Source organism: Aquimarina sp. MAR_2010_214 (genome assembly GCF_002846555.1).
GTDB lineage: Bacteria > Bacteroidota > Bacteroidia > Flavobacteriales > Flavobacteriaceae > Aquimarina.
On record NZ_PJMS01000001.1, the window covers coordinates 2,364,530 to 2,595,215 of the forward strand.

180 protein-coding genes, 3 tRNA genes and 1 pseudogene (2 of these 184 cut by a window edge) are annotated in these 230,686 nt (G+C 32.7%); 94 read left to right on the top strand and 90 right to left on the bottom strand.

The annotated features are described in order from the left end of the window. The 17 genes from ATE84_RS10010 to ATE84_RS10090 all read left to right on the top strand — a co-directional run. Window positions 1-205 carry the final stretch of a PAS domain-containing protein gene (locus ATE84_RS10010; protein ID WP_101447823.1) on the top strand. 308 nt of this gene lie to the left of the window's left edge, so 205 of the gene's 513 nt are visible here — the last part of the coding sequence; its start codon lies beyond the left edge, outside the window; its stop codon occupies window positions 203-205. A 236-nt stretch (window positions 206-441) separates the two neighbouring features. Then, window positions 442-945, top strand: a complete 504-nt coding sequence (locus tag ATE84_RS10015; RefSeq protein ID WP_101447824.1) for a ferritin — start codon at window positions 442-444, stop codon at window positions 943-945. 546 nt (window positions 946-1,491) lie between these two features. Beyond that, the gene (locus ATE84_RS10020; protein ID WP_101447825.1) at window positions 1,492-1,932 is read left to right on the top strand and encodes a thioredoxin family protein; all 441 of its coding nucleotides are present in this window, start codon (window positions 1,492-1,494) and stop codon (window positions 1,930-1,932) included. Window positions 1,933-1,972: 40 nt separating this feature from the next. Beyond that, window positions 1,973-2,917, top strand: coding sequence for an FAD:protein FMN transferase (locus tag ATE84_RS10025; protein WP_101447826.1), 945 nt, complete (start codon window positions 1,973-1,975; stop codon window positions 2,915-2,917). A 22-nt stretch (window positions 2,918-2,939) separates the two neighbouring features. Continuing rightward, a complete protein-coding gene (locus ATE84_RS10030) occupies window positions 2,940-3,152 on the top strand; it encodes a DUF4266 domain-containing protein (RefSeq protein ID WP_025666040.1) in 213 nt (70 codons plus the stop codon). 65 nt (window positions 3,153-3,217) lie between these two features. Then, entirely contained in the window at window positions 3,218-4,465 is a 1,248-nt protein-coding gene (locus ATE84_RS10035) for a DUF3570 domain-containing protein (RefSeq protein WP_101447827.1), read from the top strand. A gap of 132 nt (window positions 4,466-4,597) precedes the next feature. Continuing rightward, a complete protein-coding gene (locus tag ATE84_RS10040) occupies window positions 4,598-5,443 on the top strand; it encodes a methylated-DNA--[protein]-cysteine S-methyltransferase (RefSeq protein WP_101447828.1) in 846 nt (281 codons plus the stop codon). A 111-nt stretch (window positions 5,444-5,554) separates the two neighbouring features. After that, the gene (locus ATE84_RS10045) at window positions 5,555-6,034 is read left to right on the top strand and encodes a DUF1203 domain-containing protein (RefSeq protein ID WP_101447829.1); all 480 of its coding nucleotides are present in this window, start codon (window positions 5,555-5,557) and stop codon (window positions 6,032-6,034) included. Window positions 6,035-6,439: 405 nt separating this feature from the next. Further along, entirely contained in the window at window positions 6,440-6,826 is a 387-nt protein-coding gene (locus ATE84_RS10050; protein ID WP_101447830.1) for a hypothetical protein, read from the top strand. A 139-nt stretch (window positions 6,827-6,965) separates the two neighbouring features. Continuing rightward, window positions 6,966-7,355, top strand: a complete 390-nt coding sequence (locus ATE84_RS10055) for a hypothetical protein (RefSeq protein ID WP_101447831.1) — start codon at window positions 6,966-6,968, stop codon at window positions 7,353-7,355. A gap of 290 nt (window positions 7,356-7,645) precedes the next feature. Next, a complete protein-coding gene (locus ATE84_RS10060; protein ID WP_101447832.1) occupies window positions 7,646-7,990 on the top strand; it encodes a YciI family protein in 345 nt (114 codons plus the stop codon). 28 nt (window positions 7,991-8,018) lie between these two features. Beyond that, complete coding sequence (locus ATE84_RS10065) at window positions 8,019-8,363, top strand: YciI family protein (protein ID WP_101447833.1); 345 nt, start codon at window positions 8,019-8,021, stop codon at window positions 8,361-8,363. A gap of 4 nt (window positions 8,364-8,367) precedes the next feature. Continuing rightward, window positions 8,368-9,645, top strand: coding sequence for an RNA polymerase sigma factor (locus ATE84_RS10070; protein WP_101447834.1), 1,278 nt, complete (start codon window positions 8,368-8,370; stop codon window positions 9,643-9,645). A gap of 360 nt (window positions 9,646-10,005) precedes the next feature. Beyond that, entirely contained in the window at window positions 10,006-12,372 is a 2,367-nt protein-coding gene (locus ATE84_RS10075) for a DUF2339 domain-containing protein (protein WP_101447835.1), read from the top strand. After that, a complete protein-coding gene (locus tag ATE84_RS10080; RefSeq protein ID WP_101447836.1) occupies window positions 12,356-13,591 on the top strand; it encodes a DUF3999 family protein in 1,236 nt (411 codons plus the stop codon). The genes ATE84_RS10075 and ATE84_RS10080 overlap by 17 nt, the downstream gene beginning before the upstream one ends. 510 nt (window positions 13,592-14,101) lie before the next feature. After that, complete coding sequence (locus ATE84_RS10085; protein WP_101447837.1) at window positions 14,102-14,578, top strand: hypothetical protein; 477 nt, start codon at window positions 14,102-14,104, stop codon at window positions 14,576-14,578. A 295-nt stretch (window positions 14,579-14,873) separates the two neighbouring features. After that, window positions 14,874-16,142 carry a nuclear transport factor 2 family protein gene (locus ATE84_RS10090; RefSeq protein WP_101447838.1) on the top strand — a complete coding sequence of 423 codons (1,269 nt, stop codon included), beginning with the start codon at window positions 14,874-14,876 and terminating at the stop codon, window positions 16,140-16,142. Between the two features lie 69 nt (window positions 16,143-16,211). On the opposite strand, the gene ATE84_RS10095 is transcribed toward ATE84_RS10090, so the two are convergent. Then, window positions 16,212-16,928, bottom strand: coding sequence for a LytTR family DNA-binding domain-containing protein (locus ATE84_RS10095; protein ID WP_101447839.1), 717 nt, complete (start codon window positions 16,926-16,928; stop codon window positions 16,212-16,214). Next, window positions 16,928-17,965 (bottom strand): sensor histidine kinase, encoded by a 1,038-nt coding sequence (locus tag ATE84_RS10100; RefSeq protein ID WP_101447840.1) that lies wholly within the window; start codon window positions 17,963-17,965, stop codon window positions 16,928-16,930. The genes ATE84_RS10095 and ATE84_RS10100 overlap by 1 nt, the downstream gene beginning before the upstream one ends. 790 nt (window positions 17,966-18,755) lie before the next feature. Here ATE84_RS10100 and ATE84_RS10105 point away from each other — a divergent pair. Beyond that, entirely contained in the window at window positions 18,756-19,304 is a 549-nt protein-coding gene (locus ATE84_RS10105; protein ID WP_101447841.1) for a hypothetical protein, read from the top strand. A gap of 251 nt (window positions 19,305-19,555) precedes the next feature. On the opposite strand, the gene ATE84_RS10110 is transcribed toward ATE84_RS10105, so the two are convergent. Both ATE84_RS10110 and ATE84_RS10115 read right to left on the bottom strand, forming a co-directional pair. Then, window positions 19,556-19,891: a hypothetical protein gene (locus ATE84_RS10110; protein ID WP_101447842.1), complete on the bottom strand. Its 336-nt coding sequence runs from the start codon at window positions 19,889-19,891 to the stop codon at window positions 19,556-19,558. 254 nt (window positions 19,892-20,145) lie between these two features. Next, window positions 20,146-20,913 carry a phosphatase PAP2 family protein gene (locus ATE84_RS10115; protein WP_101447843.1) on the bottom strand — a complete coding sequence of 256 codons (768 nt, stop codon included), beginning with the start codon at window positions 20,911-20,913 and terminating at the stop codon, window positions 20,146-20,148. Between the two features lie 291 nt (window positions 20,914-21,204). On the opposite strand from ATE84_RS10115, the gene guaB reads away from it, so the two are divergent. Beyond that, window positions 21,205-22,680, top strand: coding sequence for an IMP dehydrogenase (gene guaB / locus ATE84_RS10120; RefSeq protein WP_101447844.1), 1,476 nt, complete (start codon window positions 21,205-21,207; stop codon window positions 22,678-22,680). An 81-nt stretch (window positions 22,681-22,761) separates the two neighbouring features. Here the strand turns inward: guaB and ATE84_RS10125 are convergent, their stop codons facing one another. The 3 genes from ATE84_RS10125 to ATE84_RS10135 all read right to left on the bottom strand — a co-directional run bounded on the left by ATE84_RS10125 (window position 22,762) and on the right by ATE84_RS10135 (window position 24,106). Continuing rightward, window positions 22,762-23,283 (bottom strand): OmpH family outer membrane protein, encoded by a 522-nt coding sequence (locus tag ATE84_RS10125; protein ID WP_101447845.1) that lies wholly within the window; start codon window positions 23,281-23,283, stop codon window positions 22,762-22,764. Window positions 23,284-23,371: 88 nt separating this feature from the next. Next, window positions 23,372-23,611: a hypothetical protein gene (locus ATE84_RS10130; RefSeq protein WP_101450958.1), complete on the bottom strand. Its 240-nt coding sequence runs from the start codon at window positions 23,609-23,611 to the stop codon at window positions 23,372-23,374. Between the two features lie 42 nt (window positions 23,612-23,653). Next, window positions 23,654-24,106, bottom strand: coding sequence for an SRPBCC family protein (locus ATE84_RS10135; protein ID WP_101447846.1), 453 nt, complete (start codon window positions 24,104-24,106; stop codon window positions 23,654-23,656). A gap of 136 nt (window positions 24,107-24,242) precedes the next feature. On the opposite strand from ATE84_RS10135, the gene ATE84_RS10140 reads away from it, so the two are divergent. From ATE84_RS10140 to ATE84_RS10165, 6 genes are all read left to right on the top strand, one after another. Beyond that, entirely contained in the window at window positions 24,243-26,231 is a 1,989-nt protein-coding gene (locus ATE84_RS10140; protein WP_101447847.1) for a peptidylprolyl isomerase, read from the top strand. A 192-nt stretch (window positions 26,232-26,423) separates the two neighbouring features. Beyond that, the gene (locus ATE84_RS10145) at window positions 26,424-27,272 is read left to right on the top strand and encodes a peptidylprolyl isomerase (RefSeq protein WP_101447848.1); all 849 of its coding nucleotides are present in this window, start codon (window positions 26,424-26,426) and stop codon (window positions 27,270-27,272) included. Window positions 27,273-27,306: 34 nt separating this feature from the next. Next, window positions 27,307-28,743, top strand: a complete 1,437-nt coding sequence (locus ATE84_RS10150; protein WP_233195781.1) for a peptidylprolyl isomerase — start codon at window positions 27,307-27,309, stop codon at window positions 28,741-28,743. A 1-nt stretch (window position 28,744) separates the two neighbouring features. Further along, complete coding sequence (locus tag ATE84_RS10155) at window positions 28,745-29,701, top strand: MoxR family ATPase (RefSeq protein ID WP_101447850.1); 957 nt, start codon at window positions 28,745-28,747, stop codon at window positions 29,699-29,701. Between the two features lie 191 nt (window positions 29,702-29,892). Continuing rightward, a complete protein-coding gene (locus ATE84_RS10160; RefSeq protein WP_101447851.1) occupies window positions 29,893-30,327 on the top strand; it encodes a hypothetical protein in 435 nt (144 codons plus the stop codon). A 324-nt stretch (window positions 30,328-30,651) separates the two neighbouring features. Next, window positions 30,652-32,919: an aconitate hydratase gene (locus ATE84_RS10165; RefSeq protein WP_101447852.1), complete on the top strand. Its 2,268-nt coding sequence runs from the start codon at window positions 30,652-30,654 to the stop codon at window positions 32,917-32,919. A gap of 91 nt (window positions 32,920-33,010) precedes the next feature. Here the strand turns inward: ATE84_RS10165 and ATE84_RS25845 are convergent, their stop codons facing one another. Beyond that, window positions 33,011-33,193, bottom strand: coding sequence for a hypothetical protein (locus tag ATE84_RS25845; RefSeq protein ID WP_143273604.1), 183 nt, complete (start codon window positions 33,191-33,193; stop codon window positions 33,011-33,013). Window positions 33,194-33,431: 238 nt separating this feature from the next. Here ATE84_RS25845 and ATE84_RS10170 point away from each other — a divergent pair, with 238 nt between their 5' ends. From ATE84_RS10170 to ATE84_RS10240, 15 genes and pseudogenes are all read left to right on the top strand, one after another. Further along, on the top strand, window positions 33,432-34,112 hold the full coding sequence (locus ATE84_RS10170) for an NUDIX domain-containing protein (RefSeq protein WP_101447853.1): 681 nt from the start codon (window positions 33,432-33,434) through the stop codon (window positions 34,110-34,112). Window positions 34,113-34,247: 135 nt separating this feature from the next. Then, complete coding sequence (gene prs, locus ATE84_RS10175) at window positions 34,248-35,072, top strand: ribose-phosphate diphosphokinase (protein ID WP_101447854.1); 825 nt, start codon at window positions 34,248-34,250, stop codon at window positions 35,070-35,072. 161 nt (window positions 35,073-35,233) lie between these two features. Beyond that, window positions 35,234-36,058: a TIGR02452 family protein gene (locus ATE84_RS10180; protein WP_101447855.1), complete on the top strand. Its 825-nt coding sequence runs from the start codon at window positions 35,234-35,236 to the stop codon at window positions 36,056-36,058. Next, window positions 36,058-36,693 (top strand): DUF4291 domain-containing protein, encoded by a 636-nt coding sequence (locus ATE84_RS10185; RefSeq protein WP_101447856.1) that lies wholly within the window; start codon window positions 36,058-36,060, stop codon window positions 36,691-36,693. Before ATE84_RS10180 ends, ATE84_RS10185 begins: the two co-directional genes overlap by 1 nt. Further along, a complete protein-coding gene (locus ATE84_RS10190) occupies window positions 36,690-37,199 on the top strand; it encodes an O-acetyl-ADP-ribose deacetylase (RefSeq protein WP_101447857.1) in 510 nt (169 codons plus the stop codon). Before ATE84_RS10185 ends, ATE84_RS10190 begins: the two co-directional genes overlap by 4 nt. After that, complete coding sequence (locus tag ATE84_RS10195; RefSeq protein WP_101447858.1) at window positions 37,196-37,672, top strand: macro domain-containing protein; 477 nt, start codon at window positions 37,196-37,198, stop codon at window positions 37,670-37,672. The genes ATE84_RS10190 and ATE84_RS10195 overlap by 4 nt, the downstream gene beginning before the upstream one ends. 3 nt (window positions 37,673-37,675) lie before the next feature. Beyond that, window positions 37,676-38,221, top strand: coding sequence for an RNA 2'-phosphotransferase (locus tag ATE84_RS10200; RefSeq protein WP_101447859.1), 546 nt, complete (start codon window positions 37,676-37,678; stop codon window positions 38,219-38,221). Window positions 38,222-38,286: 65 nt separating this feature from the next. After that, window positions 38,287-38,835 carry a 2OG-Fe(II) oxygenase gene (locus ATE84_RS10205; RefSeq protein WP_101447860.1) on the top strand — a complete coding sequence of 183 codons (549 nt, stop codon included), beginning with the start codon at window positions 38,287-38,289 and terminating at the stop codon, window positions 38,833-38,835. 86 nt (window positions 38,836-38,921) lie between these two features. Next, entirely contained in the window at window positions 38,922-39,650 is a 729-nt protein-coding gene (locus ATE84_RS10210; RefSeq protein WP_101447861.1) for a metallophosphoesterase, read from the top strand. Window positions 39,651-39,835: 185 nt separating this feature from the next. Then, a pseudogene (locus ATE84_RS10215) lies at window positions 39,836-39,997 on the top strand (nicotinamide phosphoribosyltransferase domain-containing protein); the annotation flags it as partial. Window positions 39,998-40,049: 52 nt separating this feature from the next. Further along, a complete protein-coding gene (locus ATE84_RS10220) occupies window positions 40,050-41,048 on the top strand; it encodes an IS1595 family transposase (protein WP_101444842.1) in 999 nt (332 codons plus the stop codon). 13 nt (window positions 41,049-41,061) lie between these two features. Then, a complete protein-coding gene (locus tag ATE84_RS10225; RefSeq protein WP_369828566.1) occupies window positions 41,062-42,348 on the top strand; it encodes a nicotinate phosphoribosyltransferase in 1,287 nt (428 codons plus the stop codon). Window positions 42,349-42,476: 128 nt separating this feature from the next. Beyond that, window positions 42,477-43,145, top strand: a complete 669-nt coding sequence (locus ATE84_RS10230) for a Crp/Fnr family transcriptional regulator (RefSeq protein WP_101447863.1) — start codon at window positions 42,477-42,479, stop codon at window positions 43,143-43,145. A 72-nt stretch (window positions 43,146-43,217) separates the two neighbouring features. After that, entirely contained in the window at window positions 43,218-44,126 is a 909-nt protein-coding gene (locus tag ATE84_RS10235; RefSeq protein ID WP_101447864.1) for an anti-sigma factor, read from the top strand. A gap of 238 nt (window positions 44,127-44,364) precedes the next feature. Further along, entirely contained in the window at window positions 44,365-44,925 is a 561-nt protein-coding gene (locus tag ATE84_RS10240) for a TlpA disulfide reductase family protein (protein WP_101447865.1), read from the top strand. Between the two features lie 3 nt (window positions 44,926-44,928). Here the strand turns inward: ATE84_RS10240 and ATE84_RS10245 are convergent, their stop codons facing one another. The 5 genes from ATE84_RS10245 to ATE84_RS10265 form a co-directional block, all read right to left on the bottom strand. Then, on the bottom strand, window positions 44,929-45,321 hold the full coding sequence (locus tag ATE84_RS10245) for a beta-carotene hydroxylase (RefSeq protein WP_369828513.1): 393 nt from the start codon (window positions 45,319-45,321) through the stop codon (window positions 44,929-44,931). A gap of 83 nt (window positions 45,322-45,404) precedes the next feature. After that, on the bottom strand, window positions 45,405-46,244 hold the full coding sequence (locus ATE84_RS10250; RefSeq protein ID WP_101447867.1) for a squalene/phytoene synthase family protein: 840 nt from the start codon (window positions 46,242-46,244) through the stop codon (window positions 45,405-45,407). Between the two features lie 30 nt (window positions 46,245-46,274). Next, window positions 46,275-47,771 (bottom strand): NAD(P)/FAD-dependent oxidoreductase, encoded by a 1,497-nt coding sequence (locus ATE84_RS10255; RefSeq protein WP_101447868.1) that lies wholly within the window; start codon window positions 47,769-47,771, stop codon window positions 46,275-46,277. Window positions 47,772-47,790: 19 nt separating this feature from the next. Then, a complete protein-coding gene (locus tag ATE84_RS10260) occupies window positions 47,791-48,687 on the bottom strand; it encodes a MerR family transcriptional regulator (RefSeq protein WP_101447869.1) in 897 nt (298 codons plus the stop codon). Between the two features lie 212 nt (window positions 48,688-48,899). Further along, window positions 48,900-49,457, bottom strand: a complete 558-nt coding sequence (locus ATE84_RS10265) for an RNA polymerase sigma factor (RefSeq protein WP_101447870.1) — start codon at window positions 49,455-49,457, stop codon at window positions 48,900-48,902. 88 nt (window positions 49,458-49,545) lie between these two features. Between ATE84_RS10265 and ATE84_RS10270 the strand changes: the two genes are divergently transcribed. Both ATE84_RS10270 and ATE84_RS10275 read left to right on the top strand, forming a co-directional pair. Further along, window positions 49,546-50,712, top strand: a complete 1,167-nt coding sequence (locus ATE84_RS10270) for a FecR family protein (protein ID WP_101447871.1) — start codon at window positions 49,546-49,548, stop codon at window positions 50,710-50,712. Between the two features lie 83 nt (window positions 50,713-50,795). Continuing rightward, window positions 50,796-54,038: a TonB-dependent receptor gene (locus ATE84_RS10275; RefSeq protein ID WP_101447872.1), complete on the top strand. Its 3,243-nt coding sequence runs from the start codon at window positions 50,796-50,798 to the stop codon at window positions 54,036-54,038. Window positions 54,039-54,613: 575 nt separating this feature from the next. Here ATE84_RS10275 and ATE84_RS10280 read toward each other — a convergent pair. From ATE84_RS10280 to ATE84_RS10290, 3 genes are all read right to left on the bottom strand, one after another. Further along, window positions 54,614-54,697, bottom strand: a tRNA-Leu gene (locus tag ATE84_RS10280). Between the two features lie 63 nt (window positions 54,698-54,760). Further along, a tRNA-Lys gene (locus tag ATE84_RS10285) sits at window positions 54,761-54,833 on the bottom strand. Window positions 54,834-54,899: 66 nt separating this feature from the next. After that, window positions 54,900-54,972, bottom strand: a tRNA-Lys gene (locus ATE84_RS10290). 134 nt (window positions 54,973-55,106) lie between these two features. Between ATE84_RS10290 and ATE84_RS10295 the strand changes: the two genes are divergently transcribed. Next, a complete protein-coding gene (locus tag ATE84_RS10295) occupies window positions 55,107-55,628 on the top strand; it encodes a shikimate kinase (RefSeq protein WP_101447873.1) in 522 nt (173 codons plus the stop codon). On the opposite strand, the gene ATE84_RS10300 is transcribed toward ATE84_RS10295, so the two are convergent. The 3 genes from ATE84_RS10300 to ATE84_RS10310 all read right to left on the bottom strand — a co-directional run bounded on the left by ATE84_RS10300 (window position 55,620) and on the right by ATE84_RS10310 (window position 57,162). Beyond that, entirely contained in the window at window positions 55,620-56,120 is a 501-nt protein-coding gene (locus tag ATE84_RS10300) for a phosphoribosyltransferase family protein (RefSeq protein ID WP_101447874.1), read from the bottom strand. The two genes, ATE84_RS10295 and ATE84_RS10300, sit on opposite strands and share 9 nt — an antisense overlap. Before the next feature lie 74 nt (window positions 56,121-56,194). Beyond that, entirely contained in the window at window positions 56,195-56,779 is a 585-nt protein-coding gene (locus tag ATE84_RS10305) for a methyltransferase domain-containing protein (protein ID WP_101447875.1), read from the bottom strand. Further along, entirely contained in the window at window positions 56,776-57,162 is a 387-nt protein-coding gene (locus tag ATE84_RS10310; protein ID WP_101447876.1) for an RNA-binding S4 domain-containing protein, read from the bottom strand. Before ATE84_RS10310 ends, ATE84_RS10305 begins: the two co-directional genes overlap by 4 nt. A gap of 90 nt (window positions 57,163-57,252) precedes the next feature. Here ATE84_RS10310 and ATE84_RS10315 point away from each other — a divergent pair, with 90 nt between their 5' ends. Further along, entirely contained in the window at window positions 57,253-58,236 is a 984-nt protein-coding gene (locus tag ATE84_RS10315; RefSeq protein ID WP_101447877.1) for an FKBP-type peptidyl-prolyl cis-trans isomerase, read from the top strand. 51 nt (window positions 58,237-58,287) lie between these two features. Here ATE84_RS10315 and ATE84_RS10320 read toward each other — a convergent pair whose 3' ends face one another. From ATE84_RS10320 to ATE84_RS10330, 3 genes are all read right to left on the bottom strand, one after another. Continuing rightward, window positions 58,288-58,872: a porin family protein gene (locus tag ATE84_RS10320; RefSeq protein WP_101447878.1), complete on the bottom strand. Its 585-nt coding sequence runs from the start codon at window positions 58,870-58,872 to the stop codon at window positions 58,288-58,290. Window positions 58,873-59,208: 336 nt separating this feature from the next. Continuing rightward, window positions 59,209-60,162: a transketolase family protein gene (locus ATE84_RS10325; RefSeq protein WP_101447879.1), complete on the bottom strand. Its 954-nt coding sequence runs from the start codon at window positions 60,160-60,162 to the stop codon at window positions 59,209-59,211. A 20-nt stretch (window positions 60,163-60,182) separates the two neighbouring features. Then, a complete protein-coding gene (locus ATE84_RS10330; protein ID WP_101450960.1) occupies window positions 60,183-61,028 on the bottom strand; it encodes a transketolase in 846 nt (281 codons plus the stop codon). 176 nt (window positions 61,029-61,204) lie between these two features. Between ATE84_RS10330 and tgt the strand changes: the two genes are divergently transcribed. The 9 genes from tgt to ATE84_RS10375 all read left to right on the top strand — a co-directional run bounded on the left by tgt (window position 61,205) and on the right by ATE84_RS10375 (window position 71,770). Next, window positions 61,205-62,335 carry a tRNA guanosine(34) transglycosylase Tgt gene (gene tgt / locus ATE84_RS10335; protein WP_101447880.1) on the top strand — a complete coding sequence of 377 codons (1,131 nt, stop codon included), beginning with the start codon at window positions 61,205-61,207 and terminating at the stop codon, window positions 62,333-62,335. A gap of 1 nt (window position 62,336) precedes the next feature. Next, window positions 62,337-63,407: an LptF/LptG family permease gene (locus tag ATE84_RS10340; RefSeq protein WP_101447881.1), complete on the top strand. Its 1,071-nt coding sequence runs from the start codon at window positions 62,337-62,339 to the stop codon at window positions 63,405-63,407. Beyond that, window positions 63,394-64,326: a DMT family transporter gene (locus ATE84_RS10345; protein ID WP_101447882.1), complete on the top strand. Its 933-nt coding sequence runs from the start codon at window positions 63,394-63,396 to the stop codon at window positions 64,324-64,326. The genes ATE84_RS10340 and ATE84_RS10345 overlap by 14 nt, the downstream gene beginning before the upstream one ends. A 51-nt stretch (window positions 64,327-64,377) precedes the next feature. Then, entirely contained in the window at window positions 64,378-65,331 is a 954-nt protein-coding gene (locus ATE84_RS10350; protein ID WP_101447883.1) for an acetyl-CoA carboxylase carboxyltransferase subunit alpha, read from the top strand. Between the two features lie 169 nt (window positions 65,332-65,500). Beyond that, window positions 65,501-67,048, top strand: a complete 1,548-nt coding sequence (dnaB, locus tag ATE84_RS10355) for a replicative DNA helicase (protein ID WP_101447884.1) — start codon at window positions 65,501-65,503, stop codon at window positions 67,046-67,048. A 115-nt stretch (window positions 67,049-67,163) separates the two neighbouring features. After that, window positions 67,164-68,348, top strand: a complete 1,185-nt coding sequence (locus ATE84_RS10360) for an asparagine synthetase B (RefSeq protein ID WP_101450962.1) — start codon at window positions 67,164-67,166, stop codon at window positions 68,346-68,348. A gap of 104 nt (window positions 68,349-68,452) precedes the next feature. Next, window positions 68,453-69,463 (top strand): DKNYY domain-containing protein, encoded by a 1,011-nt coding sequence (locus tag ATE84_RS10365; protein WP_158237220.1) that lies wholly within the window; start codon window positions 68,453-68,455, stop codon window positions 69,461-69,463. Between the two features lie 71 nt (window positions 69,464-69,534). Continuing rightward, entirely contained in the window at window positions 69,535-70,344 is an 810-nt protein-coding gene (locus ATE84_RS10370; RefSeq protein WP_101447886.1) for a hypothetical protein, read from the top strand. A 304-nt stretch (window positions 70,345-70,648) separates the two neighbouring features. Next, window positions 70,649-71,770, top strand: a complete 1,122-nt coding sequence (locus ATE84_RS10375) for an alanine--glyoxylate aminotransferase family protein (RefSeq protein ID WP_101447887.1) — start codon at window positions 70,649-70,651, stop codon at window positions 71,768-71,770. A gap of 54 nt (window positions 71,771-71,824) precedes the next feature. Here ATE84_RS10375 and ATE84_RS10380 read toward each other — a convergent pair whose 3' ends face one another. Next, window positions 71,825-73,120 (bottom strand): amidohydrolase family protein, encoded by a 1,296-nt coding sequence (locus tag ATE84_RS10380; protein ID WP_101447888.1) that lies wholly within the window; start codon window positions 73,118-73,120, stop codon window positions 71,825-71,827. A gap of 50 nt (window positions 73,121-73,170) precedes the next feature. After that, window positions 73,171-76,155: an amidohydrolase family protein gene (locus ATE84_RS10385; protein WP_101447889.1), complete on the bottom strand. Its 2,985-nt coding sequence runs from the start codon at window positions 76,153-76,155 to the stop codon at window positions 73,171-73,173. 151 nt (window positions 76,156-76,306) lie between these two features. On the opposite strand from ATE84_RS10385, the gene ATE84_RS10390 reads away from it, so the two are divergent. Next, a complete protein-coding gene (locus tag ATE84_RS10390) occupies window positions 76,307-76,990 on the top strand; it encodes a hypothetical protein (RefSeq protein ID WP_101447890.1) in 684 nt (227 codons plus the stop codon). A 145-nt stretch (window positions 76,991-77,135) separates the two neighbouring features. Further along, the gene (locus tag ATE84_RS10395; RefSeq protein WP_101447891.1) at window positions 77,136-77,804 is read left to right on the top strand and encodes a hypothetical protein; all 669 of its coding nucleotides are present in this window, start codon (window positions 77,136-77,138) and stop codon (window positions 77,802-77,804) included. Window positions 77,805-77,809: 5 nt separating this feature from the next. On the opposite strand, the gene ATE84_RS10400 is transcribed toward ATE84_RS10395, so the two are convergent. Further along, a complete protein-coding gene (locus ATE84_RS10400) occupies window positions 77,810-78,874 on the bottom strand; it encodes a DUF3810 domain-containing protein (RefSeq protein ID WP_101447892.1) in 1,065 nt (354 codons plus the stop codon). A gap of 179 nt (window positions 78,875-79,053) precedes the next feature. Between ATE84_RS10400 and ATE84_RS10405 the strand changes: the two genes are divergently transcribed. The 4 genes from ATE84_RS10405 to ATE84_RS10420 all read left to right on the top strand — a co-directional run bounded on the left by ATE84_RS10405 (window position 79,054) and on the right by ATE84_RS10420 (window position 82,484). Beyond that, window positions 79,054-80,514, top strand: a complete 1,461-nt coding sequence (locus ATE84_RS10405; RefSeq protein WP_101447893.1) for an aminoacyl-histidine dipeptidase — start codon at window positions 79,054-79,056, stop codon at window positions 80,512-80,514. Window positions 80,515-80,771: 257 nt separating this feature from the next. After that, window positions 80,772-81,500 (top strand): hypothetical protein, encoded by a 729-nt coding sequence (locus tag ATE84_RS10410; RefSeq protein ID WP_143273605.1) that lies wholly within the window; start codon window positions 80,772-80,774, stop codon window positions 81,498-81,500. A 47-nt stretch (window positions 81,501-81,547) separates the two neighbouring features. Beyond that, entirely contained in the window at window positions 81,548-81,871 is a 324-nt protein-coding gene (locus ATE84_RS26810; RefSeq protein ID WP_101447895.1) for a nuclear transport factor 2 family protein, read from the top strand. 73 nt (window positions 81,872-81,944) lie between these two features. After that, window positions 81,945-82,484, top strand: a complete 540-nt coding sequence (locus ATE84_RS10420) for a GNAT family N-acetyltransferase (protein WP_101450964.1) — start codon at window positions 81,945-81,947, stop codon at window positions 82,482-82,484. A gap of 30 nt (window positions 82,485-82,514) precedes the next feature. On the opposite strand, the gene ATE84_RS10425 is transcribed toward ATE84_RS10420, so the two are convergent. From ATE84_RS10425 to ATE84_RS10445, 5 genes are all read right to left on the bottom strand, one after another. After that, window positions 82,515-83,702, bottom strand: a complete 1,188-nt coding sequence (locus tag ATE84_RS10425; protein WP_101447896.1) for a multidrug effflux MFS transporter — start codon at window positions 83,700-83,702, stop codon at window positions 82,515-82,517. 69 nt (window positions 83,703-83,771) lie between these two features. Beyond that, on the bottom strand, window positions 83,772-84,626 hold the full coding sequence (locus ATE84_RS10430) for an AraC family transcriptional regulator (RefSeq protein ID WP_101447897.1): 855 nt from the start codon (window positions 84,624-84,626) through the stop codon (window positions 83,772-83,774). Window positions 84,627-84,839: 213 nt separating this feature from the next. Beyond that, window positions 84,840-85,979 carry a peptidylprolyl isomerase gene (locus ATE84_RS10435; protein ID WP_101447898.1) on the bottom strand — a complete coding sequence of 380 codons (1,140 nt, stop codon included), beginning with the start codon at window positions 85,977-85,979 and terminating at the stop codon, window positions 84,840-84,842. A 12-nt stretch (window positions 85,980-85,991) separates the two neighbouring features. Continuing rightward, window positions 85,992-86,543: a gliding motility-associated peptidyl-prolyl isomerase GldI gene (gene gldI, locus ATE84_RS10440; RefSeq protein WP_101447899.1), complete on the bottom strand. Its 552-nt coding sequence runs from the start codon at window positions 86,541-86,543 to the stop codon at window positions 85,992-85,994. Then, window positions 86,540-87,556, bottom strand: coding sequence for a bifunctional oligoribonuclease/PAP phosphatase NrnA (locus ATE84_RS10445; protein WP_101447900.1), 1,017 nt, complete (start codon window positions 87,554-87,556; stop codon window positions 86,540-86,542). Before ATE84_RS10445 ends, gldI begins: the two co-directional genes overlap by 4 nt. Window positions 87,557-87,635: 79 nt before the next feature. Here ATE84_RS10445 and ATE84_RS10450 point away from each other — a divergent pair, with 79 nt between their 5' ends. Together ATE84_RS10450 and ATE84_RS10455 are read left to right on the top strand one after the other, a co-directional pair. After that, the gene (locus tag ATE84_RS10450; RefSeq protein WP_101447901.1) at window positions 87,636-88,661 is read left to right on the top strand and encodes an alkaline phosphatase D family protein; all 1,026 of its coding nucleotides are present in this window, start codon (window positions 87,636-87,638) and stop codon (window positions 88,659-88,661) included. 218 nt (window positions 88,662-88,879) lie between these two features. Continuing rightward, window positions 88,880-89,299 (top strand): nucleoside-diphosphate kinase, encoded by a 420-nt coding sequence (locus tag ATE84_RS10455; RefSeq protein ID WP_024768690.1) that lies wholly within the window; start codon window positions 88,880-88,882, stop codon window positions 89,297-89,299. 69 nt (window positions 89,300-89,368) lie between these two features. Here the strand turns inward: ATE84_RS10455 and ATE84_RS10460 are convergent, their stop codons facing one another. The 4 genes from ATE84_RS10460 to ATE84_RS10475 all read right to left on the bottom strand — a co-directional run bounded on the left by ATE84_RS10460 (window position 89,369) and on the right by ATE84_RS10475 (window position 94,622). After that, on the bottom strand, window positions 89,369-90,478 hold the full coding sequence (locus ATE84_RS10460) for a C1 family peptidase (protein ID WP_101447902.1): 1,110 nt from the start codon (window positions 90,476-90,478) through the stop codon (window positions 89,369-89,371). A gap of 63 nt (window positions 90,479-90,541) precedes the next feature. After that, window positions 90,542-93,094 carry a TonB-dependent receptor plug domain-containing protein gene (locus tag ATE84_RS10465; RefSeq protein ID WP_101447903.1) on the bottom strand — a complete coding sequence of 851 codons (2,553 nt, stop codon included), beginning with the start codon at window positions 93,092-93,094 and terminating at the stop codon, window positions 90,542-90,544. 4 nt (window positions 93,095-93,098) lie between these two features. Next, a complete protein-coding gene (locus ATE84_RS10470) occupies window positions 93,099-94,013 on the bottom strand; it encodes a FecR family protein (RefSeq protein ID WP_101447904.1) in 915 nt (304 codons plus the stop codon). Window positions 94,014-94,100: 87 nt separating this feature from the next. Further along, entirely contained in the window at window positions 94,101-94,622 is a 522-nt protein-coding gene (locus ATE84_RS10475) for an RNA polymerase sigma factor (RefSeq protein ID WP_101447905.1), read from the bottom strand. 163 nt (window positions 94,623-94,785) lie between these two features. Between ATE84_RS10475 and ATE84_RS10480 the strand changes: the two genes are divergently transcribed. Beyond that, window positions 94,786-95,952: a hypothetical protein gene (locus tag ATE84_RS10480; protein ID WP_101447906.1), complete on the top strand. Its 1,167-nt coding sequence runs from the start codon at window positions 94,786-94,788 to the stop codon at window positions 95,950-95,952. 436 nt (window positions 95,953-96,388) lie between these two features. Here ATE84_RS10480 and ATE84_RS10485 read toward each other — a convergent pair whose 3' ends face one another. Continuing rightward, window positions 96,389-97,843, bottom strand: coding sequence for a SusD/RagB family nutrient-binding outer membrane lipoprotein (locus ATE84_RS10485; protein ID WP_101447907.1), 1,455 nt, complete (start codon window positions 97,841-97,843; stop codon window positions 96,389-96,391). 10 nt (window positions 97,844-97,853) lie between these two features. Continuing rightward, on the bottom strand, window positions 97,854-101,057 hold the full coding sequence (locus ATE84_RS10490; RefSeq protein ID WP_233195782.1) for a SusC/RagA family TonB-linked outer membrane protein: 3,204 nt from the start codon (window positions 101,055-101,057) through the stop codon (window positions 97,854-97,856). Window positions 101,058-101,486: 429 nt separating this feature from the next. On the opposite strand from ATE84_RS10490, the gene ATE84_RS10495 reads away from it, so the two are divergent. Continuing rightward, complete coding sequence (locus ATE84_RS10495; RefSeq protein ID WP_101447909.1) at window positions 101,487-102,659, top strand: hypothetical protein; 1,173 nt, start codon at window positions 101,487-101,489, stop codon at window positions 102,657-102,659. Window positions 102,660-102,680: 21 nt separating this feature from the next. On the opposite strand, the gene ATE84_RS10500 is transcribed toward ATE84_RS10495, so the two are convergent. The 3 genes from ATE84_RS10500 to ATE84_RS10510 are packed head-to-tail and all read right to left on the bottom strand — an operon-like array spanning window position 102,681 to window position 104,536. Beyond that, the gene (locus tag ATE84_RS10500; protein ID WP_101447910.1) at window positions 102,681-102,977 is read right to left on the bottom strand and encodes a DUF721 domain-containing protein; all 297 of its coding nucleotides are present in this window, start codon (window positions 102,975-102,977) and stop codon (window positions 102,681-102,683) included. Next, a complete protein-coding gene (locus ATE84_RS10505) occupies window positions 102,977-103,390 on the bottom strand; it encodes a hypothetical protein (RefSeq protein ID WP_101447911.1) in 414 nt (137 codons plus the stop codon). The genes ATE84_RS10500 and ATE84_RS10505 overlap by 1 nt, the downstream gene beginning before the upstream one ends. A gap of 45 nt (window positions 103,391-103,435) precedes the next feature. Then, window positions 103,436-104,536, bottom strand: a complete 1,101-nt coding sequence (locus ATE84_RS10510) for a DNA replication/repair protein RecF (RefSeq protein ID WP_101447912.1) — start codon at window positions 104,534-104,536, stop codon at window positions 103,436-103,438. Between the two features lie 136 nt (window positions 104,537-104,672). On the opposite strand from ATE84_RS10510, the gene ATE84_RS10515 reads away from it, so the two are divergent. The 7 genes from ATE84_RS10515 (at window position 104,673) to ATE84_RS10545 (ending at window position 110,976) form a co-directional block, all read left to right on the top strand. After that, window positions 104,673-105,443 (top strand): tol-pal system YbgF family protein, encoded by a 771-nt coding sequence (locus tag ATE84_RS10515; RefSeq protein WP_101447913.1) that lies wholly within the window; start codon window positions 104,673-104,675, stop codon window positions 105,441-105,443. Between the two features lie 63 nt (window positions 105,444-105,506). Next, a complete protein-coding gene (gene ribH, locus ATE84_RS10520) occupies window positions 105,507-106,010 on the top strand; it encodes a 6,7-dimethyl-8-ribityllumazine synthase (RefSeq protein ID WP_101447914.1) in 504 nt (167 codons plus the stop codon). Window positions 106,011-106,140: 130 nt separating this feature from the next. After that, the gene (locus ATE84_RS10525; protein ID WP_199176871.1) at window positions 106,141-106,434 is read left to right on the top strand and encodes a hypothetical protein; all 294 of its coding nucleotides are present in this window, start codon (window positions 106,141-106,143) and stop codon (window positions 106,432-106,434) included. Beyond that, window positions 106,435-108,315, top strand: a complete 1,881-nt coding sequence (gene mutL / locus ATE84_RS10530; protein WP_101447916.1) for a DNA mismatch repair endonuclease MutL — start codon at window positions 106,435-106,437, stop codon at window positions 108,313-108,315. It abuts the gene before it with no gap. A gap of 7 nt (window positions 108,316-108,322) precedes the next feature. After that, on the top strand, window positions 108,323-109,075 hold the full coding sequence (locus tag ATE84_RS10535) for a rhomboid family intramembrane serine protease (protein ID WP_101447917.1): 753 nt from the start codon (window positions 108,323-108,325) through the stop codon (window positions 109,073-109,075). A gap of 3 nt (window positions 109,076-109,078) precedes the next feature. Continuing rightward, window positions 109,079-109,957 (top strand): rhomboid family intramembrane serine protease, encoded by an 879-nt coding sequence (locus ATE84_RS10540; RefSeq protein WP_101447918.1) that lies wholly within the window; start codon window positions 109,079-109,081, stop codon window positions 109,955-109,957. 2 nt (window positions 109,958-109,959) lie between these two features. Further along, window positions 109,960-110,976, top strand: coding sequence for an endonuclease/exonuclease/phosphatase family protein (locus ATE84_RS10545; protein ID WP_101447919.1), 1,017 nt, complete (start codon window positions 109,960-109,962; stop codon window positions 110,974-110,976). Window positions 110,977-111,000: 24 nt separating this feature from the next. On the opposite strand, the gene ATE84_RS10550 is transcribed toward ATE84_RS10545, so the two are convergent. The 32 genes from ATE84_RS10550 to ATE84_RS10715 form a co-directional block, all read right to left on the bottom strand. Further along, window positions 111,001-111,777: a M949_RS01915 family surface polysaccharide biosynthesis protein gene (locus ATE84_RS10550; RefSeq protein WP_101447920.1), complete on the bottom strand. Its 777-nt coding sequence runs from the start codon at window positions 111,775-111,777 to the stop codon at window positions 111,001-111,003. A gap of 89 nt (window positions 111,778-111,866) precedes the next feature. Beyond that, window positions 111,867-112,178, bottom strand: coding sequence for a DUF6122 family protein (locus ATE84_RS10555; RefSeq protein ID WP_101447921.1), 312 nt, complete (start codon window positions 112,176-112,178; stop codon window positions 111,867-111,869). Then, the gene (locus tag ATE84_RS10560; protein ID WP_101447922.1) at window positions 112,175-112,801 is read right to left on the bottom strand and encodes a WbqC family protein; all 627 of its coding nucleotides are present in this window, start codon (window positions 112,799-112,801) and stop codon (window positions 112,175-112,177) included. The genes ATE84_RS10555 and ATE84_RS10560 overlap by 4 nt, the downstream gene beginning before the upstream one ends. 17 nt (window positions 112,802-112,818) lie before the next feature. Then, window positions 112,819-114,390, bottom strand: coding sequence for a signal peptidase I (lepB, locus tag ATE84_RS10565; protein ID WP_101447923.1), 1,572 nt, complete (start codon window positions 114,388-114,390; stop codon window positions 112,819-112,821). Between the two features lie 54 nt (window positions 114,391-114,444). Then, window positions 114,445-115,143, bottom strand: coding sequence for a 4-hydroxy-tetrahydrodipicolinate reductase (gene dapB / locus ATE84_RS10570; RefSeq protein ID WP_101447924.1), 699 nt, complete (start codon window positions 115,141-115,143; stop codon window positions 114,445-114,447). A 49-nt stretch (window positions 115,144-115,192) separates the two neighbouring features. Further along, window positions 115,193-115,777 (bottom strand): DUF5683 domain-containing protein, encoded by a 585-nt coding sequence (locus tag ATE84_RS10575; protein ID WP_233195783.1) that lies wholly within the window; start codon window positions 115,775-115,777, stop codon window positions 115,193-115,195. Then, the gene (locus ATE84_RS10580) at window positions 115,767-116,681 is read right to left on the bottom strand and encodes a ParB/RepB/Spo0J family partition protein (protein WP_101447925.1); all 915 of its coding nucleotides are present in this window, start codon (window positions 116,679-116,681) and stop codon (window positions 115,767-115,769) included. Before ATE84_RS10580 ends, ATE84_RS10575 begins: the two co-directional genes overlap by 11 nt. A 6-nt stretch (window positions 116,682-116,687) precedes the next feature. Then, the gene (locus ATE84_RS10585) at window positions 116,688-117,452 is read right to left on the bottom strand and encodes a ParA family protein (protein WP_101447926.1); all 765 of its coding nucleotides are present in this window, start codon (window positions 117,450-117,452) and stop codon (window positions 116,688-116,690) included. 140 nt (window positions 117,453-117,592) lie between these two features. Then, window positions 117,593-118,474 carry an SDR family oxidoreductase gene (locus tag ATE84_RS10590; RefSeq protein WP_101450968.1) on the bottom strand — a complete coding sequence of 294 codons (882 nt, stop codon included), beginning with the start codon at window positions 118,472-118,474 and terminating at the stop codon, window positions 117,593-117,595. A gap of 60 nt (window positions 118,475-118,534) precedes the next feature. Then, the gene (gene scpA, locus ATE84_RS10595) at window positions 118,535-120,667 is read right to left on the bottom strand and encodes a methylmalonyl-CoA mutase (protein ID WP_101447927.1); all 2,133 of its coding nucleotides are present in this window, start codon (window positions 120,665-120,667) and stop codon (window positions 118,535-118,537) included. A 123-nt stretch (window positions 120,668-120,790) separates the two neighbouring features. Next, window positions 120,791-121,417 (bottom strand): hypothetical protein, encoded by a 627-nt coding sequence (locus ATE84_RS10600; RefSeq protein ID WP_143273606.1) that lies wholly within the window; start codon window positions 121,415-121,417, stop codon window positions 120,791-120,793. Between the two features lie 219 nt (window positions 121,418-121,636). Continuing rightward, the gene (locus ATE84_RS10605) at window positions 121,637-122,281 is read right to left on the bottom strand and encodes a hypothetical protein (protein WP_101447929.1); all 645 of its coding nucleotides are present in this window, start codon (window positions 122,279-122,281) and stop codon (window positions 121,637-121,639) included. A 65-nt stretch (window positions 122,282-122,346) separates the two neighbouring features. Continuing rightward, entirely contained in the window at window positions 122,347-123,714 is a 1,368-nt protein-coding gene (locus tag ATE84_RS10610) for a methylmalonyl-CoA mutase subunit beta (protein ID WP_101447930.1), read from the bottom strand. Further along, complete coding sequence (locus ATE84_RS10615; protein WP_369828514.1) at window positions 123,707-124,066, bottom strand: septum formation initiator family protein; 360 nt, start codon at window positions 124,064-124,066, stop codon at window positions 123,707-123,709. Before ATE84_RS10615 ends, ATE84_RS10610 begins: the two co-directional genes overlap by 8 nt. A gap of 38 nt (window positions 124,067-124,104) precedes the next feature. Continuing rightward, window positions 124,105-124,713 carry a uridine kinase gene (udk, locus tag ATE84_RS10620; RefSeq protein ID WP_101447931.1) on the bottom strand — a complete coding sequence of 203 codons (609 nt, stop codon included), beginning with the start codon at window positions 124,711-124,713 and terminating at the stop codon, window positions 124,105-124,107. 852 nt (window positions 124,714-125,565) lie between these two features. Then, window positions 125,566-127,485, bottom strand: a complete 1,920-nt coding sequence (locus tag ATE84_RS10630) for an adenylate/guanylate cyclase domain-containing protein (protein ID WP_101447932.1) — start codon at window positions 127,483-127,485, stop codon at window positions 125,566-125,568. Window positions 127,486-127,531: 46 nt separating this feature from the next. Then, on the bottom strand, window positions 127,532-128,617 hold the full coding sequence (locus ATE84_RS10635; RefSeq protein WP_101447933.1) for an anhydro-N-acetylmuramic acid kinase: 1,086 nt from the start codon (window positions 128,615-128,617) through the stop codon (window positions 127,532-127,534). A 6-nt stretch (window positions 128,618-128,623) separates the two neighbouring features. Next, window positions 128,624-130,186, bottom strand: coding sequence for a glycoside hydrolase family 3 protein (locus ATE84_RS10640; RefSeq protein ID WP_101447934.1), 1,563 nt, complete (start codon window positions 130,184-130,186; stop codon window positions 128,624-128,626). A 13-nt stretch (window positions 130,187-130,199) separates the two neighbouring features. Next, complete coding sequence (locus ATE84_RS10645; RefSeq protein WP_101447935.1) at window positions 130,200-131,471, bottom strand: MFS transporter; 1,272 nt, start codon at window positions 131,469-131,471, stop codon at window positions 130,200-130,202. A gap of 52 nt (window positions 131,472-131,523) precedes the next feature. Next, entirely contained in the window at window positions 131,524-132,261 is a 738-nt protein-coding gene (locus tag ATE84_RS10650; RefSeq protein ID WP_101447936.1) for a hypothetical protein, read from the bottom strand. Window positions 132,262-132,375: 114 nt separating this feature from the next. Then, the gene (locus ATE84_RS10655; RefSeq protein ID WP_101447937.1) at window positions 132,376-132,837 is read right to left on the bottom strand and encodes a cytochrome c; all 462 of its coding nucleotides are present in this window, start codon (window positions 132,835-132,837) and stop codon (window positions 132,376-132,378) included. A 19-nt stretch (window positions 132,838-132,856) separates the two neighbouring features. After that, complete coding sequence (locus ATE84_RS10660) at window positions 132,857-133,972, bottom strand: PQQ-dependent sugar dehydrogenase (RefSeq protein ID WP_101447938.1); 1,116 nt, start codon at window positions 133,970-133,972, stop codon at window positions 132,857-132,859. Window positions 133,973-134,013: 41 nt separating this feature from the next. Beyond that, window positions 134,014-136,305, bottom strand: coding sequence for a TonB-dependent receptor domain-containing protein (locus ATE84_RS10665; RefSeq protein ID WP_101447939.1), 2,292 nt, complete (start codon window positions 136,303-136,305; stop codon window positions 134,014-134,016). A 240-nt stretch (window positions 136,306-136,545) separates the two neighbouring features. Beyond that, entirely contained in the window at window positions 136,546-137,121 is a 576-nt protein-coding gene (locus ATE84_RS10670; RefSeq protein WP_101447940.1) for a Crp/Fnr family transcriptional regulator, read from the bottom strand. 298 nt (window positions 137,122-137,419) lie between these two features. Continuing rightward, the gene (locus tag ATE84_RS10675) at window positions 137,420-138,967 is read right to left on the bottom strand and encodes an alpha/beta fold hydrolase (protein ID WP_101447941.1); all 1,548 of its coding nucleotides are present in this window, start codon (window positions 138,965-138,967) and stop codon (window positions 137,420-137,422) included. A gap of 123 nt (window positions 138,968-139,090) precedes the next feature. Continuing rightward, the gene (locus ATE84_RS10680; protein ID WP_101447942.1) at window positions 139,091-140,191 is read right to left on the bottom strand and encodes an AraC family transcriptional regulator; all 1,101 of its coding nucleotides are present in this window, start codon (window positions 140,189-140,191) and stop codon (window positions 139,091-139,093) included. Window positions 140,192-140,372: 181 nt separating this feature from the next. Next, window positions 140,373-141,713: a DUF3526 domain-containing protein gene (locus ATE84_RS10685; protein ID WP_101447943.1), complete on the bottom strand. Its 1,341-nt coding sequence runs from the start codon at window positions 141,711-141,713 to the stop codon at window positions 140,373-140,375. Next, complete coding sequence (locus ATE84_RS10690) at window positions 141,710-143,155, bottom strand: DUF3526 domain-containing protein (RefSeq protein ID WP_101447944.1); 1,446 nt, start codon at window positions 143,153-143,155, stop codon at window positions 141,710-141,712. The genes ATE84_RS10685 and ATE84_RS10690 overlap by 4 nt, the downstream gene beginning before the upstream one ends. Before the next feature lie 63 nt (window positions 143,156-143,218). Next, window positions 143,219-145,720, bottom strand: coding sequence for a TonB-dependent receptor (locus ATE84_RS10695; protein ID WP_101447945.1), 2,502 nt, complete (start codon window positions 145,718-145,720; stop codon window positions 143,219-143,221). A gap of 7 nt (window positions 145,721-145,727) precedes the next feature. After that, the gene (locus ATE84_RS10700) at window positions 145,728-146,423 is read right to left on the bottom strand and encodes an ABC transporter ATP-binding protein (protein ID WP_101447946.1); all 696 of its coding nucleotides are present in this window, start codon (window positions 146,421-146,423) and stop codon (window positions 145,728-145,730) included. Window positions 146,424-147,354: 931 nt separating this feature from the next. Further along, entirely contained in the window at window positions 147,355-148,062 is a 708-nt protein-coding gene (locus ATE84_RS10710; protein ID WP_101447948.1) for a LytTR family DNA-binding domain-containing protein, read from the bottom strand. Beyond that, entirely contained in the window at window positions 148,062-149,141 is a 1,080-nt protein-coding gene (locus ATE84_RS10715) for a sensor histidine kinase (protein ID WP_101447949.1), read from the bottom strand. Before ATE84_RS10715 ends, ATE84_RS10710 begins: the two co-directional genes overlap by 1 nt. Before the next feature lie 140 nt (window positions 149,142-149,281). Between ATE84_RS10715 and ATE84_RS10720 the strand changes: the two genes are divergently transcribed. The 15 genes from ATE84_RS10720 (at window position 149,282) to ATE84_RS10790 (ending at window position 176,469) form a co-directional block, all read left to right on the top strand. Beyond that, a complete protein-coding gene (locus ATE84_RS10720; protein ID WP_101447950.1) occupies window positions 149,282-151,552 on the top strand; it encodes a GH92 family glycosyl hydrolase in 2,271 nt (756 codons plus the stop codon). 10 nt (window positions 151,553-151,562) lie between these two features. Beyond that, window positions 151,563-153,386 carry a sodium:solute symporter family protein gene (locus ATE84_RS10725; protein ID WP_101447951.1) on the top strand — a complete coding sequence of 608 codons (1,824 nt, stop codon included), beginning with the start codon at window positions 151,563-151,565 and terminating at the stop codon, window positions 153,384-153,386. Window positions 153,387-153,423: 37 nt separating this feature from the next. Further along, the gene (locus ATE84_RS10730; RefSeq protein WP_199176872.1) at window positions 153,424-154,392 is read left to right on the top strand and encodes a glycoside hydrolase family 130 protein; all 969 of its coding nucleotides are present in this window, start codon (window positions 153,424-153,426) and stop codon (window positions 154,390-154,392) included. Window positions 154,393-154,403: 11 nt separating this feature from the next. After that, window positions 154,404-155,507, top strand: coding sequence for a carbohydrate-binding family 9-like protein (locus ATE84_RS10735; RefSeq protein ID WP_101447953.1), 1,104 nt, complete (start codon window positions 154,404-154,406; stop codon window positions 155,505-155,507). Window position 155,508: 1 nt separating this feature from the next. Beyond that, window positions 155,509-156,612, top strand: a complete 1,104-nt coding sequence (locus ATE84_RS10740; protein ID WP_101450970.1) for a hypothetical protein — start codon at window positions 155,509-155,511, stop codon at window positions 156,610-156,612. 54 nt (window positions 156,613-156,666) lie between these two features. Continuing rightward, window positions 156,667-158,919: a GH92 family glycosyl hydrolase gene (locus tag ATE84_RS10745; protein WP_101447954.1), complete on the top strand. Its 2,253-nt coding sequence runs from the start codon at window positions 156,667-156,669 to the stop codon at window positions 158,917-158,919. 8 nt (window positions 158,920-158,927) lie between these two features. Beyond that, a complete protein-coding gene (locus ATE84_RS10750) occupies window positions 158,928-159,938 on the top strand; it encodes an isoaspartyl peptidase/L-asparaginase family protein (RefSeq protein ID WP_101450972.1) in 1,011 nt (336 codons plus the stop codon). A gap of 128 nt (window positions 159,939-160,066) precedes the next feature. Continuing rightward, window positions 160,067-162,385, top strand: a complete 2,319-nt coding sequence (locus tag ATE84_RS10755; protein ID WP_101447955.1) for a family 20 glycosylhydrolase — start codon at window positions 160,067-160,069, stop codon at window positions 162,383-162,385. A gap of 25 nt (window positions 162,386-162,410) precedes the next feature. Next, window positions 162,411-163,763 (top strand): alpha-L-fucosidase, encoded by a 1,353-nt coding sequence (locus ATE84_RS10760; RefSeq protein ID WP_101447956.1) that lies wholly within the window; start codon window positions 162,411-162,413, stop codon window positions 163,761-163,763. A 43-nt stretch (window positions 163,764-163,806) separates the two neighbouring features. Continuing rightward, window positions 163,807-166,143: a GH92 family glycosyl hydrolase gene (locus ATE84_RS10765; RefSeq protein WP_101447957.1), complete on the top strand. Its 2,337-nt coding sequence runs from the start codon at window positions 163,807-163,809 to the stop codon at window positions 166,141-166,143. Between the two features lie 65 nt (window positions 166,144-166,208). After that, a complete protein-coding gene (locus tag ATE84_RS10770; RefSeq protein WP_233195784.1) occupies window positions 166,209-168,515 on the top strand; it encodes a GH92 family glycosyl hydrolase in 2,307 nt (768 codons plus the stop codon). A 265-nt stretch (window positions 168,516-168,780) separates the two neighbouring features. Then, window positions 168,781-171,894 carry a SusC/RagA family TonB-linked outer membrane protein gene (locus ATE84_RS10775; protein WP_101447958.1) on the top strand — a complete coding sequence of 1,038 codons (3,114 nt, stop codon included), beginning with the start codon at window positions 168,781-168,783 and terminating at the stop codon, window positions 171,892-171,894. A 12-nt stretch (window positions 171,895-171,906) separates the two neighbouring features. Continuing rightward, the gene (locus ATE84_RS10780; protein WP_101447959.1) at window positions 171,907-173,808 is read left to right on the top strand and encodes a SusD/RagB family nutrient-binding outer membrane lipoprotein; all 1,902 of its coding nucleotides are present in this window, start codon (window positions 171,907-171,909) and stop codon (window positions 173,806-173,808) included. Window positions 173,809-174,095: 287 nt separating this feature from the next. Further along, window positions 174,096-175,532, top strand: coding sequence for an MFS transporter (locus tag ATE84_RS10785; RefSeq protein ID WP_101447960.1), 1,437 nt, complete (start codon window positions 174,096-174,098; stop codon window positions 175,530-175,532). Window positions 175,533-175,542: 10 nt separating this feature from the next. Then, on the top strand, window positions 175,543-176,469 hold the full coding sequence (locus ATE84_RS10790) for an ROK family protein (RefSeq protein WP_101447961.1): 927 nt from the start codon (window positions 175,543-175,545) through the stop codon (window positions 176,467-176,469). Between the two features lie 128 nt (window positions 176,470-176,597). On the opposite strand, the gene ATE84_RS10795 is transcribed toward ATE84_RS10790, so the two are convergent. The 4 genes from ATE84_RS10795 to ATE84_RS10810 form a co-directional block, all read right to left on the bottom strand. Beyond that, complete coding sequence (locus ATE84_RS10795; protein ID WP_101447962.1) at window positions 176,598-177,596, bottom strand: C45 family autoproteolytic acyltransferase/hydolase; 999 nt, start codon at window positions 177,594-177,596, stop codon at window positions 176,598-176,600. A gap of 302 nt (window positions 177,597-177,898) precedes the next feature. Further along, entirely contained in the window at window positions 177,899-179,188 is a 1,290-nt protein-coding gene (locus ATE84_RS10800; protein WP_158237221.1) for an alpha/beta hydrolase-fold protein, read from the bottom strand. A 283-nt stretch (window positions 179,189-179,471) separates the two neighbouring features. Beyond that, window positions 179,472-179,660 carry a hypothetical protein gene (locus tag ATE84_RS25850; RefSeq protein WP_143273607.1) on the bottom strand — a complete coding sequence of 63 codons (189 nt, stop codon included), beginning with the start codon at window positions 179,658-179,660 and terminating at the stop codon, window positions 179,472-179,474. Window positions 179,661-180,094: 434 nt separating this feature from the next. Beyond that, window positions 180,095-180,853: a Bro-N domain-containing protein gene (locus tag ATE84_RS10810; RefSeq protein WP_101447965.1), complete on the bottom strand. Its 759-nt coding sequence runs from the start codon at window positions 180,851-180,853 to the stop codon at window positions 180,095-180,097. 224 nt (window positions 180,854-181,077) lie between these two features. Between ATE84_RS10810 and ATE84_RS10815 the strand changes: the two genes are divergently transcribed. Further along, entirely contained in the window at window positions 181,078-181,464 is a 387-nt protein-coding gene (locus ATE84_RS10815) for a hypothetical protein (RefSeq protein ID WP_101447966.1), read from the top strand. Between the two features lie 56 nt (window positions 181,465-181,520). Continuing rightward, on the top strand, window positions 181,521-182,120 hold the full coding sequence (locus ATE84_RS10820) for a hypothetical protein (RefSeq protein ID WP_101447967.1): 600 nt from the start codon (window positions 181,521-181,523) through the stop codon (window positions 182,118-182,120). A gap of 378 nt (window positions 182,121-182,498) precedes the next feature. Here ATE84_RS10820 and ATE84_RS10825 read toward each other — a convergent pair whose 3' ends face one another. The 3 genes from ATE84_RS10825 to ATE84_RS10830 all read right to left on the bottom strand — a co-directional run bounded on the left by ATE84_RS10825 (window position 182,499) and on the right by ATE84_RS10830 (window position 185,342). Further along, entirely contained in the window at window positions 182,499-184,715 is a 2,217-nt protein-coding gene (locus tag ATE84_RS10825) for a DUF5916 domain-containing protein (RefSeq protein WP_101447968.1), read from the bottom strand. A gap of 15 nt (window positions 184,716-184,730) precedes the next feature. Next, on the bottom strand, window positions 184,731-184,883 hold the full coding sequence (locus tag ATE84_RS26120) for a hypothetical protein (RefSeq protein WP_158237222.1): 153 nt from the start codon (window positions 184,881-184,883) through the stop codon (window positions 184,731-184,733). Window positions 184,884-185,039: 156 nt separating this feature from the next. Further along, window positions 185,040-185,342, bottom strand: coding sequence for a hypothetical protein (locus ATE84_RS10830; RefSeq protein ID WP_143273608.1), 303 nt, complete (start codon window positions 185,340-185,342; stop codon window positions 185,040-185,042). Between the two features lie 731 nt (window positions 185,343-186,073). On the opposite strand from ATE84_RS10830, the gene ATE84_RS10835 reads away from it, so the two are divergent. Both ATE84_RS10835 and ATE84_RS10840 read left to right on the top strand, forming a co-directional pair. Continuing rightward, a complete protein-coding gene (locus ATE84_RS10835; protein ID WP_101447970.1) occupies window positions 186,074-189,997 on the top strand; it encodes a glycosyl hydrolase family 18 protein in 3,924 nt (1,307 codons plus the stop codon). Between the two features lie 131 nt (window positions 189,998-190,128). Continuing rightward, the gene (locus tag ATE84_RS10840; RefSeq protein ID WP_101447971.1) at window positions 190,129-192,135 is read left to right on the top strand and encodes a cellulase family glycosylhydrolase; all 2,007 of its coding nucleotides are present in this window, start codon (window positions 190,129-190,131) and stop codon (window positions 192,133-192,135) included. Window positions 192,136-192,759: 624 nt separating this feature from the next. Here the strand turns inward: ATE84_RS10840 and ATE84_RS10845 are convergent. From ATE84_RS10845 to ATE84_RS10890, 10 genes are all read right to left on the bottom strand, one after another. Next, window positions 192,760-195,711: a carbohydrate-binding protein gene (locus ATE84_RS10845; RefSeq protein WP_101447972.1), complete on the bottom strand. Its 2,952-nt coding sequence runs from the start codon at window positions 195,709-195,711 to the stop codon at window positions 192,760-192,762. Window positions 195,712-196,004: 293 nt separating this feature from the next. Further along, window positions 196,005-197,309, bottom strand: a complete 1,305-nt coding sequence (locus ATE84_RS10850; RefSeq protein WP_158237224.1) for a carbohydrate-binding protein — start codon at window positions 197,307-197,309, stop codon at window positions 196,005-196,007. Further along, the gene (locus ATE84_RS10855; protein ID WP_101447974.1) at window positions 197,264-199,951 is read right to left on the bottom strand and encodes a family 16 glycosylhydrolase; all 2,688 of its coding nucleotides are present in this window, start codon (window positions 199,949-199,951) and stop codon (window positions 197,264-197,266) included. The genes ATE84_RS10850 and ATE84_RS10855 overlap by 46 nt, the downstream gene beginning before the upstream one ends. Window positions 199,952-200,079: 128 nt before the next feature. After that, the gene (bglX, locus tag ATE84_RS10860) at window positions 200,080-202,395 is read right to left on the bottom strand and encodes a beta-glucosidase BglX (protein ID WP_101447975.1); all 2,316 of its coding nucleotides are present in this window, start codon (window positions 202,393-202,395) and stop codon (window positions 200,080-200,082) included. A gap of 102 nt (window positions 202,396-202,497) precedes the next feature. Further along, on the bottom strand, window positions 202,498-204,153 hold the full coding sequence (locus tag ATE84_RS10865; RefSeq protein ID WP_101447976.1) for a family 16 glycosylhydrolase: 1,656 nt from the start codon (window positions 204,151-204,153) through the stop codon (window positions 202,498-202,500). 7 nt (window positions 204,154-204,160) lie between these two features. Continuing rightward, the gene (locus tag ATE84_RS10870) at window positions 204,161-205,690 is read right to left on the bottom strand and encodes a hypothetical protein (protein WP_101447977.1); all 1,530 of its coding nucleotides are present in this window, start codon (window positions 205,688-205,690) and stop codon (window positions 204,161-204,163) included. Between the two features lie 18 nt (window positions 205,691-205,708). After that, window positions 205,709-207,175 carry a RagB/SusD family nutrient uptake outer membrane protein gene (locus ATE84_RS10875; RefSeq protein ID WP_101447978.1) on the bottom strand — a complete coding sequence of 489 codons (1,467 nt, stop codon included), beginning with the start codon at window positions 207,173-207,175 and terminating at the stop codon, window positions 205,709-205,711. Between the two features lie 5 nt (window positions 207,176-207,180). Then, window positions 207,181-210,198, bottom strand: a complete 3,018-nt coding sequence (locus ATE84_RS10880) for a TonB-dependent receptor (RefSeq protein ID WP_101447979.1) — start codon at window positions 210,196-210,198, stop codon at window positions 207,181-207,183. A gap of 253 nt (window positions 210,199-210,451) precedes the next feature. Continuing rightward, window positions 210,452-213,211, bottom strand: coding sequence for a triple tyrosine motif-containing protein (locus ATE84_RS10885; RefSeq protein WP_101447980.1), 2,760 nt, complete (start codon window positions 213,209-213,211; stop codon window positions 210,452-210,454). 55 nt (window positions 213,212-213,266) lie between these two features. After that, window positions 213,267-214,844, bottom strand: a complete 1,578-nt coding sequence (locus tag ATE84_RS10890) for a solute:sodium symporter family transporter (RefSeq protein ID WP_101447981.1) — start codon at window positions 214,842-214,844, stop codon at window positions 213,267-213,269. Between the two features lie 889 nt (window positions 214,845-215,733). Between ATE84_RS10890 and ATE84_RS10895 the strand changes: the two genes are divergently transcribed. From ATE84_RS10895 to ATE84_RS10915, 5 genes are all read left to right on the top strand, one after another. Next, complete coding sequence (locus ATE84_RS10895) at window positions 215,734-215,949, top strand: hypothetical protein (RefSeq protein ID WP_101447982.1); 216 nt, start codon at window positions 215,734-215,736, stop codon at window positions 215,947-215,949. A 19-nt stretch (window positions 215,950-215,968) separates the two neighbouring features. After that, entirely contained in the window at window positions 215,969-217,696 is a 1,728-nt protein-coding gene (locus ATE84_RS10900) for a carbohydrate-binding protein (protein ID WP_101447983.1), read from the top strand. A gap of 76 nt (window positions 217,697-217,772) precedes the next feature. Then, entirely contained in the window at window positions 217,773-220,211 is a 2,439-nt protein-coding gene (locus ATE84_RS26125; protein ID WP_158237225.1) for a carbohydrate-binding protein, read from the top strand. Window positions 220,212-220,479: 268 nt separating this feature from the next. Beyond that, window positions 220,480-222,453 carry a carbohydrate-binding protein gene (locus ATE84_RS26130; protein ID WP_158237226.1) on the top strand — a complete coding sequence of 658 codons (1,974 nt, stop codon included), beginning with the start codon at window positions 220,480-220,482 and terminating at the stop codon, window positions 222,451-222,453. Between the two features lie 140 nt (window positions 222,454-222,593). Next, the gene (locus tag ATE84_RS10915; RefSeq protein WP_101447984.1) at window positions 222,594-224,753 is read left to right on the top strand and encodes a beta-1,3-glucanase family protein; all 2,160 of its coding nucleotides are present in this window, start codon (window positions 222,594-222,596) and stop codon (window positions 224,751-224,753) included. 274 nt (window positions 224,754-225,027) lie between these two features. Here the strand turns inward: ATE84_RS10915 and ATE84_RS10920 are convergent, their stop codons facing one another. Both ATE84_RS10920 and ATE84_RS10925 read right to left on the bottom strand, forming a co-directional pair. After that, the gene (locus tag ATE84_RS10920) at window positions 225,028-225,921 is read right to left on the bottom strand and encodes an IS1595 family transposase (RefSeq protein ID WP_101447696.1); all 894 of its coding nucleotides are present in this window, start codon (window positions 225,919-225,921) and stop codon (window positions 225,028-225,030) included. A gap of 184 nt (window positions 225,922-226,105) precedes the next feature. Next, window positions 226,106-230,686 carry the 3' portion of a GEVED domain-containing protein gene (locus ATE84_RS10925; RefSeq protein ID WP_101447985.1) on the bottom strand. 3,744 nt of this gene lie beyond the right edge of the window, so only the last 4,581 of its 8,325 coding nucleotides appear in the window; the start codon falls outside the window, past its right edge; its stop codon occupies window positions 226,106-226,108.

Consider the following 230,686-nt stretch of genomic DNA (forward strand, 5'->3'; position numbering starts at 1 on the left):
ACCAAAGATATTTCAGGGCAAAGATACATGTGTTAAGACATCTGCAAAAATAAGAAGTGCGATAGAGAACGAAGCTCCTTTTGAAGTATCGATCTTAAACTACAAAAAAGATGAAACCCCATATGTCTGCGTAATTAAAGGGTTTCCTGTTCGTGATAAATATGGCGAGCTAGTCAATTACATCGCCTTTGAGAAAGCAGCATAATCAAGGATAGATTCTGTTTTAAATGTTTTTTAGGATTTCTGAATCACTAATTTCGTTTAAAATTACCGTAACGTGATAACAAATTATAAAATAACTTTCTTTACAAATTATATAGCCTACCAATAATATGACTAGAGTTAAATAATTCGATTTTTAATTAAGCAAAACGCCAAATTACTCTGTTAAAATGCAATAAATTATGTATTTTGGTTTTGCTAAAAAAACAATGTCAAAACATGATAAAAGAGATAGAACAACTATTAAATGATCAAATAAAATATGAAGCAAAAGCTTCTGCACAATATCTTTCGATGGCTAGTTGGGCAGATACCAGAGGGTATAATGGTGTAGCAGATTTTTTTTATATGCAATCAGAAGAAGAAAGAGTACATATGACTAAATTGGTCAAGTTTATTAATGAAAGAAGTGGTAATGCCGTTATCCCTGCAATAGATAAACCAAGAGATGATTTTAAATCATTGATGGAGCTTTTTGAAACATTCCTGAAAAGTGAAGAGTTTGTTACAGAAAAAATTAATAACATCATATTCGAATGCCTTGAACGTAAAGATTATAATGTACATAATTTTATGCAATGGTATGTAGCAGAGCAATTGGAAGAAGAGGCCATAGCACGTACATTATTAGATAAACTTAAAATTATAGGAGAAGACAAATCGGGTCATTACTTATTTGATAGAGATATTAATACTTTTCAAGCTGCAGAGGAGCCTAAATGATTGTTAATAAGTTAATAAAGATAAAATAGAGATTCCTTTTTTTGGAATCTTTTTTTTTTATTTTTGTGCTTTATTTAGATTTAATAAAAATTATATCAGTGCAAAGCTCAGGTACTCCATCATTATATGCTTCTTGCCCGGCTGTCAATTGTGAAACAGCCTGTGGAGGGAAAAAGAAAAAATGTTGTAAAAAATATAAAAAGAAAGGGAAATCTAATTGCAAAAGATGCCCTAAGCTTTAGTTTATAGGGTTTTATAATATATTTTGGATGTTAATCCATTCTTGAAAAGCGGAAATACACACAGGTATTTCCGCTTTTTTGTGAAAAAAAATAACTATTCATAGGGTGTTTTTCTATATAACAGTATTATAAATAGAAGTCGAATTAGAGGTTGTAGTAAATAAGAATAATATAACCTTGTTTGGCATAAAAATTGTTTTTTTAATAATGATTATTTAGACTTAGTACGTATTATGACCTTTAAACAAATTTTAAGTACTAATTAACAATTTGAATAGTTACTATAAAGTAGATTTACATTGATATGAAAAAGATTATTATAATAGTGTTCCTGATATTTTCAGGAATTAATTTGGTAAGTGCTCAGGAGTGGCTAACCAATTTTGAAAAAGCAAAAAGAATCGCGCAGGAAAATGATAAAAATATAATTTTAGTATTTGCCGGTTCAGATTGGTGTGCACCATGTATTAAATTAGAGAAACAGATTTTACATACAGAGGAATTTCAGGGATATGCCAAGAAACATTATGTATTGTTAAAAGCAGATTTTCCGCGTAAGAAAAAAAACCAATTGCCAGAAGCATTGCAAAACCAAAATAAAACATTGGCAGAGGCATATAATAAACGCGGAGGCTTTCCATTAGTTGTTGTTTTGGATAAAAATGGCAAAAAACTTGGAGAGACCGGTTATAAAAAAGTAACACCAAATGCGTACTTAGAAATACTAAGTACAATGATTAAATAATATTTTGAGATTTCTCCTTACATTTTTATGTATAGCTACAATGCATAGTAGCTTTTCACAACAAATACATAAGCGTATCCTAAAACTAATGGGAAGTCGTTTTGATATTACTGTTGTCGATAAAGATGAAGTCATAGCTAATCAATATATTGATATTGCTGTTGAAGAAATTCAGAGAATTGAAGAATTGATTTCTTCGTGGGACAAAAACTCCCAAACTTCTTTAATTAATAAGAATGCAGGGATTAATCCGGTGAAAGTTGATAAAGAACTTTTCGACCTAATAGAAAGAGCAGTTCAGATATCTAAATTAACAGATGGCGCATTTGATATTAGTTATGCCTCAATGGATCGAATCTGGAAATTTGATAATAGCATGAAAGAAATGCCTTCCGAAGAAGATGTAACAATATCAGTGGCAAAGGTAGGTTATCAAAATATAATTCTGGATAAAGAGAAATCTACAGTGTTTCTTACACAAAAAGGAATGAAAATAGGATTTGGAGCTATTGGTAAAGGATATGCAGCAGATAAGGCCAAAGACCTTTTAATAAGTAAAGGAGTAAGTGCCGGAATCATAAATGCCTCGGGAGATATGAATACCTGGGGAAAACAACCTAACGGGAGTGAATGGAAAGTTGCGATTACTAATCCTTTGAATAAAAATAATGCATTTGCACTATTACCTGTAATAGATAAAGCAGTAGTAACCTCTGGAAATTATGAAAAATACGTAACTCTTGAAGGCAAACGTTATTCTCATATTATTGATCCCAGAACAGGGTATCCATCTACTGGTATTGTAAGTGCTACAGTTTTTGCACCAAAAGCAGAGTTGGCTGATGCTTTAGCAACTTCTGTTTTTGTAATGGGAATTGAGATAGGATTAAATAGAATAAATCAATTAAAAGGAATTGAATGTATCATTATTGATGACCAAGGCAATATTCATACCTCTGATCATATTAAGATAGATAATCAATAATAATTTTTATAAAACGTACTTTATGAACAAGTTAATACCAATACTTTTAGTACTAGTACTTTCTCTAAATTCATGTGTAGCTGTAAAAGAATATGAAAAAGTACAAATCAATGATCCGGATATGGAGCTAGCTCTCAAAAAAATTGATCGCTTCGAAACCAATTTCCAAGCCTATAGAGAATCAGCTGCTGGAGCAAATGGAGGAAAAACCGGAGGAGGTTGCGGTTGTAATTAATGGTTATTAACCATATTAATAGAGAATATTAGAACATATTATAAAATCTTATAAAGTAAAGATCTTTGAAAAAACTTCCCTTAATAATAGCAATATTGTCGGTAGTGATTGTAACTGCGCAAGAGCAACAACAAGATGATACCACTGCATACAAAAAAAGAGTATTAGAATCTGCAGAAGTAGATTTTTTGATGAGTTATTATACTCAGGATGGAGATAACGCTGCGGTTACAGGTGGTGTAGGTACAGAAGAACTTACAGACCTTACCCCAACAATAGTGGTTTCTATCCCATTAAATGATGATGATGTATTAACTATAGATGCTGGGATATCAGCATATTCATCAGCTTCTTCTAGTAATGTTAACCCCTTTGACGGAAATGGTACCACCAATCCTTTTGTTGCTTCTTCTGGAGCATCAAAAAAAGATGTGTTAACAACACTATCAGGGAGCTACAGCCATAGTAGTGATGATCGAAATAGTGTGTGGTCTGCCAATGTAGCGGTTGCAACCGAGTATGATTATTTTTCTGTTGGTTTTGGAGGTAGTTATTCTAGACTTTTTAATGAAAAAAATACAGAATTAAGTATAAAAGCAAATGTGTTTCTGGATACATGGAAAGCAATATATCCTTCAGAATTAAGAGATCAACCTACGTTTACCAAATTTGACGATGAATCTCGTAATTCATATTCTGTAGGATTTGGGTTCTCACAAATTTTGTCTAAAAAATTGCAAGGATCCCTTGCATTAGATTTTATTCAGCAAGAGGGACTTTTGTCAACACCATTTCAACGAGTACAATTTGCTGATGTGGCCGATGTAGTTGTACAAGAATTTACATACGGTGATGATGTAGAAAGATTACCAGATTCCAGATTTAAAATAGCCGCGGGAGGAAGATTACATTATTATATTAATGAAGTTTTTACAATACGAACATTTTATAGGTATTATACAGATGATTGGGGGATTAACTCGCATACTGCAAGTATAGAGGTACCTATTAAAATTACAGATAAATTTACACTATATCCTTCATATCGTTTTTATACACAAACAAAAGCAGATTATTTTGCTCCATTTAATCAACATCTGTCTACACAGCAATTCTATACCTCTGATTATGATTTATCTGGTTTTGATGCGAATCAATATGGTTTTGGTGTTAGTTATACAGATATCTTTGCAAAATTACATATCTGGAAACTTGGTTTAAAAAGTATCGATTTTCGATTTATACAATATGAACGTGATTCTGGACTTAGCTCTAGTTTGTTTTCTGGAGGATTCAGCTTTATAATGGATTAATCAGTTTTTACAACATAATTTTTCTAACCATAAACTACTATTACTTTTATTCTGTATTGAAATAAGCAAGTTCTGGGTTTTAAAAATACTCTGAACCCAATACTTTTATACTGTTTTTAAAATTAAAGTATTATGGAGATAAATGAGCGAAATCAATTTCATTACAATCGTATTGCAGAGGCGATAACGTATATTAAGCAAAATTTTAAAGATCAACCTAATCTGGATGAGATTGCAGAAAAAGTGCATGTCAGCCCTTTTCATTTTCAAAGACTCTTTACAGATTGGGTAGGGGTGAGCCCTAAAAAGTTTTTGCAGTATACGAGTTTAGAATATGCAAAAAACATTTTAAAAGATCAGCAAACTACTTTATTTGATGCAGCATATGAGACCGGACTTTCTGGAACAGGAAGATTACATGATCTCTTTATAAAAATAGAAGGGATGACACCCGGAGAATACAAAAATGGAGGGCAAAACTTAAATATTAGTTATAGCTATGCTGAAAGTCCATTTGGTAAAATACTTGTAGCTTCAACTTCAAAAGGTATTTGTCATATGGCATTTGCAGATGATGAATATGCATTTACAACATTACAAAAACGTTTTCCAAAAGCAAAATTTACTCAAATCGTAGATAGGTCTCAACAAAATGCTCTGTTTATTTTTACCAAAGACTGGAAGAAATTGAATCAAATAAAATTACATCTTAAAGGAACTGATTTTCAATTAAAAGTTTGGGAAACATTACTTAAAATTCCAAAGGGTGGATTAACTACATATGGAACCATTGCCAATCACATTCATAAGCCTAAAGCATCCAGAGCTGTAGGAACAGCAATAGGTAGTAATCCTGTTGCATTTTTAATTCCTTGTCACCGGGTAATCCAATCTACCGGTGATTTAGGGCAGTACCATTGGGGTAGTACGCGCAAAACAGCTATAATTGGATGGGAAGCTGCAAAAATTAATTCATAACTAAGCAAGAATCGGGTGTTTTGCTTTTTAGATTCTGATCACTTTTGTTAAACCAGAGTTATGTAATGAATTTTATATGGCATAGTCTGGACTAAATCATAAAATAAGAATATGCAAAAATTTAGAATTGTCCCATTAACAAAAGAATATGCATCAAGAATCAAAGAAACAAGAGTAGATGATTTTGGTTACCCAATTGTTGAACAAATTGCTACAGGTTATGGGCCTTGTCGTATTTCCTTAAAAAAGTTTGACCCGGGAAAAGATATCCGTTTATTGATTAGTCATAGTCCCTTTGAAATTAAAAATGCATTTAATCAACCAGGCCCTATTTTTGTTCACAAAAAAGAAGTTCAGCCGTATAAGAATAGCCATCAATTCCCACCAGAAATCAAAGCAGATAAACAAAATTTTCCTTTATCGCTGATTGGGTATAATAAGAAACAAAATATGGTATTTACAAAATTGATAGGAGATGGTGATGTAGATCTTTTGATTTCAGAAATATTTGATAACTACGATGATATAGCATATTTACATGCCAGAAACGCCGAAGCTGGTTGTTTTATATGTAGAATTGAAAGAGTGTGATTTTTAGAAATCATTTTTATAAATGAAAAGGGAACACATAAAAATAGTGTTCCCTTTTTACCATTTACGTTAATAGATAAGTTATGGGCATTTTGTTATAAAACGTTTATAAAGCACAATACCCTACCTTAATCAATTTTCTACAGTATTTTTTTAATAAATAACATTTAAAATGCTCAACTTAAAAAAGGAAATAGAGAATGGATATACATAGATTTTTTAAAGATACCTCATTAAGAAAAGAAACTCGAATAATAGTAAAATTAGAATGAAGGTTTTGGTAAAAGTATTGCTTTTAATTAAATTGGGTGTATTTACTGCGTGTACAGAAAGATATTTGATAACATAGTATTAGGGAAAAACCTAAAAAAACGTTAAATTTAACCTCCCTAAAATACCCAAATTATGCAATCCAAATTAATTCTTATTATAATTAGTATAGCAATGCTTCCGTTAAGCAGCTTTAAAAATAGCCCTGAACATCAGAAAATGGTTATTGAAAAAAAGAGGGATAGTATATCTCAGGGCGGTCCAAAAGGATTAATAGGAAAATGGGTAATGGATGGTGATCATAATACTTATATAGAATTGAGATCAGATGGAACTATCATAGAAAAATCCTTAGGAGAACCTCTAAAAAGATATTGGTTATTAAAGGATAGTAAACTTTGCCTAAAAGCCAATTCTATAGAAGGAGGTACAGAAATGTGTTTAGAGTACTTGTTAAGAGAAGATATGCTAGTTATTACCATGAATGAAATGAGACTTCATTATGCCAGAGCTAAGGAATAATACTGACAATCACGTGAAGTCTGTTAATAGGATAAAAGAATTGGTGTTTCTATATTTTTTATGTATTTATAAACACCAAAACTATAGATTACCAAAAAAACACTAAATTTATATCCTTATTATTTAAAAAAAATAAATTATGAAAAGACCCCAATCTATATCCGTAATTTTTACAATTGTTATTTTAGCTGTAGCACTAATGGGTTTTAAAACAGAGCCTGTACTGCAAAGCCAAACATTTGAATCAAAAGAAAACATGAGTGATCAAACAGTTCTAGGAAGAGAATTGTTTGGAATGTGGGTTAAAAAAGATGACCCTAAAAAAATTATTCTTTTTAGACCTAATTATACCATGGCAGAAAAAGTTAAAGGTAAAATAGAAGAATATAAGTGGTCTGTGAAAAAAGGAGAAAAACTTGAAGTTTGTATAGGTGATACAGATTGTATACCCTATGAAATTACAGATAGTACACTTTCTCTTTTCATGAATAATGAAAGAGTAGTATATGTAAAACCTCGCCAAGAATAAGAATTTATAGCTATTTTAATAGTGATACTATATGAAATCACTAAAAAATAACGAGTATATGAAAGTATACTCGTTATTTTTTTTAATCATTTTGTGGATTATTCGTAAATTTCATCAACAAATGTATAGGCTTAATTACCTGAAAATAATATAATTTCAAACTATAATTATTACTGTATAATACTTTTAGAACATTTTACTAAAAAAATATAGTGTTGCTTGTCCAAAAATCAAAAAAGTGTTCGTCATAGTAGTGTGAAAAATAAATAAACCACTTAAAAAACAGACAAATGAAAGAATTTATGTTTCTTTTTAGAGGAGATGACAAGATATGGGATTCTAAATCTCCTGAAGAACAGCAAATGCATATGCAGGAATGGCAGCAATGGATTGGTGAAATGGCTCAACAAGAAAAATTTGTTGGGGGCGAACGGCTATATTCACACGGAAATACAATTCACCCGGGAGGAACTAAAGTAACGGATAGACCTTTAACGGAAGGCAAAGAAATGGTCGGCGGATATTTAATCGTAAAGGCAGATAAAATAGAAGATGCTACCGAAATGGCAAAAGGTTGTCCAGGATTACAATGGGATTCTTGTGTAGAGGTACGAGAGGTATGGCCAGAATGTTAGGATAATTGAACATTAAAAAAATATAGTAATGAAAGAATTTATGTTTATTATTAGAGGAGGAGAGGATAAGTATAGAAATAATTCTCCAGAAGAAATGCAAAAACACATGCAACATTGGCAACAATGGATGGGTGGTTTGGCAAAATCAGAACAACTTGTTGGAGGACAACCCTTAATGAGCGAAGCCAAAACATTAACCGAAGGTGGTAAAAAAGTTACAGATCGTCCATTTGCAGAAGGAAAAGAATTAGTTGGTGGTTATCTGATAATTAGAGCAGATTCATTAGATCATGCAGCTAAAGTTGCTAAAGATTGTCCGAGCTTTGAATATGGGTGCAGCGTTGAAGTACGAGAAATAAGCCCAATGGAATAACTTTTTGGAAAATAGAGATCACATAGATCATACATTAAACCATCTTTTTAGACAAGAGTCTGGAAAGATGGTTTCTGTATTGATTAAAATATTTGGGATCGAAAACATAGAATTAGCCGAGGATGTAGTACAGGATGCGCTAGTTAAAGCTCTGGAAACCTGGAAATTTAGAGGAATGCCAGATAATCCAAGAGCATGGCTATATCGTACAGCTAAAAACAAAGCAATAGATATTATTAGGCATAATAAGCATAGTCGAGTTATCGATTTTTCTGATCCCGAAAAACAACTTCTAACCTCAGGGTATACACTAGCTACCACAATGGATAACTATTGGCAAGAACAACATATTAAAGATGATTTTTTGGGAATGATGTATGCGTGCTGCCATCCCGATATCTCACAAGAAAATCAAATCACATTTATTCTAAAAGCATTATGTGGATTTAGTACCAAAGAAGTTGCACGATCGTTTCTTAGTAATGAAGATACTATCTCTAAGAGGTTATATCGAACCAAAGAATATTTTAGAAAACGTAAGATACGCCCAGTAATCCCAACTTCTGATGAGATAAACCCCAGAACTAAAACAGTTCTTAATGCCATCTATCTTATGTTTAATGAAGGTTATAATTCTACACATGCCGATCAGTTGATTCGCAAAGATTTAATAAGTCAGGCAATGTTTTTATGTAAGTCTTTGTTATCAGAAAAACGTACACAATTACCCGAAGTATATGCTTTAATGGGGTTAATGTGTTTTCACGCCTCCAGAATTAATAGCAGGTTAACAGAAGAAGGAAGACTTATTTTACTTTCTGAACAAGACCGTACTACATGGGATACAGAACTAATACAATCTGGAGAGCAGTATCTAAACAAAGCTGCTTTTGGAGATGAACTCTCAACATATCATCTCGAAGCTGCTATTGCATATCAACATTGTTGCGCAAAGAAATATGCAGATACAAACTGGGAAATGATATTAGAATATTATGAACTCCTATTAAAAATAGCTAATGACCCTATTGTTTTTTTAAATCGATGTCTGGTTATTCTAGAACTCAAAGGGCCAAAAAAAGCACTAATAGCACTCGAAAATATGAAAAGTAATAGGTTGCTTGAGAAGTATTATTTATATCATGCAATTTTAGGCGAAATATACCAACAATTAGAAGATAATAGTGTAGCTGTAACATACTACCAAAAAGCAATAGAACTTACTCATTCTAAACAAGAAAGACAATTTCTAAAAGATAAAATTGCTCGTATTTCAAAATAAAAACAAATATCTATTCTATACTAAGATAGTGTCTTTTTAGAAAAACTTGTTTACCTTTTCGGAATGAATTTTTTTATTCTGTAATTCTGTATGGAATAGAAACAATATTTTTCACGGGAAACAGTGTACTATAAATTGAGTATATCATAGATATTTGTTTGCTATTCAAAATGTGTATACTAAAATATTTAATTTTGAAAACAGACAGGTTTTAAATTTTTGACTTAGATAGTGATATTTATTCTTAGAAGAGATTGATGGTATAATGTTTAAATATAGCTTTGTTATATTTTTCGATATCTTAGTCTATATGGGCTTTTAGGGTTATTTAACATTAGATAATTATAATAATAATGTAATATGGGAAACAACGAAGATCAGATACATCAGCTTTTGGAAAAGCTCGAAATCCTACTGAAAAGGCAACAAGATTTCTCAACTCAAATACAAGATCTTAAAGATGAGATACACAAATTAAAAATTTCATCAGAAAACCAACCAAGTATAAAAACAGAAAAACCAATTTCTGTTTCACCTACAAACGAAATTATTGAAAAACCATCTTCTTCTATTAAGCCAGAGAATGTGCCGCCAGTATTAATAAAAGAAGAAAAACCTGTCATTGCCAAAACTAATACACCAAAAAAGAAATCTAACCTTGAAAAATTCATTGGAGAAAATCTAATCAATAAGATAGGTATCATCATTATTATAATAGGTGTTGCTATAGGAGCAAAGTATACCATAGAACATGACTTGATAGGGCCATTAACTAGGATTATACTAGGATACCTAACAGGATTAGGGCTTTTGGGAATTGGAATGAAATTAAAGAAAAAATATGAGAATTTTAGTGCTGTACTGGTCAGTGGTGCTATGACTATATTATATTTTATTACCTTTTTAGCATATGACTTATATGGCTTAATTCCGCAGAATTTAACGTTTATCCTTATGTTATTATTTACAGCATTTACCGTTTTTGCTGCAATACAATATAATAAACAAATTATAGCTCATGTTGGACTAGTAGGAGCATATGCAGTTCCTTTTTTGTTAAGTGATGGATCAGGTAGAGTAGTGATTCTGTTTAGTTATATGGCGATTATTAATATAGGTATCCTCATTATTGCTATCAAAAAATATTGGAAACCTCTTTATTTTTCGTCTTTTCTATTCACCTGGATCATTTTTATGTCGTGGTATGCCGGTAAATATAGTATAGAAGAACATTTCGCTCTTGGTTTTGTATTTCTTACCACCTTTTTTATCACATTCTATCTTATGTTTCTGGTATACAAACTTAGAAAAAAGGAAAGCTTTAAAACCATTGATGTAATCCTTCAGTTATCTAATTCATTTGTCTTTTACGGTATTGGGTTTTCAATGTTAAATAATCACGAATATGGTAAGGAATTATTAGGTGTATTTACATTGATAAATGCAGTGATCCATTTTGTGGTTAGTGTTATTGTGCATAGATTAAAACTAGCTGATCGTAACCTGTTTTATTTTGTGTCTGGTATGGTTTTGATTTTTATTACAATTGCATTCCCTGTGCAACTAGATGGAAATTGGGTTACACTACTATGGGCAGGAGAAGCAGCATTGTTATTTTGGATTGGACGAACAAAAAAAGTGCCGATATACGAAATTCTCTCATATCCACTATGGGCCTTAACTTTTTTTAGTCTTTTACATGATTGGATTGTAGTGTATTATCGATATAGCCCAACACTACCAGAAACCAAACTAATGCCAGTGTTTAATATTTATCTGATGACATCAATAATATGTATTGTGTCTTTTGCATTTATTTATATCACACATCGTAAAGAGAAACTATCTTTTCCTTGGCCAAAACAATCCTGGTTGTATACAATGCTTACCATAGGTCTTGTATTATTATTGGTATGTACTTCCTACTTTACATTTTGGATAGAAATAGATAGTTATTGGAATCAGGTTTATCAAGATATAGATCACCAGTATATTTCCCAGAATATAAGTAGTACAGAACAATATACGGTATTATCAGATACCAGAAATTTTAAAGCCATTTGGCTCATTAATTATAGCTTATTGTTTCTAGTTGTTTTATCTTTTGTAAATATCAAAAAAATTAAAAATAATGCTTTGGGATATATTACCCTTGGCTTTATATTGTTTGCTCTTTTTGGGTTTTTAACTCGAGGATTATTTCTACTTAGTGAGCTTAGAGTACATTATCTTGAATTAAAAGAAACAGAATTTAGCGCAGAAGCCTTTTCCCATATAGGTATACGATACCTTTCTTTTGTATTCGTGGGAGGTTTATTATTTACTTTTTATAAATATGTACGTCAACAATTTCTTGGTAGAACCTTTAAGATAGCTTTTGAAATTATACTGCATTGTACATTAATCTGGATAGTGAGTAGTGAATTAATACACTGGTTGGACTTGTCTGGGTATACAGAGACATATAAACTTGGATTGAGTATTTTATGGGGTGTTTATGCTTTGTTACTCATTGTTTTAGGAATATGGAAAAGAAAAAAACATCTACGTGTTTTAGCAATTATAGTATTTGGAATCACACTTATAAAATTATTCTTTTATGATATTTCTCATATGGAAACTATTGCCAAAACTATTGTGTTCTTAGCTTTAGGAGTGCTTCTTTTGATTATTTCGTTTTTATACAATAAATACAAACATATTATAGCAGATGAACATTCAAATTAAAAACATCGTAATTCTGATATTATTTATTTGTCTTAAAGGTTATAGTCAGATGGATCAATACGCTTATAAAAGTATATTGCCAGAAATAACAGATACTTGGCATGCGATTAGTTTACCTGATGAAATGTTTAGTAATGTCTCACCAAACCTATCCGATATTAGAATTTTTGGGATAACAAACAAGAAGGACACAATAGAAGCACCTTATCTTTTACGATTAAAAGCTGAAAAAAAAACCTTTAATAAAATACCTTTTACCATCTTAAATACTTCATATAATGAAAAAGGAACATATATTACGATGGAAATCCCAACTAAGCAAGCTATTAATCAAATTCATTTAGATTTTGAGCAATCTAATTTTGATTGGTTAATTACTTTAGAGGGAACTCAAGATCGTAAAGAATGGTATACTATAAAGGAAGATTATCGTATACTCTCCATAAAAAATGAACTTACAGATTATCAATTCACTACGATACGATTTCCTAATACACAGTATCACTATTTTAGGATACTGATAAAAGATACAAAAAAACCAGTTTTACAATCGGCTAATGTAACTAGATATGAAGTTAAAGAAGCTAACTATAAAGAATATGATATAGAAAGGTTAAATATTCAGAATCCTAAAGGTATCAAAAAAACTATTATAGATGTTAATCTTAAAACACCAGTTCCTGTAAGCTATATCGGTGTTGAAGTACAAGAAACTTTTGATTATTATCGTCCTATATCTATTCGTTATATGGTTGATAGCATACAAATTCAGCAAGGTAGCTGGAAGCCCCGCTATAAGGAACTTGGCTCAGGAGTACTTAATTCTATAGAAGGTAATATATTTACCAATACTAGTACAATTGCTCAGAAATTTAGATTAGAGATTGATAATCATGATAATCAGCCTTTAAAAATTAATAAAGTTATAGTTAAAGGATATCAACATGAACTTGTTGCACGTTTTACAAATCCAGGAACATACTATCTTGTTTATGGAAATGACAAAATGAGAAAACCTTCGTATGACCTTAATTATGTATCTGCAAATATTCCGGAAGAGATGACAACACTAATTCCTGAAGCACGGCAAACTATCGATCACGAAGAACCTATTGTAGCAGAACCTTTGTTTACAAATAAGATTTGGTTGTGGGGGATAATGAGTATTGTGATTCTATTGTTAGGAGGATTTACATTATCCATGATGAAAAAAAAGTAAAAAGTGTATGGCGCTTCCTTTTTCCCGATACAGGAAAAGATTTCTAATCTTATACAAAATGATTTTTATTTCTACCAGAATAATAAGAAAACCCAGTTAAAAGCACTTATTTTGGCTTAACTACTCTTTTTTTTAATTTTTTTCAATTTTTTTTTGAGCATTTTTATCGAATTTTTTTTGAGTATTGATAAGGGGTGCGGCCTTTTAACAGGGGGAAAAGCCCCTAGTTACTATTGTGGAAAACCGTAAATACCTTTTGAAATAATTACTTATGTTAGCAGTATTACACGTATGATAATGAAGTTTTTGCCCTTTCCAAATTGGCTTTATCAACTACAGTTTCATAGTTTGAAAAATTGATATCCTTTATGGGTGTGTCTTTGTGTAATACAGTACTGAAAATGAATAAGAAATAAGTAACTAATAAAAACGCTACGTGCCCGTTACGGCGAGATTGTGCCCAGTATATTAAACTATAGCTTACGGGCCCCAAAAAAAGAAAACTTGTAAATGAAAATTGAATTATTATCCATTTTTGATGGGCTATTTAGTGTAGACACCAAAGAAAAGAAGACAGAAACAAGTACTGCCAAAATTTTTATGACAGATACACATATAAACTCAGGTAGAACATTGATGATCGAAGAAGAGGCTTATGCAGTTTGGGCTTATCTCTTGAGTACAGATAAAGAAGATATTGATTTTGATGGGTTTTTATGCGCAGTAACCGATCCAAAAATTTCTGATGTAAATCTACAGGAAAATATCCAAGAAAGAAGAGATGCTCCATTACCAGCCTTATATGCTAATCGATACAGTTATGTTAAAAACCTTAAAAAGAAAGATATAAAAATACATTGGCAAGAGGAACATGTTACCATATTCATAAAGAAAAAAGCATACCTTATTATGGATTTAAATACAAGAACCAGCTACTCAAAAGGATTAGCAAACGATTGTGACTACGGAAAACAACTAAAAAGCTAAGCAGTTATATAATCTGCTATATGATCGAATTACTTTTCTACTACATACCTCACCTTGGTATAGAATCGCCCATTATTTTCTCTCAACAACATCTAGTTCTCGATGAAATACAAATATTTAACTTTTGGCAGAATATCGAGATAGATATTCAATATAGAGGTATGATCTTACCGTTCAGCAAAAATATTTAACTACAAGAATATGATTGTGTTACCTTGGTTTATAGAACAGAATTAATCACTGTTAATAGGAATCGTGTAATCTCATAAAGCCGCTAGTCAAAAATCAAAAAATAATGAACAGAAATATCATATTTATAATTAGTCTTTTAACTATAGGTCATTTATTTTCTCAACAAAAAAATACAATAGAAAAATATTACAGACATCTCAGGTATAATCATGTATCGCCACATGTTAAAATAAAAGGAATTCATGAAATAGACCATCAAGAAGCAAAACGTACGTCTCATTATGTGTTTAGATACAATAAAAAAGATCAACTGATAGAGGTTATTAATTTTCACTATCATGACCAACGTAGGCATCCCTTGGCAACTATCGGTGCTCATAGAACGGTTTTTGACTATGCTAATGGGGTAGAGACGCGTATTTTTTATGACAAGAAAGGAAACAGAATGATCAATGATCGTGAAGTATATAAAGAGGTATATCAATATGATAAAAATGGATTCGTAAATGCATTGGATTTTTATGACCTCGATAATAATCCTATGGAATCTAATTGGAAAATTGCGAACTATCGATGGGTAAAACACAAAAAGTTAATAATAGAAAAGAGATATAATCTGCAAAATGACCTTGTTGATATTTCTCCATATTTTGAATTTAGTATCACAGGGATTTTATATAGAAAAGACGGATCTCCAAAAGCTAACTATAACCTTAATGAGAAGTTAGAAATTCAGGAAAATTCAATAGGAATTGCCTCTTATGAAGATACCTATGATGAAAAAGGAAATCATATTAAATATTCTTATCACAATGCAAAAGGAGAATTAACTAAAAATCAATGGAACTTTGCAGCCAATACTCAAGAGTTTGATAGCAATGGTTACCTTATAAAAGGAGCAATGTTTGATGAGAATAATGAATTAATCCACAAACGAGATTTTCCTTCTGTTACTCGTATTAGGATGGCTAAACCGGCAAGCAAAAAAGATACCATAGAAATTCGAGAAAAATCTTTAGGATATTTAATAGCATTACAAGAGTTGAAACCTGATTTAATGAAAGAAGTATTTCATGAGGACTTAGCTAAACGAACGATGGGTTTTGATCAAGAAAAAGAAAAAGAAGTGATTAGAGAGACTACCTATAAAGAGATGATAGAATATGCAAAATCATGGAATAAAACCGGAACCAGATTTCCGCCCAACCCAAGTAATGAAATCAAGATATTAGATATCTATAATCGTATAGCGACAGTTAAATTGATCTCAGATAATTGGGTAGAATATTTACACTTAATAAGAACAAATGGAGAATGGGATATTATTAATTTATTATGGCAACATAAGAATATAGATCGATATCCAAAATAATCTTGATGAAAATAGAATTTTGAAAATAAGAAACATCTTCAATTATAAAAAAATGAATGAGAATTCGTGTTATTTCCAAACCTTTTTTCCGGTCTGGTATATTTTCTCCAGAGCATTATCTCTGTAGCTTCTTCCCATCGGAATGATATGATCATCAATTTCTAATGTGTTTCCTTGTATCCCATTGATATAGTGAAAGTTGATAATAAAAGATTTATGAACCTGTACAAACTGAGAAGAAGGTAATAGCTCTAACATTCCTGAAAGTGTCTGATAGGTGACAAAAAACCTGTCTTTTAGAACTACTTTAATATAATCTTTTAAGCTTTCAATTAATAAAATATCAGTGTGATACACTTTTATTTTTTTATTGTCTACTTTGAAGAAGGCAGCATCAGGGATTGTTTCAGCAATTTTAACAGCCGGATCAGTGTGTGCTCTCACTTTCTCAATAGCCTGTACAAAACGATAAAAAGGAATTGGTTTTATTAGGTAGTCAACAGCATTAAGCTCAAACCCATCTACGGCATAATGACGATGTGCTGTTGTGAAAATAACCTTGGGAGGAGAAGAAACGGCCTTTAAAAAATTGATGCCATTCAACATAGGCATTTGTATATCAAGAAAAATAAGGTCAACTGTTTCGGTATTTAAGAATTCAATAGCAGATAAAGCATCATCAAATTTTCCAACTTCGGATAAAAAATCTAACCTGCTGATATAATCAGAAATAACATCTTGAGCTAGTGGCTCATCATCTACAATAATACATTTTATAGTATTCATTAATTATCTAGTTTAATGCTTAGGTCTACATAAAACTTATGTTCTCGTTCTTCTAATCTAAAGGTATGTTTTTGAGGGTAAATAATTTGTAATCTTTTTGATAAATTTTGAACACCAATCCCATTCTTATTACCTTCTTTTATAGAGTTTCCTACAGGATTAATAGTGCTGATGTGTAATTCATTATTTTTAACCCCTATTTTTATTTGTATGTCCACATCCCCTCTTTCATTTAGGGAACAATGTTTAAAGGCATTTTCGACGATAGGAATTAGAATAAGAGGAGTAATCATTATACCGTTAAAATTACCAGTGATTTCTATCTGTAAATTTAAACGATTTCCAAAACGTAACTTTTCCAATTCTATATAGTCATGTAAATGGTGTATCTCTTTTTCTAAGGAGATTTTATCTTCACTACCTTCATATAGTGTATAAGACAATAGGTTTGATAATTGTAATAGAGCTTCTGGGGTTTTCTTTGAACCTTTTAATGATAATGAGTACAGATTGTTTAAGGTGTTAAAGAGGAAATGAGGATTCATTTGAGATCTCAAAAAATTTAACTCACTGATTTTTTGTTCTTTCTTTATTTTTTCTATGAAGACCTTATTTTCGTAGTAATCCTGTAAAATTTTAATAGCAGTAGGAGGGCCAAACCATAATAATATTGCTCTTGCAAAATCTAGTATTCTGGGTAAAGAAAAAAAATCAAGAGGAAGTTTTGGTATTTCTAATAAAATCGGGTAGACAAAGTAATATTGAGAAAGTTTTACAAGTAATGCGTTTATAATAAGAAGAGGAATGAAAGCCAGAAAATAGTATGCATAGCGTTTAGTACTAATGTACTTGGGCCACAAGTAATACATATGCACGTAGTAAAATGGAATTTCTAGTAAACAAGCCAGATACTTATAAGAGGCTTTTATGAAAGAAGCACCATACATTACATCCATTACTATCCAAATCAATAAATAAAGAATCCAAAAAGCAATATGCTTTAAAGTTCGGTTTTTAAAGAATACAGGAATTGTCATATAATATAGGTGTACTTAGATTCATACTTTATATGAATAAAACAGGTTGTAATATCGTTAAATTATTAGATACTCTACTATTATTTTCTCTCAACAACGCTTCCTGCTCGATGAAAAATGAAAATTAGATGCTTGCATAATGCGTTTAGAGTCCATACAATAAAGATTAATAACATCTGCTATTTCTTCTTTGAAGTGTATTTTATTTGATTTCCTGATAAAAAACTATATTTGCGGCTTAGTTATAATTGCATTTTATATAACTAAACGTAAACCATTTTGAAAACGGAGTAAGTTTAAGTACCTACTCCGTTTTTTTGCTTTTATGAAAAAAGAGTAGAAAAAGGTACTTAATAATTGATATCTTAGCCTTTATACCAGTTATACTTTGAATTTATTATAAAAGAAAATCAACTATTTTTTGTTTACGCAAAAAAAAATTCAGTATAGCCACTTGTACTGAGCTAAGTTGAAGTATAGCTATGGTTAATTTTTATTTTGAAACATTGGCAGAAAAGAGAGTTTTATTGCGGTAAATTCGAAGTGTAAATAGTATTATACAGTATCATAGATTAGATCTTTTGAGAATACACATATTTGGAGCTTTAGGGATTAGGTATAACAACGTTGGTCAAATTTTGATGGCCGCAGTCTTACTGTACATAAGAATTGGATTAAAAAATTAAAATGTCCTGTCATACAAATTGAAGGAGATACTACAATTGAAGAACGCATGCAACATGTGTTATCCCAAATACATAAAAATGGTGATCACTAAAAATGGGTATTCATGTCTATACAGAAAAATAAAAACAAAAATAAAAGTGCTGATTGTGTGGTAGCAGAAGATCATATTTATTTTCCCAAAGGATATTGTTTTAAGTATGGATTTCTAAAAAACAAAAAGAAATTACCATTTTCAATCATAGATGAAATCAGAACGAATACATTCCCTGTTACAGCAAAAATTAATACCAACGAAATCATATTCCTACAAGGTTTGGATGAGAAAAAATGTATTGAGATTAAAGAAAAATCAAATATAAGCTTAACTACTCCAGTTGATAATTGGTCATTATTATGTGATGAGTTTTTGGATACGGAATGTAGTAATGAACAACAAGAGGATGTAATACAATTACTTATGGAAAACGGAATTAATAGAGATGAGGTAAATGGAATACGTAAACGAATTTCTTCTAGAATGTTAATCCTAACCTTTTTTTCGTGGGAGTGGATGTATTATGGGCAATTTGATGTTCTTAAACAATTATGGCCTTTAAATCAAAAAAAGTATTGGTGGACAATGGAGATTGCTTTAAGAAGCAAAAAAGATTGATCGTTTTTTTGTTGTTTTACTATTTTTAGTATGACTTATTAATCATATCTTCTTTCTTGATTTAGAAGATAAAGTACCCAAAAGACCTGAAAAACTATAGATTCCATTTAATTAAACACACTTCCACTGTCACCAGATTGCGAACCAATTACATTCTTCACAATTTATATTTTTTAGAACTCTCATTTCTGGTTGGCCCATGTGTTAATCGAGAGTAATGGTAGTTTGTCATTTTTCAGATCTTTTGATTACTATGCAGCAAGCTCCCCATTTCCTACTGTTTCTTTGCCTGTTTCGATTGATCCCCATTTAGAACTAGTATTAAGTTTAATAGATACAGGACTTTCATTTCTAAGGGTTTCAAGAATAGATTGTAAATCTGTTTCATGAAAATAAACTGTTAGTGTGCCATTATTGTGTTGTCTGTTTTCTGGCAATGTCTTTCCGTCTTTAATTATAGCTAAATGACCAACATATTCTTGGTTTTGTCCATAGAGATATACAAACCCCATTTGGTAACCACCGCCACCAGCATAATTACTAACAATTTGAAGACTATAACTTTCTACTTTGTGTGAAACAATCATTTTTATAAATTTTAAAAATATGAGTTAGACCGTTTTGTTTATTCAAAAGTAATGCATTAGGAGGTATCAGAGTAGAGGGAAAACACGGATTTTGAGTAGGGGATATTACCCCTCTTAGGTGGAGCATCCGTATTTGTGTTATTTCATGATAAGGATCAAAGTGTGCATAAATGATGCATCATGTATATTAATTTGACTTATCGAAACTGTTTTTTTTCAAATCTTTATCATTTATATAAAAAACTCCTATTATCTTAGAAAGTCCTCGAAAGGTAAAACCCTACGGATTTTTCACTGAATTGCGGAGCAAAAGCTATTCCATCCATTTTTTTGAAAGGATTCCAGGAGATAAGATGATTAAAGTGGTATACTAATTTTACAGATAATATTCCAATACCAGCTCCAACCAAAACATCAGAGAGATAATGCATATTATTAAGCATTCTTAAACTTCCTGTAGTAATTGCAAAAAAATAACCGCTATATGCCAAAAGAGAATTGGTATCTTTAAACTCCTCGTATAATACCGAGGCAGTAGTAAATGCTGTGGTAGTATGTCCTGATGGAAAAGAATTAGCATTTGTAGATTCTCCTGGTCTGTATTTGTGAATTTCTTTTTTTAATAGAGCAGAAGTACCATTGCTTATGATAGATGAAAGAACAAGGTTTTTGGTTTGATCAAACCAATGATTTTTTGATTTTACTCCTAAAATATCTGCAGCATACATCTCTACAACTGGAGCATATCGGGTATAATCATCCATGTCGAAATAAAAGTCGTTACCGACCATATTCCTAATATCTTTCTGAAATGATTTCTCAAAACTGCTTGTAGATAAAAGAATACCAGTCGCAATCAATGCTACAGGTATAATTCTTTTGCTAAATGATTTTTTTTTAGGTGTAAATTCTATTTGACTAGGATTAGTAAATGTTGAATTGGTAAGTGGCGCATCAGTAAATTGGGCATTGGCAATATTGATATATAAAAATACCAATGCCAGAGTTAGCATAGTTTTCATAAATATTTTTTTTGGGGCTGTGGACTGTTTTTGAGATATTTTTATCAAAATAGTCCAACGAAATATACTATATAAATATTAAAATAATGTTAATAAATTGAATTTTGTTAATAAATAATTAACAATTATTATGAAGAGATAGGTGTTTTAACATTTTTACGATTGTTTTGTATGCTCCTTATTGAAGTAATCTAGTAGGTGAAATGATCTTGATTATTTAAAATAAAAGGGTATAGGTTTAATATTCCTTAAAAAAGACATATATTTGCACGCAATTAAATTTTAATTGCGATGACAGCACATGAATCCAAAATCGTTGGAGAAGGTTTAACCTATGACGATGTTCTTCTAGTTCCTGCTTTTTCTGAAATTTTACCTAGAGAGGTAAGTATCAGGACTAAGTTTACAAAAAATATTATTCTTAATGTTCCTATCGTTTCTGCAGCAATGGATACTGTTACAGAAAGTCGTATGGCTATTGCTATGGCTCAAGAAGGTGGGATAGGAGTGTTACATAAAAACATGACTATCGAAGAGCAGGCAATTAAAGTACGCAAAGTAAAACGTGCAGAAAGCGGTATGATTATCGATCCGGTAACATTACCTCTGGATGCTAAGGTGATTGATGCTAAAAACAATATGCGAGAGCATAGTATTGGCGGGATTCCGATTGTAGATGATCATCATAAATTGATTGGTATTGTTACTAATAGAGATCTTCGTTTTGAGAAAAACGATCAACGACCTATATCCGAAGTAATGACCAGTAAAAACCTGGTTACAGTAGGAGAAGGAACATCATTACAGCAAGCTGAAGTAATTTTGCAAGAGAATAAGATTGAAAAACTACCAGTAGTAGATAAAGAAAATACCTTGGTTGGTTTAATTACCTTTAGAGACATTACTAAACTAACGTTAAAACCTATGGCAAACAAAGATAAGCTTGGGCGTCTTCGGGTCGCTGCTGCTATTGGGGTTACTGGTGATGCTGTAGAGAGAGCAGAAGCATTAGTGAAATCGGGAGTAGATGCCGTAGTTATCGATACAGCGCATGGACATACTAAAGGTGTAGTTACAGTATTAAAAGAAGTAAAAACAAAATTTCCAGAATTAGAAATAGTTGTAGGGAATATTGCCACTGGCGAAGCTGCAAAATACCTGGTAGAGGCTGGTGCTGATGCTGTTAAAGTAGGAATAGGCCCAGGATCCATATGTACTACAAGGGTAGTGGCTGGTGTAGGATTTCCTCAGTTCTCTGCCGTATTAGAAGTAGCTAATGCAATAAAAGGATCTGGAGTTCCTGTGATTGCAGATGGAGGAATTAGGTATACAGGAGATATTCCAAAAGCTATAGCTGCAGGAGCAGATACAGTAATGTTAGGTTCGCTTCTGGCAGGAACCAAAGAATCTCCAGGAGAAACAGTGATCTACGAAGGAAGAAAATTTAAAACTTATAGAGGTATGGGATCTGTAGAAGCTATGAAAAAAGGTTCTAAAGATCGATATTTTCAAGATGTTGAAGACGATATCAAAAAATTGGTTCCAGAAGGTATAGTAGGTAGGGTTCCTTATAAAGGAGAACTTTTAGAGAGTATACATCAATTTATAGGAGGGTTGCGTGCAGGTATGGGATATTGTGGAGCAAAAGATGTCTCTACATTGCAGGAAAATGGTCGCTTTGTGAAGATTACCGCTAGTGGTATCAATGAAAGTCACCCGCATGATGTTACTATTACCAAAGAAGCACCTAATTATAGTAGAAGGTAAACTAATAGAAATAACAAGTTATAAAAAAAACGCATCAATTTAAATTGATGCGTTTTTTTTATAATATCGTAATACCGTATTTTATTTCTTAGGAGTTTCTTCTATTGTGATTCCTAATTTCTGCATTACTGTTTTTGTTACGTCGTATTTAGGATCAACATATGCCAAACCACTCGTAGTAATAGTAAATACCTGGGTATATCCTTCAGCTTTAGCAACTTCTTCTAGAGCTTTCCCAATTTTTTGATATAATGGCTGTAGTAATCTATTCTGTTCTATTTGTATCAATTGACTACCATTCTTACGAAACTTTGCTATATCATTTTCTAAAGCGATGATTTCTTCTTGCTTAGTTTTTTTCATAGGTTCAGTAAAAGAAGCTACTTTTTCTTGATACTCTTTTACTTTAGCCTGGTATTCTTCGACCTTTACTTTTAGATCACTCTCTAATTTGGTATTATACGTTTTTAAATCACCTTGAACTTTGGTTAATTCTGGCATTTTAGAAAGAATATACTCAGAATCTATAGTTCCTGTTTTGGATTGAGCATTTAATTGAAAACTAACGATCAATACTAGGATTGATAATATTATTTTTTTCATTTTACTTTTTTGTTTTTTTATTTTCTAATTTTTGCAAATATATAAGGTCTTAGACAATATACGTGCCACGAATTATTTTTTTTAAAATCTACCCTTCATAGAGTTGTCCACGATGAGGTTTTAAAGCATCACGTACTGTTTTCATTTCAGAATTGGTGACAATCATGTAAGCCAAACTATGTAGGTCATTGAGATCCTGACATCCCGTAATATCGAGAGCTAATTTTTCTGAAGTAATATATTCCTTAAGATGGATTTCGTGATGTTGTGCTGTTTTACTTGCTGCAGGGCCTCTAAAGTCCCAAATTAATTTTATTTTTCGTTCCAAAATAATCTTCAATTTTATAACCGTCAAAAACGCTTTTGTAAATTAATTATCCAATACACTTTTTCCTTCTTCTGCAAAAGCTTTAAAATCTTCCATATAAGTATAGGATTGTTTTTTGAAGGAACCAGGTATAAGAAATCTCATAATTTTCATGAAACCACTAAATTTAAATTCGTTTTTAGAGATCCATTTTGTATTTCCGTTTGAGAGTTCTTCAAAGTAATTTTCCTGGATGTTATATGCATTTTTTGTGTCAAATGTAAGATGAAATGACTCAGGAAGGTCAAGTAAAGTGATGGTTTCTATCATTTCAACTTCTTGTTTACCCATTTTATAAGTGAGTTTTGAAATTGCTCCGGCTTTTCCTTTTTCACCACTTATGTGTTCCATACTCACAAAACCCTTTTGCCAGTGTTTTATGTTTTCTTCATTGTTGAATTTTTCAACTATCTGATTTATAGGTATTTTTATTTCAATATCGAGCTCGTATTCCATGATAAGATTGTTGTCAGTTGGTTTTGTAATGAGGCTGCAATATACGTAGATCATAAAAATTTTAAAAGTAAATACTATAGGTAGTATTTACTTCGTTAGAACATGGAACTTGTAAAACATTTTAATATTATTATTTTTGTTCGATTTAGGACTTCATCATATAGAAATTATGTATAAAAAGGGGCTATTATTTTTTTTAGGAAGTATTTTATTTACACTTGCAAATGCACAACAGTCAAAAGATGTACTATTTACCATTGACGAATCTCCTGTGTATATATCAGAATTTAAGAGGGTGTATCTTAAGAATATAGATTTAGTAAAAGACACGTCACAAAAGAATATAGACGAATATCTTAATCTGTTTATTAACTATAAATTAAAGTTAAAAGAAGCAAAACACCTTGGGTTAGATAAAAAACAAGCTTATTTAGAAGAGTTAGAAGGATATAGAAAACAACTGGCAAAAGGATATCTTACAGATACCAGAACTTCTGATGCATTAATTAGACAAGCTTATGATCGTTCTCTTGAGCAAGTAAATGCGAGTCATATTTTAATTACAGTAAAGCCTAATGCTTCTGCAAAGGATACTATCGCTGCATATCAGAAAATTATCGAAGCAAGAAATAAGATTGTAAACGGAACGTCTTTTGATGTTGTAGCTAAAGCCTATAGTCAAGACCCTTCTGTTGTTAAAAATAATGGAAATTTGGGTTGGTTTTCTGCATTCAGAATGGTGTATCCATTTGAAGAAGCTGCATATGTAACCAAAGTAGGGGAAATTTCAGAACCGTTTAGAACACAATTTGGTTACCATGTTGTAAAAATTAATGGGAGAGAGAGAAAACTAGGAGAGGTAACTGTTGCTCATATCATGGTAGCTATTAATAATAATAGAACATCAGAAGCAGCAGAAAAAAGAATAAAAGAAATCAATCAGCAACTTCAGCAAGGAGTTTCTTTTGCTTCTTTAGCAAAACAATATAGTGATGATCCAAGTACAGCAATAGAAGGAGGTAAGATTAGACGTTTTGGACAAGGAGCTTTAAATTCTGAGGAATTTGAAAAAATGGCATTTGCTTTAGAAAAAAATGGAGAAATCTCTACACCAATACAAACTAAGTATGGTTGGCATATCATCCAACTTATAGAAAAACATCCTCCTAAGAGTTTCGAAGAGCAAAAAAATGAACTTACCAAAAAAGTAAAAAGAGATAGTAGATCAAAATTGGTGACTACTTCGTTTATTAATTCATTAAGGAAAAAATACGCTACGGCTAAGAATGAAAAAGCAGTTGCATATTTCAAAGGAATACTTCCTTCTACATTTTCTAAAGAGGAATGGAATGTACCTGAAGACAAAAATTTAAAAAAAGAACTCTTCAATCTAAAAAAGGAAAAGTATACATATAAGAATTTTGCCGATTTTTTAAAGAGTAACCAAAGTAGAATAGAAGGGTATGCTGATGTTTCTGCTTTTGTTGAAGAAATGTATAAACGATTCGAATCAACAACCTTACTTCAATATTATGAAGAGCATTTGGAGGAAGATAACAAAGATTTTGCAAATGTAATAGGAGAGTATCGTGATGGACTTTTACTTTTTGATCTAATGGAATCTAAAATATGGAACATATCTAAAACAGATTCTGTTGGGCTTAAAAAATATTATGAGACTCAAAAAGATAAGTATACGCAAAATGAGGTGTATAAAGTGCTTAAAGCCTCTTCGTCAAAACAAGAAGCAATTAGTAAGGTTGAGAAATTATTGAAGAAGAAAAAGTCGATTGAAGAAATAAAAAATGAAGTCAATATAGGAGATATAGCTTTGGTGCTTTTCTCAGAAGAAGAATTAACTCAAGGAGATGCGATATTACCCAAGGATTTTTCTGCAGAAAAAGGGAAAATTGTGTTCTTGGAAGAAGAGAATTTTAAGACTTTGATTATGGTTAGAGAAATCTTACCTTCAAGAATTAAAACTTTTGAAGAAACCAAGGGAGAGGTGATTAATGATTTTCAGAAAAAAACAGAAAATAAATGGCTAGATCATTTGAGAGTAAAATATCCGGTAAAGGTTAATGAGAAAACCTTAAAAAAAGCTAAAAAAGAATTATCGATTTAAAAGAATAATAAACTTTTGATTGGAGAACAACGAAATTGTGTATGTTCTTCAATGTTGTTAATTTCTTTATGAATGATTAAAAGGGGAATGTGTAAAATAAGAGATAATTATTGTGATGAACTAAATGATTATTTCATGCCTGATCTATATTAGTATAAATCTCATCGTCTAAAGAATATTATATATAAACAGATGAAATATTATAAATTAATACTGCTATTTCTAGTTGTTGTTTCTTGCCAAAAATTTAAGAATCAAATTAAAAGAGAAGCAATTGCAAGAGTGAATGACACATACTTATATAAAGATGATATTAAAAAACTAGTGCCAAAGAATGTGTCTACAGGGGATAGTACTAATATTGTTAATAATTATATTAATACATGGGCTACTCGGCAACTATTTATTGACAAGGCTAAACTAAATCTTACTAAGGAAGAACTTGAAGAATTTAATGATCTTGTAGAAAGCTATCAAAGTACCTTATATATTAACGCATACAAGAATGCAGTGATCAATAAATCCATCAATATGGAGATCACAGAACAAGATCTTCAATCATATTATGATCAAAATTTGAAAAATTTTAATCTTAATGAGGAGTTAGTAAAATTACGTTACTTACATTTGCCACCTGATTATGCGAATATTGTTGCAACGAAGCAACAATTCAATCGTTTTAATGAAGAGGATATAGAAGAGTTGGGAGGAAAAAAGATAGAATACCTTACATATTCTTTAAATGATTCTGCTTGGATTAAGTTGGATCAAGTGTTAAGTAAAATTCCGATTCTCAAAAAACAAGACAAGGCAAAACTCTTGAAAAGCGGAAAATATATGCAACTTAGAGACTCTACAGGAGTATATATGGTGAAAATAAAAGACGTATTAAAGCGTAATGAGATAGCACCGCTAGAATATATCAAGCCTACAATAAGGCAGATTATACTAAATAAGAGAAAGCTGGAGCTAATTAAAAAAATAGAAAAAGACATTACAAGAGATGCAGTTGAGAACAAACAATTTGAAGTTTATGATTAAAACTACAGTACTTTGTGTTATACTTACTTTTAGTATGAATACACAATTTTATGCCCAAGAGATTATTGAAGAAGTAGCACAGGATTCTATAGTAGCACAAGATACCCTTAGTGGGCAGAATAGTGCAATGGTAAATGATACATTAAATACAGCTGTAGAACCTGTAAAAGTACCATTTCAAAAGGCCAAAATAGATGGAGTAGCAGCGGTAATAGGAGAAAATGTAATTTTGGATAGTGATGTAGATATTGCTTATCGACAGTTGATTAGTGAAGGTGTTTCAACTTCTGATGTAAGTCGTTGTGAACTTGCAGGTAGTCTGTTTGAAGCCAAATTGTATGCCCATCATGCTATTCAGGATAGTATAGAAGTTAGAGATGCTGAAGTTAACTCTATGGTTGACCAACAATTAGCATATATGACAAATGAGTTGGGAACTGTAGAGAAAGTATTAAAGTTTTATAAAAAGGATAATGTGGCAGATTTCAGAAAAGAACTTTTTGAAATTAATAAGTCAAACAAATTGTCTGAGCAAATGAGAGCTAAAATTATCAAAGATATCGAGATTACTCCAGAGGAAATCAGAGAGTTTTTTGATGACATCCCAGAAGATGAAAGACCACTTTTTGGTACAGAACTTGAATTAGCTCAGATTGTAATAGAACCAGAAATACCTCAAGAAGAAGAGCAAAAAGTAATTGATAGACTAAAGCAGTTTAGAGAAGATATTGTAGAGAACGGTAGTAGCTTTGCTACTAAAGCAGTATTATATTCTCAAGACCCTGGCTCTAAATCTACAGGTGGAAAATATACTCTGGATCGTAAAACAAACTTTGCTAAAGAATTTAAAGATGTTGCTTTTAGTTTACAAGAAGGAGAAGTGAGCGAGCCATTTAAAACTGATTTTGGATGGCATATTGTAAAAGTTGATAAAATAAGAGGAGAAGAAATAGATGTAAGACACATACTTCTTGTTCCCGAGGTAACTAGAAAAACTGTTGATGAAGCCAAAAAATTAATAGATTCTATACGAACAAGCATTGTTTCGGGTTCTATTCAATTTAAAAAGGCAGCAAGAAAATTTAGTGATGAAAAAGAGACTCGTGAAGATGGAGGGCAACTTCTTAATCCTACTACAGGAGATACTCGTTTTGAACTTACCAAAATTGACCCTATATTGTACGATCAAGTATCTAAACTAAAAAAGAATGAAGTTTCTTTAGTAATTTCTGATCAGGATCGTCAAGGTCGAAAAAAGTATAAATTAATAACTGTACTTAATCGATATGATGAGCATATAGCTGATTATGCAAATGACTATCTTAAAATACAAGAATTGGCGTTAAGAAAAAAGCAAATTGATGCAATTCGTAAGTGGCAGAGTGAAAAAATAATGGATACGTATATAAAAATAAACGGAGAGTATAGAGACTGTGAATATAGTGGTAACTGGTTAAAAAAAATAAAATAATATGTCAGATGACGTAGCGGCTATAGAAAAACTGGTAAAAAAACATTCAGAACTCAAAAAAGAAATATCCAAAGTAATTATTGGGCAAGAGAAAGTTATCGATCAGATACTTATTTCTATTTTTTCTGGCGGCCATGCATTATTAATAGGCGTTCCTGGGCTTGCCAAAACCCTTATGGTAAATACCATATCACAAGCTTTAGGATTAGATTTTAAAAGAATTCAGTTTACTCCTGATTTGATGCCTAGTGATATATTAGGAAGTGAAATACTGGATGAGACAAGGCATTTTAAATTTATTAAAGGCCCTATATTTTCTAATATCATTTTGGCAGATGAGATTAATCGTACTCCTCCAAAAACCCAGGCAGCACTTCTTGAAGCAATGCAAGAAAGATCTGTAACGGTTGCTGGACACCACTACACTTTAGATTTACCATATTTTGTTCTTGCAACCCAAAATCCAATTGAGCAAGAAGGAACATACCCATTACCCGAAGCGCAACTGGATCGATTTATGTTTGCTATAGAACTTAAGTATCCAAGCTTTCAAGAAGAAGTAGATGTTGTAAAGAGTACAACAGGAGATACAACCACTACTGTTAATCCGCTGTTTACAGCTAAGGAAATTATTGATTTTCAGCATTTGATTCGCCGTATTCCGGTGGCAGATAATGTAATTGAATATGCTGTAAGTATGGTAAGTAAAACAAGACCTGATGAAGAAACAGCAACAGAACTAGTGAAAAATTATATAGATTGGGGAGCAGGACCACGAGCTTCTCAAAATTTAATCCTGGCAGCCAAAGCCAATGCCGCTATCAAAGGAAAATATTCTCCGGATATAGAAGATGTACAGGCGGTAGCTATGGGAATTCTTCGCCATCGTATCATTAAAAATTACAAAGCAGAAGCAGAAGGTATTAGTGTAGAGGATGTAATTAATAGCTTGTTTTAACATTTACTTAGTTTAAAAACTTTTAAACTATAGCTTGTATACTATAAACTCCCTTCAATACAGATGTATACAATCAATTTTGTATACTTAGAGATTATTTTTTTTTCATAGTATTAAACCTTTTTCATATTTAGCGGTCATAGTATTGAACGTTCAACAAAAAGTATTGTTTAATATTGAAAAAGAAATAGATGAAAAATAGTATAATATGTATCATAATCCTGTTTATAGGAGCTATGGAGATATCGGCCCAACCCGAGGGTGATCATATGGATCGCAAGGCATTAAGAAAAGAGTTTTATGAAAGCTTATCTGAAAGCCAAAAAGATGATTTAGAAAATAAAAAGAAACTCAGAAAAGAGCAAAGAAAGACAATGCATGCTAGTTTTACTAAAGAACAGTTAGCAATTGTAGATGATGAAGATCTTTCTAGAAAAGGAAAAAGAAAGGCATTGAAGCTTACGCTTAGCGAGGCACAAAAAGAAATGCGTAAAAATCATAAAATTAGGATGAAAGATGAAAGAGATAAGTTTAAAGCCACGCTCTCAGAAGCTCAATTAGAACAATATGAGCAAATAAGAAAAGGAAAACGTAGTAAGAGAAAACATAAAAAAAGGAAAGATTAGTGTCAAAACTAGAAGTTTTGATATTAAAAAAAGTGAAGCTCCAGAGCTTCACTTTTTTTATTTTATGTCGGTTTTTATCTTTTTTAGATTGTTTTTTGAAGAATAACTATAACGTTTTCGTGAATTGAAAAAATAGTGAAGTATTTTCTTATCTTAATTTTTATTGATATTGTAATTTTCGTATTTCTAATTTATGAATTTCAATAAATGAAGCCTTATATTTTTTTAAAAATGTAAAAAGAAGGGATTAAATGTAATCATTTAAGAAAATCCTTTAAAATTCGTATTTTCGCAAGACTTTTCAATACTAAAAAATAATTAGAGATGGCATTCGATATCGATATGATAAAAAAGGTGTACAGTCAGGTTGCTGATCGTGTTAATACAGCACGCGAAGTTACAGGTAAACCTTTAACCTTGGCAGAGAAAATTTTGTATTCACACTTGTGGGACGTAGAAACAAAAAAGGCGTTCACACGAGGTAAAGATTATGTTGATTTTGCACCAGACCGTATCGCTTGTCAGGATGCAACAGCTCAAATGGCATTATTGCAGTTTATGCAAGCTGGTAAAAATAAAGTAGCGGTGCCAACAACAGTGCATTGTGATCACTTGATCCAGGCAAAAGATGGTGCAGCAACAGATTTAAAAAATGCTAATGATGTTAGTAGTGAGGTGTTTAATTTCTTAGAATCTGTGTCTGATAAATACGGAATTGGATTTTGGAAACCAGGAGCTGGTATTATTCATCAGGTTGTATTAGAAAACTATGCTTTCCCTGGAGGGATGATGATTGGAACAGATTCTCATACTGTAAATGCAGGTGGTTTAGGAATGATTGCAATTGGTGTAGGTGGAGCAGATGCAGTAGATGTTATGGCTGGTATGGCTTGGGAATTGAAGTTTCCTAAATTAATAGGTGTAAAATTAACAGGTAAATTATCTGGTTGGACAGCACCTAAAGATGTAATCCTAAAAGTAGCAGAAATTCTTACGGTAAAAGGAGGAACTGGTGCTATAGTAGAATATTTTGGACCTGGAGCAACATCAATGTCATGTACAGGAAAAGGGACAATTTGTAATATGGGTGCCGAAATAGGAGCTACAACATCTACCTTTGGTTATGATGAGTCTATGGAACGTTACTTGAGAGCAACAGAAAGAGCAGATGTAGCAGATGCAGCAAACAAAGTAAAAGAGCACTTAACAGCAGATCCTGAGGTATATGGAAATCCAGAACAATATTTTGATCAAGTAATCGAAATTAATTTATCTGAATTAGGACCATTGTTAAATGGACCTTTTACTCCAGATTTATCGACGGCTGTTGGTAGTACAATGACAGAAAAAGCAAAAGCTAATGATTGGCCAATTCAGGTAGAATGGGGGTTAATAGGATCTTGTACAAACTCTTCTTATGAGGATTTATCTCGTGCCTCTTCAATCGCGCAACAAGCACTAGATAAAGGTTTGAAAATGAAAGCAGAATTAGGGATTAACCCGGGTTCTGAACAAGTAAGATATACAGCAGATAGAGATGGTATCCTTGGGATATTTGAAAAACTAGATGCCAAAATATTTACCAATGCATGTGGACCTTGTATTGGGCAATGGGCAAGATATAGTGATCCGAAAAATGCACCAAAAAATAGCATTGTACACTCTTTTAATAGAAACTTTGCTAAACGTGCAGATGGTAACCCTAATACACACGCTTTTGTTGCATCACCAGAATTAACTGCTGCAATTGCAGTTGCAGGGCGATTAGACTTCAATCCGTTAACTGATAAGTTAATTAACGAAAATGGAGAAGAGGTAATGTTCGATGAGCCAACAGGATGGGAATTACCTCCAAAAGGATTTGAGGTAAAAGATAACGGATATCTGGCTCCGGTTGAAGATGGTAGTAGTGTAGAAGTGAATGTAAGTCCAACTTCGGAAAGATTACAGTTGTTAACACCATTTGTGCCAATAGGTAATGAAATTAAAGGAGCTAAACTACTTATAAAAGCATTTGGTAAATGTACTACAGATCATATTTCTATGGCAGGACCATGGTTACGATATAGAGGTCATTTAGATAATATTTCTAATAACTGTTTAATTGGTGCTGTAAATGCATTTGGTAAAAAAACAAACTTTGTTAAAAACCAATTAACAGGAGAGTTTGGTGGTGTGCCAGATACTGCAAGAGCATATAAAGCTGCAGGAGTACCTACTATTGTTGTAGGTGATCATAATTACGGAGAAGGTTCGTCACGAGAACATGCTGCAATGGAGCCACGTCATTTAGGTGTATGTGCAGTAATTGTAAAATCATTTGCACGTATCCACGAGACAAACCTTAAAAAACAAGGAATGCTGGGATTAACCTTTGCTAATGAAAGTGATTATGATTTGATACAAGAAGATGATACTTTCAATTTTACAGATCTTAATCAATTTGCATCAGGAAAACAATTAACATTAGAAATTGTTCATGCAGATGGATCAAAAGATACTGTGATGTTAAATCATACCTATAATGATTCTCAGATAGAATGGTTTAATGAAGGTTCTGCATTAAACTTGATTAAAAAGCAAAATGCTTAAAACGGTGTAAAAGACCAATTTTGAATATAAAAACTCCCAAAGAGATTGATCTTTGGGAGTTTATGTTTTTTAACCTTTAGTTTAGAACGAACTAACGAGGAAAACAGTCTACACTAACCATAACACAAAATTTGTGCTGAGGAGGGAGTTGTTCGTATTGGCTACAGGTAACTGATATTGGGCCATTGTAACTATCACACGGACCGCCACCATTAATTTGTTTTTGTTCTGTTCTGGATAATTTTTTTCCTAGGTTTAAAAGCGTGTTTTTCATAATCTTTTGTGTAATAATCCTGAACTTTATATAGCTCTCAGGATATGAGCCTATCTATAAAAATACTACTTTTTTTATATTCTATAAGTATAGCGGGTATTACCATAATGCTAATTTTGGAAAAGAGTAATATTATTTATAATTTAAAAAAGAATAAGTTGACATTGAATTTCTCTATCTCTTAATATAACTTGAGAAGTTTTTTTATTCCAAAATAGAAATATGTAGATTTGCGTATATGGTACGCCAAAATATAAAAGTTGCTGTTGATGCTGTCGTCTTTGGGTATAAAGACAAGGCACTTAATGTCTTATTGATAAAAAGAGATATAGACCCTTTTAAAGACTCCTGGGCTTTGCCAGGTGGTTTGGTCTTAGAAAACGAAAGTTTAGAACAAGCTGTGGTTAGAGAGCTTAAAGAAGAGACTAATGTAACCATAGATTATTTAGAACAATTGTATTCTTTTGGTGATCCCAAAAGGGATCCAAGAAATAGGGTAGTAAGTGTTACTTATTTTGCTTTGGTTAAACCAGAGCACTTTGAGATCAAAGCAGATACCGATGCTCAAGATGTAGCATGGTTTGATATGACCGAACTTCCGGATTTGGCATTTGACCACATTCGTATTCTGGAAACAGCAAAAAAGAGATTACAGAATAAACTCACTTATGAACCTGTAGGATTTGATTTGCTCGCCGATAAGTTTTTGTTTTCGGATCTCGAAAAACTGTATATGACTATTCTGCAAAAAGTAATTGATCGTCGAAATTTCAGAAAAAAAATACTAAGCTTCGGAATTCTTGAAGAATTAGATGAGAAAATTTCCGAAGGAAGAGGCAGGCCAGCAAATCTTTTCAAATTCAATAAAAAGCAATACTTCAAACTTAAAGAAGAAGGTTTTCTCTTCGATATCAAATAATAGTATTACTCTGCAATACTATGATCTTCAGAAAGGTATAACCGAGGTGTATTATATTAAAATAATGTAATTTTTACGCAAAATATTTTGTAGTGTCGTCTTTCTGTTATAGATTTGCGTAAAAATAACACAATTATGAGGTATTTACATTTGGATCCATCGTTTACACCTTTTGAAAAATCTATTGATTTTAAATCATTTGTTTTCAATGGAGGAGAACCGCATATAAATATTTTAGATAAAAATATTGGGAACAGTATAATGATTACGCAACGAATCAATTCGTTTAATGATTTAGGGTTACTATTGGTAGCGACAGATGCACTACGCATAATGGATGTAAAGGAGATTAATGTGTTTATTCCATATTTTCCTGCTGCTAGGCAAGATAGGGTGATGGTTGCAGGAGAATCGCTTAGTGTTAAGGTATATGCAGATGTAATTAATGCTCAAGACTATAATCAGGTAACAATCTTTGATCCACATTCTGAGGTAACTCCTGCGTTATTAGATCGTGTAAATGTGGTTCAGAATTATGAATTTGTCAAGCAATGTTTAGATATCATCAAAGAAGAAGTAGTGTTAATTTCTCCTGATGGAGGAGCGTTAAAAAAAATCTATAAAGTATCTGAATTTCTGGGCGGAGTAGAAGTGGTAGAATGCTCTAAAAAACGAGATGTAAAAACAGGAACTTTATCTGGTTTTAGAGTGTATGAAGATGATTTAGAAGGAAAGCATTGTGTAATTGTTGATGACATTTGTGACGGAGGAGGAACTTTTTTGGGGTTAGCAACAGCACTAAAAGAAAAGAATGCAGGCAAACTAAGTTTGATTATCAGTCATGGTATTTTTAGTAAAGGGTATGAAGAATTAACCAAATCATTCGATACCATTTTTACAACAAATTCCTTTAGAGATATAAATGAAGAAAGGGTAGTACAGCTACCAGTAGTGAATTAATTTTTAAATCTAGATTAGCAAGATTTGAAGATATAGAAAATTTGATAGAACGATTTAATGAAAGTTTAACCCATTAATGGAACCATTCGAATGTTTTGTTGTAATGTAATGAAAATAAAATGTTTCGAGGATAAATTATTGAGGTAATAAAAAAATAAAAAATGCAAAAAACATTACGAAAAATAACAGCAAAAGAAACTCTTAAGATAACAGAACAAGGGTTTTATATAAATGAAATAGGAGATAAGGTATCTATACAAGAAGAGCAGAATGCCGCAGTTAGAGGAACGAAATATTATTCTTCTGATAAGTTAGATGAAATATTGGATAATCTAAAATTTGAGTCAGAATATGAAACATTATTTCAAGTGGTTGAAGAGACTACTATCCAAAGTGTAGAGAGAGTTGTAGGAGAAGGTTATTTAAATCCAATGTGTCTTAATTTTGCTTCTGCAAAAAACCCAGGAGGAGGGTTTTTCAATGGTGCACAGGCTCAAGAGGAGAGTATTGCGAGATCGTCAGGGTTGTATCCATGTCAAATTTCAGCAATAGAATTTTATGAAACTCATCGGGCAATGAAATCTTGTATATATACAGATGGCATGATCTATAGTCCTATGGTGCCCATTATTAGAAAAGATAGTGGAGGATTTTTTGATACCCCAATTTTGAGCTCTATTATAACATCTGCTGCAGTAAATACAGGAGTCGTTAAACGTTTTGAATCAACTAAATTTTCGGATATTGAAGGAATAATGAGTATACGGATTGATAAATTATTAGCATTGTCTGTTTTTAATGAGAATAGAACATTGATCTTAGGTGCATGGGGATGTGGAGTATTTCAAAATGACCCATTGATGATTTCAAGATTATTTGCTACTCTACTAAAAGGTAAGTATGATGGAGTATTTGAAAAAGTAGTTTTTGCAATTTATGCTAAAAACAAAAAATTTATTGAAGCTTTTCAAAAAGAATTTGAATAATGAAATTACAACTAAAAAAATATAAAGAACAACAAAAAGAATGGCCCCAAAACGGGTATCATATTATGGCACAATATGATGATGAGAAAATAATAGTATACCAATCTTATCGACCAGAAATAGGAAATTTTGCCGTAAAAAATCAATTTTTTGGAGGAGCTTTTAGCTTAGACCGAATGACATGGATTAAACCTAATTTCTTGTGGATGATGTACAGAAATGGTTGGGCAACAAAAGAAGGACAAGAAGTAGTGTTAGCTATACATCTCAAAAAAGAAGCTTTTGAGAGCTATGTTAAAAATGCCGTGTATTCATCGTTTAAACCAGAATTATATGTATCGTATGAAGCCTGGCAGGAGGATGTTGCAAATTCTAATGTGAGATTGCAATGGGATCCTGATCATGATCCATATGGAGTGAAATTAGAAAGACGAGCCATCCAGATTGGATTAAGAAAAGAATATATAAAAAGATATGCAAAAGATGATGTTTTGGAGATTGAAGATGTTTCTGATTTTGTTAGTGAGCAATATAAATTCGTGAAAAATAAAGATTTGGAAAACCTATTTACTCCAGCAGAAAAACCATTGATATTTAAAGATGAAAAATTGAATACATATTTGAAACTAAAATGAAACTAACAGTAATCCAATCTGATATCACTACGATTAAAGTCGATGCTATTGTCAACGCAGCAAATTCTTCTCTTATGGGAGGTGGTGGAGTGGATGGAGCAATTCATCGCAAAGGTGGGTCTGCTATTCTGGAAGCTTGTAGAGTTGTTAGAGCTAGACAAGGTAAATGTAATCCAGGAGAAGCTGTGATTACAACTGCAGGTAATCTTCCTGCAAATTATGTTATTCATACCGTAGGACCAGTTTGGAATAATGGAGGAAAAGAAAAGGAAGAACTATTGAGAAACTGCTATATCAATTCATTAAAATTTGCAATTGAGAATGGAGTAAAAAGGATAGCTTTTCCAAATATAAGTACAGGGATCTATAAATTCCCTAAAAATATTGCGGCAAGAATAGCCGTCGAAACGGTTAAAAATTTTGATCAAGACCGGATTGAAGAGGTAACCTTTGTTTGTTTTGATCAGGAAAATTTTGAGCTGTATAATGAATTATTAGAAAAATGAAAACAATAACATATATAAAAGGAGATGCAACATCCCCACAGGCTAAGGGAGTTAAGATTATAGTACATGTATGCAATAATATAGGAGGTTGGGGAAAAGGATTTGTATTAGCGATTTCTAAAAGATGGCAAGAACCAGAGAAAGCATATCGAAAATGGCATCGAAATCGGGCTAAAAATGACTTTAAATTGGGAGCAATACAAATAATACAAGTTTCAGATTATTTGTATGTCGGTAATATGATTGCTCAACAGGGCATAAAAACAGGAAGTAAAGGAGTCCCAATTCGTTATGAAGCAGTTAAACAATGTTTAGAACAAATTGCAATTAAAGCGGAACAACTTAATGCAAGTGTACACATGCCTAGAATTGGTTGTGGATTAGCAGGAGGAAAGTGGGAGATGATAGAACCCATTATTACAAATACACTATTAAAAAAACAAGTAGACGTTTATGTCTATGATTTTGAATAAAAAATGAAAACAAACAATAAATATATAAGCAAATTTTTAAGCCTTATTCTAAGACATAATCCTGATAAAGTAGGGATACAACTCGATGAAAATGGTTGGACAGATGTAAAGGAGTTACTACAAAAAGTAAAAAGACATCGACCTGAATTAAATATGGATGTATTAGAAGAAGTTGTAGCATCCTGTGATAAACAACGCTTTGCTTTTAATGAAGACCATACGAGGATTAGAGCTAGTCAAGGTCACTCAATCAAGGTAGATTTAGAATATCAACCAAAGCAGCCTCCAGAATTCTTGTATCACGGTACAGTGGCCAAATTTATGGATGCGATTAGAGAAAAAGGGCTGTTAAAAATGAGCAGGCATCATGTACATCTTAGTGAAGAAAGAGAAACAGCTATAAAAGTCGGATCGAGAAGAGGAAAACCTATTATTCTGACTGTAAGATCAGGAGAAATGCATACCAAAGGAATTGAGTTTTACCAATCGGATAATGAAGTGTGGCTAACCGATGTAGTAGCTCCAGAATATATTGAGTTTAAATCATAATGTATCCAGACCTCACAGGTTTTTAAAACCTGTGAGGTCTTAAGTAATTATAAAGAATAATCTAAATGAAAAGGAAAGAGTTACACCCAGAAATATTTCTCATTGAAAATTTTCTCTCTAAAGAAGGGTGTGATCAATTTATTGAAAAAGGAGAACAGATTTCATTTGAAGAAGCAAAAGTTAATATTGATGGCAAGCAGATAATGGTAAAGGGGATTCGAAATAACCAACGTATTTTGTTTAAGGATGAAATACTTGGGGAAAAAATATGGTCAGAAATAGAACCCTTTGTGGTTGAAACTTTTGGGAATTACAGAGCAATTGGTCTCAATGAAATGTTTAGGATATACAAATATGGCGAAGGACAACGCTTTAAAATGCATAGGGATGGAAGTTATGAACGAAATGAAAATGAATGCAGTTTCTTTTCATTTTTGATATATCTTAACGATGATTTCGAAGGAGGAGAAACTTATTTTGAAGAAGGGATTACGGTTAATCCAAAACTAGGTGATGCTTTGGTATTTCATCATCCGTTACGTCATGAAGGTAAGCCTATTATTAGCGGAACTAAATATGTCTTAAGAACAGATATAATGTATAGATTACTATAAAAGGACATAGTAAAAGTTGATAGAAGAGAAACATACATTAGAATGTAAATAAAAAAAGGGATTAAAAAATTGATAAAAATTGCAAAATGAGGACCCTAGTAATTGGAGATATACATGGTGGATACAGAGCTTTGCTTCAGGTTTTAGAACGAGCAAATGTAACTTCAGAAGATACCTTGATTTTTTTGGGAGACTATGTAGATGGTTGGAGCGAATCGGCTGCAGTAATACAAGAACTTATAAATCTTTCTAGGTCTAATACATGTGTTTTTATACGAGGAAATCACGACCTGTGGTGTGGATTATGGCTAGAAAAAGGAGCAACCAACCCTACGTGGTTAGAGCACGGAGGAAAAGAAACAATCAATAGTTATATTCAGTCAGGATTGCTTACCAAAAAAACTCATAAAGCGTTTTTTAATACACTACAAGATTACTATCTGGATGAAGAAAGTAGGCTTTTTGTGCATGCGGGGTTTACATCTATGCACGGAGTCGGTAATGAGGAGTATGATTCTAATTATTATTGGGATCGAACGTTATGGGAATCGGCTATGCTAGCCGATGAAGTGGGAGAGGTAGCTTTGAGAGATGACCCTCCGCAACGATTTAGTCATTATTCAGAGATTTATATCGGGCATACCCCTACTATTGTATATGGTAAGGATACTCCTATAAAAGCCTATAACCTCTGGAATATGGATACAGGAGCAGGCTTCAAAGGAAAATTAACCATTCTGGATATCGATACCAAAGAGTTTTGGCAAAGTGACCCACTTCCGTCCTTATATCCTAATGAACAAGGAAGAAATTGATACCATTTGTTTCATATCACTATAAACAGGGTAGTAATTAGATTTGATATTCTTGATTTTTGTCTTCCCATAATAAGCTAATTAGCAGATATTTTGAGTAAGTAGAATAGAAAAACCGTAAATAGCTTTGGAGATAATTAAAAATAATTTATATTTGCGTATAAATAACGCAAAATAGAATAAAGATGAATCCATTACTATTAACAGACGGTTATAAATTAGGGCATAAAGAGCAATATCCAAACGGAACTACTTTTGTGTATTCTAACTGGACACCTAGGAAAAGTAGAATAGAAGGAATTGATAATGTAGTGTTTTTTGGGTTGCAGTATTTTATTAAAGAATATGGCTAAGTTCTAATTAGAATATGTTTTATCTTTACTTTATAAAAACGGAGAAATGATACCAGAAGATTTTAGAGATTTTTTCATTAGTTCATCGGCTTTGGTTCAATCAGAAATTGTTTCCACATTATTGGAGATCTCTACTGAGGGTTCAGCCCTGATTGATAGCAATCAGAGTAAAGCCATAAGCTGTCCTCATTGTAAGTGCAATAAAATTAAGGCTAATGGTAAGCTCAAAGGAGTACAGCGCTATGTTTGTAATACTTGTCATAAAAACTTTAGTGAAACTACCGGTAAGTTCTGGTACAACCTCAAGAAGAAAGACAAAGTTAATCGTTATTTATTCTGTTTACTCTCTGGATATAGTATTCGCAAGAGTGCCAAAGAAACAGGGATTTCTATTCAGACTTCTTTTGATTGGAGGCACAAATTACTTGTCTCCTTTGGGAGCGTAAGTGTGGATGAATTCCAAGGAATCCTAGAGAGTGATGATCTTTTCTTTGCTTACTCTGAAAAAGGGAATCGAAATTTGGATCGTCCTGCTAGAAAACGTGGCGCAAAGGCAAGTAAAGCTGGTCTCAGTAATGAAAAAGTAGCTGTGATAGCCAGTTGTGACCGATCAGGGAACAAAGATTTCAAAGTAGCTACCAGAGGTCGCATTAGTAAAAGTGACTTGGAGACTATATTACAAGGGAAGTTGGCTAAAGTAGAAACCCTTTGTAGCGACAGTCACAGAAGCTATACTGCATTTGCAAAAGACAAGAAGGTAGCACACAAAAAATTTAATGCTTCGAAGGGTCAAAGAGCTGTTGACAAAATATATCACGTACAAAATGTGAATAATATGGATATGCGTCTAAGGAAATTTATGGAGCCCTTCAATGGAGTGGCAACAAAATACCTTCAGAATTATCTGAATTGGTTTTTAGTCTTAGAAAAAATAAAAAATTCAACCAGTAAAATGGCAACCGTAGCAGCTATAGCCTTTGCTTCCAATACTGCCTGGATGGAATTTAAAAACATAGTAGTAAATAATATGCTTTTTAGAACTTAGCCAAGAATATTTAATTAAACAATTCAACGAACAGTTTTTCAATCTTCCCAAAGAAGAAGTGACTGCAGAATATAAAAAATATGTAGATCATTATCTGGGTATAAATTATGATATTTCACATATCGAAGAATTACACGATTTAGGATATTTACCTATTAAAATTAAAGCCTTACCTGAAGGGACAGAAGTCCCTATTAGAGTACCAATGTTTACAGTAATGAATACCAAACCAGAATTTTTCTGGCTTACCAATTACCTAGAAACTTTATTGTCTAATATTATTTGGCAACCTTGTACTTCTGCTACTATTGCAAAACAATATCAAACCATTTTATCCTCTTTTGCAATAGAAACAGATTGTGATAATATAGAGTTTATTACCTGGCAGGGTCACGATTTCTCGATGAGAGGAATGTCGGGTACAGAATCTTCAATTCTTAGTGGTATGGGACATGCACTATCATTTTCTGGAAGCGATACATTACCTGTGGCAAAAGCTTTTGAAACATATTATGATGCAGATGTTACCAAAGAATTAGTTATCGGTAGTGTTAATGCTACAGAGCATAGTGTGATGTGTGCAGGAAGTAAAGATGATGAAATAGGAACTTTTAGAAGACTACTAGAAACATATCCAACAGGAATATTATCGGTAGTATCTGATACCTGGGATCTATGGAAGGTATTAACAGAATATTTGCCTAAACTAAAAAATGAAATTTTAGAAAGAGAAGGTAAGCTTGTTATCAGACCAGATTCTGGTGATCCGGTAGATATTATTTGTGGTTGTGATCATGAGGACCCAATAGTTGCTAAAGGAGTTATAGAATTGCTTTGGGATGAATTTGGAGGAACCATAAATGATCAGGGATACAAAGTGTTGAATCCAAAAATCGGAGCTATCTATGGGGATAGTATTACAATCGAAAGAGCAACTCAGATTTGTGAAAAATTAAAAGCTAAAGGCTTTGCTTCTACTAATGTGGTTCTGGGAATAGGAAGTTTTACATATCAATATAATACCCGGGACACTTTCGGATTTGCAATGAAAGCTACTTATGTAGAAGTGCAAGGTGAAGGAAGAGAAATATTTAAAGACCCGGTTACAGATGATGGGACTAAAAAATCTGCAAAAGGACGTATTCAATTATATAAAGAACAAGGAGAAATAGTATATAAAGACCAAGTTTCTGAACAAGAAGAAAATCAAGGACTATTAAAAACTGTTTTTAAAGATGGAGAATTATTAATAGAGGATGACTTGTCTACTATTCGTAAAAGAATTGCTCAAATAAATTAAGTTTTTCTCTTAAAATTCATAAAACTCCTTAAAATTAAGCTTTTAAGGAGTTTTTGATACAATAATGTTAGGGATTTGAGTGTTTTACGACATAAGTAGATAAACTAACATCATAAAACATAATCATCATGAGTGCAATCTGGTTTTTTGAGGATTCAGATCTCTTTAAAATATTATGTCCTCATAAGTTCAAAAGGTATAAAAAAGACCACGATTTTGATGCTTACCGAAAGAACGACTATATTTATTTTGAAGAAGATTCTGCAAACAAAGTATATCTTATAGAAAAAGGGAAAGTGAAAATCGGATACTATGCAGAAGACGGATATGAGGTCATAAAAGCTATTCTTACTCGAGGAGAGATTTTTGGAGAAAAAGCAATTCTTGGAGAAAACAAAAGAACAGAGTTTGCGCAATCTGTCGATAACACAACTTCTATTTGTCCTATCGGTGTAGAAACCATGCACGGACTCATGCGCGAAAATCAATCTTTTAGCCTTAGAATTTATAAATTTATAGGTATGCGATTTAAACGCTTAGAAAGAAGATTACAATTACTTCTCTTTAAAGATACCAAAACAAGATTATTAGAGTTCTTAAATGAGCTTAAAGAAGATTATGGGCACTGCTGCCCGAATACAGGAGATATGGTAATAGAACATCCCTATACCCAAAAAGACATAGCTCATCTTATCGGTACATCGAGACCTACCTTAAACATTATTCTAAACGAATTAAAGGAATCTAATGTTATAGACTTTAATAGAAAAGAGATTCGGTTAAAAAATGTTGCTTAATGTTAGGTGGCTAACATTTTAAAAACTTCAATGTCAATAATTTTATGATCTAGTAATCATAAAAAAAAAGCAATGTTTAAAAAAGCAATTATAGGTACTTTGATTTTCGGATGTATTTTCTCTTCCTGTAACAGTGATGATGATTCTGGAAATGTACCTACAGAATCGAATGTAACACTTAACCTTAGTGGATTAGAAGACTTAGGAAACGGTTATCTTTATGAAGGATGGATTATCGTTAATGGAGCTCCGGTTTCTACAGGAACATTTTCTGTAAATAGTACCGGAGAATTATCTAGTACTTCTTTCAAGGTAAATACAGAATCACTTAAGGCAGCAGCAGCATTTGTACTAACAATAGAGCCTAATCCAGATCCAAACCCGGCACCATCAGATACAAAATTACTAAAAGGTGATTTTGGAACTGGTAATACAGCAACAGTAGGATTAGGACCTGTAGGAGAAGGAGATTTTTCAGCCTCAGCAGGAGGATTCTTCTTAAGAACACCAACAGATGAGGCTTCAGGAACCGCTAATAATGGTAATGATCAATTTGGAGTATGGTTTGGTACCCCAGGAATGCCTCCGGCAGCAAATTTAACTTTACCAGTTCTAGGAGCAGGATGGAAATATGAAGGATGGGTAGTAGCAAATGGAGTACCAATTTCTACAGGAACATTCACGATGAATAATACTGCAGATGATAATGTTGGAAACCTTAATGGGTTTAGTGAAACCGCTTCTAATGGGCCGCAATTACCAGGAGAAGATTTTTTTAGAAATGCTCCAGACGGAGTAACATTTCCATTAGACGTTAGAGGAAAAACAGTAGTGATTTCAGTAGAACCATTTCCAGATAATTCAGCAGCGCCATTTTTGTTAAAACCTTTAGTTGGTACTGCAGGTACAGATACTGCACCTACTAGTTATACCTTTGGGCTTAATAGCGCTTCATTTCCTACGGGAAATGTAACAAGATAATAGTTCATTGTTATTTTTTGTTAGTTTTAAAGCGCAATCCTTTGATTGCGCTTTGTTAATTTAAAAAAAAATGTACTCCAAGAATTAAGTCTACATCTATCTTAGATATAGTGCCATTTATTTATATAACTTTGTAAGGTGTCTCAGGATTTTGTTACTAACCAAAATATCTGTGGCTATAGACAAAAAATCAAATGAGTTCATGATTTGAGCTCTAAAAAACAAAAGATTTAGATAGATGAAGTTTAATAAAAAGAACATCTCCAATGTGATTTTTGCAATCATATTGATATTATTTTTTATTCCTAATACCAGAGGAATGATGCAAATATTTTTAACCAGAATTTTCTCTTTCAGCCCGGGAATAGTAAAAGTAGAAGAAAGAGCACAAGTAGCATCATATGATTGGAAATTACATGGAGTAAACACAGCGTCTACTAATTTAAATATAGCAAAAGATAAAGTCGTTTTAATAAATTATTGGGCTACATGGTGTCCTCCTTGCATAGCAGAAATGCCTTCATTACAAAAATTATATAATGATTATAAAGATGAAGTAGTATTTCTTTTTGTAACTACAGATGATGATCCAGAATTGAATAAGTTTATGAAGAACAAAAACTATAGTTATCCTATCTATAGATCATTATCAGAGCACCCAAAACCTTTTGTGAGTAAAACGATACCAGCAACGTATCTGTTAGATAAAAAAGGAAACATTATTATTGATAAAGTAGGTGCAGCGGATTGGAATAGCACCAAAGTAAGAGAAACTATAGATAATCTATTAGCCGAATAGAATCTATTTTTTAAAATATTTAAAAGGAACCACCAACATACCAAAGCATTCTCCTTTTTCCTTTTTTATATTTTTATGATGCATTTTATGAGCTCTTCTTACCCCTTTTGCGTACCAATTGCTCGTAGTTCTAAATAATTTAAAACGCTGATGTATAAAAATATCATGTACTACAAAATAGGCAATACCATACGCTAGAATACCCAGACCTATTGCTCTTCCGACCCAAAATGTCTGAGTGTCATGAAATATAATACAGGACATACTTACTATAGCATAGAATACAAAGAATAAATCATTACGTTCCCACCAACTATCGTGATCTTTATGGTGATGATCTCTGTGTAATGACCATAAAAAACCATGCATTACATATTTGTGAGTGAACCATGCCATAAACTCCATAATAGAGAAGGCGGTAAAAAAAACTAATATTTGGACAAAAACTTTCACAACATTGGTTTTATACAAAAATACGGTTAAATTAAGTTTAATCGATAGTCAAAATAGGATTTTGCTAATAATCCAAATTTTTGATAATTCGATACTCGTATACGTGTGTTTTTTATTTCTAAAGATGGAGTTTTTTTTAGTTTATTTAATAATTTTTTATAATAAATAAATGCGGTATATACCCCAAATTTCGCTTCAACAGGAAGTTTTAAGATACCTTGTAAAGCTTTATCAAAATCTTCTTCTATTTCCTTAATAATTTTAAGTTTAGATTCTTCATCGAGTTCATTTAAATTTAAATTCGGAAAATAGGTTCTATTAAGGTCTTCAAAATCAGATTTTAAATCCCGTAAGAAATTAACCTTCTGAAAAGCAGAACCCAAATGCATTGCACTTTGCTTTAAATTAGCATATTTTTCAGCATCTCCATTCACAAAAACCTTCAAACACATTAATCCGACTACATCTGCCGATCCATAAATATAATCTTTGTATTCCTCATCTGTTAGATAGTTGGTTTTATGTAAATCTAATCGCATACTTTTCATAAATGCTTCATATAGCTCTGGATTTATATTGTATTGATGAACCGTCTTTTGAAAAGAATTAAGGATAGGATTTAAGCTAATCTTATTTTTGATTGCTTTGTACATTTCTTCTTCAAAATCATTAAATAATTTTTCTTTATCATACTCATGAAATGTATCTACAATTTCATCTGCAAATCTTACAAAGCCATAAATATTGTAAATATCCTGTCGTATAGAATCTGATAACATTTTTGAAGCAAGCGAAAATGATGTACTGTAGGAATTCGTAACAATTTTGCTACAACTTTGCGATACAGTATCAAAAATAGACTTCATAAGATAGGATTTAAGGTTTAATTGAGTTTGTTATATTGTTGTACTAGGTTTTAGCGTTTTGTCATGCTTATAATGAGTTTCGATTAATCCGGCTACTAGTTTTCCTGAAATCAAAGATGGGGGTACACCTGGACCGGGAACAGTAAGTTGCCCGGTAAAAAATAGATTTTTTATTTTTTTACTTTTTAACTTAGGTCTTAGGAATGCAGTTTGTAAAAGTGTATTAGCCATTCCATAGGCATTTCCTTTGTAAGAATTATATTTTTTTATAAAGTCTTTAATACAAAAGGACTCTCTAAAGATAATGCTATTTTTAACATTTTGATTTGTAAGTGTCTCAAAACGAGTCATTATTTTATCAAAATAGTGCTCTCTTAATTCATCGGTATCTTCTATTCCGGGAGCTAACGGGATAAGAAAAAAACCGTTTTCTTTATCTTTAGGAGCAGATTCTGGATCTGTTAAAGAAGTGAAATTAGCATAAAACAATGGATCGTCAGGCCATTTTGGGGTGTCATAAATATCTTTTGTATGTTGCTCAAAATCGGTATCAAAAAATAAATTATGGTGGTTGATATTTTGTAGTTTTTTATCAAATCCTACATAAAAGAGTAGGGAAGAAGGGGCAAAAGTTTTGCCTTCCCAATATTTTTCAGAATATTGTCGATATTCTGGTGCTAATAATGTCTCTCCGTGATGGTAGTCTGCTCCACATAATACAATATCGGCATCTATTTTTTCGCCATTAACGATAATGCTTTTTGCATGACCGTTTTCGACTACTATTTTTTCAACAGTTGCATTGGTATGGATAGTTACACCTAGTGACGTTGTTAATTCTACCATTCCTGTTATTACCTTATACATTCCTCCTCTGGGGTGCCAGGTTCCTAGTCCAAAATCTGCATAGTTCATAAAACTATAAAAAGCAGGTGTATCACTAGGTTTAGCACCTAAGAACAATACGGGAAACTCAAGAATTTGGATTAACTTTTTGCTTTTAAATTCTTTACGGACTTCTTTAGAAATGGTGCTAAAAAATTGACCTACTTTCAGAATTGTTTCTTTTGTTACAAGTTCTAATATCGAAACTCCCGGTTGGTACACCAAATCCTTAATAGCAACATCATAATTATTCTGTGCAATTTTGATGAACTTTTGTAATTTAACCGAGCTTCCTTTTTCTTCTTTTTCAAATGTTTTATATATTTTTTCTAATGAATCACCAATGGTAATACTTTCATTATTTTTAAAGAAAACTTTGTATGCAGGATTTAATTTATCCAAGGTATAATAATTAGAAGCAGATGTGTCAAAATCTTTAAAAAAACGTTCAAACACATCAGGCATCCAATACCAGGAGGGGCCAGTATCGAATGTAAATCCTTCTTTTTTTAATTGCCCGGCTCTACCTCCAACAGTTGCGTTTTTTTCAAAAATAGTAACATCGTATCCTAATTTAGCAAGATAGCATGAAGCAGAAAGCGATGAAAATCCAGAACCAATGATTACTATCTTTTTAGCCATAACGGAAATAATTATAAAATTAAAGCTCAGAAATCAATGAGCTAATCGATTCAAAATAGCGATGATTATGATCTGTATTATTAGAAATATGCATGACTTGTTTACCTAACATCCATAATTCATTGACTCTATTTGCACATACAATTGTATTAAAATCCTCAAGGTATTTTTTTATATTGCCTTTTTCTGGTCTAATTGTGAAGTACGATACAAACACAATATCATCATGAAAAGAAAGTATATTTGACAAGCTATCTAAGGGAATGCTTGGTCCTAGATAAATAGCCTTATATCCATGTAAGAGTATTTCATAATTAATATATAATAAACCTAATTCATGTATTTCATTTTCTGGTAGAAATAAAATGAAAGCCCTATCTGTTTTGGTAGGTTTAGAGTATTGAAGCTTTTCAATATTTAGCAATAGTTTTTGCTTTATCAAATTAGAGATAAAATGTTCATGTGCAGGACTAATAGTATTTGTCTGCCATAATAATCCTATTTCTTTTAATAAAGGAATAAAAACATCAACAAATATTTCTTTAAAATTTCTTTTGCTCTCTAGTTGTGAATATGTCTCTAAAAATAACTCAAGATCATAATTCAGCATGGCAATTTTAAAGGCGTTTATTGCTTGACTTTTGGCGCTATTATCAGATACAATATTTCTTACATATTCATTAATTTCTGGTGTGTCTAATTTAGAAATTCTGGATATTTTGTAACCACTGTTTACCAAATAGGTAACATTAAGTAGCTTTTGAAGATTTTTTAAATTGTATGTCCTTATATTGGTATCAGTACGATCAGGAGAAAGTAAATTGTATCTTTTTTCCCATATTCTTATGGTGTGCGCTTTTACACCACAAAGATTTTCTAGATCTTTAATACTAAATGTTTGTTTAATATTGTTCACTTTTTTTCATAAATTGTTAAACAAAATTAAATAAAAGAAAACACTTATCTTTTTAAAAATTGTTAAAATACAATCGGTTACTGTTAAAAAAAGAATGTTTTTTAGTGAATTATTAATAATGTCAAGGGGTTGGCTATACAATATTAGCATGGTTTTTTAGTACTCAATTTATAGTCGAGATACTACTTCGCTGTATATTGTACTGTAGAGATCTAAAAGAAAAAAATAGAAACATTGGTTTTTAGGAAACGCAAAGCTTTACTGATATGAATTTCAACAGTTTTAGTAGAGATTCCTAAAATGTCTGCTATTTCTTTATGTTTTTTTTGCTCTAAACGGCTAAGTTTAAAAACTTCTCTACATTTTTTGGGAAGTTGCTCGATAGCTTTTTCAATTTTTAACCAATCAGAATCGAATTGACTTTCTTCTTTACCGTTATACATTTCAAATATGGCTTCCCATCTTAGAGAATCTAAAGCATCGTATTCTTTTTTTTGTCGACGTAAATGCATTAGAAATTCATTATGACAAGCTCTGAAAAGATAATTTTTTAAGGATGAAGTAATTCGTAAAGTTGATTTTTTTTCCCAAAGTCTTAGTAAAACATTTTGCACCAGATCCTCAGATAATGACGAATTATTAGAAAGCTTATAAACGTAGTTATACAACCAGGAATAGTATTGGTTAAACACTATTTTATAGCTGTCTTGATTTCCGTCTGTAAGCCCCTGAATAAGTAATTTTTCTATGTTCTGACTATCTTTTTTCATTGTAAAAATCACCTACTAAATTAAAAAAAATAAAATAAAGTAGGGGATTTGTAGTTTTTCTGCATCTTTTAAATAGAAAAAATGAAGAATGGATAATTATTTAACAATAATTAAGAGGTATCTAGAAGGGGGTATTTCGTCATCAGATAGACGAGCATTACAACAATGGCTGAGCGAAAACCCTAAGCATGAGATCCTTTTCAAGCAAGAAATAAAGAAATGGTATGCAGTAAATGAAGAGCTATCGACAGACTCAAACTCTGCATATAACCACTTTTTACAGACTATTAATAAAAAGGAGACCAAGGTAATTAAACCAAAATCATGGTCTAGAATAGTAAAATATGCTGCAGTTTTGGGAGGATTACTTCTAAGCGGGTATTATTATACTACTCAGAGTGTTTCTTCTGTTAAAACAAAATCTATTATTGTAGAGGTAGATACGCTGCCTATAGATAAGATCAAAATTGTTCAGGCAGATGGTACAGTTACATATACTGATTTTAATGATAAAGCAGATATCGTAAATGCCAGTGGCAATTTGATTGGTAAAAAAGAGCAGAATCAATTTATCGTCCAGCCAGATGCCAAGATAACCGAAACTAAGTATATTGAAATCTCTATTCCTAAAGGAAAATTATTTCAGCTCACATTATCCGATGGAACTAAAGTATGGTTAAATGCAGCTAGTAGTTTAAAATTTCCACAACATTTTACGGCTACAAAAGAAAACAGAATGGTATATCTAAAAGGAGAAGCTTTTTTTGATGTTACCAAAAATAAGAAGCAGCCATTTATTGTAAAAACAGAAACCGTAGCTATAGAAGTTTTAGGAACCCAGTTTAATGTATCTTCTTATGCTGAAGATGCTACAGTAAAGACAACATTGGTAGAAGGTGCCGTGGTTGTTAATGATCAAAATGAGAATACAAACTCATTGCAGCTAATACCTAATGATCAGGCAATTTTTAGTAAGCATAAAAAAATTATGCATAAACAAAAGGTAAATACGTCCTTATATACTTCCTGGATGGATAAAAAAATTATAATGCAAAACGAATCTTTTATAGACGCATTTAAAAGAATAGAACGTAGCTATGATGTCTCGATAACTAGTCATAATAAAACATTGAACAACACACACTTTACAGGGGAATTTGATGTGGAGAATATCGAAGAAATCCTGAGAACATTTTCAGAAACTTTAAAATTTACATATGAAATAAAAGGTAAGAACATTACAATCAATCCGTAAAAAAAAGGAAGTGCTGCTACACTTCCCTTACTGATTCGATTATTATTTAACAGAGTACTTAACAATCAAAACTTTTCAAAAATATGAAAAAAAAGGGTAATCATGCGCTATTTTCACACGTAGCGTGCCATTCAATTGTATTAAAAATGAAACTCACTCTAGTTCTATTTAGTTTTTCCATCTTTCAGATGATGGCAACTTCGGGCTTTTCACAAGGCAAAATAGAGCTTGATTTCGAGGAAACACCATTATCAGAGGTCCTCGAAGAAATTAAAAGTCAAACATCATATAAGTTTTTTTACATTAATGATGAGGTCAATTTAAATCAAAAAGCTACAATTCAAGTCAATAAAGAAACTCTGGATAAAGTTCTGGAACTCTTATTCAATAACACAGATATTTCATACTCTATTATCGGAAAACAAGTGATATTGAAAAAAACTCATTTGCTTAATGAGCAGATAGAATTACAACGTGAAATTAAAGGTAATGTCAAAGATTCTAATGGCAACCTATTACCAGGCGCAAATATACTGGTAAAAGGAACTACAATTGGAGCTCAAACGGATTTCGACGGTAATTTTGCGATTAATTTATCTGGAGAAAACAATACATTGATTGTTTCTTATATTGGTTTTGAAACTACAGAGGTAGATGTAACAGGTAAAGATTTTGTTGAGGTAGTATTACAAGATGCTGCAGCACAATTAGAAGATGTAATCCTTGTTGGATCCAGAAATCCTAGTCGTACTGCTACAGAAACTGCTGTACCAATTGATGTTATCGATATCACTCAGATAGCCACTCAGGGACCACAGACTTCGATTAATGAAATTTTAAATTATGCAGCTCCTTCATTTACTTCGCAAACCCAAACCGTTTCTGATGGAACAGATCATATTGATCCAGCTTCTCTACGTGGTTTAGGACCTGATCAGGTTTTGGTATTGATTAATGGAAAAAGGAGGCATAATACTTCTTTGGTTAATGTAAATGGTACTGTTGGGGCCGGTAGTGTGGGTACAGATATGAATGCAATCCCTACTGCTGCTATCCAAAGAATTGAAGTTTTACGAGATGGAGCCGCAGCTCAATACGGTTCTGATGCCATTGCTGGCGTGATTAATATTGTACTGAAAAAAGCAACAGGAAAATTAGACCTTACCCTTACTACAGGAGCTAACTTTAGTGAAAACTCTAATCAGTTTGATGGAGATAGTGATGGAGAGAAAGTAAAATTAGAAGCAAATTATGGATTGGCATTAGGAGAAAATGGAGGATTTATCAATTTTACAGGATCACTTTCTACCAGAGAACCGGCGTTACGTAATCGCGATTATCAAGGAGATATTTTTAAAGGATTTCATGGAGCAGAACGTGTTTTTGCTGCAGGAGGAGGAAATGTTGCAGAAATGACACTTGCAGATTATCAAACCGCTGCTCAAGGAATCACATATCTGGATCAGGGTGTTAAGGACCAGATTGCAGCTTTAGATGTTAATAACCCTGCAGATGTAGATACCTTTAGAGGATTATTGGATATAGATGTTGATGAGGCAGAATTGACAGCTCGCGGATTAACTCGTACGAATTTTAGATTTAAAGTAGGTACAGCTAAATTGAGAGAAGGGAAATTCTTTGCCAATATGTCTATTCCGCTAAGTGATGATACCGAGATATATAGTTTTGGAGGGATTAGCTACCGACAAGGACTGGCATCAGGATTTTACAGAAGGCCTGCACAAGGAGATGGTAGAGCTAATACACCAGCATTTCCTAATGGATTCTTACCCAATATCGGAACAGATATTGTTGATAAATCTATCGCGTTGGGAATAAAAGGTAAAATTAAGGATTGGAGTGTAGATTTCTCGAATACATATGGGATCAATATTTTTGACATCACTGTTGGTAATTCTAGTAATGGAACTTTAGGTGTTGCAACACCAAGAACTTTTGATGCAGGAGCATTAAGTTTTATGCAGAATACTACTAATCTGGATATTAGTAAGTTTCACGAAGATATTTTTGAAGGATTTAATGTCGCAATAGGGGCAGAGTATAAAGTAGAGAACTACTCGATTACAGCAGGAGAGGAAGCTTCATATACCAGTTATGATATTAACGGAAACCCTGTAACCAGTACGACTCCTGATAATGAATTAGTTCAAAATAATTTCACGGGAGCTGTGCTTGGTGGAGGATCACAAGTGTTTAGAGGATATGATCCAAATAACGAAACTGATAAATATAGAAATAGTATTGCGGGTTATATTGATCTGGAAGTTGATTTTACAAAACAATGGTTAGTCAGCTTAGCAGGGAGATATGAAAATTATTCTGATTTTGGTGATACTTTTAACTATAAACTAGCGACCCGATATAAGATATCAGACAATTTTTCTGTGCGTGGAGCTAATAGTACCGGATTTAGGGCACCATCGTTACATCAGCAATTTTTTAGTAGAACCAGCACAGTTTTTGTGGATAATCAACCTTTTGAACAAGGTACGTTTACCAATGATAGTAGAGCGGCAACTTTAATTGGGATTGCAAAATTAAAAGAAGAAACCTCTACTAGTTTTAGTCTTGGACTTACAGCAAAAATTCAGAATTTTACAATCACTGCAGACGCTTATTTAATTAATATCGATGATAGAATAGTGTATAGTGGTAGTTTTGGAAATGGAGGCGAAGCAGAGCTTACTCAGATATTTGAGGATGCAGGAGCTACTAGTGCACGTTTCTTTGTGAATGCAATTGATACCAAATCTCAAGGTATAGATGTTGTGATTTCTCATAAAGCTGACTTTGGTGAAAATACAACTTTGAAAAATGATCTGTCTGCCACCTTTGCAGAGACCGAAGTAGAGGAGATTAGAATTCCGGCTAGAATTGCTAACGCAGGCCAGGGAGGTAATTTCTTTGATGCCCAGGAAGAAGCTTTTCTAACGTTGGCACAACCAAGAACAAAATTAAGCCTTACCAATGCATTATCTATTGGAAGGTATAATGTGCTATTAAGAAACGTATTCTTTGGAGAGGTAACCGATCCAGATGATTTTAATGGAGATCCAAGAGTCGAAGGAACAGTAGTTAGTGATGATGCTATTTATGGAGGGAAAGTTGTAACCGACCTTTCTGTTTCTGGAAAGATTTTTGAAAACCTTAATATTACCATAGGAGCCAACAATCTATTAGACGTATATCCTGATGAAAATAGAGCAGGAGGAACAGCAGGTGATCAGTTTGTGTATTCTAGAAGAACATCACAATTTGGATATACCGGAAGATTCTTATTTGCAAGAATTAATATTAGCCTATAGTTGAGTTTATACTATTAATTTAATGCAATAAAAGGCGGGGATAAATTTATCCCCGCCTTTTTTAAATCATCATTATAACAGCAAGAAGTGAAGCTACACTAAATAATAGGCAGAGTTTTGCAAAGAAATAACTATTAATTTTTATGTTAGTTTTCATGATTGATCGTTTTAATATTTTACAAATGAAATGTGGGGAAACTATTCTTTATCTATGAATAGCATGACTACAGGCCTCAGGAAGACTCGATAAAAAACTTAACACTACTTTGAAGTTAAATCTGATTTTGGTTCTAAAAAAATTCATGATATGTTTTTTTAGTGTTTAATGTTTTATTGGTTATAGGTTTTAATCACAAACTGATGAAACAAAAGTAATTAGAGTTGTTGTCTTTACAAATACGTGGAAATACGTAATTTTATATTCAAGTAAGCAAACTAAAAGAAAAGTTTTCCTGTGATTGGATATTTTGATGAATAAAAAAGCTGAATTAGCGTTTTTAAGGATATAATTTTCTAGAAATGGAAGAATATTATGTGTTTGCTGCTTTTAAAGATGCACATCATATTAAATATTGTGCCCAGAGCGGGAGTCGAACCCGCACGCCCTAATGGACACATGGCCCTCAACCATGCCTGTCTACCAGTTCCAGCACCTGGGCAGTATAATACTACAATATAACATAAAACTAAAAAAGTATCGTAAAAATTACGATACTTTTTAGTGACCGGGCTGGGGCTCGAACCCAGGACCCTCTCCTTAAAAGGGAGATGCTCTACCAACTGAGCTACCAGGTCATTGATAATTTCATTATCAGATATTTTTAAGAACTATATAAATAATAATCAACTATTATTTATTTGTGACCGGGCTGGGGCTCGAACCCAGGACCCTCTCCTTAAAAGGGAGATGCTCTACCAACTGAGCTACCAGGTCAGACATTCTTTTTTCCTTGAATGCGGGTGCAAATATACTATCATTAATTTATTTTTCAAGAAGAAATTCATATAAATTTGTATTTTGTTTAAAATGATGTTTTTTTTGAGCAATATCTATCTAATTTTTATGGTATGAATATAGTTTTAATAGGGTATATGGGAAGTGGAAAATCCTTGATAGGCAGGGGTTTGGCTGATAAGATGAAGTTGAATTATCTTGATTTGGATGATTTTATAGAAATTCAAGAAAAAAAATCAATTAAAAAGATTTTTGACGATCAAGGTGAGATATATTTTAGAAAAAAAGAATCTTTATACCTTAAAGAGGTGTTGGATACTTATGAAAACACTATTATTTCTCTTGGTGGAGGCACACCTTGTTTTGCAGGTAATCTAGAAACTGTAATAAATAAAGAAAATACAAAAAGTTTGTATTTACAAACCTCATTAGAAGAACTAACAAAAAGATTATTTGCAGAACGAAATAAACGACCATTGATTTCTCATATTGCCACATCAAACGAACTTAAAGATTTTGTTCGTAAACACTTGTTTGAACGATCTTTTTATTATAATCAGGCGGATTATAAAGTAATCACCGATCAAAAAAATAAGGATCAAATAAGTGAAGAGGTTATAGCTCTTTTATTTTAAAATAGCGAGATCCTCATCTCCGAATTTTACAATGATATGCTCGTGTAATGAAGTGGATAAAGAAATTCCTTTAAAATCAGCTTTAATTGGATATTTCTTGTGATTTCGGTTAACCAAAACCGCAGTCTTAAATCTGGAAAGAGGAACATCAAGAAAATGTTTTACGCCATAAATAAGGGCTGTCCCCGAATTAAGTACATCATCAGCAAGAATAACAGGCTTGTTTTGATACTCAGTTGCTTCTATTGAAGTTTTTACAGTATTATGAGGGGACTTTTTATTCATTGTAACCTCGCATAATGTAACTTTTATGTCAGAGATGTCTTCTAATATGACTTTTAACCGTTTGGCAAATGTATATCCATTTTCTGCTATCCCTGCAATGATAATCTCTTTTTCATCAACATTAGTTTCGTAAATCTGATAAGCGATACGTTTTATCTTGTGTTGTATTTGTTCGTGGGTAAGAATTATATTGTTGTCGGTTTTCATGTTTCAGAATTGTTGATTACTATTTAGAATAGCATAAATAAATTATTACTATATAAATAGAGCATTATATAAATTTATAATGGGTTTTCAAATATAAAAAAGAGTTCGTTACCTATGCGTGGTTCTATAGAATTATAACAGTTTTCTAATGTTTTTATAGTAAAATATTCAGAAAACAAGAGTTCATATTCTTTTTTGTTTCCTCCAAAAGGAGGTCCGTTATGTTTAAAATCTTGATTAAACAAAACTCCAACCAGTTTTCCCTTTGGAGAAAGAAGGTTAGAGATTTTGCTAGAATAATCTCTTCGTCGTTCTGGATGTAAAGCACAGAAAAAAGTCTGCTCAATAATCAAATCAAATTTGTTCTGGTAATTAAAAAAATCATTGCAAATTAATTTTTCAGAAGGAAATTCAGGTAATCGTCGTTTAAAACTTTGTAATACATCTTCAACGAGGTCCAATATGTATATATTTTTAAAACCCAATTTAAACAGGTATTCTGCTTCATAGGCATTTCCACAACCTGGAATAAGGATTTTAATGTCTTTATCTGTAAGTTGATCAAAATAACAGGAGATAGGAGGAGAAGCAAAACCAATATCCCATCCAGTTTGTTCATTTTGATAACGATATTTCCAATATTGTTTATCTGGTATCATTCTTCACTGTCATTTATATCGCCATCAAACCAATCATCGATATCTCTTCGATCTTTTTTGGTAGGCCTACCCATACCTTTTTTTCGATAATAATCTTTAGAATATCTTAAAAGATCTAATTTTTGCAACGCTTCCTTAGGAGTGGTGTCTTTACGATAGATATCGACGAGCTTAGCTCCAATCCGATTATCAGGTGTATCGAGTACCACAAGTTCATAATTAATTTGATTTTTACGAACAGTGATTTTATCCATAGGATAGACATCTCTAGAAGGTTTGATGATATCTCCGTTTACACGAATTTTACCATCTTTACATGCTTTTGTAGCAATACTTCGAGTTTTAAAGTATCGAATACACCATAAATATTTGTCAACTCGCATAAAAAATAATTAAAATGCGTTTTTATATTAAATAATTGTGAAACAAAAGTACAAGAAAATCGTATCTTGCGCCTTCAAAAAAGTAAATACATGAATGTAATAAAATATTGTTGTGCCGTTGTGCTAGCTTTGGTGGTTTTATATGCTTGTAAAAAAGATGATGATGATGGTGGTGCAGCTGTCGTTCCTCCAAGAGATAGAGGAGAACAACAAATAACTGATGATGCAGCACTTCAGGACTATTTAAGAACACATTTTTATACTCTTGAGGATGTGTTTGTAAATAACGACGCTACTGCAGAATATCAAGCTACAAAGTTCGATACTATAGCAGGTGCTAATAGTGGAGAACAATCAATTTTGGATTCCCCTCTTTTAACAACAAAGAAAATTACGAGAAGTGATGTAGAATACACGTTGTATGTCTTAAATTTAAATAAAGGAGAGGGTGAGCATAATCCTACTTTTGCTGATTCTACACTAGTGACATATAAGGGAGAATTACTATATAAACCAAAGAGTTCTGATAAAGTGTTTGATAGCGCAATAAACCCTGTGTGGTTTGATTTGGGAAGCCCTGCTGGCGGTGCTATAGAAGGCTTTAGAGAATCATTAGTCGATTTTGAAGGAGCTTTGAATTTTGTTCAAAATAGTGATGGTTCGGTTACATATACCGGCTATGGAAACTTAGTCGTGTTTATGCCTTCTGGTTTAGCTTATTTTAATGAACCTCGCTCAGGTATTCCTACATATTCTCCGTTAATATTTAATATTCAATTATATAAAGTTAATCAGACTGATCATGATAGAGATGGTTTACCGTCTTATTTAGAAGATATAGATGGCGACCGTATAGTGTTAGATTCAGATGATGATACAGATGGTGATAATACACCAAATTATATAGATAATGATGATGATAGAGATGGTACCCTAACCAAAGATGAAATAACAGTTAATGATAGTAATAATGATGGATTTATTACTCCGGATGAAATTACATATTATGATGATGATGGCGATGGTATAAAAAATCATCTTGATGCCGATGATAGAGATTTGAAAAACGAATAATAAAAAGCTCCGATTTGAAAAATCGGAGCTTTTTTTGTGACAAATTTAGATCTATAAATCTAAAGAAAGACCGATAATGAATTGATTTGGCCTAGAGTCGACTCTTATACTTTTATCTATTGATTCTGCATGATTTTTACTAAGTCCCCGTTCATATCGTATATCCGCATTAAATCTACCAAATTGTACACCAGCACCAAATTGTAATCCAACAGTAAACTCATTATTAACATCACCGAGTCTTACGTCTTCTAGATCTGTTTCAACAATATACTGTAATGCAGGACCTCCAAAAACATGTATTGGTCCCAAAACAGAAATTCCTAAAAGAATAGGTAAATCTAACTTCTTAATCGTGTAATCAAGCTCTGTGTTTGCGAGTTTATATGAACTATTGTTTACGGTGTATTGTAATTCTGGTTTGAGATAAATATTATCGGTTAATTTTCCTCTTAAAAATACACCTAGATGATACCCCACTCGATCATCTGCCGTTGTTCTTGTGACATCGGTAATTTCGATTTTACCATTATCTCCATAGTTAAGCCCTCCTTTTACTCCAAAAGTTACTCTTTTTTCCTGTGCAAGTATAGCACAAGAAGTAAATAACATAAAAAAGATAAATACATTTTTCATTATAAAATAATTTTTGCTTCAACCAGAATTATGTAATAGAATTTTATTATTAGGTTTAAAATGCAATAAAACCTGGAGCTTTCTTATTTTTCATATAGCGTCAGCTATATTTATACTAAAAAATGTGCTATCCCATCATCAGGTCTTGAAGCAGTTTCAAACTGTAATAGATTATCTATTGCGTAATCTGAATTTAAAGATTAATAAAATAATTTGAGTGATTTTGGTATAAAGGCTAGTCTTTAAAGAACGAATGTCTTTCTGTTTTATTTTTCATAAAAACAAAAAACCTTCTGAAATAAATCAGAAGGTTTTCTTAATATTAAAAAAATAGTATTATTTTCTTTTTAACACTTTTTGTACGGCTTTACCTATAGCTTCTGCGTTTAAGCCATATTTTTCCATTAACTGATCTGGTGTTCCGCTTTCCCCAAAAGTATCGTTTGTTGCAATAAATTCTTGTGGAACAGGATTATGTTGTGTCAAAACTCTCGAAACGCTTTCTCCTAAACCGCCTAAAAAGTTATGTTCTTCTGCAGTAACGATACAGCCTGTTTTCTTTACTGAATTTAGAATTGCTTCATCATCAAGTGGTTTTATAGTGTGTATGTTAATGACTTCTGCACTGATCCCTTGTTTGTGTAGCGACTCTGCCGCTTGTAAAGCTTCCCATACCAAATGACCTGTAGCAACTATAGTTACATCGGTTCCTTCTTGTAGTAGAACTGCTTTTCCGATTTCGAATTTTTGATCTTCTGGAGTGAAATTAGCAACTTTTGGTCTTCCAAACCTTAAATAAACCGGGCCTTCGTAATCCGCTATTGCTAGAGTAGCAGCTTTGGTTTGATTGTAATCACATGTGTTGATTACTGTCATTCCTGGTAGCATTTTCATAAGGCCAATATCTTCAAGAATTTGGTGTGTTGCACCATCTTCTCCTAAAGTAAGACCGGCGTGCGAAGCACAAATCTTTACATTTTTATCACTATAGGCTATAGATTGACGAATTTGGTCATAAACACGTCCTGTAGAGAAATTTGCAAACGTTCCTGTAAAAGGGATTTTACCACCTATGGTTAATCCAGCTGCAATTCCCATCATATTTGCTTCAGCAATACCAATCTGAAAAAAACGTTCGGGATGATTAGCGATAAAAGCATCCATTTTTAAAGAACCGATCAAATCGGCACATAATGCCACTACATTTTCATTAGTCTTACCTAATTCTTCTAAACCGGCTCCAAAACCAGAACGAGTATCTTTTTTTCCTGTATCTATATATTTTTTCATTTTCTTTTTGATTTGGTAAATTAATAATCTCCTAGAGTTTCAGGATTTTGTGCTAATCCACTTTCTAGCTGTTCATCATTAGGAGCTTTACCATGCCATGCATGTGTATGCATCATAAAATCAACTCCATTACCCATTACAGTATGCATTAATATACAAACAGGTTTTCCTTTACCTGTTCTACTTTTTGCTTCTTTTAAGCCTTCAATAACTGCAGATATGTTGTTACCTTCTTTAATTTCCATAACATCCCAGCCAAAAGCTTCAAACTTAGCTTTTAGATCTCCCAGCGGAAGAACATCATCTGTAGAACCATCTATTTGTTGACCATTATAATCAATAGTAGCAATAAGATTGTCTACTTTTTTACCTGAAGCATACATAGCTGCTTCCCAAATTTGTCCTTCTTGAAGTTCTCCATCACCATGCAGACTATATACGAGGTGAGGATCATTATTTAGTTTTTTTGCTTGTGCAGCACCCAAAGCTACAGACATTCCTTGTCCTAATGATCCAGAAGCAATACGAATACCAGGAAGCCCTTCATGAGTTGTTGGATGCCCTTGCAATCTACTGTTGATTAGCCTAAACGTGTTTAGCTCTTCTACAGGGAAATACCCACTTCGTGCTAATACACTATAATAGACTGGTGAAATGTGACCATTAGATAAGAAAAAGATATCTTCATCGATACCATTCATATCAAAATCATCTTTTCGATCTAAAACTTCTTGAAACAGGGCAACAAAAAATTCTGTACAGCCCAAAGATCCTCCAGGGTGACCAGAATTAACTTTGTGTACTTGTCGTAAAATATCTCTACGTACTTGTGTTGCAAAATCCTCTAATTGTTTTGTTTTTGGCATTATATTGCTGATTTCTTGATAATAAAGCCCCAAAAATACAGGTTTTGTATGCGGTGACAAAATGTATAGACTGCTTTTAATTAAGAAACTAATGTTAATAACAAAAAGTTTTAGAAAACCTAAGTTGATCAATGTGATTTTAGTTAGTTATCTTTGCGCTCCATCAAACAGGAATTATGCAATTTGACCTTTTGTCCAAAGACCCTCTAAGTAAAGCGAGAGCAGGTAAAATAAGTACAGATCACGGTGTTATAGAAACTCCGATTTTTATGCCGGTAGGAACAGTAGCTACCGTAAAAGGAGTACATCAAAGAGAATTAAAAAATGATATTAATCCCGATATTATTTTGGGAAACACCTATCATTTATATCTAAGACCTCAAACTCCTATTTTAGAAAAAGCAGGGGGATTACATAAATTCATGAATTGGGATCGAAATATCCTTACAGATAGTGGAGGTTATCAGGTGTATTCTTTATCTGCTAATCGTAAAATCAAAGAGGAAGGAGTGAAATTTAAATCTCATATCGATGGTTCGTATCATGTTTTTACACCAGAGAATGTGATGGAGATCCAACGTACTATTGGAGCAGATATCATAATGGCATTTGATGAATGTACACCTTACCCTTGTGATTACCACTATGCAAAAAGAAGTATGCATATGACACACAGGTGGTTAGATCGTTGCGTGCAACATTTAGAAAAAATTCCGGTTAAATATGGGTATGATCAGGCTTTTTTTCCAATAGTACAGGGAAGTACGTATAAGGACCTTAGAAAGCAATCAGCAGAATATATTGCAAACGCTGGAGCTGTTGGTAATGCAATTGGAGGATTATCCGTAGGAGAACCAGCAGAAGAAATGTATGCAATGACAGAAGTGGTAACAGATATTTTACCAGAAGATAAACCAAGGTACTTAATGGGGGTGGGAACACCTATTAATATTTTAGAAAATATCGCTCTTGGTGTAGATATGTTTGATTGTGTAATGCCTACACGTAATGCACGTAATGGGATGTTGTTTACAGCACATGGAACTATTAATATAAAAAATAAGAAATGGGAAGATGATTTTTCGCCTATAGATGAAATGGCTATTACTTTTGTAGATACCGAGTATTCTAAAGCATATTTAAGACATCTTTTTTCAATAAATGAATTATTAGGAAAACAAATAGCAACAATACATAATTTAGGTTTTTATTTATGGTTGGTTCGCGAAGCTAGAAAACATATCTTAGCCGGTGATTTTAATTCCTGGAAGAATATGATGGTTAAACAAATGGATAAAAGGTTATAGATTGAAAATACTAGACTGGTACATACTTAAAAGATATCTGGGAACATTTTTTACAATGATTCTGCTTTTTATCCCTATCGGAATAATAGTAGACCTTTCAGAAAAAATTGATAATATGCTGGAGCATCAGGTTCCTCTTGATGCCGTAATAGCGTATTACCTTGACTTTACTGTTTATTTTGCTAATTTGTTATTTCCTCTATTTGTATTCTTATCTGTAATTTGGTTTACTTCTAAGCTAGCTAACAAAACAGAAATTATAGCTTTTTTAAGCTCTGGAGTTTCATTTTGGAGATTTCTTAGACCCTATATGATAGGTGCAATTATTATATGTTTTGGTGCGTTAGCTATGGGATTATTTTTAGCTCCGAAAGCCAGTCAGGGATTTAATGAATTTAAATATTCTTACCTTAAAAAAGGTAAAAAAGTGCAGGAAACTAAAAATGTACACCGACAACTTAATGATAGTATGTTTCTATATGCGAATAACTTTAAGCCTTTAGAAAAATCAGCTACTAATTTTACGTTGGAATACTTTGATGGTAATAGATTAAAGACAAAAATATCGGCAAGAAGAATTGTATTTAAAGATAGTATCTATGAATTGAGTGATTATGTAAAACGTACTATATTAGAAAATAAAGATATTATTGAAAAAGCTAAAACTAAGGATACTGTCTTGCCATTTAATATAGATGAATTTACGCCGGTTACATATGTGGCAGAAACTCTTAATTATGCAGAATTAAGTAAGTTTATCAAAAAAGAAAGTAAAAGAGGATCATCAGATATTAATAGATATAAAGTTGTAGCTTATAAAAGATGGAGTATACCGGTGTCGGCATTTATTCTTACTATTATAGGAGTAGCCGTTTCTTCTATGAAAAGAAGAGGAGGGATGGGAGTTAATTTGGCTGTTGGTATTTCATTAGCGTTCGTTTTTATCTTTTTTGATAAAGTATTAGGTACATTGGCTAATCAATCTGATTTTCCACCAATAGTTGCCGTATGGTTTCCTAATATATCCTTTGGAATCTTAGCTATTTATCTTTTATATAATGCCAAACGCTAAACTTTTTAATTACCTGCATTTACATTTTATAGTGTTTATATGGGGATTCACCGCTATTCTTGGAGAATTGATATCCATTGAAGCACTACCTTTGGTTTGGTATAGAATGCTTTTGGCTTCAATGTTTATTTATGTTTATATTTATTTCAAAAAATTACGATTAACGGTTTCAAGAAAATTATTTTTCACCCTTTTTTTAGCGGGAATTGTTATTGCATTACATTGGATTACCTTTTTTGCAGCAATCAAAGTTTCTAATATATCCATAACGCTGGCAATGTTGTCTACAGGAGCTTTCTTTACTTCGATTTTGGAACCTATTTTTTATAAAAGAAAGATAATATGGTATGAAATTCTTTTTGGACTTTTAGTTATTACAGGTTTGTATATAATTTTTCAAGTTGAAGGAGATTATCTTACAGGTATTCTTTATGCATTGTGTTCTGCTTTTTTATCATCGATTTTTTCTTTAATAAACGGAAAAGTAGCACAGCGATATAATCCATCAGTAATTTCTTTTTATGAATTGTTAAGCGGTGTAGGAATAGTAACGGTTTATCTTTTGGGAGTAACGATATTTGGATCAACTACCGAAGGATTTACGATTTCGTTTTTTCAATTATCAACTTCGGATTGGATATATATGTTAGTATTGGCGTCGGTTTGTACAGCCTATGCTTTTATCGGCTCTGTACAAGTAATGAGATATTTGACTCCCTATACAGTAATGTTAACGACTAACTTAGAACCTGTGTATGGGATACTATTAGCTTTCCTGATTTTTGGAGAAGCAGAAAAGATGAACCCCCAATTCTACTATGGTGCAGCGATTATTCTTGGTACAGTTGTTTTAAATGGAATATTCAAAAATGCTAAAAAAAGAAAAAGAGAAGGAACTTTGCATAACATTACGAAGTAAAGTTTTTATATTTGTCCGCTAACCCTAGTTAATATAAAATATATTCTTGATATGGAATATTTAGAATTTGAACTCCCCATTAAGGAACTCGAAGAACAATTTGAGAAAGCTTGCGCTATCGGCGAAGAGAGCGAAGTTGATGTTACTGATACATGTAAGCAAATTGAAAAAAAACTAAAAGAAACTAAAAAAGAAATATATAAAAACCTTACGCCCTGGCAACGAGTTCAGCTGTCAAGGCATCCTTCTAGACCGTATACTCTAGATTATATAGATGCAATTTGTGGCGAATCCTTTTTAGAATTACATGGTGATCGAAATGTAAAGGATGATAAGGCTATGATTGGTGGTTTGGGAAAAATTGGCGACCAGAGTTTTATGTTTGTTGGTCAACAAAAAGGATACAATACCAAGACCAGACAATACCGTAATTTCGGAATGGCAAACCCAGAAGGATATCGTAAAGCACTTCGTTTAATGAAAAGTGCAGAAAAATTTGATATTCCTGTGGTTACTTTTATTGATACTCCTGGTGCTTACCCAGGATTAGAAGCAGAAGAACGTGGTCAAGGAGAAGCAATCGCTCGTAATATACTAGAAATGACTCGTCTTAAAGTACCAGTTATTGTAGTAATTATAGGTGAAGGAGCCAGTGGAGGAGCGTTAGGAATAGGAGTAGGAGATAAAGTGTTGATGCTCGAAAACGCATGGTATTCTGTAATTTCTCCAGAAAATTGCTCTTCCATATTATGGAGAAGCTGGGACCAGAAAGAACAAGCTGCAGAAGCATTAAAGCTTACAGCAAAAGATAGTGTTAAACTTAATGTGGTTGATGAAATCGTTAAAGAACCACTTGGAGGAGCACATAGTGATCGAGAAACCACTTTTAAAACAGTACGGGATAAAATATTAGCATCTTTTGACGAATTAAAAAACTTATCACCAGAAGAATTGGTTGAAAAGCGAATGGATAAATATGCTAATATGGGAGTCTTTAAAGACTAACCCCTAAAGGAATCACTTACTTCCTGAATCTGAAGTTGTAAGCTTCAGATTTTTTTATGCTTATTAACAATAAAATTAAGTTATTAACAGTTCATTTGTTGAAGACTAGTGGACATTCGTATCTTTGTATTTAGGTACATCTTTTTACAATTTTTTTACATTCGTAGTCATGGAAAAAGTACAGAAAACTAAGCAAATAAATTACGGTCGGGGGAACGTAATTTCGCTTGAAAAAGGAAAAATACCTCCTCAAGCGGTTGATTTAGAAGAGGTTGTGCTTGGAGCGATGATGATTGATAAGAAAGGGGTTGATGAAATTATTGACATTCTTAATCCCGATGTTTTTTATAGAGAAGCACATCAATACATCTTTGAAGCAATATATAAACTATTCGAAAACTCTGAGCCAATAGACTTATTAACGGTTTCTAGCCAATTAAAGAAGGATTCGAAATTAGAATTGGCCGGAGGGGATTATTATTTAGTGCAACTAACCCAAAAAATAGCATCCTCTGCACATATCGAGTTTCATGCCAGAATAATTCTTCAGAAATATATACAGCGAAGTTTGATCAAAATTTCGAATGAAATTATTGAAGAATCCTACGATGAGACTACAGATGTTTTTGACCTTCTCGATATGGCAGAATCTAGATTGTATGAGGTAACACAAGGAAATATAAAACGATCTACAGAGACTGCGCAAAATCTGGTTATACAAGCAAAGAAAAAAATACAAGAAATATCAAACAAAGAGGGGATGAGTGGAGTTCCGTCTGGATTTGATAAATTAGATAAATTAACCTCCGGATGGCAACCTAGTGATTTGATTATTGTAGCTGCCCGTCCGGGTATGGGAAAAACAGCTTTAACTCTGTCTATGGCTAGAAATATGGCTGTAGGGCAAAATATTCCTGTAGCATTCTTTTCATTAGAGATGTCTTCAGTACAGCTGATTACACGTTTAATATCTTCTGAAACAGGACTCTCTTCAGAAAAATTACGTACCGGTAAGTTAGAAAAACATGAATGGGAACAGCTTAACGTAAAGGTAAAAGATCTGGAAAAAGCTCCATTATTTATAGATGATACACCTTCATTGTCAATTTTTGATCTTAGAGCAAAAGCACGCCGTCTTGCATCGCAGCATGGTATAAGAATGATCGTTATTGATTATTTGCAGTTGATGACAGCAGGAGGTACAGGTAAAAATGGAAATAGGGAACAAGAGATTTCTACAATTTCTCGTAACCTTAAAGCCTTGGCAAAAGAATTAAGTATCCCTGTGATTGCTTTATCACAGTTATCTAGGGCCGTAGAAACTCGTGGAGGAAGTAAAAGACCACTGCTTAGTGATCTTCGTGAATCTGGAGCGATAGAACAGGATGCAGATATTGTAGCATTTATCTTTAGACCAGAATATTATAAGATTGATGAATGGGATGATGAAGAAAGATCACCAACTCAAGGGCAAGGAGAGTTTATAGTAGCAAAGCACCGTAATGGTGGTTTAGAAAATATTAGGTTAAAATTTATTGGTCACTTAGGTAAATTTGATAACTTAGATGATTTTAGTACTCCTTTTGAATTTCATTCTAAAATGAATGATGGTAATGAAGATGAACAACTTAATACAAGTCATCTTCCTAGTGCAGATGAAGCCTTTGGGAGTAGCATAAATGACTCTAGCGATGACGACGATGAAGTACCTTTCTAAAATAACACAGATATTGAAACCTTTATTACTACAACAAAAACGGATTCGCCTTGGTGTAGTTACATTGTTTTTTTTATTTTCATTTCAATCCAATGCATCTTATGTATTGATTCCTATGGATGCAGATGGCCAGCAAAATCACCTGAAAGCCTATGGAATTACATATTGGACATTAAGTAAAGATCTTAAAGTAAAATGGCTGTTAAACTATAGGGGAGGATCTTTTTTATTGCCGGATACAGAGTATATTCGAAAAGAATGCACTATTAGAGGTGTTTCATATGAAGTACTTAGTGATGGCGAAACTAATGAGATTTTAGAAGAAATTAGTAGTCCTTCACAGAATATGGAAGCTGTAGTTCTAGAAAAAGCACCTAAAATAGCAGTATATTCTCCCAAAGGAAATCAACCATGGGACGATGCGGTTACTATGGTATTGACATTTGCAGAAATTCCCTACAAAACAATTTATGATAAAGAAGTTCTAGAAGATAACCTGATCTTATATGACTGGTTACATTTACATCATGAAGATTTTACAGGACAATATGGTAAGTTTTATGCTACATATAGAGCTGCTCCATGGTATATCAGAGAAAAAGCTGCAGCAGAGAAACTTGCTAATGAACTTGGATATTCAAAAGTCTCCCAAGAGAAACTAGATGTTGCTTTAAAAATTCGTGATTATGTTGTTGGTGGTGGATTTATGTTTGCCATGTGTAGTGCTACTGATAGCTTTGAGATTGCATTGTCTGCAGAAGGAGTTGATATTTGTGAACCTATGTTTGATGGAGATCCTAGTGAACCGGGTTACCAGTCTAAGATAGATTATAATAAAACTTTTGCGTTTAAGAACTTTACATTAGAACGTAGCCCAAATGTATATGAGTTTTCTTCAATTGATATGACTAGAAAACGCCGTATATCTAAAACTACAGATTATTTTACACTGATGGATTTCTCAGCAAAGTGGGATCCTATTCCAACCATGCTTTGTCAAAACCATACTGCTTTAGTTAAAGGATTTATGGGGCAGACCACAGCATATAACCCTAATGAGATTAAATCTAATGTTTTAGTATTAGGTGAAAATAAAACAAATTCAGAAGCACGCTATATCCATGGAATTAAAGGAAAAGGGTTCTTTACATTTTTTGGAGGTCACGATCCCGAAGATTATACACATAGAGTTGGTGATCCAAAGACCGAGTTAGAACTACACCCTAATTCACCGGGATATCGTTTAATTCTAAACAATGTCCTTTTTCCAGCAGCAAAAAAGAAAAAGCAGAAAACCTAATAACAGTATTACATTCCCAATCACGGTTTACAGGGATAAATCAATCTATTACTTTTTATAGTTTTGTTTATGACTCATTTTTAATGAAGCAAATCATAAACAAAATGATAAAAAAAGTATTGATGATATTAGCTGCGATTTTTCTACTACTAGCTACACTTGGTATTTATGGAGTGTATCGTTTTTTAAACCCATTTGGGAAATTGATAAATGAGGAAAAATCCGATTCTTACTTTTATTCACGAAGTGGTGATGAAATTATATACAGCCCAATGGGAAATTGGTTTTCTTTAGGTAAGAATGAAATGAATGTTGATTATACCACTTTTCAAGTTTTAGGAAGAGATTATGCAAAAGATAAAGAATATGCATATTTTAAGTCAAAAATAATTGATTTTGGAGTAGATGTGCCTTCTTTTAATGTAAAGGCTGGCTATGTCCCTATAGATAAAAATCATGTATATATCCTTGTAGATAATTATTATCATATTAGTGATACTGGCGATGGTTTTAAAATATTAGAAGATGCTGATCCTGAAACATATGAACAGTTAAGTTATGATTTTGCAAAGGATAAGAATTTTATCTTTAGAAATAATGAGATAATGCAAGAGATTGATTATGAGTCTTTTGAAGTCGTGAATAGTCAATTTTGTAAAGACAAAAATGGAGTGTATTATTATTGGTATCAACAACCGTTATATAGAACAGAAGTCAATGTATCTCAGGTTGTTGATTTAGCTTATTTTTGTATTCGTGATGATGAATATGTATATATTTATACCGATAATATTGATCTTGATATCAAAGATAGAATAGTTCGCATTCCTTTTAAAAGTGCTGATCAAATACAGTTTTACAATGATAATTCTATTGTTAAAATAGATGATAATATTTACTATAAAGGGAAAATTCTTGAAAAAGCCAATGCGTCAACTCTTGAAGAAGTAGGATATGGCTATGTGAAAGATGATAGTCTTGTTTTTTTTCATGGACAAATTGTTGATGGTGCAGATGCAAAGACTTTTAGGTATAGTGATAAGAATTATACTTTTTCAGATAAGAATCATGTTTATGAATATGGAGAAATTTTAAAAAAATCAAAAAGCTACTAATATAATACTGTAAGATATTTTAGGTAATACGACTACACTGTCTAGAATTAACTTATTTATATATCTTAATCATGAAAAATCTTATCCTAGCATCACTTTTGATTACAAGTATTATTTCCTGTAAACAAGAAGTGAAATCAGAAAAAGAAACCAAAATTCTGGAAGAACAAAAGGAAGAAGTTGTACCAGATCGATCAGGGGATTTTCCCGAAGATATCGCAGCCGTTTTTAAAGCTCATGGAGGTATCAATACATTTGATCAAATGAATAGCATGATTTTTGAAATTGCTAAACCTGAAGGAAATGAAAAACACACTATCGACCTTAAAACCCGTTATGCACGCGTAGAAACAGATAAATTTGTTTTAGGGTTTGATGGTAAAGAAGCTTGGTTAGAACAAGATTCTACTTATTTCAAAGGAAATCCTCGTTTCTATCACAATCTGATGTTTTATTTTTATGCAATGCCTTTTGTTTTAGGTGATGATGGAATTTCATATCAAAAAGTAGATGATCTTGAAGTAGATGGTATTTCATATACAGGCTATAAAATATCTTATGGAGAGGGTATAGGAGATTCACCCAAAGACAATTATTTTCTATATTATGATAAAGGATCTGGGAAAATGAAATTTCTAGGGTATACCGTTACATTTTTTAGTAAAGAATCTAGTGAAAAAATAAGATTGGTAGAGTATACAGATTGGAATGATGTAAATGGATTACAATTCCCTAAAACTCTTAAATGGAGAGCTTATAAAGATGGCGTAGTAGGAGAAGTTAAGAGTGAAATGAATTTTGTGAACGCCAATATAGGTAAAGAAAAAGTGTCAATGTCATTATTCAAAAAACCTAATATTGAAGAAAGTAAAACTTTATAAATAATTATTAATATATATAGTAACAGAGAGAGTATCTAAAAAGAATATTTTAGATACTCTCTTTTTATTTTTTTAAGAAAGAGACATCTTTTTTTTGATAAAAATGATGTCTCTTTTTTTTGAATATGGCAATTTTATAGATGTACTAGACTTTGATATTATGAAATAGATATTCTTTGAGTATATTTTAACCAAACTCCTAATTTGATCAAAGTTTAAGATGTTTCGAATTATCTAACTTTATGTGCATATTTCAGTTTTATTTATGAAGATGATATAATTAACACGAATCAAAATATAAGCGATGTATAACGAACTTAATACTAGTACAAGGATTTTAATGGGGCCAGGACCATCTGATGCGCATCCAAGAGTTCTTAAAGCAATGTCTACTCCGTTGATCGGTCATTTGGATCCTGAGTTTGTAAGGATTATGGATGAAGTGAAATCGATGGTACAAGAGACATTTATCACTAAAAATCACTTAACTTTTGTAGTATCGGCACCTGGTAGCGCAGGAATGGAAACCTGCTTGGTTAATCTTTTAGAGCCTAGGGATGAAGTTATCATAGCTGTTAATGGAGTTTTTGGTAGTAGAATGGTTGATATAGCAGAACGTTGCGGAGCAATAGTTCATAAAATAGAAGTAGAATGGGGAACTGTAGTTTCTTCAAAGGATATAAAAAATATATTAGATGACTGTCCAAAACCAAAATTAGTAGCTTTGGTGCATGCTGAAACCTCTACAGGAGCTTTACAACCTATTAAAGAAATTAGTGATTTAGTGCATAATGCAGGAGCATTACTAATGGTAGATGCCGTAACATCATATTGTGGGGTAGAGTTAAAAGTAGATGAATGGAATATTGATGCAATATATACAGGAACACAAAAATGTCTTAGTGCTCCTCCGGGATTATCACCGGTTAGCTTTTCAGATAGAGCTGTAAAGGTTTTAGAGGATAGGAAGACTAAGGTACAGAGTTGGTTTTTAGATCTTAGCTTAGTTAAAAATTATTGGGGAGGTGCTAAAAGAGCATATCATCATACCGCTCCGGTTTCTTCTGTATATGCATTGCACGAGTCGCTTAGGATTGTTATAGAAGAAGGATTAGAAAATAGATGGAAACGACATCAGGAGATACATCAGATATTAAAAATGAAATTAGAATCATTAGGGTTTAGATATCTGGTGAATGAAGAATATAGATTGCCAAATTTGAATTCGGTATTCTTACCTGAAGGAAATGATGAGGCTATGATCAGAAGTAAATTGCTAAATGATTACAATATTGAAGTAGGAGGAGGCTTAGGAGATTTTGCAGGAAAAATATGGCGAATAGGTATTATGGGAGAAAGCTGTACACGTAATCATGTAAATATGCTAATTAGCGCTCTTCAGGATATGAAAGAGTTTAAAAATTAATCCAAACAAATAAATCTCACAGGTATTGTTTATGACCTGTGAGATTTTTAATTGTTATTTTGAATTATATTTATCGCTATATCGTTTCCATAACTTTGTTTGATGACTTTCTAGGCTTATATCACGTCCTTGAATAAAAGCTTTTTCTAATTGATTTGTACGCATATCCAGAGCATCTCCAATACTAATAAATAAAGTAGCGTCTTTACCAACTTCAAGAGTTCCGGTGCTGTCATCAATACCCAAAATTTTGGCACTGTTACTAGTAATGAGTTGTAAAGCCTTTTCTTTATCTAATCCATGTGCTGCAACAGTTCCTGCCTGAAACGGTAAATTTCGTGCATTAGCACGCTCCATTTGTCCGCTATTCTGTAATGCAACCAATACTCCGGCATCCATCAGTAATTTTGCGTTTTTATATGGTAAATCATAATCCTCATCTTCTTGCCTGGGAGTAGAATGTGTTCTTGTAACTAGAACAGGAATATTGTGTTGCTTTAGCTGCGCTGCAACTTTATATGCTTCATAGGCGCCAACCAAAACTGTTTTCTTGATATCGTTTTCTTTAGAAAAATTAAGGACATCCAAAATTTCTTTTTCGGTATTTACATGCATAAATAAGATTTTTGATCCATCAAAAATACCTTTCATTGCATGATGAGGAAGGTTTTCTGTTGTTTTAGTTGATTTAATAGAAGCTTTGGATTGATGTATAAAATCTACTAATTCTGTTATTTGTTCTGCGTATTTTTTATTGGGCTTATATCCTGGGTCTTCACCTAACCACCAACGTCCCCTGGTAAAAGAGCTGGGCCAATTGATATGAATGCCATCATCTACTTTTATAGCTGCATCTTCCCAGTTCCAGGCATCTAATTGCACAATTGATGATGTTCCCGAAATTCTACCACCACGTGGAGTGACCTGAGCTATTAAAACACCATTAGGACGCATACTTTCTACAATTTTACTCTCTGCATTGTAGGCTATAATACTTCGAATATGTGGGTTGTAATTTCCAATCTCGCTATCGTCATCAGTCGCACGAACTGCACCTATTTCTACTAATCCGAGAGTAGAGTTAGGAGCAATAAAACCAGGATAGATATGTTTTCCAGAAGCGTTAATTACCGATCCTTTTGCAGAGGTGCTTCCATTAGCACTTATTGCTGTTATCTTTCCGTTTTCAAAAATGATAATGCTATTTTCAATAACTTCTCCATTGCCAATATGTGCTGTAGCACCAGTGATCGTTATTGCTTCGCTCTGAACTTTTGCTGGGGTTTGCTGCGCTGTTACTTTTCCAAAGGAAAAAATACACAGTGCTATTATGAATACTATTTTTTTCATATTCTTTATGATTTTAGACCTCGACAAGCTTAGTCTGATCTATATTTTGTTTAATTAATAGTTTCTAAAGTTTCACACTCAAAATGTTGTTTTTCCTTCTTTTTGGCAGGCTGTGTTTTAAGACCGCTGTTTTTTGCCTTTAAAAGCATAGTAGAAAGTTTATTTCTTTCTGCTGCAATAGATTTTCTCATAGCTTTATCTTTTTCAAGATCAAAATACACGGCTCCTTCGATTATAGTCTTTTCTGCTTTAGCATATATAGATAGTGGATGATCTGTCCATAATACTACATCTGCATCTTTACCTATTTTAATACTTCCTACTCTGTCATCGATATGTAATAATTTAGCAGGGTTAAGGGTTACAAATTTCAACGCATCTTCTTCACTTACACCTCCATATTTTACGGATTTTGCAGCTTCCTGATTAAGACGACGAGACATTTCTCCATCATCACTATTTATTGCAGTAACTACACCTTGTCTATGCATAATAGCAGCATTATAGGGAATGGCATCATTAACTTCGTATTTGTATGCCCACCAGTCGGAGAAAGTAGACCCTCCAACACCATGGGCTACCATCTTATCAGCTACTTTATATCCTTCGAGAATATGGGTAAAAGTGTTAATTTTAAAATTAAATTTTTCGGCAACCTTCATTAACATATTGATCTCACTTTGCACATAAGAATGGCAGCTAATATAACGTTGACTGTTTATGATCTCTGCCAAGGTTTCCATTTCGGTATCTTTTCGATAAGGTTTACCACTGGTTTTAAGTTTATGATACTCTTTTGCGCGAGAAAAGTAATCCATATATAATTGTTCAACTCCCATTCTTGATTGCGGGAAACGACTAAAACTTTGCCAGTTACTTTGTTTTACATTCTCACCTAGTGCAAATTTGATGAATTTGGGCGAATTGGAATAAATAAGATTATTGGCACTCTGTCCCCATTTTAATTTTATGATTGCAGAACGTCCTCCTATTGGATTTGCAGAGCCATGAAGAATCTGAATTGAGGTTACACCACCAGCCAGGTTTCTATAAATATTAATATCATCAGGAGATACAACATCTTCGATAGTTACTTCGGCAGAAGAATTATGTCCGGCTTCATTAATCGCAGCTGCTGCGATATGGGAATGTTCGTCAACAATACCAGAGGTAAGATGTTTTCCTGTAGCATCAATTATTTTGGCGTTACCATCACTAAGATTTTTACCAATAGCAGAGATTTTACCGTTTTTTATTAGTACATCGGTCTCTGTTAAAATCCCATCAGTTTCATTGGTCCAAACAGTTGCGTTTTTAAATAGCAATGATTCTGATTTTGGTAATTGAGAATTTCCATATGCTATATTAGGATACATAACAGGAAGAACTTCGGGTTTTTCTTTTTTGTCAGTTGATTTTTTATTCTTTTTTTCAGAAGGTTTTTCGGGTTTCTTTTTAACAGAAAAGGAAGTTTGCACCCCATTAGGAAGAATTGCTTTTCCACTCCAGAAATCAGGAGTGTCACCAATAGAGGTTGTTATTCTGGTATATTGAGTCTTAATAGTATCAGTATCAGTAAAAGTGATAGTTACCCAATCATTCTTATAGTTTATTTTGGATCCTAATTTTGTGTCACCAAGTTTTATTTCTGCTTTAGGTTTTGTGGGCTTTCCAGAAATTGACATATCATACATTTTTCCGGCTACGATTAGCTCATAGTTACCATTGATATCGGTAACATTCATATCATTCACTATATTTTTACGACCCTGCACCCAGTTCTCATAAATAATATTATCTTTTGAAAATAATTCACTTTTGGTGATTAGAAAGTTAGCGTAGCTCCCTTTTTTTATACTCCCTAAAAGATTACTCTTTCCTAAAATCTGCGCAGGTACAGTTGTTAAAGCAGCAATGGCTGTTTTTTTATCCAAGCCGTACTCAATTGCTTTTGTAATTCTGCCTTTAAGGTCAGCTATCTTTTTTAATTTATGTGTAGTCAAAGAAAAGGTAATCCCATTTTTTGATAATACCGAAGGGTTTGTTGGGGCCTGGTTCCAATGTCTCATATCTCCCAGGCTTACCAGATTAGCCATAAAAGGATCTGAAACATCATAGGCTTCAGGAAAATCCAGAGGAATTATATATTTGGCATTGGTAGCTTTTACCTTGTCGATCCTAGCATATTCATCTCCACCACCAACAAGTACGTATTGGGTATTAAATTGATCACCAACCTTATCAGCTCTAAAACCATTTATTCTGCTTCCTGCTTCAAAAATTTGAGGAAGATTTTTGTTCCTATTTAAAGCTTCCAGAGATAGATCTTTGTTAGTAGCATTGCCACCAGCATACCAATTCGCATCGTGATACATCTGTCTTAATAAGGCCATAGCTCCCATTAGAGATGTAGGATACATCTGTTTACTTTTGTTACTTTTAGAAAAAGATAAGAACTGTGATGAGCGATCACTTAATAGTCGATCACCTTCTGTGCCTTCATTATTTAGAGCTACCAATAACCCAGTTCCTCTTACAATACCGTCGGGCATATGAGTATTAAGTACTCCAAATCCTTCTTTTACATATTCTGTTGCTTTTTTTGCATCATATTTAAAGGATGTTAAGGCATTAGTTTCGGGACTAATGTGATCGTTCCAGTAATAGCCTTCTCGGGATGCTTCATATTGTGGGTTACCTCTAAAAATACTTCCTGCTTTTCGTTTAGGTTTTTCGATACCAAAATTGGTGAATGGATCAATAAAAGAAGCATAAATATGCTTTCCTTTAAGGTCAATTATCACACTATTCGCAGGAGCCGAAATAGAATTTCCTACCTGTACAATTTTACCTTTTTGGATAACTAAAGTTCCATTTTTGATCTCAGTATCAGGTGTTGTGTGAATTGTAGCGTTCTTAAATACGGTATAATTAGAATTTGATGTATGGACCCCGTCATTTTTTGGAAAATAATCTTGAGAATAAGAATTTAAAATCCCACATATCACCGTAAGCGATAATAGAAGTTTTTTCATAAGTATAGTGTAAAGTAAATTGAATCAAATTTAAAGATAGCTGTTGAAATAAAAAGAGGCTGTTAATTAAGATTGTTTTAACATTAGTTGTAGTGGTTTATCTGTGAATTTTTAGAAATTTAACGCAGTATAAACAACAAAATTTATTATAATGAAATTTTTTTTTCTTCTTGTTTTATCACTCATTAGTACTATAACCATTGGACAGGAAACCATATTTGGAATGAATTCTGACCCCAATAATAACTTGAAGGCAAGTCCTTTTGGTACAACAATTGTGGTAAGACAAAGCGCTCGAAATACTTCTATTAAAGGACATCAGTATTTTGAAGAAATAGATGAAATGGCGACCGTATATATAGATAAAAAATCAGTACGCAAATGTTTGGTTAGATACAATGCTTTTAATGGAGAACTAGAATACTTAGATGATAATAATAAAAGGTTTAACATGCTGAAAATAAGTAACTTAGAGGTTGACCTTAAGAAGTATAGCTATAAATTATTTGATTATGAGGGGAGTAAACAATTCTTTATTGTGTATAATAAGGGAGCGTTTTCTTTAGGGATGAAAGTATTAAAGAAGATAAAACAAGGAAAAGAAGGAGCTACTAGTTACGATAAAAGTACACCTTCAAAGTATGTTGAGAAGAGTAAATACTTTATAGTTAACAATGAAAAAGGAGAGGTTCAAAAAGTAAAACTTAAGAAAAAGGATATCCTTAAAGTTTTGGACAAAAAAGAAGAACTTGAAAAGTTTGCCTCTTCAAAGAAGTTAAAATTTAAGAAGGAAAAAGACCTGATTAGGATTATTAATTATTATAACTCTCTATAACTTTATGATTACCTTATCTATCTAATCTCATCCGAATTTAGAATTAATTTATAGCATATCAGGTTGTTAAATGGGGTTTTTAACAACCGGTAATGATATGTGTAAAAGTTGTTTATTTACTTAGGGAAAATTTAAATTAAAGAGAATGAAAAAATTGTTTTTGGTGTTTTTATTGTTGCAAAATTGTCTGGTTGTTGGACAAGCTAAAATTGGTTCGGTTGCTGGAGCTGAAGAAACAACAAATTTGAGTGCTTATGGGACTCGAGTAGTAGTTAAGAAACCTCTAAAGAACACTGTTCTAGGGCATCAGTACTATGAAAATGAAAGTAAGCTTGCTTCAGTATATGTAAACGGAAAAAAAATGCGTAGAGCCTATGTTAGATATAATACTCTAAATGATGAAATTGAAGTTACAGAAGTATTCAATGTTTTGAAAAAAGAGAATATTCGAGTTGTTTTGGACGAAGGATATGTTTATAAGATGTTAGATTATGAAGGGACAAAGCAGTTCTTTGTCTTTTTAAAAGAAGGGAAGAATTCTTTGGTTATGAAGGTCGAAAAGAAGGTGATGCGAGGTCGAAAAGCAATTGATGCTTATGAGCAGACAACGAATGATAAATATATAGAAAAACGTAATTATTTCATATTGAAAGCTGGAGGAGATTTACTTAAGATCAAATTAAAACAGAAAGATATATTGAAAGTGCTGGAAGATAAAAAGAACGAAATCAAAAAGTATGTTTCTTCAAAAAGGCTTAATTATAAAAAAGAAAATGATCTAATTAGAATTGTGAGTTATTATAATACCTTATAGCTGCTCTATAATCTGGTCTTATAGTAATTAACTAATAAGGCTACAACATAACTATAGGTATCCATACCATCAGGTTGATTATTGGCTTTTAAATAACTATCATAAGTACTTTTAAAAATGGGTTCCAGGGGGTTTTCATAAGATTCCCAGAACTCATTTACTTCGATATAATTTCTTCTAATACCAGGTCTTAATTTTTCGATAAGACAGATTGCTTTTTCTTCATTACGAAGATAAAGATCATTTAGGCAAAATTTTAAAGCAAAGGTAGCTCCACTATAGTTAAAATATATATCATCATAATTCATTGTGGTCAATGCAGCTATAAAATTAGCTTCATTTTCTTTAGCAAATCCTAATTGATGTGCTTCTTCATGACAACTTGTGGTAGGTGCCTTGTAATTAAGTATTAATCCATTTACTTGCGCTTCATTGGTAATAGGATTTAGATACCCACTAAACCCCATGTAGGTTAGAGGAAGACTTAATATAGACGTTTTAATACTCTTAGGGTGATATTGTAATACAGGAAATATTTGATGTAACTGATCGTAAGCAGGAATTGTTTTTTGAAATATTTCTTCTTTAGAATATGGAATGCGTATAGGTAAGGAATCGTTGGATTCTAGTTGCAGATGTAAAGAATTGGCTTGAACTATTAATTTTTCTGAAACGTTAATCAGTTCTTCCTCAGTATATTCGTGATCCAATTGTAATATCTCATGTAAGGGTAATCTATAATAATTCATTCCCCAAAGGATATGAAAACATGCATACACAACAGATAAAGTAGCACCAATATCCAATACTATTTCTTTCCATAACAAATGCTTCTTAAATACCTTTTTAAGTAAAAAACGTATTAGCATAATGATTAAAACACCGTATAAGATATCTCCAAAAGAAAATGGAAGCCATCCGAAGACATATCGTAAAGCCTTGGAGATATAAACAAACAAACCATTGCTATATAATCGCTCTACAACTTCAGGGAAAAAAGACAGGATTTGAATCAAAATAATTTGAACAGGTAGTAATATTGTGAGATAAAGCTTTGTCTTAGATTGCATGGGATAAAGATATTTACAATTCTTAATTTAGAATGAAGAATTAAGAGTTTTTTAGTATCTATTTGTTTGACTTTAGAAACTTTATGACTTTGGCAGCTTTAAGCTTTGATACTTGATTTAAAATTTAGAATTTTGTCAAATATCAATAATATAACGCTGTCAATATTTAAACATCAATTATGAATTCAGAAATAAGAAACCTTGAACCCAAAGTGATATGGAATAAATTTGCAGATCTTAATGCGGTTCCCAGGCCTTCAAAAAAAGAAGAACGTGTCATTGCATTTATGAAAGGTTTTGGAGAATCATTGGGATTAACCACCGAGATAGACAAGGTTGGTAATGTTCTAATTAGAAAACCAGCTACTTCGGGAATGGAAGATCGCAAAGTGGTAGTAATGCAGTCTCATCTGGATATGGTACATCAAAAAAATGCAGATACCGATTTTGATTTTGATACCCAAGGCATAGAAATGTATATTGATGAAGATTGGGTAAGAGCCAAAGGAACAACTCTTGGTGCCGATAATGGGTTGGGAGTAGCTACTATTATGGCAATTCTGGAATCTACAGATATTACACATCCTGCTATCGAGGCATTATTTACCATTGATGAAGAAACAGGGATGACAGGAGCTATGGGATTAGAAGGAGGATGGTTACATGGGGATATATTATTAAATCTGGATACTGAAGAGGATGATGAAATTGGAGTTGGTTGTGCTGGCGGAATTGATGTTACAGCAAAGAGAAATTATAAAGAAGAACCGGTTGCAGAGGGTAAAGTAGCGTATTCGATTGCTATTACTGGACTTAACGGAGGGCATTCGGGTATGGATATTCATAAAGGATTAGGGAATGCTAATAAAATAATGAATAGACTAATGTTTGATGGTTTTGAGAATTTTGGTTTACAAATTAACGAAATAAGGGGAGGAAGCTTACGTAATGCTATCCCAAGAGAAAGTTTTGCTATAATAGTAGTAGATGCAGTACAAGCAAAAGCTTTCGAATTTGAAATAGGAGAACTGTCTAAAACAATACAAGATGAACTTTCTATCGCCGATCCTGATCTTACTATAGAAATTAATACTACAGATCTACCGGCACAAGTAATGGAGTTAGGTGTTCAGGAAGGAGTAATAAAGGCATTATACGCTGCACATAATGGAGTGTATACCATGAGCGCTTCAATCTCTGATTTGGTAGAAACTTCTAATAACATTGCTAAAATAACAATAGGAAAAGGGAATATCACTATCGAATGTCTAACCCGAAGTAGTGTAGAATCTTCTAAATTGGATCTTGCAAACAAGTTGAGAGCTACTTTTGAGTTAATAGGATGTGAAGTAACCACTAGTGGAGATTATCCCGGTTGGGCTCCTAATATGAATTCTCCAATTTTGAAAGTAATGGATGAATTGTATCAAAACCTTAATGGTGAAAAAGCACATGTAGCTGCCTGCCATGCAGGATTAGAATGTGGTATTCTGGGGCAGAATTATCCAGAGATGGATATGATATCGTTTGGCCCAACAATCTTGGGAGCACACTCACCAGACGAAAGAACAAGTATCTCGTCGGTACAAAAATATTGGAAATTCGTAAAAGAAATCTTAAAAGAGACTCCAAAGAAATAGTATTCATCTTTTGGCTATAATTGCCAATTAATGAATTGATATATAGACCTATCTTACTTATACAAGGACACGATATCTTAGATAAGTAAGATAGGTTTATTGGTTTATAGAAGTATATATTAAAATTACACTATACAGACTTTAATTCATTGTTGTAGAATTTTCTTATCATATTCATTTGAATTAATTACTTTTAAGTTAGAATAGGAGAGGGCTTTTGCCTTTTCTTTTTATCATATAATTAGTGTAAAACTGGTATGAATCACAAAATAATAAAGGCAAAAAATATAGTAGTAGTTCTAATCATAATGAGTGTATTGGGATGTCGTAACTCACAGATGAATAAAAAAGCACCTTCGGTTCTTGTAGATACAACAAGAACAGTAGTTACAGATAACTCAGATGCTAATAAGAAAGAAAACTCTTCTGAAGATAAGGACAATGACATAGGCATAAAAGAAACAGAAATTAGTATTAAAAATAAATCTGATTATTCAGATAAATTTATTGAGGGACTCAAAAAAATGAGAGAAGAGAAGATCACACTTTCAGATAATCTGTTAATTTTAAGTGATGGAGACACTATTTATTTTAGAGAAACCCCAGAAATAGGTCGGCGAATAACATTAACAGGGAAAAAAGGTAACCTGGTTATTGTTGTTACAATTAAGCGATTTAATTATACTACGATTGATTATAAAATTGAGATGACAGAATTCGGTAAATTAAATCATACCCAAAGTGGGAAAGCAGATATAGCTTCAGGTTTCTATTTTGGAGATGAGTCTGATACGATTGATAAAACGGGTATTTCTTATTTTTCAACAGAATTTACAGATCTAAGAGAAAATGATTGTTATACCTATATCCGACTTGGATATGAAAAAGAAACAGGGCCATATTTACTTGGAAAAATAGTGAAAAATTGTAATGGAAAACTATCAGATATAGATCTTGACAATTTTCCGACATTAATAGAAAAATAAATATCACAAATCTGTCTAACCTTTATTAAAAAATGAATCCATAAAAAATAGTACAAGATCAATTAGAAGCATATAATAATAGAAATTTATCTGATTTTTTATCTTTTTATGCTGCTGATATCAAAATTTATAATTTCCATGATTCAGAACCATTTATCGATAATAGTTCAAAACTAAAAGAAGTATATCAAGATATCTTTGAGAATTCGCCTAAACTTAGTGCTACTATTGTAGATAGAATGGTATTTGACAATAAAGTAATTGATAGAGAACAGGTAGTTGGTAGAAAAGGAGTTGATTTTAATGAAGTTATAGTGATTTATGAAATTGAAAACGATTTAATATCAAAAGTTCATTTTATAAGAAAATGATAAGAGAAACAAGAACTTTGATACATATAGAAACATGTTTTATAGCATGTTTGTTAATATTTTGATGAACTTTATGAATCATAAAGAAATAAATATAAGACAGCTTCAAGAATCGGACAAATCACAATTGGCAAGACTCGCCAACAATAGCAATATATCAAATAACTTAAGAGATTATTTTCCTAACCCTTATGATGATGAGGATGCCGAATCCTTTATTAAGATGACAATAGCACAGGATCCTACGACAAGCTTCGGGATAGAATTTGAAGGAGAACTTTGCGGAGTCATATCACTTATACTACAAAATGATATTTATAGAAAATCAGCAGAAATAGGATATTGGTTAGGAGAACCCTATTGGGGTAAAGGGATTACTACAAAAGCCGTAAGTCAAATAACCGAATATGGATTTGAAAAATTAAACCTGATCAGAATATATGCAGGAATTATCGAATATAATACAAGTTCGATGAGGGTTCTCGAAAAAAGTGGATTTAAAATGGAAGGAATATTCCAAAAAGCGATTATTAAGAATGATAAAATTTGGGATGAACATAGGTACTACATTTTAAATAAAGGGTACATAAAGAATAAAGATAAACAGTTGTGATGAACCTTTCTTTAATTATTTGTTAGTGTCTTATTTCTTTTCTATCCAGTACATTATTCCTAATGATAATGAACTAAGAATAAAAAAGCCTATAATTAAAGGAATTGCTGAACCATTATAACTAAACCCTATTAAGATCCCAAACGGAACCGAGATAAATGTTGATAATGAACCAACTACAGAACTTCCGATACCTGCAATAGCACCCAAAGGTTCCATGGCTAATGCACTTAAGTTTCCAAACAAAATACCAATAGAAAACAAAGAAATCATAAAATAGGTCATAATACTCCAAAAATTTAATGGATAATATAGATTTGATAATAAGAAAATAAATGAAGTTAAACTAAGAGTCACTAGTGCTACTCCCACCATATGCCGTACACCATATCGTAGTACAGCTTTTGCATTTATTAAAGATGCGCTTCCTATAAAAAGAGCAAGAATAGCAAAACAACCAACAAACAAATGGCTATAATTATAAGATTGGAAAATTTGTTGAATAGAACTTAAAAAACCTAGAAAAATACCAGAGACCAAACCAGTCACGACTGTATACCCAAAAGAAGTCCTGTTTGTGCAAATTTTAGAAATGATGTTGGCGATATTCATTATTGAAAATGATTTTCGTTGTTCTTTAGGTAATGTCTCGGGTTGTCGAATCATAAACCAAAATAGAGCTGCCAATGCCACAATAATTAGCATAAGAAAGATGTACCGCCAGGTTACAAAAAATAAAATTCCTTGACCTAATGCAGGAGCAATTGCGGGGACAATTATAAATATAGACATTACAAAAGACATAATTCTAGCCATGGCCAAACCTTCATATTGATCGCGAATTAGAGCTACGCTTATTATTCGAGGGCCTGATAATCCTATTCCTTGAAATAATCTACCAATAAGCATATACTCTAAGTTTTTGGAACAAAAAGAAATTAGACATCCTATAATGAAAATTGAAACCCCAAGGCATATAGCAGGTTTTCGTCCAATAAAATCAGACAATGTCCCAAAAAACAGTTGCCCAGTCGCAAGACCTAGAAAAAGAATCGAAATGATTAATTGTGTGTTATTGGTTTCTTCGGTTGTTAAGGTATTTGCAATCTCGTCTAATGCAGGTAGTAAGGCGTCTATAGCTAACGCTACAAGAGCCATAAGAGTAGCCATAAGAGAAACAAATTCAGTAATTGATAATGAATGCGTTTTTTTGTTCATAGGATTAAGTGTTATATGATGACAATGATAACACGAAATGAAACCTGAAGAGTTAGCTATATACTGCTATTATTTATGAATTTCAGCCAATTCCTTTTTTAATTCAGATGGAGTATGTTTTGTGTGATTAGTTATAAAGCGGTTATACGAATTTTGACTATCAAAATTTAATAGGTAAGATATTTCTTTATGAGACAATTCATTTACAGCTAGAAGTCGCTTTATTTCTAATAATAGATGTTCTTGAATGATTTCTTTTGGAGATTTCCCGAAGGAATTTCCAATTTCCTTGGTGAGTTTATTAATAGAGATATTCATTAATAATGCATACTCTTTCACCATTCTTTTTTTTCTAAAATGTTTTTGTACTAGTGATATAAACTGTAAAGCAGTATTGTTCTGTTGATTGACATCGTCTTGATATTCCTGATTTATAAATTCAAGAATTTCAATTAATATCAAACTGAAATAATTGGTGATTTTTTGAAAAGAGAACTCATCTCTACTGTCAAAAACAAGAAGTAATTTTTGAGTCAATACGAATAATTCATCGTATTTTGAATTTGTAAGAGTTAACTCTGTATACTTTTGAAGTAAATCCATCCATTCTAAATGAGCGGCAGAAAAGTTCAATAACAAAAATTCTTTTGAAAATTGAATTGAAATTCCATTTTCGTTTGGATTCCTTTTTAATAAATGTATCTGCCCAGGTGCAATAGTATAAATTGTCTTACTCTTGATTTTATAATCTTTGAAATCTATTTTTTGTTCCCCACCGTTTGCATTAAAAAAGAAAAGAATTTCGTAATAATTATGCCTATGAACTTGATTACTATCATAAGGGTTATCATGAGAAAGCCTATCAACAACGATTCCGTTATTATATTTTCTGTTAATATCGAGTTGATGGGTTTTGAATTTCATGAAAAACAATTATGGTGTATTAGTACTTAAAAATAGCAATGATATTACAAGTATAAGATAATTTGTTTGAAGGTATTAACTGTCAAATTTCATGAATTCTTGTTTAAAGAGGTATAAATAGAGAGAAGCTATATTATGATTCGATTAAAAAAAAGCATCCCGAATTTATCGGGATGCTTTTATTCTTTGATTATTGTATGAATACAATAGGAGTTATTTTGTTTCTTTCTGACTTTGTATACTCATTAATTCTACCTCAAAAATAAGATCGGTATTTGGAGGGATTCCTCGATTACCTCTTTCACCATAAGCAAGATGAGAAGGAACAAAAAGTATAGCTTTAGAGCCAACATTTTTTAACTGCAATATACCTTCTTTAAAACCAGCAATCATTTTTGCTTCAAGAGAATATTGCATTGGTGCAGGAGCATATCCTCTTGGATCTGCAGCTCTACGTTCGTCAAAAACACCAAGTTCTTTTGCCTTTTCAGCAATATTAGTATCAAAGACTCTTCCGTCTGTATAATATCCTGCATAATTTATATTCACAATTTCTCCTTGCTTGGGTTGTTGCCCATCTCCCTGATTTGTAAATACAATTTCAAGACCACTTTCTAATTTTGTTGCTGTGCTTTTCTGCTCATTAAACTTAGCAGCAATAGCTTCATTGCGCTCTTTTTTTACTCTTTCTTTTTCGGCCTTTTCTTTTTCAAGAACTTTTATCTTGTCTGTAAACGCAGTTTCTGTATTAAAAGCTTTAGCATCCGAACCTTTACGAATGATATTAACTTCCATCATTTTTATCTCTTCTTCAGGCTTATCTCCAGCGCCTGTTTTTGTAACACCAATGCTATCAATAATGTCCTGTCCCAAAACGATTTCTCCAAAAACGGTGTGTTTTCCATTTAACCATGGGGTTTCTTTTAATGTAATAAAAAATTGACTACCATTGGTATCTGGGCCAGAATTTGCCATAGATAAAATTCCTTTTGATTTGTGAGAAAGTGAATCCACAATCTCATCAGGAAATTTATACCCTGGATCTCCTGTACCGGTTCCTAAAGGATCCCCGGTCTGGATCATAAAATCTTTGATCACTCTGTGAAATATAATTCCGTTATAAAATTTCTTTCCTATATAGGTGCTATCTACCATAGTATTGGTGCCTTCTGCCAGAGAAACAAAGTTAGCAACTGTCATAGGAGTAAGATCATAGTGTAATTTTGCTACTGCAGTACCTTTGTTTGTAATGATTTCAGCATAAACACCTTCTTGCAAGTCTGGGTATTTTTCATTACAACTGTTGAGTGCTAATGCAATAATAGCTAAGAATAATAAATTTAATTTTTTCATTTTTGTTAATAATTAATTTTCTGTTGTTGATTCTTTTGTAATTGTATTAAGTGTTACTTCTGCTATTAACGGAATATTTGTGCCAATCTTATTATCATCCCCATAATATCCATATGCTTGATAAGAAGGAAAGAGAAATGTTACCATTTCACCTTGTTTCATAAGTTTTAATCCTTCTCTAAGACCTAAAAAAAGTTCTTCTTTGTCAATACGATAAGTAGTTGTATTTAGTTCTTGTTGCGAATAAATTACAGTACCACCTAAATCTTTTAAGTTATAATCGAAGGTTACTATATCTCCAAATTGTGGTGTGGTAGTAGATATGGTATCTTTTTTAGTATAGAAATACCAGAAACCTGTTTCTGAAGTTATATAATTGTTAGTAGAGTCTTCATTAATAATTTTTTGAATTCTACCCTCTTCTCTTGCGGCGAGTTCTTTATTACGATTAATAGATTCACTAATAAAAGAGCCGGATTTAATGCTTATTGGTCTTCGAGCTTCAGGTGTTTTACATGAAGAAAATAAAAAAAGAAGACAGAGCGTGTGAAGGGCTAATCTCATTGATTCAGGACTTTTTTATAAGTTGGTAAGATACTAATAAATTTTTCAACAGTATCAGATAATGATAGATTACTTCTACCTCCAGCAGCGTTATTGTGACCACCTCCTTCAAAATGATTTCTAGAGAATTCGTTTACCGAAAAATCACCCTTAGAGCGTAAAGAGATTTTAATAATCTCTTCTCCTTTATTTTCTATAAAGATGGCGGCAAATTTAATTCCTTTTATAGAAAGTCCAAAATTTACAAAACCTTCAGTATCCCCTTTTTTGAAACTATGTTGATCCAGTTCTTTTTGAGATAAAGTGATGAATGCTGTCTTATATTCTGGTAGTACTCTTAGGTTATTTAATGCAATACCTTTTAATTGAATTTTGGACAGTGTATTAGTATCATAAATGTTTTCATGAATTCTGGTATTATCTGCTCCTCGATCGATCAGATCAGCTAGTACTTTATGAGTGGTACTCGTTGTAGATCTATATCTAAAAGACCCAGTATCTGTCATTATTCCGACATAAATACAGGTTGCGGCCTCTGAAGTGATTTTATCCAGATCATTCAGTTTTTCTATGAAATGATATATCATCTGACAAGTAGAACTCATACTTGGATCACTATAAGTTACTTCTGCGTAATCATCGGGTTGTTGATGATGATCAATCATAATAAAGGTGGCTTTGGTTTTTGCCAAAACATTTTCCATATCACCGCTTCTAGAAAAATGATTAAAATCTAAAGTAAAGATAAGATCTGCTTTTTCGATTTTAGAAAGGGCATTTTTAGTAGCATTATCATACTTAAGGATAGTATCTTCGCCAGGGATCCATTTTAAAAAAAGAGGATAATCATTTGGCGTAATAACCGTAACATCATGTCCAAAAGAAATAAGATAATGATATAATGCCAGACTAGAACCTATAGCATCCCCATCAGGGTTTTTATGGGTTACAATAACAATATTTTTTGAAGTAGACAGAAGTCTTCTTATCTTGTTTGTTTCATTAGTATTCATAAGTCAGCGAAGATACAATAAATAATATTTTAGTAATATTAGAACAATTAATTTTGTAGAGTTATTAAATTTGATAATCATGAGATATATTGATCATTTTCTTGTTGTATTCTTTTGTGTAATTCAATTATCTTTTTCACAAGACAAAACATCATCACCTGATTTTGTTATAGCCTTCGGAAGCTGTAATAACCAGAACAGTTCTCAGCCTTTCTGGAATGAGATCTTAAAGAATAGCCCAGATCTATTTATTTGGGGCGGAGATAATATCTATGCAGATTCTGATGATATGTCTAAAATAAAAAATGATTATAGAATACAAAACAGTAATCCTGATTATCAAAAATTAAAGAAAGTAGTTCCTGTAATGGCTACTTGGGATGATCATGATTATGGTAAAAATGACGCAGGAGTAGAGTGGTATAAAAAAGAAGAAAGTCAACAATTATTTCTAGATTTTTTAGAGGTTGCAAAAAATGCCCCTATAAGAGCTCAGAATGGGATTTATACTTCTCGGGTTTTCGAAATTGAAAAAGGGAGCGTAAAAGTGATCGTTCTGGATACCCGATTTTTTAGATCTGCTTTAAGAAAAAGTACAGAAGAAGGAAGACGTTATGAACCATATGAAAATAATGAGGGAACTGTATTGGGAGCAGCGCAATGGAAATGGTTAGAAAAAGAGTTGGCATCCAATTATTCTGATTTTGTTCTTATTGTGAGTAGTATTCAATTTTTATCATCAGAACATGGTTTTGAAACTTGGGGAAATTTTCCTCACGAGGTAAAACGACTAAATGATATCCTAATAAATAAAGGAGTGAGAAATGCAATATTGCTCAGTGGAGACCGACATATTTCTGAGTTTTCTATGACAAGGATAAAAGGGCTTAAATACCCGTTAATTGATTTCACCTCTAGTGGTTTAACTCATTCTTATACAGGATACAAGGGGGAGTCTAATAGACATAGGATTGGGCGAGTAATTTCAACTCCAAGTTTTGGAACGTTAAAATTTGATCTTGATTCTTATACCGTAACCATGCAGATTCGAGGTGAAAATAATATTGTATTACAAGAGTTTAAAAAACAATATCCCAAAAATTAGATTTTGAAATGTAATTTTCTTTACTGTAGAAAGATGAGTAAATCTATTCAGATGTAAATAATTGATTCTTGATATTACTCATTTCATATAATAATTCTTGTTTTTGATGCTTTTATATATATTTTTGCACAAAAAATTTAAAAATCGGGTTTAAAATACCTAAATAATAATTTGAAATACTTCTGATTTACAGAGGTGTTAGATAACAAAAACATACAATGGCAACAAACAGAACTTTTACAATGCTTAAACCGGATGCGGTAAGAAAAGGATATATTGGAGGAATTATTGAGCAAATTACTGCTTCAGGGTTTAGAATTGTAGCAATGAAATTAACTCAACTCACTACAGATGATGCAGCAGCATTTTATGCAGTTCATAAGGAACGTCCTTTTTATGGAGAATTAGTAGAATATATGACAAGTGGTCCAATTGTAGCGGCTATTTTAGAAAAAGAAAATGCTGTAGAAGATTTCAGAACTTTAATAGGCGCAACAAATCCTGAAGAAGCTGCAGAAGGAACTATTCGTAAAAAGTATGCTACTTCTATTAGTGAAAACGCTGTACATGGTAGTGATAGTGATGAAAATGCTGCTATTGAAGGAGCTTTTCATTTTTCAGGAAGAGAGCAGTTCTAAAAAGATATATTTCTTATATAAAAAAGCTGTCTGTGTACACAGACAGCTTTTTTGAATTTTGTAAATTGATTATATCTGTTCTTTTATTTTTTTAGGAATACCATCTTTATGAAGTAAAATCCCTACGGTTTTCATTCTAAAATATGCTTCAGACATATAAAGATACCCATGTTGAGCCCCTTTGACTCCCCACGAGTTTTTGATTTTATAATACGTTTTTCCTTTTTTATCAACTCCTTTTCCAACTAAATGCATTAAGTGATCATCTGTAGTATTGTAGTTTTCGAATTCTCTTTGCCGAGATTCGGAAGTAACTTTCTCTTCTTCAGCATACTCTTTAAATGCATTTTCACGTTTTTTTTCATTAGTAAGAATTGCTAAACCACTTTTTTGAGAAAACCCGATTTCACTTACATCTCCATCCCAGGCTACAGTATACCCTTCTTTTAAAGCATGATCAACTACTTGTTGTAACTCATCAAGTGGAATGTTATGGTATATACCATTAGAGAAATTATCTGGAATTTCTAGAATGAAATTACTATTCATGGGGTGATGGGTGAAAGAAGTTAACGTGATGTAGTTATTTGCATCAATCCCGAGTTCTTTAGCAAATTCAATAGGGGTATACGTCTTATTATTATAGTTAAAAGTGTTAGGTCTTTTTCCAATATAGATATCTAACATTGCTTCGTAACTTTTCCACCAGTTTTTTGAAAGAATTTTGTGTTTTACCGCATTATCAACCATATTGGTTAATAATTTAATTAACTCACTATGATCATGACGTTCTGCAATATTTCCAGCAAAACCCGTATAAATTTCATTAGGAATAATCCCGTATTTGCGAATAGATTTTATAACATCATGTGAGAGTGCTCCTTCGCTAAACTGAGCCTTTCCTTGTCTTAAGATATAATTTCTTGCTTTATCAGTATATGTATTTCTAACCTGAAATAATTCTGATAAATTGTGAACTCCATGTCCTAAACGAGCAACCTCTGACTCGATATAAGAGGTGGTAGAAAAACTCCAGCAGGTACCTGTTTTTCCTTGACTAATAACAGGATTACATTGAAGAGATATTTTATCTGTGATGCTATAATCAGGATGTGTTTTTTGAGCATATCCTATAGATAAAAATAGAAACATGCAATTAATAAAAAAGAGTTTTTTCATTTTAATTATATAATTTGTAGGTGATGAAGGTACAAGAAAATAGATAAAAAATTGAATAGTTAACTACCAAAAGACCCTGAAGCTAATATTTGGAGTGATTCCTAGTGACAGTATATCAGAATTGATAAACTGATTGTTCAGAGAATTGGTCGTCCTAAACTCTCTGTTTAGTAAATTCCTTTTATTATATAAATTTAAAACAGAAAGTCCAATGCGATAATTGATATTGGAATTATATCCTATTTTAAAATCGTAAATAGCAGAGAAATCCAGCCTGTGATATTCGGGAAGATTATTACTATTAATCTCATCAAATTCTAAGATTACAATTTCACCACTTTCATCTACTCCTGATACATTGGTAAAGACTTTTCCTGTATGCCAAATCCAACCTAAAGAGAATTGGAAATTATTAACTCTATAGAATTGAGACCATTTTACGGTATGTTCAATGTTCCAATTTCCAGGAAAAGATTCATCATTATTAATGTCTTCAAATGTATTACTGGTATTGATATATGAGTAGCTTACCCATGTTTTATAATTTTTGAATCTTTTTTTTAGAAAAAAATCAACTCCAAAAACTCTACTCTCTCCTATATGATAGGTGTTATCAATTGGGTTAATAAAACCAGAAGTTAGCGTAGTGATATCTTCGATTTGTTTGTAATAGCCGTCAATGTCCAAATACCATTTGTTTTTTCTAAAACTGCTTCCTAAAGTAAATTGATAACTACTAATTACTGGGAATTGATCATTATTAGCTAATGTCCAGACTTTGTTTTCTAGCGATAAATCACTGACCACGGATTCTTGTATCTGACTAGTAGCTTGACTTCTGTATTCTAAGCTAGTGTTAACTTCCCAGTTTTTAGTAATATATTTTTGAGCAAAAATCCGGGGCTCTATATAGGTTTTGTCAAGTTCTGCGTAAAAATTAAATCGTAATCCGACAGATACATAAAAGCTTTTTGGATTATCTAAAGTGTATTCTGCATATGCTGCATGAGTATTTAAAAAACTATCATCTTCATCCAAAATAAGTTGATAACCGGGGGTGGCTGTTACAAAAGCATATTTGATTGTATTGTTTGATAATTGATAACCGCCAGAGATACTTTGGTATTTTGATATTTTGTAATTCAATCCAAGTTCGGCACCAAAATCTCCAATACTGTTTTTTTTACTTTCAATTTCTGTTATGGCTCCCAAGTTTCTTGTGATAAATTGATAATTTAGAAGGTATTTGGTGTAATATCCACTTACTTTGGTGTTGAAATTATTACTGTATACGTGACTCCATTTAAAATTATATCCTTCATTCTCTGTAGTAAGCTCATCATTAAAAGATTCGGTAGTGTCACTTCTTCTAAAATCTAAGTCATTTTTACTATAAATGGTATTAATTTCTATTTTATCACTATCTGATGGTTGTAGAATTAGGTTTGCATTATAATCTAAGTAGAAAAAATCATTATCTTCATCATTAAGGGGATCAGTCTCGGCAATTTTAGTATTCTGAAAAACACGATCAGAGAGCTGTTTGTAGGTAAATGTTTTTAAAACATCGGTGTATGATCTTCTTCCTGATACCTGAATTGATATTTTATCTTGTAAGACAGGAATATGCGCTACGATATCTGCATTGATCATATTAAAACCGGCACCACCTGAAAACCGTTCTGCAATTTGATTTTCTGATTTAATATCAATCACTCCTGCAATTCGATCTCCATATTGAGCACTAACACCGCTTTTAGAAAAATTAACCTCTTTAGCTACATATGGATTAAACGCAGATAGCATACCAAATAGATGTCCTTGGTGATAGGTCTTTATGCCATTCCATAATACTAGATTTTGGTTAGGAGAACTTCCTCTTACAAATAATCCGGAAGCAGTCTCAAAAGGGTTGTTAACACCTGGAGTGAGTTGTATTGTTTGTAAAATGTCTGGTTCTGTACGGCCGGGGAGGACTTCTACGTTATTTAAGTCAATATGGATTACTTCTTTATTTTGGGTAATTCCTTTGGCTAAATATTCCTGAATAAAAACTTCATCAAGAATTTCTTCATGTGCATTGGTAAGGTTTATTTTAATACACTCGTCAGTTAAAAATGATTTAGAATTCAAAATTCTTTGACGAAACCCCGGAGCACTAATTAAAATAACAGAATTGTATGGTACTTGACTACTTTCAAAATAACCTTTATTATCTGTAGTTACATTAGTACGATTAGCTTTGAAAAAGATTCCTATATCCTTAAGTGGTTTTTGCTCTTCATCTAAAATATATCCACAAACAGTGATACGATCTCTTTTATCCAAAGCACTGATAGTAACAAAGTTTTTTCCGGTGATTTTAAACTTTAATTTCGTTTGTTGTTGTAGTTGTTTAATTAAATTGTCTAGAGAATCTTCAGAATTTAGTATTAGAGAGATATTTTCATCCTCTATTAAGGTGTCGATATAAGAAAATTTAAGATTGTAGAATTCTTCAATTATAGGAATTACTGAGGGTAGTGGTTTGTTATTAATAGTAATGACTTTTGCTTCTTCTTGAGAAGAAACAGATATGCTGCATAACAAAAGGCATACACATAAAAGTCTTATCATTCTATTATTTTTCTAATACCACGGTCTTACTATCTTTCGATAGGCTATACTTCATGCCTAAGGTACTAAAAACTGTTCTAAGAGCAACTTCCTTATTATTGTTTGGAAAAGTTCCTGTGTATATAGTTTCGAGATTTATCTCTGTTGTTTTAATTTTTAAATCATATTGTTCTTCAAGTTCGTTAAATACATATTTGATAGGTATACTTCTAAACGAACTTGTATTATTAAGCCAGGATGGTTTCTGAGTATCAAAAGTCCAGCTTTCTGGGGCAGTATTTTCTAGATTTCTATATCCTTTTCCTGCTGTTAGAATATTTTTATTTTCCTTATTAACAACACTAACTTTCCCTTCAAAACAAGTAACTTCAAAAAGAGTATTTTGAGATTGTACGTTAAATTGAGTTCCTAGTACAGAGACTTTTCCATTTTTGGTTGTAACAGTGAATTTGCTTCCTTTTTTTACTTTAAAAAAAGCTTCTCCTTCTAAGGTCACCATTCTATTTTTCTTCCAATTTTTCTCATCAAAGCTTGCAGTCGATTTGGCATTTAAGATCATTTCGGATCCATCTGGCAATGTTACAGTTAATTGCTCTCCATAGTTGGCATTAAAAGATTCGCTGGGTTTAAATAAAAATATCCCTAAAATAATTACGATTGAAGCGGCAACTGCTATGTAAGGCCATAATTTTATAACCGAATTAGATTTTTCTTTTGATGTATAACTTGATTTAGATTTTAAAGTAGAGAGTTCTTTTTCTATATCATAATCTGTTAGATCCAAAGCGTCAGCACCGGCCATTATTTTTACATAATGCTCATACTCAGGGTGAGACTTAAACTCACGAAGTTCTTCCTCAGAAAGCTCTCCGTTAATCCACCTGGATAAGAATATATCATCTTTTTTATCGTCTAACATAACTTCGGTATATAATATGTGAACGTTTTATTTTTAAATTACCCTACCTTTTTATATTAAAAAGTTTTCTAGGTCAATAGGCATATTCTAAATATTTCCTATTTTTTTTCTTAATGTTATCAATGCTTTGTGCATTAATTTCTCTATAGCTTTTACAGAAACATTCGATAGTTCTGCAATTTCCTTATATGTTTTTTTATCTATTCGACTTAGCAGAAACACTTCTCTTTGACGTTCTGATAAATCTGCAATTGCACTTTTTAATTTTTCCATATACTCTTTTTCAAGAGCAATAAATTCTGGTGATTCGTGATTGATGTCTGTTTTACGTTGTATAATGTAATCTCTGTATTTGAACCTCACTTTTTGATGTCGTGTAACGCTAATACCAAGATTAGTAGCAATTGTATAAATGTAACTTTTAGCCTTATCTATAGAAACTTTAGAGCAATTATTCCAGAGTTTAATAAATGCATCTTGAACAATATCTTCGGCCTGTTCCAGATCTCCAAATTTATAATATATGTAATTCCTCAAAAGTTTGGAGTTACTCTTGAAAAATTCGTCAAAGACTTGCTCGTTACAAGTAGAATTTTTGTTGTCAGACATCTGGGAAATAAAATATACTTCCAAAACTAGATTTTTTTTTCAAGCTATCAAAAAATAAAAAAATAAAGTATGGGGTAGGGTAATTTTTTTTTGAGTCGTTTCATTTTAAGAGAGGTTTAAAAAGCTTCTTAAGAAAATTTACTAACCCCAAAAATTATTCATGATGAAAAAATTTAGTATTTGGTATACGTTGATATTTGCACTTTTGTTAGGATTTATCTCTTGCGAAACGGAAGATTTTAATAATGATCCAGAGGTTGAGATCGTTATTGATAACAAAGAAGGAAGTGCCGTTTATAGTTTTGAAGCTAAAACCAACGGAATTAACAATGATGCAGAAATAATTTGGTCTGTTGATGGAAATGATATAGAAGGAGAAGATAAAGAAAATATCATCAATCAGATTATGGACTACCTGTTTGAACCTGGAAAACACACAATTTGTGTTAGAATAATAACAGAAGAGAGAACGGTAGAAGCCTGTGCTGATATAGAAGTAGAGGTAGATGAAAATAACCCTTGTCCTGATTTGTTTTTTAGAAGTAAGCATTACCAAGGGCGATCTACTTATAAATTTATTGCAGATTTTAAAGAAATTCAAGAGGTATCTTATGGGTGGTATATTAATGGCGAATTAGTAGAAGATTCTGCACCTAATGAAAATAATTATTTTATATGGAATTTTAAAGAGCCGGGAAGGTATGAAGTATGTATCAAAACAGAAACACCAAATTGCCCAGAAGGGGTTTCTTATTGTAAAGTTATAGAAGTCGAAGCATCTGATTTAGCTTGTCCAGAAGTTTCTTTTACAAAAGAAATGGAACCAGAAACAATGGGGACGTATACTTTTGATGCGAAGATAGAAGGTGTAGATGAGGTAAGCCAAATACTATGGTTTGTTGATGGAAAGGTTGTAGACTCACCAAAAAATGATAATGATTCGCAGATAGGAAATAGAACTCTTATATATCAATTTGATTCTGGTGTTCATGAAGTATGTTTAAAAGTGATTACTCCTGATTGCCAAGAAGGAGTGAAATATTGTAAAGAGATAAGAGTAGGGGATTGCCCAGATCTGTTCTTTGAACCAGAACGAGATGGAGATAAAGCCGCGTATTATTTCTACCCTCGTGCATTTGAAGGAATTGATAATATTACTCTAGAATGGTTTGTTAATAAGAAATATGTTGGTAAATCACCAGAATTCCCTCATAATAATCCGTTTTATCATGAATTTGATGGGCCAGGGAGGTATGAAGTGTGTTTGATGATAGAGACTCCAGAATGTCCTAACGGAACATCATTTTGTAAGATTATAGAATTTGAATAATTACTTAATTTTCTATTCATCAAAGAATAGATTATATAATACAATAAGTTAGTTAGGTTAGATTAATTAGGTTGATTCCCTGGGAGCAAGGCCATGCTTCTGGGGAATTTTTGTTTATAGGATTACGATATATATTATTTATGATTAGTAATCTATAAAAATAAAGTTGAATGACAGAGTTTGATATAAGGATTTGAAAGAAAATTTATATAAACTTTTTTGATTCTTCTTTTACAATCTTAGGATAATATACAAGATAAGTCACTTGTTTTTTTTGGTGCTTTAGAGTAGTTTTCCGTTCAATGGGTAGGTGGTTGCTATATAAAACGAGTCAATATTGTTAAAAAAAAACAGCTACAATATTGATATAAAAAATAGGGGTGAGATTTTCTATCTCACCCCTATGAATTATGCTAATAATTTATTGGAATATTGACTAATTCAAATCCCAGAAAAGTTTTGTTTCGGCAAGATCGCCACCTATAGCAGCAGAGCCTGCTGTCCAATTTGTAGGGTTTAAAGTTTGCTCAATAACAGGATATGTATATCTGTTTGGAAAACCAGATTTAGGTTTATCCGGAGTAGCTAATGTTGGGAAATCTAAAAGTCTGATTGAAGTCCAAGCTTCTAAACCTCTATTAAACAAGGCTATCCATTTTTGATTACCTATTACTTCTTTCCAAGGAGTAGTTGCAGTACTTGCTGCCAAGGCAGTATCATAATCTACCGTTGGTTGAGCAAGGTATGTCATTGCATCTGCATTTGATCCTCCCCAGCTTTCTATTGATTCTACTACAGCAATATCGTAATGACTCTTTGCTGTTCCTCCAACTGCAAAAGTTCTAGCAGCAGCTTCAGCTAATAAAAACTCAACTTCTGCATAATCAAGAATTACACCAGGAGTTGTAGCTGCTTCTACTTGAGCAGATACATGAGAATGTGAATCAAAATCCGAGGTCATACCAATACCTCCGCCAATATAATTTCCAGTTCCAGGTACTTCTAAAAAGTACAAAGGTCTTCTAGGGTCATTTAATGTGTTCATCATATCTACAATAGTAACCGCAGCAACAAAATCATTTCTCCCACTCAAAACTAAATTATTATGAATAGGATTTGTGTTTGGTGCAGCTGCTAGATATGTGAAATTAGCATTATCAGCTCTGCTGGTAAATACACCACTTGTTACGGCATCTTCTACCGTAGTTTTAGCAAATGCATTATCCACATCAGATAGTAGAATACCCATTCTTAGTTTTAAAGAAGCAGCAAATTTTTTCCATAGTGATGTATCTCCACCATAAATATTATCTGCAAGTCCAAAACTTCCTTTGCTTGTGTCTAATGCATTAATAGTAACTGTAAGTCTTTCTATAAGAGTTTTATATACCGTCTCACCTTCATCATATGTAGGTAATAAGTCATCAATGTCTAAGGCTTCTGCGTAGGGAACGTTTCCAAAAGTTTCTACTAAGATGCTATAAGTATAAACGGTTAATATTTCTATTACCTGAAGCTTATTGGCTTTAGTCTCAATATCTGTAGGTAGTGAATATTGAGTTTCTTCAATAACCTTAGCTGCTTCATCTAAATCTTTTAAAACATCTTTATAAAGAACACTCCAATGCGTAGCTGGAATGGTTCTTGTTACTTGGTCATATTGACTTTCTTGTAAATATGTTGTTTCCTGTAAATATTGTGCCCAGAGTTTGGTGTTATTGTTATTAACATTTAAATCAACCACTTGGTCAACTAAATTCTTCTGCGCACCAGTAAACAATGTTTCTCCAGGAACAGAAGATGGATCTTTAATATTCTCATTCAAACTCTCGAGGTTGTCCGAACAAGATGCTATAATTACCGCGGTAATTAGAATTAATATTTTTTTCATCTTTATTTTTTTAAAATTGTAATTTTAAGTTGAAACCAAAATCTCTAGTTGTTGGTAATGATCCAGTAGAATATCCTTGCAAATTACCAGAACCTAAACCTCCTTCAGGATCTTCATGAGGAATATTTTTGTCAATAATCCAAAGATTAGAACCAATTACACTAAAAGAGACATCATTTAAGAAGGTACGGTCAATTATTTTTTTAGGAAAAGTATATGTTAGGGAAACTTCTCGTAATTTTATATAACTAGCATCATAAACGAAAGCTGAGTCAGGAAAACCTCCATCAGATCCAAAAAGAGTATATTCATCTCCTGCAAGTCTTGTGGTATTTGGAGAGCCATCGGCAGTAACACCCGGATTGATAAAACCTCCACCGTCTGCTAAACTATTTCTTACTGGGTTTCCAAGATCATTTGTAAAAGCAGTTTCGGCATATAAACCAGTACCTAAACCATAATATTGATCCAAAGAGAATATATCCCCTCCTTTTTGAATGTCAATTAAAAAGCTAAAAGCAATATTTTTATAATTAAATTTATTGGAAATACCCATCAACCATTCTGGGTTTGTATCACCAATCACATTATTAGAAGCAGCAGTTTTTTCATAGTAACCATCTGCACCAACAATTCTCTGACCATTTAAATAGGTGTAATCTGTACCATAAATAACTCCATAAGGTTGTCCTATAGTAGCATTTATTGTTATACCTCCTTGAAAATCACCTAATTGAAGATTTTCGATACCATCTTCTAAGGAAATTACTTTATTTTCATTTTTAGACCAGTTTACATTTACGTCCCAGGAAAAATTTTGGGTCTGCACGGGAGTTCCGTTTACAGATAACTCAATCCCTTTGTTTTCAATTTCTCCAGCATTTAAGATTTTTGAAGTGTATCCCGTACCTCTACTAACTGGTACTCCAAAAATTTGATCTATAGAGTTGTTTATGTAATATGCGATATCAAACCCAAATCTACTTTTTAAAAGCTTCATTTCTAAACCAAGTTCTGTACTTGTTGTTCTTTCAGGTTTTAAATTTGGATTCTTTTTTACATCACCTACCGAAGTGCTAGCACTTCCAATAGGAGTATTTACATCCTTAACATCATATAAAAAGTCAAAAGGAGCACTGTTACCCACTTCTGCATAATTAGCTCTTATCTTACCAAAAGATATAATGTCTGTATCTAAAAGATTAGAAAAAACAAAACTACCTGCAACAGATGGGTAATAGAATGTGCTACTATCTTTTGGTAAAGTTGAAGAATGATCTCTTCTTATTGTACCATCCAAAAATAACATGTTTTTATACCCTAAAGATACACTAGCATACAGACCATCAACTCCAATTTTTTCATCTCTTTCAACAGGTAAAGGAAGCGGTCCTGCACTGTTCTGTAAAGAATATAGTCTAGGGACACTTAACCCACCACTGGTAGATGCATAAATAGATTGAAAATGATTTCTTCTAATGTTGGTTCCTAGAGTTCCTTTAACGTTGAATTCTTCACTTAGGTTTTTGTTAAAGTTAAACATTAAATCATAATTAGTCTCTGTATTTCGAATATCTCTTCTTCCATAGCCAGAATCGACATTACCTCTACTAACTCCAAAACGAGTAGGAACACTACCATTTGCTCTTCTTTCTTCTTGTAACTCAGAATATGTATCAGTAGCAACTCTACCTGTAATGTTAAACCAATCAGTTACTTTGTAATTTAAAGAAACATTACCTAAGAAACGATTTCTCGTATCGGTTTGGTAGTTTTCATATCGTTTCCAATATGGATTATCCCAATAAATAGGAGCAGAACCTGCATTAGCCGAGGCAGGGTTCCAAGTTACATTTCTTCTTGTAGCAAAATAGATGTCTTCTTGTTGTTTTAGGTCAACATTGGTCTGCCACCATTGTTTAAACATACTTGTGATATTATCACCATATCCTGTAGAGTTACGACCTAAACCATCTGTCTTGATGTAATTAGCGTACCCTGTAGCAGTTAGTTTATCATTAAGTTTAAAACTTCCGCTCATAGAAAAATTATGCTTCTTGATAGAACTGTTTGGCATTATCCCAGTTTGATCAAACTTAGTATAATTTAACCTATAAGAACCTTGATCATTCCCTTTGTCAAATGATAAAGAGTTTGTAATAGTAATTGGAGTTTCGTAAAAGGTAATAGGGCCATTCTTTGCATTTACCCAAGGAGTAGCTATTCTATAGTTAGGCGAATCAGGATCTAAAGCATCCCATTGATATACCAATAAACTGGGATCAAATGGAGATCCATAAGAGGCATCATGGCTATATCTAACTGTTCTATCATCTGCTGTACCATCACCTAGAATGTCTCGTTGATAAAAACCTGAGCTATAACCTGCTCCATATTGAGTTTGATATTTTGCAAATGTACTTTTGTCGATAGACCCGAATGTCATTCCAGAACTAACCGTAATACCTAATCCTTTAGATTTCCCTCCTTTTTTGGTAGTAATCATAATTACTCCATTTGCAGCTCTAGATCCATAAAGAGCAGATGCAGCCGCACCTTTTAGAATATTTATAGATTCTATATCTTCAGGATTAATATCTGATGCAGCATTTCCATAATCATAATATCCTCCTCGAGCATTTGCCTGACCTACAGAATTACTATTTGTATTATTGATAGGAACCCCATCAACAACAAATAAAGCCTGGTTACTTCCGGTTAAAGAAGCATTACCTCTAATAACTACATTGGTAGATCCTCCTAAATTGTTATTTCTTTTAATTTGAAGACCTGAAGCCTTACCAGAAAGAGAATTTACAAAATTCGCAGTTTTTACTCTGTTCAAATCTTCTCCATCAACTTCTTGTGTAGCATACCCTAGAGATTTTTTATCTCTAGAAATACCAAGGGCTGTAACTACTATTTCTTCTAATTGAGAAGCAGTAACTTCTAGCTGCACATTAATAGTTCTTTGGGCACCAATGATAATCTCTTGATCTGCAAAACCAAGATAGCTGAATACAAGAGTATTCCCTTCAGATGCTTGTAGTGAGTACATTCCGTCAAAATCTGTTTGGACTCCACTATTGCTGCCCTTTACTATGATATTTACACCAGGTAGTGGCATACCACTATCGTCTGTGACCTTACCTGTTATAGGGCTTTCTTGCGCAATAGAAAATTGCGTAACTAATACCGTTAAAAGTATTAGCATGTTTTTTGTTAATAATTTCATTATTGCATGTTAATTTTTGTTAGTAGGCAAGGTTATTAAGAAAATTTTCAGAAAAATAAGGATAATGATTTTTTAACAAAAAATTAACAATAAAATTGTAAGGGTAACTAGGAAAAGCGACTAATTGTCATTTTTTATGACATGAAGAAATTTCAATTTGTTTTATATCTTATAATTTTTAGAACGATGAATATCGAATAATATGATTTAATATCCAATGTTTTTTTATAATATTATTGATGAATTAAAATTCATTGAGTTGTTTTATTATCCATAGCTGTGTTCGGTGTATTTGGATAGTCTTTTGATTCTAATTTTATTTTGTATACATTCATCCATATTAAATAAGAAATGAGGTAGGGTAAATGAATTTGTAAACGTTATAAATATGTCCAGAACAGTTTTATTTTGAATAAATTAAGTACATATTGCAAAGGTTTTATGCTTACATTGGTAATGTTTGTGTATTCTTGTGTAAATGATGATTCTTTTTTTCCTGATAACATAGATGCTAAGATTACATCAACTACAACAATAGTATCTATCCTTAATGATATAAAAACCAGAAATTCGGTGATAAATGAAGAAGATCTGTGTTTTGCTTTTAAATATCCATTAATGTTTGGTTATAATACAGATTCGACTATACGAATTGATAATTTTCAAGGGTTACTTGGAGTGATTTCTGGACAAAGCTCAAATTTCAATATAACTGGGTTGCAATTCCCTATTCAGATCGTATTTAAAGGAACTGATAAAGCGTTTCTTGTAGAAAATGAAAGTTCTTTTATTAATGTGCTTAGAGAGTGTGAGATAAAAACATTCAGAGATATCTTTAATCATTTATATAGGCAATGTTTTAAGTTTGAATATCCTATTACATTAAGTGATAAAGAAGATATAGAAATTAAAATTGATAGTAAGGATGATTTTAATCGTTTTCTTACCAATCAAGGAGCTAATTATCAACCAGATTTTAAATTTCCAATATCAATATTAGTTGCTCCTGATTTTAAAGCAACACAGATATCAACCTATTATGAGTTTTATGAAATCATAAATAATTGTGTTGGTTGTCCCGATATACGATTTGAAATCCAGCATTTACAAGATAATAAGTATAAGTTTATTCCCGATATCGAGATTATGGAAGGATATCAATTATTTTTTAAAATCAATGGAGAGGTAATTGCTGATCAAGTTATTGATGGAAACCCATTTATAAGGCAATTTACTCCCGGGACATATGAAACTTGTATAAAAGTAGTTACTCCTAACTGCCTTAACGGGACGATTACTTGCAAAGAAATTGTGGTAGAACCTATTTGTCCTGAGATTACATTTACTAATGAACAAGTTTCTGGTACAAATACATACAAGTTTAGTCCCTCGGTTACAGGAGAGAGTAATGATGTAACTATACGTTGGTATGTTAATGATGTTTTTATTGAAAACTCATTATTAAGTGCAGGGATAGTAGAGTTTGATTTGGATCAAGGTACAAATTCTGTCTGTGCACAAGTAATTACTGCAAATTGCCCAAATGGGGAACAGTTCTGTGATGAGGTAGTTGTTCCTTAGCTGTTTTTGAAAAAAAAAGAGTTACCTTAGTACTAGTTTTTTGATTAATATTTCACCTAATTCGTCATTGAGATTGTCTATTATTTTTTGTTTGCCATAACTAAGTTCTTCTCTTAATACAGATGATGTGAGTTCAATATACGCAGTTTCTCTGTCAAGTTTAACATTTCGAGTATACTTTGTAATTGCAGGCCCCATTATTTTTTCCCAAACATCACGTACAGCAACCTTGTTCAATCCTTTTTGTAAATTATTATCAGAAACAAAGCTTTTTAAAACTTCTTCCATACTCTGATTTTCTTGGTGACGTTTTGCCATTATAATTGTAGCTTTTGATATCGTTGATAAAAGTAAACATTTCCCGTTTCATTCTTGAAAACTATCTCGTTTTCTTTTGCAGAAATAATGGTTTCTTTCCATGTTGCTAACGAGTTTTTATAATATAGTCTTACGCTATCATTTTCAATAATTATAGTAAATATTTCCTGATTATTGGTAGTTTTAAAGCCTCCATCCAGTTGAGGCCGTACCTTTTTACGTATTCCTATTGAATCTTTAATTTCAAAAAAGTCAATATCCTGACTGAACGAATATTCTTTTTTACTCCCATCAGATAAAATAACCTTTTTAATTTCCCAATATCCATCTAAATATTGAATGTGCTCTTTTGGATTAGTCCTTGTGCAGGAAGTAACACATAGAAGCACTATATAAAGTAAAACTCGTTGCATATTTTATTAGAGTATTTGTTAATCAGGAGAAATTTTTGATGATCTCTATTTTTCTAATTCGTTGTTTTTCAATTTAATAATTTTGTATGATTGCGATATTTTTTTCACCACACTTTCTGTTCGATCCGCATGGGTATCACTAATGAATAATTGTCCAAAATTTTGATCATCTACCAATTTTATAATATGTTCTACACGTTTTTCGTCAAGTTTGTCAAAAATGTCATCGAGTAGAAGTATAGGGTTCACTTTACTTTGTTTTTTAATGAAATCGAATTGAGCTAATTTTAAAGCAATAAGAAACGATTTTTGTTGTCCCTGACTTCCAAATTTTTTAATAGGATACCCTTCAATCTCAAAAGACAAATCATCTTTATGAACTCCCACACTGGTATATTGTAACATTCTGTCTCTAGAAAGACTCTGTTCTAAAAGAGTTAGTAAATTAGTTTCGGATAGCTTACTTTGATAAGAAAGAGTAACACTTTCTTTTCCAGAACTAATTGCTTGATATCTGCTTTCAAAAATAGGAATAAAAACTTCTAGAAATGCTGCTCTTTTTTCATAGATAATACTACCGTACTCATGCATTTGCTGGTTGTACACCTCTAGTGTAGTAGGATCAAAAGTATTATTGGCAGTAAAGTATTTTAATAGAGAATTACGCTGTGATACAATTTTAGAGTATTTTAATAATGTTTTTAGATACGATTGGTCACTTTGGGAGATTACACCATCTATAAATTTGCGACGAGTATCACTACCTTCTGTAATTAGATCTCTGTCTGCGGGAGAAATAATTACCAAAGGTAAAAAACCAATATGCTCGCTAAAAGTATCATATATTTTTGCGTTGCGCTTGATTACTTTTTTCTGCCCTCTTTTTGCACTTATAATAACTTTTTCATCACGATCTTCTTTTGTGTAAAGACCATCAATAACAAAAAAATCGGCATTATGCTTAATGTTTTGACTAGTAATTGGATTGAAATAGCTTTTACCAAATGACAAATGATAAATAGCATCCAGAATATTGGTTTTTCCGACCCCATTATTTCCAACAAGACAGTTTATCCTATCGTCAAATTCAAAATTGATGGACTCAAAATTTTTATAATTAAGTAAAGAAAGAGATTTTAAAATCATAAAATATTGATCATCAAGGAGTGCCGACTTTAATAGAATTCTTAGTTAACTGACGCAAATTATTGAAAAATAATAAATAGTTGTGCTTTTAATTGTGAATAAATATTTTATTTTTGCCGTTCATTAAAGAAAATTTATGGCAACTTATAAGAAACGTGGACACAAACCAAAAAACAAAGCTGAAGAAGTTGAGCAAATAGAAGATAATTCAACAACTGCTGAGGTATTTAACACCTTAGATGAAGGAGCTTCTAAAACTGAAGAATGGGTTGCAGCTAACCAAAAATACATACTAGGTGCTGTCGGAATGATAGCTGTTGTAATATTAGGATACCTTGGATTTCAGAAATTTATCCAGGAACCGAAAGAAGAAGAGGCAGCTAATGAAATGTTTACTGCACAACAGTATTTTGATAATGCTGTTAATGGTAACTCTAAACTTAGTGATTCGTTATATACTTTAGCTCTTAATGGAGGAGAAGGGAAGTATGGTTTTTTAGGGATTATAGAGAATTATGGTAGTACTGATGCTGCTAACCTATCAAACTACTATGCTGGATTTTCTTACTTAAATATGAAAAAATATCAAGAAGCAATTAATTATCTTGATAGCTTTAAAAGTGATGATGATATATTAGGGCCTTTAGCTCTTGGTGGTATTGGGGATGCATTTTCTCAACTTGATCAAACAGAAGAAGCATTAGGGTATTACGAAAAAGCGGCTAAAGCAAAAATTAATGACTTTACTACTCCGAAATTTTTGTTAAAAGCAGCAATTACTGCAATATCTCTTGATAAACCAGAAGTTGCAATTCCATATTTAGAACGAATTAAAGAAGAATTTCCTAAAAGTGTAGAAGCTAATCAAGCAGATGTTCATCTAGGTAAAGCACAAGCAATGAAGTAATAGTTTTGTGGTTTCGGTTTTCAGTTCTTTGCTGAAACTTAAAACCCAAAACATGAAATTAATATGGCTACAGAAAATAAAAATTTATCACAATACGATAAAACAACAATCCCAAATGCGAAAAATTTTCGATTTGGGATTGTTGTTTCAGAATGGAATGAAGAAATTACTGAAGGGTTATTTCAAGGTGCATTTGATGCATTTATAGATTGTGGAGCAGTAAAAGAAAATATAGTACGGTGGAATGTACCCGGAAGTTTCGAATTGATATATGGATGTAAGAAAATGCAGGAATCTTTTGATATGCTTGATGCTATTATCGCTGTAGGATCTGTTATTCAAGGGGAAACCAAACATTTTGACTTTGTTTGTGATGGAGTTACACAAGGAATCAAGGATTTAAATATTGCTAGTGATATTCCTGTAATCTTTTGTGTGCTAACTGATAATACACGACAACAATCTATTGATCGTTCTGGAGGTAAGCATGGTAATAAAGGAACGGAAGCAGCAATTGCAGCGATCAAAATGGCACAATTGCGTAAAGATGCGACCTTTTATAAGTAAGAATTCTTGGACTAAAATCTAAGCGGCATAATCTTTGTTATTTATATTTTGATGTTATTGTAATGCTAAAAGCTTTACATTACAATGCTTTTTAAGTATATTTGGATAATCAAAAAGATAGAAACAGATTGTGAAGTTAAATATCCCGAAAAGAAGGAAAAATCGAAGATTCAATTACACACCTCGATACTATGAAGGTAAAAGTGGTGGTAATATCTATAATTTTGAGAACAAGATTACCAAATACAGGGATGCTACGAATGATGTAGATTTTGGTTCACACTGGGCAGAAGCTCGTGCATCGAGTCGTAATCGAGGTAATCGTGAAATTAATAGAAAGGTTATTTATATTGCATTAATCCTGATCTTCATCTTTTTGTATATAATTGATTTTGATTTATCCATATTTACTGCACGACGATAGATGTCTGATATCATTCAACTATTACCAGATCACGTAGCTAATCAAATTGCTGCCGGAGAGGTGGTTCAACGACCAGCTTCAGTAGTGAAAGAACTATTAGAGAACGCAATTGATGCTCAGGCTACACATATAAAATTGATCATAAAAGAGGCTGGAAAAACTCTTATTCAAGTTATTGATAATGGATCAGGAATGAGTATTACCGATGCCAGACTGAGTTTTGAGCGCCATGCTACTTCAAAAATAAAAACTGCAGAAGATCTTTTTCAATTAGACACCAAGGGTTTCAGAGGAGAAGCTTTGGCTTCTATTGCGGCAATCGCCCATGTAGAGCTAAAAACGAAACAAGAAGAAGATGAGGTAGGTACAGAGATTACTATTGAAGGTAGTGAAGTGATTTCTCAAGAAGTATGCGTAACTCCAAAAGGAACCTCTATAAGTGTCAAAAACTTATTTTATAATATTCCCGCAAGGCGAAATTTCTTAAAATCAAATGCAGTAGAACTACGTCATATTATTGATGAATTTCATCGGGTGACTATGGCGCATCATTCTATTAAATTTGATATGTACCATAACGGTAGTGAAGTTTTTAATCTGCCTATTACAAATTGTCGTCAACGTATAGTAAATATTTTTGGAGGGAAAACCAATGAAAAACTCGTTCCTGTAGAAGAGGAAACAGACTTGGTTACTATTAGTGGATTTGTAGGAAAACCAGAATACGCCAAGCGTACACGGGGTGAGCAGTTTTTCTTTGTTAATAATAGGTTCATTAAGAGTGCTTATTTAAATCATGCTGTTAATGCTGCATATGAAGGTTTACTAAAGGATAAAGCACATCCTAGCTATTTTGTATACCTTACTGTAGACCCTAAATCAATAGATATTAATATTCATCCTACTAAGACCGAAATTAAATTTGAAGATGAGCATGCGTTGTATGCCATGCTAAGGGCTTCAATAAAACATAGTTTAGGACAATTTAATGTAGCACCTGTATTAGATTTTAATAGAGACGCTTCGATGGATACACCTTATGAATATAAAAGTAAAACTGCGCAGACGCCCACTATAGAGGTAGATCGTAATTTTAATCCATTTAAAGAAGAAAAAATATCAGGAGGTGGTGGTAGTTCGTTTTCCAGCAAAAGTCATACACCGTTTAAAAAAGAATCTGCAGGAGACTGGGAGAATTTGTATGTAGGGTTAGAATCTGAAATGATAACTAATAAGCCTACTGAAAATGATTTTTCCTCCGTAGAATTTGAAAGCGCAGAAGTTACAGGGTCATTGTTTGAGACCGATGAGAAAAAAGTTGGACATCATACAACCTATCAACTTAGAAGAAAGTATATCGTTACCACAATTAAAAGCGGAATGGTGATTGTTCACCAAAACAGAGCACATCAAAGAATAGTATACGAAGAGTTATTGCGTAATATTACGATGGCAAGTGCTGTAAGTCAGCAATTGTTGTTTCCGCTAACACTTTCTTTTACTAAAAAAGAAATCGAACTTCTTACTACTGTAAAAGAACAGCTCGAAAATACAGGGTTTGTTTTTGGAGAGTTATCCCCCGGAGAAGTTGAAATTAAAGGAATACCATCGGTTACTTCAGAAAAAGAAGTTGCACAACTTTTAGAACAACTAATTAGTGATCTCGAAAGTGAGGTGCCGGATAGTGGGTTTTCTCAGACAGACCTGCTAGCCAGATCTATTTCAAAAAGTATTGCAGTACGTACAGGAGTAGAATTGGCTTCAGAACAACAACAGTATATGGTAAATAGCCTTTTTGCATGTACTGAGCCTACAATAACACCAGATAATAAGCCGACTTTCATCACGTTAACAGTAGATGAAATCGATAAGAAATTTTGATACATAAATGGGGAGAATTACAGATACAGTAAAAGGGTTATTAATTATCAATATCATTTTTTTTGTTGGATCATTATCTTTAGGAAACAACGCATTTGAATGGTTTGCACTTTGGTTTCCGAAAAATGATAATTTCCAGATATGGCAAATTGTTTCTCATATGTTTATGCATGCAGATGCAGGACATATCTTTTTTAATATGTTTGCCTTATATATGTTTGGAAGCCATCTGGAAGGTTCTATTGGTCAGAAAAAATTCCTTTTCATTTACTTTTTTTCAGGCCTTGGTGCAGTAGGGTTTCAAATTTTATTTTCTTATTTTCAGTTTAGTCCAGGATATCAAGCATATTTAGATGCAGGTTTTTCTCCTTCGGAAATTAACACATTTATACAAAATACTGTTACCTCTGGTCAATATAAAGTATATCCTAATATCCCACAAGATGTTACCGAAAACATGATAGGTGCTTATGTAACACCAATGGTAGGAGCTTCGGGTGCGATTTTTGGGGTATTAGCAGCATTTGCCGTACTATATCCAAATCTACCTCTATATATAATTTTTATTCCTATTCCTATTAAGGCAAAATATTTGATAGGTGGTTATTTTTTATTAGATCTTTATGGAGGAATAACGGGGCAAGCAATTTTGGGGCCTTCTAATGTCGCTCATTGGGCGCATATAGGTGGTGCTGTAATTGGGTTTATTACCATGTGGTATTGGAAAAAGAATTCATTCAACGATAAACGGTGGTATTAATAAATGACAACTAATAATCTATCATATCAGTTTAAAACAGCTAATGTAATCATTAAGCTTATTGTTATTAATGTAGCTTTATTTTTATTCGCTACACTAGGATCTTGGATTTTTAAAACAAACTCTGGTGCTTTGATGGAGTGGTTTGTTTTACCTGTTGATCCAGAATCGTTGATTATACAACCCTGGAGTATTCTCACCTATAGTTTTTTACATTTTGATTTTTGGCATATTTTCTGGAATATGCTGGTGTTATACTGGTTTGGACAATATGTTTTAAACTTATTTACCGAAAAAAGATTTCTAACAATTTACTTATTAGGTGCTATCTGCGGAGGATTATTATTTGTGCTGGCCTATAATCTATTTCCGGTTTTAAATGGCTCATTAGCATATTTAATTGGAGCCTCGGCGGCAGTTCGTGCCATTATGATTTTTATTGCTGCATATACCCCAAATTCTGAAGTGCGAATCTTTGTGTTTAATATCAAATTATGGCAGATAGGAGTGTTTGTAGTGCTTTCTGATCTTATCCAAATTCCTACATCTGGTAATGCTGGTGGACTGATAGCTCATTTGGGTGGAGCGCTTTTTGGTTATATGTATGCGATTCAACTTAAAAAAGGAAATGATATCGGTTCCTGGTTCGAAAAACTTATGGGTGGATTAAGTACGATGTTTAGTCCTAAAAAGAAAAGTCCGTTAAAGACCGTTCATAAATCAAAAACTCATAAAAGAACCTCTAAAAAAACAGCAACTTCTTCGGTTAAAACACCTAATCAGAAACAAATTGATGCTATTTTGGATAAAATTAGTAAAAGTGGATATGATAGCTTAACCAAGGAAGAGAAAGATTTTTTGTTTAAAGCAGGGAAAGAGTAGTTATGAGGAAAGTAATTAGCAAGATCGTCTTTTTGATGAACGCTATGGCAGCTTCTGCCTTGTTACTGTCCTATTTACTACCTTATGTTTCTCCAAAAACGTTTCCGTTATTGTCTGTGTTAAGTTTAGCAGTACCAATTCTAATTGTCATTAATGTGTTGTTCTTGTTATTTTGGGCAGTACAACTCAATAAAAAGGGAATACTTTCTCTGGTTGTACTAATTCTAGGAATTTCTCACGTGTCTTCATTGTATAAGCTAAGAGGAAAATCAGCCGATGAGGTTGAGGGTGGTATTTCATTGATGAGTTATAACGTACATAGCTTTAATCGGTTTTTATGGATAGCCTCAGAAACTATTCCTCAGGATATTTCAAAACTGGTGAAAGATCAAAACCCAGATGTCTTTTGTGCTCAGGAATATTATAACAACCCAGATATCGATTTTAGTCAATATTCAAATAAGTACGAGTATTTTAATCATAACAGTAGAGAATTGGCATTGGTTATCTTTTCGAAATATCCATTTATAAACAAAGGATCTTTAAATTTTGAAAATACAGCTAACAATGTGATTTTTGCTGATGTAGTATTTCCTAAGGATACTATAAGAGTGTATAATATTCATTTACAATCCCATAGAATTAGTTCTGAAACAAATAATTTGGCTAAAGCAGATTCTCAGAAGCTATTAAAACGTATCGGAGTATCATTTAAAAAACAACAAGCTCAGACAGAACAGCTTATAAAGCATATGAAATCTTCTCCGTACAGAAACATTGTGATGGGAGATTTTAATAATACAGCATATTCATATGTGTATGATAAAATTAAATCAGAAAATCTTCAGGACACTTTTAAGAAGGCAGGAAAAGGATTTGGTAAAACTTTTAAATTTGAATTGTTTCCGGCTAGAATTGATTTTATTTTAGTGCCCGAAGAGTTTGAAGTACAAGGGTTTCAAAGTTTTGGTCTTGAACTTTCAGATCATTATCCAATACTATCAAAAATAAAGTTTTAGCTTAGAAATCGTAAGTGTCTGATGTTACAACCCATCTATACTGATAGCGTTAGTTTCCATTTTTGCTTCCCAATCCTTAAAGAAAATGGCATGTTTATTTTTCATCATTAACCTCATTTTTTCTTTTACGTTTTGTTGTATTTGTAAAGGCAATGCATAGAATTTTTTACTGATTTTGGTTAACCTTCCATCATAATCACTATTTTGATGTCTAATTGTTATTCTCCTTTTGTTATGATAGATAATAATCTTTACCCTACCGTCTGTATACCCGTCTTGACCCATAGTGCCATAAACCAATATAAGATCTGCTAAACCATCATTGTCTATATCGGATAAACTTGAGTATTTATTCCAGAATCCAATCGATGTTTCCCAATCTTTGTCTATGTCATCTTTAATGGAAGATTTTTTTTTGAACTGCTTGTCTCTATAAGACAAATTAAGTGCTTTTATCTGATCGTATAAAGTGTCATTTTTTTCATCTGTTTCTTTAAAACGTTCTGATAATAACAAATAATATTCTCCTGACTGGTCTTTGTAAGAATATGCTTGGTAAATAGGATCCTCAATATCGAAGCGCCTTTTGGTTCTTTTAGTAAAAGTTGATAAGATTTCTTTATTTGAAAGTTTACGAGCTATTTTTGGATCGAATGAAATAGAATCAAACCTTTTGAGCTCTACTTTGATAGTGGTATCTTCTTTTGTTACTTGCTGCTCAGCATTGTTATTGGAATCTTTTGTTTGTTTCCCACAAGAAAATAAGGGAATAATTATGATAAAAAGTAGAAATTTGTTCATAGAAAAAAATAGATTAAAAGCAGTTTATTAGTACCAGTTTTATTCTAAATGTAATCAATATTTTCTAAAATAGAATGTATAAGCTGTTTTTACATCATCCAACAATCAATTTGATCGGTAAGGATGTGCCATAGCAGAGCTAAGCCTATAATTCTCATTTTAGGGAAAAATAACATAATTCCATATGCTGTAATAGCGTAATAACTGTGTAAAGGATGAAATCCAATACTACATCGATTTGAATCAAAAATAGAAGGGTAAGCCAAAAGGTGATCTAGATCGATTAGCATAGCTCCTATAAAAATAATATAGACTTTTTTCCATTGTTTCGGAAAAAAAAGAAATACTATTAACAAAGGGATTATAAAATGAAAACCGTAATGTAAGATCGGTCGGATCATAGAAAAACAGATTGATTCTCGAGATACGTTAATGCATTGGTACCTTCATTAAATATCAAATCTAAAATAGAAAGGTTAGGTATAAAACCTTGCTTGTCTTCAAAAACCTGAATGTAAGATTGAAGATTATGTTGTTTTTCTTTTCTCGCATTAATCAAATTCCTTAGATCGGTTACTTCTATAGGATCCTTAACATATGTACTTGTTTTAGAAAAAGAAACGTCTAATTGTAAGCAATCGATAATCACTTCTCGGCATTGATGATTGAAATCCATAAGAAACTCTTTTGGTTTCTCAAATAAATGAACAAGTTCATCCTCATAATATTCAAAAAAAGGAGAGGTCCTATAGGCTGATTCCAGTGATTTCCAATGTTGTATTTGCCACTTAAAATCATTTTCTATACGAATATCTCTATATAGCTGTCTTTTTTCTTTTTGATTGTGTTTGATAGGGATCGTTAATAGAAGTTTTCCGTTAGCTCCATAAATGTATGCACGATTACGATACGTTTGTTTTTGATAATTATCTTCATTTTCAAAAACAACCTTGTTAGATTGAACAATAGCAGCATAATGTGCTATTGGTCCAAAATAAGCAGGATGGAGTAGGGTAGTTTTCAATTTTATGGTACTGAGTATTAAGCTCCTTTTTTCCTTTTACGATATTGATTATAGATAATCCAGCCAGCTAAAAGAATCAGGAAATATTTAAAATAGGATACAGGTTGTCCACTTCCTCCAACGGTAGTGAACATACGCTCCCATCGTATTTTGTTAAAAAGTCCTTTTGCATTAGAATCCCAACTAAACCATACAAAAACAGGTTTCCCTACAATATGATTGGCAGGAACGTAGCCCCAAACCCGGCTATCTTCACTGTTGTGACGATTGTCACCCATCATCCAGTAATAATCTTGTTTAAAAGTATAACTCTCTATATGTTTACCATTAAGAAGTACTTGTGTGCCATTTACAGATAGTGTATTATCAATTCCCATTTCAGAACCTTCATAGACTTCTATAATTCTTCTGTAAAGAGAGAAGCTTTTGAGATCCATTTTCACTGTTTTACCAGCTTCAGGAATATAAATTGCACCAAAATTATCAGAATTCCAGTTTACTTTACCATTATTAGGAAAGATTTTAGGGTCTTTTAGGCCTTTTGGAGTTATATTTCGTTGTATGCTTGTTACGTTTTGATGATTTTTAAATCGAGAAGCAGCATCCTCGGTCATACCATGAGCACTAAATTGTGAATTGTTATATCCAAACTCATTCTGCTTTATTTTGTAACGGTTGTATAGGTTTTGAAGATTGAAACTACTACCTTTTGTAGTTCCAGAGTATGAAAACTGTAATTGAGCCCGTTCTGGTAATTTAGTTTGTTTCCCGTTAATATAAACGAAACCATCTACTACTGCCAGAGAGTCTCCGGGAGTACCAACACAGCGTTTTACATAATTCGACTTTTTATCTATAGGCTTATAATGATATTTGCCATCGCTATATTGCTGAAAAGCATTTACAGTATCTATTGGCCAGCTAAATACTACAATATCATTACGTTTGATTTTTTGAAAACCGGGTAATCTAAAATATGGATATTGTGGTTTGTTAGTATATGACTTTGTTCGTACCAACGGAATTGTATCATGAACCATAGGAAAAGATACTGCTGTCATGGGAGTACGAGCACCATAATGAAACTTGCTAACAAATAAGAAATCCCCGACCAGTAATGTTCTTTCTAAAGAACCGGTAGGGATAGTGTAGGGCTGCATGAAATAGGTATGCACTATAGTTGCAGCAACAATCGCAAATAGAATTGAACTAACCCATTCTCCTGTAGCAGTTCTTGGTTTTAGATCTCGATCTTCTATATAAGTTACATCGAGCATGTAATTAACATAAAAGATATAGAATCCAAGAGTAACAATAACCAGAATGGTATCGGTTGTAGAGTTTTTTCCAAAACTTCGTATCGTTTCTACCCAAATAACCGGTAACATAATGACATTAATAACTGGGATAAATAGTAGTATTACCCACCACCATGGCCGATTTATAATTTTCATTAAAACTACAGCATTATAGACTGGAATAATAGCCTCCCATGCTTTTCTACCTGCTTTAGTATATAATTTCCAGGTTCCCAGAAAATGAATAACCTGTAGTATCAGGAAAAAAATAAGCCATTCTGTAAGTATCATCTTTTAATATATTTTTTACTATAAGTCCCTTTTATCTGTAAAGTGTTACACTTTTTATAATCCTAGTACATCTTTCATGCTATAAACTCCGGTTTTATCCTTTAGCCATTCGGCAGCTACAACAGCACCTAGTGCAAAACCATTACGATTATGTGCGGTATGTTTGATTTCAATATCATCAACCAGAGAAGAATATGTTACGGTGTGAGTACCAGGTACTTTATCAATTCTTTTTGCAACAATCGGGATGATGTTTTCATCCCCTTCATCTAGTTGCCATGCTTCTTTATTTGTATTTTGAATAACTCCTTCTGCTAGTGTTATTGCAGTACCACTTGGAGCATCCAATTTTTCGGTATGATGAATTTCTTCCATAGAAATAGCATACCCTTCTAAAGGGTTCATCATCTTAGCTAGCTTTTTATTAAGTTCGAAGAATAAATTTACGCCCAAACTATAATTTGAAGCATAAATGAAACCTCCTTTTTTTTCATTACATAATTCAAGAATATTATCATAATGATCTAGCCATCCCGTTGTACCAGATACTACAGGTACTTTAGCATTAAAACAATTGGTAATATTATTTACAGCTGCAGCAGGAATGCTAAAATCTATAGCTACATCAGCCTCAGAAAGATCATATGTAGTATCACCTTTATCTACTTTAAGTACTATGGTATGGCCTCTTTCTATTGCGATCTTCTCTATGGTTTTACCCATTTTACCATATCCCAGTAGTGCGATTTTCATATTTTGGTTGCTATTATTAATTCATTAAGTTTTTAAGGATTAGAGTTTCTTAAAAACTATAGTTGAGCGATACACCATAATTTGGTCTGGTATCAAACTCGTTAAAATTTATTTTTGGTTTGAACGAGAGATCTTCGGTTACATTATACTGTAATAAGTGAGCTGTAACATTTGCATCTACAATATTAAGAAGATAAACCCCTACAGTTATTAATAGTGATAACTCTTTCTCTCGACGAAAACGTTCTTGTAATGATATTAATTGATCATTCGTTATATTCGGAAACTCATCATCTGTAAAACCAGCAAGTCTACGTTTGTATATATCTCGAAAACGATTATAATTATTGTTATTATCGATATAGAAATAGATACCTGTTCCTAGTGCTGCATAAACGATAGGGATTTTCCAGTATTTTTTAGTATATGCTTGTCCTAATCCGGGTAGCACTGCAGAATAAAATGCCGCCCTGGCAGGAGCTAAAGGCTCATATGGACGTATTTTCTTTTCCCTCTTTTTCTTTTTTACAGGAACTTCTTCTGTAATAACTTTTAATTCTTCATTTTCTTGAGAAAGAACATTTTGAATAGAAAGCAGTACAAAAAAAATAATATAAAAGAATTTAATCTTCACTATTTATAAGTTTCTTTAAGCGTTTAAAATCTTCTTCTGAAGAAAATGGTATAATAAGTTTTCCATTTCCTTTACCAGAAACTTTTATATCAATTTTTGCGCCAAAATAGTCCGAAAACTCCTTTACCCCTTTGGCAATATGTTTTGGCAGCTGATTATTAGTAGAAGAAGTCTTAGTATTTGAGTCATCTTCTGTTTTATCATTAAGGGATCTTACTATTTTTTCTGTATCACGAACAGATAATGATTTTCCTATAATAGACTCATAAATATCCAGTTGTTGCTGTTGATCTTCTATGTTTATCAAAGCACGACCATGACCCATAGATATAAAACCATCTCTCATGCCTGTTTGTACAATGGGATCTAGTTTTAATAATCTTAGATAATTAGCAATAGTAGATCTCTTTTTTCCTACTCTGTCACTTAATTGTTCTTGTGTCAGACTAATCTCATCGATAAGACGCTGATACGATAATGCAATTTCAATGGGATCTAAATCCTGTCGCTGAATATTCTCTACCAATGCCATTGTTAATGACTCCTGATCATTGGCAATACGAATATAGGCAGGTATGGTTTTTAATCCAGCTAATTTTGAAGCTCGAAAACGACGTTCTCCACTTACTAACTGATAATTGTCAAAATCTAATTTACGAACCGTTATAGGTTGTATAACACCAACTTCTTTAATTGAAGTTGCAAGTTCTCGCAATGTTTCATCATTAAAACTAGTACGAGGCTGAAATGGATTAACATCTATGCTATTAAGATCTAATTCTATAATATTACCAACTACTTTATCGGCATTTTTATCCTCTACTGATTTTATATCATTTTCAGGATCTTTTAATAGTGCTGATAATCCTCTTCCTAGTGCCTGCTTTTTAGTTGCCTTCGCCATGACTCCTTAACTATTTTTCTTAATAATTTCGTGTGCCAAACTTAAGTAATTACTGGCACCTTTACTAGAAGCATCATAATTAATTATACTTTCACCATAACTTGGTGCCTCACTTAAACGAATATTCCTCTGAATGATAGTTTTAAACACCATTTCATTAAAGTGTTTTTGAACTTCTTCTACCACTTGATTAGATAATCTTAATCTAGAATCATACATCGTTAACAATAAACCTTCGATATCCAAATTTTGATTATGGATTTTTTGTACACTTTTTACAGTGTTTAAAAGTTTTCCGAGCCCTTCTAATGCAAAATATTCACATTGAATAGGGATCATTACCGAATCAGCAGCAGTTAACGCATTTAGAGTTAATAAACCAAGAGAAGGTGCGCAATCTATGAGGATATAGTCATATTTAGACTTTAATCCTTCAATTGCTTTTTTCATCATATACTCGCGTTGATCCTTATCAACAAGTTCTATTTCTATTGCAACCAAGTCAATATGTGCCGGAATAATATGCACATTAGGAGAACTGGTTTCTAAAATCGCTTCTTCGGGATTTATAGTATGCTCCAAAATTTGATACGTTCCTTTTTCAACACTTTCAACATCTAAACCTAGTCCAGAAGTTGCATTAGCTTGTGGATCTGCATCGATCAAGAGTACTTTTTTCTCTAAAACACCTAGAGAAGCCGCTAAGTTTACAGAGGTGGTAGTTTTACCTACACCACCTTTTTGATTTGCAATTGCTATTATTTTACCCATAAGGGGAGATTTGGATTTATAGCGATAAAAATACAATTTATTATATATTATAAAAATGAAAAATGTTAACAGTAGGAAATAAAAAAGACCATCCCCCTTTAAGGATGGTCTAACATACTTTTATAATTGTTAATAAATACTTATTTATTTTTTTTTGCTCTGATCATTGCTTCTAGTTGATCCCACATTTCTTCAGGAATTTGTTCAAGAAGATTGAATTGTCCTGCTCCTTTTAACCATTCACCTCCATCTAGTGTAACAACTTCTCCATTTACATAAGCAGAAAAATCGGATACAAGATAAGCAGCAAGGTTGGCAAGTTCCTGATGATCTCCTACACGAGCCAGAGGTACTTGTTTGGCCATGTTAATCTTATCTTTTAAATCTCCTGGTAAAAGGCGATCCCAGGCTCCTTTTGTAGGAAACGGACCCGGAGCAATTGCATTAAAACGCATTCCGTATTTTGCCCATTCTACAGCTAATGATCTGGTCATTGCTAAAACTCCTGCTTTTGCTGTAGCACTCGGTACTACATACGCCGAACCTGTCCAGGCATATGTTGTTACTATATTTAGAACAACTGTGTTTTTATACTTGTTTTCAATCCAATATTTTCCAAAAGCAAGTGTACAGTTTTTGGTACCTTTTAGTACAATATCAATGATGGTATCAAAAGCGCGATGTGATAAACGCTCTGTGGGAGAAATAAAATTTCCTGCAGCATTATTGAGTAACACATCTACCGAACCGAAAGCTTCAAGAGCTCGATCTCTCATTGCCTCAACCTGATCATATTCTCTTACATCACATTGTAACGGTAAGCAAGTTCCTCCTGTTTCTGATTCGAGTTCTTTAGCAGTATTTTGTAATTTTTCCAGATTACGTGAAGTAATAGCAACATTAGCTCCAAGTTCTAGAAAATATCTTGTCATAGATTTTCCTAATCCACTACCTCCACCGGTAACGACTATGTTTTTTCCTTTTAGCGCTCCATCACGAAGCATTTTATCTTTATAATTCATAATGTATCGATATTTTGCTAAGGTAATAAAAAAACTATGCATGCATAGTTTTTTTATTACCTATTTGAAAGTAGAAATTAGAATTTCTAAAATAGTAATAGCGGCATCGCTTATTTTTGTTCCTGGCCCAAAGATAGCAACTGCTCCTGCTTCAAAAAGAAAATCGTAATCATCAGGAGGGATCACACCGCCAACGATAACCATAATATCTTCTCTTCCATATTTTTTGAGTTCTTCTACAATTTGAGGAACCAGAGTTTTATGTCCACCAGCAAGTGAAGATACGCCTACAATATGTACATCATTTTCTACAGCTTGTTTTGCAGCTTCAACAGGAGTTTGAAATAGTGGTCCGATATCTACATCAAAGCCCACATCTGCATAACTTGTCGCAACTACTTTAGCGCCACGATCATGACCATCTTGGCCCATTTTGGCAATCATAATCCTTGGTCTTCGGCCTTCTAAATTAGCATATTGATTTGCTAATTCTCTTGCTTTATTAAAAGAGGCATCATCTTTTATTTCTTTTGCGTACACTCCTGTAAATGATTTTATTTCTGCTTTATATCTTCCGAATTCTTTTTCTAAAGCATCACTAATTTCTCCTAAAGTAGCCCTTAGTTTTGCTGCTTCTACAGCTAAAGCTAGTAAATTTTGATGTTCATCGGTTGCTGCTACAGTTAAATTATGCAATGCATTTTGAACAGCCTGCTCATCTCTTGAAGCTTTTACGTTGTTAAGTCCTTCTATTTGTTGGGTTCTTACTGCTTGATTATCTACTTTTAGAGTACTAATAGCCTCTTCTTCTTCTAGTTTAAATTTGTTAACTCCTATGATAACATCTTGTTCGCTATCGATTCTCGCTTGTTTACGTGCAGCAGCTTCTTCTATTCTCATTTTAGGAATTCCTGCCTCAATAGCTTTGGTCATTCCTCCCAGTTCTTCTACTTCTTCAATAAGCTTCCATGCTTTTTCGGCAATGTCATTAGTTAGGGACTCTACGTAATAACTTCCTGCCCATGGATCAACTGTACGGGTAATTTGGGTTTCCTCTTGTAGATATATTTGCGTATTTCTGGCAATTCTTGCAGAAAAATCTGTAGGCAATGCAATGGCTTCATCAAGCGCATTGGTATGTAAACTCTGCGTACCACCAAAAGCGGCAGCACTTGCTTCAATACAAGTACGAGCCACATTATTAAATGGATCTTGTGCGGTAAGACTCCATCCACTGGTTTGGCAATGAGTACGTAGCATTAATGATTTCGGGTTTTTTGGATTAAACTGCTGGATTAATTTTGCCCATAGCATACGTGCTGCACGCATTTTAGCAATTTCCATAAAATGATTCATACCAATTGCCCAAAAGAAAGAAAGGCGAGGTGCAAATGAATCGACATCCATACCAGCTTCAATTCCTTTTCTAATATATTCTAACCCATCGGCTAGTGTATAAGCCAATTCAATATCACAGGTAGCACCAGCTTCTTGCATATGATAACCAGAGATGCTTATTGGGTTAAATTTTGGCATATTCTTAGAACAATATTTAAAAATATCACCAATGATTCGCATCGATGGAGCAGGAGGGTAAACATAAGTGTTACGTACCATGAACTCTTTTAAAATATCATTTTGAATAGTTCCAGAAAGTAAATTTTTATCTACCCCTTGTTCCTCTGCGGCTACAATATAAAATGCCATAATGGGTAAAACAGCCCCATTCATAGTCATAGAAACGGACATTTTATCGAGTGGAATCTGATCAAATAGAACTTTCATATCTTCTACTGTATCGATGGCTACTCCAGCCATACCTACATCACCAAACACACGTTCATGATCACTATCATATCCACGGTGTGTAGCCAGATCAAAAGCTACAGATAACCCTTTTTGCCCAGCGGCAAGGTTCCTGCGATAAAAAGCATTACTTTCTTCTGCAGTAGAAAACCCTGCATATTGTCGTATTGTCCAAGGTCTACGAACATACATTGTAGAGTAAGGACCTCGTAAATAAGGAGGAATTCCAGCAGAAAAATTGAGATGATCTACATTATTAATATCCTCTTTTTCATAAAAGGATTTTATATCTACTCCTTCTGAAGTAGTAAACGTAGAAACCTGTTGATGTCTATTGGAGATAGCTTCTTCTGGTAGCTGGATATGCTGTATGTCTTTTCTATTCATTACTCAAAGCCTCATTTTTAGAAATGATAAATTAACAAGGCTATAAAATTAAGGTTTTAAAAATGATTTTTATTAAAAAAAAGGACAGATTCAAGCTTAAGTTTTTAGAGAATGGTGAAAAAATTACTTAAACGCCTTTTCGATAACCATTAGGATAGAGTAGTATACATCAAAGGCTATAAAGTTTTTTATTTCTATAGCACAAAACTCTTTGTCAGGAATATAATAGATTCTTTGAGAAATTAATGAAGTGCTAACATTGCCATCTTCTTCGAGAGTAGAAACAATATCTTTGAAGTCATCATTATCACTTGTGTTTTTAAGGCATTGAATAAACCCTCCTCTATAATTAAAAATCAAGATTTCTTCTCCACTTTTTTTATTTGTAGCGGGTGCAGATTTTTTTGCAGCCTCTTGATTTTCGTATTCGCTTAATTTGATCCAAAGAGAGTTTTTGTTATCAGCTATCTTTTTGAATTCACGAGCAAGTTTGATAGAAGTATCTGAAGGGATTTTTCTTAAATCAAGTGATAAACTGGCAACTTCGGCTAAGAAAGTTCGATAGGTCTTTATAGAGTCAGTACCAAATTTATAATGAGCGAATATGTCATTCTCAAAAGAATCATATGCTTTTTTAATAATACCAGTTTCATCTACACTGAGGCAGCTAGAACCAGATTGAGAATAAGTCACCTTTAAGCATACAAATAAAGAGATGACTATAATTCTAGATCTAATCTTTAGGGGCATTGATTTAGATTTAGTAATGTTAATGTATAGGCTAAATTTTAAAATCCAGTTGGGAAGTTAACAATAAATTGGTAAATATTAACGTTTTATTGTGTTTTTTTCTTAGACTCGAAATTATTGCCTTTGTTTTTTATGAAATTAAATGTGGTAGTCAAATAGAGTATACCGTTCTATATGAATTCTATATAGAGGTGTTATATTTCTTTTAAGTAATTACAATTACCCAAATGCTTTTTCTATTACCAACAAAATGGAATAATAGATATCAAAAGCGATGAAACTTTTTACTTCATGGGTGTTAAATTCGTCTCTTGGCAAGTCATGTAATCTTTGTGCAATTAAAGAAGGGCTTACATTACCATCAAGCTCTAAAGTGTTTACAATATCTTTAAAACCTTCACTATTACTGTTGTTTTTTAAACATTGAATAAACCCACCACGATAATTAAATGTCAAAACTTCCCCTTCCTTTTGTTGATTAGCTTTTGGGGTAGTAGTGTTTTGTGAGGCAATCAATTCTTCATCATATTGACTTAATAAAACCCAAAGAGAATTTCTATCGGTGGCTTTTTTCTTGTATATACGGGCTAATTGTATAGAATTTTTAGAAGGGAGTTCTCTTAAGTTTATGGATAGACTATATACTTCATTAAGAAACGTTTGGTACGTTTTTATAGTGTCATTGTTAAATTTATAATGATGAAATAAATCTTTTTCAAAGGAATCAAAAGATTGTTTTAATAATCCTTGATTGTCAATTTTGAGACAGTCAAAATTTTGTTCAGTGGTTTGAGTATTACCTGTAGTACATATAATTAGAACTAAAAAAAATAATACAACCGTATATTTAATCTTTAGGGGCATGAGATTAATATTTAGTTATAAATAGTATTGCTTCTTTGTAAAATACAAAAAATTAAAGACTTATACTACGGTTTTACGGTTTTTCTTTCTATTTCTTGAGGTAATCTTTTTGTTATTATTGGGGGTAAAAGTGTTTTTCGTACTTTTTTTTCTGGAAATACAGGTTTTTGAAATTCAGGAATATGTTCTTCGGGATTTTGATATTTATTGGTTCCTGTTAATATAATTTTTTCATTATCAAATAATTCTTGTTCTTTTTCGGCACTTTCTTTTATTTTTTTCTGAATAACCCCTGATTTCAATTGGTTTAAGAAGCCACCACCTTCTTCAATGTTTTTAAATATAGATAACGATTTATCGGCCATTTGTTTTGTTAAACTCTCAATGTAATAGGATCCTGAAGCAGGATTAGCAACCAAATCAAAATAACTTTCGTTTTTTAGAATCAAAAGTTGATTTAACGAAATTCTTGTTCCGAAATCATTTTCAAGATGATAAATATCATCATAAGGTAGATTTTGAATGGTATCAGCCCCACCTAATATTGCACTCATACATTCAGTAGTGGTACGTAGCATATTTACATTATAATCCAGAATGGTTTTGTTTCTGTATGATGGATATGCCAAAATATGGCACTCTGTTGTAGCGTTATATTCTGGGGCCAGTGTACTCCATAGTATTCTAAGTGCTCTTAATTTAGCAATTTCAAAAAAGTAATTACCACCCACGGCAACTTTAAAAATAATCGGTGTTTTTTTTAAAAATGTATTTGTAGTATTTTCAAAATGATTTAAGTATTCGTTGGCGTGAGCTAACCCATAGGCTAGTTGTTGTACCATTGTAGCACCGGCATTTTGATACAATCCTATATCAATACTAATACTGTTTTTGATGTATTCATTTTTAGTAATTTGATCTAATGAAGCATGATCTTCTTTTAATGTCTTATACCAGTTCCCTGTACTTGCCAGATTACTAATGATATCAGTTAATATATAGATGCTTAGATTAATTTCTTTGGCAATATCATTTAGTTTTTGAATATAAGAAGGAGAAAGAAATTCAGTTTCAATAAAAACAGAAGTAGTAGAAGTAATATGTTGTAAGAGATTTTTTGGATCAATATCTTCTTGTGAGATTACAAAATGAATACTTTCGGCCCCTTTTTTAATAGTTTCCAGGGCTTTTTGATTACCAATAATTGCTGAATTAACTACTATTTTTACACAATTTTTCCAAGAAGAAGGGTGAGATGCAGAATTGTTTTCTGCAATGTCTTCTTGATTGTAGAAAGGTTTTATGTCTATACCTTCTAAAGACTTATAAATCAATGCCTCATTATAGTCTGCTCCTTTGAGATCAAATTGAATTTTTTGCTTCCATTGTTTTGCAGAAACTTCTTCAAAACCATCGAATAGGGATTTAGTCATCTTTTTTGTTTTTAGGTACACTATCTTCGTATTCAATAATGTATATTTCTTCATTATCTCTCTTCATAAAATATTCTTCTCTCGCAAATTTTTCAAGTTCGCTACTGTCTTTTAGTACTTTAATGTCTTTCTGATCCTTTACAATCTCCTTCATATAATACTCTTTATTATCTTCAAGCTCTTGGATCTCCTCATCTAATTCTCTGTGAATAAGCCAGGAATTAGTGTCGAAAAACAGCATCCAAACTATAAATAACAGAATAATGAGTACATATTTATTCAAAAATATGGCAAATATCGGGATCAATACCGGTTTATTTTTTAGTTTCTGAAAATATTGTTTTAGCTTCAATCTAATTGAGAATAATATTCGTTGTAAAGGTACAAAAGTTAATTCAAGCGTTCTTTAATAATGGTACGTACAATATCAATAGCTACATTATTATAGTTGTTGTTTGGTATAATGAGATCAGCAAATTCTTTGGTTGGATCAATGAACTGTTGATGCATAGGTTTTAAAGTATTTTGGTATCTATCCAAGACTTCATCCATGTCACGACCTCGTTCGACTATATCTCTTTTAAGTCTTCGTATTAGGCGTTCATCACTATCTGTTTGTACATATATTTTGATATCAAACATCTCCCGGATTTTTGGATTGGTAAGTATCAAAATTCCTTCAACAATAATTACTTTACTTGGTGCTGTATTGACGGTTTCGTTGGTACGATTATGTTCTACAAATGAATATACAGGTTGTGCTATTGTTTCACCTTTTCTAAGTGCAATCAAATGTTTACCCAATAGTTCAAAGTCTATAGATTGTGGATGATCAAAATTTATTTTAACTCGTTCTTCGTAAGTGAGGTGACTTGTGTCTTTATAGTATGAATCCTGTGATATGACACAGACTTCATTTTCTGGTAATTCATTTACAATTTGATTAACAACAGTAGTTTTACCACAGCCCGTTCCTCCGGCGATACCAATAATTAGCATTTATGATTTTTTTGACAAATTTAAAGATTGTTTTTGAGTTTTGAAGAGGATGTGTTTGTGAGTTTTTAAATAACTGAAAACCAACACTCATAAGTTAAGAGTTTATGGGGCTTAAACTTTAATCAAAAAAAACATTTGTTAGGTCAAGAAAATCAAAAAGTAATATTCTATTTCCTTGATAAAGCGCTAACCAAAGCTTTACTCGGATTGATTTTATTGATGTTTTTAGAATGTCCCCCTTTTGTCCCCTTAATTTTTTTTTATCTTTTGTTTCTAAGTATTAAGTTCGAAATATGAAACTAGTTTCTTAGCATGTTAACCTTTTTTAGCTTAGTACAGACACAATACTATCTGTATTAAAAATAGCATACTAAACCGTATTTATACTTTTAGTAAACTTGTTAAATTCTCAAGAAAATTTCCCTTTTGTAGAAAGAAACTATCTTTTGTATAAATCAGGATTATACTATTTTGAAATTTTTGTAACGAAATTTTAATTTGTTTCCAGACAATGTCGTTAAGGTAAGGATTACAATTGTTGGTCTGAGCTTGTCCTTTATAGCCTCTGTTTAATTACACTTTAACAAGTTTAGTATGACAAATAGATTCTTTTTGAACTTAACTTAGCGGCATTGATTATACATATTTAAGTATAGATTGTTTAATCTTTTCACTTTCTGGTAATTCATTTGTAACTAGATTAACAACAGTAATTTTACCACAACCTTTTTTATTGGCGATTCCGATAATTAGCATTTCTGATTTTTTTTTGAGTTTTGAAGAGGATGTGATGATGAGTTCTTGATATTGGTTCAATAATGTATATGTCAAATAATAAAAAATGACGTTTTGTTATTGGATAAGCATAATTTTTATGGATTTGGATCTTCCTTTTACTATAACTTCAATAAAGGGTTGACTATGTTCTGGAATGGGATCTAAATTTTTATGAACCTCTTCGGTTATAATTAATTGAGTTTTATATTCTTTATTTAACTGTTCTACTCGACTTGCAATGATAACGGGGTTTCCTGTTACAGAATATTGTTTTCTAGATTCATTCCCTACATTGCCTGTAACTACATCACCTGCATGAAGTCCAATACCAATTTTAGTTTCTTGTATGTGTTTAGAATCATTTTGTTTTTTTATTTCTACAAGAATTTCTTTTGCTGCTAAAAATGCATTCTGACAATCATTTCCGTGGGATACAGGAGCTCCAAATGTTGCCATAAAGCCATCGCCCAAAAGTTGATTAATAGTGCCATTGTATTTTTGAATGATATCAATCATAAACCCAAATACATTGTTTTGATAGTTAATTAACTCTTCTGGGTTAAGTTTTTCTGCAATAGATGTAAAATCTCTAATATCCAGAAACATGATACAAACAAAACGATTTTCTCCAAGACTATTAGAATCATTTGTTAATAATTCTGTAGCGACATCAATAGATAATTGTTGTTTCAACAATTTAATAATTCTCTGCTCTGCGTCTACTAATTTACTTTTGGTTTTATTGAGATCGTTATGAACGATTGTTAATTTTTTATGCTCTCGCTTTTTTGAAATATAAAAATATAGTGTCACTAATGTGCTAATCAAGATTAGTAGGGTGATTATTATAGAAGTGTTGCGTAGTTGAATCTGTCTCTCTTTTTCCTTATTTATAACTTTTACATTAAGATCGGCAACTGTTTTTTGTTGTTTTAGGAGAAAAATCTCTTTTGTTTTTTGTTCATTTTCGAATACTGTTTTTAAACTATCTTCCTCCATCTTTTGAGAAAGTTCCTGGTATAGTTTGTAATAAGCCAGAGATTGTTCAAAGTTTTCTTCTTTGGTGTAACCAATTAAAATGTCCTTAATTTCCTGTTGTTTGACTCGTAATGATTCTTGTGGGTTTTTTACCTGTACTGTTTTAGTGTCTAATAATGGATGTAAGGAATTGTCTATTTCTGGGGTTATATCATCATAGGTAGATTCTGTATCAATCTCAGAAATCGCTTCTTTCAGGAATTGTTGTGCTTTTACATGTTGATCTAAGCTATCAAGTAAAATCGCAATTTTTAATTGTAATTCATTAATTTTCTTAGTTTTACCTTCATTTTTTAATAGGTTAACGGCATTTTTGTAATTCGTAATAGCACCTAAAAAATTCCCGTTTTTTTCTTTTTGTTTTCCAAATTCAATTTCTGCCTCAATTTTAATTTCTGCTACAGTTTCATTAATTGTCTGGCCTATCTTTAGATTACTTAAAGTTTTTGAAAAAAAAGTTTCTTTAACTTCTCCAGCATCAATTAAGGCTTGAATTTTCTTTAAGTAAATTTCAGCTTCATCAAAATAGACTTGATGATTAATTTTTTCTGATATTGATTTCGCGTTAGCTAGATGTTTTTGAGATTCGAAATATTTTTTACGATCATAATATAATTTCCCTAATTGGAGATAAGCTTGTATCTGATGATTACGCTCACTAGGATCAACAGTATTGGATTTAATAAAAATATTATCACTTAAAATACGTGCTCTCCTAGCATACTTTAGCGCTTTACTTGATCCTTGTGTGTAATAATATAAGGTTAACTTATTTAGGGCCTTTAATTTGTCAAGACCATAAAGGTTTTTGTATTCAGCTTCTGTTTGCTCAATCGAAAATTCTTGCGCTTTGATGTGTTGAGGAAAGAAAGCGGATAAAAGAAATACCAGAATTATAGTAGCATAAGCTAAGTTTAATTTAGAGGATAGTGTTCTTGAAATTTTTATCTTATCCATTAAAAACGACTAATACTTGCTTTTTTTGTTTCAAAAGTAGTGAAAATTAGTATGGTTTGTAGATAACTCCAGAGGAAGAATCTTTTCTAGCTCCGGTAACAGATTGTAAGCAATTTATCTCATTTCTATCTCTTAAAACTCCCATAAATGCAAAGATCAATGCTTCTTTAAAATCAATAATCTCTTCTGAAGGAATTATCACTGTTGCAAAACCATCTAATTTTTGTTGTAATAGTTCGATAAGAAAATCATTTTTTGCACCACCACCGGTTACCAGTACAGAACTGTCTTTGTGTTTGGTTTTTTTGATAGCATTAGCTATTTGAGTAGTAATATGGTGGACAGCGGTATGTAAAAGGTTTTCTGCAGAATCCTGAGTATGATTTATAATAGGAATCATTTTTTCGACGAACCATTCATATCCTAAAGATTTTGGAAAGGGAAGTGTATAATATGATAGGTCATTTAAAGTATCTAGTAGGGTAGGGTTTAAGATACCGGTTTTAGCGATCTTTCCGCCTTTATCATAAGTCTTATCTATAGCCGAACAAATGAAATTAAGTAGCATATTGGCAGGCGAAATATCATAAGCAATTCTTTTTCTTTCATTATTAAAAGAAATGTTACTAATTCCGCCCAAATTAAGGCAAAAATCATATTGGTCAAATAACAATTGATCACCTATAGGAACCAGAGGAGCTCCCTGACCACCAAGAGCAACATCATTGGTCCTAAAATCACAAATTACTTTTTGTTCACATGCATTAGCCAGATGTTGTCCAGATCCAATTTGATATGTTAATCCAATCTCAGGTTGATGAAAAACAGTGTGACCATGACTGGCTATAAAATCTACGTGAATTTTATTTTGACTCATAAACTTTTTCACTTGATTACCCAGCCAATTTCCATATTCATTATGAAAAGCCAATAAAGCTGTAGGTTCGAGGTGCACAGTGTTTTTTAATTGCTCTTTAAACCTAATGTCATAATCAATACTATCGGTATCAATAATAGAGAATATCCAGGTATCATTTTTCTTTTCAAATGAGCAACAAACAATATCCAATCCGTCTAGAGAAGTTCCAGACATTAAACCGATTACCGTGTATTGATTTTTAACCGAACTCATATCTTTTTATATTGAAAGTTGTACAGGAGATACACCAATGGCTTTATGTTGTCTAAGAAAGTGTTTGGCCGCAGTCTCCTGAAAAGTTTTAAAATCTTGATATACAAGTGTTATGTTATTTATATTCTTAGTTTGTAGTACTCTCAAAGCATATGGATTACCAAACAAATATAAAGTTATGTTTTTTACTTCACTCAGGCTTTCTATAGTTTGCAGTATCTCTGGATCTATGCCAAACTCATGCATTGGTTTTATAGAAGGAGGAAACAATGCTATAAGAATATTATCACTAGAAAAAGTAGTAGAAGATGAGATGTCTTTCGCTGTATTAAACTGTTTATATCGCTTAATTTCTTCGAAAAAGGCACAATCTATACTATTTCCTATAGCTACCGCTTCAAAACCTTCGGTATTAAATTTTTCAAAACTTTCTTCATCTGACTTATAATGGGTAAGTGATGCTTTGGCAATGTTGCTATTTAAAGAAGTTGCTTTTTCAGAATCAAAAGTAGGATTCGAGATATTCTTTTTAAAAGCATCCTTTTTAAGTTTTTGAATTCTTGTAAAACTTTCTTCAATTTGCTCGTCAGTTGCATTTTTTTCTATGGTACGAATACCTTCTGCTACATGTTCTGCAAAACATAGAATATCGTTACCTGCATCAAATGCTTTCCACTCTAATATTCCTTTTTCGGGATATAATTTAGAAACACTATGCATATTAAGGGCGTCAGAAATAACAACACCTTCGAAACCCAATTCATTTCTTAAAACCCCTTTAATAATATCTTTTGATAAAGTAGCTGATATATCTTTTCCGTTGGTTAAAGAAGGTACAGCCAGATGCCCGATCAAAATACTATCAATTCCCGATGCTATTGCTTTTATAAATGGATACAATTCTTCATCATATAATTCTTGTCGAGTTTTGGAGATTACAGGAAGTCCGAGGTGCGAATCTACAGCGGTATCCCCATGTCCTGGGAAATGCTTAAAACAGCCTAAAACCCCTGAAGCTTTAAGTCCTTTATAAAATGCTAATGATTTAAGCGTAACCTGTTCTTTTTTCTCACCAAATGAACGATAACCGATTACAGGATTATTAGGGTTGACATTAATATCGGCAACAGGAGCCAAATTAAGATGAATTCCTATACTTTTAAGATCATTTCCTATGTATTCTCCTATTTCAGTAATCAAATTTGATTGATCGTCGGGTATTGCTCCTAATGTTATGGCATAAGGATATTGCGGAGTATTCTCAACCCGCATAGCCAATCCCCATTCTGCATCAATACTAATTAGTAGTGGAGTGGGAGCTATATTTTGATAATGTTTTATGAGCTCTTCAAGTCGCTTAGCACTGTCTTCATTTCGAATCACTTTTTTCTTGCCTTCAAAGTTGGTAGCAGCACTGGCTCTGCTATGAAAAAAGGTAAGGCCTCCTACTTTGTAATCTAGTATTAATTTTTCAACTTCTTTTATTTCTTGATCTGTATCATTAATAAATGCTGCAGGAAAGAAAAACTGACCAATTTTTTCGATTTTGGAAAGGTTGGATAAGTTCATTATTCGAATTAATTTAATTTTTGTCTTTCTTTCCGTAAGTGGCGGGGTATTGGATGTATTTCGTAAGGATAATGCCAGGAATTGCCGCAATGGCAACCCAAATAAAGAATCCGGTATACCCAAGAACCTCTTGGATGAAACCACTAATCATACCTGGTAACATCATGCCTAAAGCCATAAATCCGGTTGCTATTGCATAATGAGAAGTTTTAGAAACACCTTCTGCCACATAAATCAAAAACATAAGATAAGCAGCAAACCCAAATCCATATCCGAATTGTTCTACAATAACAACTAACGTAACAGATACCACAGAAGATGATTCCCAGAAGCTTAATAAAACATACAATATATTGGGTAGATTTAAAGCTAAAATCATAGGAAGCATCCACTTTTTTAATCCATATACCGAAATAGCAATACCCCCCAGAATCCCTCCTATGGTTAAGGCTATAATTCCGAATGTACCATAAATAGTACCTACTTCGGTAGTGGATAATGCTAATCCACCAGCTTCTTTCTGATCTAATAAAAAGGGAGAAGCCATTTTTACCAATTGGGATTCTCCTAATCTGTAAAGAAGGATAAAAGCGAGAACAATACCTATTTGTTTTTTTTGAAAGAAGGTCTTAAAAACATCTAAGAAACGTATTGGATTATCTTTAGAATCCTCGGTTTCATTTTCTACTTTTGGAGTTGTAAAAAGATTGATTACTGTTAATAGAATCATGAAGACGGCAGTGATAATCATGGTATAAGACCATGCTTTTTGATTATTACCGTAATATCCCTCTAGAAAACCAGCAAGTACTACAATTAATCCTTGTCCTGTTACCATAGCCAAGCGATAAAAAGTACTACGTACTCCTAAAAAAAAGGATTGTTTTTTTTGCGAAAGACTAATAAGATAGTATCCATCAGATGCAATATCGTTTGTGGCCGATGCAAATGCGGCTATCCAGAAACAAGAAAGACTAAGGACAAAGAAATTATTGGTAGGGATCGTTAAGCCTACTCCCAAAAATGCAATAGCAATAAGGAGTTGCATACCTAAAAACCAATTACGCTTAGTGCTTTTAATATCTACAAATGGGCTCCATAGTGGTTTTATAACCCAAGGAAGGTAGAGCCAACTGGTATACAATCCAATATCAGCATTACTAATTCCTAGTTTTTTATACATGATTACAGAAAACGTGATAATAATCACATAAGGTAATCCTTCTGTAAAATATAATGAAGGCACCCACGCCCAGGCATTTTTGTCTTTATTAGATTCTGTCATGAATTGTTATTAAGGAAAGAAAGATACTTATAAATTATTAGTAATACCTGATTTATATTTTATCGATATAATCTAATTCTAGTTTATCCAAATCTATCTCTGGGAGCGACTTTTTATAAAAGAAATCAATGATTTGATCCACAAGATACGAATTGATTTTGTCCATTTTTTTTTCTTCAAGCATAGTGAAGACATTCATTGCTTCAGCCTTTTTAAACTCTTTAATTAGATTATCTGGTTTTTTAACTGCATCCATGCCGTTATACTTTTCCATTTTTTTCTTCATCCATCTATGGCTAACTAGTTTTATATGACTATCATGAACATCTTTCTTCAGGAGATCTATCCGTTCGATATTATTTTTTGCTTCTTTCTGTGTACGATTTAGTTGTATTTTAGCTTTGGTAAATTGTCTTTCGAATTTAAAATCAAGACGACGCATATCATGTTTTAAGTGTTGGATCACTTCATAAAGTGCATTATCATATATAGTCAAGAAATCTTCATATGCATACAATGCATCAAGAAATACAATTGCACCCTTTCTATACAACCTAGGTATTGGTTGATCTTTTACTCTTTTGAATAAACCAGCAAGTTCTACTTGTTTTTCTTCAGGGATGTTTGTAAACCATGAATTATTCTTTAACGCTCTTAACTTTGTGGTGATCTCAAATCTGGTACCCTTATAAAGTTCTGATTTATAACTAAATCTATATGTATTGGGATTTTCTTGGGCATCACCATAGTATATAATTAGAAATACAGAAATGAATGCTAAGAATTTCATATGTCAGGTTTGGTTGGTTATTTATACTAACGTGATACATAGCTCGATTGTTATAGCATGTTCAATGAACTCTTAAATTTTATTTATTTTGGGATTACAAGTTATTAAAAATTATTATTTTTTAATTCCAGCAACTTCATCTATAGTTACCATTTTTTTCTGGGTATTACTCCAGCTATTCATAATGTAATTCATTACATCAGCAATTTCTTCGTCTTCAAGACCTAATGATGTCATGGTATTATTATAGGTTTTTCCATTAACTTTTATAGGGCCATTTAACCCATATTTAATAGAATAGATACTTTCTTTTCGTTTATTAACTAACCAATCTGATCCTGCTAAAGGTGGATAAACATTAGGAGATCCTTTTCCGTCAGGAAGATGACATTGCATACAAAAATCAGTATACACTTCTTTTCCGCGAGCTATACTTTCTAATAATTTTGCGTCTTGAATTTTTGATACAGGAAGAACATATTCAATATCTGATTTTTCTTGTTGTGCAACAATTGAAATACTTATGATCAATATGGTAATTTCTAATATAAAGAAACGTTTTAAATATTTTTTCATGCGTTTACATGTTTCTAATTTAATTAGGAATTATTTTTAGAATACCTTTATTTTCTACTGCTACATAGATAAAACCGTCAGGCCCTTGTCTTACATTGCGAATACGCCCCACACCATCTAATAATTTTTTTCGCTCTGTAACTTTATTATTGGTTAATTCTAAGAGTTCTAGATATTGAAATTTCAAAGAACCTACTAATAGGTTGTTTTTCCATCGGGGGTAGATATCACTTGTAATAAAATCCATTCCGCTAGGAGCGATAGAAGGAACCCAATAGTATAACGGCTGTTTCATTCCTTCTTTTTTAGTGATATCTGTAATAGATGTACCGCTATAATTAATACCATAAGTAATTACTGGCCAACCATAATTTGTACCTTTTATGATTGGATTAATTTCATCACCACCTCTTGGGCCGTGTTCATGAACCCAGATTGTGCCATTGGGATGTATTGCCATTCCTTGCGGATTGCGATGACCATAAGAAAAGATCGCTTTTTTTGCTCCATTTTTGGTAACAAAAGGGTTATCTTTAGGAATAGTGCCATCATCATTAAGGCGGTATATTTTTCCTCCATCCCGGGTAATATCTTGAGGGTTTACATCTCTATTACCACGATCTCCAATAGAAAAGTAGAGATATCCTTCGTTATCAAATTCTATTCGCGATCCAAAATGATGCCCTTTTGTAGTATTGGGCGTTCCTTTATAGAGTTTTTCTATGCTAGTTAGTTGATTGTTTTTTAGTTTAGCTCTAATCAAAGCTGTATTACCTCCTTTTTCTGTGCCTTCTTTAGAAGAATATGTGATATATAACCATCCGTTTTCTTTATAGTTAGGATGTAACTCTATATCCAATAGCCCGCCCTGGTTGCGATTATATACTTCTGGGACATTACCAACCGAGGTTTTATTACCATTCTTAAAATGGATCAATTCTCCACTTTTTTCTGTAATGAGCATACTACCATCTGGCAACCAAGCCATTCCCCAAGGGATTTGCAAATCAGGAACAATAACTTCTGTTGTATAGTTTTTAGGATCATCTTCTAGGGTAATATCATTTTCTTTTTGTTGCTGTGCGCAAGCCGAAAATACAATGGTTAGAAAGATTAAAAATGACGAGAACTTCATAGATTTTTTGTTGATTTCTGAAAAATACAAAGAAATATTAGTTATAATCTATAATTTATGTTAATCCCTGCGTATGCATTAAATGGTAAACCAGGATAGAAATACCTTGGAGAATTACCACCAAACCCTCTGGCATTGATTTGTAATTGAGACGTATACTTGGTGTCTAAAATATTATTTGCGCCAAAAAATAAGTCATACCTGAAGTGAGATCCAATGTTATTTTTAAAACCTACTTTACCATGTAGTAATTCATAGTTTTTGCTAAATGTTGTATTTGCATCATTTGCAGGTATTTTACCTACAGTTTGAAAGCTAAAGTTACCATAGAACCCTTTTTGAGCTATAAATTCGATTCCAGAATTGGTAACTTCAGAAGGAACACCGGTAAGATCGTTATTCGAAAAATCAGTATCCAAATCTATAAAATCATCAAATTTATGATCATATACCGATGCATTGAAAAAGAATTTTAAGACTCCAGAGTTTACTTTTATAATATCGAAATTCAATTCTAATTCGGCGCCATTATGCGTAGTTTTTCCAGCATTAATAGCAAAGAAATTATCATCGATTGTTCTTCTTGAAACCAAAAGATCTTTAACTCTAAATTGATATATTGATAAAGATCCATAAAGCATATCCTGTAATAGACTATATCGGGTACCGATCTCATAATTCCAGCCTATTTCGGGTTTTATATCAGGATTAAAAAGACCATCAGGTAGTAGTGTTTCTGAAGCAGTAGGAGTAGAGAAACCATGGGCAATATTTCCGTAGAGCGTAAATTGAGAATTTAGAGAATAGTTTACTCCAATTTTGGGAGAGAATATAGGATCAAAATCAAATTTACCAGAGCTATCTTCTCCATCAGATAAGAATTGATCATCGATATCAAAAAAAGTCTGATTGAGATTCATACCTACATTTATTTTAAACGTCTTACTAATCTTATAATTTGCTTCGGCAAAAATGTTGTAATAGTATCGTTTTTCATCAAGATCAGAAAGTTGACTGCCTTCTACACTACCTGTTCCAGCAGGGAAATCCTGATATAGATTTTCAAAAGTCTTACCAGTATAATAATCAAAGAATAATTCCCCACCCACGGTCCAGTTTAATTCTTTACTAGCAATTAAATGGGTACCTAAAACTCGATTTCTAGTGCCAAAACTGGTAGTGTTTTCTTTTAGTATATTAAAAGGTCTAGATTCATCATTGTTTCTAAAAGAACCAAAAACACTGGTGTTATGTGATATTTTAGGATTGTAATTATGTTTCCATGTTACTCCTAATATCCCATAATCTACATCTTCAGCACCTTGAGCACGCCCCCAGGTAAATGCAGCTTGCCTTGGATTGTTTTCATAATTTTCCTGATCTAATGAACTGGGGATACCAGCATTAAGGTTAACATAACTTCCTACTATCGAAAAATTGTCTTTCTTTCCGGCATCAAAACCAGAGGCCAGTGTTACTGTATTTCGATCATATTCATTGTTTTCTCTATAACCATCAGTATGATTATTACTATACAGTACTGTAATATTAGATTTTTCTTTGGATACAGCGGCTTTAGCCAGAATTCTTCTTAGGCCATAACTTCCAAATGATGTAGTTAATTCACTCTCAGAAGTATTTGTATTTGCAAATTCGGGTTGAAATAAGATAGTTCCTCCTAATCCTACACCATAACTACTTGAAGAAGGCCCCTTACGGATTTCTATACTGGATAAAGCCCCAAGCTCCAAATCTTCTATAGAAGATTCTCCATTTCCATCAGTTAATGGAATATCCCCGAAATAGGCTCTTATATTGGCCGTACCAAATAAGTTTCTGGCTCCGATTCCTCTAATTGTAATTCTGTTTGTGTTTAAAGTCCCGTTTTGCATAAAAACACCAGCCACTCTATTGAGAACAGGGTGTAACTCTATTGGGTTTCCTCGATTAATATCATTAGCTGTAATAGAAGAGACAGCTTCTGTTGCATACTTATGTTTTTGTGGGCGAAAATAATCTTCTATTACAACCTCTACCAAATTTGTAATAGGGGACAATGTTATAGTAAAATATTTTCCGAGATCATCATTTTTGTTAACTACAATTGAGGTTTCAGTATAACCGTCTTTAGAAAAGTTGATGTCACCCAGAGCTGTAATTGAGAACTTACCATCAATATCAGTAAAAACTTTGATGTTGCTATCTACATCAAGAACACTTACATTGGCTATAGGAAGTTTATTCGAATTATTTATGACAATTCCTTTAATGTCAATTTGTGAGTATACAGAAAAGTGACAAGCGAGGACTAAAAATAAAAATATTCTTTTCAAGATTTGTTTTTTCTCAAATATCGGAAACTAGAAGCAATTGGTTTTAAAAAACATGATCATGTTAATGAATATTATGAGTTTTTAACGATCAGATGGAGTAAGCCTTACACTAAAGAAAGTATACCATTATGTTGATTTTGAGTGTAGTTAAGATTGTTATTGCTAATATCCGAAATACAATTTTTGGATTGATGCTGTAATGTAAGTTAATAAGCTTAGAAAATTCTCGTTTTAAAATACTTATTTCTTAGCAAAATCTTTTCTAATACGACTTAACGTACTATCTGTTATTCCCAGATAAGATGCAATATGTTTTAAGGGAGCATTCATGATAATTTCTGAATTTGACTGCAAAAGAGCCTTATATCTTTGTTCTGCTGTTTGGTTGATCATTGAAATTGTCCTTTTTTTTGAGGCGATAAATTCTTTAACCAGAATAGCTCTTCCAAAATCTCTAAATGCTGGTTTATTATGAAACAGAGTATTCAGTTGTTTATATGAAAATCGATACCCTTGACAATCAGTAATTGCCTGTATATTTACTTGTGAAGGTACTCTTTGAAAGAAAGAGGTAACCTCAAAAACAATAGAATTTGAAGTATAAAAATCAGTAGTAACTTCGTTACCTTCGATATCATATAAATACGTTCGCAACAAACCTTTTTCAAAGAAGTAGTAATCATCACTAATTTTACCTTCTTGAACAATGAATTCTCCTTTTTTTAATTCTTTGTATTCAAAAGATTTTGCTATATCTGTAGCGCTTGCTTCGTTAATAGGAATAATCTGTTGTATGAATGCTACTAAACTGTTCATGCTATAAAATCATTTATGATTATAATTGTTTTCAATTTAAATTTCCTTCAACAAACTCCATAAAGTTACTCCATTTCTTGTATCAACACTTATATGAATAAAATATAGGAAGAATATCAATACCTATAAACACGATTTGTATCCTTTTTGTGTAATAAATTGTACAAAATAAATTATTCATTCCTTGTTCATTTTATTGATAGATATAATTTTATTATTAATCTTTGATTAGAACCAATTTCAAACTTATTTTGTTTTGAATTCATTCTTCTTGACAAAAGGCAAGAAATTATTAGTATTACATAAATAATTTCACAACTATTTTTAACAGACCTAATTTTTTTAAAGTATACAATGATTTTCCTAATTTCTGTAGACTTTGTTTTGGTTTTCCTAGATCTGCAGAAATGTGTTTAATTCTTTCGTCATTTACCTTTCCTGTTAAATAGAATTTCTTAATCATAGTGTTTACGACTTCTTCTTGTTTTTTATAAAAATCATGATGCCCACTATCTGTAATAACCACCAAATGTCCGTTAGGTAAATAGTCAATTAATTCTTTTGCATTTTCTATGGGAGAACTTACATCCAAATTTCCATTGACTAGTAAAGTAGTTACATATGAAGTTTTGAATGTTCTATATTGTTTAGGAATCATTTGTACATCCCATTCAGAATGATTGATTATTTCAAATAGTTTTGATAGGGGAGCACCAAGTAGATTGCTTTTAGAATCCATTGCAGCAGTATAATTTTTTTCTAATTGATAATCGGCTGTGATGGATTTTGTAAGAAATTCCCCCCAATAGATTTTTTTTACATCAGGAAGAAGGTCATACATCATAACCAAAAATGCTAATCCGCTAAAATCTCCTTTCTCTGCAGCAATAAAAGCATCAAATATTTGTGCTGTTCCTACTGTTGTATATAGCATACTAAACATAGTTACCCGTACTTTTCCCGGATCGATATGGATTTTTTTCCATTGTACAGGTAATTTAGAAAATACATTTTGGATGGTTTTAATTATGTCGGGTGATCTTTTAAGATTCGAAGCTTTTGTTTTCCACAATTCTCCATATTTATTAAGAACATTATCTACTTCATCTGGATCCCAGGCAAAATGCCCTGGAGGGTTTATACCTCCAATTACACTTCTATGAATACTATTAGGATATCTTAACCCATATATATATGCCAAACGTGTTCCATAACTAGCGCCAAATAGATTTATTTTGTCATAACCTAGTCTGTTTTTGGCAAGCTCAATATCATCTATAACTTCGATCATATTATAACCATTAATATCAATTCCCTTTTTTTTATACTGTTTTAGTTCATTCTTTAAAACATTGCCTAATTTTTTTAGATGTTCAGTAGAAAATACATTTGAGTGATTTATCAGTGTTTTTTCAAATGCTTCAGAATCAAGTTGTACAGAGCCTTCGACCCCGCGATATCCAACCATAATTATGTCATGATTGTCAAGTAACCATAATCTGGGATTTTTCCATATGTTTGAAGCTCCAGGGCCTCCTGCTAATAAGAAAACGGGCTCTTTCGGACTATTACTTATAGAATGTAATTTAACGACAGGTATGGTAATGATACGACTATTTGGGTTGTTTCGATTTTCTTTGACGGCTAATGAAAAGTAATCTGCCTTAATTTTCTTGGGGTGTTTTTTAGTATTCTTGTTTTTAAATGTCCCTTGCCTTATTGTAATATCACCTTCTTTCAAAGCTTTGTTTTTACCAAAAACCGGAATTTTTGGAGCACAAGAAGAAATCAGAATACTACTTAATAACGTAATGATGATCGTTGGAATAATGTTATAAGTTTTCATTTACAAAAGTTTGCTTAATTGAATTTTTAAGGCAAACATATAGATGTCGAAACAGTATCACGCTTCAACTTGTAATCTGACACCTGATTTTTTAAGATACTTTAGGGAAGATATGTATTAGAGTTATTTCACAATCGATTTGAGATATTCTGAAGGTGTTTTTCCGGTATGTTTTTTAAAATATCGGTTGAATGATGATTTAGAATTAAATCCACAATCATAGGCTAAAGCTAATAATGTGAATTGTTGATTTTCTTGAATATTAATAAGCCTTTTGAACTCTTCTACACGAAAATCATTAATAAAATCATAAAAGCTCCTTTCTTCTTTTTTATTAATTATCTCAGATAAATAATTGGGATGTATGTTCAGTCTAGAAGCTAGGTCATTTAATGAAAGGTTATTTTCTTTATAATACCCTTCTTCGGTCATTAATAACATTAGATTTTTATAAGTCTCTTCGGCTAATGTATCGGTAAGACCAGATTTTATATATTTTGTTTTTCGATTTTCCTTTTTTAATCCCTTTTTTTGATTTCTTTTTAACACTGAATCCCGGTTACTAAAAATATCTTTTTGTTGTATTCCAAAAAAGCCAATTAAAATAACGAAAACAGAGACTCCCATAAAGATATAAATATCATTATTCGTAAAAATCAGGATGCTCCATATGATACCTAAACCATATATCAAAAATCGCAACCATTTTAGATCAATTTCTTCAATATTAGAAAATTGCACCAAGATATTTTTTTTATGCCTTTTTAATAAAATACTCGACCATAATACATAGATAATACCCGATATATAAATTAGAAATATACCTATGTTCATAAACATCTCATACCCCTTGCCTTCATTTTTAAACACTTCTATTTTTTGTGCTCCCGAAAGAAGAAAAAAAGGAACCAAATAGAGATAAGACAAAATAATTGGAGTTAAATGTAATAAGATGCTCCAACTCTTTTTTGGAAATTGATTGGTAACAGCAGATACATAATAATATAAAAATATACCATGAAATAGAGGAAGGGGAAAGTGTAACCCTAATAAGTGAGGGAATTGAAAAATATACTCGGTGAGATTAATGTGAAAAAGATATAGATGAACAGCGATCAGGATCATCCATCCCAAAAGAATCATGTCTGATTTTGATTTACTCTTTTTATTAAGAAGTAATGCAGAAATAAATAAAGCAATACTAATACCTGCTATGTATATCATTTTTTATCACTAATACAAAATCAAAAATACAGAAACTAAGTTTTCTTGCTTTCGTTTTTTTGATAAAAGGCAAACAAATAAAAAAGTTCAACCACATTTGTGATTGAACTTTATGTTTGAAGAGATACTGGTATGTAAAAAGATAGAAGTACATTTTAAATGCTGCATCTCTATGCTTATGTTAGATCCTTCTCAAATTAAAAAAGCTAATTAATGAAATGATTACTGTAATTAATATTAATGGAAGTATAGAATTGGTCCAATTAACGGTATGCGTAATAGATGCATACTTTGGTTTAAATTCCTTCCAATTCTCATTTTTAACTGGATAATTTTCGAATATTTTAGGATAGAAATATAGTCTTAATTCTTCATGATATTTATCCAGATGATCTAAAAAGAGTATATGGTTATTTAAGTCGGATTGCGCAATTTGATTAAAAGTCAATTGAGCATGCATCGTTGGTATTACTAGAGATATTGCCTGACTTACTTTTTCTCTTAGTTTTATTTTTTCCTTCATTGTTTTACTGGATTCTAGAGATTCGTCATCACTCATTTGTTGCATTCCATAATACCAGAGCCAGCTAAATTTATCCTTGGGAACCGGGTATTTTTTATACTGCGGATAGTGAGCAAAAAACTTGTCCATAGTAGCTTCTTTTGGCATATCCCATTTCTCGTGATAGCCTTTTCGTTGTTTCAAGGTTGTTTCCAATGCTTCAGGAACTGGGTATTTATTGACCAGATAATTGTTTGCCGCAGCTGGTAGGATAATGATGAGCAAAATCCAGACAGCAAGCAAGACCACAGCACTGAAATTACTACTTCTTTGCAATGAAACCACCCAAAAACAGATTCCAGACCAGACCAATAAGTAACTAACAGAGGTTGCTATAATTGCCCAAAAATCAACATTTATAGGGATGCCTAAAATTGGTATTGCTAGAAAAAGGATGAGTAGCAAAACTGCCAAAATAAGGGCTATCCTAATCAAAAAGAGTTTGAGAATATGTTTAAAGAGAGATTTACTTTGCACTGCTACCATGCTCCACGTACCAGATTCTTTTTCCTCCGAAATAATGTTGTAGGTAAAAGCGATGATTAAGAGAGGAAACAAGAAAATTAATACAAAACTAAAATCAAGACTACCAAGTAATGAATTATAGGGATTATTAAGGTCAGTATCATGTTTTTGCCCTTCCAGTCCTCGAATTGTAACACTTTTTATTGAAGAGTTTACATCACGTTGCCCAATAGACAAACCACTAATTGCTGGAACTTCATTTACCAATGAAAATTTTAGGTAATACAACAAAAGCCCCATGTCGTCCTTATGAAATTTTACATTTTGAGTAATATGTTCTTCTTGATAAATGGCCGTATCTGCAATATTCTGTTTCTGTTTTTGAATAAATTGTTTTCCTATAAAAAGGCTAATAACACCCGTTAGAAAAAGAAACAATAACCCTATTTTCACACTATTGGAGCGTATCAAATTATAAAATGCTAAATGTGTCATATTGCTTTGAGAGTTTTAGAAAATTTATGAATGAGGAAAACTAAAAGACCTATCCAAAACAAAAAAGCAGCGAAAGACATCCATTCACTTTTAAAGACCAGTGAAATGCTCGTAGGTTTGTATTTGAATTCCTCTACTTCCTCCCAGTGTTTTTTGTCAAGAATATGGTTTTTATCAGAAGAGCCTTTTGCTTCGTTGCTAATATGCTTTATTTGAAGATTATTCATCTCTTGTGCCAAATCATATCGATAGTTTTCCGCTTGTTTTTGAAAATTTAAGAAAGAGGAAAAATCAGTACTCGAAAGCGCCATTGATAGGTTTTTCACCGCCATAAAAGGATTTAGAAAAGATATGACTCTAGAAAAAACGTTTTGTTTATAATAGATATCGAGCAATTGACTATAATGTTGGTTGTAAATATTAGTGCTAATTTTTTCACCTTCTTTCATTTGATATCCACTATAGTTAAAAGGTAATTGTTTTACAGAATCTACATTGTAAACAGCCAATAATGAATCTTTTAATGCTTTATAATGAGGGTCATCAGGGTTGTGACTATCACCAACTTTTGCAATGGCTTCACCTATGGCTGATTCAAATTTGGCCTTACTGGGAATCGAATAAATGCTTGCTCCCAAGGCTTGTGAAATTCTGGGTATGATAATAATGAACATAAGCCATATACCAATCAAGGAAACCAATGATGTTTTGGAAGTTTTACTTATGGCAGAAATCAATACTGCAATTACACAGAAAATCACTAGATATATAAAGTAGAAAACAATGATAAAGAACAATCTAAGAAGTTCGTCTGTAGAAGTGTTCATATCTTGAAACCCTGTGCAAAGAAAAATTGTTGTAAGAACGATAGGTATGAAAAGAGTCATTATTACTGCAATGATCCCCATAGATTTACCTAAAATCAAAGTTCGCCATTTCAGGCCTTGAATAAGTAACATCTTTAAAGTACCATTTTGCCTTTCGGTGGCAATAGCTCCAAATCCTAAAAAAAATATCAATAAGGGTAGTAAAACTTGCAAAATCATAGCAATACTGATTTCCCCAAAACGTAACATCCCTGTGGAGAAGCTGGCTTCCGAAAAATTTACGGTATTTTGTTTATGGGCTTCCAAAAAAATTGTATTTCCCAAAAAAGATTCCATCCCAAAATCAAAAACACTCAAAGGAGCTTTGGGTCTAAAGGCAAAATGCCCGTAATGTGCCATTCTGTGCGGATGTTTATTCGGGTTGTCTACCCAATCTTTTCTAGCTTCGGACTGGTATTTTGCTCGTATTTCGTTCTGGGTTTTAAAATTTTTCCTTCCCGAATATGCAGCATACACCATTAATAATCCGATAAAGAATGTAAGCAGAAATACACCTTTGTTTTTAAAAGCCGCTTTCCAAAAAAGCTTTGCTACTAGTATTTCAGAATTCATCATTTTATTGTTTTTTCAATGTTGGCAAAGCCATGGCTTTGCCAACATTTATGTTTTTAATAATCCCTAAAACTTATAAGTTGTTGTAAGCGTTATATTTCTAGGAGCTCCAGGAAACAAACGCGTGTATGTTTGTGCACCCAACCAATATGTTGTATCAAATAAATTACCCACATTTACCGCTACCTGTAGATTACTTTTAGTAGGAGTATAATACAGTGCTGCATCAAAAATGGTAGAGGCTGGTACTTCAAAATCACGTGTAAACCAAGGGACTTTACTTCCTTGATGTTGTACGCCAAACCCAATACCCAAATCTCTTAATATAGACCCATTGTCGAAATTGTAACGTGTCCACAGATTTGCACTATGTTTTGGTACGTTCTCTTTTCTGGCACCGTTCAAAGTAGCATTAGCATCAGTTACGATAACGGCATCGATATAACTGTACGAAGCGTTTATTTGCCAATTGGGTAGTAAGTAGCCTGCCATATCCCATTCAAATCCTCTACTACGATCGGCTCCACGTTGTACCAACAAATCAGGTTGCGAAGGGTCATTGGCACTCATTAGAATGTTTTTCTGATTAATTTCGTAGAAAGCCATGTTCATTGTTATCTTTTTATTAAACAAATCAGCTTTCACCCCTATTTCTTTTAAATCGGAAATTAGAGGCTTGAATCGTGAAGCTGATTGATCAGCCCAAAAAAACTGACCTGTACTTGGTAGTAAGGTAACAGTGTTAGATTGAGGTTGGAAACCTTCTAAATAAGTTCCATATACGTTAATATTATTATTTACAGCATAGGTTATACCGATTCTAGGAAGGAGTTTTTGATTTGTGAAAGAAGATTCATTGTTTGCTTTATAATTAGTTATGTCCTCAAACCACTCATTTCTTAAACTCAATAATAAAGAGAACTTGTTCCATTTCAACTGTTCCTGAATATAGACAGCATTACTCATGGTTAATGCAGAAGGAACTGCAATACGTGAGTTAATCGTATAATCTTGAATATTTTGTATCGTGTATGATGGGTTTGCTAAATCAAAATGATTAACATTGGGTTTGGGCAATGTACGCCCCCCAATAGTAATGGTTTGATAATCTGATGCATTTGCTGGATCATAAGATCTGGTGACACTACCATCATTTAATAAATAACCTCTTGCTGAGTTTTGACCGCCTCCTTTAAGTTTTTTCCAGTAGTGCAAATCATACCCAACCAATAATTTGTGATCTATCGACCCCGTTTTGAAATCAAAATTGAAATAGCTGTTTACATTATCAATGCTCCAAAACTGCTTTCGTTGTACAAATCGCATGGAGACTAAACTGGGAATAGGCTCGTTTGCAATATCTACAGCAAATGCATTTGTAGTACGATGCTCCTGTAAATCTTCGGTCCAGGTTTGTTTCATATAAGAGGTGTTAAAAGTAATATTAGGACTGAACTTATGAGAAATATTTCCCATAATAATTACTTCTTTTGATTTGAAAAAATCACTGGAAGCCCCTAAATTGAGACTTATAGGAGTACTGTTAAGGTTTGTTTGTCCTGCTACAGCACCAAAAATAGGTTGACCTCGATCTAAATTACCGTTCATGTTATTGAAGATGAACTCTGCATTGATGGCGGTTTTTTCGTTGGGAATATAACTAAATGATGGTGATATTAAGATAGATTTATTACCTACCAAATCACGGTAAGATTGTGCCGATTGATATGCCCCATTGATACGATATAGTAAAGTCTTTGATTCGTTAAGCGGTCCTGTAAAATCCAAAGTTCCTCTCATAGTACTAAAACTACCCACACTTAAACTCACTTCTTTTCTATCTACCGATAAAGGTTTTTTAGTAACCATATTAATACTTCCACCGGGATCAACACTGGCAAAAGTTGCACTGGCAGGCCCTTTTATCACTTCTACTCTTTCTATGTTCGAGGTAAGTGGTTGTAAGAAATAAAACTGCCGAGTACGCATACCATTAATGATCTGCCCTTCTTCGTTTTGGCTTATACCTCTTATATTGTACTGATTATAAAAACTAGATGGACTAACACCACTAACTACTTTCACAGCATCTGCTAAGTGAAAGGCTTGCCTATCAGCAATCAGTTCCTTTGTTACAGAAGCAATAGCCTGCGGTAATTCTTTGTTCGCAATGGCTACTTTGGTAGCAGAGAACGAATAGTCACTATTGTAATCTCGTTTTGTACGCCCTACTACTTCTACTGTTTGAAGTTGTAGTACATCTTCTTTTAGAGTTATTGTACCAAGATCATAACTCTTGTTTTCTGAAAAATCATATACCTCGGTAACAGAATCAAAACCAACATAACTTATCGTAACCTCATAAGTTCCTGTTTCTTGCAAAACAAAGTTGAATTCTCCATTTTCATTAGAAATAGTTCCTTCTTTTTTTTCTTCACTATGAAAAGAAACAGTAGCACCAAGTATACTGTTTTGTTTGGTGTCAATAATTTTACCTTTAATATTGATTTGGGAAAAACCTTGTTGACAAATAAGAGCAAATAAAATAAATAAAACTTCTTTTTTCATGGGGATATTATATAGTTTCTAAATACAATTCTTTTAACTGGTTGGCGTCTATACCATCTGTTTTAATCTGTTGAACCAAGGAGCCTTCTTTCATGATTCCGATAGTGGTACCTACATGTACTGCGTTGAATATATCATGAGTCGCCATAAATATGGTTTTACCTTCTTTAATAAGTTCTTTGCAAGTTGTAGTGAATTCGGCTGTTGCTTTGGGATCAAGACCTGATGTTGGTTCATCCATAAAAATAACATCAGCATTTTTTGCAACTGCAATTGCAATACCTACCTTTTGACGCATTCCTTTAGAATAAGTAGATAGACGTTGGAGATATGCTTCTTCTTGTAGTCCAGCTTTAGCCAAGAATTCTCGTAATTTTTCTTGAGAATATTTATACCCAGCCAAACGACTGAAAAAATCTAAGTTTTCTATTCCTGATAAGTTTCCGTACAGTTGGACAGTTTCTGGGATATAAGCTGTTTTTTTCTTTATAGAAGTAGCATTGGATTCTATTTCTTCATTATCGATTAAGATTTGCCCGCTATCGGGTTTTATAAAACCAAGAAATAAGTTGATCGTTGTGGTCTTTCCAGCTCCGTTTTGACCAAGGAGACAGAATATAGAACCTTGTTCTACTTGAAAAGAAACATTGTTTAATGCTTTTTTTCCATTGTAGTTTTTTGAAAGATTTATTGCTCTGAGCATTGTGTTTATAGTATTATTGTATCTCTAAAAAGAGACCATATTAATAAATAGAGGTATATAGTCTTAAGTGATAGTAATTGAACTGAGATTTTAAATAGGAGAATAACTATTCCTATATCAAAATATTTATAATCGTGAGATTATATGAGGTTACAGTCTAATTAGAATACTTAAAATTGGAAGTCGTTAAGTTTAGACCCTAAAAACATGAGTAACAGAAGAAAACCATAGTTTATAAAGACATAAACTGAATTATCTTTTAAAAGTAATGAGGATAAGCACTTAGAAATAGTATTATCTCATTGATTTAAGAAAATACACAAGTATAAAAATCGTGTAAGTTAAATCACTTAAAAAGAAAGAATTTAATTGTTAAAAATGAAAAATAGAGCAGAACAACTATGCTAAATAGGGAGGAGGTCTAGAAAATAGTCTAGTAATATTTGTATCACTACTATAAACGAAGTTGTAGTGATCTATTACATTTTTTTGAGTATAAAATTCAAAGGTATTGCTTACATAATTTTGGGTAGTGTCATTGGTTGTAACAGGAGTAAAATTAGTTATAGAGACGAGATCGCAAATTTTGCAATGCTCTATACCATCATCTTCATGAGTGAGTACATGCAAACCTGCCACTTTCAGAGAAAGGAAAATGACAATAAAAATATAGGTAATATAATTTTTTAAATCCCTAATTTTCATAAGAAACAAACGTACCAAATAATATGTAGACAGAATGTTAAGGAAATCTAAATTATTTGTATGATTATAACCAGTATGTAGGAGTGAAAACAAGAATTCACCTGTAATTTATTGAAAAACAGTGTTTTGTGAATTTTTGAGGTGATGTGGTTATACCTTTCTCCAGATAGTGTTTTAATATATAGTACACCTTAGAAAACCTTATCTTTTCAGCAATAAATAGTTTTTACACCTTAAAAATAACACTTCTTACTTCATTTAAATAACTTCGTCCAATTGGATATCTGTTATTTGCAATTTCTATACTATTCCCTTCAATAGATTCTATTTTGTCAATTGATATGGTATAAGACCTGTGGATTCTAATAAACTTATCAGAAGGCAAATCATCTGTAAAATTACTTAAAGTTTGATGAGCAATATAATTATTAGATAATGTATTCACTTTAATATAATCTCCTAAACTTTCGATCGATAGTATTACGTCTAGATATATTTTTTGCAGCTTCTTTTTATCAATCTTTAAAAAGATATAAGCTCGTTTATTAGGGGTAGTAAAATTATCTTTTTGCTGATACTCTTTTATTTTGAAAGCTTTATTTACACCCATAATAAACCTATGAAAAGAGATTGGTTTTACCAAATAATCTACTACTTCTAATTCATAACTTTCTACTGCAAATTCCTCATGGGCAGTAGTAATTATGGTAAGTGGTTTTTGATGCATACTTTTTAATAGATTCAATCCATCTAGAAGAGGCATATTAATATCTAAAAAAAGGAGATCTATTTCATTACTTCTTAAATAATCAATACTCTCGGTTGCATCGTTGAATGAAGCTAAAAAAGTCAACCCTTTTGTCTGATCAACATAATTTTTTATAACATTAATAGCCAATGGTTCATCATCTATTATAACACATTTTAAATCCATTATACTTTAATTTTTAATTCAACAATATACTGATTGTCACTTTTACTAATGGTCAGATTATATTCATCAGGTTTATAACCTAATTCAAGTCTTTTTTTTACGTTTCCTATTCCAATACCACCAGAAAAGGAATCAATTTTGTTTTTATTATTTTTAGAAGGAATTGGATTGGCAATCTTAAAATGCAGAAAATCATCTACTATAGTAAAAGAGATGTCAATTTCTATTTCTCCAACATTTTTATTAGCACCATGTTTAAAAGCATTTTCTATAAATGATAGAAGTAGCATCGGAGCAATTTTTTTTCCTTCGATTTCTCCAGAAATATTTACATGTATTTTTAAAGAATCTCCATATCGAATTCTTTCTAAATCCAGATAATTTTGAAGACACATAATTTCTTTACTAAGACATTGTCTTTTTTGATTGGTTTCATGCAGTAGGTATCGCATTAATTCAGATAACTTCAATATGGTTTTTGGAGTTTTATCTGATTTTTCTACAGAAAGAGAGTATATGTTATTTAAAGTATTAAAAAAGAAATGAGGAGACATTTGAGCTCTAAGAAAGCGTAATTCTGTTTCTAATTGTAATTTTTCGACATCAATTAATTTTTTATGCTCTCTAAGCCTGTCCAGGGTTACTTTAATAACAGAAACAAAAGAGACAACATAGAGTTCACCCAACATCATTTCTATAGTGTAATTTAAGGTCAATTCATTGGTTACTTCAGGCCCTTCTGGCCAAACATTATGATTAACTAAGAAATATGTAAAGTAAAATTTAGCCAAAACCATGGTGAAAAGAGATGTAAATAGTAAAAATATGTATATTAGGTATTTACGTTTGTCTACGAATTTTGGCATTAAGTAATATATGTTGAAATAACTTAAAGACATATGTATAATAAAACCTAGAATAGTAGTTTTTAAAGAATAGACATAATCGTTAAAATAACTACCCCATTTAAAAGTGGTAAATAGAAAATATACGAGCCAGAATATAACATGATGTTTTACTGTTATAGTATAGTTATTACCAGATGTTATATTAAGTGCCGTTTTAATTTTTTGCAGCATATTCCCCAAATTTTATGACGTTTAACTGAGTTGCTTTGTTATTGATCTAAAATTATTCTTTTAACCATATGTTTTGTAAATATTTATGTCATTACTTACTCTTCTTTATAGAACAATGATAAAAAAATAAATGTAAATAGATGAAAATACTTCGCAATATTAAATTATTAGTAATAGCAATATTGATTACTTTTTCATGTAAGAAAGAGCATAAAAATGAGAGTAGTATAGAAATAGAAGACAGTAATTTAGTAGAGTTTGTAAACCCATTTATCGGTACAGGAGGCCATGGTCATACTTACCCCGGAGCAACAGTTCCTTTTGGGATGTTACAAGTAAGTCCGGACAATGGTATTTCAGAATGGGATTGGTGCTCAGGATATCATTATTCAGATTCTCTAACAATAGGTTTTAGCCACCTACACCTTAGTGGTACCGGAATAGGAGATCTTAATGATATAAGATTAATGCCTATTAATAAAACAGTGGATTTATCTACTCCTTTCAAAACAAGAGATGAAATTCCTTTTAAATCTAAGTATTCTCATGATAAAGAAAAAGCGACACCTGGATATTACAGTGTGTTTTTAGAAGATTTTGATATTAATGCCGAATTAACCTCTACTGTTAGAACAGCTTTTCATCGGTATGAATATAAAGAAGGAGACACACAATCTGTGATATTAGATTTAGGATATGCTATTAATTGGGATAAAACACTAGAGTCACAAATACACATCGAAGATAAATTTACAGTTTCTGGGTATAGAAATAGCACTGGATGGGCAAAAAATCAAAAAGTGTTTTTTGTGATGAAATTCTCTAAAGCTATCAATAACTATGATTTATACACAGATACCAAAAAAGTTGAAAATAACAATGCTATTAAAGGTGTAAAGTCGTCTGCACAATTGTTTTTTAATGAAAGAAACAACAATCAGTTGCAGGTTAAAGTAGGGATCTCTTCAGTAAGTGTTGAAAATGCAAAAAACAATATTTCTGCATATAAAAATAAATTTGAATTTGATAGTATTGTAGAAAGTGCTGATTCATCATGGCAAAATGTATTATCAAAAATACATATAGGCACTAAAAATGATTCCTTAAAAACCATTTTTTATACTGCATTATATCATGCTCAAGTAGCACCAGTTACTTATAGTGATCGGGATGGTTCGTTTAGAAAAGAAAATGATAGTGTTGTTTTTGCAAAGAATTATACTGCGTATTCTACACTCTCGCTATGGGATACCTTTAGAGCAGAACATCCATTACTCATACTCTTAGAACCAGATAGAGTTTCTGATATCGTAAATTCTATGTTAGCATATTATGAAAACAAAAATATTTTACCTGTATGGACTTTATATGCTAATGAAACTAATACGATGACTGGGTATCACTCTGTTTCAGTGATTGCCGAAGCATATCTAAAAGGCATTAAAGGCTTTGATATCGAAAAAGCATATGAAGCGATGAAAACTACTATGATGCAAGATGAAAGAGGGTTAGAACATTATAAGAAATATGGTTATATCCCTTATAACTTGCTAGATGAATCGGTTACGATTACATTAGAATATGCCTATAATGATTGGTGTGTTGCACAAGTAGCTAAAACTCTGGGGAAAGAAGAGGATTATGAGTATTTCTTAAAACGATCCGAAGCATATATGTACCTCTTTGATGCCAAGACCGGATTTATGAGAGGAAAATCTGAGGATGGCAAAAAATGGCATGAGCCATTTGATCCCAAATTTTCTGCTCATAGAGTGCATGCTGATTATACAGAAGGAAACGCATGGCAACATAGCTGGTTTGTGCCTCAGGATGTTGAAGGTTTAATAGAATTGTTTGGTAACGAAACTACCTTTGTCACAAAGCTCGAACAGCTATTTACTGAAGATTCTGAAATTACAGGAGATAATGTTTCTGTTGATATTACTGGCCTTATAGGACAATACGCGCATGGTAATGAACCCAGTCATCATATTGCTTATATGTTTAATAAAGCTAATACACCCTGGAAAACACAATATTGGGTAAGCCAAATATTAAAAACACAATATAATACAACCCCCAATGGATTAAGCGGTAATGAAGATTGTGGGCAAATGTCGGCTTGGTATATATTCAGTTCTTTGGGGATTTACCCTATGAATCCTGCATCAGGAGAATACCAAATCGGAAGCCCAATTTTTGAAAAAGCCACTTTAGAATTATCAGATAACCTTAGTTTTAGTATAGAAGCTGAGAACGTTTCAGATAAAAACATATATATCCAATCTGCAACTCTAAACGGAAAAGAATTTGATCGATCATATATTACTCATCAGGAAATAATAGAAGGAGGAACATTGCACTTTGTAATGGGAGAATCTCCTAACAAAAACTGGGGTATACAGAAATAACCAACTCTAAATGAACCTAGCTACCGTAGATATTGTAATAATTCTATGCTATATTATTATTACTCTTCTTTTTGGATTTTATGTTTCTAAAAAAGCATCAAAAGATATAAAATCCTATTTCCTGGGCGGAAATGAAATTCCGTGGTATTATCTCGGACTATCAAATGCTTCAGGGATGTTTGATGTTTCTGGTACAATGTGGACGGTTACTATTCTTTTTGTTTACGGAATGAAAAGCGCCTGGCTTCCTTGGTTATGGCCAGTATGGAATCAGGTTTTTATTATGATTTTTATGGCCGCGTGGTTACGAAGGTCAAATGTGATGACAGGAGCACAGTGGATAACTTATAGATTTGGATCTGCACTTGGAGCTAAGCTTTCTCATATCATAGTAACAGTTTTTGCAGTTATAAGTACTTTAGGTTTTATAGCTTATTTTTTTGAAGGGATAGGCAAATTTGCGATTATATTTTTTCCCTGGGATTTATCTTTTGACCTGGGGTTGCTTGTAGTGGCTTCAGAACAATCTTATGCTTTGATAATTATAGGTATAACCACTTTATACACTTTAAAAGGAGGAATGTATAGTGTAGTGGGGACAGAAGTTATTCAGTTTGTGATTATGACCATTTCATGTTTGGTTATTGGATATATTGCTTTTACTTCTGTTACAGCAGAGCAAATTGCTGCGGCAACACCAGAGAATTGGAATAATGTATTCTTTGATATGAAATTGGATTTGGATTGGACTGGGTATATCGATAGTGTAAATAAAAAGATAGAGAAAGATGGATTCTCTTTGTTTGGTTTTCTATTTATGATGATGATTTTTAAAGGTATTTTTGCCAGCCTTGCAGGTCCCGTACCAAGCTATGATATGCAGCGTGTTTTATCTACAAAAAATGAAGTAGAAGCTTCAAAAATGAGCGCTTTTACTATAGTTGTGCTTTTTGTTCCCAGATATTTAATGATCACTGGATTTGCCGTATTAGGTTTAGTGTATTTGGGACCAGAATTACAGCAAGCAGGAATAGATGTAGATTTCGAAACCATATTACCAGTAGCTATTCATCGCTTTGTCCCAATAGGTTTTAAAGGTTTGTTGCTCGCAGGATTACTAGCTGCTTTTATGGGAACATTCGCTGCTTTTATAAATGCTGCACCGGCATACATTGTTAATGATATTTACAAAAAATATATCAATCCAAAAGCATCAGATAAAACATATGTTAAGTATAGTTATTTGTCATCTATTCTTATTGTATTAGTAGGAGTGATTGGTGGTTTTTTTGCATCGTCTATTAATGAACTTACCATATGGTTAACCTCAGCTTTGTATGGAGGATATGCAGCAGCAAATGTATTAAAGTGGATATGGTGGCGATTTAATTCTTATGGGTATTTTGGAGGAATGCTGGCTGGACTTATTGCAGCAACAATAGTACCCGGAATTTTTCCGGATACAACTGCCATTTACTTATTTCCAGGTATCTTACTAATATCTTTTGTAGGATGTTTTTTAGGAGTTTTATTAGGGAAACAGGATGATATAGTGGTGTTAAAAAACTTTTATAAAACCACAAAACCTTGGGGATGGTGGAAACCAGTAATTAGTGCAATACAAAAAGAAGAACCTAATTTTACGCCTAATAAAAATTTCTGGAGAGATATGTTTAATTGCGGAATTGGAATTATTTGGCAAATGACCTTTGTTTTGATTCCGATGTATTTAATAATAAAGGAGTATTATAGTATGGCTTTCGTGATATTATTAATGGTTATTACATCGGTAATATTAAAGAAAACATGGTATGATAAACTTAAGGCAAAATAATATTTTTTTAAACAGTGATATCATAAATAGAAGTACTATGAAAAATGAAATACCATGGCAAGATAAACCTGAGGGATGTACTGATGTCATTTGGAGGTATTCGGCAAATCCGATAATAAAAAGAGATGCGATACCGACTTCTAATAGTATATTCAATAGTGCTGTTATACCTTTTAATGGTGGTTTTGCAGGAGTATTTAGATGCGATAATAAGGCTGTACAGATGAATATTTTTGCTGGTTTTAGTGATAATGGGATAGACTGGAAGATTAATGAGGATCCTATTGTAATGGAATCAGGAAATACAGAAATGATAGATTCAGATTATAAGTATGATCCTAGAGTCACTTTTATTGAGGATCGATACTGGATTACCTGGTGTAATGGTTATCATGGACCTACCATCGGAATTGCATATACTTTTAACTTCAAAGAATTCTTTCAATGTGAAAATGCTTTTTTACCCTTCAATAGAAATGGAGTATTATTTCCAGAAAAAATCAATGGTAAATATGCAATGTTGAGCCGCCCAAGTGATAATGGTCATACTGCTTTTGGAGATATATTTATTAGTTATAGTCCGGATATGAAATATTGGGGAGAGCATAGAAATGTAATGAAGGTAACTCCTTTTGAAGAAAGCGCCTGGCAATGTACAAAGATAGGAGCAGGTTCTGTACCTTTCCTTACTGATGAAGGGTGGTTGATGTTTTATCATGGAGTAATCAATACATGTAATGGATTTAGATATGCTATGGGAGCAGCGATTTTGGACAAGAATAACCCAGATCAGGTAAAATATAGAACAAAACCATACCTTTTGACACCTTCTGTAGCTTATGAACAAATAGGAGATGTTCCTAATGTGATATTCCCTTGTGCAACTTTACAAGATATAGAGCAAGATAAAGTAGCCATGTATTATGGGGCAGCAGATACAGTAGTTGCATTGGCTTTTGGAAGGATAAGTAAAATTGTTAAGTTTACTAAAGAAAATTCATTGTAAAAATAGTTAAAATGAAGCTAGAACTTTTTGGTATAAAAATCAATAAAATACTTCTTACTATAGTACTGCTTTTTGGCGGAGAGACTTTGGTTTACGGGCAAAGTAATGAAAATAAAGTGTCTCCAAAATCTTACATCGCACATTATACCAAAGAATCGATAAATATTGATGGGTCTGCCTCGGAATCTTCCTGGAGTAAAGCAAAACCTACCGAGTTATTTATAGATATTGAAGGACGTAAAATTCCAAAATATATGACTACCGTAAAAATGCTTTGGGATGATGAGTATTTCTATTTTCTAGCAGAAATGGAAGAACCTCATGTGTGGGGAAATCTTAAACAAAAAGATACTATTATCTTTTATAATAATGATTTCGAAATTTTTATCGATCCAGATAACGATACTCATAATTATTATGAATTTGAAGTTAATGCATTAAATACCCTATGGGACTTGTTTATTACAAAACCATATAGAGAGGGAACCCCGGTATTAAATGATTGGGATGCCAATGGATTTAAATCTTCAGTTAAAATAAACGGAACCATAAATAACCCAAATGATACCGATAATGGATGGGTACTAGAAATAGCTATTCCGTTTAAAGTATTTAGAACATCGTATCATCATAAAAATATTCCAAAAGATAAGTTTTGGAGAGTAAATTTTTCCAGAGTGAATTGGGAGTTTGAACTTCAGAATAATAAATACTCTAGAAAGCGAGATGATAAAGGAAAATTTAAACCAGAATACAATTGGGTTTGGTCCCCTATTGGGATAATTAATATGCACCAACCTGAAGATTGGGGATATGTATATTTTTCCTCAAAAAAAGTGGGAGAACATGATGATTTTACAATACCCGAAGATGAAAAAGTAAAACGATTGTTGTATCAATTATATAGAAAACAAAAAGAATATTATAAAAAGAACAATCGTTGGGCCACAACCTTTAAAGAACTAGAAGCAGGAAGTGTATCTGTTGAGGGAAAAAAAATCGTTAAAACCATAGAAAATCACCAAACAGGTTGGAATATTACAGTGGTAAGCCCACATACAAAACACCTGTTTATTATTAAAGAAGATGGTAAAATTATCCAAAAAGAAGATTGATATGAAGATGCTCAAAATTATACTCTTATGTAGTGTATTTATTAGTGTTAGTTGTAAAACTGAAACTGAAAAAGAAATCATAAAAGAAGTTGTAGCAGAAGTAAAGACAACATCATTTAAGTATTGGACCTGGATTACTGCGGACCCCTCAAAATCAAATGATGATTACAGAGAAGAATTCAAAAAATATAAAGAAAATGGCATAGATGCAGTATTGATAAATACGTTGGCCGATCCTGAAATTTTAAAAAAAATAACACCTTTAGCAACACAAGTTGGTTTAGAAGTTCATGCCTGGATGTTTACCATGAATCGACCAGGTGATGAGGTAGCTTTAGAACACCCAGAGTGGTATGCGGTAAGTAGAGAAGGTAAATCGTGCTATGATACTAGACCATATGTAGATTATTATCAGTGGTTATGTCCTACCAGAAAAGAATCCAGAGCACATATTTTGGGATTAGTAGAAAAACTGGCAAAAGTTGAAGGTATAACCAGTGTGCATCTCGATTATATTAGATATTCAGATGTCTACCTACCTATTGGATTATTACCAAAATATAATTTAGTACAAGATGAAGAATTACCAGAATTTGATTTTTGTTACTGCGATGTATGTATAAAAACGTTTGAAAAAGAACATCATAAAAATCCGAAAGATGCTAAAAATGTTGCTATAGATATGGAATGGAAACAATTTAGGCTAAATCAGATAAAAAGAGTAGTAGATGAAGCTTATGAAGTAGCTCATAAATATGATAAAAAGTTAACCGCAGCCGTATTTCCATATCCCGAAATGGCAGATCATATGGTAAGACAACGATGGGATAAATGGAATATTGATGAAGTATTGCCTATGATATACCATAATTTCTATAATGAAGAAGTAGATTGGATTGGTTTTGCTACAAAACAAGGAGTTAAAGACCTGCAAGGAAAGCAAACTAAATTGCATACAGGAATATACCTTCCTCCAATGAGTGCAGATGACGTATCAAAAGCCATACAATTGGCAAAAGATAATGGAGCTTCTGGAATATCTTTTTTCGACGGAAGTGCAATAACCGATGAACAATTAGAAGCGATTAAAAAATCAAAAAAATAATAGTATATGCAGGTTTCTTAGGTTTATAAACCTAAGAAACCTATCCATGTCAAAATGAAAAAAATAATCTATTTACATATCATTGTTATTGTATTGTTTTGGTCTTGTAATCAAGAGAGAGTTTCAGTAAATCTACAAGAACAATCATTAACGTCTTATGTGAATACATTCATAGGAACAGATGGTCCGGGCAATACATATCCAGGAGCAACACTTCCATTTGGCATGGTGCAGTTGAGTCCAGATATAGGAATTCCCGGATGGGATAGAATTGCAGGATATTACTATAAAGACTCTATAATTAGTGGTTTCTCGCATACTCATCTCACAGGAACCGGAGCCGGAGATTTATATGATATACTAGTAATGCCTACAAATAGTAAGTTTTCAAAAAAAATAAAAGAAAACAACTATAAACCATTCTCTACATATAGCCATGATAAAGAATTTGCAACACCGGGATATTATACGGTAGACTTATTGGATTATGGAATTAAGGCAGAACTTACAGCAACCAATAGAGTAGGTATACATCGATATACGTTTCCTAAAGATACTGCAACTGCAATACATGTAGATCTGGGGTATGCTATAAACTGGGATAAGCCCACTGATACCTATATTGAAAAAGTGGATGAAAAAACTATTCAGGGATATCGAATGTCTACCGGATGGGCAAAAGACCAGCGTATCTATTTTGTAATGCAATTTTCAAAGCCTTTTGCAGCATATAAAGTGTTTAAAGATGAAGAGCAAGTAACTCTTCCTATTCAGGGAGCAGATACAAGAATTGTATTGCAGTATGATACAGCGCAGGATGAACAAATTATCATTAAGGCAGGGATATCTACAGCAAGTATTGAAGGTGCTCTAGCATCATTGAATAAAGAAGCTTCAAAAAATAATTTTGATTATTATAAAAGTAAAGCTCAGTCTATTTGGGAACGTGAATTGCAGAAAATTAAAATTACAACAGCAGATAATGATAAGAAGAGTATTTTTTATACGATGATGTATCAATCTATGCTGGCTCCAACATTATTAAGTGACCCTAATGGAAATTATAAAGGAGCGAATGGTTCTGTCGTAAACGCAAAAGGATTTAATCGTTACGATACATTTTCATTATGGGATACCTTTAGGGCAGCGCATCCTTTATACACTATAATTCAGCAAGAAAGAGTCTCCGATATGATTCAATCTATGCTTGCTCATTATAAAGAAACAGGAACATTACCTGTATGGTCGATGCAAGGTAACGAAACCAATATGATGATTGGATATCATGCTGTTCCGGTTATCGTTGACGCATATTTCAAAGATTTTCAATTTGATACCGAACTAGCTTATAAAGCATGTAAGGAAAGCGCTATGGTAGATGATAGGCAAATAGATATTTATAAGCGTTTGGATTATGTTCCGGTAGAGAAACATCATGAAAACTGGTCAGTTTCTAAAACTTTGGAATACGCTTATGATGACTGGTGTATCGCCATGTTTGCAAAAGACTTAGGGAAAAATGAGGATTATACATATTTCATGAAACGTTCTGAGAACTGGAAAAATTTATATAACGATAAAAATACTTGGATTCAACCCAAAGACACTTTAGGAAACTTTTTCGAACCCTTTAATCCAAAAGAATATACCTCTTATTATTGCGAAAGTAATGCCTGGCAATATTACTGGTTTGTACCTCAAGATATAGAAGGATTAATAAAAAGTACAGGAGGTAAAGAACGATTTACACAAAAACTAGACTCTATGTTTTCTTATGATCCCAAACCAGAAGATAAACTACCTATTTTTAGTACAGGAATGATTGGGCAATATGCGCATGGTAACGAACCTAGTCATCATGTAGCATATCTGTACAATTATGTAAATCAACCCTCAAAAACACAAAAACTAACTCGCGAGATTTTAGAAGGACAATACAGAAATGAACCCAATGGACATTGCGGTAACGAAGATTGCGGACAAATGTCATCCTGGTATATATTTAGTTCCCTTGGATTTTATCCTGTAAATCCAGCACAAGGAGCATATCATATTACAGCACCGATATTTGAGCAAACAGAAATTCAGCTTCCTGAAGGAAAAACGTTTTTAATAACGGCTAAAAACTTATCCGAAGAGAGTACATATATAAAGAGCATAAGATTAAATGGAAAACCACTTGATCGTATGTATATAACACATAAAGAAATTATAAACGGAGGATTTCTCGAATTTGAAATGAGTAATTTTCCAAACGATGAAGTGTTTAAAAACTCATCATTACCAGAAGTAAATAAAATATATTGATTATGCGAATTAACACTAAGTATTACTATGTATCACTTTTTTTAATACTAATAACTTTTAGTTGTAAAACAAATGAAAAAGAAAGAAAAACAGCTGTTGTTAAGGAAGAAAAAGAAATTAAAAAAAGTGTAAAACCCATCGTTATTTCTACCTGGAATCATGGTATTGCAGCCAATGAAGAGGCGTGGAAAATATTAAGTAAAGGAGGGAATGCATTGGATGCAGTAGAACAAGGAGTACGGGTAACAGAAGCAGATCCAAAGAATCAAAGTGTTGGGATAGGAGGATTTCCTGATAGAGAAGGTAATGTCACCTTGGATGCTTGTATTATGGATCATAATAGCAATTGTGGGGCTGTATCTTTTTTGCAGCATATTAAACACCCTATTTCTGTAGCTAGAAAAGTAATGGAAGAAACTCCGCATGTAATGCTTACAGGGTCAGGAGCGTTGCAATTTGCTTTAAGTCAAGGTTTTGTAAAAGAGAATTTATTAACTCCCGAAACCAAAAAAGCATACGAAGAATGGTTACAGAAATCTAATTATAAACCAGTAATAAATATCGAAAACCATGATACAATTAGTATGTTGGCTCTAGATGAAGATGGAAATATATCAGGAGCTTGTACAACCAGTGGTGCGGCCTGGAAAATGCATGGAAGAGTGGGAGATTCTCCAATAATTGGAGCCGGGTTATTTCTGGATAATGAGGTTGGTGCAGCAGCAGCAACTGGCTTGGGAGAAGCTGTTATTCGTACAGCAGGAAGTGCTATGGTAGTAGAATTAATGCGTCAAGGGAAATCTCCTGCTGAAGCTTGTAAAGAAATTGTAGAACGAATCTATAATAAACACAAGAATCATAAAGACATGGAATATCTTCAGGTAGGATTCATAGCATTAAATAAAAATGGAGAATATGGTGGATACAGCTTAAGATCAGGCTTTAATTATGCCGTAAATGATATAGAAAAAGGAAATAGATTAGAAGATGCACCGTTTAAAATGGCTTGGGAAAATTAGAAATAGATTGAGATAGGGTTAATCGAATAAAAGAGCCTTAAAATAATAGTATACCGAAATAGTCAAAGATTTCATACTTGTGCCGAACTTAGACAGAGTATGACTTCTAAACCAATAAATATAAACAGATGAAACAATTCACACTATTCATCATCATTCTAATAGTATTAGGTTGTAAAACGAATGAAAAAAGAATATATGCAGAAGCGGATATTAAAATCATTCCTAAACCAGAAATGATTAAAATTAATCCGGGAGTATTCAAATTCAATGAAAACACCAAGTTTTTTATTTCAAATGAGATATCAGAAGAGTCAATTCATGTTTTAAGAAATAAATTTAAAACAGTAGTAGGATGGGATTTAAAAACAACAGAAGAACAACCAAAAAATAACTATATAACCTTTACGGTTGATGAGAATAGTAAACCAGAAGTATATGAGCTTAAAGCGAATAACAATCGTGTAGAAATCATAGCAAATAGTTCATCTGGTTTTTCATACGGAATACAAACGATACGTCAACTATTGCCTACGGCAATCGAAAGTAAAACCAAATTAGAAAATATAAGCTGGGAAATTCCGAATATAGAAATTAAAGATGCCCCTCGTTTTAAATGGAGAGGGTTAATGCTGGACATATCTCGTCATTTTTTTGATAAAGAGTATATCAAACAAGTTATTGATGGTTTAGCTATGCATAAGATGAATGTGTTGCACCTGCATTTGGTTGATGATCAAGGATGGCGTATAGAAATAAAAAAATATCCAAAACTTACAGAAGTAGGAGCATGGAGGGTGGATCAGGAGAACCTGCATTGGAATGCTAGATTGCCCATTACGGCAGAAGATAAAGCAACCTACGGAGGCTTCTTGACACAAGAAGAGTTAAAAGAGATTGTGAAATATGCACAGTCTAGAAATGTGGAGATTATACCAGAAATAGAGATGCCAGCACATGTATCTTGCGCTATTGCGGCATATCCTCATTTATCTTGTAATGAAAAACCGATAGGAGTACCATCTGGAGGAGTTTGGCCAATTACAGATATATACTGTGCAGGAAAAGAAAGTACGTTTACCTTTTTAGAAGATGTATTAGCTGAAGTTATGGAAATATTTCCCTCAAAATACATACATATAGGTGGAGATGAAGCAACTAAAACCAATTGGAAGAAATGCCAGTACTGCCAGAAACGAATAGCAGAAGAAGGATTACAAAATGAAGAAGAATTACAAAGCTATTTTGTGAAACGTATGGAGAAGTTTATTAATAAGCATGGAAAAAAATTAATAGGTTGGGATGAGATCCTAGAAGGAGGATTGGCTCCAGATGCTACTGTAATGAGTTGGCGAGGAGTAAAAGGAGGATTAGAAGCTACTGCGCAAGGACATGATGTAGTGATGACTCCTAATTCTCACTGTTATTTTGATCATTATCAAGGTCCTCAAAATGAAGAGCCTTTGGCAATAGGAGGATACCTACCACTAAGCAAAGTATATCAGTTTGATCCTATTGTAGATTCAATGACAGCAGAAGAAGCGAATCATATACTTGGTGGGCAAGCAAACTTGTGGTCAGAATATTTACCTACCAAAGAACAATCGCAGTACATGATTTATCCTAGATTAGCAGCCTTATCGGAAGCGGTATGGAGTACCAAAAATCAGAAGAATTGGGATGATTTTTCAAACCGAATACCTAGCATGTTTCAACGATATGAGTATTTAGGAATTAATTATGCAAAGAGCTCTTATTTAATACGACCAGCAGTTGAGACAGATTTGAAAAAGAAATCAGTTTCATTAACATTACAAAGTGAATATACTGATGCAGATATACGATATGCGTTGAATAATGATAGATTAGAGGATACTCCTCTTAAATATGAGCAACCTATTGTATTAACCAAAACCACAATAGTTAAGGCGTCATTATTTAAAGATAACAAACCAATTAGCGAAGTATTTCAAGATACCATAGTATTTCATAAAGGAGTAGCTAGCAATATTGTCTATACCATTCCTTATAGTGATCGATATACAGGAACAGGAAAATCTACATTAGTAAATACCTTAAGAGGAACAAAACATTTTAGAGATGGGCAATGGCAAGCATGGTTAAAGGATGATATGGAAATTGTAATAGATCTCGAAAAAGAAGATACCATAAATCATGTAATTGTAGGGTCGATGGAGCATCAAGGCTCAGGAATATATTTTCCGGTTGCAATAGAAGTTTTTACAGGAGTGGATGGAAAAGAGTTTAAAAAAGTAGGAGAAGTAAAACAAGACTATGCTGCTAATGCTAATATTGAATTAAAAGATTTTAAAATTAATTTTGAAAAGCATACAGCAAGATTTATTAAAGTGAAAGTGGCAAACTTAAAAAAGAGTCCAAGAGGAGGAGATACTTGGTTATTTGTAGATGAGGTTTTAATTAATTGATAATTAATGTTTTAAAATGAATCGGATGAAATACATAAGAACGATTTGCATACTTGTTTTGTTGATTATAGGAAATCTGATGATTGCACAAAATAAAGAACCGACAGAAGAGGAGCGCTTAGCTTGGTTTAAAGATGCCAAGCTTGGTGTATTTATTCACTGGGGATATTATGGTGTAAATGGAATAGCAGAGTCCTGGTCATTATATCATAAAAAAATCTCCTATGAAAAATATATGAAACAAGGTGATGGATTTACTGCTAAGGATTATGATCCGGTAAAATGGGCTAAACTGTTTAAAAAAATAGGAGCTAGGTATTCTGTGATGACTACCAAACACCACGATGGAGTATCGCTCTGGGATACCAAATACAGTACTCTAAATGTTAAAGAAAAAACACCTGCTAATAGAGATTTGATAAGGCCATATGTAGAAGCACTACGGAATGAAGGACTAAAAGTAGGATTATACTATTCTTTATGTGATTGGTCTCATCCCGATTATGATGTAGTATTTCCCAGACCTGATACTAAAAATGATTATCCTCAACAAGGATTGAAAAATCTAACAAGGTGGGAACGGTTTGTTAGATTTTATAAAGGACAATTAAAAGAATTAAGTAATCGATATCAACCTGATTTATATTGGTTTGATGGAGATTGGGAAAAATCAAGTGAAGAATGGAGAGCACAATCTTTAAAAGATTCATTACTATCCTGGAATCCTAAAACTATTGTGAACTCTCGTTTAAAAACATACGGAGATTATAGTACTCCCGAACAAGGGATTCCTGTGGTGAGACCAAAAGGACCTTGGGAATTTTGTATGACCATGAATGATAACTGGGGGTATTTTCCTTCAGATACAAACTACAAACCATTTTCGCAGATTATAAGAACGTTTGTTGAAGTGATAGCCTCAGGAGGAAACTTACTGCTTAATATTGGAATGAAACCAGATGGAACAATCCCTAAAGAACAAGAAGAACGATTAGAAGTACTAGGAAGTTGGATTGATATACATAAAAAAGTTGTTTTTGATACCAAAGCAGGATTGCCATATGGCCATTTTTATGGCCCCACACTACTAAGTAAGGATGCTACAAAATTGTATTTATGTCTGTTTGATGAACCTAAAAACTATATCTCTCTTAAAGGAATTCAGAATAAAATAAAATCAATTAAAGTAGTCGGAAAAGAGCAAGAACTTGCTTTTGTTCGAAACGGAGGAGCGTCTTGGAACAATATTCCGGGAATTGTAAGAATAGAAGTCCCTAAAAAAGAAAATCTAAATACCTATGTAACTGTTTTAGAAGTAGAATTAGAAGGAGAATTGAAACTGTATAGAGGTCATGGGAATGCTGTAGAGTTGAATTAGTAATGGATAATATAGCAGATTAATACATAAAAAGAACTGAAAGATGAAAGGTAAACTAATATGGAGTTGTCTGATAATGATATCAATACTATCCTGTAAAGAACAAAATATAGAAAAGAAAGAACGTAAAGAAGCCGTTCTAACACAGAGTTTGGTAGATTATGTGAACCCATTAATGGGAACCGACTCAGCTTTTGACTTATCTAATGGGAATACTTATCCTGCAATAGCAACTCCCTGGGCAATGAATTTCTGGACACCCATGACTTCAAAAATGGGAGATGGATGGACGTATAAGTATGATGAAAACAAAATAAGAGGAATAAAGCAGACACACCAACCAAGTCCCTGGATCAACGATTATGCAGCATTTTCATTAATGGCAGTTACAGGAGATCTCAAGTATAAAGAAGATGAGCGAGCATCATGGTTCTCTCATAAAGCAGAAACCGTAAAGCCATATCATTATAAGGTGTATTTGGCAGATTATGATGTAGTTGTCGAAGTTGCTCCGACCGAAAGAGCAGCACATTTTAAATTTACTTTTCCTGAAAATGAACAATCATATATTATACTGGATGCTTTTTTTAAAGGCTCTATGGTAAAGATTATCCCAGAAGAACGTAAGATAATTGGATACTGTAGAAATAATAGTGGAGGTGTTCCAGAGAATTTTCATAATTATTTTGTAGCCGAATTTGATAAAGATTTTGAAGTTAATCATATCTGGGACGATGGCTGGAAATTGGCAGAAAACTCAAAAGAGAACGAAGGGGAGCATGTGGGAGCTATAATAGGTTTTAAAACTAAAAAAGGAGAAACAGTACATGTTAAAGTAGCATCATCTTTTATTAGTCCAGAACAAGCACAATTAAATTTGAACCGGGAAATAGGAAACGATACATTCCAACAAACTCAAATAAAGGCCAAAAAGGCTTGGGAAAAAGAGTTAAGTAGAATTAAGATAGAAGATGATAATTTAGATCATATCAAAACTTTTTATTCTTGTCTATATAGAGTATTGCTATTTCCTAGAAAATTCTATGAATTCAATGAAAAAAATGAGATAGTGCATTATAGTCCTTATAACGGGAAAGTGCTACCAGGGTATATGTTTACCGATAATGGATTTTGGGATACCTTTAGAGCGGTATTTCCTTTCTTCAATATGATGTATCCAGAATTGAATAGTCATATCATGGAAGGATTAGCTAATACATATAAAGAATCGGGATGGCTTCCCGAATGGGCTAGCCCGGGACATAGGGATTGTATGATTGGCTCAAACTCAGCACCAATAATTGCAGATGCATTTTTAAAAGGAATCCCTAACATAGATATAGAAACCTTATTCGAAGCAACCTTAAAAAATGCAACAACATCAGAAGGGCGTCCCTTATCCAATGGTAAGGAAATACGTTCTGTGGGAAGAGAAGGAATAACATATTATAATAAACTTGGATATGTTCCTTATGATGTGAACATCAATGAAAATGCAGCAAGAACATTAGAATATGCATATGCCGATTTCACCATTGCTAAAATAGCAGAAAAACAAGGAAAAAAGGATATCGCAGAAACCTTCTATAAACGATCTAAGAACTACAAAAATTTATTTGACCCTACTACCAAACTGATGAGAGGAAAGAATAAAGATGGTAGTTTTCAATCTCCTTTTAATCCTTTAAAATGGGGGGATGCCTTTACCGAAGGTAATAGTTTGCATTATACCTGGTCTGTTTTTCATGACATAGAAGGTTTGATTCAGTTAATGGGCGGAAAATCAGAGTTCGAGAAGCAGCTGGATTATGTGTTTAACATGCCTCCTGAATTCGATGCTTCTTACTATGGGTTTACAATTCATGAAATTCGAGAAATGCAAATTGTAAATATGGGAAACTATGCACATGGTAATCAACCTATCCAGCATATGATTTACCTCTATAACTATGCTAATGCTGCGTACAAAACTCAGGAAAAAATACGTGAAGTATTAACTAAACTGTATTCTGCAACACCAGATGGATACTGTGGAGATGAGGATAATGGTCAAACCTCTGCCTGGTATGTTTTTAGTGCATTAGGGTTTTATCCGGTTACTCCGGGAGTAAATCAATATGTAATAGGAAGTCCATTGTTTAAGAAAGCTACAATTGCATTAGAAAATGGAAATGAGTTTGTAATTAGTGCTCCAGAAAATAATAAAGAAAATTTCTACATCCAGTCTGCTTCATTAAACAGAGAAACATATCATAACAGCTATTTGGATTATGAAGTAATTCAGCAAGGAGGACGTTTAGATTTCAAAATGGCTGATACTCCAAATATAGAATGGGCAAATTCAAAAGAAGAGGTGCCCTATTCTTTAAGTAAGGAGTAATTTAATTTAGAAAAGATTTTCAATGTGTTTAACATTTCGAAAGGATTACATAAAAATTAGAGAGCATGATCAGGGTTATTTTTAGAAAGACATATATTTTGAGAGCATGGATGATAACTGCCCTATTGTTTTTCTCTTGCCAAAAGGAAACTAAAGTAGAAAAAGTAAAAGAAAATAGTATTTCTGAAAAGCAGTCACTTGATATTACACAATATGTAAACCCGTTTATCGGAACCTCAAACTTTGGGACAACTAACCCAGGACCAATAGCAGTAAGAGGGATGGCAAGTGTATCTCCATTTAATGTAGCAGGAAAACAAAATCTTCCTTTAGAAAAAGATAGTCGTTGGTTTTCTACACCTTATGTCCACGAGAATACTTTTTTAACAGGATTTAGTCATGTAAACCTTAGTGGAGTAGGATGCCCAGAACTAGGCGTGATTCTCGCAATGCCAACCACAGGAGCAGTCCAAACCGATCATTCTTTATATGGGAGCACTTATTCTAATGAAGTTGCACAAGTAGGCTATTATTCCAACGTACTGGATAAATACAATATTAAAGTAGAAACAACAGCTACGACTAGAACAGGAGTGAGTAAATATACTTTTCCAAAGGGAGAATCTAATATACTACTCAATTTGGGGTTAGGACTCACCAATGAACAAGGAGGGATGATCAAAATAGTGTCTTCAACAGAAATGGAAGGAATGCGTTATGTAGGATCATTTTGTTATTATAAACCAGAAGAAGCATATCCTGTATATTTTGTAGCTCGATTTTCAAAACCTGCAGATGAATTTGGAGTATGGAAAAAAACAAAGAAATACAAGGGAGTTGAAGCACAGTGGATGGCGTACAATGGCAAAGAAAGAATAAAGAAAGGATATACAAAAGAGGTAGTAGGAGATAGTATTGGAGGATATATGAAGTATCATTTTGAAGCCCCTACACAGGTAGAAATGAAAGTAGGAATCTCGTATGTAAGTATAGAGAATGCCAGAGAAAATTTAGAAAAAGAAACTTCGGATAAAACTTTTGATCAAATACGTGAAGAAACCAAGAGAAACTGGAATCAATACTTATCAAGAATTGAAGTAGAAGGAGGTAAAAAAGAGGATAAAATAAAATTCTATACTGCTCTATATCATACACTCATACACCCAAATACTTTGAATGATGTAAATGGAGAATACCCTAAAATGAAAACCAGAGAAACTTTACAAACAAAAGGAACTCGATATACCGTTTTTTCACTTTGGGACACCTATAGGAACTTGCATCAATTAATGAGTTTGGTATATCCAAAACAACAATCAGATATGGTCAAGAGCATGTTGCAGATTTATGATGAAACAGGATGGTTACCCAAGTGGGAGTTAAATGCTACAGAAACAACAACTATGGTTGGAGATCCAGCAGGAATTATTATTGCAGATACGTACTTAAGAGGAATTAAAGATTTTGACATAGAAAAAGCATATCAAGCCATGCTCAAAAGTGGAGATCAATTAGATGATAACCCACTACGACCTGGAATTAAGGATTACATAGAGAAAGGATATCTCACCACAAAAACTACCAGTAGTGGATCGGTATCTACTACACAAGAATATAATATTACAGATTTTTCTATAGCGCAACTAGCTAAAGAACTGGGTAAAGAAGAAGATTATTTACGTTTTTCAAAACGATCATTAACATATAGAAAGCTTTTTGATAAAGAATTTAATTTGTTACGACCTAAAAATGATAATGGAACCTGGTTATCTCCTTATAATCCTGATACAGGAGCTAATTTTGTAAAAAATCTTGGGTTTATAGAAGGAAATGCCTGGCAATACACCTTTATGGTTCCACATGATATTTCGGGATTAAAAAAACTCATGGGAGGTGATCAACCATTTTTAGAACAATTACAAAAAGTTTTTGACAATAAGCAATATGATATGGCTAATGAGCCTGATATAGCGTACCCTTTTTTGTTTAATTATATAAAAGGAGAAGAATGGAGAACACAAAAAACAGTCAATGAACTCCTGAGAACTTATTATAAGAATACTCCGGATGGGTTACCAGGAAATGATGACACAGGTACCATGTCTGCCTGGGCTATATTCTCGATGATGGGGATATACCCAGTTTCACCAGCCCAACCCATATATACATTTTGTACTCCAAAATTTGAAAAAATTACGATTCATTTAGATAAAAAATATTATAAAAATGATAAGATCGTAATTACCTCTTCTATTTCTGATGGAGAAGCTTTTATTAATACGGTTTTAGTAAATGAAAAAGAGCATCAGAGTTATTTTATCTCACATCAGGAATTAACCAAAACGGGAAAGTTGCAATTCATTTTGAAATAAATAAGATAAGTCAACTTGGTTTTGTTTTTCTATGCTTGGATAATGATCATATCAAACATAGAAATGACTACATAGAAAACTATAATATGAAAACGGTATGATTTGAAAACGGTTGATTTGTCAATATCTACAAAATTTTATGAATCAATTAGATGTTATTTAACCTTTTTGAGTTGTCATTGATCGAAAAATTTATATAAAAAATTAGCATTAGAGTAACATTTGTACTGTCGATATTGAAATAAATTAACTAAAAAAAGATAGTATGGTTAGTAAATTACTGATTTTTTTAACATTTGTGTTGTGTTTGTTTAGTAGTGTAACATTAGCGCAAAATAAAAAAACCGTTTCTGGTATTGTAACGGGTGAAGACGGGATGCCTTTGGTTGGAGTGAATGTGATTGAAAAAGGAACATCTAATGGAACATCTACAGATTTTGATGGTAATTATACTGTTGAAGTTTCTGATTTATCAGGTATTTTGATATTTTCTTCTCTTGGATTTGAAGAAAAAGAAATATCAATAAATGGACAATCTGAAATTAAAGTATCATTAATTGAAGATACTGAACAATTAGGAGAAGTCGTTGTTACGGCTTTGGGAATTAAAAGAGCGAGAAAATCTTTAGGATATTCTGTGCAAGAAGTAAAAGGGACTACTGTATTAGAAGCAAGAGAGAATAATTTGGCGAACTCAATTTCTGGTAAAGTAGCCGGACTTCAAATTGTAAGAGGAAGTAATGGTCCAGCGGGTTCTTCAAAAATTGTATTAAGAGGAAATAATTCTCTTACAGGAGATAATCAACCATTAATTGTGATTGATGGAATACCAATGAACAATTTTACAGGAGCTACCGAGAATGATTTTTTTAACCCTTCACAGGATTTAGGAAATGGTTTAGGAGATTTAAACCCAGAAGATATAGAGAGTGTTTCTGTGTTAAAAGGAGGAGCTGCTGCAGCGTTGTACGGCTCACGTGCTGGAAATGGAGTGATATTGATTACAACAAAGACAGGAAAAACAAGGGAAGGACTAGGGATAACATTTTCTGCAACTACGGGGTTTCAAAGTATATTCTTAAAACCAGAGATTCAAAATTCTTACGGACAAGGAACAAATGGAGTTTTTGAAGACCAATCGGTATCAAGTTGGGGGCCAAAAATTGAAGGACAGTCAGTAGAGGATTGGGAAGGAAAACAGGTTGCGTTACAGGCTTATGATAATTTAGATCATTATTATAACGGAGGATTTAATCAGACATATAGTATATCATTTCAACAGCAAGTTAATGATGCTACATCAGTTTATTCTTCAGTAAACTTTTTAAATGATGATAGTAATATACCGGGAGCTACTCTAGAAAGACTAAATTTATTAACAAGAGCAGTATCAAAATTTGGTAAAAAAGATAATTGGACTACAGATGTAAAAGTACAATATACCAACTTAAAAGCTGAAAACAGACCATTAAATGGAGCAAATATTAGTAATCCCTATCGTACGGTAGCACTGTTACCAAGATCATTGAATATTGCAGAATTTGAAATGCATACAGATCCATCGAATAATATGAGATGGTATTTGGATACGAATGCAGTAAATCCATATTGGTCAATAGAAAAGAATTTAAGCGAAGATTCGAGAGATCGCTTTTTATTAAATGGTTCATTAAAATATGAAATGACCGACTGGTTAAGTGCTGAAATTAAAGCAGGTGCCGATTTGTATACTACTAACACAGAATCTAAATTGTATTCTGGTAGCCCTCTTTCTAATACTGGGAGGTATTCTTTAGGAAAAAATACATTTATAGAGAAAAATTATAGTGCTTTACTTACTGCTTCAAAGAATAATATCATTGGAGAGTTTGGAGGTGTATTGACTTTAGGAGGAAATTTAATGTCCAATAGAGCTAGTGGACTAAGTTCAAATTCTGGAGATCTTGAAGTTCCAAATTTATTTTCATTAAATAACGGAATAAATAATGCGACTATAGAGCAAATTTTTAGTGAAAAAAAGATTAATTCTCTATACGGTTCATTACAGTTAAACTATGGAGGTTATTTCTTTATAGAAGCTACTGGACGTAACGATTGGTCTTCTACATTAAGTAAAGCCAATCGATCATTTTTCTATCCATCTATCAGTACTTCTTTAGTGTTTACAGAAATGTTTAATGAATTGCCAGAGTGGTTGAATTTTAGTAAAATTAGAGCTTCATATGCTTCAGTAGGAAATGATCTGGATGCATATAAACTCTACAATTTTTATACAATAGGAAGTGATCCTAATAATAATACAACAGCTACTAGTGGTGATGTTTTGTTTAATTCTGATGTGAAAAATGAATTGATTAAATCATTAGAAGTTGGTTTTGAAGGACGATTTTTTAATAGCCGTTTAGCTATTGATTTTGCATGGTATAAATCTAATGCTACTAATCAACTAATAGAACTTCCTTTAGACCCATTAAGTGGTTTTAATTCTGAAATAATTAATGCAGGTGATATACAAAATGAAGGGTATGAATTAGGGATAAGTGGAAAAATACTTGATAACTTGAAAGAGTTTTCGTGGGACGTAAATCTTAATTATTCAACCAATAAAAATACAATACTCGAACTTACAGATGAAGTTACAAAATATCGTTTGGGAGGATTTGATAATTTATCAATCTTGGCATTTAGAGGAGGGAATTATGGAGAAATATGGGGGACCAAATATAGAAGAGTAGAAGACCCATCTGATGCAAATTTTGGTAAAATTATTGTTGATGGAGATGGATTGCCTTTGGCAACTGAGGAGAGCTTCAATTTGGGAAATCAACAACCAGATGCTATGATTGGATTTTCTAACACATTTACTTATAAAAATATATCCCTTGGGTTTTTGATAGATGCTCGTTTAGGAGGAGAAATTTTTTCAGGAACAAATCTAGCATTACAAGAAATCGGTAATGCATCTGCAACGGTAGTAAATGGAGGGAGAGAAGATATTTTGGTTGATGGAGTAGTAGATGATGGTAGTGGCAATTTCACAACAAATACAGTAGCTGTTTCTCCTGAGAATTACTGGACAGCAATTACAGGTAGATCTGGTAATTTAGGGATAAATGAAGCTAATATTTATGATGCTACAAACATTAGATTAAGAAATGTAAACTTAAGCTATTCTCTTCCATCTAAATGGTTAGAAAAAATAGAAATTCAAAAGATGACATTAGGAATTTCAGCTAATAATGTTTGGATGATTAAAAGTCATTTAAACGGAGTTGATCCAGAATCGGTTTATGCTACTTCAACTAATGCTACAGGTTTTGAAAGCCTTTCATCTCCAACAACACGTAGTATAATTTTGAATGTATCAGTAAGTTTTTAAAAAATTAAAAAGATGAAAAAAATAGTAAAAAAAACAGCTTTGCTTTTGAGCTTATTGATGTTTTCATGTTCTGATTTTGAAGAAATCAATGTAGACCCTGTAGCAGCTAATGAAAATCAAGTACAAATAGAATATTTTATAAATAATTCTATTGGAGGAGCACAGCAAGATCCACATATTGGAGAACGAGTTTTTGTGTTGTATTGGAAAGACGCAGGACGAATGGATAGAATTGGAACATTATCCGAAGGTTTTCAAAGTGATGGATGGACTAGTGATTATTATAATAGATATGTTTCTAAATGGTTAAACGATATTAATTCTGGAATTAAAATAGCAGATACTCATATTGATTCTGGAATAGATAAGGAATATACTGCTAATTTGAAGCAAGTAGCAAGAATTTGGAGAGCGTATCTTATGAGCGAAATGAGTGACAATTTTGGGCCTATTCCTATTCAAGGTTTTAAAGGAAAAAATCCAGAATATAGTAGTGTGAAAGATGTGTATTATTATCTTTTATCTGAGTTGAAAGAGGCCGCATCAGAATTAAATGCCTCAATTATTAATCCAAGCGGATTAGAAAAACTTGATCCTGCATATGGATACGATTATACCAAATGGAAGAAGTATGCTAATTCTTTAAGAATGCGTTTGGCCATGAGGTTATCTGAAGTAGATCCTGCTAAAGCACAACAAGAGTTTGAAAATGCTGTAAGTGATATGTATATAGCATCATTAGCAGATAATTTTAAGGTTCAGGAAATAGATGATTGGAATTCTTATGGAGGGGTAATGGCTAGACAATGGAATAACCAGTATTTATCTCCAACTCTTAATAACATAATGATCGGTTTAGGAGGTATAACATCTCAGGATTTATTGCCAGTAGACCAACATACTAATATAAAACCAGCAAATTATATAGGATTAAAATTTGAGGATCATTTTACAACAATGACTAATGATCCTTCGGCAGGTTTTTGGTTTGATGGATTACACAGCACTATAGACCCAAGAGCATACGAGATGTATAAAATCCCAGGAGATTTTGACGATCCAGATTTTAATACATACCCTTCTTGGTCGGATGCTGCAACTACTACCAAGAGAGATTTACTCGATGATGCAGACAATGTTGTTGTTGAAATAGATGCTGCATTTACCTGGAATGCTCCAACCACTGGTGACTGGGGGGCTAAAGGTTCGAAAAATAGATTACGATATGCCGGTACATTACCACGTTTATCGAATAAATATAGGAATAGTACTGCCGAACGGGTATTTTTTGCTTCATGGGAATCTTATTTCCTAATTGCTGAAGCTGCTGTAAGAGGGTGGAGTGTCCCTATGGGCGGTCAAGCAGCTTATGAACAAGGGATTAACGAGAGTTTTACTCATTTAAATGTTTCTTCACATTTAAGCTCATATTTGACTTCTCAAGATTATAATAGAGTAGGAACTTCTGTGAGTTGGGGACATGTTATAGAACCACCTACAACTATCTCGATGAATTATATTGATGGCTATACAAGCAGCCCTGGGTCAGTTAATGTTAACTATCCAGAGAATACAATTTACAAAGGAGGTACTGTAAAAAATGATCTTTTAACCAAGATTATTACACAAAAATATATTGCTCAGACACCATGGTTACCCCTAGAAGCGTGGAGTGATCATAGAAGATTGGGCTTGCCATTCTTTGAAAACCCAGCCGTTGAAAATCTATTACCAGATTTACCGGCATTAAATAGCGGTAATTTTATGACTAATAATGTGAAGTTTTATGGACAAAGACTAAAATACCCTTCCGATTTTCCTAATAATGTACCAAATGGATATCAACAAGCTGTTAATCATTTGGGAGGAAATGATGCTGTGCATACTCCCTTATGGTGGGCTAAACAAGAATAAAACTATTGGTTGAAATGTAGTTCTCATAGTGTTTTTTTGATAGTAATTAATTAACCCTCCTGTATAAAAGGAGGGTTTTTAAAGAAACTATTTTTGTTCTACAATTCAATGAATTATTTGAAAGGAATCTACTATAGAAATAATAGTTGATACTATAATAATAGAAAAATGAATAAGTGAGTTTAAGAAATCTAAACATTCATGTAGATAAGGTTTTTTCAATTAAAATATCATCTGGTTTCAGTCTGTTTTTTCATAAATCTACTTTATAAACAATAATAAATAATATGTCAATATTACCAGATTACGAATCCGTAATATCAGAAAGACAGAAAAGCTATAATAAGCCTTTTTTTGTGATTGTTTTTTTGTTTTTTCTGTGGGGGTTCATTACGGTTATGAATGATGTATTAATCCCTCATTTAAAGGCTGTTTTTGAACTTAGCTATTTTCAGGCAGCATTAATACAATTTGCTTTTTTTGGAGCCTTTTTTATCATTTCCCTTATTTATTTCATTACTTCGGTTAGTATAGGAGATCCTATTTCCAAAATAGGATACAAAAACGGAATTATTATTGGACTTATATTGTGTGGAATTGGCTGTTGTCTTTTTTATCCAGCTGCCAATCATCAGCGGTATGAAGTGTTTTTAGGAGCTTTATTTGTTCTTGCTTCTGGAGTGACAATTTTACAAATTACAGCCAATCCCTATGCAGCTATACTCGGAAAACCAAAAACTGCATCAAGTAGACTTAATCTAGCTCAAGGGTTCAATTCTTTTGGAACCACATTGGCTCCAATTGTAGGTGCAGCATTATTATATAAGGTGTTTTCTAATGGTGAAATTACAATAGAATCTTTAAAAATGCCATATCTGATATACGGTTGCCTGTTTTTTGTATTAGCTATTATTGTAAAATTTGTTAACCTACCATCTTTTATCAATACCGAAAAAATTGAGAAAGGACTTGGGGTTTTAAAATTCAGACACGTTGTTTTAGGGATGTTTGCCATCTTTTTTTATGTAGGAGGTGAAGTATCTATTGGTAGTTTTTTAATAAACTTCTTTGGTTTAGAAACTGTTATGGGGATGGAAGAAGCTGAGGCAGGAGTTTTTTTATCCTACTACTGGGGAGGAGCAATGATTGGAAGATTTTTGGGATCGGTATCTATGAGCGAGATGACTGATAAAATAAAAAAGTACTTATTAATGGCTTTGTTATCGGTGTTTTTCTTTTTTATACTCTATTTTATTACTGCAATAAAGATTGAGGCTGGTACATTTTCAATACAATTTTTATCATTTTCTAAAATTTGGCTATTTGTAGTTTTCCTAATTAGTAACTATTTGTTTTTTCTGATAGGAGGTACTAAGTCTTCAAAATTATTAACCTTATTTGTAGTAATAGTTATAGTGCTATTATTAATCATGATTTTATGTAATGGACAGATAGCCTTTTGGAGCGCTATTGCAATTGGAGCATTTAACTCAATCTTATGGTCAAACATATTTACATTAGCAATAAAAGATTTAGGAAAATATACAAGTCAGGCCTCTTCGTTATTGGTAATGATGATAGTTGGAGGAGCATTAATACCATTGTTGCAAGGTATAGTAGCAGATTATATAGGAATTAAATTATCTTTTTTTATACCTGTAGTATGCTATGGATACTTAGTTTTTTATGGTTTAGTTGGATACAAGATAAAACATACACTTTAAAGATATAAAAATGGTTCTAGGAGTAGATATTGGAGGCACCCATATTTCTGTGGCTATAATAGATGAAAATGTACCGGATCAAGTACAGAATATCTATACAATGGAAATTAGTAATACATTGAGTTCAGATCTGATATTAGATAGTTGGATTGGCGTTATAGAATTGGCAATTGATAATTTGGGAAATGAAAAATTAAAAGGTATAGGTATAGCTATGCCAGGTCCTTTTGATTATGAGAAAGGGATTTTTCCTGATAAAGGGAAAAACAAATTTGAGATGTTAAGTAATTTTAATCTAAAAGGTCATATCATCAAAAAATTAAACTTGAAATCTTCTGTTTCTGTTCGATTTCATAATGATGCTGCTTGTTTCGGAATAGGAGAGGCTTGGGTAGGAGAATTGGTTTCTTGTGATAAAGCTATTGCAATTACTTTAGGAACAGGTCTGGGAGCTACTTTTTTAGATAAAGGTATTCCTATATTAGAAGGAAAAGGAGTTCCGTTATATGGTGAGTTGTATCATTTGCCATTTGGGAATGACATTGCAGACACTAGTTTTTCTACGGTGTGGTTTCAAAAACGATATAAGGAACTTACCAATGAAGAAATAATTGGAGTTAAAGAACTGATTAGATTTGAAAAAGACAATATCGCGACCACAAAAATTTTTAAAGAATTTTCAGAAAATTTGGCAATTTTTCTTACCCCTTGGCTACTAGATTTTGAGGCAGAGGCTATCGTGATTGGAGGTAATATTAGTAATGCCTGGACATTTTTTATAGAGGACCTGATCCAAACGTTTAACAAACTTGATATAACCATACCAATTTATAAAAGTAAACTTAGAGAGAGTGCCGCTTTGATAGGTGCCGCCAGATTAATAGATGATGATTTTTTCTTAGAATTATCAGACGAAGATAAATACATCAAATCATGATTTTAAAAAACTTCATTCAAAAGTGAAATACTTATTTGCACCACAATAACCGATAGCCGTTTTTAATAGCGAAATTCAACACGTTAAAATTCAATACCTAAGTCTAAGCATTTTTTGTTATTACATAGCTATCTTTTTTTTAACCACCAATCAAGCCTGGTTTCAGGTTTATAATTTACTATTTTTGGTTTTGTTTCTGCTCTTTCAATTTTCAATTCATTTAAGTTTGCAACAACAGACCAAATTGTTCCAAATTTTTGTTTTCTTAAGTCTAAGCAAACACATTTGTTGGATAATATTTCTTTCGCTTTTAATAAATCCATTTCTTTTATAGACTCCAATTGCTCTTTTAATCCGTTATATCTTTCTATACTCTTACTCCATTCAACTCCACCTTTATCCAAAGACTTCATTTCATTTGTAATGAATTGATTAGTAATAGAAATAAAATTATCATTGTTTCCAGATTGTCTAATTACACTTTTTTGAGGGGCAGATTCTACGACTACAATGTTTCCAGATTTATCTGCAATAAGAAAATTATTTGCCGAAGAGACTTTTGTTTCTCGGATTAGTTTTGCTGCTTGTGCAGTGGTACTACAGTTTTCTAGTACTTTTCTTATGATAAAATGAAAACTGATTCCTGGTTGAACTTCTGTTCCATTTACAAAAGACATTGCTATAGATAGGCCTTTTTCATTAATTCCATCAGAGCGTCCAATAAAAACATCAGATTGACTTATGTATGAATATTTATTTTTTGGAGCAATCAAACTACTTTCTGTAAATTTTTTGAAATCAAAAAGCATGTCATAATTTCTACCAATAATTACTGAATCCTTGTTGTTGAAAGCAAACACACTACATTGTCCTGTAGTGTCAAAAACTCCAAGGCTTAATAGAAATGCTCCTAAATTTTCTGATTTATCGTTAATTCCCTCAGCAAAGCCTTCAATTTCTTCTACCACTTCAGGATAGAATTTTTGTAACTCTTTATAAGATTCAAATCCAAATTCAGTCTTTTGACTGCTTATTTTCGGAAGAGTGAAATTAGCTTTTTCGCGAAGTAGTTTCCCATACTTCAATCCCATTTCATAAAACTCTCCATATAATCGCGGATGATACATCTTTATTCTAATTTTAATGTTTTTCTATAAGTTTACTATTGATTTTTTTCCAAATCAATACTTATAATTTTTATTGTTGTAAAACAGAAGGCAGTATTCTTTCCTTTACCATTCGCTTATAGTTCTTGTTATTAACCAATTTTTTTGAAGTATAAAACTGTAATTAAAACCACACCTAAAAAAGTATTCTAAGAAAAATAGAAAAGTTATATACGTTCATAATGAGTACTATCATCTATCTATAATTATATAAACTAACAAACTATATGTTATCAGGTCTGTAACGAACCACTGTTATCATTTTAGATTTTATCATTTTTTAATGCCTTTAGATAATCTGCTTTTAATTGATTTAGATACCATTGTCTTGCAGATTGTTTCTTTGCAAGGTTTATTGCTTTTTCAAAAGTCTTTATAGCCTTTTCTTTATTGTTATTTTTGAAATATGCTTTCGCTAAATTTGATAGGTATTTAGGTTCATTTGGATAAGAACTACAATTTGATTCTAATAATTTAATTGCTTTAACCGTTTTTGAATTCTTAATATAGATATTTCCTAATGCATTATTGAAATCTGATATGGATGATGAATATTTTGCCTTAACTTCTTTTTCTAATACGAGGAATTCTACTTCGTTTTCATGAAATTTTGTTGTTAGATATTCTAAATGATGCGTAGGTATTTTAAAGTCGTCTCCCATCAATTTTGAATATGCTTTTATGCGGTTTTTGTATTCTTTGAAAGTTTTTAATTTTGATAATTCATCGCTATTAATATCATAGCTTTTAAAAAAATGTTTAAGAGCATTGTTAACCGATATAAGACCTACAGAGTTATGGTTCTCTTCTGGATAATGCTTAAACACAAAGTTTATTCCTAATGGCTCATTTTTATAGTACTTATCTGCAAATGTGAGAATGTCATACTGATCAACAAACCCAAGAACTCCCATGCCTTCTTCATCTCCTAACGATAGATATAAGTGCCTGTTAAGGTTTGAATTATTATCAAAAAAGGCATTGAGTTTATCTTTAGTCTTATAATCGATTTGCCATAAACTTGGGCTTATTGCTATATAAGCATTAAATGATTTTGGACTATCTAATAAGGCATTGATAACAAAATAACCTCCTAGTGAATGACCACTTATTAATTCAAAATTCGCTGTTTTGAATTGTTTTTTTATTGTTGGTTTCAATTCTGTATTAATGAATTTTAAGAACTTTTTAAAACGCCCATTTGGATTTGATACGGTATCATTTAAAGTCATGTTGTTGATGTAATTTTCATGACCACTATCCGAAATTCCAACGACTATCATTTCGGGTATTTTTTTACTTATACTTGATAGTTGCTCTACTATACCTGTTACATGATGAAAATTATAATCCCCATCTAACAAATATAATACGGGATACTTGCTATCATTTTCATTAACATAACTTGGTGGTAAATAAATAGTATAACTTCTTGTTTCGTTTAAAACAGATGACTCAATATTATATCGTTCTCCAATAGATATTGTAGTATGTTGACTAAATACATTAAGTCCAAATTGGATTAGGAAAATTAATGTGAGTAGGTGCTTCATAGTAAAAGTCATTTAAAATTATTATAATTGATTTGTAATAAATTGAATGGTCGTTTCAAGGACAACATATGTTTCATTTTTAATACCCTCAATTGTATTTTGAATTACAATATAAAGGGTTATTTAATACGATTTAAACTATTTTCTATATTAAACTCAGATTCATTATTTCTAGTACTTACATTGTCTTGTGCAAAAATTTGAATTGAGATTAAATTCAAAAAATAACAAGGATAATATCTTTGATTTAGTATGCGTGTTTATTTGAGTTAAATAAAATAACTCACCTTCTTGCTGTAAAAAATGACCCCAGTAGAATGTTTTTAGGATCTAAAAATGAATACCAAATACTTGCTATATCCGAAAATCCATGCAATAAAAATATGGTTTCACCTTTTCCTTTAGAAATGATATAATAATCATGACCATTTGCTTTTATAGAATCAATAGTACGGTTGCTTAAACTTTTCATAGAATTATTAATTATAGTTACCTGAAACAGGTATAATATTGGGAGTAAAACTAGAATTTTGTAGATGTATAAAAGTTCATTTTTATAAATGCGAACAAAGTTTAACAATATTTTTTGATTAATCATATTAGGATTCCCTTTGTGACTAAACAGTATTTAATAGATTGAAGCACATATTTATTATTTTACCATTTATCTTTTACTTGAGTTTTATTATTAATAATAAAACCATAAATAATACATCTATTGATTGTATGATATTTTTCGTTTTGTAGTACGATTGAATGATAACTATTGTAACAATTCTGAAGTTTAAATATGGGGTCAGTTGTATAAGTTCTGTACCCGAAAAAGATTCTTAATAAAATATATCAAGAACAGTTTAGAGAATTTGTATTATTTTAATTTTTGAAATAAGAATAGTTAATTTGATATCAAACTTCTGATCTGATCAATTTTGATAGATACTTTAACGCTTCTTTATCACGACTTTTAAAATAAGTATATGCATGTTCAGGCAGCCAATACTTGTCGATAAAATCTATAAATATAGGTAGTAAATGATTACTGTATTGTTTTACTTCTATTTCTTTACCATTTGGTAATTGATGAAGATATGTTTTAAATTCACGATTATATTGCGGAAATTTTTCTTCTAGATATTTCTCGAAATAATGAGAAATACTAATATCGGGTCTTATTTCTTTACCGCCAAAAGCTTTGTTGGGTAATATATAACCTTCTTGTTCAAATCGCCCATACAATCTAATAAAAAGTTCGCTTAATATCGAAAAATAACCAGGCGATATACGATCCCAATTATCATTAAAACGGATTACAAAATTAGGTATTTCTAGCCGCTTTGTAGTATAATATCCTCTAACTCGTATTAGTGGTAAAACCTGATTAGTTATCCATTTTCTGAATTTTTTAGCACTATTTGTAGTGCTTTTAAAAATTAGATAATACAAACCGCTTTCAGAAATCAGGTTCATATTTTTCTTAGTACCATTATGAAATATTTCCGTAGCAAAACGTTCTTCTATATCCAGAGTACTCCACACTTCATTTGGATTCCCTAACTCTAATATCTCTACTACTTCATCAGCGATGAACCAAATTTGATTATTGATCTCTATAGAGGTTAACTGCTGAAAATAATTAGTTTCTTTCTTTGCAATTTTTGTTTTCATCATTCATAATTTTCAGAAGAATAAATATAATCGAGTATATGTTATCCCACTATGATAATTATCAGATTTATTAACCTGTAACTAAAACATCATAACAGTTGACTTATGGGTGAATTTTGAAGATTAAATTTCAATTTAATAGGATGTTCCTAATGACATTGGTCATATTAAAAAAGAAGCGTAAACTGTACATTTGAGAGATAGATCAAAAAGATATATTTATAATGGACACATCTATACTTTTAGCAAAATTTTGGGGTTGGTATTTAATTATGTTCTTCTTCATATTAAGTTTTAATCCAAAACGAATTAAGCAGATTTTTGAGGACCTGAAAGATCAAAAATTTCTAATTATCTCTTCTTTTATAGCAATTATAGTGGGATTACTCAATATCCTTTTTCACAACATCTGGGAACCAAATTGGAGATTTATCATCACCGTTATAGGTTGGATTTCTTTAGGTATAGGATTGTTGCTATTTATCTTTCCAAAAGGAACCACCAAGTGGTTAGAGTTTATCAATATAAAATTGGTACAAGTGTTATACGTACTATTGTTTTTAATAGGAGTTCTCTTGTTGAATGCAGGATATGAGTTAGTACCATATTAATCTTTTAAAAAAGTTTGGATGAAAAATCATTTCAATTCAAAAAATAGTTGCTGATAATGAAAAGAGGAAAAAGGATGATGATAAATATTCTGGTAATATTAGGATTAACGTTGATTACTTGGATAGTACTTACTGTTATTGTGGATAAAAAAGGACCAGAAAAGATTGCTGTTATAGGAATGTCTGATGCCGATCACAAGGCACTGATCGTATATGATCCTGACCCGATTTACAACCTTGATGAAAAAATAAGCAAATCATTTGCAGAAGGCTTATCCGAGAAAGGTTGGGGCTCAAAAGTAGTAACAGTAGCTGCTGCTAAAAATTTTGAAAAAGAGTTTTTTGACTTATATGTATTCTGTGCGAATACCTATAATTGGACTCCTGATAAAGCAATTCGTAATCACATAAAAAATAATGATCATATACAAGGAAAACATGTAGTTGCTATTACCTTAGGTAGCGGCTCTACAAAAAGATCCCAACGTTTACTTGAAGATTTGATTAAACAAAAAGAAGCCGTACTTATTGATTCAAGAACATTTTGGTTAATGAAACCTAACATTGAATCAAATTCTAAAAGATCGAATAGTAAAATAGCTGTAGAAATGGCCAAAACTTTCGGAATAGAAATAGCCGAAAAGATTAGAAATTAATTCGGAATATTCTTGTTTTGTTAATTGATTTGTAATCTGATAGACATCATTTTTTGTCTATACAATTGCCGAAATTTATATTGTATTTCAAACAATTCTTCTACAAAACGTATCATAATTTTTCAGAAACATATGTAACCCAAAAAGAAACTGTATAAACGATCGAAATATTCGAGATAAATCCTGCATTCTACAGTAGTATTAAGTGGTGAAAACCCATTAGGGAACTAAATAGCCAACAAAAAATGCTTTGAAAAGTAAATCCTCAAAGCATTTTTGGATAGGATTTAATCAAAAGTACATTGCTCTTGAATACGCTCATATATACTTTACTTATGATAATAATGTATATAAAACTGTATTCTAATTAGAACAATATTAAAACTGCTTTAAAAAGGTCAATTTTCCAATAAACTGTGTGTTATTTTCAACTGGAGTAAAACCATTATTTTCTGTATTGTTATATACTAGATAAATAAAGGAATTGGGTTTGTATTCCCAACTAAAACGTGCGTTCCATCTACCTTGTTCATTAAATGAATTGTATTGATAAAAGGCTGATAATTGTATTCTAGGGTTTAATGCCAAGCGCAAACCACCGGTATATAGATTGGTTTCCAATTTTTTTTCTTCCAAACCAATATTTCTTAGGTGATTGTATTCATAATCAGCCGATATTGCTAAATGAGGCATTGGAGCATAGCGTATTCCTGATGTTAAAGTTTCCCGATTACCATTATAAAAATTACCCCACTCAAACTTTCCTGATAGTGAAAACTTTTTGGAACGGTCCGAGTTGTAACGAACAAATTGCCTAGTATAGAAATAGCGGTCTTGCGAGATGGAAAGCCCCAACGGAGCAAAATCAAAATTAATGTTCTGCCAAGTAGGGGTCACAGCATACTCTACAAAGCTGTTATCCTTAAAAAATATATATACAGGAAAGAAATACAAACTTGCTTGCTGAAAATTTTCAGGGTTGTCAAAATCGTGATAATATCTTGCAAAAACACCTGGATCCCAACGACGAATCCAAGGCATTTTTTTAGGACGTAAAATGAAGTAGCCTCCAGGGTTGTGCTGTATAACATTGTTCTGATAGACAAATCCCATTGCTGGGTTATAATCGCTACTTACAAAATTGGATTGCCATCCCCAATACATTTTATTGGTGGTATAGCCTACAGAAGCAGTACCTGCATATCCCCATTTGTCGGTCGTTTCATCCTTGGATGTGGATGCCAGATAGGAAACTGTCCACTCATTTTTGGGACGTATCAATCCGTCTATGGTAAGGGTGGTATTGTTATTTTCATTTAATGACAATGCGTTGTTCCTTTCATTTAAACGATGGGTGAGCATTACACCTACATTATTTTCCTTACCATAATTTTGTAAATATCGAAAAACTCCAAAGTTGGCTGCTGCCGAAGCATCGGTATCTCCTTGATGCACATATAACCCGGCAAGTGTCTTGTTTTCATCTCTATTGGTAAAGCGTGCCCCAATATCTATAGGAGCTGGTGCGGCATTAAAACCACCTTGTAGCCCTATTTGTCTACTAAAAAAAGGTACTATGTTTCTCTCTGAAGCTCCTGCCCAAATACCCGAATTTTCAAGAAAAAACTGTCGCCTTTCCGGGAAAAATATATTGAAACGTTCTAAATTGTTTACCGCCCTATCCACATCTGCCTGTGCAAAATCGGTATTAATGGTTAAATCTACCACGGTATTAGGGGAAACCACCCATTTGGCATCACCACCGACTTTATAGTCATTCTGTGAATTGGTTACTGTATTACCACTCTTAGTTTCTTCAAACTGATATAAAGCATAAGGCTCTATACGAATGTTTGCTGATGGTGGAGGTACTTGTAATCCGGTAAGTTTTGCAGCATAAGTCATTCTGTATGGAGAAAAGGCTTGTGGTATCTTAGGAAAAACGGTCTGTTCATAGTCCCTGCGGGCCAATCTAAAAAAGGTAATCCCCCAGTTTACAGGCACACCGTCTTTCGGTTTATCATAGCGGAGTGATTTAAAAGGAATGGCAAATTCGGCATAGTATCCCTGTTCAGTTCGTTGTGTCCTAACCGACCATAAGGCGTTCCAATTATTGTCCGTATAACTATCGTTAAAATTTTGTAAGTCACGTTGATTACCATACGGAGTGGTTTGGAAAGAAACTGCATACTGTTTGGTATTCTGTGCATCTATCTGAATGGCAAAAATATCGTTTTCCCCATAAGAGAAGTCTCGCCGTAAATCCTGAATTCTAATTCCTTTTGTTCCCAATGAGTCTTTACAAAAAGCGCCCACATAGAGGTTTTTATCATCGAAAAGAATTTTTACTTCGGTTTTGTAACGGTAATCTTTGCTTTGTACTGGTTCAATTTTAAAAAAATCGGATACAATTGGGGCATTTTCCCAATCCATTTCATTTAATCTACCATCAATGGTTATCGTTCCAGTTGCTTTTGTTGCTTGTATTTCCTGAGGGTTTTCAGGTGGCGGAAAATTATCGCTCTCTTGTCCTTTAGCATACGGGATGCACATCAGAAAGCTGAATATTACTATATATAAGTATTTGGTTTTCATTGAATCAATAATTATTTAGTTAGCCATTTTTTTCATCTTCATAAAACCCATTATTCCAAAGAGTAAGGAGATAAGGGTAATCTTAAGAAAACTATATAGCACCATACTCCAGCGATTATCATTTTCTTTCATTTTAAAAACAGGACGCTCAGAATAGTCTTCTTGCATGATGGGTTTGTCCTAAAAAAACTGTCAAAATAGAACGAGGTGATTTTTAAGGTTGTGAAAGTAGAAATTTATTAAAGTAGTGATGATTTTTTTAGATTAGTATAATAATACTATTGTGTCAAAAAATATACACTTAAAGAAACAGTATGAAAATGATTACACTAAAAAAGGAGGAGGCCTCGAAAATAGATTGGTAAAATTTGTAGCAGTACTATAAACAAAATTATAGCGACTTATTACTTCTTTTTGAAAATGAAATTCGTAATTATTGCCTATATAGTTTTGGGCAACATCATTAATAGCAGGAGTAAGATTATTGACGGTAACAAGATCACAAACTTCACAATGTTCAATGGTATTATCATCATGTGTAATCACATGTAGACCCGCCACTTTCAAAGAAAGAAAAATGACAATAAAAGTATAGGCAATATAATTTTTTAAATGGCCTATTTCCATAGTAAACAAACCTAACAATTTTTGTTTTATTAAAGTGTTAAATGTTTTCAAAATTATCAAGGCATTTGGAACAGAACGATTGTATCTTAATATTTTAAGTCTACGACTATTTTGAATACAAGTTTGTAGTTATAAATGTATGTCTATGATATTTTATGTGTTTAGGTATAATATATGCTTGTTTTATTTTCTTCAATAAATGGTTATTGATTACAGGTACTTTTATTGTAAAGCATTTTTATGTAAAATGAAGTTAAAATTTAGATATCAACCATAATCTAGTTTTGGTAATTTATCCTTATGACACTTAAGCTACAATAGTTTTTCAAATTACCCCAACATTACCTATACATCAATATTATATTTTAGGTTGTGAGTATAGTATTTTTATGATTTGTTAAAAGATCAAAATCATTATTAACGATTGTTTTTATTTGAAACTAGTGCAATTTTTTAATTTTATTGATTGTCGTATAGTTTTTGTTGTGGTTATCTATTGGTAAAATGGAAAGAGGCATGATTATATTTGAGAAACCAAAAAAACAACTAAAAAATTGACACAAACTCACTATCAAATTTATGAAGCTATATAACTATTTACTCATCATAAAAGTTTTGAATGAGTAGGTTTGAAAAACCTCAAAAACTTTAAAATAGTATCACTGTATCTTAGACAGTCGATTTTAAATAAGTAACAAAAAAAACCTTTTAACCCTAATTATTTAACTATTATGAAAACTACAAACAGTAGCACGATTCCGTGGCTGCATTACACAACTCATTTTCAAATCGTATTAATTTTAATCTTTTTTCTAACTATAGACAATTTATGCGCCCAAGTGAATACTGGAGGGAACTCTAACACTTCGAACCATGGCAAGCAGATTATTGGTTATATTACTAATTGGGATGCTTGGAAACAGCCTACAGCAGGAGTACCAGCTCAGGGAGCATTAACTCAATTGAATATAGACTATTCTAAATATACAATTCTTAACTATTCATTTTTTGGAGTAGCTAATGATGGATCCTTACATAGTGGAGATCTTCGAAATAAGCAAATATATCAGCCAGGAGCTGTGCAACAACCTGGGGATATACTATATAGTGACGTATATAGTAGTTGGGATTTTTATATTCTGTTTGGTGAAGTAGAACCCATACAGTATATCAGTGAAGCAGTAAAGAAAAGAGCTGAAGCACTAGGATATCAGGTAACTGTAGGTGGAAATACCTGGAGTCACCCAGAGTGGGGGCTAAGTGGTAATCTTCCACTGCCACTTCCTAAAGAAGGTAGTGATGGAAAAGGATTATTAGAACTAGCTCACCAAAACGGAGTAAAAGTTATGGCCTCTATTGGTGGATGGAGTATGTGTAAGCATTTTCCAGAAATGGCGGCAGACCCTGCTAAAAGGGCACGTTTTATAAAAGATTGTAAAAAGCTCATTAACATGGGGTTTGATGGAATTGATCTGGACTGGGAATACCCTGGGCCATTCCCTGGAATGAATTTTACAGGAACAAATGCGGACTATGTTAATTTTGAGAACTTAGTTCAGGAAATTAGAAATGCAATAGGCCCAGATAAACTAATTACTGCAGCTATGGCTGCAGATCCTAAAAAAATTGAAGGATTCAATTGGTCCAAGTTAGTCAGTACTATGGATTATTTTAATATGATGACCTACGATTTCAATGGAGGATGGTCTAATAAGGCAGGGCATAATGCACCTGTATATCCTTATGATGGGGCAGAGGTGCCCGATTTTAACTGGCAGTCTACATTAAATAAGTTAACTTCTAAAGGAGTACCTTCTAATAAAATAAATTTTGGAGTTCCGTTTTATGGTAGAGGTGTAGTGACTAAAGGAAATGCTGCACTTAATGCCACTACTGTTAAAAGAAATGTTACTATACAACCCGATGGTCCTGTAAGTACAGCTGCCGATTATACAAATTGGCCACAAGAAGTCTATGATGGTACACCAAATTACTTTTTTATCAAACAAAAAACTGGGGGAGGAAGTGGCTGGACACGACAGTGGGACGACCAGGCTAAAGTGCCTTATATGACCAAAGGTAATTTCTTTTTGAGCTATGATGATGAAGAATCTATAGGAGTTAAGGCAAAATTTATAAATGATAATAACCTGGCAGGTACCATTGTATGGACAGTCTATGGGGATTTGGAAATGAGTGGCTCAGTTCAATCTTTTGGTAACAAACTGAAAAGATGGTCAAATGTGAAATCACCACTAGTTAATAAAATAAATGAAGTATTTGCATCAGGAGGAACAGGAAATCCTCCTCCAACGGTTTCAATTACTTCACCAGCTCAAGGAGCAACATTTATTGCAGGAGCCAATATCAATATCAGTGCAAATGCCAGTGATAGTAATGGAAGTATTACTCGTGTAGAGTTTTATAATGGATCTTCTTTATTAGGACAAGATAATAACGCACCTTATACATATAACTGGAACAATGTTGCTGCAGGAAATTACTCTATTATTGCTAAGGCTTATGATAACGAAGGGACCAGTACATCATCATCTGTTTCCATTACGGTAAATGGTACGGGAGGCAATAAGCTTCCTATAGTAACAATTACAACTCCTCAATCTGGTGCAATCTTTACCGCTGATGCAACGATCAATGTTACTGCTAATGCTTCAGATACAGATGGTACCATTAGCAAGGTAGAATTTTATAACGGAAACAGTTTATTAGGGCAGGATACCAGTAGTCCATACAATTTTAATTGGAACAATGTAGCAGCAGGAAGCTATACTATTAAGGTAAAAGCTGTTGATAATGAGGGTGGTGAAGGTATTACTTCTGTTTCGGTTACTGTAAATGATAATAGTGGAAGCTCTTGTACAGCACCAGCTTGGGTATCAGGACAAGCTTATAATGGAGGTGATATAGTTTCCTATCAAGGACATGAATATAAGGCCAAATGGTGGAGTAACCAGAATCCCGTTGGAAGTACTGAATGGGATGATCTGGGAGCATGCGAAGGAACCCCTCCGGATAATACTACTTGTACAGCACCAGCCTGGGTATCAGGGAAAGCTTATAACGGAGGCGAAGTAGTTTCTTATCAAGAACATGAATATAAAGCTAAATGGTGGACCAATCAGAATCCAGTGGGGAGTACTGAGTGGAAAGACCTTGGAGTCTGTACCAATGGAGGAGGGGGAGCACCTCAAGTTTCGTTAACATCACCTAATAACGGACAATCTTTTATTCAGGGAAATACTGTTGCGATTAGTGCTTCAGCTTCAGATAGCGACGGTACTATTACCAAAGTAGCATTCTACGTAGATGGTAGCATGATTGGTCAGGATACCACAGCTCCTTATACCATTAATTGGACGGCTGCCTCTGGTAATCATAGCATAACAGCTAAGGCAACAGATAATAGTAACAAAACAACTACTTCTACAGTAGTAAACATTAGTGTTACTTCAGATGGGGGATGTACTAATAATGGTTTTAAAGTGATTGGGTATATGCCTAGCTGGCAAGGTGATGCAAATTCTATTCAGTATGATAAACTTACACATATCAATTATTCGTTCTTACTGCCTAATAGTAATGGAAGTCTGCAACCTTTGGAAAATGCTTCAAAAATGCAGCAAATAGTTACAAAAGGACATGCTCAGGGAGTAAAAGTATTGATTGCTGTAGGAGGATGGATGAATGGTAATGATTCTGCCTTTGCAACATTAGCTGCTAATCCGTCTACAAGAACAACTTTTGTTAATAATCTGGTCAACTTTGTAAATCAATACAATTTGGATGGCGTAGATATGGATTGGGAATATCCTCGTGAAGGAAGTGAACCTCAAAATTTTGAACTCTTAATGCAAGAGCTTGGACAGGCAATGCATAGCAGAGGAAAATTATTAACTGCGGCTGTAGTAGTCTCAGGATGGAATGCCGATGGAGTATTGAATGGTGTATTTGATGATGTTGATTTCTTAAATATCATGGCATATGATGGGCCTGATCATTCAACAATAGCACAAGCTAAAGGAGGATTAGATTATTGGCTGGGTCGCGAACTACCAAAATCCAAAGCCGTACTCGGAGTTCCTTTCTATAGTCGTCCGCAGGCACAAAGTTATGCGTCTTTATTGGCCCAAGGAGCAAGCCCTAATAGTGATTCTTTCCAAGGAAATAACTATAATGGAATCCCTACAATAAAAGAAAAAACCAAAATGGCAATGCAACGAGCAGGAGGTATTATGATCTGGGAACTATCTCATGATACTAACAATCAGGCAACTTCATTACTCACAGCAATTAATCAAGTTGTTGGTAATCCATGCAGTAGAAATAATACTTCGTCTACAGCCAGAGTAGCTAATATTGTAAATAAAGAAGTTAGTAGTGTAGACATTTATCCTAACCCAATTATTGGAGATTTGATGAATGTAAATATTGAAACTTCTAAAGTTAATTCACATTTCAATTTACAGATATTCAATGCTAGTGGAATCAAAATGTTAGATTTTAAAAGTACACTTACAAAAAAAGGAAATAACTACAAATCTTTTGATGTAAGTAAACTTCAGGAAGGTCTATATTTTTATATCATTTCTTTACCTAAAGAAATCATAAATGGTAAGATTATTATAAAACGATAATCTAGTTTTTAACCATTCGGTGACATACTTAATTTAGGTATATCATCGAATGGTTTTCTTATTGAACTCGTCTTGATTTTTTATGATATCTTACAAAATCACGAAAGAATGCAATTCTTAAAATCTAATTTATGAACATAAATAATAATATTATAGTAAAATATATTGCTGTACTTCAATGTGTTTTTTGGATGCATATGGGATGTATCACATATGCGCAAACACCTGTGACACAAAATGGACAACTTCGTGTGTGTGGAACACAACTCTGTAACCAGTATAATAAACCTATACAGCTTAGAGGTATGAGTACTCATGGCATACAATGGTATGGCTGGGATAATTGTTTAACAGAGTCATCACTTGACGCTTTGGCATATGACTGGGATGCCGATATTTTACGTATCTCTGTATATGTACAGGAAGGAGGTTATGAAACAGATCCTGTAAAATATACCAATCAGGTAAGTCGATTAATTAATGAAGCTACAGAGCGAGGAATGTATGCGTTAGTAGATTGGCATCAATTAAGTCCGGGAGATCCTAATACCAATTTAGAAAATGCAAAACGATTTTTTACTGATATTGCCAATTTACATAAGGATAAAAATAATATCATTTATGATGTTTGTAATGAACCTAATGGTTCTGGTGTTACCTGGAATCGTATTAAAACCTATGCAGACCAGATCATTCCGGTTATTCGGGCAATAGATAACGATGCTGTAGTCTTGGTAGGTACCCATGGATGGGCAACCTTTGGAGTTTCAGGTGAAGGAAATTTACAAGATGTGATTAATAATCAATTACAGTTTGATAATATAATGTATACCTTTCATTTTTATGCAAAAAGTCATAGAGATACTTACTTAAATACATTGGATAAAGCTTCAAATCAATTACCTGTATTTGTAACCGAATTTGGAAGTCAGGAATATACTGGTGATGGTCCCAATGATTTTACAATGACCCAGCGATATATCGATCTTATGCAACAGAAGAAAATTAGCTGGACTAGTTGGAATTATTCTGATGATTTCAGATCAGGAGCTTCGTGGAAAACAGGTACCTGTTCTGAAGGTCTCTGGACTACTGATAAACTCAAAGAAGCGGGTAAGTGGATACGAAATAAAATAAAGTTTCCGGCCGATGATTTTCCGGGAGGAATAGGAAATTCTCCTCCAACGGTTTCAATTACCTCACCAAATCAAGGAGAAACGTTTATTGTAGGCGCAACGATCAATATTACTGCTAATGCTTCAGATACGGATGGTACCATTAACAAGGTAGAATTTTATAACGGAAACAGTTTATTAGGAAAAGATACCAGTAGCCCGTACAGTTTTGATTGGAGCAATGTAGCAGTAGGAAGCTATACTATTAAGGCTAAAGCTATTGATAATGAAGGAGGAGAAGCTACTGCTTCTATTTTGGTTACGGTGAATGATAATAACGGAGATTCCTGTACGGCACCAGACTGGGTATCAGGACAAGCCTATAATGGAGGTGATATAGTTTCCTATCAAGGACATGAATATAAAGCCAAATGGTGGAGTAACCAGAATCCCGTTGGAAGTACTGAATGGGAAGATCTGGGAGCATGCGATGGAACTCCTCCGAATAATAATACTTGTACAGCACCAGCCTGGGCGTCAGGGAAAGCCTATAATGGAGGTGATGTAGTTTCCCATCAAAAACATGAATATAAGGCTAAATGGTGGACCAATCAGAATCCTGTAGGAAGTACTGAGTGGAAAGATCTTGGTGCCTGTACCAATAAAGGAAATAGAGCAACTCGAGTTTCGTTAACGATTCCTACTAACGGTAATGATGGTGTAGTGACAACTTCAAATATAAGTATGATTGAAAGCAATAAGAAATCTGATCGAGATATCGATGTAAAAGTGTTTCCGAATCCTTTTGAAGACTTGTTGTATATACGCTTACCTAAGATTTTGTCTGAAACTTATAAGATAACATTGTATAATAGTACGGGGATAAAAGTATTAGAATATCAGGAAAGTAGTAATAATAAGATCATCAAAACTTTTGATTTAAATACACTTGAATCAGGACTATACTTTTATAAGATCAAATTATACGATGAGACTTATTTAGGAAGGATTGTTAAGAAGTAAAAATGATCTAATTAATTTAACACACATTCAAACTTACTTGTTAAGGCTAGAGAGATCAAATAAAATTTGTTGATGAGTCGACAGAAAGCAATATCGTACTATAGTTATGATGGTTCTTGAATTTTGGAAAATCCTGGGCTCTTTTAGTGTCCAGGATTTTTTATGATATCACAATAATATGATTGTCTTTTCATTGGTTTGAAAATAGTGCGAAACTCCTGCAATTTTATATAATCTTTTAGTAATACTAAAAAAATCTATAGTTTAGATGATGTCAAATCACATTAAAAAAAGGCCATAGATTTTAAACTATTTTACCTGCACTTGCTTCCCACAAAAAAACTGGAAATATACAATCATCTCTCAATGTTGCCCCACCAAAACGCCATCGGAAAGGTAGTAAATCGATTTGAGGAGCAATGAAAAACCATCAAACAGATACTATTGGCAGAATAATCCTTGTCAAATAAACTAAAGAAAAACATTTCGAAATCCAATGAAATAAATCAAGTAAAAAGAAAAACTATAAAAAAGTAAAGGTAGTAGCCTAAGCTACTACCTTTAAATCACATTTAGGTTAAGTTTTTGTGATCCTTATTAAGGATATCATATATTTTCATCTAGTTATTTCTTAATAAATCGTACTATATTACCTGTATTAAGATCTTTAACTAGATAAATACCAGAATTTAATTGTTCTACATCAATTCTACTTGGAGTTTGACCATCTTTAAGATTTCCTTTCATGACTTGTTTTCCATTAATGTTATATACTTTAAAAGAAGTCTCCTTAGAAAAACCTCTTAGATTAAGAATCTTCGATGTGGGGCTAGGGTAAGCTATCAGTTGTGTATTGATTTGCTTCTCATTCGAAATTTTGACATTTCCTAACCAGGTGATTTTGATCCAATTAATATTCCATCCTCCAGATTGAGCAAATAATCCTAATGAATATGTGCCTGCATTAGTAGATACAGTATGCGAAACTGTCGTCCAATTTTGCCATCCTCCTGTATTAGGAATATTTACTTTACCAAGAACCGTTGTTCCTGCATTAAAATCGGCAGATAATACACCCTTATCTACAGTACTAGCAACACGATATTCTATACGGTAATTCCCCGAAGATGGAAAATTAACGTTTGTATATACCATCCAATCACCTGTATCTATATAACCTACATTTTCTCCACCTTCTGAACAATTTTCCGTTTGTACGCCTGACATATTAGAATAATTTTCGGCTTCTACAAAAATATTAGATTCACCACCACTTGATTTAGAAACCTTAATAGACGTCACTTGATCATTGAAACCATCGTCAACCAGACAACTAGTATCACCTCTCTTTACAAGTGAAGTTCCTGTAAAGTTATCATCAAAATAAAGTGTAATTTGATACCCTGGCTTTACTTTTAATGAAGATATAGCATTATCCTTAGCTCCCAATCCAAGTAATTGGTCTTTTGTATACCTACCTTCTCCTAAACCTACAGCATATCCTCCATACGAACAGTCCTCATAAACAGTAGCCACTCCTGAATTATTTCCTCCGGGATTAATCGGAAGTCCTTTTGCCTCACGAAGAAGTTGGAAAAGATGATCTGGACGCACTACCTCATAATTACCATTGAGAGAACTAGCTACATTTTTAAAGTTTGATGGTTTTACATCTGACCATGGTTGTGCTTGTATAATGATAAACCTGGGTTCTGCTCCATTCCATCCTGCTGCTGCAGAAGCAATATGATCTTTCATTACTTGTTCTCCTGTACAGTAATTACATGAAAGAGGCTTACCTGGAAGGCTTTGGTTATAAATACTAAGAGACCCACCAGTATTTTGACCTGTTATACCTAATAACGACGGAGTATGTGTAGCATAACTTTCTCCAACATTTTGATTAATCCCTCCTGTTATGGTGTTCCAAACAGTCACTACTCTAAAACCTGCACGATTATTATACTCTTCTGTTTTAGCTAAATATTCATTTAAAGAACTTTGATTAGGAAAACTATTAGGGTAGGTGTAGCCCAGTCCAGAAGGGCCAGAAATTAGATTATCGTTTTCTGTGGCAGTTTCATGATAAAAATTTAGAGCTCCTGGCATTGCATCAAGCATAGCTGGAGACAAAGTCCATCCAATAGGAACCGATCCACGATCAGGATTATTCCATAATTTACGCATAAGATGTTCAACATACTGCAAGTTATCGCCGTCACTTAATATAAAAGCGACATAGATTTTATTTTTCAATATTGGTTTTGCAGGTATTGGTTTAACATTGACCTTACGAGGCATACCGCTATGCACTGTTAAATTGGTGCAATAATCACTAGGAATAGTAGCAATACCATAGCTAGATGCTCTTGTAATACCTACACTTTCTTCTGGCCACCAGCCCATGTAATTAGCTCCGGCAGGCATAGAAGACAAAAAGCTATTGAGTAATTTACTCTCTTCTGATACTTTTGGATCGAGCCAGATTACAGCAGTACCCAGTGCCGATGCATATTCACGTAATGAAGCTTTATGTGCTTCGGGATTTAAACCTATCAATAGGCGGTGATCAATATTAGACCAATAGGTATCATAGAGTGTTTGATAAACTTGTATTTTACTACTAAATTGCCCTCGCAAATCAAGTAAAATAGGTAGATTATAAGGTGCTGATGTTAACCTTGATAATAATGATGGTGAGACAATAAGAGCTTTTTTATTTTTTGCTAGCATTGTTGCTAAATTGACGGTATGTATTTGTGCAGGATCATAAACAATCAAGCCAGAAATTTCATTAAGATACTTGGTGATAAGCTCCCATCTGTCTGAATGTTCTGTCCAACTTAGTCCTAATGACTGTAACCATGTATATGGTCCTTCTGCTAATGCATCACCCTCATAAGAAAAGATACGCGGTTTTATTCGATTAACAAGACCTTTTAGAGATGCGAATAAGTACATCTCATCGTCAGAGTTGTTTTGTTGTACACTAACCCAATCAATCTTTGTATAAGCCTTACCATGCCAAAATACACGCAGTTCAATAGCTTGATTATCTGCGGGCATTATAAACGGTAATTTAAAATTTGTATAATTTCCGGCTCCAGAAAATTGCTGTCGAGTAATTGTTTGAAAAGCAAGCACTTTTCCTGTAGTGTAATTCCTTACATCTATATCAACTATAGCGTCATTATTGGCTGTATTATTATCAACCTTCATTCTAAACTCTGCTGTATTGGGGCCTGCAGGAATACTTTTGTCATAGGGTCCGTATGCCATATGATCATTTGGTGCATCAATCCCAGTTTGACAAAGCCAACCATCTGTCTCCAAACGCCCAGTCTTATGACTAATTGATGTTCCTTCTGCTTCCCAACGCCAAATTTTTCCATCTTGCACAGTTGATCCATTAAGGATTATTAAATCTTGATGTTGTGCTGATGGTGAAAATGAAGGAAGAATTTGATTACTCGGCCATGTTATTTGAGCCTGAGATGAAAAAGTTAATAAAAGAAAAATCAAATAAAGAACTGAAGTCACTTTATTCTTTGGTTTTAAGCGATTGTAATTTTTCATGATTCATTAATTTTAAAAATTATCTAAGTTAGTTTAGGTGCCAATTGTAATTTGTGAATCATCCAATGTATATGATAGTATTACAAACTGAATAATTCTTTAATTGCAAAAAAAAAAATGAACTGTATAGGTTAATTACTCTAAATTTTTATGCTACAAAGAAAATGGTAGGAATTCCAATTCCAATTTCATATTGGAATGAAGGAAAGAGGCTTTAATTTCTAATAAAACCAAACCTCCGTAGTCATAAATGCAGAGGTCTGATTTTAAACTTATTTTACTTTAATCCAAGCTTATTTTTTTAATAATTTAAGACTGTGGTTATTAGAATTACTGTATAATTTTAAAAAATACAGTCCTGTTTCTTGCTGACTCAAATCTATATCGATTACTAACGTATCTTTGCTTATTGATTGATTAAGAATAACTCTTCCTGATACATCTAATACTTTATAAGCATGATAATGTTGTCTTGATGGTAATTGTATATGAGCTTTATCTATTATTGGGTTTGGGTATACAAAAACTTCAGAACTTTTATTTCTGTTATTTTGAAAATCAAAGGATTTGATATTGTTACAAGATCCTACTATAAAATTGTGAGGATTCCCTGCAGTATTATTCTCTCCTCCAGTCGGTAAACTATATGTGTAGTAGAAATGAACTTTTTCTCCATTACTTGCATTTATTTGATGAGCAACATTTGGAGTAACACTATGTCCAGGGTATGGCCCTGTTGCAGAAACACCATAATATAAAATACATACTCCATTACCCATTCCGGTTATTTCTGGTATAAAAGTAATTGTAGGGTTTTTAATGTCTGATGAAATCGCATAGCTATATTGTCCATTCGTTGCAGTTCCTGAACAAGTGTCGGTATTATCCCCTGTAGTAACTTCTCTAAATTCTACGAAGTTCAAGTTTAATCCGCTAGCGTCAAAAACAACACGTAATTGGTGTAACCCATTACTAACAGGCACATTGGTAATAGTTACTGTTTGATAATTTTGCCAACCTCCTGTTACAGGTACTGAAGTCTGATCTGTTATTGAAACTCCATCCAACTCTAAATGAAAACTTCCATTTCCACTAGGTGAGGCTACTCTAAAATCGATATCAAATTTACCTGAAGTTGTTGTACTATTAACAGTATATTCCAACCATTCTCCGGCTCCAATCCATCCTATATTATAGCCTCCTGAAGCATCTCCTGTTACCTCAATATCTACATCGTCATTTTTATAGGCTCCTCCTGTATTTCCGGTATCTAAGTCGTGGTATCCAACGCCTTCTCCTCCTTCATTATAATCTTCAACCTGAACAATACCGGGCAAGTTAATTCCTGTAGGGTTATTATTTCCTACGACAGTTATATCAGCGTTACCAGAAATCGAACCATGTGTTGCTGTAATTGTGTGAGTTCCTTCTAATGATCCTGTAAATAAACCTGTTGAACTAATAGACCCTCCTGTTGTATCCCAAGTATAGGTAGCATCATATGCGTTTCCAAATTGATCGTATCCCTGAGCAGAAAACTGTTGTGTTTGTCCTAAATCAATAGTACCGCCAGAGGAGGTAACTGTAATAGAAGACAACACTGGGGGGCTTGTTGATCTGGGTCTCTAGTTAAAATTCTAAGGTTATCGATATAAAACGTATCTCCGGATTCTTGTCCCGGGTTAAAAAGCAAAACTATATTGTCAACTTGTTGATCAGTGACAATCAAATCGGGAGTAGCTGTTAGAACAAACTCTAAAGTATGCCAGCTATTTTGTTCTTTTACAGCAGCTTGATAAATACTATGCCTACCAGAAGGATAATTTTCTGTATTAGATAAAGATCCTGCTTCTAATTGCCAGCTAACCACGGTGCCTACCGGAGCACTAGTATATACATCCATTGCAAATCTTTTTTCTTTTGCAGTATAAGAACTGGCATCCTTTATATATCCTGTATCAAAAAACAAGACATCATATTTTTCGGTAGTATCCCTTACATATTGCCCTGCTAATGACGAATTATTTACAGTATTAGCTCCTGGATTTCTAACATTGGCAGTATATACACCTGTTGTAGTAGTATTTAATGTTAAGTTATTAGATCCATTATAATCATGAATCATTTCTGAAAATGTATACGTAGGAGGTAATTTGGTCACCCCATATCTGAAATTATCAAAATAATAAGTCTCTGTTGTATTAGAACCGGAATCAAAAAGTATAGAAACCTCATCGACAGAAAGATTAGAAGTCGCACCATCAGGAGATGATGTATAACTAAAAGCAACAGTATGCCATGCATTTTGTTCTTTTACAACACTACTATATTGACTATTTCTACCTGCCGGAAAGTTATTGGTCGAAGCTACTTTGTTTTCTAAACTAATTAATATTTCAGTACCTACAGGTGCAGATGTATAAACATCCATAAAGAAGATATTATCTTTATTTATAAAAGGACCTGTATTTTCCAGTACATCTGTAGAAAAACTAACCACATCATATTTCTCAAAAGAACCTCTTACATATTTAGCAACATTAGCACTATTATTTATAGTATTAGGGTTGGGATTAGTTACGTTAGCGGTAAATTCTCCATTTTCGAAAAAATTAGTCATCTGATTAACTCCGTCATAATTAGCCATAATTACCTCATCTAGTAAAACAGGATCAGGAGCATCCATTTTTCTCATATTATCTATATATACAGTATGGTCTGTATAACTATTAGGGTCAATCAATAGAACCAATTGGTCTGTTTCAAAAGCTCCTACACTAGTATCTGGCCTATCTACTAATTCGAATTCTAAAGTTTCCCATTGGTTTTGTGTTGTAGTTTTAGCACTATATCTACTATGTCTTCCTGAAGGCCAATCTCCCGAAGAAGCTGTGCTTTTTTCTATTTGTAGCATAAATTCTGTACCAATGGGAGCATCACTATAGACATCTAGCCAAATCGTTTTTTCTCCTGAAGTATACTCTAAAGCATTTCCGATATTTGATGTAGTCATGTATAAACCATCATATTGGGCTCCTGCTGCTCTTATATACTTCCCGACAGTTGAAGAGTTATTGGTTGCGTTTGATCCCGGATTGGCAACTGACTGACTTAATGCTCCATCAGTTTTTGATGTATATGTTAAATTTCTATTTCCTTCAAAATCGTCATAGACAAAATCTAATGTTTTTTTTGGATTTACCGAAACACTCATTTTGTAATTATTAATGCCACAATTGGGAGTATTTACACTAACCTTAACATCTCCGCTAGTAGTACCCCAGTTAACCAAAATCGATTTAGTCCCCTGTCCAGAAGTAATAGTTGCACCGTTAGGCAAAGTCCAATTATAAGAGGCTCCGGTTATTTGGGTTATGGTATATGTTTTTCCGGTTTCTCCTTCATATACTTTATTATCTCCAGTAATTTGAGTATTAAATGTTCCGTTATATACACGAACATAATCTACCTCCATCTGAGTAGGGTAGTCTGCTGGTGATGGAGCAACATTACCTGTATATGGAGTTCCTAAACCACCTACTGATACATTAAGAATAATGTACCAATCTCCTTGATCAAAAGGCCAGGGGTCAACGGTATTTGCTTTAGTAACTGTATGATATAGAGTATCATCTACATACCATCTTATAACCTCTGGTTCCCATTCTACCGCATATTCATGAAAACCTGCTGAGAGATCTAATCCAGCATGATACTCTCTACCGTTATATTGATGACCGCCATTATTATAATGTACAGTTCCTCCTATATTTGTAGGATTCTTATGTTGTGCTTCCATAATGTCTATTTCTCCGGTAGACGGCCAGTTACCATTTTCTGGCAATAACCAAAAAGCCGGCCATATACCTCCGGCAGAAGGAAGTTTAATACTTGCTTCATATCTACCATATTTAGAACTAAACTTACCTGAAGTTATTAATTTTGAAGAGGTATATTGTTTTCCTCCATAGTTCTCAAGCTTTGTAGTAATAACTAATTTGCCATTCTGAATTGTTGTATTTTCTGATCTAAAATACTGTTCTTCGGCATTACCCCATCCACAGATCCCAACATTACAGCCATCTCCAATGTCAAATTTCCATTTATTCAAATCAACAGAACTACTTGAGAACTCATCATTGAAGATAAGTTCTGAACATTGTGAATATCCATTTGTTACCAAAAATAAATACAATATCATTTGGATAACGATTATTTTAAATAGGGTGTTTCTTTTCATAATTAAAAATAGTTTACGTTAAATGTTATATAGTTACAATAGTTTCATTCATGGTAAGCTCTATTATAGATAAGCATGACTAAGAATACTCAACTCTCAAACGACTATTGTTTCAGAATCAATATTATTTATTGTAATTCAAAATTAGATTCAATTGTTTTATTAGAACTTCCTCCTACAAAGACTTTAAACTCCCCTGGTTCTACAACCCATTGACCACTATTGTCATAAAACCCTAAAGTTTCAGAATCTAATTCAAAATGTATTGTTTTAGTCTCTCCCGGTTGTAATGAAATTAGTTCAAAACCTTTTAATTCTTTTACTGGTCTGGTCACACTGGCAAAAAGATCTCTTATATATAATTGGGCGACTTCTTTTCCTTCGTATTTACCCGTGTTGGTAATATCAACTGAAACTTTTATTTCTGGGTTATTTATAGAAGAGGTGTTATCGACTTCAAGGTTTTTATATTTAAATGAAGTGTAACTTAAACCATGTCCGAATGCATATAATGGTGTGTTTTTCTGATCTGAATAATGTGACCAAAAAACAACATCAGGAGCAGGTAATGTAGGTCTTCCTGTGTTTTTATAATTATAATATATCGGTATCTGTCCTACACTTCTAGGAAAAGTCATAGGTAGTTTTCCGCTAGGATTATAGTCTCCATATAGTACCTGAGCGATTGCATTACCACTTTGTGATCCTAGGTGCCATGCTTCTACAATTGCAGGAATATTCTTATCTGCCCAAGTAATTGCCAACGGTCTACCATTTGTTAGTACCAAAACTATATTAGGGTTTTCTTTATATACCGTTTCTAAAAGTTCTTGTTGTACCCCAGGCAAGCCTATTTCAGTTCTGCTTCGTCCTTCTCCACTTTGAAACCCTATTTCTCCCAAAACCATAATAACTACATCTGCATTTCTTGCTGCTTTTACAGCGTTTTGAAATTCACTCTTATCCGTTGTATTGATTTTAGTTTCGATTCCAAATTTAGTCTCTCCAATAGTGACATTTGCTCCTTTTGTATATGTTAATATGTTATCTTCATACTTTTGCATTCCTTCCAGAACTGATATAGCAGAATTATCTTCGGCTCCTATTCGCCAGCTGCCCAGTGGACTATTTTTATCACTAGCCAATGCTCCTATTAAAGCAATTTTTTGCCCTTTCTTTTTTAATGGGAGAGTACTATTCTCATTTTTTAAGAGTACAATTGATTTTTTAGCGATGTCTAAAACTGTTTTGTGATTAGAGGCACTTCCAATTATTTCTTCTTCTCTTTTTTTATTGCAATATTTATATGGATCATCAAAGAGTCCTAATTCAAATTTTATTCTTAAAACTCTTCTGGCGGCATCATTTATTAATTTTTCATCAATTTTTCCTTCTTCAACCAATTCGGCTAGATGGGCAGCATACAGATATGACTCCATGTCCATATCAGCCCCACCTGATATCGCCATTTCTGCTGCTGCTTTTCCATCTTTAGCATATCCATGTGCGACCATTTCTCCAATTGAGCCCCAATCCGAAACTATAAATCCATCGAATTTCCAATCATTTTTAAGAATATCTCTCTGCAGAAATTTATTACCAGTTGCAGGAACTCCATTAAGTTCATTAAATGAGTTCATAAACGTTCTAACTCCGGCTTTTATAGTAGCTTTAAAAGGAGGGAAGATGATATTATTTAATGTAGATGTTCCTATATCTACGGTATTATAATCTCTCCCGGATTCTGCAAATCCATATCCTGCAAAATGCTTGGCACACGCTACTATTGTATTATTTGCTGAAAGGTCATCTCCCTGAAAGCCTTTTACTCTTGCTTCTGCAATTTTAGACCCTAAAAACGGATCTTCTCCTGCACCTTCCATGACACGTCCCCATCTGGCATCTCTTGAAATGTCTACCATTGGTGCAAATGTCCAGTTTATACCTGCTGCAGATGCTTCTTGTGCAGCCACCTCGGCAGATTTTTTGATGGCTTCCATATCCCAACTTGCAGCTTCTGCCAGTGGTATTGGACTTATTGTTTTATATCCATGAATTACATCAAAACCTATGATTAAAGGAATTCCTAATCTCGATTCTTCTACAGCGATCTTTTGTACTGTTTTGACGTCTTTAACTCCTCTTACATTGAGCATAGATCCTACCAAACCTTTACGAAGATGATCATACTTTTTTGCAGCAATCCCTTCTTCTGGTTTTGGACCAGTTAAATCCCAAAAACCATTATATTGATTCATCTGCCCGATTTTTTCTTCAAGTGTCATTATTGAAAGCAGAGAATCTACTTTTGCTTCTATAGCTTTATTTAACTCGACAGAATTGATGTTAGAAACTAAAGGTTCACTAGTATTTACCGATTTCTTACAGCTTACCAGAAAGAAAATCAAAGTAATTACTATAAAATTGATATTGTTATTTCTCATTAATAGTTTAGAAATTTTGATGTGTTGACAAAAAGTTGGAAGGGTTATTTGAGGATGATAACCCTCCAACTACGAATGAATTAAAAAACTAATCCATACTTTTTATTGATATACTTTTACATAATCAATTTCCATAGTTGACTCAGTGAATGTTGGGTCTATAGTTTCTCCCATATTTCCTCCCATTGCTATGTTGAAAATGATAAATTGATTAGCATCAAAGGGCCATGTAGTGGCATCTTTGATGGTTGGGTTATACGTGTAATGTATTTCATCATCAATCAAAAATGATATCTCATCTCCAGACCAATTCACAGAATAGATATGAAATTCGGAAGATACATTACTTACTGTTGTACTACCTGTATTTACTGTGTTTCCACTACTTGATGTTGTGTGGATTGAACCATGAATAGTATTTTGATTATTTCCTACATGCTCCATAATATCAATCTCGCCACAAGCGGGCCATATAGCGGTTTCATAATTAGCGCCCAGCATCCATAAGGCTGGCCAGGTACCACCTCCTTCAGGCAATTTGGCCCTAACATCTATTCTTCCATATTTGAAATCGTATAATCCTTGTGATTTAATCCTTGCCGAAGTATAATTACTACCACTATAGCTTTCGGATTTTGCAGTAATTTTTAGCATTCCATCTGCAACGATTATATTATCTGTTCGATTTGTATAATATTGTTTTTCATTATTTCCCCAGCCGTTAGTTCCTGTACCTAGATCATAGATCCAATTGGCTGCATTAGGAGGTCCGTTAGTATTAAACTCATCAGACCATACCAGATTTGTATAGGTAACATCAACTGTATTACCTGTAGATGGCTCTTCTGAGGTTATTATAAACCACCAGTCAAATTCAGTATTACCATCTGTTGTTCTTAGAAGTAATTCATTTTTAACAGAACGATCAAAAATTTCGTATGTATGAGTGCCGCCGGTATAATAACCTATAAAACCTAGTCCTGTTAAGCTTATTGTTTCGATACCTCCTGGGGTTATTAAAATCCAGTTTTCGGTATAATCGCTATATGTATAGTTTTCGACATCATCTCCATTTACAGTACCTGAACCCGAACCTAATTCATCAATAAGTCCTTTACGACCAAAAACGGTTCCTGTAACATCTTCTGTAGGATCATCATTTGTATTGTTTGTGATATGAGTAAATGTTCCATCAGATTTAAAAACATAACGATCATCATACATTCCGGTAAGTTCTTTTTCATCCGGATTAGCACTAAACCATTCAGTTGGGGTTGTGCCACCTACGGGACCGAGGCCGAAATGCCCCTTTTTTTCAGATTTAATTCTCCAGGTTTTAGAACCGTTTCCGATTAATTTTTCTAATAAGTCAACAGGCGGTGAATAAGTAGCTAACACATTAACAGCTATAGATGTCGAAGAAGAAATCCCTCCGGTGCCATAAGCAACAGCAGATACATTGTAGGTGTTTACACCTAAATCTGAAAAAATAACTGATGCTGAACCTAGTGGAGCGACAAACTCATTACCGTTATATAGAATTTTATATGAGATCGCATTGTCAGCTTTAACTTTAAAATTTACTACGCCACTCCCGTCTCCATTAGGATTAGTATTATTAGCTCCTACAATCTCTACTGTTATTTTTATATTGGTAGGGGCGATTATTGCTCCTGCCGATAAATCATCTTCCTGACATCCTGTAAATGCTATCAACATTACAAGAAAATATGTTAAAATAAAACTACTGTTTTTCATGCTTTTTTTAGTTTCTTAATTCTATACCATCATAATAATATTCAGTGCCTGTACCACTGTTTCCAAAATCAAAGAAGATTACTATTTTTACATAATCTGCTGCAGGAGCGTCACTAAAGTCATATATAAGCTCTTCCCAATCATTTGTAATCGTATTGGTAATATCTACTTCATGAGTTATACTTGCGTCAGCATTCTCTAATTTCAACTTAATTACAACACCAGATGTTGGAGAATACGTTAGTACTCTTATCTTATTATATGAAGTTAAATCGAGCGGTGATACTTCAAAAAGAGCACCTGCCCACGTTTCTGATCCAGATGTTTTTGTTAGCTTTGCAGCAGTTGCTGTTGAATTTATTCCTCCTGTATTAGGATTTGATTCTACTGTTATATCTGCAATATTTCCAAATACTGTAAATGTTGGGGGAGTGCCTTCAAAATCTTCAATGGGTAGAGGGACTAATTCTATATTGTCAAAATAATAAGTATCGTCATTTCCTGAATTTCCAAAGTCAAAAAATAATACTATTTTGTGATACTCTTTTGATAAATCCAAAGCACCAAAGTTAAATACTAAAGTTTCCCAACCGTTTGCAACTGTATTGATAACATCTACTTCTATTGCGGTGTCAGGGTCGGTAGCATTTTCAAGTTTCATTTTTACTGTAATTCCACTACTTGGAGACCAGGTGTTGATCTTTATGCTGTTGAGTGAGGAAAAAATTATCGGGTCATCTAATTGTAAAGCTGTTCCTGCCCATACTTCTGATCCATTTTGTTTAAAAAACCGACCTACTGTAGCACTAGTATTGATGGTAGATATATTTGGATTAGCCACTACTGATCCTGTTGCTCCTCCAAAATCAATATACGTATAATTTAAGGATGTAGATTCAAAATCAATTGGTAACACTAGTGGGTTAGCAATTAATATTGTTTCAGTAACCTCTGTTGTTACTGGTCCTGAGCTGAAAGCAACTATTCTAATTTCTTTATTTCCAGTAGTTTGATATGTGTGAGATATGGTACTATCTACCATTAATTCTGTAGGTGTTTCGTTAGGGATATCACCAAAATGTACTTCGAATTTAGTAGCATAATCGGCTGTTGCCGAAACATTTATAGTAAATGTGTCTCCTGGATTGATAGTGATTTTTGGGACTAAGTTTTCTGGGGCTTTAAAAGAGACTACTACATCTTGTGTTACTTCTGTCTTTAATCCTGTAATACCAGTGCCTACCAATTTTAAAGTGTAAGTGCCATCAGCATATATATGCGTTATATTTTCTCCGAGATTTACTTTTACCGGCTCTTTGGTGTCATCTCCAAAATGAATAGTAAAGAATTCTACAGCATCCCCATTTGGAATTATTGTAACCAATCCAGAATTATCTTGTGTAGTTTGTACTAATGCAGATATATTAGATGGAGCGTCAATATTGTCTAGAAAATCAACAGTATCATCATCGTTACAATTCCAAAAGAGTAGTACTGATAATATACTTAAGCCGACTGTATATTTTAATGTTTTCATCTGTTTCAATTTACTGTTTTAGTATCCTGGATTTTGTGACCATCTATTACCTGTCAATTGTATTTCTATTGCTGGTATTGGAAATACTTCGTGTTTTCCTTCAATAAATCCTGGTATTTCCTGAGCAGCTCTACCAGTTCTAACCAAATCAAAAAAGTGATGTCCTTCTCCTACGAGTTCTACTCTACGTTCCTGATATATTGCATCTGTTAATGTATTTCCTGTTGTGGTAACATCGGCTAATGAAGCTCTTGTTCGTACTCGGTTTAGATATATTTGAGCTTGACCATTATCACTTGGTGTTTTTCTATTGTGGGCTTCTGCCGCCATTAATAGTACATCTGCAAATCGAATTGCTCTGTAATTATTTGGGTTTGTTAAATTAGCATCTCCAGTATTTAGATCACCTTTACGAGCAATATATTTTCGATTAAAATATCCGGTGTGTTCGAAACCTATAGAAAAAGTAGCTCCGGTATCGGTCGCCCATGCATTGATATCAAGAATGGCTACATCTTTTCGTATATCACCAGTTTCAAATGCATCAACGACTTCCTGAGTAGGTACATTAAAACTAAAACCGGACTCAAATAATGGTCCTGAATAATTTCGTACACCATTGAAACCAATAGCTACATTACCTTCACTACATTGCAAACATTCAAACCCTGCGCCTTCTTTATCTGTATATTGAATTTCGAAAACAGATTCTATATTGTTTTCTCCTTCATGTTCAAAAATAGAATTATAGTCGGTTACCAAATCATAAGGACCTGTGATAACCTGATCTAAAACGGTTGCTGCTTCAGAGAATTTATTCTGAAATAGATATACTTTCCCTAATAATGCAAGCGCTGCTCCTTTTGTTATTCTGCCTACTTCTGCTTGAGTAGCTGGTAAGTTATCTGCTGCGAATTGCAAATCTTGCTCCATCAATGCATATACATCTTCTTTTGGTGATCTATCGATATCGGATTCTTCTCCGAATAGAATTCTTTTATCAATTGCTAACGGCACATCTCCAAACCATTTTACCAATTCGAAATAATAATATGCTCTTAGAAATCGTGCTTGACCAATTATTGCTTCTTTTCCGGGGAAATCAATTTTATCTTGAAATTCCATAATGAAATTTGCTCTATTTACCCCAGCATACATCCAATTCCATATATCTCTGAGTTGTGCATTAACCGGAGTATGTGTCATTTTATCTACTTCTTGTATCCCAGGTACATCTGATGAGCTTTCTCCTCCTGCTACTGTATTATCTGAAGCGATTTCCCCCAACATCACATTCAAGTACGTAGATTGAAGTAGATCATATGCTCCAATTAAAGCGTTCTGATAATCTTCTTCGTTATTAAAAAAATCTTCTGAATTTTGGTTCTCTGAAGCTACATCAACAAAATCATCACTACAAGAGGTTATTATTATTGATAACACAAAAAAGATTGCTGATTTGATACTATATTTTATCTTTTTCATCTAGTTTAAAATTTAAGATTTAGCCCTAATAAATATGTTCTTGGTACAGGATAAAACCCTTGATCTATACCTCCTCCAATTGGTGCCCCTGATGATGCTGAAGGGTCATAGCCTTTATATTCTGTAAATGTGTATAGATTATTTACCGAAACATAAATTCTAAATTTGTCTATACCAATTGATTCTATATGTTTATCAGACATTGTATACCCTAGTTGTACATTTTGAATTCTTAGATATGAACCATCTTCAACATAAAAACTAGAAAATAGACTATTAGAATTAGGACCTGTAGTCACTCTCGGAAAAGAGTTGGTTGTTCCTTCTCCGGTCCATCGTCCCAAAAAACTATTACTTCTATTTACTAAATTTTGATTACGCTCATAATTTCTTACGATATCATTACCTAATGAAGCATAGGTATAAGAAGAAAAATCAAAATTCTTATAGTTAAATCCAACATTAAGCCCCATAGTTATATCTGGAATAGGGTTCCCGATATTGGTTCTATCATTAGAATCTATTTGTCCATCTTTATTAACATCTACATATCGTAAATCACCTGGAGCAGCATTGGTTTGAGTAGCGTGATTGTTTACTTCTGTCTGATTCTGAAAAATTCCATCTGTTTGTAATCCATAGAAATATCCAATAGGTTTACCTGTTTCCATACGTGATGGTGGGTCTTGACCTACACCAAATGAGCCTCCAAGAACAATGTCGTTTTTGCCACTAACAGTTATGACTTCATTTTTTAGTGTTGTGATGTTGTAATTGATATTGAATTTATAAGTCTTAGAAAATCGATCGTTGTAACTGATCTGAAACTCGTATCCTTTGTTTTCTACAGTTCCTGCATTGATTACGGGAGGTGAAGAAGCTGGAGCTGCAGATCCCAGAATACCAGAAACAGGTACAATTACTAATAGGTCTTCGGTACGCCTTTTAAAATAATCAAATGTAATCTTCAGCTTATTATTAATAAACCTTGTATCTAAACCTATATCCAGCGTTTTTTGTTTTTCCCATTTAATTTTGGGATTAGAAAGTGCTCCTATAGCCAATCCATTAACTATCTCACCATCTATTACATAAGTACCTTCTCCATTTAGTAAAGACACAAATCTATAATCAGGAATTCTATCGTTACCTATAATACCATAACTGGCTCTTAACTTAAGAAAGTCTAACCAACTAGAAGCTTTCATAAAAGATTCATCTGATACTATCCAACCAATAGAGCCAGAAGGAAAATATCCAAATTTGTTTTCAGGACCGAATTTTGTGGATCCATCTCTTCTTATAACGGCTGATAACAAATATTTACCTTTAAAATTATATTGTAACCTTGAGAAATAAGACAATAGCCTGGAATCAAAATCTCTACTTCCGTTTATATAGTTATCGATTACATCAGAAGCTTGTGAAATATTGGCATTTGTATAGGAGTTATCTGGTACATCATAACCAGTAAAACTAGTGTATATACCTTCGGTTTTAAAAACAGACATCCCCAAAAGCACTTTTAAATTATGATTATCGGCAAATGTATTATCGTAGGTTATAAAATTATCCCAGGTATAATCCCTAAATATATCTTCATCCTCAGTAACATTGTTCCGATCTACATTGAATACTTTACCGGAGCCATAAAAAACTTCTGGGAAAAACTTTTTTCCTGATACTTCTGCATAATTAAATTGAAAGTTTGATTCTACAGCAAATTTTTGTAAAAAATTATATTTCAATCCTATTGTAGCTCCTATTTTATTAACTCTGTTATCGTTAAATGTGTTTGCTATTTGTGCTACGGGATTAATAACTTCATTACCTAATCCTTCAGCCAATGTATAGTCTCCATTTTCATCTCGTACAAGTAAATTTGGACTCATGTTTAATGCATTAAATAAAACCGAACCCAATGCATTCTCTGGCAATGTCTTTCTATTAGTTTGTGTGAAAATTGCTGATGTGGATAATCTAAAATTCTTTAAGAATTCTAAATTATACTTCATTCTTCCTGTAAAACGGTTGAAATTAGTATTACCTCCTCCAACAATTCCATCTTGGGTTAAATAAGAAGTTCCTGCAGCATATGATGAATTCGTTCCACCACCATTAGCACTAAAATTGATATTAGAAATCACAGCAGTTCTAAAAATTTCATCTTGCCAATCTGTTCCTCTTCCTAATATAGATAAATCAGAAAACGGTGGTGTGCCTCCTCCGGCAGCAAATGATTCGTTAATAATTATTCCGTATTCTGTAGCGTTAAGTGTTGGTATCTTTCTAGTAGCTTCCTGAAAACCTGTATATGAATCTAGTTGAAATTTTAGATCCCGGTTTTTTCTTCCTGATTTTGTAGTTATAAGTATCACTCCATTAGCAGCTCTAACACCATAGATTCCGGCAGTAGCATCTTTTAATACATTAATACTTTCTACATCATTAGGATTAAGTACGCTTAAATCTTCAATTACGTTTCCATCAACTAGAATTAAAGGTTTGCTATCTACATTTGTAGATATTCCTCGAATAGATATTGTAGAGGTGCTTCCAGGAGAACCAGACTGAGAGGTTATATGAACTCCTGAAACTTGCCCCTGAAGAGCTTGCTCAATTCTTACGACATTCGCCTTTTCTATGTTTTCTGATGTTATAACCGATACAGCCCCTGTTAGTTCTTTTTTCTTTTGAGAACCATAACCAATAACTACTATTTGTTCTAGGGATTCATTCTCTTCGTCAAGTATTATATTAATAATAGAATCTTCTCCAACAATTATCTCTTGAGAAGCGAAACCTATATAGGAAAATGAAATAATATTACCTTTAGATATATTGGTTAAGAGATAGTTTCCATCAAAATCAGTTGCGACTCCATTATTAGTATTTTTTACAAAAACATTAACTCCTGGTAGTGGCATACCATTATTATCTACTACATTACCTCTAATTTGAGTTTCTTGTGCATTAATAAATGTTGTTAAAAACACAACTATTAAGAAATACATATTCTTCATCTATCTTTTTGTTTGATTTATTCAAATCTAAAGACAAATGTTGAAGTAGCTTCAGGATAAACCACAACAAAAATCATACAGGATTAAAAAAATGCTAATAAATTATGATGTTTGTCGGTGTAATAATCAATAATAGTAACAAATGTTTGGCAATTTTGTTTTTTCTGAAAAGTAGAAAAAAATCATAATTATAATCCAATCCTAATACTTGAGTATAGGTAATGTTGAGGTTTTTTTTAGGAATGTTGTAGTGTTAAATTTCAAGGATGTAGTTTACCAAACTCTGTTTGTGCTCCAAATTAAGTTTTTTCCTTAGTCTGTATCGTTTAATTTCTACACTTCTTACTGAAATATTGAGTAACGGAGCAATTTCTTTGGAAGATAAATTAAGCCTTAAGTAGGTGCAAAATCTTAGATCATGAGGCGTCAAATCTGTATGCTTAGTCTTCAGTTTCTTTAGGAAATTTTTATCAACACTATTAAATGCTTCTTCAAAATGTTTCCAATCATCTTTATTGTTTAAATTTCTATCAATAATTTTTTCTACATTCTTGAGCCCTTCTTTTCCTGATTCGGCTTTCTGAAGTTCTTTTTTTATGGTATTAAGGATTTCATTTTTTTTAATGATATTCATAGTAGATGAAGCAAGTTCACGGTTTTTGCTTTCTATATCCTGAGTTAGTTTTTCATTATTAAGTTTCATGATTTCTCTTTCATTTTCTAATTCTTTAAGTTCAAGCTGTTTTTTGTTTTCTTCTACTAATTTCTGTTTTTGTTTGGTATAATAACGTTTATACATTTCGTGCATTAAAAGCAGTATAATAAGAAAGAACAAAGAATAGATTACAATTGCCGACACAGAAAAATACCAAGGTCTATCGATGGTAAAATTATATTCTGCTATATTTTTACTTAGTATATTACCTGTTTTAGCCCTAACCATAAAGGTATAGTCGCCAAATGGTAAATTCTCGAAAACAGCCTGTGAATTTGTTGTCCAGTTATTCCAATCTTCATAAAAACCATCTAATTTATATTGAAACTCAGAAATCAGATACTTATCATATTCTGGAACGGTATAGGCAAAAGAAACTGTATTCAAGTTAGATTTAAAAATAGGTTGTCGCTCTCGCTCTAATAAAGATACATCAATAAATGCTTCATCTTTATATTTTACAGACATCCTATCCAACAAAATACTATGTTCTTCAAAATTGATTTTGGATACATCCAGAATCATATACCCATTAGTTGTTCCTAATAAATATTTGTTGCCATTAATATGAGCAATATTTTCAAAACCAAACATTTCTTTTCGCAAACGTCTTGGGATTGGTATTTTGGTAATTTTTAGATCATCTGAAAATTGACTTTGCGAAATATGACAAATATTATCTTCAGAAAAACCCCATAATTTTCCAGTATTATCTTTTATTAATTTACCAATACTATAATTTTCGTCTTTTGAAATCTGATTGACTATATTTTCTTTAACAAATCTCTTGGTCTTTTTATTATATATATAAATACCTTGTTCATGAGCATATATAATATTTTCTTTATACTTAATCACATTTGAATTTTCTCCTTTTTCTATTGAAGAATCTTTGGTCACATCTAATATTCTGGAGAATTGGTCATCTATTTTTACTCTAAAAAGCCCTTTATACTCATGATTTACCCATGCCTCATCTTTATATATTTCTATAAACCTTGCAGAATAGTCAAATCCCTTTATTTTATGCTTCAGACTCCAACTATTATTTTGTTTTTCTAATAAATAAAGCCCTGTGTAGGTACCTTGCAATAACCAATTTGGATGCCCCAAAATTGTTTTAAAATTCCAACCACCAGTAATCGAAGAAATCAATTTAGATTTGTTATCCTTTATAAGGAAGCTTCCTGAGTTATGACCACAAAAAAGCGAGTTGTCGTATACAAACAAAGACCATACTTGACCATTTGTTCCTTCAATAAATTTAAATTGTTCGTCAGAATTAATTTTTTTATAAAATACCCCTTGATTAGTTCCCAGATAAAGGAAACCTTTAAATACTGTAGAAACATATACTGTGCCTATATCCTCTTTATTATTGTTAAAAAGTTGTATTGGAGAGTTTATATTAGCACAATTAATACCGTTATCAAGCCCTAACCAAATATTTTTATCCATATCTTCAAATACTGATAAAATAGTATTATTACTAAGCCCTGTACTTTGATTAATCTGATATATTATTTCTCCTTCTGAAGAAAGATGAATAACCCCTTTGGATATAGTTCCTAAAACGAAGCTTTTATCTTTTAGTCGTATACTGCTAAATATTTTTATTTTTTTTAATAACTCATCAGCAGGAGTTTTCCATTTCCGTATAGTATTATCAGAAAGCTCAAAAAAACCACTAGAACTTGTAAGGATAAGAATTCCATTATCGGTTTCAGAAATATTGACTACTTTTTCTTTCTCATCAATTAAAAAATCCGATATGAGTATCGATTCACCTTTTTCGATCTTAAAAATTCCATTTTTTACATCCTGATAATAAATTACTCCATTAACATTAAACATACTTAGAATTGCTTCTTCAGACTCTATGATATTGACTTCTTCACTGTCAGTATTATAGACGTAAATCCTATTGAGTGACTGAAACAATACCCAGTTTTCTTGATTTACGATATACCAGAACTCCTCGTTTTCGATTAAATGTTCTTTTAAAGAATCACTTAAAGATGTATACTCTAATTTTCCAAAATCATTTTTCTCCCAATACCCAAAATTCATATAAAAACCTGTATATATACGATTATCAACCGCATGTACAGATCTCATTACAGTTTTATTCGGTGTTGGGTACAAACTCCAACTTGATCCATTAAACTCTAATAAACCTTTATTGTTACCTACATAGATATATCTATTATCAGACTGAGAAATAGACCAATTTTGAGTTCCTCCACCATAAGTTTCTGGCAAATACTTTTCTATTGGAGGTAACTCCTGCGCAGACATTATTACTGAAAGCAGAAATAAATAGAAAAAGAATATTTTTTTTTGGTAAAACAATTTATCTAAAATAAATATAAGTAGATATGACGATTATACATACAAACACTCCTACTAGTTTAGTGTACTTCCACGGGGTGATATCTACTTCCTTAGTATATTGTTGTTCGTAAGCCTCTTTTCTTGGATACAATTTACCAATTATTAACATAATAGCTACATTTAGAATAAAAAGAATAGCCATTACATGAAGAAAGTGAGGGAAATCACCTTTCATTATAGTGTTATCTAATATGATATACATTATATAAAGTATAGCGCCTATTATTATGGCTATATTAGCTGCAATTGCGGGTGTTTTTTTTGTTAAATAACCCACTATAATTATGGTAAGAATAGGAATACTATAGCATCCATTTACTTGCTGTAAATATGTGAATATACTTTCGGCTTCTGACAGAAGAGGGGCAACTAACATGGCTAAAACAGCCAATAAAACCCCAAATGTTTTTCCTGCTTTTACTACTTGTTTTTCGTTAGCTTCTTTATTGATATATTCTTTGTAAATGTCAACTCCAAATAGCGTTACAGAGCTATTCAATGCGCTATTAAACGAACTTAATATTGCCCCAAATAAAACTGCTGCGAAAAAACCTACCAAGGAAAAAGGTAATACTTTACTTACTAACCTAGGGTATGCTTCGTCAGCAGATCCAAGATTTCCTTCAAAAAGATGATAAGCAATAATTCCTGGTAAAACTACAATGACTGGCCCTAAAATCTTAATAAATGACCCTAAAAGCAATCCTTTTTGACCTTCCTTAAGGTTTTTAGCGCCTAGAGCTCTTTGAATGATTGCTTGATTTGTCCCCCAATAAAACAATTGTACGAGCATCATCCCTGTAAATATTGTTGCAAAAGGAATTGAAGATTTTGCTCCTCCAATGACCTTGAATTTATCAGAGTTTGTTTCCATCAAAATGCTAATTCCTTCTATAATACTGCCTTTTCCAACTTCAAGTAACCCAAAAACCGGAATCATAATACCCCCTATCAATAACCCTACAGCATTTATAGTATCAGAAACTGCTACTGCTTTTAGTCCCCCAAAAATGGCATAAATTGATCCAATTACACCTATTCCTATTACACAAAACCAGATAGAAGTGTTTTTAGACACATTTAACAATTCCGGAACATCAAACATTGTAGTTATTGCCAGTGATCCCGTATATAATACTACAGGTAAGAAGACTACAACATATCCTGTTAAAAATAATCCTGAAGTGATTGCTTTTGTTGTTGTATTATAACGACGTTCTAGAAATTGAGGAACTGTAGTAATTCCTCCTTTTAGATATCTTGGCAAAAAATAAATAGCTGTAATTACCATTGCAATAGCGGCTAATGTTTCCCAAGCCATTACTAAAATACCCTCAGTATAAGCTTGCCCATTAAGCCCTACTATTTGTTCTGTTGATAAATTGGTGAGTAATAATGACCCTGCAATTACTACAGCATTTAGACTACGCCCACCAAGAAAATATCCTTCTGATGAAGTTTCATCAGTTTTTCTAGAAACTATATATGATATGATTGCAACTAAAAGTGTAAACCCTAAAAATGAAGTAATGCCCATGTTAAAATTTTAAAGATTTGTTAATTATCAAAACTATATATATTACTATAAAACTTGATCAAAAAAACATCATTGTATAGTTTTTGTATAGTTATTTTTAAGTTTATAGTAACTCAGAATATGATTTTTTCTTTGATTCACCTCAATTATCTGATAAATCACATTATAAAATTCTAAAAAACAACTATACAAAAATGCAAACAAGCTTTTATCCCTTCAAACTCCTACTTAATATAGCTCTTTTGGAAATAATAATTTTCTAACATGTCAATCTAATTAAATGACAAAAAGGAGTTTATGAACCAGATAAATTAAATGAGTTTTTACGATACATCCAGTATTTTAAAAAAAAGATTGTATAGTTTTATTAGTATTAAAAAATAATTTACAGAATCTCTCGGCAAATATTTTATCGATTATTTGATCGTATTCTTTGCAACATTTATCAATCAAATAGGAGATTTGGGTAATTTCAGTATAAATAATCTCAAGAAAAATCTTTTTCAGCTACATATTAATCTATTCTAGATAATTCAAAAATATCATCAAACATTAATCTAATTCAGAGAATATAAGTTTTTAGTGAATTTTTTTTAGAAGATTAACCTTGCATATAGTAAAATCTCTACAACATTACCTATACCGAATCAATATCAATCTACTTGAACGTTTATTTATATTACTTTCTTAAAACTTTGTAAACATATCTATTTAAAAGAGTTTTTATAAAGAAAAGAAGGTTTTAACATCTCTTTTTCTCTAGGTGTATGTTTTTTGTTGTGGTTCATTTTGATACATCTACACACTTCTTTTCTAAATTTACTACAGTCAGAATGAAAAGTGTTAAATGATTATTATTTCAATAAAATAACCCTAAAACCTTGTTTTCATGAAACAAATTTTTCATCCTTTCCTAAAAGGAAAAACAATCATGCTATTTTTATTTTCTTTTTTGTTTGTTTTTTCTTCACAAGCTCAGATTAAACATTTGATAAGCTATATAAACTCCTGGGGTAGTAACTCCAATCGGGTTGATTATGATTATCTAGCGCATATTACCTATCCTTTTACCTTAACAGGATACTTCAAGAGACAAATTATCTAACTTAAATTACACAATTGACATGAATATAATTAAAGCATTACTTTTTCTGACTTTTCTCATAATAATATGCCCTACAGTTAAGTCCCAAAACTGGAATTTAGTTTGGCAAGATGAATTTAATAACAGCATTAGTTCAGATTGGGTTTTTGAAACCGGAAATGGTTCTTCAGGATGGGGTAACAATGAGTTGCAATATTATCGCCGTGAGAATGCCACTGTAGAAAATGGTAAATTAGTTATTACTGCCAAAAAAGAAAATTTTGGAGGGCACAATTACACCTCTGCAAGAATGAAAACTCAAGGTAGAAAAAAATTCAAATATGGAAAAATAGAAGCACGAATAGCTTTGCCTTCAGGACAAGGATTGTGGCCGGCTTTCTGGATGCTAGGAAGTAATATTACGTCTGTAGGTTGGCCAGCTTGCGGTGAAATTGATATTATGGAACACGTAAACAATGCTCCTGATATTCATGGTACGATACACTGGAAGGATCATAATAATAATTATGCATCTTATGGAGGGCATACTGCGGCGAATGTAACTAATTATCATGTGTATTCAGTAGAATGGAATGAGAAAAGCATTACGTGGTTTATTGATGGAAATCAATATCATATAACAGATATAAGTAATGGTGTTAATGGGACAAGTGAGTTCCATGATAATTATTTTCTACTGCTAAATTTAGCAGTAGGAGGTAATTGGCCGGGATTTTCGGTTAACAACAGTAAATTACCGGCACGTATGTATGTAGATTATGTACGAGTGTACCAATCTGGTGGTGTAAACCCTAATCCTACTACTGGAGATGTAACTCTATATTTGGATTGCCCGCATAAAGGATTTTCAGTAGGCCTTTCTGAAGGAAGTTATACAAAAGCACAGCTAGAGGCTTTAGGAATGCCCAATGATAAAGTATCTTCTTTACGTGTAAAATCAGGATATAAAGCAACATTGTATTGGGATGACAATTTTAAAGGCGCTAGTCTAGTCAAAACTTCTGATGATAGTTGTTTGAACAATGATGGAAGTTGGAATGATAAAATGACTTCTATAATTGTTTCCAAAACAAATGATGGCGGATCCAGTCAGGCGATTGAGGCAGAGAACTATACTAATATGTCTGGTGTTCAGAAAGAAAATTGTTCAGAAGGAGGGCAAAATGTAGGGTACATAGATACAGGAGATTGGATGGCATATACCAATATCAATTTTCCCACTTCTGGGAATTATCGTATTGAATACCGTGTCGCCAGTTTATCAGAAGGAGGGAAGTTATCGGCTGATCTGAATGCCGGCACAACGGTTTTGGGCGCATTAAATATCCCATCAACAGGAGGTTGGCAAAACTGGACTACAATATCACACACAGTAAATGTAAATGCCGGAACTCATTCTTTTGGAATATATGCTGTATCCGGAGGGTGGAATATCAACTGGATAAAAATAACAAAACGAAGTAATGCTAAAATAGCACTTGATACGAAGACCGATACAGGAGAGGACTTAAATTCAAAAATAACTATATATCCTAATCCCATAACTGATGAATTAAATATCAAAGGGATTGTTAGTACATCAGAGATATCGATTGTAAATATATCGGGTCAATTAGAGAAAAACCTACTATTAGAAAAAGGCGACAATTCTTTAAAGTTTGATGTCCGTTCATTAAAGCCAGGAACTTATTTTGTAAGAATACATAATGGAATAGCTTTAAAAGTATTCAGATTTATGAAAAAATAAAATAAGAAGCAGGAAACTTAGTTTCAGTTTCCTGCTTTTTTTAACAAATTACTTAATTAACACAAACCTCAATAGAATGAAACTTATTAATTCTTTGCTTACAATTTTAATGATGAGCACGACACTCTTTTTACAAGCTCAGCAAAATAAAGATCATTTGATTCTTGGTAGTATTCAATCATTCAAGGAATCTTTACAACAAAAAGTCATAGCACAAAAAACTTTAAAAAAAAGCAACAATAATCCTATTTTATCAGTTCGAGTTCCCAGTGGAAAACTCCTTGATCTTGAAATCAGGTTTCATGAGAAATTAAATGAAAAACTTACACTAACGGGTAAGGTTTCAGGAGTTGAGAACAGTAATTTTTCCATCAACTCAAATGAAATGATGCTTACGGGGCATATTTTGCTGAATGATCAAAAAATAGCATATACCTATGCTACTACAGCAAATGGTTCTGTATCAATTACAAAAACTGATATTAATGAAGTACTCTGTATAGGGTTGCCTCGGGTTTCTAATGAAAAGAGTTCCCAAAAAACAAAAAAGACAACTAATTCTGAAGCAAAGGCAGCGGTAAATAATCTACAGAGCAATCCAGGCGCTGCAACTTGTATATATCTTGACTATGATGGTCATTATTTACCTGCAGGTTCTAGATGGAACAAGGGTAAACCCATCAACGCAGCACCTTCGGGATTTTCTAATTCTCAAATTGTGGAATCTTGGGAGGTTGTAGCTGAAGATTTTCGCCCTTTTAACATTAATGTTACTACAAATAAGGCTGTTTTTGATTCATATCCATATAAGAAAAGAATGTGGTGCGTATTTACACCAACCAATACAGCAGCTCCAGGTGCAGGAGGTGTTGCCTATATGAACTCATTTGGTTTTATTGAGAATGAAGTGTGTTGGGTGTTTCAGGGAGGAGCCAAATTTTCTGGTGAGGCCGCTTCTCATGAACTAGGTCATACGCTAGGTCTGGGGCATGATGGTCGTACGAACCCTAAAGAAGAATATTTTGCAGGTCATAACAGCTGGGCACCTATCATGGGTGTAGGGTATGGAAAACCTATCTCGCAATGGAGTCGTGGAGAATATGCAAGTTCTAATAATACTCAGAATGATCTTTCTATTATGGATCAGTTTATTGATTTTAGAAAAGATGATTATGGGAATAATTTTTCATCTGCTACTACTTTAGTAAGTGATCAATCTGGAAATATCGGTCAGAAAAATGGTGTTATTGAAAGAACTTCAGACAAGGATATGTTCTCTTTTAATTGTGGGACAGGAAATGTTAGCATAGATATAAAAACAGTTAACAGGCATGGGAATTTAGATATTTTAGCAACATTATATGATGGCTCTGGTAAATCAATAGGTGTTTTTAACGGAGGAAGTTTAAATACCAAACTTGATGCCTATCTCCATACCGGAAAATATTATATTTCGGTCGATGGAACAGGATCAGGAAACCCTGCTACAAATGGATATTCAGATTATGCATCTCTTGGAACTTTCCAGATAACTGGAAAAATACCGCCATCTGTCGCTTCTACTGGAAATGTGACCTTATATCTAGATTGCCCATATAGCGGGTTTTCAGCAGGCCTTTCTGAAGGAAGTTATACAAAAGCACAGCTAGAGGCTTTAGGAATGCCCAATGATAAAGTATCTTCTTTACGTGTAAAACCAGGGTATAAAGCAACATTGTATTGGGATGACAATTTTAAAGGCGCTAGTCTAGTCAAAACTTCTGATGATAGTTGTTTGAACAACGATGGGAGTTGGAATGATAAAATGACTTCTATAATTGTTTCCAAAACAAATGATGGCGGATCCAGTGAGGTGATTGAGGCAGAAAATTATGCTTCTATGTCTGGTGTTCAGAAAGAAAATTGTTCAGAAGGAGGGCAAAATGTAGGGTACATAGATACAGGAGATTGGATGGCGTATACCAATATCAATTTTCCCACTTCTGGGAATTATCGTATTGAATACCGTGTCGCCAGTTTATCAGAAGGAGGGAAGTTATCGGCTGATCTGAATGCCGGCACAACGGTTTTGGGCGCATTAAATATTCCATCAACAGGAGGTTGGCAAAACTGGACTACAATATCACACACAGTAAATGTAAATGCCGGAACTCATTCTTTTGGAATATATGCTGTATCCGGAGGATGGAATATCAACTGGATAAAAATAACAGAGCAGAATACTGCTCGATCGTTTGATTCATCTTTAGCTCAAAATGCAAAGCTTATCAAAGGAGTAAAAGAAATAAATACAACTAGAATATATCCAAACCCTTTTACAAAATCAATCCAATTTAAGTTTGGTAAGAGCCATGCAAATGTTACTATTTTTGATGCTTTAGGGCGCATAGTAATGGCTTTAAAAACTATTGAGTCAGGTAAATCTATTGATCTTTCTAATCTAGATAAGGGATTATATATGGTCACTATAGAAAAAGAAGGAATTAAAGAAACAAAACGTATAATTAAAGAATGATTTACCCCTAAAATGCCTACTGGTTAATTATGTGAATAGTGGATAAGAAGGTTATAAATGTCAGAGTATAGATTGTTGTTTTAAGCACTAGACCTTTATCCATTATTCACTATAATTACTTTAGTTAGTAAAATTTAAGAACTGGAAAATTTAATATCGAATTTTTGAGCTGACACAAGACTGAAAAGTTATTAATTCATAGGCTCAGTAATAAAGATAAAGCCTGTCTTTTTAAAGAAAAACACCTTTTAAAACCTAAAATACAATCATGATTAAGCTACAAATTGACTCTAAATCTCAAGATTTCCCTAGGGACATCTATATAAGTGAATTATCGGCAGTTATTAGAATAAAAAAGCAAAATTTTATCTCCCTTTCTTTATGGTTTTGTTTATTACTTTACCTAATTACTCAAGCTGTAGTTTCGCAAACTATCATGTTTGATGATTTTAACTACAACGCCATAAACGATAGCGAGTTTGGAAAATTTAATAAATGGAATGTAATTAATGGCGTAAGCGGTCCTCCAGAAGGTGGATTGTATTTAGCCAATAATGTACGCTTCAAAAATGACCCTAATAATAATACCAACCGTCTTATGACTCTTAGTACCACTGTAAACGGTCAGACTAAGGCAAGCACACACTCTCGTGTTGAAACAGCTGGTTTTGAATATTTTGAGGGAACCTATTCTGCAAGGGTATACTATTCTGACCTTCCTTATAAATATAAAGACGCTAATATTCAGACATTTTATACCATAGTAAGTAGCGCTTTAGGGAATGATGGATCACGGTACAGTGAGTTGGATTTTGAATATATGGCTTCAGACAAATGGGGAATATCCAAAGACAATAAAGTAATGTATCTAACCTCTTGGAACAGATATATTCCAGACCCATGGCAAGCTTGGAAACGCTATTTCGCATATCAAAAATCTTTTGAAGGCTGGCATGTATTTACTGTTTCCTGTACAGATGGTGAAAATGTAAAATATTGGATTGATGATGAATATATGGGAGCTATGTCTACTACTGATAATGACGGAAGTTCGGTATATCCTAGAAGCAATATGCAGGTTGCTTTTGCGAATTGGATATGGAATAATGTTGTAGGAGATAGTTCTGAAAATCGCACAACCACAATGGAAGTGGACTGGGTATTATTTTCCAAAAATCAGGAATTACTTCCTCAACAGGTTAAAAATTTAGTAGGCACTTATAGGTCACAAGGAATAAAAAGAAGAAATCTTGCAGGTCAAACCTTTATTGACACTCCTAATCCTACTACCGGAAATGTGACCTTATATCTAGATTGCCCATATAGCGGGTTTTCAGCAGGCCTTTCTGAAGGAAGTTATACAAAAACACAACTAGAAGCTTTAGGAATGCTCGATAATAAAGTATCCTCTTTACGTGTAAAATCAGGATATAAAGCAACATTGTATTGGGATGACAATTTTAAAGGCGCTAGTCTAGTCAAAACTTCTGATGATAGTTGTTTGAACAATGATGGAAGTTGGAATGATAAGATGACTTCTATAATTGTTTCCAAAACAAATGGTGGCGGATCCAGTCAGGCGATTGAGGCAGAGAACTATACTAATATGTCTGGTGTTCAGAAAGAAAATTGTTCAGAAGGAGGGCAAAATGTAGGGTATATAGATACAGGAGATTGGATGGCGTATACCAATATCAATTTTCCCACTTCTGGCAATTATCGTATTAAATACCGTGTCGCCAGTTTATCAGAAGGAGGGAAGCTATCGGCTGATCTGAATGCCGGAGCAACGGTTTTGGGAACATTAAATATCCCATCAACAGGAGGTTGGCAAAACTGGACTACAATATCACACACAGTAAATGTAAATGCCGGAACTCATTCTTTTGGAATATATGCTGTATCCGGAGGATGGAATATCAACTGGATAAAAATAACAGAGCAAAATACTGCTCGATCGTTTGATTCACCTTTAGCTCAAAATGCAAAGCTTATCAAAGGAGTAAAAGAAATAAATACAACTAGAATATATCCAAACCCTTTTACAAAATCAATCCAATTTAAGTTTGATAAAAGCCATGCAAATGTTACTATTTTTGATGCTTTAGGGCGTATAGTAATGGCTTTAAAAACTATTGAGTCAGGTAAATCTATTGATCTTTCTAATCTAGATAAGGGATTATATATGGTCACTATAGAAAAAGAAGGAATTAAAGAAACAAAGCGTATAATTAAAGAATAATTTATACAAACCATGTTTTAAAACTGTAATCAAACAATCACAATTCTAAAACTTGGCTACTCAAAGATAACCAGTACTTATACAACAATGATACTAGGTTTAAAATCTTTTGAATTACTACAAACTTTAAACTTAACAAAATGAGAACTAAATTTAACAATGGAACAACCAATATCCTCTTTATTGGTTTAATAATGCTTCTAGTTTCAGTAACCCAAGCACAAACATTACCCTATGAAATTACTAACAATTCAGAATATCCTGATAACGAGGTTTTTGTAGCAGTAGTTGGTATTACAGATGGTCATGTATGGGTAGATCCAGCAACGGGCCAGGTTAATCGTATGGATCGCGCTAACAATACAGTTCAAGGACCTGTGATTGATGGGAATCAAGGGCCGGGAAATAATGGATTATATGCTAACTGTTTTAGAAAATTGAGTGATATCCCAAACAAAACTATCAATATTCCTAAAATAGCAGGGTGTAGGATTATGATTTCATTTAAAAGTCAATTATATCTTTACTTTTTTGGTCACTCGGGTGCTCCTAGCGGATATTCTGCTCCAAACCTGGCCAACCCAACAGATCCAAATCAAGGAATTAAATTTGAATTAATCGAATTAACTTATAATGATATTGGCCTATGGTGTAATACGTCAAGAGTAGATTCTTATCAATATCCTATGGGTCTTGAAGTTTGGGGAGACAATTTTTATAAAAAAGTAGGAGAATTAAAAAAACACAATGATATTTTAACCCAGTGGCAAGCATCGGCTCCTAATGAATATAAAAGTTTACTAAATACCAATGAAGGAACTATTCATTTTCCTACTAAAGTAGAAACATTTCCCAAAAACTTCATGGATGGTTATATTAATGATATTTGGTCTAAGTATGTTAATCAGGAACTTGTATTTACATCAGATGCCGGCACATGGAAAGGAAAAGTGCAAAATGGAAATCGATTTGTATTTAATAGAGAGAGTGATGGTCAAGTAGCAATAATTCCCGGTAAGCCAACTACGATAGAGGCTATGGAAGGAAGTGGAGTTATGGCATCAGGAGAGCGGTGGGATTTGGTAGTACAATCACAAATGGTTGCCGCAATTACGAGACATGCTGTGGATTTAAATGTACCTTCGGGAGTATTACAAGATTTTGGAGATACTTCTAAGTATTATAAAACATGGCCATATAATTGGTATTCTAAATTTTTTCATCAAACCGATATTAGTTTCGAGAGCCAAACGTATACTTTTGCTTATGATGATGTTTATAATCAGTCTGCTACAATACATACTCCAAATCCTAGAAATATAAAAATTACACTTGGTGGTCTTTATGGAAGTTCTAATCCTGATCCTACTATCGGAAAAGTAACTTTATTTTTGGATTGTTCATATAGTGGGTTTTCAGTAGGTCTTTCTGAAGGAAGTTATACAAGAGCGCAGCTAGAAGCATTAGGAATGGCCAATGATAAAGTATCTTCTTTACAGGTACAATCAGGGTACAAGGCAACATTGTATTGGGATGATAATTTTAGTGGAGCTAGCTTGGTAAAAACTTCTGATGACGATTGTTTAACGAATGATGGTAATTGGAATGATGAAATGAGTTCTATAATTATATCTAAAACAAGTGGAGAATATAGTCAGGTTATTGAAGCAGAAAACAATGTTGTAGAATCCGGAACGCAAACTGAAACCTGTTCTGAAGGGGGACTTAATATAGGGTGGATTGATACAGGAGATTGGTTAGTATGGGATGTTACTATTCCTGTAAGCGGATCATATACTGTTGAATATAGAGTGGCAAGTCCAAATAACAACGGAAAGATCCAATTAGAGCAAGCAGGAGGCACTCCTGTTTTTGGAACCCGTTCTGTACCCAATACAGGAGGGTGGCAAAATTGGACCACAGTATCTCACGCTGTTAGTCTAAATGCTGGACAGCAACAAATAGCAATTAAAGCGTTAACCGGAGGATGGAATATAAACTGGCTTAAAATTATTAGTATTGATAATAAGGTATTAGAAACGATCAAATCAAACGATAGTAGGAGAAATAAACCAAAATTAGTGGTTTACCCCAATCCTTTTACTAATCAGATTAAGTTAAAATTCGATGGTAAAGATGCAAGAATCACAATTTTTGATGCTTTAGGGCGTGAAGCATTGCCTTCTACAACTATTCAATCAAATACGTCAATTGAGCTAACCAATCTTAGTAAAGGGGTGTATTTTATTAAAGTAGATATAGATGGCGAAATAACAACGGAGCAGCTTATCAAAAACTAATTTAACCTATGTAAGGAGTATACGATAGTTGAAATTATTGGTGACGAAAATATTTTTTTTCTCAGTGTTATTTACTTTTGATCCAAAAACTTTAACTTGTGTAATACTCAAAAGAGTCCTGCTGAAACAGTGGGACTCTTTCTGGTTTCGGAGAGATTTAAACTAGCAAATAATAGTTGTCATTTTTTAGATCGATATCTCACACTCTTTTTGGTAAAACACCTAGCAACGGTCTTGATTTGTTGATGCTAATTAATTTTATAGAGGTCAGTAGTTAGTTACTTATTAATTCTTTGTGATATATTTTATCTCCTTGTACCATTTTTGTTATTAAGTTATTGAAGATCGTAGCTTTACTTTGAGATCTGTTTATCCTAAAACAAAACTCATTAAAATATCTATTGAGATTCTCATCACTTACCCAAGAATAGGTTGTCCTAATCCAAGATTTAACTTGGTGTATCATCGTATGAAGTGCTTTAAAATTCAATCCCCTATTACTGGGTAGTTGAGTTATATTGTATGCCTTTGAAATAGGTCTATATCCTCTCCATTGGTCAGTTGTGACATTAGCCTCTCGGCTAATATGATTAACAAATATGTATTGTAGTGATTGCGCTGAAAAATCATTTATTTTCATAGCGTACATCCTCTTAACTTTACCGTCTTCTGTAAGCTGAACCGCTGTTACAGCCTTCTTTTTCTTACCGTCATAGCTTCTGCCTGTTTTGCCTTGATCTCTACCACCCAAAACAAATTCGTCAACGTGAACATCACCATCCATTGGATTATTCCCACCTGAACCCATAGCCTCCCTAACTTTCAACATAAAAAGTCTGGCTGTCTTTTCTGTTACGCCATAGCGCACACCCATATAGCTTGCAGATAAACTTTTAGTGGTCGTGGACATCTCAAAGCAAATAAAAAATGCTTTTCTTACTCCAAACTTTACCTTATGGAAAAGTGTATTAGCAGTAGCCGATTCGATGTGACCACATATGTTACATTGCCTCGAAAAATCCTTACGAACTTGGCAAGCTGTATGATTACATCTCAAACACTTATAATCCATTTCTGACTTCATTGAAGCTAGGTATTCCTTGCAATCTTCATCGGTTTTGAACCGATCAGAGAACTCTAGAAGATTTTGACCCTTAAAAACATTCATAAAACTATATATTTATTGATCTCCAAGTTAAGTATTTATATACTGACCTCTATAATTTTATTTATCTTTTTTGTTATATTGAGTTAACTGTGAAAATCAGTTTAAAACCTTTAAAATAATTAGAAATAAAAAACCCGAGCATAAAGCTCGGGTTAAATATAGTTTAGTTAAGAGGGGTAAAGGGTTATTTCTTAACAAATCTGGTTCTTATTGGTTTTTGTCCATTATCTACTTCTAATATATAAGTTGCAGGTTTAATATCAGTAATAGAAATGTTACCTCCATTTAATTTCCCTTGTTTAACAACCTGCCCAAAAATATTTATAATTCTATACGTTAAGTTCTCTGCTTTAGCATTTCTTAATTTAACTTTAATATAGTCTGATGCAGGGTTAGGATAAACCATTACTTCATTACCAAAAGTTTGAGTATTTACATTAGAAAAAGCTAAGCGATTGGTAAGAGCTGTGCGATTAGTAGAAGTTGGACTATCAATAATAGTAACTGTATAATCTTCTACTTCACCTTCTTCAAAAGTTTCACAAGCAGTTTGCTTACCTCCTGATTTAAATATGATACGCATTCTTGTTTTACCTAATATAGCGTCCAATGGAACTGCAATATCATTCTTAACATTCATATTACCATTATCAGAGGTAACGTTTACTACTTTTTCATTAGACTCAAAAATTCTATTTTTATTAAAGTCAATCCAAACTCCCAAAGAGTATTTATCGGCACTATTAGTAAAAGACTCTGATTTTATACGAATATTATGAGTATTTCCTTTAGTTACAGTAGCAATTTTTGCTGTAAAATCACTATAACCAGATCCATAACTTTCAGTGCTTGTAATTCCTCCAAAAGAAACATATTTTATGGTATTAAAAAGAGAGCTATTTCCTTTAGAAACACAATAAGGAGCATCTTGAGTTTTAAATGTTACCGCTTTACTTGCTTTAGAAACATTTCCTGAATTATCTTTAGCTTTTACATTAACTGTATACGTAGTATTTGGTTTCAAATTAGGTACCTTATAAGTGGTGCTTGTTGTAGAACCTAAACTGGTTTCTCCGTTAAACACTTCGTACTGAGTTACTCTAAAATTATCTTTAGAAGCACTCCAAGAAATAGTAGCACCTGTTTTTAATATATCGGACACAGCAAGGTTAGTAGGAGCTGTAGGAAGTTCAGTATCTTTTGGAACAATAATTACAGTATAATCTTCTACTTCTCCTTCTTCAAAAGTTCCACAAGCATCATCTGTTGGTTTTTCCTTGTTATTTAAAACAACACGCATTCTTGTAGCACCAGTTTTTACTGATGAAGGTACTATAAAAGTTCCACTAACTTTAGCTTCTTTAGATGCCTCAGTCCACACTTTTTCTCCTTCATCATCAAAATTTCCATCTTGATTATAATCGATCCAAACTCCATATACCGCTTTAGAAGCACTGATTTTAGGAGTAATGGTAATGGTGTTAACAGCTTCTTTTGCCAACTTCGTTGAAATTGATGTGTAGTCTACATATCCTTTTCCGTTGGTAGAAGAGTTGTCAATACCACCCAATACTACTTTTTGAATATACTGATCTTTTGCATTGATTGCTTTAGACTCACAAAGCGTTTTAAATGTTACCGTATTACTATCTTCGGAAAAATTTCCTGAATTATCAATAGCATATACAATTAATGCATACGTAGTATTCGGTTTTAATCCAGTAATATTATTAAAAGTATTCGTTGTAAAAGGACCTACACGTTTTTTTATTTTATTATCATATAGGCTATATCGAATATTTTCAATATCATGTTCAGAAGCATCCCAGGAAAATTTAGCACCTGTTTGTGTTATATTAGTTACTACAAGATTACTAGGAGCTACAGGAATAATATTAATTGTATAATCTTCTACTTCTCCTTCTTCAAAAGTTCCACAAGCCGTTTTTGGTTTTTCTTTATTGTTTAAAACAACACGCATTCTTGTAGCACCAGTTTTTGCCGATGAAGGTACTATAAAAGTTCCGCTAACTTGAGCTTCTTTAGATGCCTCAGTCCAAACTTTTTCTCCATTATCAAACTTTCCATTTTGATCATAATCAATCCAAACCCCATATCCAGCTTCAGAAGTAATACTTTTAGGAGTAATGGTAATTGTATTAGAATCTCCTTTTGTTACCCTAGTTGAAATTGATGTATAGTCTGAATATCCGTCTCCGCCAGTAGAAGTTTTATTAATACTACCCAATACTACTTTGTTGATATACTGATCTTTTCCATTGGTTGCTTTAGAGACACAAAGCGTTGTAAATGTTACTGGATTACTTGGTTTAGAAAAATTTCCTGCTTTATCGTTAAGATATACCTCTACTGTATATGTAGTGTTTGGTTTTAAATTAATCATCTTAAGACTCTTATAGAACCTATCCTTGGTATCAATTCGTTTTGAGTCGCTAGTATTGAAAACTTTAATCCCACCTATATCTTTATTAGTTTTTTGAATATCATCATAAGTAAGAGTGGCACTTGTTAATGTTATATAAGATACCTTAACATTGCTAGCAGGCTTAGGAGGTGTAACATCACTACCTTTTGGAACGATGTTAATTGTATAATCTTCTACTTCTCCTTCTTCAAAAGTTTCACAAGCCGTTGTTGGTGCTTTCTTGTTATTTAAAACAACACGCATTCTTGTAGCACCAGTTTTTGCCGATGAAGATATTGTAAAAGTTCCGTTAACTTGAGCTTCTTTAGATTTATTTTTAGTCAAGACTTTTTCTGTTTCTTCAAACTTCCCATTTCTGTCATAATCAATCCAAACCGCATACCATGCATCAGAAGTAGTACTCTTAGGAGTAATGGTTATAGTGTTAGCCTTTTCTTTAGCTAGATTAGTTCTAATTGTTTCAGATGTTACGTAATCTGAGTACCCCCCTGTTTCAGTAGAAGTGTTGTCAATATTACCCAATACTACTTTGCTGATATACTGTTCTTTTCCATTGGTTGCTTTAGACTCACAATAAGTTGTAAACGTTACTGTATTACTTTTTTTAGACAGATTTCCTGCTTCATCTATAACTCTTAAAGATACCGTATAAGTAGTGTTTGGTTTTAAATCAATCAACACAGCAGAAGTCTGAGATATACTCTCTGGTTTAAATTTATAGCCTTTTGGATCTATATCAAGTTTTATACTTTCTATTCGACCACCATTTGAATAAGCATCCCAAGAAAGTTTAACACCAGTTTGTGTTCGATTAGATGCTGTAAGATTAGTAGGAGCTGTATGCGGTGTAACATCACTACCTTTTGGAACGATGTTAATTGTATAATCTTCTACTTCACCTTTTTCAAAAGAACTACAAGCATTATTTATTTTTTTATTACTTATCGCAACACGCATTGTTGCAGAACCATTTTCTACAGTTACAGGTATAGTAAAAGTATCGCTAGCTGAGGCTTCTTTTGATTTATTTTTAGTCAAGACTTTTTCTGTTTCTTCAAACTTCCCATTTCTGTCATAATCAATCCAAACCGCATACCATGCATCAGAAGTAGTACTCTTAGGAGTAATGGTTATAGTGTTAGCTGTTTCTTTAGCTAGATTCGTTCCAATTATTTCAGATGTTGCGTAATCTGAGTACCCCTCTGTGTCAGTAGAAGTGTTGTCAATATTACCCAATACTACTTTGCTGATATACTGATCTTTTCCATTGGTTGCTTTAGATTTACAAAGCGTTGTAAATGTTACCGTATTACTTAGTTTAGATGTATTTCCTGCAGCATCTTCAACGGTAATATTTACTGTATGTTCAGTGTTCGGTTCTAAACCGGTTAATATCATAGAATTCTGCGGAGCAGAAGTTTCTATAGTACCATAGGTAAAACTTTTTGATAGATGAGCTGTCACATATTCTATAGAACCTTCTGAGGCAGCAGGTTTTGTCCATACAAGTTTAACACTTGTTTGTGTCACATAAAATACTTTAAGATCACGAATAGCTGTATGCGGTGTAACATCTACACCTTCTTTAACAATAGTAACGGTATAATCTTCTACTTCCCCTTCTGCAAAAGTTCCACAAGCCGTCAGTGTTCCATTATTCTGTAAGACAACACGCATTGTTGTTTTACCTAATTTTGCTGTTGAAGATACTGTAAAAGTTCCGCTAACTTTAGCTTCTTTTGATTTAGCTTTGTTCCAAACTTTTTCTCTTTCTTCAAATTTTCCATCTCTGTTATAATCAATCCAAACCGCATACCATGCATCTGAAGTAGTGTTTTTAGGAGTAATGGCAATGGTGTTAGTTGCTCCTTTTGCCAACTTCGTTGAAATTGATGTATAGTCAGAGTATCCACCGTCACTGGTTGAGTAGTGATCAATAGTACCTAATTCTACTTTTTTGATGTATTGATTTGTTGCATTTGTTGCTTTAGCAATACAATGCGTTTTAAATGTCACCGCTTTGCTTTTAAGAGAAGTATTTCCTGCAGCATCTTTCGCTAATACAGCCAAAGTATATGAAGTTTTTGGTGTTAAACCATTAATAGTATAAGAAGTCTCCCTTGTTTTATGGATAAGTTTTCCATCTCGAAATATTTCGTATTCAGCTACTCCACGATTATCTTTAGAAGCCTCCCAATTAAGTTTACCACTTGTTTGTGATATGTTGGACACTGTTACGTTACCAGGGACTGTTGGAGATTCAGTCTCGGTAAATTTTGAAACAATATTAACCGTATACTCTTCTACTTCACCTGCTGC

Bases quoted from the DNA above. Each gene is read 5' to 3' on its own strand.
- ATE84_RS10410 (WP_143273605.1), top strand. From the start codon at position 80,772: ATGAATCACAAAATAATAAAGGCAAAAAATATAGTAGTAGTTCTAATC.
- ATE84_RS10730 (WP_199176872.1), top strand. From the start codon at position 153,424: ATGAAAAATGAAATACCATGGCAAGATAAACCTGAGGGATGTACTGAT.
- ATE84_RS10100 (WP_101447840.1), bottom strand. From the start codon at position 17,965: ATGACAATTCCTGTATTCTTTAAAAACCGAACTTTAAAGCATATTGCT.
- ATE84_RS10020 (WP_101447825.1), top strand. From the start codon at position 1,492: ATGAAAAAGATTATTATAATAGTGTTCCTGATATTTTCAGGAATTAAT.
- ATE84_RS10250 (WP_101447867.1), bottom strand. From the start codon at position 46,244: ATGAAGTCTATTTTTGATACTGTATCGCAAAGTTGTAGCAAAATTGTT.
- ATE84_RS10345 (WP_101447882.1), top strand. From the start codon at position 63,394: ATGCCAAACGCTAAACTTTTTAATTACCTGCATTTACATTTTATAGTG.
- ATE84_RS10155 (WP_101447850.1), top strand. From the start codon at position 28,745: ATGTCAGATGACGTAGCGGCTATAGAAAAACTGGTAAAAAAACATTCA.
- ATE84_RS10055 (WP_101447831.1), top strand. From the start codon at position 6,966: ATGAAAAGACCCCAATCTATATCCGTAATTTTTACAATTGTTATTTTA.
- ATE84_RS10295 (WP_101447873.1), top strand. From the start codon at position 55,107: ATGAATATAGTTTTAATAGGGTATATGGGAAGTGGAAAATCCTTGATA.
- ATE84_RS10230 (WP_101447863.1), top strand. From the start codon at position 42,477: ATGAGTGCAATCTGGTTTTTTGAGGATTCAGATCTCTTTAAAATATTA.
- ATE84_RS10065 (WP_101447833.1), top strand. From the start codon at position 8,019: ATGAAAGAATTTATGTTTATTATTAGAGGAGGAGAGGATAAGTATAGA.
- ATE84_RS10895 (WP_101447982.1), top strand. From the start codon at position 215,734: ATGAAACAAATTTTTCATCCTTTCCTAAAAGGAAAAACAATCATGCTA.
- ATE84_RS10605 (WP_101447929.1), bottom strand. From the start codon at position 122,281: ATGCCCCTAAAGATTAAATATACGGTTGTATTATTTTTTTTAGTTCTA.
- ATE84_RS10325 (WP_101447879.1), bottom strand. From the start codon at position 60,162: ATGAAAAAATATATAGATACAGGAAAAAAAGATACTCGTTCTGGTTTT.
- ATE84_RS10600 (WP_143273606.1), bottom strand. From the start codon at position 121,417: ATGCCCCTAAAGATTAGATCTAGAATTATAGTCATCTCTTTATTTGTA.
- ATE84_RS10715 (WP_101447949.1), bottom strand. From the start codon at position 149,141: ATGCTGCAAAAAATTAAAACGGCACTTAATATAACATCTGGTAATAAC.
- ATE84_RS10635 (WP_101447933.1), bottom strand. From the start codon at position 128,617: ATGAGTTCGGTTAAAAATCAATACACGGTAATCGGTTTAATGTCTGGA.
- bglX (WP_101447975.1), bottom strand. From the start codon at position 202,395: ATGAGAAATAACAATATCAATTTTATAGTAATTACTTTGATTTTCTTT.
- ATE84_RS10125 (WP_101447845.1), bottom strand. From the start codon at position 23,283: ATGAAAAAAATAATATTATCAATCCTAGTATTGATCGTTAGTTTTCAA.
- ATE84_RS10385 (WP_101447889.1), bottom strand. From the start codon at position 76,155: ATGAAAAAACTTCTATTATCGCTTACGGTGATATGTGGGATTTTAAAT.
- ATE84_RS10855 (WP_101447974.1), bottom strand. From the start codon at position 199,951: ATGAAAAGAAACACCCTATTTAAAATAATCGTTATCCAAATGATATTG.
- ATE84_RS10450 (WP_101447901.1), top strand. From the start codon at position 87,636: ATGAGATATATTGATCATTTTCTTGTTGTATTCTTTTGTGTAATTCAA.
- ATE84_RS10815 (WP_101447966.1), top strand. From the start codon at position 181,078: ATGGACACATCTATACTTTTAGCAAAATTTTGGGGTTGGTATTTAATT.
- ATE84_RS10840 (WP_101447971.1), top strand. From the start codon at position 190,129: ATGAACATAAATAATAATATTATAGTAAAATATATTGCTGTACTTCAA.
- ATE84_RS10480 (WP_101447906.1), top strand. From the start codon at position 94,786: ATGAAAAAATTTAGTATTTGGTATACGTTGATATTTGCACTTTTGTTA.
- ATE84_RS10305 (WP_101447875.1), bottom strand. From the start codon at position 56,779: ATGATACCAGATAAACAATATTGGAAATATCGTTATCAAAATGAACAA.
- ATE84_RS10300 (WP_101447874.1), bottom strand. From the start codon at position 56,120: ATGAAAACCGACAACAATATAATTCTTACCCACGAACAAATACAACAC.
- ATE84_RS10845 (WP_101447972.1), bottom strand. From the start codon at position 195,711: ATGAAAAATTACAATCGCTTAAAACCAAAGAATAAAGTGACTTCAGTT.
- ATE84_RS10670 (WP_101447940.1), bottom strand. From the start codon at position 137,121: ATGAACAGTTTAGTAGCATTCATACAACAGATTATTCCTATTAACGAA.
- ATE84_RS10800 (WP_158237221.1), bottom strand. From the start codon at position 179,188: ATGAAGCACCTACTCACATTAATTTTCCTAATCCAATTTGGACTTAAT.
- ATE84_RS10585 (WP_101447926.1), bottom strand. From the start codon at position 117,452: ATGGGTAAAATAATAGCAATTGCAAATCAAAAAGGTGGTGTAGGTAAA.
- ATE84_RS10775 (WP_101447958.1), top strand. From the start codon at position 168,781: ATGGTTAGTAAATTACTGATTTTTTTAACATTTGTGTTGTGTTTGTTT.
- ATE84_RS10780 (WP_101447959.1), top strand. From the start codon at position 171,907: ATGAAAAAAATAGTAAAAAAAACAGCTTTGCTTTTGAGCTTATTGATG.
- ATE84_RS10210 (WP_101447861.1), top strand. From the start codon at position 38,922: ATGAGGACCCTAGTAATTGGAGATATACATGGTGGATACAGAGCTTTG.
- ATE84_RS25845 (WP_143273604.1), bottom strand. From the start codon at position 33,193: ATGAAAAACACGCTTTTAAACCTAGGAAAAAAATTATCCAGAACAGAA.
- ATE84_RS10475 (WP_101447905.1), bottom strand. From the start codon at position 94,622: ATGTCTGACAACAAAAATTCTACTTGTAACGAGCAAGTCTTTGACGAA.
- ATE84_RS10180 (WP_101447855.1), top strand. From the start codon at position 35,234: ATGCAAAAAACATTACGAAAAATAACAGCAAAAGAAACTCTTAAGATA.
- ATE84_RS10195 (WP_101447858.1), top strand. From the start codon at position 37,196: ATGAAAACAATAACATATATAAAAGGAGATGCAACATCCCCACAGGCT.
- ATE84_RS10555 (WP_101447921.1), bottom strand. From the start codon at position 112,178: ATGATCCGACCGATCTTACATTACGGTTTTCATTTTATAATCCCTTTG.
- ATE84_RS26125 (WP_158237225.1), top strand. From the start codon at position 217,773: ATGAAACTTATTAATTCTTTGCTTACAATTTTAATGATGAGCACGACA.
- ATE84_RS10645 (WP_101447935.1), bottom strand. From the start codon at position 131,471: ATGACAGAATCTAATAAAGACAAAAATGCCTGGGCGTGGGTGCCTTCA.
- ATE84_RS10430 (WP_101447897.1), bottom strand. From the start codon at position 84,626: ATGAAATTCAAAACCCATCAACTCGATATTAACAGAAAATATAATAAC.
- ATE84_RS10820 (WP_101447967.1), top strand. From the start codon at position 181,521: ATGAAAAGAGGAAAAAGGATGATGATAAATATTCTGGTAATATTAGGA.
- ATE84_RS10685 (WP_101447943.1), bottom strand. From the start codon at position 141,713: ATGACACATTTAGCATTTTATAATTTGATACGCTCCAATAGTGTGAAA.
- ATE84_RS10725 (WP_101447951.1), top strand. From the start codon at position 151,563: ATGAACCTAGCTACCGTAGATATTGTAATAATTCTATGCTATATTATT.
- gldI (WP_101447899.1), bottom strand. From the start codon at position 86,543: ATGAGATTAGCCCTTCACACGCTCTGTCTTCTTTTTTTATTTTCTTCA.
- lepB (WP_101447923.1), bottom strand. From the start codon at position 114,390: ATGATACTTACAGAATGGCTTATTTTTTTCCTGATACTACAGGTTATT.
- ATE84_RS10885 (WP_101447980.1), bottom strand. From the start codon at position 213,211: ATGTCTGCGCAGGAGTTACCTCCAATAGAAAAGTATTTGCCAGAAACT.
- ATE84_RS10110 (WP_101447842.1), bottom strand. From the start codon at position 19,891: ATGATTGTTTCACACAAAGTAGAAAGTTATAGTCTTCAAATTGTTAGT.
- ATE84_RS10835 (WP_101447970.1), top strand. From the start codon at position 186,074: ATGAAAACTACAAACAGTAGCACGATTCCGTGGCTGCATTACACAACT.
- ATE84_RS10650 (WP_101447936.1), bottom strand. From the start codon at position 132,261: ATGAAATTCTTAGCATTCATTTCTGTATTTCTAATTATATACTATGGT.
- ATE84_RS26130 (WP_158237226.1), top strand. From the start codon at position 220,480: ATGATTAAGCTACAAATTGACTCTAAATCTCAAGATTTCCCTAGGGAC.
- ATE84_RS10765 (WP_101447957.1), top strand. From the start codon at position 163,807: ATGAAAGGTAAACTAATATGGAGTTGTCTGATAATGATATCAATACTA.
- ATE84_RS10270 (WP_101447871.1), top strand. From the start codon at position 49,546: ATGGATAATTATTTAACAATAATTAAGAGGTATCTAGAAGGGGGTATT.
- ATE84_RS10185 (WP_101447856.1), top strand. From the start codon at position 36,058: ATGAAATTACAACTAAAAAAATATAAAGAACAACAAAAAGAATGGCCC.
- ATE84_RS10505 (WP_101447911.1), bottom strand. From the start codon at position 103,390: ATGCAACGAGTTTTACTTTATATAGTGCTTCTATGTGTTACTTCCTGC.
- ATE84_RS10115 (WP_101447843.1), bottom strand. From the start codon at position 20,913: ATGAAAACTATGCTAACTCTGGCATTGGTATTTTTATATATCAATATT.
- ATE84_RS10710 (WP_101447948.1), bottom strand. From the start codon at position 148,062: ATGGATTTAAAATGTGTTATAATAGATGATGAACCATTGGCTATTAAT.
- ATE84_RS10700 (WP_101447946.1), bottom strand. From the start codon at position 146,423: ATGCTCAGAGCAATAAATCTTTCAAAAAACTACAATGGAAAAAAAGCA.
- ATE84_RS10580 (WP_101447925.1), bottom strand. From the start codon at position 116,681: ATGGCGAAGGCAACTAAAAAGCAGGCACTAGGAAGAGGATTATCAGCA.
- ATE84_RS10040 (WP_101447828.1), top strand. From the start codon at position 4,598: ATGGAGATAAATGAGCGAAATCAATTTCATTACAATCGTATTGCAGAG.
- ATE84_RS10395 (WP_101447891.1), top strand. From the start codon at position 77,136: ATGAAAAAATTGTTTTTGGTGTTTTTATTGTTGCAAAATTGTCTGGTT.
- ATE84_RS10465 (WP_101447903.1), bottom strand. From the start codon at position 93,094: ATGATAAGACTTTTATGTGTATGCCTTTTGTTATGCAGCATATCTGTT.
- ATE84_RS10630 (WP_101447932.1), bottom strand. From the start codon at position 127,485: ATGGATAAGATAAAAATTTCAAGAACACTATCCTCTAAATTAAACTTA.
- ATE84_RS10220 (WP_101444842.1), top strand. From the start codon at position 40,050: ATGATACCAGAAGATTTTAGAGATTTTTTCATTAGTTCATCGGCTTTG.
- ATE84_RS10470 (WP_101447904.1), bottom strand. From the start codon at position 94,013: ATGTTAGACGATAAAAAAGATGATATATTCTTATCCAGGTGGATTAAC.
- ATE84_RS10390 (WP_101447890.1), top strand. From the start codon at position 76,307: ATGAAATTTTTTTTTCTTCTTGTTTTATCACTCATTAGTACTATAACC.
- dapB (WP_101447924.1), bottom strand. From the start codon at position 115,143: ATGAAAATCGCACTACTGGGATATGGTAAAATGGGTAAAACCATAGAG.
- ATE84_RS10760 (WP_101447956.1), top strand. From the start codon at position 162,411: ATGAAATACATAAGAACGATTTGCATACTTGTTTTGTTGATTATAGGA.
- udk (WP_101447931.1), bottom strand. From the start codon at position 124,713: ATGCTAATTATTGGTATCGCCGGAGGAACGGGCTGTGGTAAAACTACT.
- ATE84_RS10485 (WP_101447907.1), bottom strand. From the start codon at position 97,843: ATGAAAAAAATATTAATTCTAATTACCGCGGTAATTATAGCATCTTGT.
- ATE84_RS10550 (WP_101447920.1), bottom strand. From the start codon at position 111,777: ATGAACAAATTTCTACTTTTTATCATAATTATTCCCTTATTTTCTTGT.
- ATE84_RS10105 (WP_101447841.1), top strand. From the start codon at position 18,756: ATGTCTATACAGAAAAATAAAAACAAAAATAAAAGTGCTGATTGTGTG.
- ATE84_RS10085 (WP_101447837.1), top strand. From the start codon at position 14,102: ATGAAAATTGAATTATTATCCATTTTTGATGGGCTATTTAGTGTAGAC.
- ATE84_RS10785 (WP_101447960.1), top strand. From the start codon at position 174,096: ATGTCAATATTACCAGATTACGAATCCGTAATATCAGAAAGACAGAAA.
- ATE84_RS10870 (WP_101447977.1), bottom strand. From the start codon at position 205,690: ATGAAAACATTAAAATATACAGTCGGCTTAAGTATATTATCAGTACTA.
- ATE84_RS10755 (WP_101447955.1), top strand. From the start codon at position 160,067: ATGAAACAATTCACACTATTCATCATCATTCTAATAGTATTAGGTTGT.
- ATE84_RS10890 (WP_101447981.1), bottom strand. From the start codon at position 214,844: ATGGGCATTACTTCATTTTTAGGGTTTACACTTTTAGTTGCAATCATA.
- ATE84_RS10795 (WP_101447962.1), bottom strand. From the start codon at position 177,596: ATGTATCATCCGCGATTATATGGAGAGTTTTATGAAATGGGATTGAAG.
- ATE84_RS10865 (WP_101447976.1), bottom strand. From the start codon at position 204,153: ATGAAAAACAGTAGTTTTATTTTAACATATTTTCTTGTAATGTTGATA.
- ATE84_RS10330 (WP_101450960.1), bottom strand. From the start codon at position 61,028: ATGCCAAAAACAAAACAATTAGAGGATTTTGCAACACAAGTACGTAGA.
- ATE84_RS10150 (WP_233195781.1), top strand. From the start codon at position 27,307: ATGAATACACAATTTTATGCCCAAGAGATTATTGAAGAAGTAGCACAG.
- ATE84_RS10265 (WP_101447870.1), bottom strand. From the start codon at position 49,457: ATGAAAAAAGATAGTCAGAACATAGAAAAATTACTTATTCAGGGGCTT.
- ATE84_RS10090 (WP_101447838.1), top strand. From the start codon at position 14,874: ATGAACAGAAATATCATATTTATAATTAGTCTTTTAACTATAGGTCAT.
- ATE84_RS10075 (WP_101447835.1), top strand. From the start codon at position 10,006: ATGGGAAACAACGAAGATCAGATACATCAGCTTTTGGAAAAGCTCGAA.
- ATE84_RS10740 (WP_101450970.1), top strand. From the start codon at position 155,509: ATGAAGATGCTCAAAATTATACTCTTATGTAGTGTATTTATTAGTGTT.
- ATE84_RS10655 (WP_101447937.1), bottom strand. From the start codon at position 132,837: ATGAAAAAATATTTAAAACGTTTCTTTATATTAGAAATTACCATATTG.
- ATE84_RS10365 (WP_158237220.1), top strand. From the start codon at position 68,453: ATGATAAAAAAAGTATTGATGATATTAGCTGCGATTTTTCTACTACTA.
- ATE84_RS10900 (WP_101447983.1), top strand. From the start codon at position 215,969: ATGAATATAATTAAAGCATTACTTTTTCTGACTTTTCTCATAATAATA.
- ATE84_RS10920 (WP_101447696.1), bottom strand. From the start codon at position 225,921: ATGAATGTTTTTAAGGGTCAAAATCTTCTAGAGTTCTCTGATCGGTTC.
- ATE84_RS10660 (WP_101447938.1), bottom strand. From the start codon at position 133,972: ATGAAGTTCTCGTCATTTTTAATCTTTCTAACCATTGTATTTTCGGCT.
- ATE84_RS10375 (WP_101447887.1), top strand. From the start codon at position 70,649: ATGTATAACGAACTTAATACTAGTACAAGGATTTTAATGGGGCCAGGA.
- ATE84_RS10435 (WP_101447898.1), bottom strand. From the start codon at position 85,979: ATGAAAAAATTAAATTTATTATTCTTAGCTATTATTGCATTAGCACTC.
- ATE84_RS10675 (WP_101447941.1), bottom strand. From the start codon at position 138,967: ATGAAAACTTATAACATTATTCCAACGATCATCATTACGTTATTAAGT.
- ATE84_RS10875 (WP_101447978.1), bottom strand. From the start codon at position 207,175: ATGAAAAAGATAAAATATAGTATCAAATCAGCAATCTTTTTTGTGTTA.
- ATE84_RS10420 (WP_101450964.1), top strand. From the start codon at position 81,945: ATGAATCATAAAGAAATAAATATAAGACAGCTTCAAGAATCGGACAAA.
- ATE84_RS10135 (WP_101447846.1), bottom strand. From the start codon at position 24,106: ATGGAATACGAGCTCGATATTGAAATAAAAATACCTATAAATCAGATA.
- ATE84_RS10500 (WP_101447910.1), bottom strand. From the start codon at position 102,977: ATGGCAAAACGTCACCAAGAAAATCAGAGTATGGAAGAAGTTTTAAAA.
- ATE84_RS10275 (WP_101447872.1), top strand. From the start codon at position 50,796: ATGAAAAAAAAGGGTAATCATGCGCTATTTTCACACGTAGCGTGCCAT.
- ATE84_RS10170 (WP_101447853.1), top strand. From the start codon at position 33,432: ATGGTACGCCAAAATATAAAAGTTGCTGTTGATGCTGTCGTCTTTGGG.
- ATE84_RS10680 (WP_101447942.1), bottom strand. From the start codon at position 140,191: ATGATATACATAGCAGGTATTAGTATTGCTTTATTTATTTCTGCATTA.
- ATE84_RS10830 (WP_143273608.1), bottom strand. From the start codon at position 185,342: ATGGAAATAGGCCATTTAAAAAATTATATTGCCTATACTTTTATTGTC.
- ATE84_RS10515 (WP_101447913.1), top strand. From the start codon at position 104,673: ATGGCAACTTATAAGAAACGTGGACACAAACCAAAAAACAAAGCTGAA.
- ATE84_RS10160 (WP_101447851.1), top strand. From the start codon at position 29,893: ATGAAAAATAGTATAATATGTATCATAATCCTGTTTATAGGAGCTATG.
- ATE84_RS10540 (WP_101447918.1), top strand. From the start codon at position 109,079: ATGACAACTAATAATCTATCATATCAGTTTAAAACAGCTAATGTAATC.
- ATE84_RS10015 (WP_101447824.1), top strand. From the start codon at position 442: ATGATAAAAGAGATAGAACAACTATTAAATGATCAAATAAAATATGAA.
- ATE84_RS10025 (WP_101447826.1), top strand. From the start codon at position 1,973: ATGCATAGTAGCTTTTCACAACAAATACATAAGCGTATCCTAAAACTA.
- ATE84_RS10350 (WP_101447883.1), top strand. From the start codon at position 64,378: ATGGAATATTTAGAATTTGAACTCCCCATTAAGGAACTCGAAGAACAA.
- ATE84_RS10825 (WP_101447968.1), bottom strand. From the start codon at position 184,715: ATGAAAACCAAATACTTATATATAGTAATATTCAGCTTTCTGATGTGC.
- ATE84_RS10045 (WP_101447829.1), top strand. From the start codon at position 5,555: ATGCAAAAATTTAGAATTGTCCCATTAACAAAAGAATATGCATCAAGA.
- ATE84_RS10640 (WP_101447934.1), bottom strand. From the start codon at position 130,186: ATGAACTTATCCAACCTTTCCAAAATCGAAAAAATTGGTCAGTTTTTC.
- ATE84_RS10205 (WP_101447860.1), top strand. From the start codon at position 38,287: ATGAAAAGGAAAGAGTTACACCCAGAAATATTTCTCATTGAAAATTTT.
- ATE84_RS10535 (WP_101447917.1), top strand. From the start codon at position 108,323: ATGGGGAGAATTACAGATACAGTAAAAGGGTTATTAATTATCAATATC.
- ATE84_RS10050 (WP_101447830.1), top strand. From the start codon at position 6,440: ATGCAATCCAAATTAATTCTTATTATAATTAGTATAGCAATGCTTCCG.
- ATE84_RS10240 (WP_101447865.1), top strand. From the start codon at position 44,365: ATGAAGTTTAATAAAAAGAACATCTCCAATGTGATTTTTGCAATCATA.
- ATE84_RS10190 (WP_101447857.1), top strand. From the start codon at position 36,690: ATGAAACTAACAGTAATCCAATCTGATATCACTACGATTAAAGTCGAT.
- guaB (WP_101447844.1), top strand. From the start codon at position 21,205: ATGACAGCACATGAATCCAAAATCGTTGGAGAAGGTTTAACCTATGAC.
- ATE84_RS10490 (WP_233195782.1), bottom strand. From the start codon at position 101,057: ATGCTAATACTTTTAACGGTATTAGTTACGCAATTTTCTATTGCGCAA.
- ATE84_RS10915 (WP_101447984.1), top strand. From the start codon at position 222,594: ATGAGAACTAAATTTAACAATGGAACAACCAATATCCTCTTTATTGGT.
- ATE84_RS10445 (WP_101447900.1), bottom strand. From the start codon at position 87,556: ATGAATACTAATGAAACAAACAAGATAAGAAGACTTCTGTCTACTTCA.
- ATE84_RS10145 (WP_101447848.1), top strand. From the start codon at position 26,424: ATGAAATATTATAAATTAATACTGCTATTTCTAGTTGTTGTTTCTTGC.
- ATE84_RS10610 (WP_101447930.1), bottom strand. From the start codon at position 123,714: ATGACTAAATCCCTATTCGATGGTTTTGAAGAAGTTTCTGCAAAACAA.
- ATE84_RS10245 (WP_369828513.1), bottom strand. From the start codon at position 45,321: ATGGCATGGTTCACTCACAAATATGTAATGCATGGTTTTTTATGGTCA.
- ATE84_RS10370 (WP_101447886.1), top strand. From the start codon at position 69,535: ATGAAAAATCTTATCCTAGCATCACTTTTGATTACAAGTATTATTTCC.
- ATE84_RS10460 (WP_101447902.1), bottom strand. From the start codon at position 90,478: ATGAAAAAACTCTTTTTTATTAATTGCATGTTTCTATTTTTATCTATA.
- ATE84_RS10060 (WP_101447832.1), top strand. From the start codon at position 7,646: ATGAAAGAATTTATGTTTCTTTTTAGAGGAGATGACAAGATATGGGAT.
- tgt (WP_101447880.1), top strand. From the start codon at position 61,205: ATGCAATTTGACCTTTTGTCCAAAGACCCTCTAAGTAAAGCGAGAGCA.
- ATE84_RS10545 (WP_101447919.1), top strand. From the start codon at position 109,960: ATGAGGAAAGTAATTAGCAAGATCGTCTTTTTGATGAACGCTATGGCA.
- ATE84_RS10380 (WP_101447888.1), bottom strand. From the start codon at position 73,120: ATGAAAAAAATAGTATTCATAATAGCACTGTGTATTTTTTCCTTTGGA.
- ATE84_RS10165 (WP_101447852.1), top strand. From the start codon at position 30,652: ATGGCATTCGATATCGATATGATAAAAAAGGTGTACAGTCAGGTTGCT.
- scpA (WP_101447927.1), bottom strand. From the start codon at position 120,667: ATGAATAGAAAAGACATACAGCATATCCAGCTACCAGAAGAAGCTATC.
- ATE84_RS10425 (WP_101447896.1), bottom strand. From the start codon at position 83,702: ATGAACAAAAAAACGCATTCATTATCAATTACTGAATTTGTTTCTCTT.
- ATE84_RS10030 (WP_025666040.1), top strand. From the start codon at position 2,940: ATGAACAAGTTAATACCAATACTTTTAGTACTAGTACTTTCTCTAAAT.
- ATE84_RS10360 (WP_101450962.1), top strand. From the start codon at position 67,164: ATGGATGCAGATGGCCAGCAAAATCACCTGAAAGCCTATGGAATTACA.
- ATE84_RS10310 (WP_101447876.1), bottom strand. From the start codon at position 57,162: ATGCGAGTTGACAAATATTTATGGTGTATTCGATACTTTAAAACTCGA.
- ATE84_RS10720 (WP_101447950.1), top strand. From the start codon at position 149,282: ATGAAAATACTTCGCAATATTAAATTATTAGTAATAGCAATATTGATT.
- ATE84_RS10745 (WP_101447954.1), top strand. From the start codon at position 156,667: ATGAAAAAAATAATCTATTTACATATCATTGTTATTGTATTGTTTTGG.
- ATE84_RS10810 (WP_101447965.1), bottom strand. From the start codon at position 180,853: ATGAAAACAAAAATTGCAAAGAAAGAAACTAATTATTTTCAGCAGTTA.
- ATE84_RS10790 (WP_101447961.1), top strand. From the start codon at position 175,543: ATGGTTCTAGGAGTAGATATTGGAGGCACCCATATTTCTGTGGCTATA.
- ATE84_RS10770 (WP_233195784.1), top strand. From the start codon at position 166,209: ATGATCAGGGTTATTTTTAGAAAGACATATATTTTGAGAGCATGGATG.
- ribH (WP_101447914.1), top strand. From the start codon at position 105,507: ATGGCTACAGAAAATAAAAATTTATCACAATACGATAAAACAACAATC.
- ATE84_RS10255 (WP_101447868.1), bottom strand. From the start codon at position 47,771: ATGGCTAAAAAGATAGTAATCATTGGTTCTGGATTTTCATCGCTTTCT.
- dnaB (WP_101447884.1), top strand. From the start codon at position 65,501: ATGGAAAAAGTACAGAAAACTAAGCAAATAAATTACGGTCGGGGGAAC.
- ATE84_RS10510 (WP_101447912.1), bottom strand. From the start codon at position 104,536: ATGATTTTAAAATCTCTTTCTTTACTTAATTATAAAAATTTTGAGTCC.
- ATE84_RS10590 (WP_101450968.1), bottom strand. From the start codon at position 118,474: ATGAATTATAAAGATAAAATGCTTCGTGATGGAGCGCTAAAAGGAAAA.
- ATE84_RS10200 (WP_101447859.1), top strand. From the start codon at position 37,676: ATGAAAACAAACAATAAATATATAAGCAAATTTTTAAGCCTTATTCTA.
- prs (WP_101447854.1), top strand. From the start codon at position 34,248: ATGAGGTATTTACATTTGGATCCATCGTTTACACCTTTTGAAAAATCT.
- ATE84_RS26120 (WP_158237222.1), bottom strand. From the start codon at position 184,883: ATGCAAGAAGACTATTCTGAGCGTCCTGTTTTTAAAATGAAAGAAAAT.
- ATE84_RS10095 (WP_101447839.1), bottom strand. From the start codon at position 16,928: ATGAATACTATAAAATGTATTATTGTAGATGATGAGCCACTAGCTCAA.
- ATE84_RS10400 (WP_101447892.1), bottom strand. From the start codon at position 78,874: ATGCAATCTAAGACAAAGCTTTATCTCACAATATTACTACCTGTTCAA.
- ATE84_RS10455 (WP_024768690.1), top strand. From the start codon at position 88,880: ATGGCAACAAACAGAACTTTTACAATGCTTAAACCGGATGCGGTAAGA.
- mutL (WP_101447916.1), top strand. From the start codon at position 106,435: ATGTCTGATATCATTCAACTATTACCAGATCACGTAGCTAATCAAATT.
- ATE84_RS10695 (WP_101447945.1), bottom strand. From the start codon at position 145,720: ATGAAAAAAGAAGTTTTATTTATTTTATTTGCTCTTATTTGTCAACAA.
- ATE84_RS10690 (WP_101447944.1), bottom strand. From the start codon at position 143,155: ATGATGAATTCTGAAATACTAGTAGCAAAGCTTTTTTGGAAAGCGGCT.
- ATE84_RS10320 (WP_101447878.1), bottom strand. From the start codon at position 58,872: ATGAAAAATGTATTTATCTTTTTTATGTTATTTACTTCTTGTGCTATA.
- ATE84_RS25850 (WP_143273607.1), bottom strand. From the start codon at position 179,660: ATGAAAAGTTTAAGCAACCGTACTATTGATTCTATAAAAGCAAATGGT.
- ATE84_RS10735 (WP_101447953.1), top strand. From the start codon at position 154,404: ATGAAGCTAGAACTTTTTGGTATAAAAATCAATAAAATACTTCTTACT.
- ATE84_RS10405 (WP_101447893.1), top strand. From the start codon at position 79,054: ATGAATTCAGAAATAAGAAACCTTGAACCCAAAGTGATATGGAATAAA.
- ATE84_RS10080 (WP_101447836.1), top strand. From the start codon at position 12,356: ATGAACATTCAAATTAAAAACATCGTAATTCTGATATTATTTATTTGT.
- ATE84_RS10235 (WP_101447864.1), top strand. From the start codon at position 43,218: ATGTTTAAAAAAGCAATTATAGGTACTTTGATTTTCGGATGTATTTTC.
- ATE84_RS10880 (WP_101447979.1), bottom strand. From the start codon at position 210,198: ATGAAGAATATGTATTTCTTAATAGTTGTGTTTTTAACAACATTTATT.
- ATE84_RS10315 (WP_101447877.1), top strand. From the start codon at position 57,253: ATGAATGTAATAAAATATTGTTGTGCCGTTGTGCTAGCTTTGGTGGTT.